Origin of the sequence: Bacillus sp. GbtcB14, from assembly GCF_019091205.1 — a bacterium.
In the GTDB taxonomy this organism is placed as follows: Bacteria; Bacillota; Bacilli; order Bacillales; family Bacillaceae_G; genus Bacillus_A; species Bacillus_A cereus_AG.
Genome location: NZ_JAGXJT010000001.1, coordinates 288358 through 479704 on the forward strand (window position 1 = coordinate 288358; position 191347 = coordinate 479704).

Sequence of the window (191347 nt, forward strand, 5' to 3'; positions counted from 1 at the left end):
TCACAAGGAGAAGTACAGATGGTAACAGTTAATGGTGAAGAAATGGACGTGGAAAACATTTCACCGTATGATTTCATGTAACAAGGTGAAATTATATAGTGAAACTTTCAAACGTATAACGTTGAAAGGCTCCAGCAATGTATAAATGAATGCGGTTTGGACATAATGGCGAATAGAATCTGGGAGACTGTAAGGAGATGAAAGCCATATGTTCATTTGTCCAAATTGCAAAGGGAAAGACATTGGAAAAATAGGTGTCAACCAATTTTATTGCTGGAATTGTTATATCGAATTATCGGTTTCGAAGGGGAAAATCCATACGCATCAAGTAGAAGAAGATGGTTCATTAAGCTCACTTGATGATTTATTTGATGAGAACGAAAGAACGATCGGATAACGAAAAGGGGGATTTACTTTGAATCTACGCAATTCATTAATCGCATTAGGTGTTGGAGCGGCAGCATATCAATATGCTCGCAAGCAAGATGTATTTTCAAAACGCAATATGAAAAAAGCACGTAAGATGATTAAATCTTATCTATAAGCGCAAAAAACTCCCTTCATCATAAGGGAGTTTTTTTATGCACTTGTATGCAAATATAAAAGTCCAATTTCAGAGAAGAGATAAGATAGGCCGTAACATCCAACGCCAAGCACGCCGTAATGAAATAATTGCTTCGCCCTTTCTTTTCGTGAGGAACGAATAAAGAAACCTTTCCAAATACCAAACCCGATACAAACCCATTCAAGAATCATAAAAAGTGCTGATAATACGAGCATAAATAAAACCATTATGAGCCCTCCTGATTATATTGTTTCATGCTGCATTCTCAGGGGTGGTTGTCCTTATTATGTTATGTATATGTATGTCTTTACAAAACAGTATGGTCTACACGAAAAGATTTTAAAACTTTTGCACATAACCTACCCTATTTATTTTCACAATAAAGGTGGAGGAGGTTTTTCGTGTGAAGAATCTTAAAATCATTTGGATATATCGTTTAGGGTTATTATTACTTGTCTTTCTTTGTTTGCTTGTCTTTTTAAAAATTAAGCCGCTTTGGGAACCGATTGTTTTTGTGTTTAAAGTGGCAATTACACCGTTTCTTATTGCATGTTTTATTGCGTATTTATTGCATCCTTTAATTGAAAAAATTCATAAGGAAGGGATGCCGCGCACGCTCGCTATTTTGCTCATTTATATCCTTTTCTTTGGCGGAATTGGTTATGGAATTTATAAAGGAACGCCAGTTGTGATTAAGCAATTACAAGAAATCAATGAACAATTTCCGCAGTTTACAAAAATGTATGATTCTTGGATGGATGGCGTTACGGAACAAACGGCGAACTTCCCGTCATTTATTCATGAAAAGGTGAAACAAATTTTTGGTGGAGTAGAAACGAAGATACAATCACTTTTAAATAAAGTGATGAGCACAGCCCGTGGCGTACTGGACTCGTTGCTTATTATTTTCTTAATACCGTTCATTGTATTTTACATATTAAAAGATTACGGTGAGTTTTATCATATCTTTTGGAAACTAGTCCCGAGTAAGTGGCGTAGTACGGGACAAATGCTGGCGAAAGAAATTGATAAGTCACTCGGAAGTTATATTCGAGGACAGTTATTTGTTTGCTTAGTATTAGGGGGCGTATCTGTTCTTTCTTTTTGGTTTATCGGTATGAAATATCCATTATTACTCGGCATTATTATTGGGGTAACGGATATAATCCCGTACTTCGGTCCGATTTTAGGAGCAATCCCGACATTAATGATTGCGGCAACGGTATCAACGAGTTTACTGATTAAGGCGGGAATTACAATTGCTATTTTGCAATTTTTGGAAAGTAACATTTTATCCCCTTACATCGTTGGTAAGTCGCTTCGTATGCATCCTGTTATTATTATGCTGGCATTACTAGTTGGAGGAGAAGTGGCAGGAATTGTAGGATTACTCATATCAGTTCCAATTTTAGCAGTCATTCGTACAGTGATCGTTCATGTAAGGCCTCTTTGGAAAAAAGAAAATGTGTAATAAGAAAGCCCTCTACTTATAAAAGTAGAGGGCTTTCATTATTTTGAGAGTTGCTCGTGTATTTGTTGAACGAGAGAGCCTACATCATTTGTTTGAATATGTTTTATTTTTTTCCATTCATTATCATACATAAAGATAATTTGATTGCTGAAAAGACGCTTTTGTTCTTTTAGGTCAGAAATTTTTTCGAAAGAGTACTCCTCAAATAATGGATTCTTACTTACATCTGGTCCATAAAAGAAGAGTCGTTTGTTCGTTAAAATTAACAGCCCTGGCCTTGCGACGGAACGATAAATAAATATATCTAATGAACATGCAGTGTAAAATAATATCGTTTCGTCAGTCGTTAATATGTTTTTAGCCTTGTTCAATATTGTCATTGTAATCGCTCCTTTATTGTTGATAATTTAATTATAACAAAAATACAATATTCAGAAAAGTTCGTGGAGGTAGTACAATTTATTAATACATGCATAATATATGAAAAGGCTGTTAAGAATGACTAGTAGAATAGCTATGATTAATAAGCAATTGATATAATATAAATGATTATCTACATTGACAAACTTAAGAGAATTCTATTATATTTAGTCATATAATACATTAAATCAATGACGGAACAAGTACGTTACAGTCCATTTATAGAGAGAAGCTTCCATATGGCTGAAAGAAGCTTTAAATGAAGGGTAACAGAAAGCTAATCCTGAGAGCAGCTAATCACTGCCGTTTTGCCACGTTACGGCACCATGAGGTGATGAGTTGATTGTTATAGTAATCAATTCATAATTAGGGTGGTATCGCGAGTTAACTCTCGTCCCTTTTATAGGGGCGGGAGTTTTTTATATTTAAGGAGGAAAATACAATGAAACAACTAACAGGCGCACAAATTCGTCAAATGTTTTTAGACTTTTTCCAAGAAAAAGGACATGCAGTAGAACCTAGTGCATCACTAGTTCCACATGAGGATCCATCTCTTTTATGGATTAACAGTGGTGTAGCAACATTAAAAAAATATTTTGATGGACGTGTAATCCCGCAAAATCCACGTATTACAAATGCTCAAAAATCAATTCGTACAAACGATATTGAAAACGTAGGGAAAACAGCTCGTCACCATACATTCTTTGAAATGTTAGGGAACTTCTCAATCGGTGATTACTTTAAAGAAGAAGCAATTACTTGGGCTTGGGAGTTCTTAACGAGCGACAAATGGATCGGATTCGATAAAGAATTACTATCCGTTACAATCCATCCAGAAGATGAAGAAGCATTCACAATTTGGAATGAAAAAATGGGTGTTCCAAAAGAGCGCATCATCCGTTTAGAAGAAAACTTCTGGGATATCGGTGAAGGACCAAGCGGACCGAATACAGAGATTTTCTATGACCGCGGAGAAGCTTACGGTAATGACTTTAGTGACCCAGAATTATATCCAGGCGGAGAAAACGAGCGTTACTTAGAAGTATGGAACCTTGTATTCTCTCAATTTAACCATAATCCAGACGGTTCATATACACCGCTTCCTAAGAAAAACATAGATACAGGGATGGGTCTAGAGCGTATGACATCTATCGTTCAAGATGTACCTACAAACTTTGACACAGACTTATTCATGCCGATGATTGGCGCAACAGAATCAATTTCTGGTGAGAAGTATCGTAATGGTGACTTAGAAAAAGATATGGCGTTTAAAGTAATTGCTGACCATATCCGTACAGTAACATTTGCTGTAGGTGACGGTGCTCTTCCATCTAACGAAGGCCGTGGTTATGTATTACGTCGTTTATTACGCCGTGCGGTTCGTTATTCGAAGAAATTAAACATCAACCGTCCATTCATGTTTGAATTAGTGCCGGTTGTTGGAGAGGTAATGAAAGACTTCTACCCAGAAGTACTTGAAAAGAAAGACTTTATAGCAAAAGTTGTGAAAAACGAAGAAGAGCGTTTCCATGAAACACTTCATGATGGGGAAGCAATTTTAGCTGAAGTTATCACAAAAGCAAAAGAAGAAAAAGTAACTGTTATTTCTGGAGTAGATGCGTTCCGTCTATATGACACATACGGTTTCCCGATTGAATTAACAGAAGAATATGCAGAAGAAGCTGGTATGACAGTTGATCAGGAAGGCTTTGAAAATGAAATGGAAAAACAACGTGAGCGCGCACGTGCTGCTCGTCAAGACGTTGATTCTATGCAAGTTCAAGGTGGTGTCCTTGGAGAAGTGAAAGTAGCGAGCGAGTTCGTTGGTTACGGTACAGTTGCAACAGAAAGTAACGTTGTTGCGCTTGTGAAAAACGGCGAATACACAGACAGCTTACAAGCTGGTGAAGAAGGACAATTAATGCTTGATGTAACACCATTCTATGCGGAGAGCGGTGGACAAATTGCAGACCGTGGTTACCTTCTTGCTGACGGCGTGAAAGTTCTTGTAAAAGACGTACAAAAAGCACCAAACGGCCAAAACTTGCACAAAGTTGTCGTTGAAGAAGGTACATTAACGAAAGATGCGGCTGTGAAAGCTGTTATTGATACAAAGAACCGTAGTAGCGTTGTGAAAAACCATACAGCAACTCACTTATTACACCAAGCATTAAAAGACGTACTTGGAACGCATGTTAACCAAGCAGGTTCTCTTGTAACTTCTGAACGTTTACGCTTTGACTTCTCTCACTTCGGTCAAGTACAAGCTGACGAATTAGAAAAAATTGAGCGTATGGTAAACGAGAAAATTTGGGAAAGTATTGATGTTGAGATTTCTCAAAAAGCAATCGAAGAAGCGAAAGAAATGGGCGCAATGGCATTATTCGGTGAAAAATACGGTGATGTAGTACGCGTTGTACAAGTTGGCGATTACAGCTTAGAGCTTTGCGGTGGTTGTCACGTTGATAACACAGCTTCTATCGGTATTTTCAAAATCGTTGCTGAGTCTGGTATCGGTGCAGGAACTCGTCGTATTGAGGCGGTAACTGGTAAGTCTGCATACGAATTAATGAACGATCAAGTAGGTTTATTAAAAGAAGCAGCAGGAAAAATGAAAACAAATCCGAAAGATATTTTAACAAGAGTGGATGGTTTATTTGCTGAAGTAAAACAACTTCAAAAAGAAAATGAATCTCTTGCTGCAAAATTAAGTAACATTGAAGCTGGAAACTTAACTGATTCAGTAATGACAGTTGATGGTGTAAACGTATTAGCAGCGAAAGTAAACGTTGCAGATATGAACAACTTACGTACGATGATGGATGACCTGAAAAATAAATTAGAGTCTGCAGTTGTCGTGTTAGCGTCTGTAAATGATGATAAAGTGAACATCTTAGCTGGCGTAACGAAAGATTTAATTAGCCAAGGTTACCATGCTGGTAAACTTGTGAAAGAAGTAGCTTCTCGTTGCGGCGGCGGCGGTGGTGGCCGTCCTGATATGGCTCAAGCAGGCGGTAAAAACCCAGCGCAAGTTGAGGAAGCTTTAGCATTTGTACAAGAGTACGTTAAATCTGTTTCAAAATAAAGAGATAGTAGTGTACAATGGTAGGGAGAGGAGAAGTTCTTCTCCCTATACTTACTATATAAGTGAGGTGCTTGAAATGGACGGTTTTGATAAAACAATGAAGTTTAGCATTCAAGATGAAAAACAGAGTGTCCATGTAAATGATGTACTTTTAACTGTGTATGATGCACTTCAAGAAAAAGGTTATAATCCGATTAACCAAATCGTCGGTTATTTATTAAGTGGAGACCCAGCATACATACCTCGCCATAAAGATGCACGAAGCATCATTCGCAAGCTTGAACGTGATGAGTTAATTGAAGAGCTTGTGAAGTCTTACTTGAAACATCATCGTGAGGAGTAGTTTATGCGGATATTAGGTTTAGATGTAGGTACAAAAACAGTCGGAGTTGCAATGAGCGACGAAATGGGCTGGACAGCGCAAGGACTGGAAACAATCAGGATTAACGAAGAACGAGGCAACTTTGGTTTTGATCGTATTTCTGAGTTAGTAAAGCAGTACAATGTGGACAAAATAGTAGTAGGTTTACCTAAAAATATGAATGGTACAATTGGCCCACGTGGTGAAGCGTGCCAACAATTTGCAGAAAACCTACGAGAGCTGTTACAATTAGACGTTGTAATGTGGGACGAGCGTTTGTCGACGATGGCAGCGGAACGTCTGCTCATTTCAGCTGATGTAAGCCGTAAGAAGCGAAAGCAAGTAATCGATAAGATGGCTGCAGTCGTAATCTTACAAGGATTTTTAGATAGTAAATAAGAGGTGACCAAAATGGAAGAAAATCAAATTACAATTGTAGACGAAAAAGGTAACGAACATTTATGTGAAATTATTTTCACTTTTGATGCTGAAAAATTTGGCAAAAAATCATACGTAGTCTTCTCTCCAATCGGTGAAGTAGATGAAGATGGAGACCCAATTTATGATGCAATGGCTTATGAGCAAAATGAAGAAGAGGGCGGAAATTTACTTCCGATCGAATCTGAAGAAGAGTGGGAAATGGTACAAGAAATGTTCAACACTCTAGCTGATGAGCAAGAAGCTGAATAATAAGTACTGAAAAGATGGACGACATATAGTCCATCTTTTTTTATATGTAAAATGAAAGATTTTTTGTCGAAACCTTGCAATCCTTTGTAGTATAATGAGACGGATTGTAGAAAAATAAAATGTCTATCTAAAAAAGATAAATAAATTTATTGTGTTTTATATCGTGTTGTATAGAAAGATATACATACGGTCTACAATTTAATTAAGGAGGAAGAGTGTTGATAGAGAATCAAGTGAAAAAAAAGCGTAGACGTCTTTTTTTATTTTCGATTATTGCACTGCTTTTAGTTTGTGGTTCAGTCTATGCGTATATTTCATCCGCATTAGGACCAGTTGATAGCGGGAATAAAAAAGAGATTGAAGTAGAAATTCCCAAGGGATCATCTACTAGTAAAATTGGTGAGATTTTAGAAGAAAAAGGTGCTGTGAAAAACGGTACAGTTTTTAGTTTTTATACAAAGGCTAAATCAAAAAATTTACAAGCGGGTACATATTTATTAAATCCTTCAATGAATGCCTCAGATGTGATTGAACAAATGTCATCTGGTAATGTTCATCGTCCAGCTCTTTATAAAGTGACGATAAAAGAAGGGGCACAAGTAACTGAAATTGCAGATGCAATTGCAAACGAATTAAAGTGGAATAAAGATGATGTTGTACGTCAATTAAACGATAAAGCATTTGTTCAAAAAATGCAGCAAAAGTATCCAAAGTTATTAACGGATAAAATCTTTGATAGCAATATTAAATACCCATTAGAAGGTTATTTATATCCTGCAACGTACTCTTTCTATAAAAAAGATACGACGTTAGAAGAAATTGTAATTCCGATGCTTGAGAAAACGAATGCAATCGTAGTTCAAAACGAGGCAAAAATGAAAGCGAAAAACTGGGATGTTCATCAGCTTTTAACATTGTCTTCACTTATTGAAGAAGAGGCGACAGGTTTTACAGATCGTCAAAAGATATCTAGTGTTTTTTATAATCGTTTAGCAAAGGGTATGCCACTGCAAACCGATCCAACGGTATTATACGCACTTGGAAAGCATAAACAACGTGTATTATACGAAGATTTAAAGGTAAACTCACCGTACAATACGTATGTTGTGAAAGGATTGCCGGTTGGTCCGATTGCAAACTCTGGTAAACATTCAGTGGAGGCGGCTTTAGAACCTGCGCAAACAGATTATTATTATTTCTTAGCTGCACCAACTGGTGAAGTGTACTATGCGAAAACATTAGAAGAGCATAATGCATTAAAGCAAAAATATATTACGAAAAAACAGTGAAATGGGGAGGGATAGCGAAAAAGGTCGCACATCCCTCTTTTTTGTGGTAAAATATATCGGGTTAAAAACTGGCAGAAGAATCGTTTTTAATATCAAAACGGGACGTACAAGCTAAGGGTGAAACTGGCTTGTATTTTTATTGCATTCTATGTGTGAAAAGACGTCATAGAGGCACTTCTCCATGTAAATAAGGAGGACCATTATGGAGGATGCAGTTAACGAGTACCTATTATCATTTATTGATCCGAAAGATAAATTAATTCTTGAAATGGAAGACTATGCGAAAGAAAATCATGTGCCGATTATGGATCGACTTGGAATGGAATTTATGTTGCAATTTTTACGTTTAATTGGACCAAAAAGTATTTTAGAGCTTGGTACAGCAATTGGCTATTCTAGTATTCGTATGATGCAAGCTATTCCAAATTCTCGCATTGTGACAGTTGAACGCAATCACGAGCGATATGAAAAAGCACTTGAATATATAGAATGTTCACCAGTTAAAGAGCGTATTTCCGTTATTTACGGTGATGCGTTAGAAACAGGCGAGCAAGTAGAAGAACATGGAACATTTGATGTTATTTTTATTGATGCAGCAAAAGGACAATATCGTCGCTTTTTTGACTTATATGAACCGTTATTAAATCCGGGTGGCGTAATTATTTCAGATAATGTTATGTACCATGGTCTTGTAACGACAAAAGAGAAAATTGAAAACAGACGTACACGTGGTTTAATCCGTCGTATTAAGACGTACAATGAGTGGCTTATGAACCATGAAGGATATGATACAACGATTTTCCCAATTGGTGATGGAGTAGCTGTTAGTAAAAAGAGAGGGTGACCAAGGTATGAAGAAGCCTGAATTGTTAGTAACGCCAAGAGCGGTAGCGGATATCGAACCTCTTGCGAAAGCAGGAGCAAATGCGGTAATGATCGGTGAGCAAAAGTTTGGTTTACGTTTAGCGGGGGAGTTTTCACGTGAAGATGTGAAACAAGCTGTGAAGATTGCACATGCAAATGGTGTAAAAGTATACGTAGCAATGAACGCTATGTTCCACAACGATAAAGTAGAAGAATTAACAGATTACGTTTCATTTTTAAACGAAGTGAATGTAGATGCAATTGTTTTTGGAGATCCAGCGGTATTAATGTCTGTTCGTGAAGTAGCGCCAAATATGCAGTTGCACTGGAATACAGAAACGACAGCAACGAACTGGTTCACTTGTAATTACTGGGGACAACGAGGAGCTAAGCGTGCTGTATTAGCTCGTGAGCTTAGCTTAGATGAAATTGTTGATTTAAAAGAAAATGCTGAAGTGGAACTAGAAGTACAAATTCACGGTATGACTTGTATGTTCCAATCGAAGCGTTCATTAGTAGGAAACTACTTTGAGTATCAAGGACGTAATCTTGACATTGAAAAGAAAAAATATGAAGAGAATATGTTCTTATATGACCCAGAGCGTAACAATAAATATCCAATCTATGAAGATGAAAATGGTACTCATATTATGAGTCCGAACGATATTTGTTTCATCGATGAATTAGAGGAACTAATCGAAGCTGAAGTTGACAGCTTAAAAATCGATGGTGTACTAAAAAGCTCAGAATACATTATTGAAGTAACGAAGAAATATCGTCAAGCGATTGATTTATGTGTGGAAGATCGTGATGCGTATTATGACGTGAAAGATGCTCTATATAAAGAAATAGAAGAAATGCAACCAGTAAATCGTCCGTTAGACACAGGATTCTTCTTTAAAGAAACGGTTTACTAAACGAGGAGGGTGTAGGAAATGACTGTACAAGAAATTTCACGAGTGATCGATGGCAAGCGCGTTATTGTGAAGAAACCTGAACTGTTAATCCCTGCGGGTAACTTAGAAAAATTAAAAGTAGCTATCCATTACGGGGCAGATGCTGTATATTTAGGTGGACAAGAATTTGGTCTTCGTTCGAATGCAGGTAACTTTACGCTGGAAGATATGGCAGAAGGCGTTGAATTTGCAAAGAAATATGGAGCAAAAATATATGTAACAACAAATATCTTTGCACATAATGAAAATATGGACGGGCTAGAGGAATATTTAAAAGGGATTGAAAAAGCTGGCGTAACGGGAATTATCGTTGCTGATCCGCTTATTATTGAGACTTGTAAACGTGTAGCGCCTTCTGTTGAAGTGCATTTAAGTACACAACAATCACTATCCAACTGGAAAGCAGCACAGTATTGGAAAGAAGAAGGTTTACATCGTCTTGTATTAGCTCGTGAAGCAAGCTATGAAGAAATGAAAGAAATTAAAGAAAAAGTGGATATTGAAATTGAAGCATTTGTCCATGGTGCAATGTGTATCGCATATTCAGGGAGATGTACGTTAAGTAACCATATGACAGCGCGTGACTCTAACCGTGGTGGGTGTTGTCAATCTTGCCGCTGGGACTATGATTTAGTTCAAACAGTATCACAACATAAAGATGCAAAAGAGCTTCCTCTATTCCAAGAAGATGATGCTCACTTTGCAATGAGTCCAAAAGACTTAAATTTAATTTTATCAATTCCGAAAATGATTGAAATTGGAATTGATAGCTTAAAAGTTGAAGGACGTATGAAATCAATCCATTACGTAGCGACTGTAGCAACGGTATACCGTAAAGTAATTGATGCGTATTGTGCGGATCCTGATAACTTTGAGTTTAAACAAGAATGGTTAGATGAGCTGGATAAATGTGCAAATCGTGATACAGCTCCTGCATTCTTTGAAGGGGTTCCAGGACATCAAGAGCAAATGTTTGGAAATCATAGTAAGAAAACAACGTATGATTTCGCTGGTTTAGTGTTAGATTATAATGAAGAAACGGGCATCGTAACGATTGAGCAACGTAATCATTTCAAACCAGGACATGAAGTGGAGTTCTTTGGGCCAGAAATAGAAAACTTTACGCAAACGGTGGAGAAAATTTGGGATGAGGATGGAAACGAATTAGATGCAGCGAGACATCCGTTGCAAATCGTGAAATTCAAAGTGGATCAACGAGTGTATGTGAATAATATGATGCGCAAAAGCATACTTCAATAAGAAAGAGTGATAGTCGAATGGGGACGAATAAGCCTGTTGTAATTGGAATTGCTGGTGGTTCGGGATCAGGTAAAACGAGTGTAACGAAAGCGATTTTTGACCATTTTAAAGGTCATTCTATTTTAATCTTAGAGCAAGATTATTATTACAAAGATCAAAGCCATTTACCAATGGAAGAGCGTTTAAAAACAAATTATGATCATCCGCTTGCGTTTGATAATGATCTGTTGATTGAACATTTGCAGCAGTTGCTTGCATATGAGCAAGTTGATAAGCCTGTATATGACTATACATTGCATACGCGTTCAGAAGAAGTTATTCCAGTTGAGCCGAAAGATGTAATCATTTTAGAAGGAATTCTTATTTTAGAAGACCCACGTCTTTGTGAGTTAATGGACATTAAGCTATTCGTTGATACAGATGCAGATCTTCGTATCCTGCGCCGCATGCAGCGTGATATTAAAGAGCGCGGTCGTACGATGGATTCAGTTGTTGATCAATACGTAAGTGTTGTACGTCCAATGCACAATCAATTTATTGAGCCTTCTAAGAAATTTGCGGATATTATTATCCCTGAAGGTGGACAAAACCACGTTGCAATTGATATTATGGTGACAAAAATTGCAACAATTCTTGAACAAAAAGTAAATTTGTAATAGCATAGTAAAAGATATACGATAGGAAGGGATTTTTTCCCTTCCTATCGAATACAATGAAACATGCAACCTCATCTATATATAGGTGAGGGCATATTTATATCAACTTTCCATACATATCTTCTTTATATAAAGAAGAATTGGGAATACGGGGTTGTATGTGACAACTCCGCTAGTACAGGCGTGCTAGAAACCTCCGCTATACATATAAGTGGGGGAGTTTTCATATGGAACTCCTCTTTTTTTTCGGGGGATTGGTATATAAAAGGAGTGGAAAATATGGCAACAGAAAAAACATACCCTATGACGCAAGAGGGTAAGCAAAAGCTAGAGAACGAACTTGAAGATTTAAAAACGGTAAAACGTAAAGAGGTTGTAGAGCGAATTAAGATTGCACGCAGCTTCGGAGATCTTTCTGAGAACTCTGAGTACGATGCAGCGAAAGATGAGCAAGCATTCGTAGAAGGACGTATTACACAATTAGAAAACATGATTCGTAACGCAGTTATCATCACAGATAACGGTGAAGAATCTACAGTTGTTACATTAGGTAAAACAGTAACATTTAAAGAGTTACCAGGTGGAGATGAAGAATCTTATACAATCGTAGGTAGCGCAGAAGCAGATCCATTTGAAGGAAGAATTTCTAACGATTCTCCAATTGCAAAAAGCTTATTAGGTAAGCAAATTGGTGAGAAGGTAGCAATCCAAACTCCAGGTGGAGAAATGCAAGTAGAGATTATCTCTGTAAAATAATAAAAAATCACTCGTGTAAAAGCGGGTGATTTTTTTATTTGTATAAAAGATGAAACACTCCGTCCAAACTATAATAGACGAGGTGTTTTTTTATGAAAATAAAACGGAGAATCACAATTGTTCTAATTTGTTTTATATGTGTCATGCTTATTTTACTTTGTCGTTTAGTTCAAATACAAATTATAGATACAGAATCATTTACAAAACGTAAGATAAATTTAATTGAAAAAAGTGTTACACAACGGACGCAATCCATTACCGTAGATGATGGACGAGGCCATTTTATAGATCGGAACGGTAAGGACATAGGTGAGAAAAAGTATCCTGTTTTAATTGTTTTTCCATTTCTACAAATAAAAAATGACATGTTAGAGAAAATTGCGCATATCATTGGTGTGTCGAGACAAGAGATTGAAAGCCAAATGAAAGACAAGAAAAGTGCATTTATCATGCAAAGGGGAAATGGTCCATTTCGATTGGCACGAGAGCAGATGGAGAAGGTAAATCAATTAAATGTATTAGGTATTGTAGCAACTGAAGTTCGTTTACGGCAAACTGGCGCGATGAATCATTTAATTGGTGATGTGGGGGAGAATGAACGAGAATTTCAAAAGCGATACGGAGAAGTAAGAAAAATTTCAAGGCAAACGCCAATTGGCATTTCAGGATTGCAGCAATCATTTGATGAATTTCTTTTGACCGATGGGGAGGCAAAAGTATTGTATCAAGTGGACCGACAAGGAGAACCGATTTTTGGAAAACAAGCAAAATATACTGCGCCTGGAAATCCGTTTTATCCAGTGACGATTCAAACGACTTTACATAACAGGTTACAGCAAAAAGCAGAAGAAGTGGTTGAAGCAAGCGAAATAAAGAAGGGGGGATTAGTATTACTTGATGTAAAGAAAAATGAAATTTTAGCGATGGTCAGTAAACCATCTGTGCAGATGAAGGATGAGCGTTTATATACAACTACACTTGAAAATCAAATGTTGACACCACATTTTCCTGGTTCTGTTTTTAAAACAATAGTTGCAGCGGCAGTGATTGATCAAAATGAAAATGTGTTGAATCGTACATTTAATTGTAATCAAGATTTATATGGTGAAGACCACCCACAAGTTATGATGGGTACACTTAGTTTTAAAGAGAGCTTTGCTAGAAGCTGTAACAGGACATTTTCAGAGTTAGGTAATGAGCTAATACAAAAGGATAAGATGGTATTAGAAACTTACGTAGCAGCTTTAGGAGCCGCTGGTAAGGTTGGATGGAAAGGTTCTGTATTTCATACAACTCATTTTGAGCAAATGTCAGAGGAGAAGAGAGTTACGATTTGGGGTAGTGAAGGAAATAAGAATAGTAAAAAGGCGGTAGCGCAAACAGCAATTGGACAGAAAGATGTACGCATGTCACCTCTAGCGATTGCAAATATGATGGCGACGATTGCTAGGGATGGAAAAAAGATGGAAGTGAAAGCTGTGGAAAAAATAATGTATAAAAATGGAACGGACTTTTATACATTTGAAGACCATACATTAGGTGGAAAACAGCTTTCGTATGAAGCGGTGAAAACATTACAAGAGTTATTAAGGGGCGTTGTAACAACGGAGAAAGGAACAGGATCAGCATTCAGGTCGTTACCACTAAGTGTCGCTGGAAAATCTGGGACAGCGCAAACAGGAAAAGGGACGAAAGTGAATCGTTGGTTTGCAGGTTATTTTCCATATGAAGATCCAAAATATGCTTTAGTTGTCGTGGATATAGAAACGAATAGCAGTGTAAATAAAGTTACACCTATTTTCAAAGCTATCGTAGAATCAATCTATCGATTAGAGAATGAAAAGTAATCTTGCAATTCATAGTGAAATGTTTTCATTTCGTGAAAATATTATTGTAAATGTTCAACCTTTCTAGATTTAATGTTACAATAGCAAGTATGAAAAACTGCATGGAGGTTTGAAGAATGGCAGGAGGATCTAGATTCCAACAGAAACAACAAAAACGTCGTCAAAACGGTGTTTTAAATATTGCAATTGCAATTGTATTAATATTAGTAGCTATTGTATCATATCAATTGTTTGTTCCTGAAAGAAAAGAACAAGCGTCTTCTAGTGATAAAAAAGTAGCTCAGCAAACAACGAAAGAGAATAAGTCTGAGAAAGCTAAAGGCAAAGAAGAGACGAAGAAGAGCGAGCAAGATAAGGCAGAAGCTAAGAAAAAGGAAGAAGAGAAGCAAAAGGCTGAAGAAGAACAGAAAAAAGCTGAAGAAGAAGCGAAAGCTAACGAGAAAGTACCAGCTGAAAAAACACAGTCACAGGCAACAGATGCTTATACGAAATCTTCTTGGAAGCCAGTAGGTACAGAGCAAGGTGCAACACCTGCGATGACGTTTAAAAAAGGTACAGCAGATTGGAATGAGATGAATCAAGCGATTTCAGCTGCAATTGACGTTCCAGTAAATCAATTAGTTATCCATAGAATTGGAAATAACGGTAAGAATAAAGCTTACGGTAACGTACAAGATAAACAATCAGGTAAAAAATATTATGTGAATATTGATTGGGTAGACAATGAGGGCTGGAAGCCAGTACTTGTTCAAACTCTAAACTAAAAAAGAGAAGCTCCTTAGGAGCTTCTCTTTTTTAGTTAGCGTAATTTTTTTAATTTAAAATGAACAACCGCGCTATAATATGGCCTTTTGCTTTCAGGATCCATAACCATTTGATGCGAGATGTGATGAACTTCAAGCATAAGTGCTTTATTATTATCGATTTGTTCACTAATTTTTCGTTCCAAAGAAGCTAAGTCTCCTGCTTCGAAAAACTCTACTTTATCTTCTAACATTTCAAAGGTAAATGACACGAAGACGACCCCTCTCCTATGTAATCAACTATAGTGTAACAAAGAAAAGAAGGAAATACCATGTACATTTCAATTGACATTTTTGGAAAGAGGGCATATCATACTGATAAAACCGATAAGAAAAAGGGGAATTTTTATGGGTACAGAATTTAATGGTTTATTTGATGAGTGGGCTCATACGTACGACTCATTTGTACAAGGCGAAGATATACAATATAAAGAAGTTTTCGCCCATTATGAGGACATTCTAGAGGATGTAGTTAACAAGTCATTTGGTAATGTATTAGAATTTGGTGTTGGTACAGGTAATTTAACAAATAAGTTATTACTTGCTGGCCGCACAGTTTACGGTATAGAACCGTCACGTGAAATGCGCATGATTGCGAAAGAGAAATTGCCGCAAGAGTTTTCCATTACAGAAGGTGATTTTCTTTCGTTTGAAGTCCCAAATTCAATTGATACCATAGTAAGCACCTATGCATTTCATCATTTAACAGATGATGAAAAAAATGTAGCGATTGCGAAGTATAGTCAATTGCTAAACAAAGGTGGTAAAATAGTGTTTGCTGATACGATATTTGCAGATCAAGATGCATATGATAAAACTGTTGAAACAGCAAAACAAAGAGGTTTTCATCAGTTAGCAAACGATTTGCAAACGGAATACTATACACGTATTCCAGTCATGCAGTCTATTTTTGAAAACAATAGCTTCCATGTAACGTTTACGAGGTTAAATCATTTCGTTTGGGTAATGGAGGCAACTAAGCAATAGAAAGAGGGATTAGATTGAGAATTGCTGTAATTGGAGCAATGGAAGAAGAAGTACGTATTTTACGTGACAAATTAGAACAAGCAGAAACAGAAACGGTTGCGGGTTGTGAATTTACGAAAGGACAATTAGCAGGACATGAAGTAATCTTGTTAAAGTCTGGTATTGGTAAAGTAAATGCAGCGATGTCAACGACAATTTTATTAGAAAGATATAAGCCTGAAAAAGTAATTAATACTGGTTCAGCTGGTGGCTTCCATCATTCTCTAAATGTTGGAGATGTAGTTATTTCAACAGAAGTTCGTCATCATGACGTAGATGTAACAGCATTTAACTATGAGTATGGTCAAGTACCAGGAATGCCGCCTGGATTCAAGGCTGATGAAGCATTAGTTGCATTAGCTGAGAAATGTATGCAGGCAGAAGAAAATATTCAAGTTGTAAAAGGTATGATTGCAACAGGTGATTCATTTATGAGTGATCCGAACCGCGTTGCAGCAATTCGTGATAAATTTGAAGATCTTTATGCAGTAGAAATGGAAGCAGCAGCTGTTGCACAAGTATGCCACCAATATGAAGTTCCGTTTGTTATTATTCGTGCACTTTCTGATATTGCTGGTAAAGAATCAAATGTTTCATTTGATCAATTTTTAGATCAAGCAGCTCTTCATTCTACAAACTTTATCGTGAAAGTACTAGAAGAGTTAAACTAATGTAACAAAAAGGCAACTGTCTCATATAAAGAAAATACATACAGTTGCCTTTTCTTTATTGGCAAATAAGGGGGAGAACACGATGAATGTATATCGTGGAGTTCATGAGTTGATTGGTCATACACCAATTGTAGAAATTACTCGTTTTTCACTTCCAGAAGGGGTCCGTTTATTTGCAAAGCTTGAATTTTATAACCCAGGCGGAAGCGTTAAGGACCGTTTAGGAAGAGAATTAATTGAAGATGCGTTAGAAAAAGGGCTTGTTACCCAGGGTGGAACAATTATTGAACCGACTGCTGGAAATACTGGTATTGGACTGGCACTTGCAGCGTTACAACATGATTTACGCGTTATTGTTTGTGTACCCGAGAAATTTAGTATTGAAAAGCAAGAATTAATGAAAGCACTGGGCGCAACGGTCGTGCATACACCAACTGAACAAGGGATGACCGGCGCAATTGCAAAAGCAAAAGAATTAGTAAATGAAATACCGAATTCATACTCTCCAAGTCAGTTTGCGAATGAAGCAAACCCGCGTGCGTATTTCAAAACAATAGGTCCTGAACTTTGGTCGGCACTTAACGGAGAGATTAACATATTTGTTGCAGGAGCAGGAACTGGTGGTACATTTATGGGGACTGCATCGTATTTAAAAGAGAAAAACCTTAATATCAAGACGGTTATTGTGGAACCAGAAGGATCCATTTTAAATGGTGGTAAAGCTGGTTCTCATGAAACAGAAGGGATTGGCCTTGAATTCATTCCGCCATTTTTGAAAACATCTTATTTTGATGCAATTCATACAATCTCTGATCGAAATGCATTTTTACGAGTGAAGGAATTAGCGCAAAAAGAAGGACTGCTTGTTGGAAGCTCTTCAGGAGCAGCATTTCATGCAAGTTTACTTGAAGCAGAGAAAGCAGCGCCAGGTACAAATATTGTAACGATTTTTCCTGATAGTAGTGAGCGCTATTTAAGTAAAGACATATACAAAGGATGGGAATAAAAAATGAGAGCAAAGACAAAGTTAATTCATGGTATTCGCATAGGAGAACCTTCAACTGGATCTGTAAATGTACCGATTTATCAAACAAGTACGTACAAACAAGAAGCGGTTGGTAAGCATCAAGGATATGAATATTCACGTACAGGTAACCCAACACGTGCAGCTTTAGAAGAAATGATTGCTGTATTAGAAAACGGGCATGCTGGATTTGCATTTGGTTCAGGAATGGCTGCTATTACAGCTACAATTATGTTATTCTCAAAAGGTGATCACGTTATTTTAACAGATGATGTGTATGGCGGAACGTACCGCGTTATTACGAAAGTATTAAACCGCTTCGGTATTGAGCATACATTTGTAGATACAACAAACCTAGAAGAAGTTGTTGAAGCGATTCGTCCAAATACGAAAGCGATTTATGTAGAAACGCCAACGAACCCATTACTAAAAATTACTGATATTAAGAAAATATCTACTCTTGCTAAAGAGAAAGATTTATTAACAATTATCGATAACACATTCATGACGCCATATTGGCAGTCGCCGATTTCTTTAGGAGCAGACATTGTACTTCATAGTGCAACGAAATATTTAGGAGGTCATAGTGACGTAGTTGCAGGCCTAGTAGTTGTAAACAGCCCGCAATTAGCAGAAGACCTTCACTTTGTACAAAACTCAACAGGAGGCATTCTTGGGCCACAAGATAGCTTCTTACTACTTCGTGGTTTAAAAACATTAGGAATTCGTATGGAAGAACATGAAACGAATTCACGCGCTATTGCTGAGTTCTTAAATAATCATCCAAAAGTAAATAAAGTATATTACCCAGGTCTTGAATCACATCAAAACCACGAATTAGCAACAGAACAAGCAAACGGATTTGGTGCTATTATCTCATTTGATGTAGATAGTGAAGAGACATTAAATAAAGTACTTGAGAAACTACAATACTTTACACTTGCTGAAAGCTTAGGAGCAGTAGAAAGTTTAATTTCTATTCCATCTCAAATGACACATGCATCAATCCCAGCTGATCGCCGCAAAGAATTAGGAATTACAGATACATTAATTCGTATTTCTGTCGGTATTGAAGATGGTGAAGATTTAATTGAAGATTTAGCACAAGCGCTAGCGTAATAAAAAATGCACTGCTTTATATTAGCAGTGCATTTTTTATTACATTATTTTGTGAAATATTTCACAAAATAGACATACACAAACGAAATGATTTCATGTATATTGAATTCAGGAAATGTTATTCATGAACAATCTTGTGAAACATTTCACAAACAATGAAATTCATGTAGGAAAGCATCTCTATTTTTTTATGTTAATTGGGACTTATTTTGACCTATAGGGACATATAAGGACCGTGATAGTAGAATAGGAGGAAGTTTACATGGTAGTCAAAGAGAAAGTTGTAAATGAAATGCAGGAAGTAAAAAAGATGATTGATACGCTAGTAAATAATGGTCAACAAGCTTTACAAGCATTAGAGAGTTTTACACAAGAGGAAATTGACAACATTGTTCATGAAATGGCATTAGCAGGTGTTGATCAACATATGCCGCTAGCAAAATTGGCGGTTGAAGAAACAGGCCGTGGTGTGTATGAAGACAAATGCATTAAAAATATTTTTGCCACTGAATATATTTGGCATAGTATAAAGCAGGATAAAACGGTAGGAATTATTCACGAAGATCCTCACGAAGAAATAATAGAAATCGCGGAACCTGTCGGTGTAGTAGCTGGGGTAACGCCAGTAACGAATCCAACGTCGACAACAATGTTTAAAGCGTTAATTACGATAAAAACGAGAAATCCAATTATTTTCGCATTTCATCCTTCCGCACAAAAATGTTCTGTGGCAGCGGCGAAAACCGTATATGATGCAGCGATGAAAGCTGGTGCACCAAAGCATTGTATTCAATGGATTGAAAGACCGTCTGTTGAAGCGACGAAACAATTAATGAACCATGACGGTGTAGCACTCGTTCTAGCAACTGGAGGCGCTGGTATGGTGAAATCAGCTTACTCTACTGGAAAACCAGCGTTAGGCGTTGGTCCTGGTAATGTACCGTGTTATATAGAAAAATCAGCACATGTAAAACGAGCTGTTAATGATTTAATTTTATCGAAAACATTTGATAACGGTATGATTTGTGCATCGGAACAAGCAATCATTGTCGATAAAGAAATCTATGATGATGTGAAAACAGAAATGACTGAAAACAATTGTTACTTTGTAACAGAAGAAGAAAGAAAAAAACTAGAAAAGCTCGTTATAAATGAAAATACATGTGCAGTAAATAGTGATATTGTAGGGAAATCAGCACAGTATATTGCCGAATTAGTTGGGATTACTGTTCCTGAACATACAAAAATGCTTGTAGCTGAAATTCAAGGTATCGGAGCAGCATATCCGTTATCTCGTGAGAAACTGAGTCCAGTATTAGCTTGTGTGAAGGCGAATTCATTAGAAGAAGGATTTACATATTGCGAAGAAATGTTGAACCTCGGTGGTTTAGGACATTCAGCAGTTATCCATTCTACAAATAAAGATGTGCAAAAGCAATTTGGGTTACGTATGAAAGCTTGCCGTCTCATTGTAAATGCACCTTCATCACAAGGTGGAATAGGGGATATATACAATGGATTTATTCCATCACTTACACTTGGTTGTGGTTCATACGGAAAGAATTCAGTTTCCCAAAATGTAACAGCGACTCACTTATTAAATATAAAAAGGCTGGCAAATAGAAAAAAGAATATGCAGTGGTTCAAATTGCCACCAAAAATTTATTTTGAAAAACATGCTACAGCGTATTTAGCAAATATGCCTAACATTTCACGTGCATTTATTGTAACGGACCCTGGAATGGTTGAACATGGCTATGTAGATACAGTCGCGCACTATTTAAACAAGCATGCAAATGATGTGAAAGTTGAAGTTTTCTTTGAGGTTGAACCAGATCCATCAGATGAAACTGTCTTTAAAGGTGCGGAAATGATGAGAAGCTTTAAGCCAGATGTAATTATCGCACTTGGTGGTGGTTCAGCTATGGATGCAGCAAAAGGAATGTGGTTATTCTATGAGCATCCAGAAACGACATTCTATGGCATTAAACAGAAGTTTTTAGATATAAGAAAACGTACATGTAAATATCCGGAATTAGGAAATAAGGCGCAGTTTGTTGCGATTCCAACGACATCAGGAACGGGATCAGAAGTGACACCATTTGCGGTTATTACAGATAAGAAAAATAATATAAAGTATCCGCTCGCGGATTATGAATTAACACCAGATGTAGCAATTGTTGATCCACAGTTTGTAATGACAGTACCACCACATGTAACAGCAGATACTGGTATGGACGTATTAACGCATGCAATCGAGGCGTATGTGTCTGTTCTAGCAAATGACTATACAGATGGATTAGCATTAAAGGCTATTGACCTCGTATTTAAATATTTACCAAGAGCATTTAAAGATGGAAATGACGAAGAAGCACGAGAAAAAATGCATAATGCTTCTGCAATCGCAGGGATGGCATTTGCAAATGCTTTCTTAGGTATTAATCACAGCTTAGCGCATAAAATTGGACCGGAATTTCATATTCCGCATGGGCGTGCGAATGCAATTCTTATGCCGCACGTAGTTCGCTATAATGCTATTAAGCCAAGAAAACACGCATTGTTCCCAAAATATGAGCACTTTGTGGCTGATGAACGTTATGCACATATTGCGAGAATGCTCGGGCTTCCAGCAGGCTCGACAGCAGAAGGTGTGGAATCACTCGTCCAAGCAATTATTGAGCTTGGAAAAAGCTTAAATATAAATATGAGTATTGCAGGACAAGGAGTTGCTAACGACCAATTTGAAGAGGTTGTTGGATTATTAGCAGAAAGAGCTTTTGAAGATCAATGTACAACAGCTAACCCAAAATTACCTCTCATTTCAGAGTTGAAAGAAATTTATATGGAAGCATATAAAGGAGAGTAATGGTTATGAAAGAGTCGCAATAAAGCGGCTCTTTTTTATTTGGAAAACATCTCCCAGAATGGCTGTATTTACTGGTCTTTAAGTTTAATAGAATATGATACAGTGAAATAGAGGAGTGAGAATATAATGAAAGAATTACAGGGAAAAATAGAAGATTATACTCGGTTCGGACAAATTCTTCTCGCTGTAAGTACATTGTTAATGGTTGGCTTATGGATTCCGAATGGAGCAAAAGAAACAATACAATCTTTTGTTATGATGGGGAGCACCGTTGTATTTTTAAGTTTATCATTCTTTTTCTTTCAGCGTGTGAAAGTGATGCGAGAACAGTTAGAGGGAAACGAATGTGAATAATATTGATAAATAGAGCGTTACAAAAAGAAGGAATCTTTTTTGTAACGCTTTTTGTTTTTCTATAAAGTGTATGCGGTTTATATTGACAATGATAATCCTTATCAATTAAAGTAGAATAGTAGTTAGTGATTATCATTATCAGTTAGAGGTGGAAGAATGAAAAAATCTATTACGCTATTCACAGCGATTTTATCTATTTTTTTCTTGTTAATAGGTTGCAATGCAAAGGGAGACGAAAAAGCATCTGCAACAAAAACAGAAAAAGGAAAAGAGAAAATCGAAGTTACCGACCTGTCAGGAAGAAAGGTAACGTTCGATAAAGTGCCAGAGAGTTTTGCAACATTAAGTATGGGGGACATGAATATTATTCATGCTTTAGGCGGAAAAATAGTAGGTCGTCCGGATGCAAAAATAACTCTTCCAGAGGATTTAAAGAAAGTACAAGTAATCGGGAATGCACATCAACCGAATTTTGAGCAAATTGCTAGTTTGAAACCGGATGTACTTATTGCTAACAATGGGTTCCAAAAGAATGTTCCAACGGTTGAAGGACAAGGAACGAAAGTAATGATTTCTTCTGCGAATTCTGTACAAGATATTCAAAAGAATATTGAACTATATGGAACAATAATGAAGAAAGAAGATAAAGCAAAAGAACTTAATCAAAAGATTAATGATCAAATGAAGACATATGAGAAAAAGAGTGATGTGAAAGCACTGTTAGTGTACGGAGCACCAGGTACTTATTTAGCAGCACTACCAACATCTCTATCAGGTGACATTTTAGTGAAAACGGGCGGGAAAAATATTGCGGCTGACTTTCCAGAAATGAAGGAATATCCGCAATATGCGCAGCTAAGTGTAGAACGCATTATTGAGGCAAATCCAGATGTGATTTATTTAATTACACATGGGGATCCAAATAGCGTTAAAAAAGCATTTGAAGGCGAAATGCTGAAAAATGAAGCGTGGAAAAATTTAGATGCAGTAAAACAAAACCGTGTAGTTATTTTGCCACCAGACTTATTTGGGTCAAATCCTGGAACAAAAGTTACAGAAGCAATGGACTTTATGTATAAAAGTATACAAGATGTAAGGAAATGATAAGTATGGAAAGTAGCGAAGTAGTAAGGGAAAAGGAACATCCTTTTGCGAAAAAAAGATGGATAATAGCAGTTACTTTAGTTGTATTAACGATTCTAGGTCTTTTTTACGGCCTTTTCGCAGGAAGCCTATCCTTTTCTTTACGAGATATTCTAACAGGCATACAAGATGAAGGTTCGACGGTTCATCGAATTGTATGGGATCTTCGTATACCGAGAGTGCTCGTTGGATTTATAGTAGGGACATGTTTAGCTGCATCTGGTGCCCTGCTGCAAGGGGTTATGAGAAATCCTCTTGCAGACCCTGGTATTATCGGGGTTTCATCTGGAGCAGGCCTTGTAGCAATTGTAATTATGATTTTATTCCCTCAGCATATGGCATTTTTACCGCTCGGGGCATTTTTAGGAGCTTTCATAACGGCGATGGTCATTTATGCTTTATCATGGCAAAAAGGGGCACCACCTTCAAGGATTGTCTTAGTAGGTGTGTCGATCAATGCGTTAATTGGTGCAGCGACGTCAGCGTTAATGTTATTACATAGTGACAAAGTACAATCCGTGTTACCGTGGTTAGCAGGTGGCATTGGTGGTGTAAGTTGGGCACATTTAAACATGATTATTTATTATGCAATATTTGCTATTATATTAGCCTTCTTTGGTATTAAGCATATTCGAGTATTAATGCTTGGAGATGAAATGGCGAAATTATTAGGTTATAACGTGGAGAGAAGCCGGTTTTATTTAATAGTAGTAAGTACATTATTAGCTGGAATTGCAGTTAGTGTTTCTGGTCTTATTGGATTTGTCGGTCTTGTCGTACCACATATGCTACGTTTATTAGTTGGAAATGACTATAAATATTTGCTGCCATTATCATGCCTTGGCGGAGGGATATTACTTGTTTTCGCGGATGCGATAGCTCGAAGTTGGTTCGACCCAATAGAATTGCCTGTTGGTATTTTATTATCCTTCTTAGGTGGTCCGTTCTTCTTATATTTAATTCATAGAGGAGGAAAACAACGTGATTTCCGTTAACAAAGTGTTTTACGCACATTCTGAAAGATTTCAAATGCAAAATATGAATGTACATATTAAAGCTGGAGAGGTCGTTAGTTTAATTGGACCGAATGGATCGGGCAAATCTACTTTGCTTCGTTTAATGGCAAGACTACTTAAACAAAGCAAAGGGGATATTATTTTAGATGGAAAAAGTATTCATACAATGAAAAGTGCCGATGTAGCGAAGCAATTAGCGATGTTACCACAAATGCATGATCATCAATTAGATTTAACAGTGAAAGAATTAATTGAATTTGGAAGAGGTCCTCATAAATCATGGAGCAATCGCTTAAATAAAGAAGATGAAGAAATTGTTGATTGGGCATTGTCTGTTACAAATCTTGAAGGGTATGAATATCGCCTTTTACAATCTTTATCAGGAGGAGAAAGACAACGTGCCTGGATTGCAATGACGCTAGCACAACGTACAAATGTCTTATTATTGGATGAGCCAACAACCTTTTTAGATATCGTTCATCAGTTGGAAGTAATGGAACTTGTGAAACGGTTAAACGAGGAGTTTGGAATGACAATTATAATGGTTTTACATGACATTAACCAAGCGGTTCAATATAGTGACCGTTTACTCGTATTAAAGCGAGGGAAGCTTCAGTATGACGGTATACCAGAAAAAGTGTTATGTCATGAAATGTTCCAACGTGTATTCGGCATAGAGGTAGATATTTTTCAAGGTAGCGACAAGCCATTTTTTACACCAAAACGAATTTCTAAAAAAGGAGGAGCAAGATGCGAACAGAAGAATGTATTACCACTGAGTTAGTAAGAGAATTTGTTATGGCAGCTCACGGGGATCTAGAAAAAGTACAGGAGCTGTTGGCTGAATCTCCAAGCTTACTTCATGCCTCTTACAATTGGGGCGGGTCAGATTGGGAAAGTGCGTTAGGAGCAGCGGCACATGTAGGTCGTAAAGATATTGCTCTCTATTTACTAGAAAAGGGTGCTCGAATAGATATTTTTGCGGCCGCTATGCTTGGAGAATTAGAAGTTGTACAAGCTATTTTAGTAGCACAACCAGAAGCATTGCATGCACCTGGTCCACATGGTATTTCCCTTCTTCAACATGCACGAATGGGTGGAGAAAAAGCACAGCGTGTATTTGAGTATTTAACGGTGCTCTCTTAATGACCGCAAAGGTTCTTATGTGCGGTAAACTTTTCACTTTCATATAATTGGAAGTGAAAAGTTTACCGCCCGTTAGAACGGGATAAGTATCTAGTATATTTGAAAATCCTACACCCCCCTCAATTGTAGTTTTCTTTATGCTAGTTATGATATGGATGCAGTAGACAATATTTGTCTACTGCCTTTTTTATATTTAGTAAGATTGAATATTCCGTGTTTTGTTGCTGATTCATTTATCCCACATTAAGGGGCAGTAAGACTCCCGCCTCAAAATTCAGCTAGAGCAAAGAAGTTAGGCTGGAGGTCCACTGTCCGTAAATGTCCGATTGGTGAGGGCTAATAATCAGTGGGGATGAACAAAACCCCCCACTGATTAAAGTTTCACTTTATAATAAATAGTAACAATTCATATACATACAAAACATGATCGTGAAATAAATAACAAATTCGTGGGGAGGGGTGCAGAAATGTTTCATACAGATCGTTTGCAAATTCGTAAATATACAATGGATGATTTACAGTTCTACGCTTCACTATGGGGAAATGAGAAGGTAATGCGCTATATTGGAAATGGAACATTAAAAACATATATGCAGTGTAAAAAAAGTTTAGAGGAGTGGGTGATTCCTAGCTATAAAAACGGTCTTGGTTTATTTGTATTGATTGAAAAGGAAACGGGAATACGAATTGGTCATGCAGGATTAGTAAAGCAGCAGGTAGATGGAAAAGAGGAAATTGAAATTGGGTATTGGTTATTACCTCAGTATTGGGGAAAAGGGTATGCGAAAGAAGCAGCGGCAGCATTTCGAGACTATGGCTTCCAAGCGTTACGAATGAATAAATTAATTTCTCTTATTAATCCAGACCACCCTGCCTCAATCTTTGTTGCTAGAAAAACAGGGCTTAGTTATGAGAAAACAACTTCATTTCATGGGATGGATGTTCTCGTTTATTCCATTAAACGCGTTGGATGAAAAAGGGTAAATTGCATCTTTTGAAGAATGGTATATAAAAATAAAGGGGGGATTACATGTACATGTATCATAATGGACTCATTATTCGCGAGGGAACGAATGGTGTACCAGCATACGCAATTAAAGCTTTGTTTGAAGATGCTGGTTGGAGCAATGATAATATCCCTTCTTGGCAAATTGAAAAATTCACGATAGCATTTGAAAATTCAACATGGGCATTTACAATTTGGGATGAAGAAGAGATGATTGCGATGGTTAGAGTTATTTCTGATGGAATCATGGTCGCGAACATAGTAAATTTAGTTGTGAAGTGTGAATATAGAGGAAAGGGATTAGGTAAGAAGCTTGTTGCTCTTTGCTTACAAAAGCTGCCACACGGTGACTGGTTTGCACATACATCTGCGAACAATTTTGATTTTTATAGAAGTTGTGGTTTTGAGGTGAGAGAGTTATCAAGAAATGGAACATGTGCGTACTATGGATATCAAGTTGCGAAAAGAGATGGTCATCGGTAAATGAGCGAAAAGCAAAGAAATAGTACAGTTATAAGTATTTCTAATTCTTTTTGTAATAGAAAATGAATTGAGACTCATTTTATGATAAAATGAAAGAAAATTCTGTTTGTTTACAGGGGGATCAAAATGAGTATAAAAGTTGGGGATGTATTTAAATACGAAAGAAGATTTACTGAGGAAGAGGTTTTTGAATTTGCAAATATTACAGGAGATAAAGGTAGGCATCATATGGAATATGATGAAAATGGGCGTTTAATGGTTCATGGTTTATTGACTGCTAGTATTGGAACGAAAGTAGGCGAAGAATTACATTACATAGCAAGAGAATTAGTAAGTGAGTTTATTAGACCAGTTTTTACAGGAGATACGATCACTTGTGAATTAACTTTAACAAATATTGAACAGATGGAAGGATACAAAAAGGTTTCAATCGAGTCAGTTTATCGCAATCAACATGAAAAGACTGTACTAGTTGGGACAAGCTATGGAGTTATAAGGGGATAAAAAAGAAGCCTGATTTAGAGGCTTCTTTTTTATTTAATAAACACGTTTTCGATTTTCTGCATGACTAGAGATGAGTAATAATGCCGTTTCTTCTCCTATATTACGAACGATATGAGGAACACATGCATTCCAAGAGAAAGAATCCCCTTCTTCTACAATTGCAATATCTTCTCCATGTTGAACTTCTAGTTTTCCACGTAATACAAGGTGACATTCTTCCCCTTCATGGGCATTTGGTGAGTTTTCCTTCGGAAACCCAGCAGGAATTTCTACGAGATTTAGGCGAAGGCCACCTTGCTCTGCAACATGTTCAATTCTTTGCTCATCTTTTCCGTATACACTGTATTTACGCTCTACTTTTTTGACAACTTTCAACCGATCTTTTTGTTCTAATAATAAATAGGGAAGAGGAACGTTTAAAAAATTGGAGATCGTTTCTAAAGTTGAGATAGATGGTGAAGTTTTATTATTTTCAACCTGACTCATAAATCCTTTAGAAAGACCTGTTCCTTCACAAATTTGTGCGATTGTTATGCCTCTACGTTGACGAATTTCACGTATTGCAGAACCAATATTCATAAAATCAAGCTCCTTTTTTGTAAACAACTATTTGTATCATAGCAAAAAAAATATATTTTTTCCCAGTGAAAATGAATTGACGAATAAAAAAAAGTAGTGTATGTTTTGTAATGTGAATAAAAGTTTTGTATAAGAAAACTGTAAAGGAGAGAAAGAAATGAATCAACATATTGGTAACTTAATTATTCGTATCGTGTTAGGGGTAACGTTCTTTATGCACGGTTTAACAAAATTCCAATCGGGAATTGACAATATTGCAGGGTGGTTTACAAGTATTGGTTTACCAGGAGGACTTGCATACGGTGTAGCAACAGTGGAATTAGTTGGGGGTCTATTGTTAATTCTAGGTTTAGGTGTAAGATATATTGGATTATTATTTGCACTTGTTATGGTTGGAGCAATTGTGAAAGTAAAATGGTCAGCTGGTTTATTAGGAGATGGAAAAAATCCTGGCTTCGAATTAGAACTTGCATTGTTAGCAATGGGTGCGTACTTATTTGTTGCGAAAGCTGATGGTTTTGTAGATAATTTCTTAAAAGAGAAAATGTCAAAGAAGAACTAATTTAAATGGGGGTATAACAAGATGAGCTTTCAACTTCATCCCGAAACAACACTTGGTGTTGTTCATTTATACGTATCAAATATAAAGAAATCACTAGAGTTTTATACAGAAGTATTAAGCATGAAAGTGCTAAAAGAAGAGGAAACAGTCGTTACATTTGGGAATGAAAATGAAGAACCACTCCTTATCATTGAAGAAAAGAAAGAAGCTTTACCAAAGCAAAGAGGGAGAACAGGGCTATATCATTATGCAATTTTATTACCAAACAGACAGGATTTAGCGAACGTTCTTCGTCATCTTGTAGAAATGGTATATCCACTGCATGGCGGAGCTGACCATTACTTTAGTGAAGCTCTTTATTTAGCTGATCCAGATGGAAACGGGATTGAAATTTATCATGATCGCCAAAAAGAAGTTTGGCGTGATGAGAATGGAGAGCTACCATTTGTTAGTAACCCGTTAGCTGGTGAAGAATTATTGCAGCAAGGAAGCACATGGAGTGGATTTCCAGCTGGTACTGTGATGGGGCATGTTCATTTCCATGTAGCTGATTTAGAAGAAGCGAAACGTTTCTATGTGGATGGTCTTGGTTTTGAAGTAACAATCCCAGCTCGTAATGGCGCGTTGTTCGTATCGGCAGGTGGCTATCATCACCATATTGGTTTAAATACGTGGCAAGGCGAAGGAATACTACCGCAAATGCCAAATTCCGTTGGGTTGAAATATTTCACAATTGTACTAGCAGATGAAAAACAAAAAGAGCAAGTATGTGAAAGCTTAAAAAATATTGGCAAAATTGCTACGTACAAAGATGGAATATTACAAGCCCAGGATCCATTTGGACATTGTATCCATTTCAAAATTAAAGGAGAAGCCTAAAAAAGGCTTCTCTTTTTTTTACTTTCTTATAATTGCTTTTTCGTTTTGTAAAAATAGTTCATCAAACTGCTTTGCCAGTTCAAAATCTAGTTTCGTTAAACCTTTTGCATTCCAAGATGACAAAGTAATAATGACTGCTTTATACTGGATAAGGATAAATGGATGGTGATTATGTTCTTCTGATAGTTTGGCGGCTTCAGAGACAAATTCGACTCCTTTTAAGTAGTCGGAAAACATATATTTTCGTTCAATCCATTTTTCATCTTTTACCATCCATTTATCTACCTTCAATAATTCTCCTTGAACTTCTTCTTCAGTTAATCGTAGCATCATTTCTCACACCCTTTACTGGAAGTAACGTAAGACCATTGTTAATAAGGCGTGTTACAGCTTCGTCAGTTGTGAAAGTATTAAGTTGTTGTAATAGTACTGCTGATGTTTCGTGTCCTTTGTTATGCTCTAAAAGTAATTCTAATATTTCAAGGCGAAGCAGCCATTCTTTCGCATAAAATGTATTTAATACTTTTTGAATTGCTACTAATTGATCGATATGCACGTCGTGTAAAATACCTTCATTTCGAATATCTCGAACTGTTTGATACATACGTTCAAGTTCATTTAATACAAGTGGATCAGGAATTTCTTGTACTTCTTCATCCATTGGGAAAAATGCTGCGGCATCTGCGGCACCTGGGAATACGGAAGTAATTGTTGAACCAACAGCCATATCAAATGTGCCCCATGAAGCATCAAATAGTAAACGATCTTTATAAGTAACTGTACAATCTATAAACGAGATAAGGGCAATTTTATTATCATTCTTTACAATATCAGTTACTGTTCCTTTTACATGAATGTCACTTGCAAAAGTAAAATCTGCACCGCTTCCAATTGTAATGCCTAATGAATGTAACTTTTCTTCTGTACAATCTTCTAGTGCGATATTACCATTTAGTAATCCGACCGGTGTCCCGAATCCATCACTGTGTACAGAGGTAGAATGATTTGCCAACTGCTTATTATGAATTGCTAATGCTGTTGGCGAACTTGTTCGCATGTAAATGACTTCGTCGGCATCATTTTTAATTGTTTCTGTAAATGTACCTGTAATTTGTAATCCGCTACTTAACTCAGTTGTGGCATGATTTTCGGAGTGAATTGCTTTTTCTAATCCTTCTGTGCCACCTGTTTTGAATGCCATCGTTTCAGAGAACGTCTCAAGCGCCTCAGTTAACTCTTCAAATGATTGACAAACAAATAGCTGTGGTTGCATTTTTGTCACATCATAAGTTGTCCCTGTGCAAGCTTCAATTGAGAAAGGAACTTTTTCTACAGCATCTGTTAAGCAATGTTTGCTTTCGCCGACAGAGGAAAGAAGGCCAGCACCGTAGATTTTTGGATCGTCAATATTTCCAATTAATCCATATTCCACTGTCCACCAGAAAAGACGTGAAATTTGTTCAGCTTCTGATAAACCAGAAACTAAGTTTTGTTTTTCAATTACATTATTTTCAGCAGCTTTAACTTCAGCAGGAGTAGAAGTAGGGCTTTCTTTGACAATCGTTAATGTACGAACAGCTTCAAATGCATCATGTTCTTCTTTTGTTGAGAAAGCTTTTGCACCAATTTGTCCAAAACGTTTTACATATTTTGCATATGTAGAATCAAGTAAAATCGGTGCGTGTCCTGCCGCTTCGTGTACAATATCTGGAGCTGGTGTGTACTCGATATTTTCTACTTTACGAATATCTGTTGCAATTGGTAGTAATCCGTGCCCCTGAAAATCGAAAAATGCGACGCCAGGAATAAGGCCATCAATTGTTACAGCTCCCCAGCCGCTTGGTGCTAAGCATTCATTCATTTCTTCTACCTTTGGAATTGCATCTATATTAATACCAGATGATTGTAGTCCATTCACATAGGCTGGATGGGCAACGTCTTTTAAGAAGCTATGATTTTGTCTCATAATGTAACGCCACACAGCGTGATTCACCGGTGTGTATTGCTCATAATGTTGTGTGGATACGAATGGTTTTAAATGCGATGGGATTTCTGTTTTCTTTGTCATTTAGACATCCTCCTTTTTTTCAATAAAATTAAGTATCGGTTTCGTATAGCTTGTACCACCCCCTTTCAATTTGTAAGCGCTTATAAAATTTTATCATAAGATTCGGAATTATTTAACATTTGTTTCTTTGAAAAATAGAAAAAGCCCCTATCGGAAAATCCGATAGGGGCGAAAGAATCGCGGTACCACCCTATTTGTAAGTGAAAATATACTTACATCTCAATTAATGATAACGGAAAAACTCCGTCTTTTCCTTCATGCGTAAAAGCACTATGAAAAAGAAGCTCCAGAATTGTAATTCGTACTTATATATGTGCCAATTTCCACCGACCATTAGCTCTCTGTAACAGGGATATAAGATACTACTGCGATTCTTTCAACGCGTATATATGAAATTATGTAAAAGGACAGACGCAAAAAAGTCCCTATCGGAAAATCCGATAGGGACGATAAAAATCGCGGTACCACCCTATTTGTAAACAAGTAATTGTTTACCACTCACTTTACGATAACGGAAAGATCCGTCTTTCTCTTCATGCATAAACAGCATTACGGGAAAGAAGCTCCAGAATTGTAATTCACGCTTGTATATGTACTGATTCGCACCAACCATCAGTTCTCTGAGACAGGGATATAAGTCGCTACTAGTATTCCTTCAAAGCCGATATATAATTCGTTCAACTAAACTATGTTTTGTATTATAAAACTATATTAAAAAAATTGTCAACTAGAATTTTTTATTTTACATCTAGATCAATGTTTAAATTAGATGTATTTCCAGCTGCATCAGTTGCTACAAGATGAATTGTATTTTTACCTTCTTGTAATTGAGCACGATCGAAATAAATGTCATAGCTTTTCTCCCAAGGATTCAGGAATGCCTGTTCCCATACACCATTTCCATTGATTTCATATTGTAGTCTCACTGGAATTCCAGGTGCTACCCAACCAGATTCTGTCATCCAATCTAGTAGAATATCGTCAACTTTCCCTCTAATTATGAGATTTTCTTGATCAATTTCGTGTGTTAACTTAGGTGCTGTTCGATCAATAAATACAGCTCCTGTTTGTTTTGTTTCTCCACCAGAGTTAGAAGCAACAGCTTCGATTTGGTATAAGCCATCAGGCAACGGAGATCCGTCCTTTCTTGTACCATTCCATTTGAAAGATTTATAACCAGGTGTTTCGTTTTTGCCTTGATATACCATGCCTTGATATGTCACACGGTCTTTCGTAATTAAATTAGCATGAAACGCTATATCTTCAGCTGGTGTAACTAAATAGTAATTGATTAGATTGTCATCTAGTATTTTGTCATTATTTGGACTGAAAGTAGAATTAACGATTTCAAGGCCATCAATACGCTTGTATTCTTTCGGATCAATGCTAAATGTAAATGGAATACGCATTTCTTCAGTTTTCCCTTGCTCTTTTACATACAGATTCCCTGTATATACGCCTTGCGGTAAGGAACTATCTACAGTAATAGTAAAAGGTTTTTCAATATTACTATTCGGTTTCATACTAATAGAAGAAGGGAAAGAAGTTTGGATTTTTGTTTTTGTATCTAGTAATTCAATACGAGTTGAAAAGTTTTTCTTTTTGTTAGAAAGATTTTGTAACGTAATATTTTGTGTTAGTTTCACTTTGCCGCTATTCGGTTTAATAAGACCAAAGCTTACGTTGTTCGGTTTCACTAACGCATCCGTTTGAGCTGCTTTCGGAATGTTAATTAAACCTGATCCTTGTGCCATAACAGGATATGTATTTTCATTGACATCCTTTAATGTTTTTGCAGTGTTGGCAAGAGCAGATTTCAATTGTTCTGTCGTCCAATCAGGATGCATTTGACGTAGTAAGGCAACGGCTCCTGCTACTTGTGGCGCAGCCATACTTGTTCCGTTGTGAGATTCATAGCCACCCCTTGGTACAGTGCTTGTAATGTTTACTCCAGGTGCAACAACATCAGGTTTTATGAGCCAACTTCCTTGTGATGGTCCTCTTGAGCTGAAGTTACCAATCAGTTCGGTTTTGTTCGGTTGTCCAATCTTTATATTTTTCTTTCTTTTTGTAATTAAATTTTTCAATTCTTCGCCATTTGTATTTGATAGTTGCATAACTGGAAGAGTTATATCTGCACGTTCGAAATATTCAGGCATAAGATCAATTTCTTTTTCATTAGAAATTAGTAGCACCCCGATAGCTCCAGCTTGTTTCGCTTGTTCTGCCTTTACTAACGTGCTTGAAGTGCCTTGTAAAACAAGGGCGAACTTCCCTTTCACATCTTGTTTAGCGTAATCGCTTGAATTACCGTAGCCAACATAGACAAGCTGAGCATCGTTTCCTACTTGGAAATCTGCTTTTGATAACGGTAATCCTTGGTAAGATTTATTAGAACCAGCTACTTGGAATGTTGGGAATGGAATAGAAACAGTAGATGCGCCAACAGAGATGACACTACTTGCGTTACCAGGAGCATCGACAGACCAAGGCTTTGGTCCATCATTTCCATTTGAAACGACTGCAGTAACACCAAGTTTTGCTGCGCGTTCTAACGTCATTGTTACAGGTTGGTCAGGGACATTCAAATCTTGACCGAGAGATAGATTTAAAACATCTGCACTATCTTGGATAGCGCGCTCAATACCTTGAATAATATCATCGGTCGTGCCAGTGCCACCATCATTCATGACACGGTAAGCGAGTATAGAAGCGTTCGGAGCAATCCCCTTTATTTTTCCGTTACCAGCAATAATTCCAGCTACATGAGTACCATGTACGTTACCATCCATTGGATCGTTATCTTCATCGACAGTGTCATATCCACCTATATAATTTGCCTTTAAGTCAGGGTGTGTATAGTCTACACCAGAGTCGATAATCGCTACTTTCATACCTTTTCCATCAAGCGGTTTGCCAGATGGGTCTTTTAAATTCCATGCTTCAGGTGCACCAATTGTCGGTCCGCCGATATTTGGTACTTCTTCGTTAGTAGTACTTTTTGATGTTTCATGCAATTTATATGTTAAGTTCGGATAGATTGCTTTTACTTCAGGTAAAGAAGCAAGAGCGGTAATTTGATCTCCAGGAACTGAAATTGAGAAACCAGAAAATAACGTATTATAAACTTCTTTAATTTTTGCACCAGGTGCTTTTTCTTTTATTTTCTTAGTCGTATCTTCTTGTGCCTTTTTTAGCTGGGCATGATAAGACTGTGCATTACTATTTTGTAAATCTGGAGCATGCTGAATGTTACTTTGCGCAGCAAGAGGAGCATGTTGTAATTCTACAATTACAGATATTTCTTTTGTTGTTTTTGTTTCAACATGTTGAGCAATTTTATTTTCTCCCCACTGTTCAATCGTTGTTTTTAGTTGTGGACTAAATTGCTTCTCCTTTTGCAGCGATTCAGCATGTGCGCTTAAAGCTCCAAAATTTGAAAAGACGAGCGCCATACTTAATAGTGTAGATGCAGTTTTTTTCATTGAAACTCCCCCTAATAAAAAGTACCAATATTCCGAAAAAATATCTTACATTTTTGTTATGAAATATAAAATCGAATGTTGGATAAACTATACTTTCGACATAATTCATACCAATCCTCTTTGAATTAAAAATTTCTTGGGAAATTTTTTGGGATTATGTCGAATAGGAATTTTTCACATATTGTAGGTGGGAAGTGAGGAATGCTATGAGGGAAATGGAGGGGTGTTATGAAAAGGTTCATAGTAAGTGGTAGCGCAATGTTATTCATGTTTTTATGTTCAATCACTATTATTAGTGCAGAAAATAATGAAGCGAGAGTTGCTTTTATTCGTCATCATGACCTTTGGATTAAAATTGATGGAAAAGAAAAGCAAATAACAAAAGGTGAGTACATAACAGGGCCGAAATGGTCTCATGATGGAGAATGGATTGCTTATGCCAAAGGAAAGAAACAAAATCACTTTGAACTGTATCGGCTGAAAGATGGAAAGAAAGTTATGCCGTTTCACTCAGAGGCATCAAATTATCAATGGTCACCAACAGATAATATAATTGCCTTTATCTTTACAGGCGCATTAAATACATTTGATGTAGAAAAAAAGAATGCAGATTATGAAAATGTATCGGCTGGTGTAGGTGATTATGCATGGTCCCCTGATGGAAAGAAGTTTCTTGTATCATCTGAAGCACACTTACTTCCAACAGGATGGACAGGGGCTCAGCTATATGAAGTGCAAAAAGATGCACATATGAATCCTCATAAAATGAAACATTTGTATGCATTACCAAATGAACATGATGATTTCCTAGCATTAGTTGCAAGTGGCTTTAAGTGGTCACCAAATCAAAAGTGGATTTCATTTTTAGCAGTACCGACAGCTTCATGGTCAGCTGATAGCAATACGCTTTGCTTAGTTCGGGCAGATGGCAGTCGATTTGAAAAAGTAGATCAAATGTTATTAGACACACAATGGTTTCAATGGGCGCCATCAAAAGATATATTAGCCTATATTGAAGGTAGCGGGAGAGTTGCGTTAGAGAATAAACATTTAAAAGTAAAAGAACTACCAGCACTTCAGCAGAACACATTTACGCCGAAAGGATATGTCGATTGGGATTTTGCATGGAAGAACGATAATGTCATTATCGTTTCACGAGCAAAAGAGGCAGGGATAGAAACGCCACCAGAAAAAAGGCCACTGCCATCTTTAAATGAGATCGATCGTACAAGCGATAAACAACATCAAATTACAAATCCACCTCATAAGCAAGGTGATTATCATCCGATCTTTATGAAGAAGAGCAATCAATTAATATGGGTACGTTCAGACCGTAAGAAAGCTAATGTATGGATTGCACATAGTGATGGGAAACAGGAGAAGAAGTGGATTGAAAATATAGATGTACCAGAGTGGTATTACGAGAGGTGGAATTGGGAAAATGTCATCTCGGTGAAAGAAGAATAAAAAACCTGCCTAAAAGATAATTTTAGGTAGGTTTTTTTATTGTTATTTATGTGTTTTATTTGGCTTTTTTTTCGCTGGGTTTCCGTTCCCTTGACGTTTTCTATTTTGTTCATCTTTTGCTTGTTTTTCATGTAGTGTATCTAAAAAGTCATTTGAGTTACTCATTTTTATATCGCTCCTTTCATTTCGTCCTAATTACTATAACCATTTAGGAGGATAATCATGAGATAAAAGTTAAGCGCCTAATTTTCTTCGATAGTATACGTAAAATATGCCATACGTAATAAATAGCATAAGTAAAACTTGTAACTCAACATTTTCTTTTAAAATAGTTGCGACGGGATCTGGTAAGTAAGGTGATGTATTGCTCGTTCCTAAACCTAACCATTTGTTTAAGAGGTTAATGATACAAAACATGAAAACACCAGACCAGCTTGCAATAATTGCTTTTTGTTTAATTTTTGTTTCACGTTCATCATCTGTAATCCAAGGATTAGCAGTTTTATCACTATTAAAAAATCCATTTATGTATCCCCATATGATCATTCCGATAAAGGCGATAATCCATTTCATATTTGTGATTCCCCTCTCTCTTGTAAAAAGTATTTTACATATATAATTGTAATGTTTTCCAAATTGTTATGTCAAATATTTTTTACATATCGATTTTTCATATAGCAGGAATAATGGATGAGATAGGGAAGAAATTATGTTGAAGGATTTCATAGCGAGAGGAGGGTGGGTATGAAACTAGTCTTTATTCGGCACGGTGAAGGAGAACATACAAAGGATTTGCCGTCAAGTTTACAAGTGTTGCATCCGCCATTAACGAATGAGGGAAGGAATCAGGCTAAATTAATTCAATTCGATGTACCATTGCAGGAAACGGATATATTAATTGCTAGCCCTACACTTAGAACTTTACAAACGGCGACTATATGGAGTACGAAAGTAGCTTGTCAAAAAATTGTCCATCCATATGTATCCCCACGTATTTTTCCTTATCGAGAAGGAGCGAAAACATTACCATGTGATCATATAGTAGGTCAGGAAATGATAACAAATGTATTTCCACATTTTTCGATAGCGAAAAGCACAAATAAGCGGCTATGGACAGAAGGTATAAATACTATTTTAGAGAATCGTTTTCAGCAAATAGTAGATGAATTCCTCCTTTGGTGTTATGAGCTGGGTGCGGAAAGAATTTGTATTGTATCTCACGACGGGACAATTACAGCGTATCGGCAATATTTACAGAAAGTCGTTTTAACTAGATCTGATTTTTTGAAAGAAACGGGTATATATGAAATGGATGTATCCCTTAAAAGTCTGATTGATAAGGGTTGATTATAGGATGGAGGGTGTATGTTGAATGTTGCATTAGTAGTTGGTTTTAATTCGGATTTAGAGGCGCAATCAATCCGAGCATCGCTTGAATATTTTGGAGCAAAAGTTATAACATACTGGATTGGTAGACCGAAAGAGTTCATCGATATTCTTTCTGGAAAGAGTTTATATAATGATATTGATTATGTGGTCTTTTGCTTTCATGGTGAGGAAGGAAAATTTGTGATGGAAGAGTTAGGTGAAGATATATATGAACAAGATGAACCGAGGGGATACTTTGGTGCAGCAGAGATTTATAAATATGCAAAATTGCATAATACACATATTGTAAATAGTGGGTGTACGTTAGGGGAGCGAAAACTAGCAGAATCTTTTTTACGTAGTGGGGCGAAATCGTATATTGGATCGATAGATTATGTAGATGGGAATGCAGCACTTATGTTTACAATACGCTTATTTTATGGGCTTATTAACCATGCAAAAACGTTAGAGGATGTTTTTCAAGAGGCGAAATTAATTGATGAGGAGACACATACATTTCAATTCTATAAATAATAAAAAATGCCTTTATTCTATATTCGAATAAAGGCGTTTCACATTTAACTCACATTTTTTTTACATTTTCTTCAATGAAAATGATTATCACCTATGGTATGATATGTTCAAGTTTTTACAGGTGAAAAAAGTTACTATATAAATGTTAGTTTTTAATGTTTCATACACATGTCACAAATTATTCGTAATTAACATTTGAAAAATAAGTAACTAATGTTATTATATTATCTGTAACTAACTTAATTACAACTTTAGGAGGAAGATATGGTTATTCAATTTTTAAGAGAAAACAAAGCAGTTTCTTTTGTGTTAGCAGTAATTCGAGTATATCTTGGTTACACATGGTTAATGGCTGGAATCGGTAAACTACAAGGAAAAGGATTCGATGCAACTGGTTATTTACAAGGTGCAATTGAAAAATCTAAAGGAGCACAACCGGCTGTTCAATCTTGGTGGGCATCATTTTTACAAGATTTCGCAATTCCAAACGTTGATCTATTTAATACACTTGTAACGTGGGGAGAAATTTTAGTTGGAATTGGTTTAATTGTAGGCTGTTTAACAAAAACAGCGGTCTTTTTTGGCCTTGTAATGAACTTTTCCTATATGTTTAGTGGGTCAATTGGTGTAAACCCTGAAATGGTTATTTTATCAATGTTCGTTCTAGTCTCTGGTATGAACGCTGGTAAATTTGGAATGGATGGTTTCGTTATTCCAAAAGTATTAGGATCAAAAACGCCAAAACGCCAAAAGCAAGCTGCTTAATATATGAAAACGGGTATCTCAAAATGAGATACCCGTTTATATTATTTTTCAACTTTTATTGGATTGTTCTTAAAGAAGTCTTTTACATAACCTACAAACTCTTGTGGCTCTTGACGAAATGGTGCATGATAACCTTTTTCGATAATATGGAAAGTACTATTTTTTAAGAATTGATGATACGTTTCTCCTTCTTTCCAAGAAACGCTACTATCATTTCTTCCCCATATAATTAAAGTTGGTTGTTTGATTTCATTTGCATTGATTTGAAGACGTCTAGGCCATAATTTCATTTTGTTGTAATGTTCTTCATCGTCACGCTTAAACTTCACTTGGCTCTCATCATAGTCTTTAACAGAAGAAACAGTATTTAAATCAGTCGATAATTGTGGTTTCGGAGAACCTGTTTTATTAACTAGTGTATGAGGACCGCCTGTGGCATCAGTTAAGATAAGGTGGGTAACTGCTTCAGGGTATAAATATGTTAAATTAAGAGAAATTTCTCCGCCCATTGAATGTCCCAGTATTGCGAATGAATCATAGCCGAGTTTTTTCATTAACTTATAATACAAGTTTGCATGAGTTGGAAAAGAATAATAAAAATCCATCGGCTTTGATGAGCGTCCGAATCCTAAAGCATCAACAGAAATAATCGTATGATTTTTTGCTAAATCTGAATAAATCTTTTGGAAGCCATCTGATGACCCTCCAAATCCATGAATCATAAGTAAAGGTGGTTTTTCATTACCAATTTTTTTAAAGTAAATGGTTTGACCATCTATTTCTACCATTTTTTCCTCGGTAGTTAGTTTCGCTGTAATTGTATTTTTAACTTGTTTTACTTGTTCTACTGGCTTTTCTGCTGCACTACATCCTACTAATAGTGTAAGAGTAAGACAACCTACTATAAAATAGCTAAATCGCTTCAATGAGGTGTCCCCTTTCTAACATAACGCTGTATCTATCATAGCAAATAGCATATTACGATTTCCAGGAAGTTGGCTACCATTTTTCATCATAAGAGGTGAAAGAAGCGTTTCTTGGAAATTTTCTGTTTGAAGAAATTTACGAAATGAAAATTGTGAATGTGGGACATCAATTCGTACTGTGCCATTCCAACATTCACAGATCTTCTTGAATAATTGGATAGCATCCTTCTCTTGTTTTGCGATAAGTGGATTGACGCATAATATATTACCTTTTTGTATACATAAAGAAAAAGCTTCTATACAGTTATTTCTCTCGATTTTAAAAGAGTACCTAGTTCTTGGTAATAGTAATGAATAAAGTAAAGAACGATTAGCACCAGTTGTAATTTGATCGAGAGAAATAAGTGATACAAGGTCTGGTTCGTTCACTTGTTGCGTGTGTACAATATGTGTTTTAGTAGTTTGTTTTTCAAAACGATGAATCGTCGTTACTGTTTGAAATCCGCACGATGTATAAAGAGGCTCGCCAGCTTTTGTTGCAATAAGTGCAATTGGTTGTTTTGGGTGAGTGTATTCTAAGCAGTGATTAAGCAAAATCCGCCCGATGCCTCGGCTTTGAAAATTAGGGTGGACGATTAACATGCCGATAGTAGAAAAACTATCTTTAAAAGGAAATACTCCTCCAGCTGCAATCAGTTTATTTTCATGCATATAACCGATAAGTGTGCCGAGCGAAAGATACATTTCGAATTGTTTTTTCATAAATGCTTTATCTTGTAACCATCCAATAGCTTTGCAAAGGTCGAGTAAATCAAAAATAAAAGTTTCATCTAGCTTTATTGTTTTCATAAATGTTCACCACTTTTCTATTAATTTTCATAAAAGTAGATTGAAAGTGTTAAATAAGAGATTTACTTTAAATGAAATCCAACTTATTTATATTTTGATTGTAAAGGGGAAGAAGGTTGCTATGAAGGGACAAAGTTATACAAATTATAACTGATATTTACATAAGTTAACAAAAAATTTACATATAACTAATTTTATCTTAATAGTCTTCTATTAAATTTGATAGTGGGAAATGAATAACCTAATTAGGGGGACAATATAGTGAAAAAGTTTGTGAAAAAAGCATGGCCATTTGCAGTTGTGGCATCGTTAGCTGTTACTTCGGTAGCAACATGGAATTTTACTCGTTCTAGTGAGGTTAATGCAGATGAGAGCGGAAGCAATGCAAAGATTAAAAATGTCATCGTATTAATTGGGGATGGTATGGGACCTTCATATATGACGGCTCACCGTTATATGAAAGATAATCCAAAAACTTTTGAGATGGAATCTACAGAATTTGATAAGCATCTTGTAGGAACGCAAAAAACATATCCGGAAGATGAACATGAAAATATTACAGACTCTGCATCTGCAGCAACAGCTATGTCGGCAGGAATTAAAACATATAATGCAGCAATTGCAGTTGATAATGATAAAGCAGAAGTAAAAACTGTTCTTGAACAAGCGAAAGAAAAAGGGAAATCAACGGGACTCGTTGCTACTTCTGAAATTACACATGCAACACCAGCGGCTTTCGGTGCGCATGACATTAGTCGTAAAAATATGGACGCAATTGCAAATGATTATTTTGATGAGAAAATTAAAGGGAAGCATAAAGTAGACGTTATGCTTGGCGGCGGTGTAAATAACTTTGTTAGAAAAGATCGCAATCTTACAGAAGAATTTAAGAAATCTGGTTATAGCTATGTAACAGATCGAAATCAATTATTAAATGATAAAAACGATCAAATTCTAGGTTTATTTGCACCAGGCGGATTAGATAAAATGATTGATCGTACTGATAAAACACCTTCATTAGAAGAGATGACAAATGCAGCGATTGATCGTTTGAATAAAAATAAAAATGGTTTCTTCTTAATGGTTGAAGGAAGCCAAATCGACTGGGCTGGACACGATAATGATATCGTTGGTGCAATGAGTGAAATGGAAGACTTTGAAAGAGCATTTAAAGCAGCGATTGAGTTTGCGAAAAAAGATAAAAATACGTTAGTCGTTGCGACAGCAGATCACGCTACAGGTGGATTATCTTTAGGTGCAAATGGTGAGTATAACTTTAAAGTAGATCCAATTAAAGCTGCAAAGCGCACACCAGACTTCATGGCAAATGAAATTGCAAAAGGTGCAAATGTAGAAGAAACATTGAAAAAATATATTGATTTACAATTAACACCTGAAGAAATTAAAGCGGTAAATGATATTGCTCCTTCAAAAGATGTAACAAAGATTGATAATGCGATTGAGGATATTTTCAATAAGCGTTCGGTTACAGGATGGACAACAGGTGGACATACAGGGGAAGATGTAAACGTATATGCATTTGGCCCTGGTAAATACTTGTTCTCTGGTGTTCAAGAGAATACAAATATTGCCAAACGCGTCTTTGATATTGTTGGCGGTGGCGATCCGAATAAAGGAAGACGCTAATTATAAATGGAAGTGAGGCAAAATGCCTCACTTTTCTTTTTAGGAGATGGGAAGATGAGGGGTTTTTTCAGAGGGATAGGATCCCTTCTAATAGGTGTATTACTACTAGTTGGATGTCAATCCAAGGAGAGTCATATAGAACAAAAATCTACTACTACAAAAGCTGAGGAAAAGGTACAAATAACGAAAGAAGAAGAGAAATCGATTCAAGATGTTATGGAGAAGTTTGTACGGACGACAAATGAAAAAAATCTTGCTGAACATATGGAGTTATTTTCAAAGAAGATGCCTAGTGCTGAAGATTTAAAAACGCAAAAAGAAGCAGCTTTTCAAAAAGGAAATAAGAAAATTGAATTGGAACATATAGACATGAAAGCTAGTAAAGCAGGGTATGTTGTTGTTGAGACGAAGGAAAAAGAAATAGAGGGAGAGATCACTCTTCAGAAGAAAGTACAGTATGCACTTGGAAAAGAAGAGGATGGATGGAAAATTGAAGAGGTTCGCACGATAGGGAAGAAATAAAGTGAAACTTTAATCAGGGAGTCTTCCTACCTGTAAATAGCGAAATAAAAAGGTTCTCATTGGCGAGAACCTTTTTTTATAGTGGTAACATAATTTGATTTGAGCATGCTTCGATATCATCAATATCTTGGCGAATTGTTGCCATTTTATTATCAAGATCTTCAGCTTTCATTGCTGCATCATGTAGTTCATCTTTTAAATACTCAGGTATTTTCCCCTCATATTTATAATAAAGTTTATGTTCTAAACTTGCCCAAAAGTCCATAGCAAGTGTACGTAACTGAATTTCTGCAAATACATCTTTTGTACCAGAATTCAGTGATAAAGGATATTTAATAATCATGTGTAAACTTTTATAGCCGTTTCCCTTTGGGTTAGCAATATAATCTTTTACCTCTATGATTTCCATATCTTCACGCTTTTGAATGACTTCTTTTAAATGATAAATATCTTCTACGAAGCAACATGTAATACGAATGCCGATGATATCTTGTAAATGTGTTTGCGCATTTTCAACTGTAGGTAATAAATTTTTACGTTCAAGCTTTTTAATAATACTTTCAGGTTGTTTTAATCTTGTTTTTATATGTTCAAACGGGTTGTAATCCTCTAAAAATTGAGCTTCCCGGTTCATAATTTCAAATTTAGTTTTTAACTCTTCTAAAGCAAATGTATATGGTAGTACAAAAGCTTTCCAGTAGTTAACTGTTGATTGATTATATTCCATTTATATACACACCTTTTCCTATTTACAAGTGAGGTTGTTATTATACTAAATACCAAAGCATATAAGCGCAAGCAGCAAATGATGAGATCATAAAACGATATTTAGTTTTCATACTTTCAACTCCTTTCGATTAAGATTCTATATAAATAAACGTGATTGTTAATAAGTTCACTATGTACAATTCCTATAGTAATAGATTCATGTGAATTTCGTATGAACTAATTGTTTCAGCTTTTTGTCTTTTTTTTTGAAGCATCATTATTATCCATAATTTAAAGTGTTTTCATTTGAATTATTCATTTGTATGAATTAATGTATATTTGAATTTACGGTTATTAAGGAGGCTGTACAGTGAACTTTGAAGAATTAGCAATTGCTAGACGTTCCGCAATGAAATTTGTACAAGGAGTAGAAATCCCAGATGAGGATTTTAAAAAAATATTTGAGCTAACAAAGCTTTCTCCATCTTGTTACAATTTGCAACATACGCATTATGTTGTAATTCGTGATCAAGAGCGAAAAGAAAGATTAAAAGAGTTAGCTTTTAGGCAATATAAAGTATCGAGTGCATCTGCGGTAATACTTGTTTGTGGTGATAAGAGAGCATACCAAAATGTCGAAAATATTTATTTCGGTATGAAGGTTTTAAAGATGATTGATGAATGTGAGTATGAAGATACAATTAAGCAAACGAAAGGGCTATATGAAGGAAAAGGAGAACGCTTCATGGAAGAGGAAGCGATTAGAAATGCTTCGTTAAGTGCGATGACTTTTATGTACGCAGCTAAATATTACGGCTATGATACGTGTCCAATGATCGGTTTCGATGAAAAAGCAGTGCAGAGTGAACTAAATATGCCGGAGCATATAGTACCTGTTTTAATGATTACGATAGGAAAAAGTGATACTACTAAAACTCGTCCACGAGGATACCGAAAGCCGATTAGTGAGTTTGTTACATACGAAACATTTTAATACAAGGCATAGATTACTTAAATAAAAGGGGTCTATTTAGATCCCTTTTGTTTTGCAATTGACAAATAGAATAAGATTATATAATATATAAATCGTAATCATTACGTTTTAGTTGCAATCTTTGAAAGAAAGGAGAATTACATATGCGTGTAAATATTACACTAGCTTGTACGGAGTGCGGTGATCGTAATTACATTTCTAAAAAAAATAAACGAAACAATCCAGAGCGCATCGAACTAAAAAAATATTGTCCACGATTAAAGCGAGTAACGTTACATCGTGAAACGAAGTAGAAGACTAGAGATATCTCTAGTCTTTTTTGTTTATAGTACTTTGGTTTTGTTTGTTATAATTACCTTAAATTGTAATGAAGGAGAGGTATGATGAATCAAAAAGATAAAGAAAGAAAAGAGAAAGTGGCACATATTATTGAAATTTCGGATGATTATAGACTCGTTGTAGATGATCAAGAAGGCGTGGATGACCCATATCATCTATTATGGTGGGAGCATAAAGAGGATGAGGAGAGAACGATACAAATTACGTTGAATAGACATACTGGTAATTTAATTGAATTTAGTATAGATGATGAAAATTCTTTTTCGAGCGGTAAGAAAGCGATAGAGGAGAATAAAGCAAGAGAGATTGCAAATGCATTCTTAAAAAAATATACAAAAGAAGGATATGAATTTTATACATATGTAACGGTTAAGGACGACAGGCGTGGTCGGAAAGAAGTAAATTATATGCAAGAAGTGAATGGCTATCCATTGCCGAATACAGGGTGTATTGTGCGAGTTCACTCTTCAGGGAATGTTGTGAATTTTCATTATAATGGACAAAAAGCTATCGAGAAAAAACCGTTATGGCCAAGCGAAATTGTTGAGGAGAACGTCGTTTTAGAAAACTTGAAAGCTAGACAAGATATGAGACTTGTATTTGTAGATTTAACATACTCTTCATGTAAATATGAAAATGGTGAGGAAATAAAAGGGCATCATCTTGTATATGAGCCAGCGCCTAGTTATGCGTTTATTAAAGCAAGTACAGGTAAAGATTTATATGGGCCAGACCATTATAAATTACCTTCTACAGTACTGGTTGATAAACCCCTAAAGAGTAGTCTGAAAAAGGATGTGCTTGATTTATTTGATTGGGACAAGGAGAAATTTGTAAAATTAGATGAAAAAGTAGATGAGGATGAAGTCCGGATAAAATTTGTATTAAAAGAAGAATTACAAAACGAAATAGAAGAGAAGGATCCATATTCAATGGATGAGTTCTATAAAAAACATGTTCCAATGCTAAAGCATGATGAATTTGTTGTAATTACTCTAGATAAAGAAACAAATCAATTGCTTTCTTTTTTTATGTGGCAGGATGAGAAAAAAAGAAGAACAATCTTATCAAGAGAGCAATGTTTAAGCAAAGCACTTCAATTTTTAGAGCATACTATACCAGATGCGACAAAGTATATTCAGCTGTGGGATGATTATGAAGAGGAAGAGGGGATAGAGAGGTTTTCCTTTTCAATGTATGTAAATGACATTCATGTAGAGCGGAAATATATTATGATCAACATCAATGCAGAAAATGGTGCAGTGATGCACTACTCTGGAGAGTCTAACAAATTTATAAAAGAATTACTTACATACGAAACAACACCAAAAGTAAAAAAGGAAAACGCGTTAGCGATATACAGAGGGGCTATGCGAGTTAATTTAGAATGGTTTTTAGAAAATGACTTAGAGGAAACGAATTACGAACTACTGTATAAACAAACGACGAATGAAAATCATAAAGAATCCTTCGATTTTAGTCGAGAAATTCGTTATATTGATGCGCATACTGGGGAGAAAATTTGGAGTGAATATTAGTAAAAGCCAATCGATACGTATCGATTGGCTTTTACTATGTTCTTACAATCATTTATTAATTGCCGTTAAGTGGTTGAAGAATACCATCTTGAGCTTTTGACCAATTATATAGGTTTCCATCAGATCCTACTGCAAAATTTAGAGCACGTGAGTTCTCAGAAGATTCGCGTCCGTATAAGACGTCGTATAGTTTAATACCATTTATTGTGCCAATTAGTTTGTCTTCGCCGGAGCCATAACGAATTTCATCTGAGCGAGCTCCCATTCTTTTTTCTAGGACTTTTATAGCATCTTCACTTGTGAATGTAATAGTATCAGTTTGTTTATTTGGTTGCTTAGCTGGTTGTTGATCTTTCTGCGTGTTTTTAGATGATGCTTCAGTTTTTTCGTTAGTTGTAGCTGTTGTATTGTTCTCAGTTTTTGTGTTGTTATTGTTTTTAGTTGTTGCGTTGTTTGTAGCTTTTGTGTTGTTTTCAGTTTTTGCGTTGTTTGTAGCTTTTGTGTTGTTTTCAGTTTTTGTGTTGTTTTCAGTTTTTGCGCTGTTTTCAGTTTTTGCGCTGTTTTCAGTTTTTGCGTTGTTTGTAGCTTTTGTGTTGTTTTCAGTTTTTGTGTTGTTTTCAGTTTTTGCGTTGTTCTCAGTTTTTGTGTTGTTTTTAGTTGTTGTGCTGTTCTCAGTTTTCGCGTTGTTCTCAGTTTTTGCATTGTCTTCAGTTTTTTGGCTATCTTCCGTTTTTGTACTGTCTTTTGATGCGGCAGTATCCTGTTTAGTAGCCTCGGTTTTTGTAGGAGACGTTTGTTGTCCACAAGCTGAAAGTAAGAAAAATGATAATGTGAGTACTGCAAGGTTTCTGATTTGTGACGTAGCGTATCGCATGAAAACACCTCTTTCAAAATTTTGGAACTTAACATATTGTAATACATTGGAAAAAATATGCAAGGTACGAAAGACTTATTTCGTTCGACAAAAAGCTAAGGATTCCATATTTATATCGTACAGACACAAACAACCTCACGCCCACATACACTTAGTAAAGACCACTATTTTGGCGGAGGTGAAAGGTTTGAGTCTATTCGCCGCAATTGGATATATGGTTCGAGAAGTGTTTGTCTTTGTTTCTTATGTGAAAAATAATGCGTTTCCGCAGCCGTTATCATCAGACGATGAGAGAAAGTACTTAGAGTTAATGGAGCAAGGTGATGCTCAAGCGAGAAATCTGTTAATTGAACATAATTTACGGCTTGTAGCTCATATCGTTAAAAAATTTGAAAATACAGGGGAAGATGCAGAAGATTTAATTTCAATTGGTACAATTGGGCTCATTAAAGCAATCGAGAGCTATTCGGCAGGAAAAGGCACAAAACTTGCGACGTATGCAGCGCGCTGTATTGAAAATGAAATTTTGATGCATTTACGTGTACTGAAAAAAACGAAAAAGGACGTTTCACTTCATGATCCGATCGGGCAAGATAAAGAGGGGAATGAAATATCGCTTATTGATATATTAAAATCAGAGTCTGAAGATGTAATTGATATGATCCAGCTTAGTATGGAGTTGGAAAAGATTAAAGAGTATATCGATATTTTAGACGAACGAGAGAAAGAAGTAATCGTGAAGCGTTTTGGACTGGGGCTTGATAAGGAGAAAACGCAACGAGAGATTGCAAAGGCACTTGGTATTTCCAGAAGCTACGTATCAAGAATTGAAAAGCGCGCGTTAATGAAAATGTTCCATGAATTTGTAAGAGCTGAGAAAGAGAAAAAAGCGAAAGAATAATGTACATTGCAAGCAGCCATGTTTTAAAATGGGCTGCTTTTCTTTTTGTAAATAAGGAAAGAAAAAGAGGTGTGTTCAGAAGAAATCCATGTTCACTGTTGAAAATGACGGATTCTATCTGTAATATTAGAGGGTGCTAAACAATTTAAGAATAATACCATACTTAGTTTTCCGCATGTATAATGAAACAGTTCTATATGATATGTGGGAATAAGAACCAATTTTACATATGATATAGAAGGAAAAGAAGGGGAAGCTAAAGTTATAGACTGATTAGGAGGTTTCGCAATTTGCGACGTACATTATATCGACTTATGATCGAACTTACAAATGGTCGTTTTACTTCTTATATATTACGTAAATTTGCACAATCTCGTTTGAGCTCTATCATTATTCCATCGTATGCGAAAGTTTTTCAAATTAACCAAGATGAGATGGAAAAGGGTTTGAAGGAATATAGAACATTGCATGAATTATTTACGCGTAAGCTAAAAGAAGGAAAGCGTAGTGTTGATACAGATGCATCGAGTATCGTTAGTCCTGTTGATGGTGTTTTTGCTGATTACGGTCCTATTGAGGACACAAAAACATTTGATATTAAAGGTAAGCGTTATTCAATCGTGGATATGCTAGGTAATGAAGAACGTGCAAAGCGATATGCAGGTGGTACATACATGGTTATTTATTTAAGCCCAAGTCATTATCATCGTATTCATAGTCCGCTTTCTGGTTCTGTGACTGAAAGGTTTGTACTTGGTAGAAAATCATATCCGGTAAATGCAGCTGGTATGGAATACGGGAAAGAGCCATTGTCAAAAAATTATCGCTCTGTTACAGAAGTAAATAGTGACGGTGAACATATGGCACTTGTAAAAGTAGGAGCTATGTTTGTTAACAGTATTGAGCTGCTACATGAAAGAAGTACTGTTCAAAAAGGTGAAGAAATGGCATACTTTACATTTGGCTCAACAGTTGTGTTATTGTTTGAAAAAGATATGATAGAAGTAGTGCAGAATTTGAAGAGTGGACAAGAACTTCGTCTTGGTGAAAAAATTGCTACTCGATTGGCTCATAAGTAAAGAAAAGATTTTATAACTGTAAGCAAGAGTTATGGACAAAGATGCTTAATGATGAAATTCCCTAGATGGGAGTACTTGTTTATTCGAGAGCCATCACAGGATGGCTCTTTTTACAAGTTAACTCATTAAAATTTCACTTTATATGTAATTAAGACGATTTGACAAGCTTGTCCTCTAATGAGCGTCTAATCATTTCTTGTTTTATAAGTAAAATGAAGTCGGGATTTAATTTTAGTTCTTTTGCTTTATAATAAGACTCAGTGAGTAACTCAGTAGATAACTGTTCCATGTGTTTTGTTTTCAAGGTGAGTCACCTCCTAATAATATAAGGATTGATTCGTTGTTGCATTTAATGTACCAAAAAAATATGACAGTCACAAACGGGTGGTTATCCACATATCTAGGTGGATAAAATGTGAATAGATTGTTAGTAAATTCCAAATTGACTGAAAAATTAATGTGGAAAATGTGTACAATTTTATCCACAGGTTATATATCGAAATATGTTGTCGAAAAATTTTTATGAAAACTCCTCAAAGAGGTGAAAGAAATTGAAGTTATTTTTACCAAATGAATATGTGAAAAATGTATATCATGTTCAACCAGAAGATTTGAAAAAACGTGGAATTAAAGGTGTTATTACTGATTTAGATAACACGTTAATTGAATGGGATCGTCCAAATGCAACGCCGCAACTTGAAGAATGGTTTTTGAAAATGAAAGAGCAAGGCATTCAAGTAACGGTCGTTTCAAATAATAATGAGCAACGTGTGAAAGACTTTGCTGATCCATTAGGTATTCCATTTATTCATAGTGCGCGTAAACCATTTGTTCGCGCATTTAAGCGTGCGATACAAGAGATGCACCTGCAACCAGATGAAGTTGTAGTAATTGGGGATCAGTTACTAACGGATGTGTTAGGTGGAAACCGAGTGGGACTTCATACGATTTTGGTTGTACCGGTAGCACAAACGGATGGATTAGTAACGCGCTTTAATCGGAAAATTGAACGAAGAATTATGAGAAATATGAAGAAAAAAGGTTTAATTAACTGGGAGGAATAAAGTTTGACTGAAACAATTAAATGTATTGGTTGCGGTGTAGAAATTCAAACAGAAGATAAAAACGAAGTGGGATATGCTCCTACCTCATCTTTAGAGAAAGAACAAGTAATTTGTCAACGCTGTTTTCGCTTGAAACATTACAACGAAATTCAAGATGTATCATTAACAGATGATGACTTCCTACGTATTCTAAATGGAATTGGAAAATCGGATGCGTTAGTAGTTAAAATTGTAGATATTTTTGATTTTAATGGTAGCTGGTTACCTGGCTTACATCGTTTCGTGGGGAATAATAAAGTATTACTTGTTGGAAATAAAGCTGATTTAATTCCTAAGTCAGTAAAACATGATAAAGTAAAGCATTGGATGCGCTACAGTGCAAAGCAACTAGGATTAAAACCAGAAGATGTCTTTTTAATTAGTGCAGCGAAAGGACAAGGGATTGCTGAGCTGGCAGATGCTATTGAGTATTACCGCGGCGGAAAAGATGTTTACGTTGTGGGATGTACGAATGTAGGAAAATCAACATTTATTAATCGTATGATTAAAGAATTTAGTGATGAGACTGAAAATGTAATTACAACATCTCATTTCCCAGGAACAACACTTGATTTAATTGATATTCCGTTAGACGAAGAATCTTCTTTATATGATACGCCAGGTATTATTAACCACCATCAAATGGCTCATTATGTTGGAAAAGAAAGCTTAAAGCTTATTACACCAACAAAAGAAATTAAGCCAATGGTGTTCCAATTAAATGAAGAACAAACATTATTCTTCAGTGGATTGGCACGTTTTGATTATGTAAGTGGTGGTCGTCGTGCATTTACTTGTCACTTCTCGAATCGTTTAACAATCCATCGTACAAAGCTTGAGAAAGCGGATGAATTGTATAAAAATCATGCTGGGGATTTACTAAGCCCGCCAACACCAGAAGAATTAGCAAATATGCCAGATCTAGTGAAATACGAATTTAATATTCGTGAACCAAAAACGGATGTTGTATTCTCTGGATTAGGATGGGTTACTGTGAACGAACCGGGAGCAAAAATTGTTGCACACGTACCAAAAGGAGTAAGTGTTTCATTGCGTAAATCTTTAATTTAATATGGAGAGGGATTTATGAAACAATTATATGGTGTAATCGGAAATCCAATTGGACATTCATTATCACCTGTTATGCATAACGATGCATTTGAACACTTGAATATGGATGCCCATTATCATGCATTTCTTGTTAAAGAGGAAGTGCTAGGGGAAGCAGTAAGAGGTTTAAAAGCATTAGGTATTTCAGGATTTAATGTAACAACGCCGCACAAAGTTGCTATTATGGATTATTTGGATGAGATTGACCCGCTAGCAAAACAAATTGGTGCAGTAAATACAGTGGTTCATAAGGATGGAAAATTGATTGGCTACAATACAGATGGAATTGGTTTTGTCCGAGCGCTGCAGTCAATTAGTAGTGAACCACTTCAGGAGAAACGTATTTTATTGCTTGGCGCAGGTGGTGCTAGTCGAGCTATTTATTTTTCTCTTGCTGATGTAGGTGTGAAAGAGATTGATGTAGCTAATCGTACAGTAGATAAGGCGAAAGAACTTATTGCTGCATGTATGGCTACTGTTAATTCTGTTGCTTTATCGCTAGAAAAAGCAACAGAAGAACAAGGGAATTATGATATTATCATTCAGACGACAACAATAGGTATGCATCCACGCATCGAATATACGCCATTACAAATTTCTTCGTTAAAAGAAGGGACGATTGTATCAGATATAATTTATAATCCATTTGAAACGAAAATTTTATGTGAGGCAAAAGAGCAAGGTGCAATGATTCAAAATGGTATTGATATGTTTGTTTATCAAGGGGCGCTTGCATTTGAAATGTGGACAGGGCGTGTACCGAATATCGATAGAATGAAACAATTAGTTATAAGAAAGCTTGGAGGCTAACATATATGTTAACAGGAAAACAAAAAAGATTTTTACGTGCACAAGCACATCATTTAACACCAATTTTTCAAGTAGGAAAAGGCGGAGTAAATGAAAATATGATTAAACAAATCGCAGATACTTTAGAAGTTCGTGAACTATTTAAAGTAAGTGTGCTACAAAACTGTGAGTTCGATCGTCGTGAAGTTGCAGAAGAACTTGCAACAGGCGCACGTGCTGAAATCGTTCAAGTAATTGGAAGTACAATCGTTTTATACAAAGAATCTAGAGAAAATAAACAAATTAAACTTCCACGATAAACAGACTAGCATATGCTATTTTTATCGCTAGTGCGTAATGATGTAGAGAGCGAAACCAATTGAACTTTTATTAACAGTGAACTCTCTTCGGATAGGAATGAAGAGAGTTACTGTAGGTAAAAGGAAGGGGCGTTTCTTTTGAGAAAAATTGGCATCATTGGCGGTACATTTGATCCGCCACATTATGGGCATTTGCTAATTGCGAATGAAGTATATCACGCTTTGAATTTAGAAGAAGTATGGTTCTTACCGAACCAAATTCCACCGCATAAACAAGGGCGGAATATTACAAGTGTAGAAAATCGCTTACAAATGTTAGAGCTTGCGACTGAGGCGGAGGAACATTTTTCTATTTGTTTAGAAGAGCTAAGCAGGAAGGGCCCGTCTTATACGTATGACACTATGTTACAATTGACGAAGAAGTATCCGGATGTGCAGTTTCACTTTATTATTGGTGGAGATATGGTTGAGTATTTACCGAAGTGGTATAACATTGAAGCGTTACTTGATCTTGTGACGTTTGTTGGGGTTGCAAGACCTGGTTATACATTGCGTACACCTTATCCTATCACCACTGTGGAAATTCCGGAGTTTGCAGTTTCTTCATCTTTATTGCGTGAGAGATATAAAGAGAAGAGAACGTGTAAATATTTACTTCCTGAAAAAGTACAGGTGTATATCGAGAGGAATGGGTTGTATGAATCGTGAGAAAGCACTTCATATTGTCAAACAACAAATGCATGAAAAACGTTATATACACACAATAGGTGTAATGGAGACAGCAATTGAACTTGCTAAGTTATACGGTGTGGATGAAAAAAAGGCTGAAGTTGCAGCTATATTCCATGATTATGCGAAGTGTAGAGCGATTTCTGAGATGGAAGAGATTATTAAAAGTGAAGGTTTTCCGAAAGATTTACTTTGTTATAACAAAGAGTTATGGCATGCACCTGTTGGGGCATACTTAGTAGAAAAAGAAGTAGGCATTACGGATCCTGAAATCCTGCAAGCTATTACATATCATACAAGTGGTCATGAGAAAATGACGATGTTAGATAAAGTAATTTATGTAGCTGATTACATTGAGCCTGGGCGAAAGTTTCCAGGGGTGGAGGAAGCTCGCAAACTAGCATATACGGATATAAATCAAGCTTTATTATTTGCATTAAAGCGAACAATTCAATTTTTAATGGAAAAAAATCAAACGATTTATCCATTGACATTCCAAACATACAACGCAGTTATCAAGGAGGAAATTAGTAAATGAAAGATAAAGATTTATTAGTATTAGCAGCAAAAGCGGCTGATGATAAAAGAGCAGAAGATATGGTTGTCCTAAATATGCAAGGTATTTCACCAATTGCAGATTATTTCATTATTTGTCACGGTAACTCAGATAAGCAAGTGCAAGCAATTGCGCGTGAAATTAAATCAAAAGCACATGAGTTTGAAATCGACGTACAACGTATGGAAGGTTTTGACGAAGCACGCTGGGTACTAGTTGACCTTGGAGATGTAGTTGCTCATGTATTCCATAAAGATGAGCGTAATCACTATAATTTAGAGCGTCTTTGGGGCGATGTGCCACGTGAGGATATTACAGACGAGCTAGACCAATGAAATACGAACAATTTGCATTGTTGTACGACGAACTAATGAATGATGTTCCTTATGATAAATGGGTGGAATTCACAGAGGAAAGTTTACAGCAAGCGGATATGAAAGAGGCGAAGATTCTTGATGTAGCATGCGGTACTGGTAATGTAACACTGCCGCTTGTACAAAAGGGTTACGATTTAATCGGTGTCGATCTTTCAGAAGAAATGTTAACGGTCGCTCAGCAAAAACTAGGCGGAGAAGGATACTTTATTCCTTTTTACCAACAAGACATGCGAGAGCTTGATGTTCCAGGTGAGTTTGACTGTGTAACGATCTTTTGTGATTCATTAAATTATGTATTGCAAGAAGATGGAGTGCAAGAAACATTTCGAAGAGTGTTTCACCATTTACGTCAAGATGGTTTGTTTTTATTTGATGTACATTCTTTATATAAAATACATCATGTATTTCAAAATGAAACATACACAGTAAATGGAGAAGAAATATCTCTTATTTGGAATTGCTTCCCTGGTGAAGAATCAAATAGTGTAGAACATGATTTAACATTCTTTGTTCAAGACCCAGAAGAAGATGTGTACCATCGTTTTGACGAATGTCACGTGCAACGTGCATATCAGGTTGAAGAGTTAACGAAATGGCTTGAAGAAGCTGGTTTTACAGTGCTTCGCGTGACTGGTGATTTTGAACGACTTGAAGTTACAGAACAAACAGAGCGTATTTTCTTCATGGCGAAGAAAAACGGATAAAACAAAAGCAACCGAGAAGGTTGCTTTTGTTTTGTAAAGAAGTTGTAATTTTAGTTCTAGAATAATAAGAAGATGATATACGTGAAGTGTGAAAATGCTAGTTTAAGTAAAAATATAATGTAAAAAAGTAAGCATTTATAAAAAGGATTTGGAATGACGATGACGTATTTATTATGTGTGTTTATTGAATTGCTGATCAACGCATTTTAAATCTTCATCAAATTTCTCGTGTGTCCGCTCAATTAATTTATGAAACATATCCCCAACATGTTCTTCTAAAACACGAATGCCTTCTCCTGTAACGCCGCCTTTAACACATACTTTTTCTTGTAAAGTAGGCAATGTGAAAATCCCTTTTTCAAGTAGTTTCCCCATTCCAACGACCATTTCACTTACTAAAGTAGTGGCTTCTTCATGTGTAATATTTGTTTTATCTACAGCAGCGTTAATGAAACATTGTAATAAATAACTAAAGAATGCAGGACCGCAGCTTGCTATATCAGATGAAACGCGCGTTATATCTTCTTCTATTACAAGGGGAGTGGAAATGTTTTTGAATAGGCGAAATAGTTTTTGTTGCCATTCTTCAGAGCATTTACTTCCAAATGTAAATAGTGATGCGCCAGACAGGGCGCGGTTTGTAATGCTCGGAATGATACGTGCAACGTGGCAAGGTACAAGTGTCTCTAATTGTGATGGAGATATTGGACTTGTGATAGAAACTAAGCACTTTTCATCAGAAAAATGTTCAACGTATTTTTGTAGGATCGGGTATATATCTATCGGTTTTACGCAAATAAAAATAAGATGTGATCGTTCGATTACCTCATCGATAGTTTTGGCTATATGAACAGAAGGGTATTTTTCCTTTATATGATATGCTTTGGCGGGCGTTCGATTAATGATTGTAAGGCACGAAGGTTTGACAGCACGGGTTTCTAAAAATGCGTCGATTAGTATATTCCCCATGTTCCCTGTCCCTATAATTCCTATGTTCAATGTTTCATCCCTCCTTCGTAACAGCTTTCTCCTAAACAATATGAATGATGTTATAAATTTATGATTAGAGGTGTAAAATGATGTGGAATTTTCCAAAGAAATGGTTAGGAGTAGTAGCTATTATTGGAACTGTACTTTTTCTTCTTTTTTGGAAAACGAACCAGCATACAGATCAATCAGTCATTAAAACGGATGTTCAAGCGAAAGAGATAGAGAAAAAAAGTAAACCGGAAATATCGGATACAAAGCAGCAGAAAAAAATAATTATAATTGATATGAAAGGAGCTGTTGTTAAAGAGGGAGTGTATGAAATGAAAGAAGGGGACCGTGTCAAGGATGCTATTGAAAAGGCAGGTGGTTTTTTGCCCGAGGCAGATAGGAAAAAGGTAAATTTAGCGCAAATGGTACAAGACCAAATGGTCCTTTATGTGCCGGATAAAAACGAACAAGTGCAAGAAGGAGCTGCTGTTTCAAAGGGAGAAGGGAAAGTTCAAATAAATGCAGCTTCTAAAGAACAACTTGAACAAATTACAGGTATTGGTTCTAGGAAAGCAGAAAGTATTTTGAAATATCGTGAAGAACATGGTCCGTTTCAGAAAATAGAAGATTTGTTAGAAATCGACGGGATTGGTGTGAAGTCATTGGAAAAAATAAAAGATCAAATTATTATTCCGTAAAAGATTGACGAAGTTTTTCTTCATTCGCTACACTACAAGTAGACAAAAAAGTAGGTGAAAAATATGGAACGAATTTCATGGGATCAATATTTTATGACGCAAAGCCATTTGCTATCTTTACGTAGTACATGTACAAGGCTTGCAGTAGGAGCGACTATCGTTCGTGATAAACGAATTATTGCTGGTGGATATAATGGTTCAATTAAAGGTGGCGTACATTGTATAGATGATGGATGCTACGTTATTGATAATCATTGTGTTCGTACGATTCATGCAGAAATGAATGCTTTATTACAATGTGCAAAATTTGGTGTGAAAACGGAGGAAGCGGAAATTTATGTTACGCATTTCCCTTGTTTACAATGCTGTAAGGCGATTATTCAAAGTGGTATTACAGCAGTTTATTATGCGCAGGATTATAAAAATCATCCATATGCCGTAGAGTTATTTGAAAAGGCGAATGTAACGGTGAAACATGTTCCGCTAGAATATGATATTGCAGCATTAGAGGATCAAAAGCGTTATATGGAGTTAAAAGAACTATTTGCATCTTTAGAAAAAGAGAACTTATCAATGGAAGAATTACAGCATGTATTCACGAAAGCAAAAATGATGCTATAAGGAGTGAGTATGAGTTGAAAGGACAATGGGGCTATGTTGCAATCTCATTTATAATAGGGATTGCAATTGCCTTTTCCTCTTCGGTTTTGTTGCTGACTTGTTGTCTCGTTCTATATGTTTTCTTTTGTTTGTATCGTACTTCGCGTAAAACCTTCCTTTATTGTATAATAGCGTGTTTTAGCGGCGTTATGTACACTACGTATGTCCAAGAGCAAAACAAGCCTCTGGGAGAGTCCTACGAAGCTACAAGAGGAGTGATACAAAATACACCTCTTATTAACGGGGATCGCCTATCATTTCAAGTTGAAGATCAGAATAAAAATATAGTGCAGTTAAGTTACAAAATTAAATCAGCCTCGGAAAAGAAACAACTGCGACAATTACATGCAGGAGTATCATGTGTATTCGAAGGTGGGAGGAAAGAACCACCAATAGCTCGGAATTTTCATGGTTTTAATTATCGTGATTATTTGTATAAGCAAAATGTTCATTTCGTATTGGAGGCTACATATATTTCTGGATGCCATAAAACATCGTTGTCACTCGTGCAATGGATTCTTCTTTTGAGACAGCAAGCAATCACGGGAGTTACAGAAATGTTTCCAGAGCAATCAGGTGCTTTTATGAATGCATTAGTATTTGGTGATAGACAACAAATGACATTTGAAATTGAAGAGCAATATCAGCAATTTGGCCTTGTACATTTGTTGGCGATTTCAGGATCGCATATCGTATTGTTAATGGTGATTGTGTATTTTGTTTTGCTAAGAAGTGGTGTGACGAGGGAGGTAGCGACAGTATGTCTTATCTTTTGCATTCCTCTATATATGATTTTAGCAGGAGCATCACCGTCTGTTATAAGAGCTTCTATAACAGGAGTTTTGATGTTGATTGCTTTCATATGTTCTATTCGTTTATCTAGCTTAGATGCTTTAAGTATCACAGCTATATGTATGCTTATATTTGATCCGTATCTTGTTTTTAATATTGGCTTTCAGTTTTCTTTCGTTGGTAGTTTCGCCTTGCTTTTGTCAGCACCGTTTTTACTAGAGAGTAGTAATGGAGTAATCCGAAATTCCATTTATATTTCTCTTATTTCACAGCTTGTTAGTACTCCGATTTTGTTATATCACTTCGGTTATTTTTCTCCATATAGCATTTTTCTTAATATCCTATACGTTCCGTTTTTATCTCTCATTGTATTGCCCTGTAGTATTATTATTTTGGTATGTATACCTATCGGCTCGTTTTTTGCAAAAGGACTTGCGGATGTACTATCAATAGGTTTGAATCTTTCTAATGATTTTCTAAGTTATTGTGAAAGTTTACCATTTATCCGCCTTGTTTTTGGGCAAACGCCTATACTTCTTGTAGCTCTATATTGCGCGAGTATTGTTAGTATATTGATGGTATGGGAGAGGCGGGCGTCGAAGAAAATTATGTTCATAGCTTCGGGTATATTTCTTTTTGTTTGTACATGTCATTATGTATATCCGTATTTTCGAGAAAGTGGGAGTGTTACATTTCTTGATGTTGGACAGGGAGACGCAATATTAATTCGCCTCCCGTACGATAAAGAGATTTATCTCATTGATACTGGTGGCACAATGCGTGTAAATAAGGAAGAATGGCAGCGGAAAAAGCATGAATTTTCTGTTGGAAATGATATTTTAATCCCTTATTTACAAAAGGAAGGTATTAAAACCATCGATAAATTAATCGTAACGCATGGAGATGCGGATCATATAGGTGCGGCGCAAGAGTTAATAGCAAATATAACCGTAAAAGAAGTTGTATTTGGCCGAAAGGAACAAGATGCGGTATTAGAAAAAGTATTAAAGAAACAGGCATTAAAAAAGAAAGTGAAAATAAGTGAAGTGGGGGAAGGAGAAAATTGGCGTGTAAATGAAGCGGAATTTTTTGTGTTAGCTCCAACAGGAAAAGCAAGAAGTGAAAATAATGCTTCAATTGTAATATGGGCAAAATTAGGAGGGTTAACGTGGCTGTTTACAGGTGATTTAGAAGAAGAAGGAGAGAAGTTTTTAATAGCTACGTATCCAGATTTACGGGCGGATGTTTTAAAGGTTGCCCATCATGGGAGTAATACGTCATCTATAGCGCCTTTTTTGAGCGTTGTACAGCCTGATGTAGCGATTATTTCTGTCGGTGAGCGTAATAGGTATGGGCATCCTCATAAGGAAGTTATAGAGCGTTTTGAGAAGGTGGGGATTGAAGTATGGCGTACGGATAAGCAAGGTGCTATTTCCTATGTTTTTAAAGCGGAACACGGAACCTTTCGTAGTAAAATCACATATGATGAAACACATAATAGATAAAAAAGAAGACTGCCAGTAAGCAGCAGTCTTTAAGAACCGATAAATTTAATAACAGTTGCAATGATGAAAAGTGTTGCGAAAAAACCAAATGAGACGATAAATCCTACCCCTGAATCAATAGCGTCATTGCGTTTACTTTGAACGTTTTGTTCAAAATCATTCATTTAGAATCCCTCCCCAACATTCCACTTTAGTATAAAATATTGTCAGAAAAAAATCTACAATTTCCATATGAAGAGAAATCGATCGTTTTTACTACTTTTAGATCATTAAGGAACGTGAGTTTTTTGTTTCCAAGCATGTTAACAGTTGGCACTTATACTCGAATTTTTATTGTGAATAATAAAGGGAAGGTGATTACCGCACACCAATAAGAAACCCGGGGCTTATTGCGTGGCGTTTAATATAAATAAAGGAACGGGTTATCAAGCCTGTTCCTTTGTACTTGTAAAACGAAAGCAAGGGCATTAGTATAAATATATATTGCCAAGTTAGGGAGTAGGAAAAAAGTATGAGTGATATACATAAAAAGATTAAAAAGAAGCAGTTTGCTCCGTTGTATTTACTGTATGGAACGGAAGCGTTTTTTATAAATGAAACGATAAAGCTTATTGCAACAGAAGCGCTTGAAGAGGAAGATCGCGAGTTTAATGTTGTGACATATGATTTAGAAGAAGTGTATTTAGAAGATGTGGTTGAGGATGCACGTACACTTCCTTTTTTTGGAGAACGTAAAGTGATATTAATAAAATCACCACTATTTTTAACTTCACAAAAAGAAAAATTAGAGCAAAATATAAAAATTTTAGAAGGATATATTGGAGAGCCTTCTCCATTTTCTATTCTTGTTTTTGTTGCGCCTTACGAAAAACTTGATGAACGAAAAAAAATTACAAAACTATTAAAGAAAACAGCGGACGTAGTAGAAGCGAATGCGATGCAAGTGCAGGATGTTCAGAAGTGGATTGTTGCTCGTGCAGATGAAGTGCATGTGCATATTGATAATGCAGCTGTTAGTTTGTTGTTAGAGCTTGTGGGAAGTAATGTAACGATGCTGGCGAAGGAAATGGACAAGTTAACGTTATACGTCGGTATGGGTGGAGAGATTACATCGAAACTTGTTGCAGAGCTTGTGCCAAAATCGGTTGAACAAAATGTGTTTGCTTTGACAGAAAAAGTGGTGAAAAAAGATATCGCGGGTGCGATGCAAATTTTGGATGGATTATTTACGCAGCAAGAGGAACCCATTAAACTGCTTGCATTATTAGTAAGTCAATTCCGCTTGCTCTATCAAGTGAAAGAGTTACAGCAGCGTGGTTATGGACAAAATCAAATTGCGTCTCATATTGGTGTGCATCCATACCGTGTAAAGTTAGCGATGAATCAAACGAAGTTTTTCTCTTTTGAAGAATTAAAAAAAGTGATTATAGAATTAGCAGAAGCTGATTATAGTATGAAGACTGGAAAAATGGATAAGAAACTTGTGCTTGAATTTTTCTTAATGCGGTTAAATCATATGTGATAAAACAAAAAGTTCACGTGCTTAGCACGTGAACTTTTTTGTATATAAAAAAACGATCCAAATGGATCGTTTTTTAAACGCCTTACGCGTTTACTTGTTTCGCTAAGCGAGATTTTTGACGAGCTGCAGCGTTTTGGTGGATAAGACCTTTACGAGCTGCTTTGTCAAGTTTTTTAGAAGCAGTTTTGAAAGCTTCTTTAGCATTTTCAAGATCGTTATTAGTAACTAAAGCTTCTACAGTTTTAACAGCAGAACGCATGTCAGACTTGATAGAAGCGTTATGTGAACGACGCTCTTCGCTAAGTTTAGCGCGTTTGATAGCAGATTTGATGTTTGCCATACTTTTCACCTCCCTGGTGCAATCGAATGACTCGATTCTTAACATAGAACAAGTGATATTCTATCAAACGGTGAAGAGAATTGCAATAGTATATCAATGAAATTTCACGTAAAGGAAAGAATGACCTTATATAACTTTGGGAAATCTAACGATATTTACTATGAATTACGGAGGAGATACGATGAAAGAACCATTAGATTTAAGTAAATATAGTGTTAGAACGGACCTTGCTGTAGAGGCACATCAAATGCTGCAAGAGAGTCAAGAAGAGCAAAAAGGGATACAAGGAGTTATTGTAAAAGAGAGGGAAGAAGAAGGTATTACCATTACAAAAGTAACGATTGATGAAATTGCCTCTGAATCGATGGGTAAAAAACCTGGGAGCTATTTAACACTTGAAGTACAAGGCATACGTCAACAAGATACGGAACTGCAACAAAAAGTAGAGCGCATTTTTGCAAAAGAATTTTCTTATTTCTTAGAAGAGGTTGGCGTTACGAGAGAAGCGAGTTGTTTAATTGTTGGTCTTGGGAATTGGAATGTAACGCCAGATGCGCTTGGACCGATCGTTGTAGAAAATGTATTGGTAACGAGACATTTGTTTCAATTGCAGCCTGAAAGTGTAGAAGAAGGGTTTAGGCCTGTTAGTGCAATTCGGCCGGGGGTAATGGGAATTACAGGAATCGAAACGAGCGATGTCATTTATGGAATCATTGAGAAGACGAAGCCAGACTTTGTCATTGCAATTGATGCGTTAGCTGCCCGTTCTATTGAACGAGTAAATAGTACGATACAAATTTCTGATACGGGAATTCATCCTGGATCGGGGGTTGGGAATAAGCGTAAGGAACTTAGTAAAGAAACATTAGGTATTCCTGTTATCGCGATTGGTGTTCCGACTGTGGTTGATGCCGTTTCAATTACAAGTGATACAATTGATTTTATTTTGAAACATTTTGGACGGGAGATGAAAGAAGGAAACAAACCTTCCCGTTCTTTGTTGCCAGCGGGATTTTCATTTGGAGAAAAGAAAAAATTAACAGAAGAAGATATGCCGGATGAAAAGAGTCGGAATATGTTTTTGGGTGCTGTAGGTACATTGGAAGATGAAGAGAAGAGAAAATTAATTTATGAAGTGTTATCTCCTCTTGGCCATAATTTAATGGTGACTCCGAAAGAAGTGGATGCTTTCATAGAGGATATGGCGAATGTAATAGCGAGTGGTTTAAATGCAGCCTTGCATCATCAAATTGACCAAGACAATACAGGAGCATATACACATTGATGGGAAGAGACGATAATCGTTTAAGTCGCTTTTCACTTTTATGTATATGTAGTGCGGCCGTATGTTTACTTATGATAATAGCAGGGGTGGCACTTGCTAATCATGGTTTGAAAAGTATGAAAGGTTATCAGCAAATGTCGTATGAACAAATCGCTCATATGACAGGAACAGAGGGTGCAGGTGCTGAATCAACAATTTTGGGAAGTTCGTTTTCCGTTACTGAGAAACAAAAACAATTAGAAAGCTTAAAAAGTTTTAATGTTGTAGAAGGAATTGGTATGGCAATAGCAAGTGCTACTTATGAAGTAACAAAGTTTGGAACGGATATAGTTGTTGGGAAAGTGAAAGAGATTTTTAGTTAAGGGTAGCAGGAAGAACGGTTGTCTTACCATTTTGTACGACAGCCGTTTTTAAATTTGAAAAAGGTTTGTCTCTTATGGTTTGTTCGCATAAGATATAGATAGAATGATTTGTATTGTAAGCAGCACGAGTTTTCATTGAATCTTTGCTGCTCTATTGATATAATCAGTGCTAGTGTATATTGGCGAGACTATTAGGAGTTGAGAACATAGATGAACAAAGAAGAAAGAGCAAAAAGACAGTCCAAAATTCGTAATTTCTCTATCATTGCTCATATTGACCACGGAAAATCAACGTTAGCAGACCGTATTTTAGAGAAAACAAACGCGTTAACACAACGTGAAATGAAAGCTCAATTGCTTGACTCTATGGATTTAGAGCGTGAGCGCGGTATTACAATTAAATTAAATGCAGTACAACTAACGTATAAAGCGAAAGACGGTGAAGAGTATATTCTTCACTTAATCGATACGCCAGGACATGTCGACTTTACGTACGAAGTATCTCGTAGTTTAGCGGCTTGTGAAGGTGCAATTCTTGTTGTGGATGCAGCACAAGGGATTGAGGCGCAAACATTAGCGAACGTATATTTAGCGCTTGATAACAATTTGGAAATTTTACCGGTTATTAATAAAATCGACTTACCAAGTGCGGACCCAGAACGTGTACGTCAAGAGGTAGAAGATGTAATTGGTTTAGATGCATCAGAAGCAGTACTTGCTTCAGCAAAAGCTGGAATTGGTATTGAAGAAATTTTAGAACAAATCGTTGAAAAAGTACCAGCTCCAACAGGTGATTCAGAAGAGCCGTTACAATGTATGATTTTCGATTCTTTATATGATCCGTATCGTGGTGTAATTGCTTATATCCGTGTTGTAAATGGAACGGTAAAAGTTGGCGATAAAGTACGTATGATGGCAACGGGTAAAGAATTTGAAGTAACAGAAGTAGGTGTATTTACACCGAAAACTACGCAACGTGACGAGTTAACAGTAGGTGATGTAGGTTTCTTAGCAGCATCTATTAAAAACGTAGGTGATACACGTGTGGGTGATACGATTACACATGCGAAACGTCCAGCTGCAGAGGCGTTACCAGGTTACCGTAAATTAAACCCGATGGTATTCTGTGGGCTGTATCCAATTGATTCTGCTCGTTATAACGATTTACGTGATGCGTTAGAAAAATTAGAGTTAAACGATTCTGCTCTTGAGTTTGAACCAGAAACATCTCAAGCATTAGGATTTGGTTTCCGTTGTGGATTCTTAGGACTTCTGCATATGGAAATCATTCAAGAACGTATTGAACGTGAATTTAAGATTGACTTAATTACAACAGCGCCAAGCGTTATTTATAAAGTTTATTTAACAAACGGTGAAGATGTTATTGTTGATAATCCATCTAATATGCCAGACCCACAGTCTATCGATCGTGTAGAAGAGCCGTTTGTGAAGGCTTCAATTATGGTTCCGAATGACTATGTTGGAGCTGTAATGGAAATTTGCCAAGGTAAACGTGGAACGTTTATTGATATGCAATATTTAGATGAAACGCGTGTTACATTAACATATGAAATCCCGTTATCAGAAATCGTATATGACTTCTTCGATCAATTGAAATCAAATACGAAAGGGTATGCATCATTTGACTACGAGTTAATTGGTTATAAACCATCTAAACTTGTGAAAATGGATATTCTTTTAAATAATGAACAAGTGGATGCTTTATCATTTATCGTACACCGTGATTCAGCGTATGACCGTGGTAAAGTAATTGTAGAGAAATTAAAAGAATTAATTCCGAGACAACAGTTTGAAGTGCCAATTCAGGCGACTATCGGAAATAAAGTTGTAGCACGTTCTACAATTAAGGCGATGCGTAAAAACGTACTTGCAAAATGTTACGGTGGTGACATTTCTCGTAAACGTAAACTTCTTGATAAGCAAAAAGAAGGTAAAAAACGTATGAAGTCTGTTGGTTCTGTAGAAGTACCGCAAGAAGCATTCATGGCTGTGCTGAAAATGGATGACAACTAATAATTAAAATAAAAAGGAGTCGTTTATGCGGCTTCTTTTTTATGTGTAATTACTTTTTAGACAACGTAGCTTCTCTCATTTACAATAGTGAGGTGGCTATATTTATGAATGATTGATATAGAGTTAGGAGACTATTAATGTCCGAAAATATTCGAAAAGATATTCACGAGAAAATACAAAATGGCAATTTCAATTGTGAAAAGGAATTGACGCTTTCTATTATTAGTGGGAAGTGGAAAGTTGTGATACTGTGGCATCTTGGTGTGGAAGGGCCTCATCGTTTTAGTGAATTACAACGGTTATTCCCAAGCATTTCTCATAAAGTTTTGTCGAACCAATTAAAAGAGTTAATGGAAGATGGGATTGTTGACCGAACAGTATACCCAGAAATTCCTCCGCGAGTAGAGTATTATATGACGGAATTAGGCATGTCGCTTTTACCAATCGTTGAAATGATGTATGATTGGGGAAAAATGCGAATGGAACAAATTCGTAATACGTTAGAGAAGTAAAGATTCCTCCGGAGCGCGGAGGTTTCCTTTTTAGAAAGGTAGGAGTTATATTTGGTGCAAGCTGCATATATTCACATTCCGTTTTGTCAGCATATTTGTCACTATTGTGATTTTAATAAAGTGTTTATTGAACGCCAACCGGTCGATCAATATTTAGAGTATTTAGAGAAAGAAATAATAAATACAGTTCAAAAAGTACCGTTTGATAGTATGAAAACGATTTTTGTTGGTGGAGGAACTCCGACAGCGTTAAATATGGAGCAGACAAAGAAATTATTAGATATTATAAATCGTCGTTTACGTCCGTTCGCCCCAAACTGTGAATTAACATTTGAAGCGAATCCAGGTGATTTACCGAAAGAGAAGTTAAATGTATTGCTAGAAGGTGGAGTGAACCGAATTAGTTTTGGTGTGCAAACATTTCGGGATGAGTTGCTTGAGAAAATTGGGCGTAGGCATACGAGGGAAGATGCATTTGTAGCAATTAGAGAAGCGCAGGAAGTGGGCTTTAAAAATATAAATGTAGATATTATTTATGCTCTGCCAGGGCAGACAATAGAAGATGTTAAAGAAACATTAGACATTGCTTTTACGCTTGGTGTACAACATTTCTCGGCATATTCATTAATTGTGGAACCGAAAACTGTGTTTTATAACTTAATGAATAAAGGGAAATTAAGACTTCCAGGTGAAGACCATGAAGCGAAAATGTATGAAATGGTAATGGATGAGATGGAGAAACACGGATATACCCAGTATGAAATTAGCAATTTCTCAAAAGGTGATAATGAAAGTAGACATAATCTCACATACTGGAATAATGAGGAGTATTATGGATTTGGAGCTGGAGCGCATAGTTATGTAAATGGAGAGCGTATCCAAAATGTAGGGCCGCTCAAGCAATATTTCAATAAAATCGATGAAACTGGATTTCCGTATTTAGATGTTCACGCGGTGACGGAGAAAGAAAGAATGGAAGAAGAGTTGTTCTTAGGACTTCGAAAAACACAAGGTGTATCTAAAATATTGTTTCAAAAGAAATTTAATATGGAGATGGATCAAGTTTTCGCGAAGCAGTTGCAAAAAAATCAAGAACAAGGATTGCTTGAAGAGAAAGATGGATATGTTCGTTTAACGCAAAAAGGAAAATTATTAGGGAATGAAGTATTCCAATCATTTTTGATTGACTAATTAAATGTTCCATAAACGTGAAAAAGTTTCATTATTTCGTGACGTTTCCGTTGACAATTGAATGTCAATTTTGGTAAGTTATTAATAGATTTAGCACTCGAAGACAAAGAGTGCTAACAGAGGTGATGATGAGATGCTTACGGAACGTCAGCTCTTAATTTTACAAACAATTATTGATGACTTTATTGGATCAGCGCAACCTGTTGGGTCGAGGACGTTGGCTAAGAAAGATGAAATTACGTTTAGTTCAGCTACTATTCGAAATGAAATGGCTGATTTAGAGGAACTAGGATTTATTGAGAAAACGCATAGTTCTTCAGGACGTGTTCCTTCTGAAAAAGGATATCGTTTTTATGTAGACCATCTTTTAGCGCCGCAAAACTTACCGAACGATGAAATTGTACAAATTAAAGATTTATTTGCTGAACGAATTTTTGAAGCGGAAAAGATTGCACAGCAATCGGCTCAAATTTTATCAGAGCTTACGAATTATACGGCTATTGTTCTTGGACCGAAGTTAAGCACAAATAAACTTAAAAACGTACAAATTGTACCGCTTGATCGTCAAACTGCAGTCGCTATTATTGTAACTGATACAGGGCATGTACAAAGCAAAACGATTACCGTTCCGGAATCTGTTGATTTATCAGATTTAGAAAAAATGGTTAATATTTTAAATGAAAAGCTGTCGGGTGTACCAATGGCAGAACTGCATAACAAAATCTTTAAAGAGATTGTTACAGTTTTACGTGGGTATGTTCATAATTACGATAGTGCAATAAAAATGTTAGATGGTACATTTCAAGTTCCTTTATCGGAAAAGATATACTTTGGAGGCAAAGCAAATATGCTTTCGCAACCAGAGTTCCATGACATTCACAAAGTAAGATCCTTGCTGACGATGATTGATAATGAAGCCGAGTTTTATGACATTTTGCGTCATAAACAAGTAGGTATTCAAGTGAACATTGGTAGGGAAAACTCTGCGACGGCCATGGAAGATTGTAGTTTAATTTCTGCAACATATTCGATTGGAGAAGAACAGCTTGGAACAATTGCTATTTTAGGTCCGACAAGAATGCAATACTCTCGGGTAATTAGTTTGTTACAGTTATTTACGAGACAATTTACTGATGGACTTAAAAAGTAAATGGGAGTAATACATTCGCTCAAGTAATGAAATTTTCATTGCTGTGTGTAATATATAATGCTTAGGTAATTGTGCTGAGCATAATACCTAATACCTTTTAAGGAGGTGAATATTGTGGAAGAGCGTAACGAACAAGTGGTAGAGGAAGTAAAAGAAGCGCAAGTTGAAGAAGCTGTCACGACAGAAAACAGTGAAAAAACTGTAGAAGAAAAAAGTGAGGCTGCTCTTTTACAAGAAAAAGTAGATGAGTTACAAGCGAAACTAACGGAAACGGAAGGTCGCACATTACGTCTACAAGCTGATTTTGAAAATTATAAGCGTCGTGTCCAAATGGATAAACAGGCTGCTGAAAAATATAGAGCACAAGGTCTAGTTTCAGATATTTTGCCAGCTCTTGATAATTTTGAAAGAGCGATGCAAGTGGAAGCAACTGATGAGCAAACGAAATCCTTGTTACAAGGTATGGAAATGGTGCATCGCCAATTGCTAGAAGCGTTGACTAAAGAAGGTGTTGAAGTGATTGAATCTGTTGGTAAACAGTTTGATCCTAATGAACACCAAGCTATTATGCAAGTGGAAGATAGTGAATTTGAATCGAACGCGGTAGTTGAAGAATTCCAAAAAGGTTATAAACTAAAAGACCGCGTGATTCGCCCATCAATGGTAAAAGTAAATCAATAATTTACATAAAAGTAGGAGGATTCGCCATGAGTAAAATTATCGGTATTGACTTAGGTACAACAAACTCTTGTGTAGCTGTTATGGAAGGTGGAGAACCAAAGGTTATCCCAAATCCAGAAGGAAACCGTACAACACCTTCTGTTGTAGCTTTCAAAAATGAAGAGCGTCAAGTTGGGGAAGTTGCAAAGCGTCAAGCAATTACAAACCCAAATACAATCATGTCTGTTAAACGTCATATGGGTACAGACTACAAAGTAGAAGTTGAAGGTAAAGATTATACACCTCAAGAAATTTCTGCAATCATTTTACAAAACTTAAAAGCTTCTGCTGAAGCATATTTAGGTGAAACAGTTACGAAAGCTGTTATTACAGTACCTGCATACTTCAACGATGCAGAACGTCAAGCAACAAAAGATGCTGGTCGTATCGCTGGTTTAGAAGTTGAGCGTATCATTAACGAACCAACAGCAGCAGCGCTTGCTTACGGTTTAGAAAAACAAGATGAAGAGCAAAAAATCTTAGTATATGACTTAGGTGGCGGTACATTTGACGTATCTATCCTTGAGTTAGCAGACGGAACTTTCGAAGTTATTTCAACTGCTGGTGACAACCGTCTTGGTGGAGATGACTTTGACCAAGTTATTATTGACCACTTAGTAGCTGAATTCAAAAAAGAAAATAACATTGATTTAAGCCAAGATAAAATGGCACTTCAACGTTTGAAAGATGCAGCTGAAAAAGCGAAAAAAGATCTTTCTGGCGTAACACAAACACAAATTTCATTACCATTCATTAGTGCTGGAGCTGCTGGTCCATTACACTTAGAGTTAACGTTAACAAGAGCGAAATTCGAAGAGATTTCAGCTGGTCTTGTTGAAAGAACGTTAGAGCCAACTCGTCGTGCATTAAAAGACGCTGGTTTTGCTCCAAGCGAATTAGATAAAGTTATCCTTGTTGGTGGATCTACTCGTATCCCAGCTGTACAAGAAGCTATTAAACGTGAAACTGGTAAAGAACCATATAAAGGTGTAAACCCTGATGAAGTTGTAGCATTAGGTGCTGCAGTTCAAGGTGGCGTACTTACTGGTGATGTAGAAGGCGTACTATTATTAGACGTAACTCCACTTTCTTTAGGTATTGAAACTATGGGTGGTGTATTCACGAAATTAATCGAGCGTAACACTACAATTCCAACAAGTAAGTCACAAGTATTCTCAACAGCTGCTGATAACCAACCGGCAGTAGACATTCACGTATTACAAGGTGAGCGTCCAATGTCAGCTGACAACAAAACATTAGGTCGTTTCCAATTAACAGACCTTCCACCAGCACCACGTGGTATTCCACAAATCGAAGTAACATTCGATATTGATGCGAACGGTATCGTTAACGTACGTGCAAAAGACTTAGGAACAAGCAAAGAGCAAACTATTACAATCCAATCTTCTTCAGGTCTTTCTGATGAAGAAGTAGATCGTATGGTACAAGAAGCAGAAGCAAATGCTGACGCTGACCAAAAACGTAAGGAAGAAGTTGAACTTCGTAACGAAGCTGACCAACTTGTATTCCAAACGGATAAAGTTGTAAAAGATTTAGAAGGTAAAGTGGATGCGGCTGAAGTTGCAAAAGCAACAGAAGCGAAAGAAGCATTACAAGCTGCGATCGAGAAGAACGAGCTTGAGGAAATCCGTGCGAAAAAAGATGCTTTACAAGAAATCGTACAACAATTAACAGTTAAATTATACGAGCAAGCTCAAGCAGCTGCAGGGCAAGCAGAAGGTGCACAAGGCGCGCAAGATGCTGGCGCGAAGAAAGACAATGTAGTAGACGCTGAGTTTGAAGAAGTAAAAGAAGATAAGTAATATAAATAAGTAAGATGACAAAAAGTCAAAGTCAAGCGTGCCTTGGCTTTGGCTTTTTTCATGAATGAGAAGAAATGTGTGAGGTTCTTAAGTTTTTTACTTTGCATACTGTAAGTGAGGAAACTTTGTTGCAAAGCACTTTCTTTCGGTGTTAAAATTACGTTTATGTGAAAGATTCGGGGGTTGTAAATTTATGAGTAAACGAGATTATTATGAGGTCCTTGGCCTTAGCAAAGGTGCTTCTAAAGATGAAATAAAAAAAGCGTATCGTCGTTTGGCTAAAAAATACCATCCAGACGTAAGTAAAGAAGAAAATGCAATTGAAAAGTTTAAAGAAGTACAAGAAGCATACGAAGTATTAAGTGATGATCAAAAGCGCGCGCAATACGATCAATTCGGTCATGCTGGTGCAAATCAAGGTTTCGGTGGCTTTGGCGGCGGAGGAGACTTCGGCGGTGGCTTCGGTTTCGAAGATATCTTTAGTTCATTCTTTGGCGGTGGTGGCGGCAGACGTCGTGATCCAAATGCTCCGCGTCAAGGTGCTGACTTACAATACCAAGTTACTTTAGAGTTTGAAGAAGCTATTTTTGGTAAAGAGTTAAATGTTGAGATTCCAGTAGAAGATCCATGTGATACTTGTAAAGGTAGCGGAGCAAAACCAGGAACTTCAAAAGAAACATGTAAACATTGTTCAGGATCAGGTCAAGTAAGTGTAGAACAAAATACACCGTTTGGTCGTATTGTAAACCGTCAAGCTTGTGGTCATTGTTCAGGAACTGGTCAAATGATTAAAGAAAAATGTACGACATGTCATGGTTCTGGTAAAGTACGTAAACGTAAAAAAATCAATGTCAAAATTCCAGCAGGTATCGATAATGGTCAACAAATTCGTGTATCTGGAAAAGGTGAAGCGGGCGTAAATGGCGGACCGGCAGGAGATTTATATGTTGTTGTTCATGTAAGAAATCATGAATTCTTTGAGCGTGAAGGAGATCACATTATTTGCGAAATGCCATTAACATTTGCGCAAATGGCACTTGGTGCTGAAGTGGAAGTTCCTACTGTTCATGGGAAAGTGAAGCTGAAAATTCCAGCAGGAACACAAACAGGAACAGAATTCCGCTTAAAAGGAAAAGGTGCGCCGAACGTACGTGGATACGGCCAAGGAGATCAATATGTAGTTGTTCGTGTTGTTGTACCGACGAAATTAACTTCACATCAAAAAGAGTTATTACGTGAATTTGCGGGACAAGAAGAGCAGGATGATAGTTTATTTGGAAAGCTTAAACGTGCTTTCAAAGGGGAATAATGGAAATAAAAAATGGAGTTGGTAAATTGTGAAATGGTCAGAAATTAGTATTCATACAACAGAAGAAGCAGTAGAAGCTGTCTCTCATATTTTACATGAAGCTGGTGCTAGTGGAGTTGCGATTGAGGATCCAGCAGAGTTGACGAAAGAGCGCGAGCAACAATACGGTGAAATTTATGCATTGAACCCAGATGAATATCCGGCGGAAGGTGTATTAATAAAAGCATATTTCCCGCAAACGGATTCTTTACATGAAACGATTGCAGGTGTAAAATCATCTATTGATATGCTTCCATCTTACGACATTGAAATTGGTACTGGAAATATTACCGTTAACGAAGTCAATGAAGAAGATTGGGCTACTGCTTGGAAAAAATATTACCATCCAGTACAAATTTCTGATACATTCACAATTGTGCCGACGTGGGAAGAGTATACACCAGCTTCTCCGGAAGAAAAAATTATTGAATTAGATCCAGGTATGGCGTTTGGGACAGGAACTCATCCGACAACAACGATGTGTATTCGTGCTTTAGAAAAAACAGTTCAGCCAGGTGACACTATTATTGATGTAGGAACAGGTTCAGGTGTACTTAGTATTGCAGCGGCAAAATTAGGTGCGTCTTCTGTTCAGGCGTATGATTTAGATCCAGTTGCAGTTGAAAGTGCAGAAATGAACGTACGTTTAAATAAAACAGATGATATCGTGTCTGTTGGGCAAAATAGTCTTTTAGAAGGTATTGAAGGTCCTGTTGATTTAATCGTAGCTAACTTATTAGCAGAAATTATTCTTTTATTCCCTGAGGATGCAGCGAGAGTTGTGAAGTCAGGTGGATTATTTATTACATCGGGCATTATTGCTGCGAAGGAAAAGGTAATTTCGGAGGCGCTAGAAAAAGCTGGATTTACAATTGAAGAAGTGTTACGAATGGAAGATTGGGTAGCAATTATTGCACGAAATGCGTAATATAGATTTTAGTCTATAATGAAAAGGGGAGTCTCTCACTATAAGGTGAGGGACTTGCCGTTTGTTATATGAAAAATGATAACGTTTCGTTCCTTTCGTAAGTATTGACTTACGAAAGGAACGAAACTCTACTAAGGTGATTATATGCAACGTTATTTTGTAGAAGAGAAATATGTAAATGAGACAAATATTCGCATTGTAGGTGATGACGTACATCATATCGCAAGAGTGATGCGTATGTCAGCTGGAGATCACATTTATTGCTGTGTAAACGGAAAAACAGCAGTATGTTCAATTGATGAAATTACCAGTGAATTTATTAATACGGCTATTGTAGAATGGGTAGAGGCGTCAAGTGAACTTCCTGTTTTCGTGACGATTGCAAGTGGACTGCCAAAAGGAGACAAGCTAGAGTTAATTTTCCAAAAAGGAACAGAGCTTGGGGCAGCTGCATTCTTACCATTTCAAGCATCTCGCTCTATCGTAAAATGGGATGCGAAAAAAGCTGATAAAAAAGTTGAGCGTTTAAGAAAAATTGTGAAAGAAGCTGCGGAACAATCACATAGAAGTGAAGTTCCAGAAGTACATGCTCCGGCATCGTTTAAACAATTGCTTTCAATGAGTGGTGAGTATGATGTTTGTCTTGTTGCTTACGAAGAGGAAGCGAAACAAGGCGAGAAATCTAATTTTGCGAAAGCTTTAACAACGATGAAACCAGGTCAAAAGCTATTGATTGTATTTGGCCCAGAAGGCGGTTTAGCTGAGGAAGAGATTACAGCGCTTCGTGAACATAAATTTGTACCATGTAGTTTAGGACCAAGAATTTTAAGAACAGAAACGGCACCGTTATACGCGTTAAGTGCTGCTTCGTATCATTTTGAATTGATGGGGTGATGATCAATGTCAACTGTTGCGTTCCATACGTTAGGTTGTAAAGTAAACCACTATGAAACAGAAGCCATTTGGCAATTGTTTAAACAAGGTGGTTATGAAAGAACTGAATATGAAAAGAAATCTGATGTATATGTTATTAATACATGTACAGTAACGAATACGGGAGATAAGAAAAGTCGTCAAGTTATTAGACGTGCTGTTCGTCAAAATCCGGATGCGGTTATTTGTGTAACTGGATGTTATGCACAAACATCTCCAGCAGAAATTATGGCGATTCCAGGTGTAGATATTGTAGTTGGTACACAGGATCGTGAAAAGATGTTAGGATACATCGAAGAATTCCGCAAAGAGCGTCAACCAATTAATGCTGTCCGCAATATTATGAAAACACGTGTATACGAAGAACTGGATGTACCTTATTTCACGGATCGTACACGTGCATCTTTAAAAATACAAGAAGGTTGTAATAACTTCTGTACATTCTGTATTATTCCTTGGGCACGTGGTTTAATGCGTTCTCGTGATGGGAAAGAAGTTATTAAACAAGCGCAGCAATTAGTAGATGCAGGCTATAAAGAAATCGTATTAACAGGTATTCATACAGGTGGGTACGGTGAAGATATTAAAGATTATAACTTAGCTGGATTACTTCGTGATATGGAAGCGGAAGTAGGTGGATTAAAACGTCTTCGTATTTCTTCTATTGAGGCGAGTCAAATTTCAGATGAAGTAATTGAAGTGTTAGATAAGTCTGAAGTAGTTGTACGTCACTTACACATTCCGTTGCAATCTGGATCTAATACTGTATTAAAGCGTATGCGTCGTAAGTATACGATGGAATTTTTCCAAGAACGTTTAGATCGTTTGAAAGAAGCGTTACCAGGCCTTGCGATTACATCGGACGTAATTGTTGGTTTCCCGGGTGAAACAGAAGAAGAATTCATGGAAACATACAATTTCATTAAAGAGAATCGCTTCTCTGAGTTACACGTATTCCCTTACTCGAAGCGTACAGGAACACCTGCAGCGCGTATGGAAGATCAAGTTCCTGAAGATGTGAAGAATGATCGTGTTCATCGTTTAATTGAACTATCTAACCAATTAGCGAAAGAGTATGCGTCACAGTTTGAAGGGGAAGTGCTTGAAATCATTCCGGAAGAGCAATTTAAAGAGGGCGACCGTGAAGGCTTATATGTAGGCTATACGGATAACTACTTGAAAATTGTATTTGAAGGATCGGAAGAATTAATTGGTAAGCTAGTGAAAGTGAAAATTACGAAAGCTGGTTATCCATATAACGAAGCGCAATTTGTTCGTGTTCTTGAAGATGATGTAAAAAAAGAATCAGCAAGCGCATAAAATGAAATTTTAATCAGTGGGGGGCTTTGTTCATCCCCGCTGATTATCAGCCTGACCCCCACCTAAGTTCTTTGCTTTTGCTGAATTTTGAGGTAGGGGTCTTACTGTCCTGGCAAATAGCGGGATACAAAAGCATGCAAACGGAAACGATTTGCATGCTTTCTTTTTTTTGTGGAGAAGTTAAGTACTGAAAAGGCAGGTACGTTGAATGAGTAGTTATTTAATGCTTTCTTGTATTAAAAAAGGTGTAACGATAAAAATATAGGTGTCTTCAGGGAAAAAGGATAATAGCTATCTACATAGCTTTTGAACAGGTAAGGGCATCTATTCTTCTTTTATTCTGCCAAATAGTTGACCTGAAGTGATAAAATGTATTATAATCGTAAAAGACATGCTGAAGAAGGGTTTCTTTTTGCATGCTGAAATTAGTATGTAAGTGTGATGTTTCGGAGGGAGGGAAAGAGAATGTCAAAAACAGTCGTTCGTAAAAACGAGTCTTTGGAGGATGCACTTCGCCGTTTTAAAAGATCGGTTTCTAAAACTGGTACACTTGCTGAAGCAAGAAAGCGCGAGTTTTATGAAAAGCCAAGTGTAAAACGTAAGAAGAAATCTGAAGCGGCAAGAAAGCGTAAATTCTAAGAGAGGGTGTAAGTTATGAGTCTTCTCGGTCGTTTAAACGATGATATGAAACAAGCGATGAAGAATAAACAAAAAGAAAAATTAACCGTTATTCGTATGGTTAAGGCTGCTTTACAAAATGAAGGTATTAAACTGCAACATACTCTTACTGAAGAAGAGGAATTAACAGTTTTAGCTCGTGAAGTAAAACAGTATAAGGACTCCCTCCTTGAATTTAAAAAAGCTGGTCGTGAAGACCTTGTTAATAAACTGCAAAGTGAAATTCAGATTTTAAGCGCATATTTGCCGGAGCAATTAACAGAAGAAGAACTAGCGAATGTAATTAAGCAAGTTATTTCTGAAGTTGGTGCGACTTCTAAAGCAGATATGGGTAAGGTGATGACTGCTGTTATGCCGAAAGTAAAAGGTAAAACAGACGGATCACTTGTGAATAAGCTGGTTATCCAGCTATTAGCATAAAAAAACGTCTCATTTCGTATGAGACGTTTTTTTATGCTTTTTTTCAGTTTGGACGTGATATTACAAGCTCTTTTTTCATACATATGGGATGAGAGGGGGTCTTTTGAGATGAAAAAATTAGAACAAATGAAGAATTGGTTAACGAAGCAAATAGACCTACCAGTGGATGTGCTAATGGATCTACCTCGGATCACGCTTGTTGGGCAAGTGCATATCTATATAGAAAATCATCGGGGTTTATTAGTGTTTTCAGATAAAGAAGTAAGATTGTTGTTAAAGCACGGTCAATTATTAATTAAGGGGCAATCCTTTATTATTAAAACAATCCTTCCAGAAGAACTTTTGCTTGAAGGAATAATTGAGCAAGTGACGTTTTTAGAAAACGAAAAAAAAGAGGAGTGAGAGAAACTTCCATATGTGAAGTTTTTCTTCGTTATTTTTGTGATTCGACCTTACTATTCAGTTTATCTCGCTATTTATGGGCAGTAAAACTCTTTATTTCATTTTCGTACGAGCTATTTTGCTAATTAAATTGAAAAAAGTAGTGTGTATACTTTTGGAAAGGTAGTGGAGGTAGTAGATGAAAAATAAATGGTTTATAAAGTGGCTTGGATATGTAAAAGTACGAATTGAAGGTAGAGGAGCGGAACGGTTCGTTAACGAATGTGTACGTAGAAAATTATTAGTTTGGGATGTTAAGAAGATTGCTGATGAAACGTTAGTTTTTTGTATGTTATTACGAGATGTGAAGAAAATAAAACCAATTTATAGAAAAAATGAATGCAAACTATATTTTATTGGACGTTACGGTTTTCCTTTTTTAAATAAGCGTTTAATTAAAAATAGTGGATTCTTAATTGGTTTTTTAATTTTCTTTTTTGGCATGATTGCATTATCAAATATGGTTTGGAAAATTGAAATTACAGGAGCGAAACCTGAAACGGAATATATATTGATGAAAGAATTGGACAAAATGGGTATTAAAAAAGGGAAATTACAATTCCAAATGCCTAATGTAGAAGATGTACAACGTCATTTGACAGACAATATTAATGCGATTACTTGGGCGGGACTAGAAATAAGAGGAACGACGTACCATTTTAAAATTGTTGAAAAAAACGAGCCGAAAAAAGAAAAGGAACAAAGGCCGCAAAATTTAGTAGCAAAAAAAGAAGCGATTGTTACAAAAACATTTGTTGAAGTAGGAAAACCAGTCGTCTTGAAAAATGACCATGTCGAAAAAGGACAGCTTCTCGTATCAGGGATATACGGTAATGAGGAGAGTCCAACGATTGTTTCGGCGAAAGGTATTGTGTATGGAGAAACGTGGTATACATCTGAGGTGAATGTACCACTGAAGACGCAATTTCAAGTATATACTGGCAATGCATATAATGAGCATTACCTTACATTTGGGAGTGCGAAAATAAAAATATGGGGATTTCAACATGATAAGTATAAACGCTCTCGTACTGAAAGTGTAAAACACGATGTGAAACTATTTGGTTTTACACTGCCGATCGCGTACGAAAAAGATATCGTGCGAGAAGAGGAAGAAGCGAATCGGGAATATACAGAAAAACAGGCAATGAAAGTAGCGAAAGAGATGGCTGAAAAAGAACTAAAGAAAAAATTGGATGAACATGCTATGATTGTAAGTGATAAGATTTTGAGTAAAGAGGTTGAGGCGGATCAACTAAAAGTCACGTTGCATTATACTGTGATCGAAAATATTGCAGAGCCACAACCGATATCCGAATCCGATATTCAAGGAGACTGAGTAATGGCAGAACAATTAGTAGAAATGAACCAACAATTGGAAAATACTAACGAAGCAATCGCTCTTTTTGGGATCAATGATGCTCATTTGAAAGTAATTGAACGGGAACTGAATGTATCGATTGTAACTAGAGGTGAAACTGTTCATGCATCTGGAGCAGTTGAAACTGTGACACTCGTAGAAAAAATCTTACAGCAATTACTTGTTGTTATTCGAAAAGGTGTATCAATTGCAGAAAGAGATGTTGCGTATGCAATTCAGCTCGCACAACAAGGGAATATTGCTCAATTTGAAGAGTTATATGAAGAAGAAATCTTTAAAACGGCAAAAGGTAAATCCATTCGTGTAAAAACAATGGGGCAAAGAAGATATATTCATGCAATGAAGAAGAATGATATTGTTTTTGGAATAGGACCTGCTGGGACTGGGAAAACATACTTAGCTGTAGTAATGGCTGTGAGAGCTTTAAAGCAAGGGTATGTAAAGAAAATTATTTTAACGAGACCGGCGGTAGAAGCTGGAGAAAGTTTAGGTTTTTTACCAGGAGATTTGAAAGAGAAGGTAGATCCGTATTTACGTCCATTGTATGATGCGTTGCACGATATTCTTGGACAAGAATATACGCAACGTATGATGGAGCGAGGTGTAATTGAAATCGCGCCTCTTGCTTATATGAGAGGGCGTACGCTCGATGATTCATTTGTTATTTTAGATGAAGCTCAAAATACAACGGGTGCACAAATAAAAATGTTTTTAACAAGATTGGGTTTTAGTTCTAAAATGGTTATTACTGGGGACCCTTCACAAGTAGACTTACCAAAAGGGGTAAAATCAGGGCTTTCGCTAGCTGCTAACATTTTATCTGGTGTATCAGGTCTTTCATTCATTACATTAGAACAGACGGACGTTGTGAGGCATCCGCTGGTGCAACGTATTATTGAGGCATATGATAAAATGGAATGATCCTATTTGTCAGGATCATTTCTTTTTGTATTAAGGTTGGCGAACGGCATATTTTTTACTATCATAAAAGATAAGAGAAATAAACTATAGGTACTGGTGTATCAAAATGTTACCTAAAAGTATCGTTGGCTAGAAGAAATGAAAGCTATAAATAGTTTCACTTTATTTCTGGAGAGGAGAAGGTATTGAAATCATGTTAAGAGCTCAAGAAATTTCTAAGTGGTTTCGTAATTTACAACATTCGAAAAAACTAAGTTGGATTTCTTATGTTTTATTAGGAGCAGTGCTGTTTTTTGCACTTATGAATAATGTAAAACCAGAGCAATTAGATGTTGATATGTATTCTATTGCGAAAAAAACAATTCATTCTCCTATTAAAATTGAAGATAAGGTTATAACGGACAGAAAAAAACAAGAGGCCGCTCAAAAAGTTGGGGATCAATATACATATAGAAGTGAATATAAACAAAATAGAATAGATATTGTAAATGATGTTTTTGCTAAGGTAAATGAAGTAATTCAAGAGATGAAAGCTGCTGGACCTGAAGAGCAAAAAAAGATGACCGATGCAAATAAATTAGAAAAGTTGAAGAAGAAGTTGCCATCTAATTTAACAAAGGAATTATCTGATGAGAATTTATTATACTTTATTAATGCAGAACCGGATCAATTAGAATTAGCAAAGAACGCGGCTCTAACGTCTATTAGTGTTATTATGGGTGGAAATATAAAAATGTCCGAAGAAATAGCGGCAAAAGAGCGATTTGTTAATGAAATGAAAAGCCTCAATGTGAATAGCGGATTGAAGGAAGCTGTGAATGCGCTAGGATCATATGCAATTACAGCAAATTACTTTTATGATCCGGCTGTAACGAAAGAGAAGAAGAAAGCGGAAGAAGATTTAGTTCCACCTGTTTATATTCTTCAAGGACAAGTTATTGTTAGAGAAGGTGAAACAATTTCAAGTGATATGTATAATCAGTTGAAATTAGTCGGTTTATTAGAGAAAGGTAATAGTTTTCAGCCTTATGTTGGATTAGCGGTGCTCATTGGTGTGTTACTGTACTTTATGCATAAGCAGTTTGAAGTATTTTTACAGCGTAAAAGAGAAGACAGACCGTATGTTTTAGCATATATTACAATTTTATCTATCACGATTGTTTTAATGAAAACTATTAGTTTGTTTCAAAAGCTTGAATACGCAGGGATTGCGTATGTTGTCCCAGTTGCGATGGGAACAATACTTGTAAAACTAATGATTGGCGATCGATTTGTATTTTTAACAAGTATGATTTTTTCTGTGTGCGGAAGTATTATGTTTAATGAAGGAGTAACAAGTACACTGAATTATAGTGTAGGTATTTATGTGCTATTAAGTTCATTATCAGTAAGTATTTTCTTAAGAGAAAAAAATCGTCGTACGATGATTTTGCAAGCTGGTATACTCGTTTCTATCTTAAATGTAGTCGTCTTAGCGGCGTTATTATTATTACGTAATGGGAATTTTTCACCTCTTGAAATTGGAACGCAATTATTGATGGCTTCCGTTTCAGGGATTATCTCATCCGTTTTAGCGATGGGGATATTACCATATTTAGAGAGTGGACTTGGAATTGTATCAAGCATGAAGCTTATGGAACTATCAAGTCCGAATCATCCGCTTTTGCGTAGAATTTTGTTAGAAGCGCCAGGAACATATCACCACAGTGTAATGGTAGCGAATCTTTCTGAGGCAGCTTGTGAAGCGGTTGGAGCAAATGGTGTATTAGCACGTGTAGGGGCGTATTATCATGATGTAGGAAAAACAGTACAACCGCAATTCTTTATTGAAAATCAGATGGGAATTGAAAATCCACATGATAAATTAGATCCTGTGACGAGTAAAGATATTATCATTGCTCATGTAACAGATGGAGTCAGAATGCTCGAAGAATACCATATTCCGCAAGAAATTATCGATATTGCGGGACAACACCATGGTACAACATTACTTAAATATTTTTATTATAAGGCGATTAAAGAAGATAAAGAAAAATATACAGAAGAGATGTTCCGCTATCCGGGGTCAAAAGCAACTTCTAAAGAGTCGGCAATTGTTGGTATTGCTGATAGTGTTGAGGCGGCGGTACGTTCTATGAATCACCCAACGCCAGATCAAATTAATAATTTAGTACAAAGTATTATTAAAGATCGCCTGCAAGATGGGCAATTTAGTGAATGTGATTTGACGTTTAAGGAACTACAAATCGTTGGAAAAACGTTATGTGAAACGTTAAATGGTATTTTCCATTCGCGTATTACATATCCGGAACCACCGGAAGAGAAGGAGAAAGAATGAGTTTATTAATTGATTTCATTGATGAAACAGAAGAAGTGAAAGAAGAATATGTGAATTTAATTCGTGAGATATTAGAAAAAGCAGCTCAAATGGAAAAAATAGAGGATGGTGCGGAGTTATCAGTAACATTTGTAGATAACGAACGCATTCGCGAGATTAATCGTGATTACCGAGATAAAGATCAGCCTACTGATGTCATTTCCTTTGCTATGGAAGAAATGGGAGAAGGAGAAATGGAAATTGTAGGTGCAGAGATGCCTCGCATGTTAGGTGACCTTATTATTTCTATTCCGAGAGCGAAAGAACAAGCTGAAGAGTATGGACATTCTTTTGATCGTGAACTTGGCTTTTTAGCGTTACATGGCTTTTTACATTTACTTGGTTATGACCACATGACAGAAGAGGATGAAAAAGAAATGTTTGGAAGACAAAAAGAAATTTTAGAGGCATTTGGATTAGGTCGATGAAAAAAGGAAAACTTATAAATAGTTTTGGATATGCTATAGCGGGTATATTCTTTTGTCTTCGTCATGAACGAAATATGAAAATTCATTATTTAGCCGCAGTCATTGTTATATGCTGCGGTTTTTATTTCCATATTACGAAAGTAGAGTGGATGGTATTACTTATTGTAATAGGAATTGTAATGAGTTTAGAGATGGTAAATACGGCTGTGGAAAAAACAGTAGATTTAGCGACTACCGGTATACATCCGTTTGCGAAAATTGCAAAGGATGTCGCAGCTGGAGCGGTTTTATTGTTTGCGATAATAGCCGTTATAATTGGTGCTATTATCTTTTTGCCGTATGTGGTATAGTTGCATTCCAAAGCTTTTATTAAGCTTTGAAAGTGCCGTAAAGGTCTTTAATCAGAGAGTGTATCTATTCACAGCTGTGGACAGGAAGGATGCGGGAATATGAATAGTAAACAATTAATTCAAGAAGCAATCGAAGCGCGTAAACAAGCGTACGTACCATATTCTAAATTTCAAGTAGGTGCAGCATTATTAACACAGGATGGAAAAGTATATCGTGGATGTAATGTTGAGAATGCATCATATGGCTTATGTAACTGTGCAGAAAGAACAGCTTTATTTAAGGCGGTTTCTGAAGGAGATAAAGAGTTTGTAGCTATCGCAATTGTGGCAGATACAAAGCGTCCGGTACCTCCTTGTGGAGCATGTCGACAAGTTATGGTAGAATTATGTAAACAGGATACGAAAGTATACCTATCAAATTTACATGGTGACGTTCAAGAGACGACAGTCGGAGAATTGTTGCCAGGAGCATTTTTAGCGGAGGATTTACATGAATAGAAAAGGTTATAAATCAGGTTTTGTCTCTATTATTGGCAGACCGAATGTTGGGAAATCTACATTTTTAAATCGTATTATCGGCCAGAAAATTGCCATTATGAGTGACAAGCCACAAACAACTCGTAATAAAATTCAAGGCGTATATACAGAAAATGATTCACAAGTAATTTTCATTGATACACCAGGAATACATAAACCTAAACATAAATTAGGCGACTTCATGGTGAAGATGGCTCAAACGACATTAAAAGAAGTTGATATTGTTCTGTTTATGGTCAATGCAGTTGAAGGATTTGGTCGTGGTGAGGAATTCATTATTGAGAAATTAAAAGAAACGAAACAACCAGTATTTTTAGTAATTAATAAAATTGATCAACTTCACCCAGAGCAATTATTAGAGTTAATTGATCAATACCGTAAACTATATGAGTTTGCAGAGATTGTACCAATTTCTGCATTAGACGGCAATAATGTGGATGCTTTAATTGGAACAATTAAAAAGTATTTGCCAGAAGGACCGCAATACTACCCAGATAATCAAGTAACGGATCATCCAGAGCGATTTATTATTTCAGAGCTTATTCGTGAGAAAGTACTACATTTAACACGTGAAGAAGTGCCTCATTCTGTGGCTGTTGTTATCGATGCAATCCAAAAACGCGAAGGCGGGGCAGTTTATATCAATGCAACGATTGTTGTTGAACGTCCGTCGCAAAAAGGGATTATTATCGGAAAACAAGGGAAGATGTTAAAAGAAGTTGGTAAGCGAGCTCGTTTTGATATTGAAGCATTACTTGGTTCTAAAGTATTTTTAGAAGTATGGGTAAAAGTGCAAAAAGATTGGCGTAATAAAATGTCTCAGCTTCGTGACCTTGGTTTCCGCGAAGACGAGTACTAAAATAGAGTACAGCTGTAATCAGCGGATGCTTTGTTCATCCGCTGATTATTGGTTTTTATGAGTTTTGATAAATTAGGAAAAATTTTTCTCACATGAAAATGGACAAAATGGGTCAATTTAATAACAACAAAGGAAATTGGTTTATAGGCTACGCTTATTGAGAAAGGTGGATTCTTATGCTAGATTTTACCTGGAAGTTTTTCTCCAAAACAGGAAGCATTGAAACGTACTTGCTTTTGAAAGAGATGGAAAAAGACGTAAACGATGAGATGGATCAACATGAAGAGGAGCTAGCGCATCTAGACTCTCCAATTTCTTGACCCGTTTTGTTCAAACCTTGGATGGTGACGAACATGTTTCAAAAAGTTGAGGGCATCGTTATCCGTACGACAGATTACGGAGAAACGAACAAGATTGTTACAATATTCTCAAGAGAATTGGGTAAGGTAAGTGCAATGGCCAGAGGGGCGAAAAAGCCGAAAAGCCGGTTAGCATCTGTTTCGCAACTTATGACCCATGGTAATTTTCTTATTCAAATGGGATCTGGGCTTGGAACTTTGCAACAAGGCGAGATTATTTCAACTATGAAAGAAATTCGCGAGGATATATTTTTAACTGCTTATGCATCATTTATTGTTGAGTTAACTGATAAAGCAACAGAAGATAAAAAACATAATCCATATTTATTTGAAATGTTATATCAAACGTTGCATTATATGTGTGAGGGTGTTGATTCAGAAGTATTATCATTAATTTATCAAACGAAAATGCTTCCGGTATTAGGGATGCGCCCGTATTTTGATACATGTGCGATTTGTCATCAAGAAACAGATTTTGTCGCCTTCTCTGTCCGGGAAGGCGGTTTTCTGTGCTCGCGTCATGCTGAGCAAGACCAGTATCGTATACCAGTGGGGGAAGCTGTTCATAAATTATTACGTCTTTTCTACCACTTCGATTTACATAGACTTGGCAATGTATCAGTGAAGGATAGCACAAAAAAACAAATGCGTTTAGTGTTGAATACATATTATGATGAATATTGCGGGATTTATTTGAAATCAAGACGTTTCTTGGAACAACTTGATAAGTTTCAAATATAATTTGGGGCCGTATACGGTCCTTTTTACATCCTATCTTTTTCAAATAGCATATTTAGTATATAATATTTAAGAGATAGTATAACTTTTTTCGTTGTGCATTGAAGGTGGTGATTATCATAGAGCTGAATAAACGGCAAGAACATATCATTCAGATTGTAAAAGATCACGGTCCTATTACAGGGGAGTCAATTGCTGCGCAATTAGGATTAACACGTGCAACGCTAAGACCAGACTTAGCAATTTTAACGATGGCTGGTTATTTAGAAGCGCGTCCACGCGTAGGTTATTTTTATACGGGTAAAACTGGGGGGCAGCTATTATCTGAAGCTGTTAAGAAAATTAAAGTACAAGATTATCAATCTAGACCAGCTGTAATTGATAAAAATGTATCAGTATACGATGCGATTTGTACTATGTTTTTAGAGGACGTAGGTACATTATTCGTTGTAGATCAATCGACTTTATTAGTTGGCGTTGTATCTCGTAAAGATTTATTACGAGCTAGCCTAGGAAAGCAGGATTTAACCTCTCTTCCGGTTAATATTATCATGACAAGGATGCCAAACATTGCGATGTGTCGTAGAGAAGATTCTTTGTATGATATTGCGATGGAATTAATAGAAAGACAGATTGATGCGATGCCAGTTGTAAAAGATACGAAGCAAGGTTTAGAAGTGATTGGACGAATTACAAAAACAAATATTACACGTGCGTTTGTAAACTTAGTAAATAACGAATAAGTGTAATTTGTTTAAAGTGAGGTAATGTAATGGATAATAAAATCGTATATGTCGTATCTGACTCTGTTGGAGAAACGGCTGATTTGGTTGTTCGAGCAGCGATGGGGCAATTCCCATTCGCTCCTGATATTAGACGTGTACCGTATGTAGAAGATACAGGGACATTAAAAGAAGTGATTTCAATTGCTAAGAGCAATCAAGCGCTTATTTGTTTCACGTTAGTAAAGCCTGACATGCGCCAGTATTTAGTGACAGAGGCTGCGAAAGAAGGCGTAGAGGCATATGATATTATTGGGCCTCTTATCGATCAAATTGAAGAAATTACAGGGCAAGTACCAAGATATGAGCCGGGTGTTGTTCGTAGATTAGATGAAGAATACTTTAAAAAGATTGAAGCGATTGAGTTTGCTGTAAAGTATGATGATGGTAGAGACGCACGTGGCATTTTAAAAGCAGATATCGTGTTGATTGGTATTTCGCGCACATCAAAAACACCACTTTCTCAATATTTAGCTCATAACAAACGTTTGAAAGTTGCCAATGTACCGCTCGTACCAGAAGTAGATCCGCCTGAAGAATTATATCAAGTGGCTAAAGAAAAATGCTTCGGTTTGAAAATTACGCCAGATAAGTTGAATCATATTCGAAAAGAGCGATTGAAATCACTTGGACTAAGTGACGGTGCAACATATGCCAATATTAATCGTATTAAAGAAGAAATTGATCACTTTGAGAATGTAGTTGGTAAAATAAATTGTCAAGTAATTGATGTATCGAATAAAGCGATTGAAGAAACAGCCAACATTATTGTGAATGCAGTGCAAAACCAAAAATTGTTTTAGCACATTTACCAAAGGTGAATGTGCTTTTTTCGCTCGTGAGAAACACAATGCCTGTTGATTTCGTAATAGATTATAGCGGAGTGGTTATACTTATATTCTTCTGTCTTTTTATTATGCTAAAGGTAGTGTTTCGTTATCCTGAAATAGAAGATGAAAAAAATAAAGGGATATGTAGCGCAGTTGAAGAAAATATATTATAATAAAAAATTGTGATAAAAACCTATATTTTACGTTTAGACTTTAATTTTTCAGAATAAACTAGGGATAGGATTTACGAAAAGACATGTAATTACGTTAAATCGACAAAATCTATACAAGAAAACGCACATTATGGAAGGATTCGCAGAAGGGATGTAGAATACAGAAATATGCCAAACATCAATATCGTATTAGTTGATGCAGATGCATATCCTGTGAATGCTGAAAATTGTGCAAGTTGGAACGAAAGTTCATGTCGAAATTTTGTTTGTCACACCGTATGCTCATCGTTTAAGGAAGTAGCAAGGAAGTTTGGGTCTATGTAGATGCTGAATAAGCTAAAGTTGATTTTTTATATGTATCAACATGCAAAAGAAACAGATCTCGTGATCACATAGGATATGGTGCTTGCTAGTCTTCTTGTAAAAAGTGTATATGTATTGTCTCCAGGAGATACATTTGTAACAGATGAGCAAATGGATACAATTTTATATAGTAGGTACGTATCTGCGAAATTACGTAGAAAAAGGCCTGAAAAATCGTTTGATAACGTGATCGACAACAATTTCTAATAAGTTTAGAAAAAATATTGTCGAATTATAAAGGAATTTTTTAATTTATATCGAATACAAAATACGACACGGAGATGGATTTATGGGGAACAGAATTCCCGAAGAAGTTGTTGAACAGATTCGGACGTCATCGGATATTGTAGAAGTGATTGGTGAATACGTTCAACTTAGAAAACAGGGGCGTAACTATTTTGGCCTTTGTCCATTTCATGGTGAGAATTCTCCTTCATTCTCTGTTTCATCTGATAAGCAAATTTTTCATTGCTTCGGATGTGGAGAAGGTGGAAATGTATTTTCCTTTCTAATGAAAATGGAAGGATTGGCTTTTACCGAGGCTGTTCAAAAGCTAGGTGAAAGAAACGGAACTGCAGTTGCAGAGTATACATCAGGGCAAGGACAACAAGAAGACATATCTGATGACACTGTCATCATGCAACAGGCTCATGAACTTTTGAAAAAGTATTATCATCATTTATTAGTAAATACAGAAGAAGGAAATGAAGCACTTTCGTATTTGTTAAAACGTGGTATTACGAAAGAGATGATTGAGAAGTTTGAAATTGGTTATGCGTCACCTGCTTGGGATGCAGCAACGAAAATTTTACAAAAAAGAGGTTTATCGCTGTCTAGTATGGAACAAGCTGGTCTTCTCATAAGAAGCGAGAAGGATGGTAGTCATTATGATCGCTTCCGTGGAAGAGTTATGTTTCCAATTTATACGTTACAAGGTAAAGTGATAGCGTTTAGTGGAAGGGCATTAGGAGATGACACTCCGAAATATTTAAATAGCCCTGAAACACCGATTTTTCATAAAAGTAAATTGTTGTATAACTTCCACCAAGCGAGGCCGTTTATTAGAAAACGTGGGCAAGTGGTCCTTTTTGAAGGGTATGCCGACGTAATGGCTGCGGTAAAAAGTGGTGTGGAAGAAGCTGTTGCGACAATGGGAACAGCTTTAACTGAAGAACAAGCAAAACTTCTGCGACGTAACGTTGAAACTGTTGTTCTTTGCTATGATGGTGATAAAGCAGGGCGAGAAGCAACGATGAAAGCAGGGCAATTATTGCTAAAAGTTGGTTGCCAAGTGAAAGTTACATCCTTGCCAGATAAGCTTGATCCTGATGAATATGTGCAACAATATGGGACAACTGCTTTTGAAAATCTTGTGAAATCAAGTATAAGTTTTGTTGGTTTTAAAATAAATTATTTGCGTTTAGGGAAAAATTTGCAAGATGAGTCTGGCAAAGAAGAATATGTGAAAAATGTTTTAAAAGAGTTATCGTTGCTACAGGATGCGATGCAGGCAGAATCATATTTGAAGTCATTATCGCAAGAATTTTCGTATTCAATGGAAACACTTTTGAATCAATTGCACCAATATCGCAAAGAACAAAAGGTACAGCAAAAACAAGTAAAGCAGGTTTCTAAGCCGTCTCAAATTGTTCAAACAAAACCGAAGTTAACAGGTTTTGAAAGGGCAGAAAGAGAAATTATTTACCATATGTTGCAAAGTCCAGAAGTGGCTGTTCGTATGGAATCCCACATAGAAGATTTTCATACAGAAGAACATAAAGGGATTTTATATGAACTATACGCATATTATGAAAAGGGAAATGAACCTTCAGTCGGAACATTTTTAAGTTGGCTCTCTGATGAGAAGTTAAAAAATATTATCACTGATATTTCGACGGATGAATTTATTAATCCAGAATACACAGAAGAAGTGTTACAAGGCCATTTGGAGACGCTCAGACGTCATCAAGAAAAACTTGAAAAGACGGAAATCATCTTTAAGGTAAAACAAATGGAAAAAACAGATCCTGTAGAAGCTGCTAAATATTATGTAGCATATTTACAAAATCAAAAAGCGAGAAAATAGCTTTTTTGATAAATTTTTAGTATAATGAATGTTTGTATCTCGCGTAAGGAGGGGAACAGATGGCTGACAAACCAGCTCGTTCTAAACAAATTGAAACTGAAATGACCCTTGAGCAAGTGAAAGAACAACTCACTGAGCTCGGAAAAAAACGTGGCGTTCTTACATATGAAGAGATTGCAGAACGCATGAATGGATTTGAAATTGAATCTGATCAAATGGATGAATATTATGAATATTTAGGTGAACAAGGGATTGACTTAGTTGGCGACAATGACAACGACGAAGGTCCTAATAATCGCCAAATTACAAAAGCGGAAGAAGAATTTGACCTTAATGATTTAAGTGTACCACCTGGGGTTAAAATCAATGATCCTGTTCGTATGTATTTAAAAGAGATTGGTCGTGTAGATTTACTATCTGCAGAAGAAGAAATTCGACTTGCAACGCGTATTGAAGACGGCGATGAAGAAGCGAAACGTCGTCTTGCAGAAGCAAACTTACGTCTTGTAGTAAGTATTGCAAAGCGTTACGTGGGCCGTGGTATGCTTTTCTTAGACTTAATCCAAGAAGGGAATATGGGTCTAATTAAAGCGGTTGAAAAGTTCGATTATCGTAAAGGTTTCAAATTTAGTACGTATGCAACTTGGTGGATTCGTCAAGCAATTACACGTGCGATTGCAGACCAAGCAAGAACAATTCGTATCCCAGTTCATATGGTTGAAACGATTAATAAGTTAATTCGTGTACAGCGTCAATTACTACAAGATTTAGGACGTGAACCATCTCCTGAAGAGATTGGTGAAGAAATGGATCTTGCTCCAGAAAAAGTACGTGAAATCTTAAAAATTGCACAGGAGCCAGTTTCTCTTGAAACACCGATTGGTGAAGAAGATGACTCCCATTTAGGTGATTTCATTGAAGACCAAGAAGCAACATCGCCTGCGGACCATGCAGCGTATGAATTGCTAAAAGAACAATTAGAAGATGTGTTAGATACACTAACAGATCGTGAAGAAAATGTTCTACGTCTTCGTTTTGGTTTAGATGATGGACGAACTCGTACGCTTGAAGAAGTTGGGAAAGTATTCGGCGTAACAAGAGAACGTATCCGTCAAATTGAAGCAAAAGCACTTCGTAAATTAAGACATCCAAGCCGTAGTAAGCGTCTTAAGGATTTCTTAGAGTAGGGCTACCTTTAAGTTTACTTCACTTTTGTGAAGTAAACTTTTTTATTTTGTTAATTTTTGTTAAACTTTAGCTATCAGCAACGATTACAATTTCTTGTAATTTATTTTACAGAATTGTCTTTTGATTTGCAAATGCTCATTTTTCGATTTTTCGATTAATTTTGTTTATTCTATACAAAAATATATGTAGAAAAGTGAAAAATATGATGAGAAACGTTAATAATTATCGAAATAATAAGCGATATTACAATGAAAAACAATAAACTGAATTTATGGAATATTTTTAACGATTGGTAGTTTACTCTTTTCTGATAGAGCGTTTTCAAGTACAATGGAAATGACTGAATCATCTAACTATTTAGGGGTATAGAGGGGGGAGAAGAGATATGAAACGTAATCCGCTGATTCCGTTCGCTCTTATTGCAGCATTAGGTATTATCGTTATGTTTGTATTTTCATTTCAGGGGCTAAATAAATCTAAAGAGTTAGCTGATGCAAAAAATGGTGGGAAGCCAGCACAAACAGCATCAAAGCCAGAGGATATTGTGAAGCAAAGCTGTACGAGCTGCCACGGTGATCAGTTACAAGGGGCAGTAGGACCTAATTTGCAAAAAATTGGTGGGAAACTTTCAAAAGATGAAATTAAAGAAATTCTTTCGAAAGGAAAAGGGAACATGCCACCAAATATAGTTCCAGCTGATCAAGCCGCTAAAGTAGCTGATTGGTTATCAAAGAAAAAATAAAGTATAGAAAAACAAGCCTTTTGCGTTTGCAAAAGGCTTGTTTTTCTATACTTTCTAAAATACGATTAGTAATAGAGAATTGAAGTGTTGTTACGGACTTGCAACAACCACTATAAATTCATTATCATGGAGACAGACTGACAAGAGAAGGAGTAATGGAAATACATGAATGAAGTAAAGCTTTCGAAACGATTAGAAGAAGTTGTGAGGGAGATTCCGGTAGGCTCTACAGTAGCTGATATTGGATCGGATCATGCGTATTTACCGTGTTATACAATTATAAATAATATTGCTACAAAAGCAGTTGCAGGAGAGGTTGTAGATGGACCGTTTCGCTCTGCACAAGCAACTGTAGCTGAAAGTGGCTTACAAGATAAAGTAGACGTTCGTAAAGGGAATGGATTAGCTGTTATAGCGCCAGGAGAAGTAGATGTTATTACGATTGCTGGTATGGGTGGAGCGTTAATTCGTGACATTTTAGAAAGTGGTAAAGAAAAATTAGAAGGTGTAACACGTTTAATCTTACAGCCGAATATTGCAGCGCACCATATTCGTGAATGGTTTATTGAGAATGGCTGGGAGCTTATCCATGAAAAAATCGTAAAAGAAGATGGGAAAATTTACGAAATTTTAGTAGGGGAGCGCGGAAACATCGAGCTTCCTTATTCCGAAAATAAACAAGCTGAATTATTTATGGGACCATTTTTAATAAAAGAAAAAAGTGAAGCTTTCGTTGAAAAATGGGAAGGAGAATTGAAAAACTTCCAAAATATTTTAAAACAGTTAGAACGTGCGGTTAATTCTGAAGAAACAAAAGCGAAGCATGCGGAAGTAGAAGCGAAAATGAAAATGATAGAGGAGGTTTTATCATGAGTAAAATTCCAAATGGCCATGAAATTATTTCTTTATTTGAAAGTATGTATCCAAAGCATTTGGCGATGGAAGGAGATAAGATTGGACTGCAGATTGGAGCGCTTAATAAGCCTGTACAACACGTATTAATTGCGTTAGATGTAACGGAAGAAGTTGTGGATGAAGCAATTCAATTAGGAGCGAATGTCATTATTGCTCATCACCCTTTAATTTTTAACCCGTTAAAAGCGATTCATACAGATAAGGCGTATGGGAAAATTATTGAAAAGTGTATTAAAAATGATATTGCAATCTATGCAGCGCATACAAATGTGGATGTTGCTAAGGGCGGAGTAAATGATTTACTTGCTGAGGCGTTAGGATTGCAAGATACAGAAGTTTTGGCACCGACATATGCAGAAGAAATGAAAAAAATTGTTGTGTTTGTACCTGAAACTCATGCAGAAGAAGTACGAAAAGCATTAGGGGGCGCAGGGGCTGGTCATATCGGCAATTATAGCCACTGTACGTTTAGCAGTGAGGGTACAGGCACGTTTGTACCTCAAGAGGGGACAAATCCTTATATCGGGGAAACTGGGCAGTTAGAACGCGTAGAAGAAGCACGAATCGAAACGATTATTCCAGCTTCACTACAGCGAAAAGTGATTAAGGCAATGGTAACCGCGCATCCATATGAAGAAGTAGCATATGATGTGTACCCACTTGATAACAAAGGCGAAACATTAGGGCTTGGGAAAATAGGATACTTAAAAGAAGAAATGACACTTGGGCAGTTTGCAGAACATGTAAAGCAATCATTAGATGTAAAGGGTGCACGAGTTGTTGGGAAGTTAGATGATAAAGTGCGCAAAGTAGCTGTACTTGGTGGTGATGGTAACAAATACATCAATCAAGCTAAATTTAAAGGAGCGGATGTATATGTAACAGGTGACATGTATTATCATGTTGCTCATGATGCGATGATGCTCGGTTTAAATATAGTTGACCCAGGACATAACGTTGAAAAAGTAATGAAGCAAGGTGTGCAAAAGCAATTACAAGAAAAAGTGGATGCAAAGAAACTCAATGTACACATTCATGCTTCGCAATTACATACAGATCCATTTACATTTGTATAAGAAAAATAAAAACCGTTGCTCATATAGGCAACGGTTTTTATTATTGTTCTTTTTTCACTTTTACACGAGGTAATATTTTTTGTAAAGGTACTTTTCGAACTCTCTCCCATGTAGCGGGATTCATTGGATCATATTGATCTAAGAAAGCGATAACTTCTTTTGTAATTGGAGTTGGAGTAGAAGCACCTGCTGTAACAGCTACGTTTTCTACACCTTGTAGCCACTCTAATTTAATCTCACTTACGTCTGCAACGCGGTATGCTTTCGTACCAGCGATTTCTTGTGATACTTGTGCTAAACGGTTTGAGTTGTTACTTTTTGGATCACCAACAACAATTGTTAAGTCTGCAACATCAGCTTGTTTAGCAACAGCTTCTTGGCGAACTTGAGTTGCTAAACAAATTTCTTTATGAAATTCTGCTGTTGGGAATTTCTTCTGAATATCCTCCATTAAATGCTGGACATCCCATTGGCTCATCGTTGTTTGATTCGTAACTAAAATTTTATCCGTTGGGATTTCTAATGTTTCTAAATCAGCGGCTCTTTCGATAAGATGAACGATGTCAGGTGCAATACCAACCGCACCTTCTGGTTCAGGATGATTTTTTTTACCGATATAAATGATATGGTAACCTTCAGCTTTCTTTGCTTCAATAAGGTCATGCGTTTTTGTAACATCTGGACAAGTGGCATCGATTGTCGTTAAACCTTTTTCTTTTGCACGCTGTTTAACTTCAGGAGAAACACCGTGAGCAGTAAAGATAACAGTACCAGAATCAATTTGATCTAAAATATCTAAGCGACTTGGGCCGTCTAATGTAATGATGCCATCTTCTTCGAATGCATCTGTTACATGTTTGTTGTGAACAATCATACCTAAAATGTAAATAGGTCTTGGTAATGATGTATCTAATGCGGCGTTACGTGCAATAACCATCGCGTCCACAACACCGTAGCAATAACCACGAGGGGAAATTTTAACAATTTTCATATGAGTAATCCTCTCCTTCTAAACAAGGGATACTTTTGTGCATAGTCTTTTATATTATAAAGGAGGAGTGGATAGAAAACAAAGGATTGTTATACATATAGTTTTGGTTTTGTTGCTATTTTTTGAACAGGCTCCTCTCGTAATTCTTTTTCTATGACTGGCTCAATCACTATTTTTTTTCTTTTTCTTTTTTTTTGTGGAGGAGGCGGAGTTGCTACCTCAACCTTTTCTGTTATGTCTTTAGCTTGATCTTCAGTCGGATCTTCTTCCGTACTTTTTCCAGAGGTGAGGATTTTAACAATGCTTGGTAGGTTACGCATAATAGGACCGTACTGTTCGACGACAGGGCTTACAGATTGAACGACTTGGGATACTTTTTCGATATTGTTTATCATATTAGTTGGATTCGAAATTAAATTCGCAAAAAAACTGCCGATGCCGCTACTTGATGCTGCTGTAGTTGCTGCACCGCCGCGCATTTCATTTGATTCATACATTTGAGGGGGGATCCTTTGCTCTGGATGCTGCTGCATGTATGGTTGATATTGTTGGGAGTATTGTTGGGAGTATTGCTGCGGGTATTGTTGAGGGTATTGTTGTTGATATTGGGGCGGCGGTTGCTGGTGCATCATTGGCGGCGGTCCTTCCATTTGTCGATAAGGCGGAACCATTTGCATGAAAGGCTCGGTTGGATCGTGTTTTTTAAAGAGTTTAGCAAGGAACCCTTTCTTTTTTTGTGCCATCGGTGGTAGCTGTGGAATTGGATATGGTGTATAAGGTTGCTGTCCTTGATTCGGATACATTTGCCTTGTGGGTGATTTTGGAAACATGTGAGAAATCCTCCTTTCTTCAGTTAGGTATATACACATACAATATGCAATAAGAGGGAAGAAGGTTAGTTTTTGAAGGGAAAACCTAAACTAAAGATGGATTTTACTTGTAGATTTCGATATAATGTAGACTTGACTGATTTGTGCGCGCAGTAGAAATTTAGAAAGAAGGTGTAACTTATGACACAACAAACTTTTACACAGTATGATTTTAAACCATTTTTAATAGATGCAGTTCGTGAACTACGCTTTACAGAGCCGACAGGAATTCAAAAGAAAATTTTCCCGGTCGTGAAAAAAGGTGTAAGTGTAATTGGACAATCCCAAACAGGTTCTGGGAAAACACATGCATACTTACTTCCTACATTGAACCGAATTAATGCAAGTCGTGAAGAAGTACAACTTGTTATTACAGCGCCTACTCGTGAGTTAGCACAACAAATTTACGAAGAAATCGTGAAATTAACAAAGTTTTGTGCGGAAGATCAAATGATTACAGCACGTTGTTTAATTGGTGGAACTGATAAGCAACGATCAATTGAAAAGTTGAAAAAACAACCTCATATTGTAGTTGGAACACCAGGACGTATTAAAGATTTAGTAGAAGCGCAAGCATTATTTGTTCATAAAGCAAATACTATTATTGTCGATGAAGCAGACTTAATGCTTGATATGGGATTCATTCATGATGTAGACAAAATTGCATCACGCATGCCTAGAAACTTGCAAATGCTAGTTTTCTCTGCAACAATTCCTCAAAAACTAAAACCGTTTCTGAAGAAATATATGGAGAATCCAGAGCATATTCATATCAATCCAAAACAAGTTGCGGCTGGGAATATTGAGCATTATTTAGTACCTTCTAAACATCGTAACAAAATCGATTTAGTGAACAAAATGTTGCTACAATTTAAACCGTATTTAGCAGTTGTTTTCACGAATACGAAGAAGATGGCGGATCAGGTTGCTGACGGATTAATGGAACGTGGCTTAAAAGTTGGACGAATTCACGGAGATTTATCACCGCGTGATCGTAAAAAAATGATGAAACAAATTCGTGACCTTGAATTCCAATATATTGTTGCAACTGATTTAGCAGCACGTGGTATTGATATTGAAGGAATTAGTCATGTTATTAACTATGAACTTCCATCAGACTTAGATTTCTTCGTTCACCGCGTTGGAAGAACAGCACGTGCAGGGCATTCAGGTATTGCAGTGACGATTTATGATCCAGCAAACGAAGAAGCGTTAGATAGTTTAGAAAAACAACGTCATATTGAGTTCAAGCATGTAGAGTTACGTGGAGATGAGTGGGCGGATTTAGGTGAACGTCGTCGTCGTAAGAGCCGTAAAAAACCAAATGATGAACTTGACGTTATGGCAACAAAAGTTATTAAAAAGCCGAAAAAAGTAAAACCAAACTATAAACGTAAACTTGCAACAGAACGTGACAAAGTGAAGAAAAAATATAGCAATAAAAAAAGATAAGGGGAGCCCCCTTATCTTTTTTTATCCGGCTATTTGCGGGATAAAAATCAGTGGAGGATGGAAAAAACACTGATTAAAGTTTTGGTGTAGCTAGTTACAATTTGCGTAGTGTTTTAGGAACAAACAATTCACTACATATTTCTACAAATTATGCTATCATTATATCTATTGTATATTGAAGAGGTGATTGTATGTTAAAGATTGGTTCTCATGTTTCTATGAGTGGTAAGAAAATGTTATTAGCAGCAAGTGAAGAGGCTGTTTCATACGGTGCAACGACGTTTATGATTTATACAGGTGCACCGCAAAATACACGAAGAAAACCAATTGAAGAATTGAACATAGAAGCAGGAAGAAAACATATGGAACTAAACGGTATTGAGGAAATTATCGTACATGCGCCATATATTATTAATCTTGGGAATACGACGAAGCCAGAAACATTCCAATTAGGTGTAGACTTCCTTCGCATGGAAATTGAAAGAACATCGGCATTAGGTGTAGCGAAACAAATCGTTCTTCACCCAGGTGCGCACGTTGGTGCAGGAGCGGATGCTGGTATTCAACAAATTATTAAAGGGCTTAATGAAGTATTAACGCCAGAGCAGACGGTTAACATTGCGTTAGAAACGATGGCAGGAAAAGGAACAGAATGCGGTCGTAGCTTTGAAGAAATTGCAAAGATTATTGATGGTGTCAAATATAATGAAAAATTATCAGTATGCTTTGATACGTGTCATACGCATGATGCAGGATATGATATTGTAAATGATTTTGACGGCGTATTAAACGAATTTGATAAGATTGTTGGTATTGATCGTTTGCAAGTACTTCATATTAATGATAGTAAAAATGTATGCGGCGCAGGAAAGGACCGTCATGAAAATATCGGCTTCGGTCATATCGGTTATAAAGCGTTACATCATATTGTGCATCACCCGCAGTTAATGCACGTACCAAAAATTCTTGAAACGCCATATGTAGGTGAAGATAAAAAAGATAAGAAGCCACCATATAAATTAGAAATCGAAATGCTGAAAAATGGTACTTTTGATGAAGGAATTCTTGATAAAATTAAAGCGCAATAAGCAATAAGGAGGGGATTTTCCCCTCCTTATTTTAATAGTTGTTGAAATAAAGTATTTACTTGTTGGGCAGTAGCAGGGGAGGTTACTTTTGCTATTTGTTTTAAGAGCTCTAGCCTTTCATCATTATCGTAAATGTTAATATTCTTTCCTTTCATAAGTAAAACAATTTGATCCGCTTGTGCAGTCGTAATAGAAACTTCATACTCTTTGCTATATTTCAATAATTCTTTTGTAGAAATATGATTTAATTTTTTATTTACAAGTTGTTTAATGAGGTTCATCAAGTTATCCTCCTTCACATGTTCTTCTATCGAAATATATGAGTACGTAGCTTGTACATATTCGTATAGAGCTTCTTTTTCATGAGAAAAAGAAGCGTATGTTATAATATAAGGACAAAACTATAGAAAAAGAGTATAGGGAGGACTTATGGAGCAGAAGCAACATCGAAAAGAAAGTGTTATCCATCTTATTTATCGTTTAGTTATGATTATTTTTGGAGCAGCATGCGCAGCGGTAGCGATTGAACTATTTTTAATGCCAAATAAAATTATTGATGGTGGAATTATTGGTATTTCTCTTATGTTAGATTATCTTACTCCTAATATTTGGTGGTTAAGTTTCTCTACTTTAGTCGTTATTCTCAATATCCCATTTATGTATTCGGGTTATAAGCAAATCGGAAAAACGTTCATGCTATCTTCAGCGTTCGGTATTGTAGCTTTAGCGTTTATTGAATCAACGTTACATGCTGTGCCGCCATTTACAACAGAGCCGATTTTAGCGACAGTGTTTGGTGGTCTTATTTTAGGTCTTGGTGTAGGGCTCGTTATTCGCCATGGTGGATCAATGGACGGAACAGAAATTATGGGTATTTTATTAACGAAGAAATTACCTTTCTCTGTTGGCGAATTTGTAATGTTTGTGAACTTATTTATTTTTGCATGGGCAGCATTTGTATTTGGTGTTGAGCAAGCTATGTATTCTGTTATGACGTACTATATCGCATTCAAAACAATTGATACAGTCATTCAAGGCTTAGATGAAACGAAAGCAGTTTTAATTGTATCAGATCAATATGAGGAAGTATCAAATGCGATTTTGCATCGTCTTGGTCGTGGAACTACAAAGCTTGTAGCGAAAGGCGGTTACACGGATAAAGAAAAAGAAGTTATTTATGCAGTTGTAACGCGTCTGGAAGTGACAAAGTTAAAATCAATTGTGTATGAAATTGATGCGAATGCGTTTGTTACGATTATGAATACACAAGAGACAAATGGTGGCAAGTTTAAATCGGCTATCCACTAGGGAATTTATCCAGTAAAAGCCCTCGCTAATCGTTAGGGGATAGCCTCATCTGATTAAGGTTTCATTTTATAGGAATATTTTTCGAAAGCAGAGGATTTTTCTCTGCTTTTTGTTATAATAATAAGGTTTCTTGAAAAAATTGATATATTTTAGGCAGATTGGTTTACAACTATAATAAGCTGTACTATAATTCAAATAGATATAAATCGGAATCATTCTGAATTAAAATAGGTGAGATGCTATGAATAATATATTAGAAATAGAAGGATTGTCATTTCGATATGAAGATCGAAATGTGTTAGAAGATATTAATTTGCAAGTTCCGAAGGGAGCTTTTTTAGGTTTAGTTGGGCCAAATGGCTCTGGAAAATCAACTTTGCTAAAATGTTTATTAGGCGTTTTAAAGCCAAAACAGGGAAGTATTCGTTTGTTTGGTGTTGATAGTAAGAAGTTTAAAGAATGGAACAAAGTTGGTTATGTGTCGCAAAAGGCAAATAGCTTTAATTCTGGTTTTCCGGCCACTGTTTTTGAAGTTGTATCAATGGGACTCGTTTCGAAAAAAGGGCTGTTTCGCTTTTTTACGAAAAACGATAAGGAAAAAGTAGAAAAAGCGATTGCTGATGTAGGGATGAGTGCGTTTCAAGGGCGCAATATCGGAGAACTTTCTGGTGGACAACAACAGCGTGTATTTATTGCTCGTGCGCTCGTTAGTGATCCTGAATTACTTATTTTGGACGAGCCCACTGTTGGAATCGATGTGAAGAATGTTGAAAGTTTTTATGAGATATTAGAGGATTTAAACAAAAGGTTAGGAATCACATTAATTCTCGTTACTCATGATATGGGAGCTGTTACAGAGAAGGTAACACATGTTGCATGCTTAAACCAACATCTACATTTCCATGGAAATGTAGAGAAGTTCCGAGAGTTAGAAGATGCAGAAATGTCCGTCTTATATGGACATCATGTTCATCGTTTAGAACACGAGCATCACGGGAGGATATAATGATACAAGATTTTTTACAATATGACTTTTTACGTAACTCTTTATATGCAGGAATTTTAATAGGACTTGTTGCACCGCTTATCGGTGTATTTGTTGTCATTCGCCGTATGTCGCTTATTGCGGATGCATTAAGTCATGTGACATTATCGGGTATTGCTGCAAGTTTACTACTAGAAAAAACAATTTTCACAGGAGGATTTTTAAATCCGTTATATATGGGAATGATTTTTTCTATTGGTGGGGCGTTACTAATTGAAAAATTACGTACTGTATATAAACATTATCAAGAATTAGCAATTCCGATTATTCTTTCAGCAGGAATGGGGATTGGGGTTATTTTTATATCACTTGCAAATGGATTTAACACTGATTTATTTAGTTATTTATTTGGGAGTGTAAGTGCTGTAACAAGTACAGATTTAATAATCATCGGCATTGTAGCAATTGTTGTTATTGTAACGATTACTTTATTATACAAAGAGTTATTTTTACTATCGTTTGATGAGGAATATGCTGTATCAACCGGTTTGAGTGCAAAGTGGATTCATTTTATTTTCATTATATTGGTTGCTCTTGTCATTGCAGTATCAATGCGTGTAGTAGGGGTTCTTCTCGTATCATCATTAATGACGTTACCAGTTGCAGCAAGTATTCGTATTGCGAATGGATTTAAACAAACAATTTTCTTTTCCATTATATTTGGTGAAATTGCAGTAATTGGTGGAATGTTTGCTTCATATCAACTTGATCTAGCGCCAGGTGGTACAATTGTTATGATAGCAGTTCTTATTTTAATTGGTGCGATTTTATGGAAAAAGAAAAAAACTGCATAAAGTAGGGATAGATATGAATCTAACAGAAGCTTTACGCCTAATGAAAGATAAAGGATACAAACATACTGGGAAAAGGGAAGAAATGCTCAGGTTATTTGCAGCTCACAATCGTTATTTAACGGCGAAAGACGTTTTAGAGCATATGAAGGATGATTATCCAGGTCTTAGCTTTGATACGATTTATCGTAACTTAACGGTGTTTGCTGAAATCGGTGTTTTGGAACAAACGGAATTAAATGGTGAAAAACATTTTCGTTTTACATGTTCTATTATGGAACATCATCATCATTTTATTTGTTTAGATTGCGGGGGGACGAAAGAGATTACTTCCTGCCCGATGGATTTTATGAATAAAGATTTTAACGGTTATGAAGTAACTGGTCATAAGTTTGAAATATACGGCCGTTGTCCAAAATGTGCAAAATAAGAACTCGTCGGTTACACAACTGACGAGCTTTTTTTACGTAAAAAAGAAGGTTGCCACAATATTTGTCGGCAACCTTCTTTTTATTTTTCTTGTGTTTCTTTTTCTTTTTCTCGTTCAGCAGCCATTTCAGCAGCAATTACGTCGATTTCTTTTTTCAGTTCTTCTACCATGATTTCTTCTGGTACTTTACGAACAACTTGCCCTTTACGGAATAATAATCCTTCTCCGCGTGCACCGGCGATACCGATATCAGCTTCACGAGCTTCACCAGGACCGTTTACAGCGCAGCCAAGTACTGCAACTTTAATTGGTACTTTTAGTGTAGAGATGTATTCTTCTACCTCGTTAGCGATGCTAATTAAATCAATTTCAATACGACCGCAAGTTGGACAAGAAATAAGTGTTGCTGCATTAGATGCAAGGCCGAATGACTTTAATAGCTCACGCGCAACTTTTACTTCTTCAACTGGGTCAGCACTTAATGAAATACGTAGTGTATTTCCGATGCCTTTATTTAAGATTGCTCCAAGACCAGCGGCACTTTTTACAGTTCCGGCAAATAATGTTCCAGATTCTGTAATACCTAAATGTAATGGGTAATCAAAAGCACGAGCAGCTTTTTCATATGCTTCGATTGCTAAGTTAACATCAGAGGCTTTCATAGATACGATAATATCGTGGAAATCTAAGTCCTCTAAAATTTTAATGTGATGTAGGGCACTCTCGACCATACCATCTGCAGTTGGGTATCCGTACTTTTCTAAAATGTGACGCTCTAATGAACCTGCGTTTACACCGATACGGATTGGAATGCCGCGTTCTTTCGCTGCATTTACAACAGCTTCTACTTTATGGCGACGACCAATGTTACCTGGATTGATACGTACTTTATCAATGCCACCTTCAATTGCTTTTAAAGCAAGGCGATAATCAAAATGAATATCAGCAACAAGTGGAATGTTGATTTGTTTTTTAATATCAGCAATAGCATTTGCTGCGCGTTCGTCTGGAACAGCAACACGAACGACTTGACAGCCAGCTTCTTCTAAACGTTTAATTTCAGCAACTGTTGCTTCAACATCATGTGTTTTTGTTGTTGTCATACTTTGTATAATTAATTCATTATTACCGCCAATTGTTAAATTACCGACTTTAACTGGACGTGTTTTTGTACGATGAGTCATTTCATTCACGAATAGATCGCTCTCCTTATAAAAGAAGTTTCTTATTTAGTCCCACATATCAATGATAGTATACGTGATACAGGGCTATAGAAACCGAAGTGCTCGGTTTCACTTTTACTATTGTATCAGCGCCTTTATGTAATTGACAAGGATTAAGTGATTGCTTATTGATATAACGGGAATTTATAAGACTTTCCAATTTGTATTTTTGTAGCAGATGTACTTTTGTTTAGTTGTTTAAAGTCATCAATTACCTTCTCAATGGAAGGGATTTTTTTCTTGTTAATTTGTTCGGTAATAGAAAGAACTGTCTCACCTGTTTTGACTTCAATTGTTTTATAAGTGACATCTGTTTCTTTTTCTGCTTTGTTCTCTTTATTTTGTTTTGTATCTGTGCTTTCTTGTTTTATTGTTTGGGCAGCGGTTGTTTTTTTATATGAACTTAACATCGGTAAAGTGCCGATTTTTATATCGTAATAAAATATATAACCAAGAACAAGCACGAATAAGAATATACCTAATCTCTTCATATTCTTCACTCCTTTGCTAGGAATATATGCTTGTCCAAAAAAAAAATGCCTATTTAGGCATTTTTTTCGTTCTTATTTTTCTTTCGGTTTTGGAACTTCTTTAATCGTTAAGTAAAGAACAATTAAAACAACTGCGATATAAATGAATGTTGAACCAGGTACAACAATTTTGAATAGATCCATAATCATAAAGAAGATTGTTGGAATTGTGTAGCTGTATGCAGTTAATGTCCATACTTGCTTATAAGATAATTTACGTTGACCGCTCATAGCAGAACCTATAAATGCAAGTAAAGTAATTCCTAAGAAAGTAATAAACAATTGGAATAGGTATACTAACACGCCGATAACAGCTAGTAAAATTGGATAAATACTATCGAATACAGAAATGAAATCTTGCAAATCTTTCTTCTCAAGAGATGTCCCTAATAAATCATTATAGGAGTATGTTTGTGTTTGACCATTTCCTATAGAAACTACTTTATCTTTTAAAATAAATAAACCAGTTTTGTTTTGATATGTTTCTATATCTGTTGTATTTGGATCAAATACGAAAAGAGCATCTCCCTCTTCCTTTAGAATAGGTTGTTCAATATCTGCTTTTAGTTCACCGTTTTCGATTTTAAAATCAGGTAAATCTTTTTCAATTGCTTGATTTACCATGGTAACACTATCTTGAATAAAGCTACCGTAAAAGAATGTTCTTGGAATAGTAGTGATTAGACAAAGTAGCATAATATACAAAATGGTTTTTCCGATTTTTTGAAAACGGAATAGCGCCATATCTTTAGGCGAATATACGCTTTTTGCTAATTGGGTAAATATGGACATAGATTCACTTCCTTTATGTATGTATAAAATCATTGTAACGTAGGAATCTAGAGAATCTCAAGATATATTATATTTACATATAGTGGAGATAACTAAATTTCTTTTTATTAATTTTCTTCTTTTATATGAGAAAAATACAATTGACACTTTTCTTTTCCATATGGTAAATTTATCTTACATTTCTTAAAGGATATATCTGATAGGAATTCCTTTATTTGATATGTTGTTACATACATAATTGTGGACCCTTAGCTCAGCTGGTTAGAGCAGACGGCTCATAACCGTCCGGTCGTAGGTTCGAGTCCTACAGGGTCCATATCCATTTCACATGTTTATTATGTCAGCGGGAAGCTTCCTTGTAGAAGGGAGCTTTTTTTACGGAATATATGAGCATTTTAATTGAAAAGAAGTGGGATTTTTGCTACGTTAATGATAGCAAGACAATGTGATTTATTTGTTTGCACCCTATGGCAATTAGGGTAGAATGAAGTTGTATGTCACTTAAGTGGCAATACATAAACTGGGAGGAATATAACAATGGCAAAACACGAATTACCAAACTTACCTTATGCGTATGATGCTTTAGAGCCTCACTTTGACAAAGAAACGATGAACATCCATCATACAAAACACCATAACACGTACATTACAAACTTAAACGCTGCTTTAGAAGGTCATGCAGAATTAGCTGACAAAAGCGTAGAAGAATTAGTTGCAAACTTAAACGAAGTACCAGAAGCAATCCGTACAGCAGTACGTAACAATGGTGGCGGACATGCTAACCATACATTCTTCTGGACAATCTTATCTCCAAATGGCGGCGGACAACCAGTAGGCGAACTTGCAACTGCAATTGAAGCAAAATTCGGTAGCTTCGATGCATTCAAAGAAGAATTCGCAAAAGCTGGCGCAACTCGTTTCGGTTCTGGTTGGGCTTGGTTAGTAGTAAACAATGGTGAGTTAGAAGTAACAAGCACGCCAAACCAAGATTCTCCTCTAACTGAAGGTAAAACTCCAGTTGTAGGTTTAGATGTTTGGGAACATGCTTACTACTTAAATTACCAAAACCGTCGTCCTGACTACATCGGTGCATTTTGGAACGTTGTAGATTGGAACGCTGCTGAAAAACGTTACCAAGAAGCAAAATAATTATAGAAAAAAAGCTAGGAGAATGCTCCTAGCTTTTTTCTATGCTTTCCTTTTACATAATTGGGCTTGTCTTTGGAAGACTAGAACATGAAGTAAAGGAGAGTTGTGTATGAAGTGGAAACATATAATTGGTGACGTTGAAGTGAATCGGGATTTAGTGTTATTGCTCCTTATTGGAGGTTTATACACGCTCGCAATTTCTTTATCGAATACGTTTGTTAACATTTATTTATGGAAACAAACACAAAATTATGTGAATCTTGGCTTGTATAATTTGGCCAGCGTTGTATTACAGCCTCTCACATTTCTTATAGGTGGGAAATTAGCGAAGCGTATTGATCGCTCAATCTTGTTACGAATAGGTGTAGGCACGTTAGCTATTTTTTTTATCGTTGTTTTAGTAGCGGGAAAAAGCGCTTCTCACTATATTTTATTAATGGGGGCTCTTTTAGGAGTCGGATATGGTTTTTACTGGCTCGCGTTTAACTTATTAACATTTGAGATTACAGAACCAGAAACAAGAGATTTCTTTAATGGGTTTCTTGGACTTCTTACATCCTTCTCTGGCATGATTGGACCGATAGCAGCTGGATACACAATTTCACGTATGGAAAAATGGAGTGGCTATACGGTCATATTCTTTCTTTCGTTACTGTTATTTGCAATTGCTGTCATTTTAAGCTTTTTTGTATCTAAGAGAGAATGTGAAGGACGGTATGAAATTGTACAAGTATTGAAAGAGCGGCAGATTGATAAAAATTGGGGAAGAATTACACGTGCTCATTTTTTCCAAGGGCTGAGAGAGGGAACTTTTATTTTTGTGATTTCCGTGTACGTGTATTTAGCAACTGATAGCGAGCTCGCATTAGGGAAGTATAGCTTAGTAAATTCGGCTGTGTCATTTGTGTGTTACTATTTAGTTACTCGTATGTTAAAGAAAGAATGGCGAAAAAAAGCAATTTTGCTTGGAGGCATTATTTTGTATGCTGTCGTATTTTTAGTTATATTCAATGTTACATACGCAAAATTACTTATTTATGCAGCGTGTATTGCGATTGCATACCCTATTTTGCTCGTTCCGTACGGATCCATGACATATGATGTAATTGGCAGAGCGAAAAATGCGAGAGAGTGGCGGGTAGAGTATGTAGTTGTCCGGGAATTATGGTTAAATGCAGGAAGAATTTGTTCGATTTTAAGTTTTTTATGTGCTGTATTATTCTTTCCGCCTGAAAAAAGTTTGCCTTACTTATTATGTATTTTAGGTGCAGGACATTTCCTTATTTATTTTGCAGTTAAAAATGTCAAATATGATGAGGGAAATGTGAATAAAACAAGTGTTGTAACGCAAGCGACTGCGCAGAATCAAACAGAACCAGAAGGTTAACTTCTCGGTTGTTTTATGCTAGAATAGAAAAAGATGTAAGACAGCAGTGAGGACACCTGTATGAAGGTGTCCCTTTCACATTACATAGCTGTTGGTAGAGGGGGTTTGTATGAGCAAGAAGCAGAAACAACAAAAGAAAAAGACTCACGTTCCTTTTCGGTTAAACGTGCTGTTTTTCTGCGTGTTTTTAATGTTCTCCGCGGTTATTGTAAGGCTTGGATATGTACAAATTGTTCGCGGTGAGGAATATAAGAATGAAGTGGAGAGGAAAGAGAACTCGACGATAAGTAATCCTGTACCACGTGGGAAAATATTTGACCGTTATGGGCGAGCTGTAGTAGATAATGCAGCTGTACGTACGATTACATTTACAAAAATGAAAGGATCAACTGCGGAGGCTCGCTTAGAAACAGCGAAAAAGCTGGCAGATTTGATTGAAGTACCGACTGATAAATTAACAGATCGTGATAAAAAAGATTATTGGCTTGCTATGAATAAAGAGGAAGCGAAAGAAAAAATTACGAATAAAGATCGTCAAGAGTTAAAAGATAAAAAAATTGACGATAAAGAATTAGATGAGCGTCAACGAAGTCGCGTGACAGAAGAAGAAGTGAATCAATTATCCGCAAAAGATTTAGAAATACTAGCGATTAAAAGCAAAATGGACGGCGGATATGCGATGACACCACAAGTTATAAAAAAAGATGCTACACCAGAAGAATATGCGATTATTAGTGAAAATTTAGCAGAATTGTCAGGAGTAGATACGAGTGTCGATTGGGAACGAAAATATGCATATGATGGTGATTTGTTCCGAAGTGTACTTGGTGGTGTAACAACTTCTGACGAAGGTTTACCGAAAGAGCGTTTAGATTACTATCTTGTTCGTGATTATAATCGTAATGATCGTGTAGGGAAAAGTTATCTTGAACAGCAATATGAAGATAGCCTGCACGGTACGAAAGCAGAAGTGAAAAATATTACAGATAAAAACGGTAATATTTTAGAAACGATTAATGTCTCACAAGGGCAACGAGGTAATGACCTGAACTTAACAATCGATATGGAATTACAAAAGCGTGTAGAGGAAATTATCACTAAAAGTTTATTAAAATATAAAGGTGGGCAACCTCTTTTAGATCGTGCATTCGTTGTAATGATGAATCCGAAAAATGGTGAAGTTTTATCTATGGCAGGGAAACAGTTAGTGAATGAAAATGGCGAAACGAAAGTACAAGATTTCGCATTAGGATCGATGACAAGTTCTTATCCGATGGGATCGACTGTAAAAGGTGCGACAATACTTACAGGGTATCAAACAGGTGCCATTCAACCAGGTTCAGGTCAATATGATGAACCAATCGTATTAAAAGGAACGCCGAAAAAATCATCTTGGAAAAATATGGGATATATTAATGATTTGACAGCGTTAAAAATGTCTTCTAACGTTTATATGTTTAAAACGGCGATGAATATCGCAGGTGTTCAATATGTGAAAGGTGGTACGTTAGATATACCACAAAAAGCATTTGATACGATGCGTTATTATTTCGGACAGTTTGGACTTGGTGTGAAAACAGGTATTGATTTACCGAATGAATCAGCGGGCCAAACAGGTAAAGGAATTCAGCCAGGTTTCCTATTAGATTTATCAATAGGACAGTACGATACGTATACACCACTTCAATTAGCACAATATGTTTCAACAATTGCAAATGGTGGTTACCGTATGCAACCGCAAGTTGTAAAGGAAATTCGTCAACCGGCAGCGAAACCAGAAGAAACTGGAAAAGTTGTTCATTCAATGGAACCGAAAGTACTAAACCGAATTGATATGCCTGAATCACAAATTAAACGTGTTCAGGAAGGATTTAGACAAGTATTTAACGATTCTGGTGGTACAGCTACGAAATACTTTGCAGGCGCACCATATAAAGCTGCTGGTAAAACAGGTACAGCTCAAACTGTGTATGGCGGAGATAAAGAGATTGGTAGAAAGGCAAACGGTGAGCGTAAAGAAACATATAACTTAACGTTAGTAGGTTATGCGCCACTTGAAGATCCTGAAGTAGCATTTTCTGTTGTTGTACCTTGGGTAGATGATAAATCCGGTATTAACGGATATATTAGTCGTGACATTATGGACGCGTACTTTGATTTGAAAAAAGTAGAAAATGGCGAAGTTTCAAAAGATGAAATAGATAATAAAAAGAAAAATAGAGATCAAGATGATGAATAAAAAAGTTGTAAAAAAAGCACACTATCTGAAAAGATAGTGTGCTTTTTTTTATGGTTCATGCATACGTTTTAATAAAGTGGACAAGCATATCATATAGAAAAATTAAGAGGCCTCACAAATGATACTTATGCATCCCTCTGAAGGATAGCGTTTTTATGGACCAATCATCAGTGAAAATGAACAATGGCTACGGATTAAAGTTTTACTTAATATTGGTTCTTGTGGAACTTTACAAAACTTTTACAAACAATTAAAACCGAATTAATAGTTTAGCAGTATTCTTATATCTGTAATCCTGTTATTTCCGGTTACTTCTAGGAGGAAGAACACGTGAAATGGATAAGTGCATCAATTAAAGTTTTCATACTGTCGACATGTTTTCTTTATGTTGGCACGTCTACTGCATTTGCTGTGAATGAAATGGGAGAAGTGAGAGTTGATGGATCCTCAACAGTTTTCCCTATTATAGAAGCAGTAGCGGAGGAATATACAAAGGTGCATCCAAACGTGAAGATTTCCATCAGTGTTTCTGGAACAGGAGGAGGATTTAATCGTTTCAGTAAAGGAGAAGTAGATATAAATAATGCTTCGAGAGCAATGAAACAAGTGGAAGAAAATGAAATGAAGAAAAACTCCATTCAGTTTACACCGTTTGAAGTCGCTTACGATGGTCTTACAATCGTTGTGAATCGCCAAAATACTTGGATAGACAATATGACGGTAGACGAGTTACGTCTATTATGGAGTGAAGATGAAAGCGAAAAGCGATGGTCACAAATTCATTCATCATGGCCACGTGAACAGGTGAAGTTTTATGCGCCAGGTGTAGACTCTGGTACGTATGATTATTTTCAAAATGTCATCTTACAAAATAGTCGCATTGTAAAAAAAGTCTCTTTGTCTGAAGATGATCAAGTTATTATGCAAGGGGTAATGAATGATAAAAATGCCATTGCTTTTGTAGGATATGCTTATTATATGGCCAATCGAGATAAGGTGAGAGCAATAAAAGTGAATGGTGTACTTCCGACGAAAGATACCATTCAATCAGGTAAGTATAAGCCATTATCTAGGCCACTATTTGCTTATGTGAATGATGCATCTATCCGAAATAAAATGAATGTAGCAAATTATATTGAGTTTATGATTCAGCATGTTGGTAATCTCGCTGAAGAGGTTGGATATGTAAAATTACCAAAAGAAAAATATAATGAACAGCTGCGGATGTTAACAGAAATAAAAAGGTAATGTCAGGGTGGAAAGGGGTTTTCATCTTTGGCTCATAATGACAAAAGTCAAATTACATTTTCTGTACAACATTTGATTGAAAGAAATACAAAACAAAGAAAAAAAACGCAGCGAATCAATCGAATAGTTCCGTTATTACTGAAAATAATTGCTAGCGTGTCTATTGTAACGACACTTGGAATTATTTTTACATTGGCAAATGAAACATTGATGTTTTTTCAAAAAATACCATTACACTCCTTTTTGACGGGAAAAGAATGGTTACCTTTTTTTGAAGATCCTAAATTCGGTATATTACCACTTATATGTGGAACATTCCTTGTAACAGCAATTGCCATGTTCGTAGCAATTCCTATCGGTTTAGCCTGTGCTGTATTTTTAAGCGAATATGCTTCAAACGGTGCAAGGAAAGTATTAAAACCGATGTTAGAACTATTAGCAGGTATCCCGACAATTGTATATGGTTTTTTTGCATTAACAGTTGTCACACCACTTTTACAACGGATTATACCAGATTTACAGTTTTTTAATGCGATTAGTCCAGGTATTGTTATTGGCTTTATGATGATACCCATAATTGCATCTCTATCTGAAGACGCGATGAGAGCTGTAGCGAAAGGAACGAAAGAAGCTTCGTTAGCACTTGGAGCAACTCGGTTTGAGATGGTAAAACAAGTCGTGTTTCCTTCGGCTTTTACAGGGATTATAGCAGCAATCATATTAGCTGCTTCCAGGGCAATTGGTGAAACGATGATCGTTGTAATTGCAGCGGGATCCACACCGAATGTATCGCTTGACCCGACACAATCTATCCAAACGCTAACAGCCTATATTGTGCAAGTGAGTTTAGGTGATGCTCCGCATGGAACAATTACGTATTACAGCATGTATGCTGTAGGCGCAACGTTGTTCTTGTTTACTCTTATAATGAACATTATTTCACAGTCTATTATGCGCCGCTTTAGGAGGGTGACATAATATGCGAATGTTGAATCATAAAAAAATACAAGAAAATATGGCATCACGTTTTTTAAAAGACCGAGTTTACCAATTGTTATTTTATATAGCAATTTTGTTTTCAATAGTAATATTGCTTATTTTGCTTTTTCAAATTTTTGAAAAAGGTATAAGTTACCTTTCGTTAGATTTCTTTACAAACTTCGCTTCGCGTAATCCGAAAGAAGCTGGGATTGCTGCAGCTTTGTCAGGAACAATATTATTTATGAGTATTGTTATACCAGTCTCCTTTATATTTGGAGTTGGAACTGCTCTTTATTTAGAGCAATATGCGAAGGAATCTATATTTAAAAAGGTAATAGAAATTAATAATCAAACGTTAGCAGGAGTACCTTCCGTTGTATTTGGATTACTCGGCTTAACCATTTTTGTATATGCTCTTCATTTAGGTGAGAGTATCATTGCGGCGGCACTGACGATGAGTTTACTCGTTTTACCGACAGTTGTTGTAGCGAGTCAAGAAGCGATACGATCTGTGCCAAGTTCATTATTAGAAGCTTCTTACGGATTAGGTGCTACGAAGTGGCAAACGATGTATCAAATTGTATTGCCATATGCTTTCCCAGGAATTATAACGGGTTGTACGTTAGCGATATCAAGAGCGATTGGAGAAGCGGCACCGTTATTAGTTATCGGGGCACTTGCATTTGCAAATTATGTTCCATTTAGTATGTTTGATAGATTTACAGTTTTACCAATTCAAATTTTTAATTGGATGAGTAGGCCACAAGAAGAATTTCAGTACGTAGCTGCTGCTGGGATGATTGTTTTGTTAGGTTTGTTGCTCTTTATCAATATATTTGTCTTATGGTTACGAAATCGAAAATAAGTTGGAAATGGATGAAAGGGGAATTCAAATGGTAGCAACAGTAGTAAATGTACAGGTGAAAAACGAGGAGAAAATCGAGACTGCACCAAAGAAAGTAGTATTTGATACGAAAAACTTAAATTTATGGTACGGAGAAGACCATGCTTTAAAAGATATTAACTTAAGCATTCATGAGAATGAAGTTACAGCAATTATCGGGCCAAGTGGTTGTGGTAAATCAACGTACTTAAAAACATTAAATCGTATGGTAGAGTTAGTACCAATCGTGAGAACTACAGGTGTAATTGAATATAGAGAACGCAATATATTTGATAAATCATACCCAGTTGAAGAATTAAGAACTCATGTAGGAATGGTGTTCCAAAAGCCAAATCCATTTCCGAAATCTATTTATGAAAATGTAGCATATGGACCGAAAATTCATGGTATTCGTGATAAGAAAACATTGGATGAAATTGTTGAAAAAAGTTTACGTGGAGCAGCAATTTGGGATGAGTTAAAAGATCGTTTGCATGATAATGCATACGGTTTATCTGGTGGACAGCAACAGCGTCTATGTATCGCACGTTGTTTAGCGATTGAACCAGATGTTATTTTAATGGATGAGCCAACATCGGCACTAGATCCAATTTCAACATTAAAAGTAGAAGAATTAATTCAAGAGTTAAAGAAAGACTTTAGTATTGTTATCGTAACGCATAATATGCAACAAGCAGCACGTATTTCAGACAAAACTGCTTTCTTCTTAAGTGGGGAAGTTGTGGAGTATACAGATACAAATAAATTATTTACGACACCTTCAGATAAGCGTACAGAGGATTATATTACAGGACGATTTGGTTGATATCGTTGCAAGGCTAAGAGCAAATACCCTCTTAACAGAGGGTATTTCTTATTTTGCTGAGAAGGAATACTTCTCCTATTTTAAGGCTGATTACAGAGATAAGAGGCCTTACAATAGGAGATTTATATATATAATGGCACATAATATTGAGGGGGAAGAAACGATGGTAAGAGAACAGTTTCAATGTGATTTAAAAACGTTACAGCAAAAGGTGATTGAGCTTGGAGAGCTAGCGAGGGAAGCTTTATTGCTTGCTATGGAAGGTCTTCATACAAGAGATGTAGAGAAAGCGTTAGAGGTAATAGATGGTGATTATCGTATGGATAATTTAGAAGAGGAAATAAATGATCTTGCGCTTATGCTTATTACGAAGCAGCAACCTGTAGCAAGTGATTTAAGAAGGATTTTCATTTCAATTAAAACAGCGACAGATTTAGAGCGTATTGCAGATCATGCTGTTAATATTGCGAAATCAACAATTCGTCTTGGGGAAAAAGAAGTGGTTGTTAGTTTGCACAATCTTGATGAAATGTTTGCAATTGCAAATAAGATGTTACAGTTAGCGTTGGAAGCATATGAGCAAGAAAATTTAACTTTTGCGAAACAAATTGCCGAAATGGATGATTCAGTGGATGAAATATATGGGAAAGCGATTCGTGAATTTATATCTTCAGTTCCAGAACAGCCAGAAGCGATTACACAAATTACACAATTATCCTTTGTGGCGAGATATATCGAGCGTGTAGCAGATCATATTACAAATATTGCTGAAAATGTTTTTTATTTAGTAAAAGGAAAGCATTACTTATTAAATGAATAAAGAAAAAAGGCAGGTGAAACATCACCTGCTTTTTTTAGTCAAAACATGACAAAAAAAGCTCGTTGTTTCCTTTAGTTTATGATGATAAGATGTATCATAATATAATGGAAAAAATAGGACATATATGTTATTCATTTCATAAGTAATATTTCACCCAACATACAGTAAGCGCTTTCTTATTGGGTGTTTAAAAGGTACATGTATATAGGGAGTTTTACTGCCTGTAAAAGCCTGAGTGGTCAGGGCTAATAATCAGTGAGAGATGCAGCAAAATCCCTACTAATTAAAGTTTCATTTTATACTGCTAGTTAATACGGGGGAGATAATATACATATCGTATATGAAGTTACTGAACATTATATAAGTGGAGGCTGAAGTATATGAAGGGGGTTATTTTAGCTGGAGGAAAAGGACGACGCCTTAGACCATTAACATGTAATACTCCAAAGCCGATGTTGCCATTATTAGAAAAGCCAGTTTTGGAATACAATATTGAATTATTACGTCAGCATGGTATTCGTGAAATTGCAATTACTGTTCAGTATATGAGTACAGCCATTAAGCAATATTTTGGTGACGGTAGCAAGTGGGGCGTTAACTTGTACTACTTTGAAGACTCTCCACCGCTTGGAACCGCAGGGAGTATTAAACAAGCGGAAACATTTTTAGATGAAACGTTTGTTGTGATAAGCGGGGATGCGTTAACTGATTTTCAATTATCAGAAGGAATTACGTTTCATGAACAAAAGAAAAGAATGGTAACTATGTTTGTAAAGGAAGTAGAAAATCCACTTTCATTCGGTTTAGTTGTAATGAACAAAGAGCAAGAGGTTACACGATATATAGAAAAACCGAGCTGGAATGAAGTAGTCTCTAATATTGTGAATACAGGTATATATATTATGGAGCCAGAAATTTTTTCTTACATACCGCCCCGAGAATTTTTTGATTTCAGTCAAGATGTGTTTCCATTATTGGCAAATAAGAATGCGTTATTTGCATATTTGTCAGAAGGCTATTGGTTAGATATCGGTACATTTGATCAATATCGACAAGCACAATTTGATTTGTTAACGAAAAAATTGCAAGTACCTATTCCTTATACGGAAGTATTGCCGATGGTATGGATGGGGGAAGGTGTGGCGATTGGAAAAGGAACGAAAATTCACGGCCCTTCTTTTATTGGAGAAGGAGCAAAGATTGGTGCTGGAGCTGTAATTGAGCCGTACTCTATTATAGGGAAAAATAGTATTGTTTCAAGTTATTCTCATCTTCAAAAAAGTATTGTTTTTGCAAATGCGCACATTGGGCAGTATTGCGAGCTATTAGAAACGACAATAGGAGAGCATACAACGGTGGAAGATGACGTTACACTGTTTCAAAAAAGCATTGTGGCGGATCATTGTCATATAGGGAAAAGTACGGTAATTAAGCAAAAGGGAAAACTATGGCCATATAAGGCGATTGACAGCTATTCGGTAGTAGGATCGTCTGGTATTCAAGAAAGTGAAAAGAGTGCGGGGTGGTTGCAAAAAAGCCGCATTGTAGGAAGAGGTAATGTTGAGATCACTCCTCAATTTATTGTGAAGGTTGCGATGGCGTATGGATCTCTTTTTGCCAAAGGAGAAAGTATCTTAATCGGGAGTCAAGAACATATAGAAACGACTTCTTATAAAAATCTCTTTCTTCATGCGATTCATGGTATCGGGGTTCATACAATGGAATGCAAAGAAATGAACGAGTCGCTTTTTCAGTATAGCATTCAGGATTTGCAATGTGCAGGTGGGGTTTTCATTCAAGTGGAAAATGAAAAAGAGGTTGTAATAAAGTTGTATGGTAAGGATGGGGTACAATTAACGTATAAGCAGCAAAAAGCGATAGAACAAGTATATATGTCTGAGTCGTTTTATTACGTATGTGAGAAGGAAATGGGACAGAATAAGCTAGTCCACGTTTCTTTACATGATTATATAGAGGCTGTATTAGAACGTATCGATATTGAAAAAATACAAAAACAGAAGTTTCATCTTCTTATTAATAAAAGGAATGATATGTTACAACATTTACTTATGCTCTTTTTGCAAAGGCTCGGATGCACAATTACATGGATTTATGCAGGTGAACAAAAGGATCATGTGAAAGCCTTGATGAAATCAAGTAAAGCAAATATGGCACTTATGTTTTCGGAGCAAGGAAATTATTTCGAGTTATATGATAATCATAGTAATATTTACCAAGGTACAGATTTTGAAGAGGTAGATATTCCAGATTTATTACTTGAATCGACAGGAAATATTTACCCAATGTCTTTGAAATTAGGAGAATGTTACCTTCTATTTTATACGCAGGATGAAAAGAAGTCGTTTCAAGCGAGATGGAAGAGAGATATTTTATATCGAATAGGAAAATTATTTGAGCTAATAGCATTGCAGGGGAAAACATTTCTCAGCATAGTAGAGCAATCGCCGCCGCTCTATCTACTTTGTGATGAAGTTGTATGTTCATGGAATGAAAAAGGAAAAATAATGAGGAAATTATTGGCTGATATGGAAAGAAAGGAAGAAGGTATATTTGAAGGAGTACAGTTCAAATATACCGAAAAAGAGTGGTCTTATATCGTTTCTGACACAAAACAACCGAAATTTTTAGTGTATTCGCATGCCAGAAACCCAGTAATAGCAAGGGAAAACATGAAAAATCTTATAGAAAAAATTAGACAATATCAAAAGGTGTAGAATTTTTATTTTAAAAGTGGTATTATAGTATAGTCTGATTTAAGTTATTAGTACTGGAGGGAATAAGAATGCGTGTGAATATTACTCTAGCATGTACAGAATGCGGAGATCGTAACTATATCTCAAAGAAAAACAAACGTAACAACGCTGAGCGTATCGAGCTTAAAAAGTATTGCAAGCGTGACAAGAAGTCTACGTTACACCGTGAAACAAAGTAAGCAGTAGGAATATTTTCCTACTGTTTCTTTTTTTATTCGATTCCTCTGTTAAAAGTGATACACTATCATCGTAGAGCAAAGTATCACTGTGAGGGGGAAAATGTGTGAGAGAAGAGAAACTACGTTTACGTAAACAAATAATAGAGCACATGAATTCTTTATCAGAAGAACGGTATACAACTTTATCAGAGCAAATTGCATTTTCGTTGTATGCGCAAAAAGAGTGGGCTGAAGCTAAAACAATCGGGATCACTCTCTCAATGGAAAATGAAGTGAATACATATCCTATTATCGAAAAAGCTTGGGAAGAGGGAAAGAAAGTTGTTGTTCCGAAGTGTAATAAAGGAACAAGAACAATGTCCTTCCGACAAATTAGTAATTTTGATCAATTAGAAACAGTGTATATGAATTTACGTGAACCAATTCCAGCGCTTACGGAAGAAGTGGGTGCAGATGACATTGATCTTCAAATCGTGCCGGGCGTAGCTTATACAGGGCGAGGAGAACGGATTGGATATGGCGGTGGCTATTATGATCGTTATCTCGTGCATTATAAAGGGAAAACGCTATCATTAGCTTATGGTTTTCAAATGGTGGAACATATTCCAGTAGAGCCGTTTGATAAAAATGTAGAAAAAATTATTACAGAAAAAGGAACAATGGTTAAAAATGGGCTTGTATAGACAAATAAAAATTGACGAGACTTTTTCTTCTTGATTATAATAAAATATGTGAACGTTTTCTTATTATAATTTTTTATAGTAAGTGAGCATAGAGGGTGATGAAATGGTATCTATTTATGATATTCAGCAATTGCTAAAGAAATTTGGTACGATTATTTATACGGGTGATCGAATTGCAGATTTACAATTAATGCAAGATGAATTGCGTGAATTAAATCAATCACAGCTAATCGATCCACAAGACTATCAAACAGCTTTATTTTTATTGAAGCAAGAAATTCAAAAAGAGCTAAATAAGAATTAGATAAAGGTAGGTAAGCAACATGGAAGAGAAATGGTTAGTTGGTGTTGACCTTGGTGGTACAACGATTAAATTAGCATTTATTAATGTGTACGGTGAAATTTTACATAAGTGGGAAATCCCTACGAATACAAATGAGCAAGGAAAACATATTACGCTTGATGTAGCGAAAGCTATTGATAAAAAGTTAGAAGAGTTAGGCGAATTGAAAAGCAAGTTAATCGGTATTGGTATGGGAGCTCCTGGTCCTGTACACGTGGCATCTGGAATGATTTACGAAGCGGTTAACTTAGGATGGAAAAACTATCCGTTAAAAGATTTATTAGAAGTAGAAACAGGATTACCTGTTGTTATTGATAATGATGCAAACTTAGCAGCGCTTGGTGAAATGTGGAAAGGTGCTGGTGAAGGAGCAAAAGATTTAATTTGTATGACACTTGGCACTGGTGTTGGCGGCGGTGTAATTGCCAATGGTGAGATTGTACACGGCGTAAGCGGTGCTGCTGGTGAGATTGGACACATTACAGTCGTTACAGAAAATGCTTTCCCATGTAATTGCGGGAAGTCTGGTTGCCTAGAAACAGTAGCATCTGCAACAGGTATTGTGCGTGTTGCTATGCAAAAAATACAAGAGACTGATAAAGAGAGTATGCTACGTTCTATGTTAGCAGAAGAAGGGCGTATTACATCAAAAGATGTATTTGAAGCACTTGGACAAGGTGACGAGCTAGCAGGCGAAGTAGTAGAAAAAGTAGCTTCTTATTTAGGATTAGCTGTAGCGAACCTTGCTAGTACGTTGAACCCAGAGAAAATTGTTATTGGCGGCGGTGTGTCTAAAGCTGGAGATGCACTATTAGAGCCAATTCAACGTTATTTCGAGCAATATGCTTTCTCACGTGCTGTAAAGAGCACGAAGTTAGCGATTGCAATACTTGGTAATGATGCAGGTGTTATCGGAGGAGCTTGGCTTGTAAAAAAGCACAAATACGAAGCGAAGATGGTATAAGTTGTAAAATATGAAAAGAGGAAGGGGAAACCCTTCCTCTTTTTGTGTGAAATCTTGATGAAAAATAACATGTTAACGAATTAAGCTGCTGGTGGGTACCCGTTATATAGAACAGTCATGATTGTAAACCATCCGAAAACGAGTACAGTTGCAATTGCAAAACCACCTGCGAAAAAGTTCTTTTCACGAAGTGTTCTAAGCGTAGCAAATACAGCTAACAGAGTGACTAGCGCAAAAATAATAACAAGGCCCATACAATATCCTCCTCTGTCTACCCATTCCTCAATATGAGTTTTTGGAATATTTACTCTTTTATATTGTACATGTTTTAAAAATGATTGTCGAGATAGCATCCTTTCTTTTCCTAAGAGAAAAAAATGTTGTATCATTGAAAGTAAGTTTAATAATTGGAGGAGATTTTCATATGAAATGGATACAAATGCCGTTAGGCCCATTACAAACGAATGCTTATATTTTAAAGAATGATCAAAATGAGTGTATTATCTTTGATCCTGGTCACGAAGGAGAGAAACTTGTTACATATTTACAAGAAGAACAATTAAAGCCACTGGCTGTTTTATTAACACATGCTCACTTCGATCATATTGGTGCTGTTGATGCGGTAAGAGACGCTTTTCATATTCCTGTGTACGTACATAAAGAAGAAGCAGATTGGTTAGGCGATGCAACTGTAAATGGCTCTCAAATTTTTATGATGAATCGTAGCATTACAGCAAAACCAGCAGATCGTATTATTGATACAGAAGGTGCATTAGCAATTGGTTCATTTAATTTTGAAATATTTGAGACGCCAGGACATTCTCCGGGCAGTATTTCTTATTATTGTAAAGAGGCGAATGCTGTATTTTCTGGAGATGTATTGTTCCAAATGAGCATCGGAAGAACAGATTTACCTGGTGGGAGTTTTGCTGAATTGATTGGAAGTATTGAAGAAAAATTATTTGTGTTACCAGATGAAACAGCGGTGTTATGTGGACATGGTCCAGAAACAAGCATTGGTTTTGAAAAAGAAAATAATCCATTTTTACAGTAAGGAGTCATTATGGGGATGGAGCTCATTTTTAGAAAATGGATGGAAAAAGAAAAGGATTATTCGATTTCATATAGTACATATATGAACCTTGCATTATACGCAGCGGAACATGGATACTATATGAAAGAGCGTGAAAAAATTGGAAGACAAGGGGACTTTTTTACAAGTAGCAACGTATCCTCTGTTTTTGCAAAAACATTTGCAAAGTTTTTTATTCGTCTTGTTGAAAATGGTGAAGTTGCTCCGAATATTTGTGAGATTGGCGGGGGAACAGGAAGGTTTGCCTATGATGTTTTACAAGAGTGGAAGCAAGTATCTCCAGAAACCTTTATTGATTTAAACTATTCAGTGATTGAAATGAGCCCTTTTCATAGAAACTTACAGCAGAAAAATCTTTGTTCGTTTTCTAATGTGTCCTATTATACGTCGCATAGTGAAATGGGAGAATCGTTCGATGGGATTCTTTTTTCGAATGAGTTATTTGATGCATTTCCTGTTGAAGTAATTGAGAAGAGAAATGGAATATTGTATGAAGTACGTGTTACGTACACAGAGGAAGGGAAACTTGCAGAAGTATATAGACCGTTACATAAAAGCATTGGTCGATACTTATTGAAATATAATATTCATCTTGCTGAAGGGCAGCGTTTTGAAGTACCACTTTCAATGGAAGAATATATAAAAGAAATTGCGAAATGGTTTCAAAAAGGTATATGTATTACAGTTGATTATGGATACACAAAAGAAGAATGGATGCATCCTGCACGTCAAGAAGGAAGTTTACGAGGGTATTACGAGCATAAGTTAATCCGTAATCCTTTAGCGCATCCAGGTGAAATGGATCTTACTACTCATATTCATTGGGACGAACTGAAAGAGATGTTTAGCCTGCAAGGCATGGATATAGTATGGCATAAGAAGCAATCGGAGTTTTTGTTAGCAGCAGGAATATTAGACCAGCTTACAAATCATCAAGATCGGAATCCTTTTTCTGAAACTCAAAAACAAAATCGAGCAGTTCGTTCTATGATTTTGAGCGGAGGATTAGGGAGTGCATTTGATGTTGTTATACATACGAAACATATGCAACAGTTACACTTGGAACGGTATTTAAAAGTATAAAAAACAAGACACAGCATATTTCTGTGTCTTGTTTTTTAATACGACTTATGTAGTATCATATATTTCCTCTCATGATATATATTTATATTAAAGATATGAGATGAAAAATATAAAATACGTCCTTTTTTTCTGTTTATTAGTCCCTAACCTAATAATACGCGAACGAGTTGAATAATTGTTTCGTTTTCTACTTTGTAATAAATTTCCAATCCTTTTCTTTCACTAGAAACGATTTTAGCACTTTTTAACTTTGCTAAATGCTGTGAAATTGTAGATTGTGGCATGTTTAAGCCAGTGTACATTGTAGAAACGTTGCTTGGACCACGTTCAATTAATCCTTTTACAATACATAAGCGAACAGGATGAGCAAGTACTTTCAATAATTCTGCATTGCTTTCATATAGTTCTATTTCTTTTTGAAAGGTTTCTAACATGTTCTTTTCCACCTCCGTGTGAGCTGTTATACCATACTATACATACCAAAAAATTAAAGAAAAGAAAACAGTTGTTGCAGAAAAAAAGTCCTAAAGTAAAGAAATTGTAAGAAAAGAGACTCTGATGTAAATAAAGTAGATGATTTAGCACGGTTTTGTAAAATGACATTTTTGAGTGAAAATTTCGATGCGTTTTAAAAATTGAAAGATATAGATATATTTGTAACACAATCTTACCATGATTTTCTTATTCTTTCAAATGAATATACAAAATTTTTAAAATAATAAGATAAAGGGATTATAATGTAATATCTAGAATATAAAACAGGTTAAAAAGAAAAGAAGCTAAATGTAGTCAGCTTCTTTATGGTGAAAATGAAATGTTTGAATATAGCTGATAAATCTTAGAATTACCAAGACATTAGTTATGTATTCTAGATTTCATCTTTCATCAATTTTAAAAATCTGTGGGTCCATATATTCTCATAAAAATCAATTGTCTCTTTTGCGGACATAAATGGATTGTTTAACGTAGAGGTTGCTTTCTGTACCATGAAGTTTTCATATCCTAGTCCATGGGCAAATTTTATCGTAGCATCCATGCAGTACTCTGTTTGGGCACCACAAAATTCAATACGCTGTACAGATAATTGGTCTAAAATTTCTTTTAAGTTTGTTTTATAAAATGAATTTGCATGTGTTTTTCTTACAAAAAAATCTTGTTCTTGAACATCTAGATCAATATGAAGAGCCCAAAGTTCTTTTTCAGGTACTAAATCCTCATCACAATGTTGAACAAAAATGATTGATTTATTTGATTTTCTGTATGAAGAAATTCTATTATTTACTTTTGGAAGTAAATTTTGTAGATCAAATAAATGCTCTTCGTTATAACATACTCCATTTTGTAAATCGATAACGATTAAAACATCTGCACAAGTATCCATTATTTCCCCCCTTTTTTTACTTCTTAATATATCAATTAATTTATAATTTGGAAATAGATGGTGCTCTCTCGTTTTTTTATGAACTATACGAAAAGTGAAAAATATACTTAACAGCATAAAAAAGAAGATATGAAAACTTAATTTCATATCTTCTTTTTTCTCTACGCATTTACAGGTTCTTCTACATAAGAAAGGGCATTTTCAAAATCAGATATTAAATCGTCAACATTTTCAAGGCCGACGGATAACCGAAGTAATGAATTAGAAATCCCTCTTTCATCACGAGCTTCTTGTGACAGGGCTGCATGTGACATTTTAGCTGGGTAGGAAAGAATCGATTCGACAGCTCCTAAACTAACTGCAAAGACAGGTAATTTTACTTTTGATAAAAATTGGCGGAGTGCGTCTTCTGATTGTAAAGTGAAAGATAGGACAGCTCCGGCTGATGTAGCTTGTGAATGTTGAATATCAAATCCAAGATGTGTTTGTAAGCCAGGATAATAGACATTTTGAACTTTAGCGTGCTCTTGTAAATAGTGTGCAATTTTATTGGCGTTTGCAGCTGAATGCTCAAGACGTACATGCAATGTTTTTAGGCCGCGAAGTACGAGAGAACAGTCTTGAGGACCTAAAATAGCACCGAATGCATTTTGTAAAAATCCAAGTTTTTGAGCGAGTTCGGTATCTTTTACAACCGCTAATCCGGCAGTAACATCACTATGACCAGCAATGAATTTTGTGGCACTATGAAGAACGACATCGGCCCCAAGATCAAGTGGTTTCTGGAATAGTGGTGTCAAAAATGTATTATCAACAAAAGTAAGGGCGTCGATAGATTTTGCAAGTTTAGAAACTGCACGAATATCTGTCACTTTTAAAAGTGGATTAGAGGGCGTTTCCACATAAAAGAGTTTTGTATTTGGCTTAATGTTTTGCTTTATTTCTTCTAAATTGGTCATATCAACAAATGTATGTGAAACACCGTAACGGGAGAGAACTTCAGTTATAATTCGATAAGTGCCTCCATATACGTCTTCTGAAATGAGTACGTGATCGCCTTGTGAAAGAAGGAGGAATGCAGTAGAAATCGCTGCAATTCCTGATGCGAAGGCAAATCCTTTTGTTCCGCCTTCTAATAAAGCAATGATATCTTCAAGAGCTTCACGAGTTGGATTACCAGAGCGGCTATAATCATATTTTCCGAATGTATCTACATCAAATTGGTGGAATGTTGATGTGTTATAGATGGGAACGTTAACAGCTCCTGTTTGCGAGTCGTGTTTATATTGGTTGTGCAGTAAGAGTGTATCTATAGAATAACTCATATTCTTACACCTTCTTTTACAAGTTTAATGGCTTGCTTTAAGTCTTGAATCAAATCGTTACTATTTTCAATACCAACGGAAAATCGTAGAAGACGATTACATACACCGTTTGCTGTTCTGATTTCTTCTGGGATATCAGCATGTGTTTGCGTTGCTGGATACGTCATTAGACTTTCAACACCACCAAGACTTTCAGCAAATGTAATTAAGGATAAAGATTGTAAGAAGGGATTAATCCATGTTTCATCTTTCAGACGAAATGAGATCATGCCGCCTCTTCCAGGATAAAATACATCTGTCACCCCGTCTTCATTATTTAAATAAGCAACAACTGCTTTTGCATTTTCTTCATGTTGTCTCATGCGAAGCGCTAACGTTTTCATACCGCGAATTAATAGCCATGAGTCAAATGGGCTTAAAACCGCACCAGAGGCATTATGATAATGAGCGATTTCCTCACAAAGTTCCGTTCCTTTTGCAACGACAAGACCGCTTAGTACATCGTTATGTCCTCCTAAATATTTTGTGGCGCTATGAAGCACAATGTCGGCACCTTCTGTTAATGGCTGCTGTATATAAGGCGTATAAAATGTGTTGTCTACAATAAGAAGTAGTCCGTGTCTTTTCGCTACGGTTGCGACAGCGGCAATATCGGTAACTTGCATTAATGGGTTAGTCGGAGTTTCTATGAAAATAGCCTTCGTTTCAGTTGTGATAGCTTTCTCAATTTGTTTAATAGATTGTGTATTTACGTATCTACATCGAACGTTCCACTTTTTTTCATGCTCAGAAAATAATCGATAAGTGCCCCCGTATAAATCTTCGGATACAATAAGTTCGTCTCCAGAACGGAATAGGGAAAGGACGAGGAGAACAGCTGCCATCCCTGAACTACAGGCATAACCTTGTTCACCGTATTCTAAGTCTGCGATTGCCTGCTCTAACAGGCCGCGAGTTGGATTTCCAGTTCGTGAATAGTCAAAACCAGTAGATTTACCAATTCCTTCGTGACGATAAGCAGTTGAGAAATAAACAGGTGGATTAACAGTTCCTGTTGTAGTTTCGCTCCGGTTTCCGATTTGTGCTAGTTTTGTTTCAATAGTTGACATTTAAAAATTCCTCCTTTTTAAATTAACAATTAAGTGAATGTAAAATAAAAAAAGCCTTCTAAGAAGAAGGCTTTCGGTTTGAATAGAGTCTTCTTCTCATCTGTCAAATCTTTCACAATTTGCTGGAATTAGCACCTTATTAACAAATGTTAATGGTTGCTGAGGCGTCATAGGGCCAGTCCCTCTACCTCTCTAGATAAGAATGTTCGTATGAAATTTTATTATGTTTTTAACTTTACAACAAAAGATAATTGAATTGCAACTTTATTTTAAATAATTTTTATTTTTCCGCAAGTGTCATTGACTTTTGTATTTGTGCATGCTAAATTTATTAAAAAATTAACAAACATTGTTAAAAGGGGAACGTATTTCCTTTTAGCTACATAAATAAAATAATAAAGACAAACTCTTATTGAGAGCGGTGGAGGGAAAGGCCCTGTGAAACCCGGCAACCTTCAAACGAAATGTTTGAAACGGTGCTAATACCTGCAAAACGAATGTTTTGCATGATAAGAGGAGGATCGATTATGTCCCCCTCTTCAAAGTGAAGAGGGGGTTTTTATATTGATAGAAATGAGGGAGATTTGTGAAATTACTAGATTTATTATCAAAAGGAATTGTAATAGGTGATGGCGCGGTTGGAACTTTATTACATTCACATGGCTTGCAAAGTAGTTTTGAAGAATTGAATATATCTGATCCAGATTTAATTATATCGATTCATAAGCAATATGTAGCTGCTGGGGCAGATGTGATTCAAACAAATACGTACGGAGCAAATGAAGCAAAATTACGTATGTATGGCTTAGAGAATCAAGTTGTTCAAATTAATAAAGCGGCAGTGAAGATTGCGAAAGCATCTGTTACAGATAGAAATGCAATTTTAGGAACAATTGGTGGTATGAAACATATCGGAGCTGTTACGACAACTGATATGGAGCGAGAATTTATGTTACTGGAACAGGCGAGTGCATTACTAGAAGAACAGGTTGATGGACTGTTATTAGAGACTTTTTATGATGAGTTTGAATTACTTCATGCTGTTCAGGTGTTACGAAAACAAACGAATATTCCAATTGTAGCTCAGTTAGCGTTACATGAGGCAGGTACGACTCAAAATGGAAATGATGTAAATGAAATATTAAAACAGCTTTTAGATTACGGTGCAAATGTTGTTGGATTGAACTGCCAACTAGGGCCACTTCACATGACGGAAGCTTTTAAAATGATATCGATTCCTCAAAATGGCTACTTGTCAGCATATCCAAATGCAGGTCTCCCGAATTATGTGGAGGGACGTTACGTATATGAGGGAAGTCCGGCTTATTTCGAAGCGATGACACCGAAATTTATTGAGCAAGGTATTCGGTTATTGGGTGGTTGTTGTGGCACGACTCCAGAACATATTGAAAGTATGAAACGTGCTACTCTAAACGTTACACCTGTAATAGAAAAGGATACGATTCAAAGACCGAAAGTAGTTCATACACATGAGAAACGTTCGAAAGCTCATGTCACTTTAGCAGAGAAAGCAAAAAAACAAACGACAGTAGTAGTGGAATTAGATCCACCGAAAACGTTAGATACGCAGCGGTTTTTTGAAGGAGCAAGAGTATTGAAAAGAGCTGGGGCAGATGCTATTACTCTAGCAGATAATTCATTAGCATCGCCACGCGTCTCGAATATGGCGATGGGGGCATTATTAACGAAGCACGATATTCCAGTATTGACTCATTTAACGTGTAGAGACCATAACGTTATCGGACTACAATCTCATTTACTAGGCCTATCAGCGTTAGGCATGGAAGAAGTGTTAGCTTTAACTGGGGATCCAGCGCGCGTTGGTGATTTTCCAGGTGCCACTTCTGTATATGATTTGTCCTCTATTGAGCTCATTAAAATGATTAAAGAGATGAACGATGGGCGCTCTATTTTAGGAAAATCAATAGGTCCAGCAACAAGGTTTTCAGTGGGAGGTGCGTTTAATCCGCATGTAAGACATTTAAAAGCAGCGGTTAAGCGAATGGAACGGAAAATAGATGCTGGAGCAGAATATTTCTTAACGCAGCCGATTTACGATATCGCATTAATTGAAGAAGTGTATGAAGCGACAAAGCATTTGGAACAACCTATTTTTATTGGGATTATGCCATTAATAAGTAAAAGGAATGCAGATTTCCTTCATTTTGAGGTGCCGGGTATTACTCTACCTGAAGAAATAAGGGAGAGAATGGATGGACATGAAACGAAAGAGGCAGCAATTGAGGAAGGGATTCGCATTTCACAAGAATTGATTGATGCGGCGATGAAATATTTTAACGGCATTTATCTTATTACACCATTTCTAAAATATGAAATTACAGAACATCTTGTTAAATATGTGAGAGAAAAGCAAGAAGTGAAAGAAGGTATTAACTGATGAAATGTATAGAAGAAAAATTACAAAATAACATCTTAATATTAGATGGTGCAATGGGAACAATGATTCAGCAAGAGGACTTAACTGCGGAAGATTTCGGAGGAGAAGAGTACGAAGGGTGTAATGAATATTTAGTAGAAACAAGGCCTGATGTCATTTTGAAAATCCATAAATCTTACATTGAAGCTGGAGCGGATATTATTGAAACAAATACATTTGGGGCGACAAACATTGTATTAAGTGATTATGAGCTGTCTCATTTAGACGAGGAACTAAATGAGAAGGCAGCGCGTTTAGCAAAGCAAGCGGTCAACGAAAGCGGGAAGGAAGTATATGTTGCGGGAGCAATGGGGCCGACAACGAAGGCGATTAGTGTTACTGGTGGTGTGACGTTTGAAGAATTAATTGAAGCCTATACACGGCAGGCAAGAGGCTTATTAAATGGCGACGTAGATGTATTACTCGTCGAGACGAGTCAAGATATGCGTAACGTGAAGGCTGCTTATATTGGAATCCAAGCAGCTTTTGACGAACTAAATAAAATTGTGCCTATCATGATTTCGGGAACGATTGAACCGATGGGAACGACTCTGGCTGGGCAAACAATTGAGGCTTTTTACTTATCGGTAGAACATATGAAGCCATTGTCTGTTGGATTAAACTGTGCGACTGGTCCAGAGTTTATGAGAGACCATATTCGTTCCCTATCCGATTTATCGGAGTGTTACATTTCTTGTTATCCCAATGCAGGTCTTCCTGATGAAGATGGACATTATCATGAATCTCCATCTTCTCTCGCTGAAAAAGTGAAGCGATTTGCTGAAGAAGGATGGGTTAATATTATAGGTGGTTGTTGTGGTACAACACCAGAACATATAAAAGCAATGAAATCCGCGTTAGCTTCTCTTCAGCCGCGTGAACATCATGAAAGAGCTGGACACGGGGTTAGTGGATTAGAGGCACTTCAATATGATGACTCTATGAGGCCGTTATTTGTTGGTGAAAGAACAAACGTTATTGGGTCACGTAAATTTAAAAGATTAGTAGCAGAAGGGAAATTTGAAGAGGCTGCTGAAGTCGCAAGAGCGCAAGTGAAGAAAAATGCTCATATTATTGATATTTGTATGGCAGATCCTGATCGCGATGAAATAGAAGATATGGAAAACTTCTTGGCAGAAGTTACAAAAGTATTAAAAGTACCAATTATGATTGATTCAACAGATGAAAATGTGATGGAGCGAGCTCTTACTTATATTCAAGGAAAAGCTGTTATTAATTCAATTAATTTAGAAGATGGAGAAGAACGATTTAAAAAAGTGACGCCGCTTCTTCAGAAATATGGTGCTGCTATTGTTGTAGGAACAATTGATGAAGATGGTATGGCGGTTAGTGCAGAACGCAAACTCGAAATCGCGAAAAGAAGTTATGAGTTATTGACAACGAAATATGGTATACGCCCGTCAGATATTATTTTTGATGCACTTGTATTTCCTGTAGGTACAGGTGATGAAGAATATATTGGTTCAGCGGCAGCGACGATAGAAGGAATTCGCCTTATTAAAGAAGCATTACCAGAGTGTTTAACGATTTTAGGTGTAAGTAACATATCATTTGGTTTACCGCCAGCTGGCCGCGAAGTATTAAATTCGGTCTTTTTATATCATGCAACGAAAACAGGATTAGATTACGCGATTGTGAATACGGAAAAATTAGAACGATATGCGTCAATTCCAGAGGAAGAAAAACGTCTTGCAGATGCATTACTTTTTGAAACGACGCAAGAGACGTTAGAAGAATTTACAAATTTCTATCGCGCGGCAAAAAAGAAAGCTGTCGTTATCCAAGAAACATTAACTCTTGATGAAAGGCTGGCAAATTACATTGTAGAAGGTACGAAACAAGGGCTACAAGAAGATTTAAGCCTCGCACTTACAGAAGGAAGAAAACCTTTGGATATTATTAATGGGCCACTTATGACAGGAATGGATGAGGTGGGACGGCTATTTAATAATAATGAGCTTATCGTTGCCGAAGTATTGCAAAGTGCTGAAAGTATGAAAGCTGCCGTAAGCTATTTAGAACCACATATGGAATCTAGCGAGAGTGCGAAAAAAGGGAAAGTATTATTAGCAACTGTTAAAGGTGACGTACATGATATTGGGAAAAATCTCGTTGAAATTATTTTATCGAATAACGGATATGAGATTATTAATTTAGGAATCAATGTTCGCTCGGATCGAATTGTACAAGAAGTACAAGAAAAGAAGCCTGACATTATTGGCCTTTCTGGTTTATTAGTAAAATCAGCGCAACAAATGGTAACGACTGCTGAAGATTTAAAAGCGGCAAATATTGATATTCCAATCGTTGTAGGCGGGGCAGCGTTAACGAGAAAGTTTACAGATAACCGTATTTCACCATCATATACAGGGCTTGTATGCTATGCGAGTGATGCGATGACGGGGCTTGATATTATTAATAAGCTTCAAAAAGAAGAAGAGCGCGAGAAGATGAAACAAGATAAAAAAGAGCGTCATCTTCATATCGTAAAAAAAGAGGATAAGAAAGTAGAAATTCCAGCAGTAATTGAACCATTACCGAAGGCTGAGGTTATGATACCTGATTCAACAAAGCGAATTGTATTACGTGATATTCCTGCCCTTCATCTCGCTCCATTTCTAAATAGACAAATGCTACTTGGACATCACCTTGGATTAAAAGGAAATGTGAAGAAGCTTCTGCGAGAGGGAGATAAGAGAGCACACGCATTAAATGATTTAATAGACGAATTATTGCAGGAAGGACAATCTTGGTTAAAACCGAAAGCGGTGTATCAATTTTTCCCAGCGCAAAGCGACGGACAACATATTGTAATATATGATCCAGAAGATCATACAAGTGTTATAGAGCGTTTCACATTCCCAAGACAAGGAAAAGCACCATATCGTACTTTAGGTGATTATTTACGACCAGTTGGAGATGAAATGGACTATGTTGCTTTCCTATCTGTTACGGTTGGGGAAGGCGTTCGGGATATTGCTGAAGAGTGGAAGGCGAAGGGGGATTATTTACGCAGTCATGCCATTCAATCGTTAGCGCTTGAACTAGCAGAAGGACTTGCTGAAAAAACACATATGCTCATTCGTGATCGCTGGGGTATTCCAGATTCATCAGAACTGACGATGGAAGAACGTTTCCGTACGAAATATAGAGGGATACGCGTGTCTTTTGGTTATCCAGCATGTCCAGAACTTGCGGATCAAGAAAAGTTATTTCGCCTTATTCATCCAGAAGAAATAGGTATTTCATTAACGGAAGGATTTATGATGGAGCCAGAAGCATCTGTGACGGCTATGGTATTTTCTCACCCTGAAGCAAGATATTTTAGTGTATTATAGTGTAGAAGGGGGAGACGTATGAAGAAAATAGTCTTTACAGGTGGCGGTTCGGCAGGACATGTAACACCTAATTTAGCCATCATTCCACATTTACAAGAACAGAATTGGGATATCTCTTATATCGGTTCTCATCAAGGAATTGAGAAAACGATTATAGAAAAGGAAGGCATTCCGTACTATAGTATTGCAAGCGGAAAGCTACGCCGTTATTTTGATTTGAAAAATATAAAAGATCCTTTTCTTGTAATGAAGGGTGTTATGGATGCGTATGTAAGGATCCGAAAACTAAAACCGGATGTGATTTTTTCAAAAGGTGGTTTCGTATCTGTACCAGTCGTAATTGGAGGGTGGCTAAATAGAGTCCCTGTTTTATTACATGAATCTGATATGACGCCAGGACTAGCAAACAAAATTGCGCTCCGTTTTGCTTCGAAAATATTTGTTACATTTGAAGAAGCTGCGAAACATTTACCGAAAGAAAAAGTAATCTATACAGGATCTCCTGTACGTGAAGAAGTGCTAAAGGGAAATCGTGAAAAAGGTTTAGCGTTTTTAGGTTTTTCACGTAAAAAGCCAGTTATTACAATCATGGGAGGAAGTTTGGGCGCAAAGAAAATTAATGAAACGGTTCGAGAGGCGTTACCAGAACTTCTGAAAAAATATCAAATTGTTCATCTTTGCGGAAAAGGTAATCTTGATGAAAGTTTACAAAATAAAGAAGGATATAAACAATTTGAATATATACATGGAGAGCTGCCAGACATATTAGCGATAACAGACTTTGTTATTTCACGTGCGGGCTCTAATGCCATTTTTGAGTTTTTAACATTGCAAAAGCCAATGGTTTTAATTCCGCTATCGAAATTTGCAAGTCGTGGAGATCAAATACTAAATGCAGAGTCTTTTGAAAGACAAGGATATGCTTCTGTATTGTATGAAGAAGATGTGACTGTGAAATCTCTTATAAAACATGTCGAAGAATTAAATCAAAATAATGAGATGTATAAAACAGCTCTAAAAAAATATAATGGAAAAGAAGCAATTCAAACAATCATTCAACATATTTCAGAGGCATGATGAAACAATCATGTCTTTTTTAGTAGGATGAAAGATTCCAAGGATTGATATTTTTATGTTACAATAACAAATGGATTAGTAGGGAAATTCCAATTAATGAAGCGTGAAAATACGAATGGATTAGGAGTGACTGTGTTGGAGCTAAGTCTCTATGAAAATACTGCACTTATTATATGCTTTGTGTTGTACGTTGGTAGTGTTATTGTTTATATTTCAAGGAAATTTTCGCAAGAAAGAGAGCTTGAAAAATCAGAAATAACAGCTGAGCTAGAAATGTTAGCTGATGAAAGTTATAAAAAGAAGAAAATAAAAGAAGAGCATGAAGAATCCCATCATTTAAACGCAAATAAGTTTTAAAGATGGGGATTTTTTTTTGAAGTCGTTCTTTATTATGTTTATAGCAAGTAACGCTAAAAGGAGTTTCCCGTACATAATGAAGGAGTGTATATAAATGAATTTTTATGTCGCCTCAGGATTCCAAAATAAACATCTTGTACGTTCTATAGCAAATGAACTGAAACATGCAGGATGGCACCATACATATGATTGGACAAGAAACGAAAGAGCAGTGAATCAAGATCAATTAAGAGAAATTGGTCAGGCAGAAAAGAATGCTATTAAAGAAGCGAATGTCTTTTTACTTATATTAGATGGCGGAAATGGGAGTCATACAGAGTTTGGAATGGCGATTGCGCTAAAGAAAAAGATATATGTATACCATGAAAGAAACCCGCTTGAAACAACGTTCTATCATTTGCCAGAAATAAATATTTTTGAAGGAGATGCAACTGAATTTGCATCTTATGTTATGGATCACGTGAAATAATAGTAACTGTCTAAAAGGTTATAAAAGTGATCTTTTGGGTACAGTGATGATAAGAAACGTATATAAAGGAGTATATAATATGAAATTAGAAAATGGATGGGAAACGAGCTTTTTAGAAGTCGTACAAAATAGTGAATTTAAGAAAGATGCACTTCTTAGTCAATTGCTTTGTGAGGATAGTGAAGAGGTAGAAGAGCTTGTTGATGATTACGGATATGAAGAGATTATTGAACGCGAACATGATGATGAATTAGCAGAAGTTTTAGGTGAAGAACTTTTCGATGAGATGGAACGAAACGTATTCTTATCTTCACAGCCAGAAAAAAAACTTATTTCATTCGTAAATGGATTAGGTTTTCATGTGTTAGATTGGATCGTTCTTCTTGAAACAGAATTTGGCATTGATAGTGCACGCTTTACGTCGGACGCCGTGAAAATGTTAGAAAAGCGCTTTAGACAATTCCCGTATATAGAAGATAAGACAATCTTTGATATGACATTTGGAGAAGCAATGGATGTATTACAATCCATTACAGGATTACAACTGAAGGAAAAGATGAACGTATAATGTAAAAAAAAGAACGTGAGGATATCACGTTCTTTTTTTTACATTATAATAATTTTGTCATCTAGTTTTGTTTGCCCGCTAAGAAGTGCGTTTAAATATTCTACTTTTCTTATACAAGCCTGTATATGTCTTTCAACCTCTTGTAACTCTGCTTGGTGATGTGTTTCAATTGGATGAATTTGTACGTTAAATTTTTCAAATTGACTACTATATGTTATTTCTGCATAGCCGCTCATAATATCCATTTCGTTATGAAATAAAAATTGTTTCGTTTTGTCACAGAATGATACATTCTGAAAGCCATATACTTTTAATGCGTCAATTACTTTTTTAATCATTTTTGTATTCATTTTTTTTTACCCTCTTTACGAAGTTCTACTTATACATTATAACATAAAAAACTACATAGAAAGCGCTTCCAAGTGTGTTTTATTATAAACTTTACGTTTCCATCACAAAAATGATACAAAGAAAAAATAATTGTAAAGAAGGGAGGACTCTTTTATTGTTTCGTCATATATATAGAGAAATAGTGCAAGGAAAGGAAATTTTCCGAATTTGAGTTCGTATTTCAAATTTAAGCGCAATAAAAGAGGTGAGAGTCTTGAACTTTGATATTGTAGGACAAAAAGCATATATAAAAGATGGACCGCATCGGAACCGAATTGGAATTGTAAAGAACAGCGAGACAAAATTAGAATCGCAGTTTGCTATTGAAATTGGAGAACAAAGCATTGATGTAGAGCTAAAGGATATCGTGTTAGTTGGAGTAGACGTAGGACAATTTCATAAATGGTGCGAACAAAATGGTTATTTGTGAGAAGGACGGGCTGTGAGATAATGAAATATATTTGAGAAAAGAGAATATGTTATTGTATTCTCTTTTTTATGTGTAAGGAGACGGGAATGAAGTATAAAGAACGAGATTTTACATTGGAGTTAAAAGAGAAAATTCAATGCACGGAGAAAGAAATAGAGAGAATATCATTTAAACTTTTTAAAGATTATTCACATTTGTACATAGAAAAAAACATGGAATTATTTATAGAACTCATCAGAGATAAAGAAGATCCTTTTGAAACAGGATATTCTTCATCCATTTCGATAGCTGTATTAGATGAAGAAGGAAAGATGATTGAATTTTATACAGTTCCTATCTGGGAATGTTGTAATTATTTTTTAGGAGTACCGCTTCAAATAAGGTTTTGGGGAAGTAAGCTAAGTGGTGAACTTGTTGATGAATCTTATTGTGAGATAGAGGAGGAGTTAAAGGAGCCGTTGGAAGAGTTTTTACAGTTTGCAGATGAGGAATAATAGTTAGTCTTTAATTTAAAATTAATAGTTATTAAAAAATGAAAAACGGTATATTTCGTTATATATATACGTGATGCCTTATGTATAAAAGATAAAGAGGAAGATGAAAAGAACTAAAAAAGGACGCTAACAGTTTTGCTAGCGTCCTTTTTATTATGAAGCGATTTCGCCAGTTTTTGTATCATCTTGATTGTACGTATCTTGATCTAATTCACCAAGCCATTTACTAGAAATAAGACCTGCTGTCATAGAACCACTTACGTTAAGAGCTGTACGACCCATATCGATTAATGGCTCAACTGAGATAACAAGAGCGACAATACCGATTGGTAAGTTCATTGTAGATAGTACGATTAATGCTGCGAATGTTGCACCGCCACCAACACCGGCAACACCGAATGAGCTAATAGCAACGACAGCGATTAAAGTTAAAATAAATTGTGGTTGTAATGGATCGATTCCTACAGTTGGAGCGACCATCATTGCAAGCATTGCTGGATAAATACCTGCGCAACCGTTTTGTCCGATAGATACTCCAAATGATGCTGCGAAGTTGGCAATTCCTTCGGAAATACCAAGCTTTTCTTTTTGCGCTTCAATATTTAATGGCATTGCACCAGCGCTAGAGCGAGATGTGAATGCAAATGTTAATACAGGGAACACCTTTTTTAAATATTGAATTGGGTTTAAACCAGATAGAGCAATTAATAATAAGTGGATAACGAACATTACGATAAGTGCTACGTAAGATGCTAACACGAAGTTACCAAGTTTTAAAATAGCATTTATGTCGCTACCAGCAACTGTTTTTGCCATAAGAGCTAATACGCCGTATGGAGTAAGACGTAAAATTAATGTTACCATACGCATTACGATTGCATATACAGCATCAAGCATTTTCTTAAATAGTTCTGCTTGTTCTGGATATTTTCGTTTTACACCTATAAAGGCGATACCGATAAAGGCTGCAAATATTACAACAGAAATTGTTGATGTTGGACGAGCACCTGTTAAATCAAGAAACGGATTTGTAGGCAATAGTTCTAATAATTTATCTGGAATTGTTGTTTTTTCAATAGAAGTAAATCTTTCTTCAACTAGCTTCAGACGAGCAGATTCTGCATCACCTTGTTGTAGGCCTGTTGCTGATACATCAAATCCTGCACTTGCAGCGATACCGACAGCTGCAGCAATTCCTGTAGTGAGAATTAAAATTCCGATAATAAGACCACTAATTTTACCAAGATTTTTCGTTAATTGTAATTTTGTAAATGCTGAAATAATAGATACTAAAATAAGTGGCATAACGATCATTTGAAGTAATTTCACATAACCGTTACCGATTAAGCCAAACCAAGTATTTGATTCAATAATTACTTTAGAAGTTGGTTCATAAATAAATTGTAATATAAGACCGAATAGAATTCCGACTCCTAAAGCAGTAAATACGCGTTTATTAAAAGATACATGCTTACGTTGCATATAATATAATACGCCAACTAAGATGAGCATGACTGCAACGTTAATTCCGACAAGCAGTGTATTCATGTTGATTCCCCCTAATTCCAATCTGTTATATAGAATATAAGGTAATAAAACCTATAAGTCAACTAGGAAATTGCGGAATTAAAAAAAGATGGCAAAATGCCATCTTTTAATGTCCAGCCCCAGGGACAAGTAAAAACGTCGTGTAGTATGTAAATCCTATGAAGAAAACAGTTAAATATGCCCCGAATACGTATATATACATACGCTCTGTTAAATTTAAATAGCTTAAAAGTACGAAGAAACCTGTTTGTCCTAAAAATAGTAGTGCGGTCGAATGCATATCCCCTACGTAAAACATAACCGAGAAAATTCCAGTCCAAAAGCCGAGAACGCGAAACATGCGCTCCATGCCATCTCCCTCCTTTTCTAAAAAAAGTAAACCTCACCTTATTATAGTTTATTTTTCTTACTATTGTAAATATTCGTTCATATAAAAAGAAGCCATTTATAAATGGCTTCTTTTTATATGAGAAATTAAATTGTTAGTTTATAATTACAAGATTTACATCCATCTAGTAGACTATCGTTTCGTGTTAATTCCGTGTTAGGGAATAGGATTTCAAAAATCCCTTTCATCATATCTCCGTGCATATTACAAATTTCAGTTGGGTGATGAACAGCAACTTCTTTAAATGGACAATTGTGTACATCATAGAAAATTTTCGTTCCATCTGCACTTAATTCAAATGCAGGTGATAAGCCAGCTGTTGAGAAAGCTTCTTTTGCAATTTGAACTTTTTGCTCTACTGTTAAAGCATCTTCACTCACATTTAAACGATGCATATGTTGTTGCATTAATTCGGCCCCAAATTGTTTTCCTGTTTCGTATAGCGCTTTTTCACCAGCAGCGCCAAGGCTAAGTAAAGAATTAAATGCTATTCTTGCTAACAATTGATAGTCACGGAATGGAAATTGCAATTGGATAACATCTTCAGATAATACATATAATCTGCTTGGTCTTCCGCCTTTTCCTGTTTTCTTCGTTTCTGATTTCAGCATATGAACATCTTCTAATTTAGATAAATGTAAACGTGCTACGTTTGGATGAATATCAAACTCATCTGCAATTTCTTGTACAGTTACGTAACTATGTTTTTGAGAAATATATTTATAAATGTAATAACGAGTTGGATCAGATAATACACCTGTAATTTTTAAAGCTTGTTCCATGAGGATCTCCACCTTTATCACTTTATCCAAGATAATAACATTATAATACAGATAAACTTCCATATAGGTAATTTCAGACAATAATTCGGAAATTGTTCATAATTTCACAAACATATTTTCCCTTTTTATTCTAGTGAAAATACAAAAATTCCGATTTTTCTTATCTGTTTTTTCATGCTATATACATAGTGGGGAGGGAAAAATGATGAATGGAATTGAAATTTTTGCGAATACGATTTTAAAAGAAGCGTGCAGGGTACAAGCGTCGGACTTACATATTGTGCCCCGGCAGAAGGACGTAGTAGTACAACTACGTATAGGAAAAGATTTAATGACGAAACATTGTATTGAAAAAGAATTTGGAGAAAAACTTGTTTCACACTTTAAATTTTTAGCATCCATGGATATAGGAGAGAAGCGGAAGCCACAAAATGGTTCACTGTATTTACAAATGGATGGACAAGAAGTATATTTACGCCTTTCCACGCTTCCAACCGTATACCAAGAAAGTCTCGTTATTCGACTTCATTTACAAGCATCTATTCAGCCGTTATCTCATCTTTCGTTATTTCCAAGTACAGCGAAAAAACTACTCTCTTTTTTAAGTTATTCACATGGGTTACTCGTATTTACTGGACCGACTGGTTCTGGGAAGACAACAACAATGTATGCATTATTAGAGGTAATTAGAAAAAAGAAAACGCGACGCATCGTTACACTGGAAGATCCAGTTGAAAAAAGAAATGACGATGTATTACAAATTCAAATAAATGAAAAAGCAGGTATCACATATGAGGCGGGACTAAAGGCTATTTTACGTCATGATCCAGATATTATTTTAGTCGGTGAAATTCGTGATGAAGAAACAGCGAAAATTGCTATAAGAGCAAGTTTGACTGGACATTTAGTAATGACGACACTGCATACGAATGATGCGAAAGGAGCGATACTCAGGTTCATGGATTTTGGCATAACGAGGCAAGAGATTGAACAATCTTTATTAGCTATAGCTGCACAGCGACTTGTCGAATTGAAGTGTCCGTTTTGCCAAAGAAAGTGCTCAACTTTATGTAAATCAATGAGGCAGGTGAGACAAGCGAGTATTTATGAGTTGTTATATGGATATGAGTTAAAACAAGCGATCAAAGAAGCAAACGGGGAATGTGTCACATACAAGCATGAAACATTAGAATCTTTGATACGAAAAGGATACGCTTTAGGATTTTTAGAAGAGGATGTTTATGTTTAAGGAGATATGGAGTTTAAGTGATCAAGTCGTATTGCTGAAACGATTGGGAGAACTATTAGAAAAAGGATACTCCCTTTTGCAGGCATTAGAATTTTTACGGTTTCAATTACCTTTAGAAAAGAAAGTACAATTGCAGCGCATGATTGATGGATTAAAAGATGGAAAAAGTCTACACGATTCTTTTCATCAATTAAAGTTTCATCAGGAGATGTTAAGTTATTTATTTTATGCCGAGAAACATGGTGATATTTCTTTTGCATTGCAACAAGGGAGCGCACTTCTTTATAAAAAGGATAAGTATAGGAAAGATATGATGAAAATAATGCAGTATCCTATGTTCTTGGCGTTTTTTTTAATAATCATGATTTTGATTTTTAATCGCATTTTATTACCACAGGTTGACATGGTATATAGTTCGTTTGGTTCTACAGCAACGTTATTTACAGAACAAATATTAAGTGCAATCAAGCTACTACCCTATCTTATTTTTGGCACTATTTTAATCGTTATGATTGGCTGTAGCGTATATATATTTTACTTTCAGAAACTTCCGCATATGAAGCAGGTAAAAATTATGCTTCGTATCCCCCTCGTAAAAACATTTCTTATTTTAAAGCATTCACATTATTTCGCCACTCAATTGAGCGGTTTATTACACGGCGGACTATCAGTACTTGAGGCTCTAACAATAATGATGGAGCAAAAATATCATCCGTTCTTTCAGTATGAAGCGGGCCGAATTGAACGCCAATTAATTGCGGGAGAACCGTTACAATCTATTATTGCTAAAAGTGGATATTATGAGGAAGAACTTTCTTATATTATTACGCACGGACAAGCAAACGGTAATTTGGCGATTGAATTAGGTGACTATAGCGATCTTATTATGGAAAAGGTGGAGCAAAAAGTTAAACGTATGTTAGTGATCATTCAACCAATTTTATTTACGTGTATTGGAGGAATAGTTGTTCTTATGTATTTAGCGATGATTATGCCAATGTTTCAAATGATGAATTCTATTTAGGAGGTGTTTACATGCAGAATGAGGAAGGATTTACCCTTTTAGAAATGTTATTAGTTATGGTCGTCATAACTGTATTATTACTATTAATTATTCCGAATGTAGTTACACAGCGTTCATCCGTCGAAGGAACAGGATGTAAAGCCTATGTGAAATCTATAGAAGCTCAAATACAGGTATACCAATTACAACATAATAAAATCCCCTCGCTAAAAGAGCTAAGGGATGAAAAATATATTACGGCTGACAAGTGTCCGAATGGTGAGTCCATTCATATTTCAAATGATGGCACAGTAACAAGTGGGAAACTGTGAAACAAAAAGGTTTTACTCTTTTAGAAATGCTACTCGTTCTATTTGCAATTTCTGTACTAAGTATGGTCACGTATTATAACGTACATTCATTATATGAAAAACAAAAAATCGAACAATTTTTGAGACAGTTTTCAAATGATATTTTGTATATGCAACAATTAGCGATAAACCGTCAAAAACACTATACATTACGATGGTATAAAGAGCGAAATATGTATTATATAGGGGAGTCAGGTACGAATCGTTTTATCATTAAAAGAGAATATGATGGCGATATACAAATTGATTTGAATACTTTTCCAAATCCGATGACATATAATCCGAGTGGAAATATTAATAGAGGTGGCACTATTTTACTTTCGTATCGAAGTTATAAATATGAGATTGTATTTCAGCTTGGAAGAGGGAGATTTACGTATCGTGAAATGTCAAAAAGGATCAGTGATGGCTGAGATGCTTATAGCATTAAGTATAGTAATGATGGCAGTATCTTTACTACTTCCGCAAACAGTATTGATTATGCAAGAACGAAAAAACATACAAATTCGTTATAAAGCATTTGTATTATTAAAAAGGGAAGCAGCTTTATATATGTATGAGAATGGGGCGAAACAACAGCAAGAAAAAGACGTGAACGGAAATGTATATTACACATATTGGGGAGGAAATGAAGTTTGTGCGATGTGGAAAGATGTGAAAGGAAGAATGATGGAACAATGCTTTTATGCAGGAGAAAAAATAAATTAGAAGTTGGGTTTACATTAATAGAAATGATCGTATGTTTTTTTCTGTTATCGCTGTTCTTTTTACTTTTACCACGTTTGAATTTTATTGGAATAGAAAACAACCAATCTAAAGGATTAAATAATTGGGAATGGGATGTGTTTATAGGACAAGTACAGTTAGAGTTTCGTGAAGTATCTTTTGTAGAAAAAATAGTCCCTGAAAATAAAGATAATCTTTTGCGCTTCCGTCTTCGCACTGGAGATGAAGTGACGTATGAAAAATTGAATAATCATCTTATAAGAAAAGTGAATATGCGCGGAAGAGAAGTTATATTACAAAATGTTGCAATGGTTTCGTATGAAGTAACACCTCATTTGCTCTTTATAAATGTGAAAGATATGAGTGGGAAAATATATGAAGGTGTAGCTGTCAGGTATAGCGCAATGGAAATAAATAAATGAGAAAACAAGATGGATTTACGATGCCAGGAACAATCATTTTTCTTGTATTATTAACTTCGTTCTTTGTATACGAAACGAATATGTTGCTTATAGATAAAAAATTTTATATTGAAATAGAGCAAAAGTTTGTACTAGAGGAACTACTAAATCGATCTATTACAAATATAAAAAAAGACTTACAGCAAAAAGAAAAGGAAGATACTTTTTTCTTTCAATATGAAAAGGGCGAAGCAAGTGGAAATTATGTCTTTGAAAACGATGCTATACTCGTTTCGTTGCAGTGCAAAATAAAACAAGAAGTTTTCTATAAAGTAAGCTTTCGGTATAGAAAAAAGGATGAAAAAATATTCGATTGGATAGAAGGATAGCATGTAAAATATACGGATGCAAACCATAATTTCTTATTTTAAAATAGGTTATTTTTTTATAGGAAAAGGATAAATAAAACAATCGAAAGTTTAAATTTTCTCAAAAAAGAGAAAGGTAGAAAGAATATGATATATTCAAGCTATCCAAACATATTTTTTTAGGGAGAATAGGGAAATGACAAATAACAATCAAATAGGTGAAAATAAGGAACAAACTATTTTTGATCATAAAGGAAATGCAATTATGATAGAAGATAGAGAAATACAAATTATTTCAAAATTCGAAGAACCTCTTATTGTCGTGTTAGGAAATGTATTAAGTGATGAAGAATGCGATGAATTGATTGAATTGTCTAAAAGTAAGTTAGCGCGTTCAAAAGTTGGTTCATCACGTGATGTAAATGATATTCGAACGAGTAAGGGTGCATTTTTAGACGATAATGAACTTACTACAAAGATTGAAAAACGAATTTCATCTATCATGAATGTTCCTGCGTCGCATGGTGAAGGATTACACATTTTAAATTATGAAGTGGATCAACAATATAAAGCGCATTATGATTATTTTGCGGAACATAGTAGATCAGCTGCTAATAATCGTATTAGTACGCTTGTCATGTACTTAAATGATGTAGAAGAAGGTGGAGAAACGTTCTTTCCGAAATTAAATCTTTCTGTGAACCCTAGAAAGGGAATGGCAGTATACTTTGAGTATTTTTATCAAGACCAATCATTAAATGAGCTTACGTTACACGGAGGGGCACCTGTAACGAAAGGCGAGAAATGGATTGCAACGCAGTGGGTGAGAAGAGGTACTTATAAGTAAAAGCGTGTATGTGACGTTTTGTTCTTCATTGCATAAGGAGAACAAGACGTTTTTTTATTCAATAATGTAATCTTTCGTTATAATAACAAATAATAACGGATGATTGAGAGGAACGAACATGAAATCTATATACATAACCGGTTATATGGGAGCAGGGAAAACAACAATTGGAAAAGCGTTAAGTAAAGAACTTCATATGGATGTTGTAGATACCGATCAAAAAATTGAAGAGAAGCAGGAGAAGGCAATTCGTGATATGTTTGCCGAAGAAGGCGAAATTGTTTTTCGGGAATATGAAAGTGAAATGTTACGCTCACTGCCTGTTCATAATGTAATTATTACAACTGGTGGTGGCATCATTGAACGAGAGGAAAACCGAAAATGGATGAAGGAAAATGGAACTGTCGTATATTTATATTGTGATCCACATGTAATTGCAGAAAGGCTTCGTGAAGATACGACACGTCCACTATTTCAGAAAAAAGATATAGAGGCATTTGTGGCAAAATTTGAATCGCGCCGAGCTCATTATGAAGAGGCTCATATTCATATTGATACGACGAATAAATCGGTAAAGCAAATCATGAATGAATTAAAAGAAAAGATTAATGAATAAAAAAGTGGACATACTAATCAAGTAGAGGTGATGATAATATGTCTACTAATGATTATGTTCGCTTTGTGACACAGCAGTTTGTGTCGTATATGGATGCTCCAAAAGAAGATCGTAAACAAAAGAAAGAACAACGCCGTGCTGAAAAAGAGCCATTTATGAATAAGTGGTTTGGTGTGATGCCGCTAAGTGCTGCTTTGTTTTATCGAAACGTAAAAGATAAAAGAAAAAAATCAAGTTAACGATTTCGTAATATGTCTAGTAAATGAAAATCCCCTAGTAGTATCATACTACTAGGGGATTTTCATTTACTGTACGGATTCTTTTTCTTCTGTAACAGCATGTATTTTATTGTTCACCCAGACAAATCCAATTCCGATACAAATAGAAATGCCCCATCCAACAGCGGTCATAATTGCTCTCATTTCACCATAGCCATCTACACCGAAAACAGAGATGAAATAAATTTTTAAGAAGCTTTTTAATATGAATTGTAGCCCGAAAAATAGCGTTAAATATTGTAGTGCTGGATAGATACGACTATCACGATACAGTTCACGACTTTTATCACGGTCATGACCTTGTAGTGCTGCGATATCTGCTGCGAAATATAACATAAGTGGTTTTTTTATAAAAATTGTACATATGACGATAATGCCGAGTACGATGTGATAGTATGCATCGTTCCACAACATTCGTTCAGCTGATCCAGATAATAAATCTACCGTCGTATTAGCGATGAGTGTAATTAAAATAAAGAACCCTGTCACGTTAAACTGTTTTTCCCTTTTAAACATATACAGTGTATAAATAATCCCTGGAACAGAGGAAAGTAACATCGCGTAATAAGGATCGATATAAGGTTTTGCAAATTTCCAAATGAGGAATGGGATTACAAGATAAAAGACAAGATCTAATATAGCTTTTTTATTTTGATTCATATAAATCCTCCTTAAGTCATACATATATTTTATAATATAATTTCTGAAAATTGTATAAGGTTTGATGGGAAAAGAAAAAATATATCATTTTTTGAGGGATTAGTAGATTGAAAAAATTGCCCCTAGCGTAGTAAGTTTTTTTAGTATATAATAAAGGAAACGCTTTCATTTTTTGTTTGTTCACAAAATGGACGGAAAATCACATATTTACTATCGATATGTTGCTTTATAATGAAACTAATTAAATATACATGCATACAATATTGTGAAATAAATAACATAAATAATCTATATAAATGTAAACGTTATCAAAAGAGAGAGGTGGAGACAATGAGTAAATTTTTCTTCAATCATAATCCAGCAACAGTAGAGGATGGAAGGCTTGTTAAGTATGCTGAAATTATTTATGGAGAAGGTGGCCGTTCTGTATTAGAAAATTTAATGGTGAAGGCATCTATCAGATTGCGTGATCGTTATCCGAATAAATCTGACGAGCAGATCTCGAACCTCGTAAATAAAGGCATCCATGATATGTTTCAAAAATATGTGAGTGAGTAAGAGTAGCCAATGGCTGCTCTTATTTTTTTTGCATAAGGATGGTGCCTCTAGCTGAAAATAAGGATGTATTTTGAAAGATATAAAAGGAGTGAAATAGATGAGCAATGGAATTGGCCGTTCAAAAGAAAATCTTCCAACTGATGCAAATCATGTGAGTGCAAAGGATCGTGCGTATCAAAAACGTATGGCAAAGCAAAAACAACAAGAGCGTAATGGCGATAGAGGATAACTCAAAAAAGCTCCTTCTAAAAAAGAAGGGGCTTTTTAAGATAGAAAATGATTCGCCGTAACATAAAAGAGTCCGCCGTTAATAATTTGCACTGTAATGCGTGGTTCATATTGTTCTTGCAGTGCTTGTTTTTCAATTTCATAGCTTTCAGGAAGTTCATCACTTTCTTCATAAAAACGATTTAAAAGGTCTAAATCGTGATTCCAGCGCACTCTTGCTTCTTTCGCCCACGTATGGTCATCTTCTGCAATTATATTCTTTAAAGCATCCTCTATACGTTGTAAACCGCTTTGCGGTTTAATGATAGGCGAGAGCGTAAAACAAAAGTCAGGTATTTTCGGTGTAAGCTTAATCTTAGCTAATGTTTCATGAAAGTTTGCGATCATTGTGCCTGAAATGAGATGAATACCAATGGAGTGAAGAATGTCTTTTTTTCGATCGCATTGATAGGAAACTTTAATATTTACACCGAGCCACGGATGGAGCGGTGTATGTGTGGCCCCGCTATGCCGTACTTCCTCATATAAACGTATGTAAGATCCTAATTCTTTTGTCGTTTGGAAAATTTGATGAAGACGTGGTGAACCGTAGTGAATAAGCTCACCATCGTTTTCTTCACTTTCTGGATTTGTATGAAGAGTAAGGCGCATCGGATTCGGTACGCCTCCTGTTTTCTCAAGATAGTGCCAATAAAAAGGGCGATTCATTAATAATTTATCCATCTCAATTGTTAACTGCACATCTAATAGATGAGGGGAACGGTTTAAAATTTCACAGTTATTCGCCTCGAAAAAATTGTATAAGTAATTATGAATTTCATGTTGCTGCATAGCCTTGCACCTCAGCTTCATTTCGTTTCGCGAAGTCGATAATAGATGTTAAGTTTTCCATCTTAATTCGAATTTCTCCTTCGCTTTTTGATTGCGCAAATATTTCTTGAATGTGCGCGTCGATGTTTTTTATATTAATTCTCGTTAAAATTTCATCAAGTTCCCCGATAACACGCTCAAATAAATTGATTTTTTCATATAACAGTTTCAAAATATGTTCTTCAACAGTGTGTTTTGTAGCTAAGTTATAAATATGAACATCATTCTTTTGACCAAGACGGTGAATACGTCCGATTCTTTGTTCAAGGCGCATTGGATTCCATGGCAAATCATAATTGATCATATGGCTACAAAACTGTAAGTTAATCCCTTCACCACCAGCTTCCGTTGCGATTAACACTTGAGCACGGTTTTGGAAAAGTTCTTTCATCCAATCTTTTTTCCCGCGTTTAAACCCACCGCGGAATGGTACGGAAGAGATACCATGTTGTTGTAAAAACCATTGTAAGTACATTTGCGAAGCTCTGTATTCCGTGAAGATGATGACCTTATCGTCAATTTCTTTTATAAGCTCTAGAGCTTTATTCGCCTTTGAGTTAAAAGGAATATGATTAATTTTGTCCATTAGCACATCAATATGCGGGTCTTTTATGTAATGCTCATTTTCTTTCTGTCGTTTTTCTACATGTTTTTTTAATGAATAGTAAACGGCCTCACGACTACTGCAAGCTTCTCGTTTTAAAGTTAACGATGAGAAAGCAGATGTGAAGGCATCTTGTCCTCGCCAATTTTCAATCCCGTTATACAAAGCTTGTTCTTCTTCATTAAACTCAACGAAAATTGTACGTACATGTCTCTTTGGCCAATCAATTCCGGTATTATGCCGTCGATTTCGGACCATTACTTTATTAATAAGAGCTTTTAAATCTTCATCAGATTCGGCTGAACGATTTTTTGAAGCGTAATATTCTTCAAAGTTGGATTGATTGCCTAAATGTCCTGGCTTTAATAAAGAAACAAGGTTGAAAATTTCATCAATCTTATTTTGAACGGGAGTAGCAGTTAATAATAAACAAAATTTCTTTTTTAATCGCTGTGCAAATTCATAGTTTTTTGTTTTATTATTTTTAAGTTTATGTGCTTCATCGATAATAATAAGGTCATATTCTAAGTTCAAAACGATATCACGATGCGGTGAACGTTTTGCAGTATCAATTGATGATACAATCACATCGGCTTGTTCCCATGAATAGCTTTTCTTTTGGGCTACAGCTGGAATGAAAAACTTTGTATTTAGTTCGTATGCCCATTGTGATACGAGAGAGGCCGGGACGAGTATAAGTACTTTTTTCACAAGGCCGCGGACCATGTATTCTTTTAAAATAAGCCCAGCTTCAATTGTTTTCCCAAGTCCCACTTCATCTGCTAGTATCGCTTTACCATTCATTTGTTCAATGACATTTTGAGCGACTTCTAATTGATGCGGAAGTGGTGTGAAATGAGATAAATGCTTCGGTGCTTGTAATCCATCGAAAGTAGGAACAAGTAACGATTTTTCTGTTTTATAAGCTAAATGATATAAATCCCAGTTTGTCCAAGGGCCATCTTCGTCAATTCTATTTAAAAAATTGTTTTGCCACGTTCGATCTACGGAAATATCGACATTCATTACGACTCTCCCACCTTTTATAAACTAAAGTAATTATTAAAAAAATCTTTATTATATAAACCTTGTAATAAGGCACTATTACACATACTAAAAGTTAAAGAATAGGCAAAGATAAAGGGTTAAATTTTGAAAGTTGTATTTAATTAGATTAAGCATAAAAAATTCTAAATTATTTTTTATGCTAGAATATTGATGAAATATAGCGAATGATGTTAGGATAATGGTGTGAAATGTGTGGAATCTTTCGTATTTTATCCAAGAAAGTGATTTTTTATTTACGCTTTCATAAAAAAATATAATGAGATTCCGTATATCCTATCTTTTCAGAGTGAAAATGTTTAGATATGGCGAGCAACTTTTATTGATTTGTCAAAGCATAAGGGGGAGAGAGCATGATTACATTACAACGTACACCGTTATTTGATGTATACGCGAAGTATGGTGGGAAAACAATCGACTTCGGTGGTTGGGAATTACCAGTTCAATTTTCAAGCATTAAAGAAGAACATGAAGCTGTACGTACAGCGGCAGGTTTGTTCGATGTGTCTCATATGGGAGAAGTTGAGGTAAAAGGTGTAGATAGTTTAGCATTTTTACAACGTGTTGTTACAAATGACGTTTCTACCTTAAAGGTAGGAGGCGCACAATATACAGCTATGTGCTACGAAAATGGTGGTACAGTAGATGATTTATTAATCTACAAACGTGGTGAAGAAGACTATTTATTAGTGATCAATGCATCAAATATCGAGAAAGATTACGAATGGTTAGCTAGCCATGTAATTGGCGATGCGAAAGTAGTCAATGTTTCTAGTGAAGTTGCACAGCTTGCAATTCAAGGACCAAAAGCAGAAGGCATTTTACAAAAAGTTGTGTCAGAAGATTTGAAAGAAATTAAGTTCTTTAAATTTAAAAACGATATTCTTGTAGATGGAATTCCAGCACTTGTATCTCGTACGGGTTACACAGGTGAAGATGGATTTGAAATTTACTGTAAGAGTGAAGATGCTGCAAAACTTTGGGAGAAACTTCTTGAAGTTGGAGCAGAAGAAGGCTTAAAAGCATGTGGTTTAGGTGCTCGTGATACACTTCGCTTCGAAGCTACATTACCACTTTATGGCCAAGAATTATCAAAAGATATTACACCGATTGAAGCAGGAATTGGCTTTGCGGTAAAACCAAATAAAGAAGCAGATTTCTTTGGAAAAGAAACGTTAAAAGAGCAAAAAGAAAACGGTGCGTCTCGTAAGTTAGTCGGCATCGAAGTAATCGAACGTGGAATTCCTCGTACGCATTACCCTGTATTTATTGGAGAAGAAAAAATCGGGGAAGTAACGAGTGGTACACAATCTCCAACGTTAAAGAAAAGCATTGGTTTAGCACTAATTGATGTAAAATACGCAGCAGTTGATACAGAAGTAGAAATTGAAATTCGTAATAAACGCGTCAAAGCAGTAGTTGTTCCAACACCATTTTATAAACGTTCAAAGTAACGGGGAGAGGGGTAGATTTCATGTTGCATCGTTATCTTCCAATGACAGAAGAAGACAAAAAAGAAATGTTACAAACGATCGGCGTTCAAACGATCGATGAGTTATTCTCTGATATTCCAGAGAGTGTTCGTTTTAAAGGGGATTTAAAAATTAAAGAAGCAAAATCAGAGCCTGAGCTGTTAAAAGAGTTAACTCAAATGGCTAGTAAAAATGCTAACTTAAAAGAGTACGCTTCTTTCTTAGGAGCAGGCGTATACGATCATTACGCTCCAGTAATTGTAGATCACGTTATCTCTCGCTCAGAATTTTATACAGCTTACACGCCATACCAACCAGAAATTTCACAAGGGGAATTACAAGCAATCTTTGAATTCCAAACAATGATTTGTGAATTAACAGGAATGGATGTAGCAAACTCTTCTATGTACGATGGAGGTACAGCTTTAGCTGAAGCGGCAATGCTAGCAGCTGGCCATACTCGTAAAAAGAAAATTCTTGTATCTAGCGCAGTTCATCCAGAATCAAGAGCAGTACTTGAAACGTATGCAAAAGGTCAACATCTTGAAGTTGTTGAAATTAATCATAAAGATGGTGTAACTGATTTAGACGTATTACAAAGTGAAGTAGATGATACAGTTGCTTGTGTAATCGTTCAATATCCAAACTTCTTCGGACAAGTTGAAAAATTAGCTGATATTGAAAAAATCGTTCATCAACAAAAATCATTATTTATCGTTTCTTCAAATCCATTATCATTAGGCGCATTAACACCACCAGGAAAATTCGGTGCTGATATTGTAATCGGTGATGCACAACCATTTGGTATTCCAACGCAGTTTGGTGGACCACACTGTGGTTACTTTGCAACAACGAAAGCATTTATGCGTAAAATTCCAGGGCGTCTTGTTGGACAAACTGTAGATTCAGATGGTAAACGTGGGTTTGTATTAACATTACAAGCACGTGAACAGCATATTCGCCGTGACAAAGCGACGTCTAACATTTGTTCAAACCAAGCGTTAAATGCATTGGCAGCATCAGTTGCAATGACGGCACTTGGAAAACAAGGTGTGAAAGAAATGGCACGTCAAAATATTTCTAAAGCACAATATGCAAAACGTCAATTTGAAGCACAAGGCTTTACAGTAACATTTGCTGGTCCATTCTTCAATGAGTTTGTTGTAGATTGCAAGCGTCCAGTGAAAGAAGTAAACGATGCATTATTACAAAAGAATATTATCGGCGGTTACGATCTAGGCCGTGATTATAAAGAGCATGAAAACCATATGCTTCTAGCAGTAACTGAGCTTCGTACAAAAGAGGAAATTGACACACTTGTAAATGAAATGGGGGCTATCCAATGAAGAACCAAGACCAAGCACTTATTTTTGAAGTGACTAAAGAAGGACGCGTAGGATATAGCTTACCCAAATTAGATGTAGAAGAAGTGAAACTAGAAGATGTGTTCGAGAGCGATTATATTCGAGTAGAAGATGCAGAGCTACCAGAAGTATCTGAACTTGACATTATGCGCCACTATACAGCACTTTCAAACCGTAACCACGGCGTTGATTCTGGATTCTATCCACTTGGATCTTGTACGATGAAATATAATCCGAAAATTAATGAGAGTGTAGCTCGTTTCGCAGGATTTGCAAATATTCATCCACTTCAAGATGAAAAGACAGTACAAGGTGCAATGGAATTAATGTACGACTTACAAGAGCATTTAATCGAAATTACAGGTATGGATACTGTTACATTACAACCAGCAGCTGGTGCACACGGAGAATGGACAGGCTTAATGTTAATTCGTGCATACCATGAAGCAAATGGTGACTTTAACCGTACGAAAGTAATTGTTCCTGACTCTGCTCACGGAACGAATCCAGCATCTGCAACTGTAGCTGGTTTTGAAACAATTACAGTAAAATCAAATGAAAATGGTCTTGTTGATTTAGAAGATTTAAAACGTGTTGTAAATGAAGAAACAGCAGCACTTATGTTAACAAATCCAAATACATTAGGCCTATTCGAAGAAAATATTTTAGAAATGGCAGAAATCGTCCATAACGCAGGCGGTAAATTATACTATGATGGTGCAAACTTAAATGCAGTATTAAGCCAAGCGCGCCCAGGAGATATGGGATTTGACGTGGTGCATTTAAACCTTCATAAAACATTTACAGGTCCTCATGGCGGCGGTGGCCCAGGTTCTGGTCCAGTAGGTGTGAAAGCTGATTTAATTCCGTACTTACCAAAACCAATTTTAGAGAAAACAGAAGATGGTTATCGCTTTAACTATGATCGTCCAGAAGCAATTGGGCGCGTAAAACCATTCTATGGTAACTTCGGAATTAACGTTCGTGCGTACACATATATTCGTTCTATGGGTCCAGATGGACTACGTGCAGTAACGGAGTATGCAGTATTAAATGCGAACTATATGATGAGAAGATTGGCTCCATTCTATGATCTTCCGTTCGATAGACATTGTAAGCATGAATTTGTATTATCAGGTCGTCGTCAAAAGAAACTGGGTGTACGTACACTAGATATTGCAAAACGTCTGCTTGATTTCGGTTACCATCCACCAACAATTTACTTCCCATTAAATGTGGAAGAATGTATTATGATTGAGCCGACAGAAACAGAATCAAAAGAAACATTAGACGGTTTCATTGATAAGATGATTCAAATTGCTAAAGAAGTAGAAGAAAATCCAGAAGTTGTACAAGAAGCACCACACACAACGGTAATTAAACGTTTGGATGAAACATTGGCTGCTCGTAAACCAGTTTTACGTTATGAAAAGCTAGCTCCTGTACAAGTTTGATTAGAATAACAAAGGAAGAACTCGCTATGTGCGGGTTCTTTTTTTATGGAGAATGTACCCCTTTATTTTCCAGGTAGTAAAACTTCCGTTGATTAAAGTTTCACTTTATGCAGAAGTAGTGAAGAAAATGTTAAAATTTTATATTTTTTGTTTCATAATGGTGTAAAGAAGCGGTTTTATAGGTGATTTTGTTGAAAAAGTCGGTTTGATAAAAGTATTTATTTTTGTTAGAATTTTATTGAAATTAAGAAGATGTAATGAGATAGGCATAACTCATTTTTATGTATATGTGAAAAAACGAGCAAGATGGGGGTGGAAATGTGGGATATCGGTGTTATAGAATGATATACCATTTAGAAAACGGAAAAACGATTAAAGATGTAAAAGAATTTTGTTATCGAGACCAAGGAAAAGTACTAGAAAGAGTAGCGCATCGTGTAATGGATAATAGAGAAGTGACGGCAATTGATAAGCAAGGAACGATCATTTCAATAGCATGTGAGGACATTGTAAAGGTGGAACTTGATTACATAACAGAAAGTTAACCTTGAGTCATATCGAATTATTCGATAAAATATACTGTTGAATGGTGAAGTGAGAAGAGAGGAGTTTATTATGGGTAGTACAAGACACTTTTATATGTTTATCTTAGCGTTTGTTCTTGTTGTCGCATTAACGATTTATTTAATTGTTGATAGCACTTGGTACAACACAGTTCATCCGGCGTTCCTTCTGTTTATGTATGTAGGAATTGCGGTAGTGAGTTTCGGAATGAGAGATGAGATGTTAGATCGCTTTGAAAAGTGATACATATACGAAAGACCAACAGGAAAATGTTGGTCTTTTTTTCTTGCCAAAAATAGGTTGTTGTGTATATACTGTATATATAAGGTATACACAGTATATACACACACTGGAGGAAAACATGAATATTATTATTTCGAATTCTTCCCAAGACCCTATTTATGTGCAAATAAGAAAACAATTAAGCCAGCTTATTTTAAATGGTGGTTTAAAGGGTGGAGATCAATTACCGTCTATTCGTAGCTTAGCGAAGGAATTACAAATTAGTGTAATTACAACGAAGCGTGCGTACGAGGAGCTTGAAAAAGAAGGATATATAGAAACTGTTGCTGGGAAGGGGACTTATGTTTCACGTAAAAATAATGAAATATTAAAAGAACAGCGGTTACGTCTATTGGAAAGTAAAGCTGAAGAAATCGTAAAAGAAAGTAAAGTGTTGCACCTTTCACTTGAAGAATTACAACAGATGATTGCGTGTTTATACGAGGGGGAATGAGAAAGATGTTAGAGCTAAAAAACGTTTGTAAAAGTTATCAAGATTTCGCAGTAAAAAATATAAGTTTTACGCTGCCACGAGGATATATTATGGGATTTGTCGGACCGAATGGGGCCGGGAAAAGTACGACAATCAAAATGATTATGAATTTAATTAGAAAAGAGAGTGGTGATATAAAAATTTTTGGAAAGGACAATAAGAAAGCCGAGAAGGAAATAAAACAAAATATCGGCTTTGTATATGATGAAAATCATTATTACGAAGATTTAACGTGTGAGCAAATGAAGCGTATTATCGCACCGTTATATAAAAAATGGGACGAAGAGCAGTATCAATCGTATATGCACAGATTACAAGTTCCGAAGTATAAAAAAATTAAAGAACTATCAAAAGGAATGAAAATGAAATTTGCGATTGCCATCGCACTTTCACATCACGCAGAGTTTATCATTATGGATGAACCGACAGCAGGACTAGATCCGGTTGTTCGAAGTGAATTGCTTGATATGTTGCAAGAAATTGTAATGGAAGATGAAGTATCTGTATTATTCTCAACGCACATTACAACAGACTTAGAGCGCATCGCGGATTATATTACGTTCATCAACGATGGAGAAATTATATTTACTGGTGAGAAAGATGAATTAATGGAGAACTACGTAATCGTAAAAGGGAGTAACGATTTATTAGATCGAGAAGGAAAAGAATTATTTGTTGGATTACGAAAAAATAAATTTGGTTTCGAAGGTTTAGCAAAGGATAAACAAGCAATTATTGATTGGTTTGGAAATGAAGTTGTAATAGAACAGCCTACATTAGACGATATCATCGTTTACACCGCGAAAGGGAGAGGTGCCTATGCGTCAGCTCATATATAAAGATTTGTTCTTTTTTCGGGTAACGTGGTTAGTGAATCTAATTATGCCTCTTGTATTATTTATGTTAGATCCAAGTGGTGAAGGGTTATTTCCGATGAGTTGTCTATTTATAACCCTTTCCTCGGTTATGACGTTAATCTTTATGGATGAAAGGAATAACAGTGACATTATTATAAATAGTTTACCGGTAAGCCGAAAGGATATCATAATTGCTAGATATATTTCCTGTGCAATATTCATTGTAGGTGGCATGCTCTCTACGATGTTAGTTGTTTTTCTTATAAGAGGCATTGTGGTTATTGGTGATATCGGTGCCTATCATCCGAATCTATACATTGAAATTCCATGGTATGAAGTAATAAATGGAGCTATTTACGCCTTATTTTTTGTTGTGATACTTTTCCCTAGTTATTACGGTACAAAATCGAAGGTAGTAAGAAGTATAGTATCAGCAGCAGCAATGGGAGTGGGTATAATTCTTTGGATGTTTATTAGTGATGGGATGAATGAAACAGCACCTTCATTCATTGAGTGGATTATGAATCCTATGCATATTGGTGTATTTATAGTTGGATTCATTACATTAGTTAGTATTTATATCGCTTCTATGTTTCTTACGATTAAAATTTATGAAGCGCGTGATTTGTAGAGAGGAGAATTCATATGCAACAGTTGATTTTGAAGGAGTTTTTCTTACAGAAGAAGATGTTTCCTTTCTATTTTTTAATACCCATTTTATCTATTTTTAAGAATTCCGTTGAACCAATGGGGATTGCAATAGCATTATTTATAACATGTAGTACGATTATATATATTTCTTTTTATTATGACGAGAAAAGTAAAGCAGAAAAAGTATTAGTGAGTTTGCCTATAACGAGAAAAGAGGTAATTATAGCTAAATATATTTCAAGCACATTATTTATTATGGCTGGTTTGAGTGTAACTTTTATAGTCGTAATATTAGGAAATATTTTATTAGGCAGGGATATAGTTATGCCTGGATATGCAGTGTTTTCAGCGATAGTAGCAACTTCGATTTATTGTGTAGTAACGATACCGACTAATTACATTGGGGGATATAAAGCTATTACTGTCTTGAATTTGATTATACTTTTTCCTTTAATGGGTATGATTGGTCTTATGTGCAATATTTTTGGTGATAAAACAATTATGTTAAAAGTACTCCACTCTCAAGAGGCTACACTAGCAATGGGTGTTCTTGGAACTGGAGTGTTAGTAAGTATATTCATATCAATGATTCTCTCAATGAAAATGTTTCAGGAAGCAGAGTTATAGAAGGGACATTTTCATATTAGGAGGTGTAATACATGATCAAGCAATTAGTTTTAAAAGATATGATGATGCAAAGAAAGTTAGGGTTTGTTTATCTTATATGTTTCTTGTTCCTGCTCATTGTTGATTTTCGTAGTGATAGTTTTTTGATGACGTTTAGCATGTTTGTACCTGCTCTTGGCATGATACTGTCAATGAGTTATGAGGGGAAAAATAAAAGTGAAATGATAGTAAATAGTTTACCGTTTGACCGTAAAGATATTGTCATAGGAAAATACATATTTGTAAGTATTTTAGTTGCTCTAGGTGGATGTTTCTCACTAGTGGTCGGTTTAATACAGCTACAAGATGGGCATATGACTGGATTTATGCTGTGGGGAGAAATTCTCGGAGGTATAACAGGTGGGTTTGTTTGTAGCATAATTGTACTTCCGATTGAATTCTCAGTAGGATATAGCAGTGCAAAACAAATTGCTCCGTTCGCCGGACTTGCGTTGGGGTATTTAAGTGGACTGATTGTAAGTAACGTCTGGTTAGATGTAGAAAATGTTTGGAGTACGAGTCTAGTCGTAAATGTTTGTTTTATAGCAGGGCTGCTGCTTTTATATGTTATGTCTATATTTTTCTCAATCCATTTGTACAATGAGCGTGATTTATAAGGAGGGAGCGATTGTGAAGCAGCTTATAATAAAAGACTTTATCATGCAATGGAAGTATTTAATATGGTGCTTAATATACCCTCTTTTCTTGTATATGACATTAACAGATATTAAAAGCTTTTACGTAATTATGTCAGCTATAATTCCAGTTATAGCAATTTTAAAAACATTTAATGATGATAAAAAATATGATAGTGAAGTAATGTTAAATAGTTTACCGCTAGCGAAAAAAGAAATTGTAGTAGCTAAATATATAACGGCACTTATTGTTTTTATTATAAGTATGATAGTGTCTAGTCCTGTAGGGATTACTCGGTTTGCAGGCGGGGTATTTGAATTTATTACGACAACATTAGTTACGAGTATTGGCTTTGTTTTTATATATTTAAGTTTTGTTTTACCGATATTGTTTTGGTTTGGCTATAAAAAAGCTTCTTTTATTACGCTGTTCATACTAATAGCACCGACAGCAATTGATGCCATGTTCTTTGAAATCAGCATGGAACAAATTCAACTATATAACAGCGTGTTATTCGTTAGTTCAATATGCATGTTCATAGTATCTATCTTCGTTTCAGTGAAATTGTATGAGAAGAGAGAATTTTAAAAGGTGCCTTATAAAAGGCACCTTCTTCAATAACGACAATATGAAAGTAAGAGTTTATAAACAGAGAGGCTATTCGGTACAACATCTTTTGGAGTATGTAATATAAAGCTGAAAACGATAACGAGAGTGAGAAAGAGGAAAAATAAAAATAGGATCTGCTTATGTATAGAATTTTGCATAGGATTCACTCCTTTTTTAGGTAGTATGTCCAAAAGAAAGAAGTGTATGAAAAATTTTAGGGGGAGAATGATGAATAAAAGAAAAGGGTTCTATAGAATAGGGGTATTTTTATTTTCAATCGGTCTCATATTAGCAAACTTTTATTCAGATATACCATCGCCATTTCCTAATTTACATAAAGGGGTTGGTATAAGTATTGTCATAGTTGGTCTTCTTTGTCTTATCGCATCAAACTTCTATAGAAAGTCTGAATGAATATAAAAAAGGACAGTTACTCTTTTTCAGAAGTACTGTCCTTTTTAAATAACTTATTCCATAGCTTGGCGATACTCCATATAATGACGATTGCAATGGAGGCAATAATGGACCAAACAATTGATATAATTTCAAGTGTCATGTTAGGAAGGAATGTGAAAATGGATAATACTTTATGAAACAACCATTCTATTATATGAAAACTTATTTGTAATAGAATGACGATACTAAGTGTACTCCATGCTAACATTTGTTTTCCTTTTTCTTTCCACATGACATTCACCTCACGTTAGCTTAATAATTTTAAGCCAACAGCGCCGCATAGAATGCAACTTAAGAAGGCAAGGCGACGCCAATCCGCTGATTCGCGGAAAATTAGAATGCCTAGAAGTGCACTACCGGCAGTTCCGATTCCAGTCCAAATCGCGTAAGCAGTTCCCATCGGTAACGTGTCCATCGCAAGAGATAAGAAGAAGAAACTTACTGCGAAGTTAGCGATTAAAATAACTTTTGGTGCCCAGCCTTTCTTTTCAGTGGCTACTTTCATAAAGAGTACACCAATAATTTCACAAATACCAGCTAGAATTAAAAATACCCAAGCCATTTTATGCGGCCTCCTTCGCTTCTTTTTCTTCTGTTACTCGTTTTAAACCAATTACTCCGAAGAAGATTAAACCAATTAATAATACTTTTACAATAGAGAAAGGTTCTCCGAAGACGAAAATCTCTGTCAGAACGATTCCGCCAGCCCCAATTCCTGTGAAGACTGCGTATACAGTGCCGACAGGTAAATCTTTATAAGCTCTAAATAATAAGACGAAACTAATTGTAATTAATAGCGTAACACCAGCCCATTCAAGTGGTGCCTCCGCTTTTTTTAGTCCAATCACCCAAAAGATTTCAATAATACCAGCTATGATTACATAAATCCAAGCCATATGTCATTTCTCCTTCCTACCAGTCGTTAGGTAAAGGGCTTAAAAACGACGCATTGCAAAGGAGCAATCCGTCAGTTTGAAAGTCCGCGCCAAAATACTTTCCAAGAAGCGTCTAAACGTGTCTCAAAACGATTTAAACCTGCGTATAGTAGTTCAACCATAAGACCGTCAAGTAAGCATAGAAAAGCCTCTAAGGCATCTTTTACTTCAATGTTATGCAGCTCATCTTGTTCGCTTGCTCTTTTAAATACAGGGAATAAAAGTTTTCCGACGTTTTCAATGTGCACATTTGCTTTATTAATAATTTGTTCGCGAAATGCATCAGGCGGAAAATAAGAAGTTCGTAACCAAAACATTGATTCTTCACTTTCACCAAATCGTTTCGCATAGCCCTTTAGTAACTGTAAGAGCAGTTTTTCAGTAGACGAATTTGAAAATTTTTCGATATCGCCTGTGAAGCTCTGCAAATCTTTTTGAAGAGCGGATTCTAAGCATATAAAATATAGCTCTTCTTTTCCTTTAAAGTGTGCGTAAATTGATGGTTTTTTAATCCCAACTTCTTGAGCAATATTTGCTAATGAAGTTCCTTCATAGCCGTAGCGTGCGAAATGAGAAAGTGCTACAGCTTTAATGCGGTTTGCTGTCATTTTCATCCCCTACCTACCGTTCGTTAGGTTCATTATATGCGAGGGGAAATACAAAGTCAATAGTTGATGAGCTGAAAAAGAGCGCTATAGGTAACGCTCTTTTTAGATTGTTTTTCGTTCAATTAAATGGAAGGACAGTTCTTCTGCGCTACCATTAATTTTCTCACTTTGTATTTGATTATGGAATAAAGAAAAAGTGCGAGATCCCATCGTAAGACCAGGATGTTCAATAGTAGTAATTTCTAGTGCTTTTGAAATTTCATGGTTATCGAATCCTAAAATAGCAAGATCTTCAGGGACGCGAATGCCGTGTTTTCTTGCCTCAGTTAATAAACCAGCTGCAACTTGATCATTCGCCGTGAAAATAGCGGTTGGACGATTTTCCATGTTTAAAATACGATGGAGTATTTGGGCACCATCCTGCATTGTATAGCATTGATGAAAAATCCATTCGGGATGTAACGTTTTGCCTTCGTTACGAAGTGTATCAGCAAATGCCTTTTCGCGCTCCATAGAATTTGCGCTCGTTTTTCTTGCTAAACAGATTCCGATTTTTTCATGGCCCTTATCTAGTAAATATGCAGTGCCGAGACGGAAGCCTTCATAGTGATCTACGTAGACGGATGAAATGAGAGGATGTTTCATTTTTTCACATGAAATAATAGGGGCAAATTTTGCGAAAGGTTCAATTTGTTCCCATGAACTTGTTCGAGAGCAAATAATCATCCCGTCAAATTGTTTCATTTTCATCATTTCAAGAACACGAATTTCTTCAATGCTATCGTAATTTGTTTGACATAAATTTATGTGATATCCAGCTGCTAACGCTTCGTTTCCGATTCCTTCAATAATGGTACTGAAGTATGGAAGGTTAATAAAAGGGAGCATAACCCCAATTGTATATGTTTTTCCCTTTATTAAATGAATAGCATTTATATTTTTTGCATAGTTCAATTCTTCAACAGCATCTAGAACACGCTTACGTTTTTCTTCTTTTACGTAAGGGTGATTATTAAGGACGCGGGAAACAGTTGATATGGATACACCAGCGGTTTTGGCAATTTGTTTTATATTGGCCATATGTATCACCTCTTTCCCTTATTATAAAGGGAAAATAATAAGAATGAAAAAATCTTGACCTGAAAAGCTTTTCACAAACTATGTTATAAATAAGGCTTCCTTTTATTCGCGTAACCTTTTTATGTGGGCGTAAGAATGATAGGGGTCTTTTTTGCGTCTATAAAAGAAGTTTTGTCAAAATGTGCGAGAATAACGTGGAAAGTTTTCAAAGGGGGAGTTTGTTAATGAAGCGAATATGAATAGCATATAAACGCTTCATTCGTAAAGATAGCGGTATGAAGAAAGGGCGGAAACAAATTGAAAAAAAGAATCATTTGTTTCGTGTTTTCTAGTCTAGTGCTAAGTTCATGTTCGTTTCAGCAAACGATGCAAGAAGAAAAAAGCTTTGTGGGAACAACAGGGGGAGCTATGGATCGTGTTACGGATCCTATTCTGCTGAAGGAGCTTCCGAAATATTTTCCAGTGAAATTTAAAGTTCCAGCGTTTTTACCGTATGACATTACGAGTGATGTGAAGGGGGAAGTCAGAACGATTGGAAAAAAGAAGGCTGTCTTAATGATTAAATATAAACAACAGGAGCCAGGTAGAAATGAGTACATTGAGTTAAATGTTGCGAACTTTCCTTATAGTTTTCCGGATCTCGTGGAAGAGAAGCGATTTCAGGAACAAATGAAATTGAATAATGGGGCGTTCGCTTATTTTAAAAATAAGGATGACTCTGGGCGAGGGGATGAATTTGCTACGCTTATATGGAAAGAGAAAGGACTTGAATATCAGCTCTTGTATCGGAATGTACAAGAGCATGATAAAGATGTGATTAAGCAAAATTTATTATACATTGCGAATAATATGGAATGAAAAAACTAGCTGGATAATTCAGCTAGTTTTTGTATGTTATTATTTCTTTTTAATTTTTCCAGTCCAAGTTTTGAATCCACCTTGTAATTGGTAGAAATCTTTGTAGCCTTGTTTCTTTAAGTATTGAGCCGCACGACCAGTACGGAATCCACTTTGGCAGTATAAGTAAACTGGTTGATCTTTACGAAGTTCTTTATGACGAAGGCGAATTTGTGATAACGGAATGTTACGTGCGCCTAAAATATGCCCTGCAGTATATTCGTCTGCTTCGCGAATATCGATAAGCTGTGCTTTACGGTAGCCAGCGCGAAACTCTTCTTCTGAAAGTGTTTTAATTAATTTTCTCTGATAGAAATACATCCATACAGTGTAGCCGATGAATGCTACGATTACGGCTAATAAAATAATCCAAGTTGTTGACACGATTCTATCGCTCCCTTTTTTCTTATCCTACTTTCAATATTATAATGCCCGTATGTATTTATGCAACAGATTCATTTGCATATAAGAAGAAATTTCGTATTCTTTCACAAATTTTGTCGAATTTGGTAGACTAGAGAATGTGAAAAATAATTGGTTATATGAGGTGCAGGATGGGAAAAGAAAAATGGTGTTATATTAACTCTGGTCAATGTTCACCGGCATTTAATATGGCGTTAGATGAATGTTTATTAAATTGGCAAAGTGAAAAGAAAATGCCACCAACCATTCGTTTTTATGAATGGGAAGTACCAACATTAACAGTGGGATATTTCCAGCGTGTTGAAAAAGATATTAATATGGATGTAGTTAACGAAAAGAAATATGGATTCGTTCGTCGTCAAACAGGCGGCAGGGGTGTACTACATGATAAAGAATTAACGTACAGTGTTATTGTGTCTGAAGATCATCCAAATATGCCAAAAACAGTTACAGAAGCGTATCGTATTATTTCGCAAGGTTTACTAGACGGTTTCAAGGCATTAGGATTAGAAGCGTATTATGCAGTTCCAAAAACAGAAGCAGACCGTGAAAATTTAAAAAATCCACGTTCAGGCGTATGCTTTGATGCACCGTCTTGGTATGAAATTGTAGTAGAAGGAAGAAAAATCGCAGGTAGTGCGCAAACACGTCAAAAAGGTGTGATATTACAGCATGGATCGATTCCATTAGAAATAGATTTAGATGAATTATACGATCTGTTTTTATTCCCGAATGAACGTGTAAAAGAACGTATGAAGAGTATGTTCTCTTCTAAAGCGGTAGCAATTAATGAATTAACAGACCGTACGTTTACAATCCAGCAGTTAATTAAAGCGTTTGAGGTTGGGTTTGAAAAAGGATTAGATGTAGAGCTTGTTCCGTATGAATTAACAGAAGAGCAGTTACATGAAGTGCAAACATTAGCAAAAGAGAAGTATGAAAGTAAGGAATGGAATTATAAAAAATAAGAGGTGGCAATTGCCATCTCTTATTTTTTTTATAGTAAATTAAGTACTTTTTCTACTTTGATTCCTTTATCTTGTAAAGAACGAAGGCGATTTACAACGTCCATAATTTCTTTGTCGAATGTAACGCTAATACCTTGGCTTTGTAGTTCTCCTTTTAAGCTTTCAATAGAATCATCTATGTCGATGCCAAGCTCGTAATCTTGACAAACTTCAATTGTCTTTTTCACAAGTTTAACATAATTTTCTTGTAGTTTTGTATTTGTTTCAGTCAAAGCAGGTTGCTTCGGTTTTGCAGGAGCGACCGGTGCTGTCTCTTGCTTTGTAACTGGAGTTGGTACTGCTTTTTTCACAGGTGCTGGAGTAGATAGTTCCACAGCTGCTTCTACACTTACTGGCTTCGGCGTTGGTACCGGAGTAGGTTTAGGTGCTACTGGTGTTTCTACTCGCGTAACAGGTTTTGGAGCGGCTGCAACTGCTTTTGGAGCTTCTACAACTACTTCTTTTTTCGGAGTAGGTTCTACAACTGTTTCTTCTTGCTCAGCAGCTTCTTTATTTTCTTTGCTCCACATAACGCGTTCAACTTCTAGAGAAACATTGTTTTTGTTCATCGCTGTTAATGTAACTTTACCAACTTCAGCGTTCCCAGTGAAATCAACAATTTTATAAATAACACTCTTGTTCCAATCCACGTTTCCGCTCAAAAATAATTCTTCGTTACATTTCGGCGTTAAGCCCTCGATTTTAATTTCTGCGTTTATACCGTTTTCACTATATACCATAATTAGCGAAGCATTTACATCTTCGTCTGCTAACATTAGTTCACGTACCATTTTGCCGGTGCGTACTTGCGTTTTCTTCTTAACTGACATCTAATTTCTCCTCTCAAAAATTCAGTAATAATAAAAAAATCGTATAACGAAAAATAATTGCTCACGAAGATTTATGATACCGATAATAAAAGCATCACGTCAACAATTAACTTTAATTATTTTGCATTTTTCTTATTTTCTTTATGAAATTTTTCAATTTGTAAAATTAGACAGAAGAAAAACAGCCTTTTGAAAGGCTGCTAAAATTTAGATGTTTTATATAAAAATTTGTACAAAATATAAAAAGAAAGTGTAACAAGGGCACCTTGCCAAATAGACAGATTATAAAATAAGTATGGTTGTGTTTTGAAAAATACGTTTGTAAAAACTGATAAGACAAAAGGTATAAATATTGATAATAGGAGGATTGCTTTTTGTTTCCAGGAAACCAATATTGTAAAAGAAAAACGTCTAAATAACGAAAAAGTTATGAAGGCACCAATTGTTAAAACGATAGCAGATAATATTGTTCCAGGAATACTAAATGGAATCCCTGAAGTGTTTGTATCTGAAAATAGTTTTTGCATAAGGGTAGTGAATGTATCGTATCCAATTTGTATAGCTAATAATAAACTAACTGCAAATCCAATAACGGCAGTTTGTTGGATAGAATTTTGATGTTCTGAAGAGCTAATCAATTCATCGCAGTAAGTTTTTAAATCTTCTCCAAAAATATCATGTGCATTTTTACCGTTTTCTTGCGCTTCTAAAAGATGATCCAATATTTCTAAAAGTAATTCTTCCATTTGCTTTTGTGGAACGCTAGTAAGGCGTAAATAAATAAGCATATCACCATAAGCAGTTTCGTTTTCAGGTGTTAATAACTTTCTTTTTTCATTGTTTAACTTAACCATTTCTTTTTCGGTCATCGTATCGTTACTCCTTTTTAAAGTCTAAATATTCTTTTTTGAAGAAGATTTTGTATAGTGCATAGCAAGAGATGGCTAGTAAAGCACCGATCCAAGGTGAGATTTGTAATGTAGTATAGGGCTGTTTAATAAATAAAAAGGAAATACCGATTAATAGTATCCATAGGCTATAGCGTATTAAAAATCCTCCAATATGCCTCCAAATAGTTGTTTTATTTTTAAATAAATCAGTGTTAATAAAATCGAAAACAAAACGTATCATAAGATGTACGGACAAGATAAATACAAGCAGATAAATGAAATCAATGTGTACAAATTTAAAACGTGCTTCATTTGAAAATAAGGGAAATACCAATGCAATTACGGAAGAAATAGCAAAATATATTGCTAACAGATAACTAGTTATAAATAAAGGAATCGATAATTGTTCCCATAAACTTTGTTTCGGTAGGGCAGCAATTAGTTCGTCACAGTATGCCTGTAAGTCGTCGCCAAAAATATCATAAGCACTTTTTTCTTCTTGCTGGGCTTCAATAAGGTGATCGAGAATTTCGATTAGCAGTTCTTCCGCGTGGTATTCTGGTACTTTAGCTAAGCGAATGTATATTAACATGTCACTATAGGCGGTTTCATTTTCTGTAGTTAATAATTTACGCTTTTCGTTATTTAGTTCGATTAAATCTTTCGCCTTCATCCCTATCACTCCCCTTGTAATAAGTTGTTTACTGTCGTTGAAACCATTCCCCAGCTTTGTTTAAATTCTTCAAGTTGTTCTAATCCTTTAGCGGTTACGTGATAATATTTTCGCTTTGGACCGAGTGAGGAGGCTTTTAATGTTCCTTCAATCAATTTTTCTTTTTGCATACGTAACAATAACGGGTATATGCTTCCTTCGCTTACGAATGTAAATCCGTATGTATTTAATTTTGTACTTAGTTCATATCCGTACACTTCTTCTTGTGAAATGATGTATAGGATGCAACCTTCGAGTACACCTTTTAACATTTGGCTGTGCATGGTTTCACCACCTTTTATTCAGGTAACTTGCGTTGCAAGGTAGCTGATATCCAAATTATAACATTCGTTAACTTGCAACGCAAGTTACTAAAGTGGAAAACTTTAATGAGTGTTAATTTCTCGGCGTTTCCCATACTAACGAGAGGAGGGAAGCATATGAAACCATTTATGCCAAAACTCGTTTACTTTGAACCGAGGGCGCTCGAATATCCGCTTGGAAAAGAGCTGTATGAGAAGTTTACGAAGATGGGATTAGAAATTCGTGAAACGACATCACACAATCAAATTAGAAATTTGCCAGGTGAAAATGATTTGCAAAAGTATCGTAATGCAAAGGCGACACTTGTTGTTGGGGTGAGGAAGACGTTAAAGTTTGATACGTCAAAACCGTCAGCTGAATATGCAATTCCGCTTGCAACAGGGTGTATGGGACATTGTCATTATTGCTATTTGCAAACAACACTTGGGAGTAAGCCTTACGTTCGTGTGTATGTGAATCTTGATGAAATATTTGAGAAGGCAAAGCAGTATATGGATGAAAGAGCACCAGAAATAACAAGGTTTGAAGCTGCTTGTACATCGGATATCGTTGGAATTGATCATTTAACATATGCATTAAAGCGGACAATTGAATTCATTGGAGAAAGTGAGCATGGGCGTTTACGTTTCGTTACGAAATATTCGCACGTTGATCATTTATTAGATGCAAAACATAATGGGAAAACTCGTTTCAGGTTTAGTATTAATTCACGGTATGTAATCAAAAATTTTGAGCCGGGGACATCACCTTTTAAAGAACGAATTGAAGCGGCTCGAAAAGTAGCAGGTGCGGGTTATCCACTTGGCTTTATAGTTGCACCACTTTATATGCATGAAGGATGGGAAGAAGGATACCGTGAACTATTTGAGCGACTGTACAATGCGCTAAAAGATTTGTCGATACCGAATTTAACATTTGAATTAATTCAACATCGCTTTACAAAACCAGCAAAAAAGGTCATTCAAGAGCGTTATCCGAATACGAAGCTTGAAATGGATGAAGAGAAGCGCAAATATAAATGGGGGCGATATGGCATCGGGAAATACGTATATAAAAAAGATGATGCAGAAGTATTGGAAGAAACGATTAGAGGATATATTCATCACTTTTTTCCTAATGCAGAAATTCAATACTTTACATGAAAAGAACTTGTATTGGAATGCAAGTTCTTTTTTCTTTTAAATATTTAGGCTTGTTTTCAACTTGTCACGTTATTCTTTCTGGTGTATCATTTTATTGATTGCTTCGTACGGAATGAGCAAAATGAAATTGGATGGAGGAAACCGATGCCTACCCCTAGTATGGAAGATTATATTGAACAAATTTATTTGTTGATTGATGAAAAGGGTTATGCCCGCGTATCTGATATTGCTGAAGCGCTGAGTGTACATCCATCCTCTGTAACAAAAATGGTGCAAAAATTAGACAAAGATGAATATCTAATTTATGAAAAATATAGAGGGCTTGTATTAACATCAAAAGGTAAAAAAATCGGAGAACGTCTCGTATACCGTCATGACTTGCTAGAGCAATTTATGCGTATTATCGGTTTGGATGAAAGTAAAATTTACAATGATGTAGAAGGAATCGAACATCATTTAAGTTGGGAAGCAATTGACCGCATTGGTGATCTAGTGCAATATTTTGAACAAGATGAGGTTCGAGTGGAAACACTTCGTGGCGTTCAAAAAGCAAATGAAGAGAAAAGTAATTAAGGGGAACGTATGTCGTTTCCTTTTTTATTTCAACCGAAAAGGATGGGGAAATTATGAAAGCAATTATTTTTGATTTTGATGGATTAATTGTAGACACAGAAACAATATGGTTTCACTCTTTCAGAGACGCCGTTCGTGAGTATGGTGGAGATTTACCTTTAGAGGAATTTGCAAAATGTATTGGAACGACAGATGATGTACTATATGCATATTTAAATGAGCAATTAAAAGAGAAGTTTAACAAGCATGCATTAAAAGAAAAAGTGAAAATTTTACATAAAGAGAAAATGAAAATACCAGAAGCTCGTGACGGGGTAAAAGAATATTTAGAGGAAGCGAAAGAAATGGGATTGAAAATCGCATTAGCTTCCAGTTCATCTAGAGAATGGGTTATTCCTTTTTTGGAAGAGCTACAAATTCGAGATTATTTTGAAGTCATTAAAACGAGAGAAGATGTTGAAAAGGTAAAACCAGACCCAGCACTTTATCAAATTGCAATAGAAGATTTAGGGATTGATTCGTCTGAAGTTGTTGTATTTGAAGACTCGTTAAACGGATTGAAGGCAGCGATTGCAGCAGGATTAAAGTGTGTCGTAGTACCTAATGATGTGACACGGAACTTACCTTTTGAAAATCATCACCTTCGAATTGAAAGTATGAAAGATAAAAGTTTGAAAGAAGTGCTTCGAAGTGTAAAAAAAGACCGTATTTCCTAAAAGGAAGCACGGTCTTTCTTTTTTGTTTTTTTACCTTCAATGACAGTTAAATGAGATTGTTTTCTTTTTCGCTTCAAAGTGGAAGGAGTACCTTTTTTCCCTTTGTCATTAGAAGCGTTGGATTTAAAGAAAGAATTGCTTAGGGGTGCTACATTTTGTTTCCCATGTTTGCGGTTCGATTGTTTTGCAGCACGCTTATAAGAGCTTTGCGAATTTGCAGAACCACTAGAGTTTGTAAACATTTTGTAGAGTAAATAAAAGATACCAACGACAGCCAACATGATACCAATATTTTTTAACACTCCCATTGGATCTGTAATGACAGATGAAACAAGGCCGAATATTGCTAATCCGATAATAAGCACAAATATAGCGAAAGTAAACGAACGACCGTTCATAAGGAACACCTCCTAAAAACATATATTAAAAATAGTATATTAACGATGAGGAAAGGAGTTGAACACCATTTTTAAATAATTATTGTTTGCTTTCTAAACGTAATAATTCTTCAAACGATGCAATGGCTACTTCTACTTGATCATCTGTTGGTTCTTTCGTTGTTAATAGTTGCAGCCATAATCCGGGATATCCAAGTATGCGTAATACTGGAATATCGCGTAATCGATTTGTAAATTGCAACACTTCAAAAGAAATGCCGAGAACGACTGGAATTAATAAAATTCGGTTTACGACTCTGGCCCAAAGTGGATCTGTAGGGACAAGGAAATAAACAAACATTCCAATAATGACTGTAAATATAATAAAGCTACTGCCACAGCGATAATGAAGGCGCGTTTGTTTTTGCACATTTTCTACAGTCATTGGAAGATTATTCTCATAGGCATTAATTACTTTATGCTCCGCACCATGGTACTGAAATACCCGCTTAATAAGTGGGGTTAAAGAAATAAAGTATATATAGCTCAATAATAGCATGAGCTTAATGACACTTTCGACAATGATTTGCCCTGTATGAGAGGGGAAAATCGGTCTCGTTAATTCAGCTAGTAGTGCAGGAACTGCTGTGAAAATGACTTTACCGAATATGAAAGATAAAACACCAACTGCTGCAACTCCTAATACCATCGTTAATTTCGATTGTTCTTCTTTGTTATTTGCGATTTGTTCGTCTTCTTCTGGGTGGACATCAAATCGTTCTGAAGCAAAATTTAAATGTTTTGCCCCGTTCGCACTTGCATCCACAATAGCGGCAATCCCTCGTAAAAATGGAATTTTTTTTAGGACAGATAATACTTTATTACGAACGCGTGGTAATCGATAAAATTCAATCGATTTATCTTTACGACGAACCGCTGTAACAGTATATTCTCTACCGCCAAACATAACTCCTTCTATGACTGCTTGCCCGCCATATATTTGTTTTGACTCTTCTGCCATGTTAACACCAACCTGTATTTGTTTCTCTCTTATGTAGAAAAAGAGGCAATTGTCATACTGGGTTCTGTCATTTTGAAATAAGACAATCACCGAGTTTCCTTTATTTTATCGACAAATACAAGTATATGACAAGGAAAAATGTTACGAGAGTCGGACATTTCTTATTCTTTTTATAGACAAATTTCGCAGTATTTAAACATGGTTCAAAATAGTTTCGGGCATACTATTGAGCGGAGGTGTCGATGTGAGTCAAGAACAATTAGGAACAAGGAATTTTGTACAAATTGGTTTATTTGGTGGAATCTTTTGGGGGGGGATATGGTATTTCCTTCATATATTTTCATTTACGGAAGCGGGACCGAACTATTTACTTTTACCATTTGCCTTTGGAAGCTGGAAAGAAGGGGTATGGGGCAATGTGTCAGGAATTGTTTGTATGGGGCTACTTTCGATTTTAATTGCCTTTTTGTATAAAGCGTTTTTGGTAAAGTTTGAAGGAATTATTCCAGGGGTGATTTATGGGCTATTTTGGTGGGCGTTACTATTTTTCGGAATGGGATTAATAGCGCCTGCCATTAAAAGTGCACTTCATTTACCGAAAGAAACAATTGTGACGACGATATGCATTTTTATATTGTATGGTGTGTTTATAGCATACTCTGTTTCCTACGCAGTAAATACCAATAAAGCTGAGAGAGAAGGAGAAGAGAAGACGAACTATTCAAATAAGTAACTCCTATGTTAAAATGTTGTATAGATATTTAATACTAAGGAGTTTTAAGCATATGAAAAAGGTACTCCTCGTAAACGGTCCTAACCTAAATCGCCTCGGTGTCAGGGAGGTAAATGTATATGGAAAGGGCACGCTAGCGACACTTGAAACAGATATGAAGCAAGAAGCAGAAACATTGGGAGTGGAGTTAGAATGTTTCCAATCGAATCATGAAGGTGCGATTATCGATCGTATTCATGAGGCGGAAGATACATATGAAGGGATCATTTTAAATCCTGGGGCATTTACGCATTATAGCTATGCGATTCGAGATGCAATTGCGAGCATTTCGATTCCTGTTATTGAAGTACATATTTCTAACATTCACCAGCGTGAGTCGTTCCGTCACGAATCTGTGACGGCAGCTGTTTGTGCGGGACAAATTGTTGGATTTGGTTTTTATGGCTATAAGTTAGCGTTATTTGCATTAATGGAGAAATTGAGGGAGGCATAAAGTAATGGAGAAAATCGAAAGATTAAGAAGTGCATTTGATGAGGCTGGTATTGACGGTATTTTGTTAACGAATGAACATAGTCGTAGATATATGGCTAACTTCACAGGAACAGCTGGTGTTATACTGATTTCGAAAAACCATGCTCAATTTATTACAGATTTCCGTTACGTAGAGCAGGCTAGTAAACAAGCTGTTGGATATGAGATTGTACAGCATGCAGGATTAATCATTGATGAAATTGCAAAGCAAGTGAAGGAACTAGGAATTCAAAAGCTTGGCTTTGAGCAAGATACTCTTACATATAGTTCTTATTCAGCGCATAAAGAAGCGATCGATGCTGAATTTATCCCAACTTCTGGGCTTGTAGAAAAGTTACGCTTGATAAAGACTGATTCAGAGATTAAGATATTAAAGGAAGCTGCACAGATTGCAGATGCTGCCTTTGAACATATTCTATCATTCATTCGCCCGGGAGTATCTGAAATTGAAGTGTCAAATGAACTTGAATTTTTCATGAGAAAACAAGGAGCAACATCTTCTTCGTTTGATATTATCGTTGCTTCAGGTCTTCGTTCGGCATTACCGCACGGCGTGGCATCTGAAAAAGTGATAGAAACAGGAGATTTCGTTACATTAGACTTCGGCGCTTATTACAAAGGATATTGTTCTGATATTACTCGTACGATTGCAGTTGGTGAACCATCTGATAAATTGAAAGAAATTTATAATATCGTTTTAGAAGCACAATTACGTGGTGTGAACGGTATTAAAGCTGGTTTAACAGGCCGTGAAGCGGATGCGCTAACGCGCGATTACATAACGGAAAAAGGATATGGTGAATACTTTGGACATTCTACTGGTCATGGAATCGGTCTTGAAATCCATGAAGCACCAGGTTTAGCGTTCCGTTCTGATACAGTACTTGAACCAGGTATGGCTGTAACAGTAGAACCAGGTATTTATATTCCAGGTATTGGCGGCGTACGTATTGAAGATGATATCATTGTAACAAGTGAAGGTAATGAAGTAATTACGAAATCACCAAAAGAACTTATTATTTTGTAATATACAGGAGGATTTTTTTACATGATTTCAGTAAACGATTTTCGTACAGGTTTAACAATTTCAGTGGACAATGCCCTTTGGCAAGTAATGGATTTCCAACACGTAAAGCCAGGTAAAGGTGCTGCATTCGTTCGCTCTAAACTACGTAACCTTCGCACAGGATCTGTTCAAGAGAAAACATTCCGTGCAGGTGAAAAAGTAGAAAAAGCACACATCGAAAACCGTCGTATGCAATACTTATACGCGAGCGGTGAGTCTCACGTATTTATGGATAATGGAACTTACGAGCAAATCGAACTTGGTGAAAACCAAATCGAGCGCGAACTTAAATTCCTAAAAGAAAACATGGAAGTATCTATTATGACATACCAAGATGAAGTACTTGGTGTTGAACTTCCGAACACAGTTGAATTAAAAGTGTCAGAAACAGAGCCTGGTATTAAAGGCGATACAGCTTCTAACGTAACAAAACCAGCTACATTAGAAACTGGTCTTGTTGTACAAGTACCAATCTTCATTAACGAAGGCGAAATGCTTATCATCAACACTGGTGAAGGTAAATACGTTTCTCGTGCATAGTAGAAAAGCCCTCGTGATTATCACGAGGGCTTTTTTTTATAGGAAGTAAGGAAGATAGTAAATTGCAGTTATAACAAAACTAATTAAGACAAGTGAAAGAGTGCCTGCCATATATGAAGTGAAAACGATTTGAAATGGTTTTATTTCACCAGTCTCAACGCCAGTCAGTGTTTTACTGATTGCGTGATCCGTAATGTTGTTTCTATGGGTATTCATAATAATTAACCACATAATTGCAAATATCGCTAAACTTCCAAGGGAAAAGGTCTCCATAAATGACCAACCGACCAATTTTGAAAAAAGATAAATAAGAGCTAATTCTATTACAATTGTTAAACTAATTTTCAATACCTTCATATTTCCCCCCCTCATTTTGCACATATAGTCAATTTTTTTTTAAAATGACGCGATACGATATGTAGTACACGAGATGACTTTAATTCTATCTCTCGTGCTGCATCGTCAAAACCCCTTTCTTATTAAATGTACCATAAAATACCATGCGATAATAAGAATATTCAGATTAAATGAGGGTGACAGAGAAAAATTATGTTTTTACTTCTGAAATAGACAACCCCTGCATATGGTTGTACAAATATATTCTTTTTCAGCATATAGCATTAGTAACCGTTATGGGAGAAGGTGGGAGAATGAAACAGTGGCTAGCGGCAATGGAAACATCCGTGCTTGTAATGGGGTTACTTCGGTTGTTTTCAGGTAGCGCGGAAATATTCGCCGCTTTGCTTATGCTTTATGTGAATGATGCGAAAAAAGCATTGTTTATAAATGGTATGTTGGCGTTTGTTGGACCGACCGTATTAATTTTAACAATGACAATAGGCATAGCGAGTGTGGCAAGTGAGATTTCTTTCTTGAAACTCTTTTTTCTAGCGCTTGGAATTGGCTGCATTTTTATCGCGTTGTTGAAATAAGTAAGCCAGGTATAGTGGGGAGAAGCTGATGAAAGAAGTATTAGAAGTTTTACCGAAAACGATGAAGCAGCTAGTGGAAAGTTGTAAGCAATACGATGCTCTAGAGGAAATTCGTGTTCGAATTGGAAGACCGCTAGAGTGTATTGCTCATGGCGAAGTGTTTTTTTATGACTATATCGTTACAGCAGAGGATGCAATTTACTTATTGAATAAGTTAAGTCAATTCTCAATTTATACGATGGAAGAGGAATTAAAACGTGGGTATGTGACACTTCGAGGAGGACATAGAATCGGCTTAGCTGGAAAAGTCATTACAGAAAAAAGCGCAGTGAAAATGATTCGAGATGTCTCTTCCTTTAATATTCGTATTGCTCGTCAAAAAATAGGGATTGCTGAACCACTTTTACCGTACTTGTATGAATCACGATGGTTAAACACGATGGTAATTGGCCCGCCGCAAACGGGGAAAACAACACTTTTAAGAGATGTAGCACGTTGTATGAGTCAAGGTGTAAGTGTTTCGAAAATTCCTTCTTGTAAAGTGGGGATTGTAGATGAGCGGTCAGAAATTGCAGGCTGCGTGAAAGGTATTCCACAATATGACTTTGGCACGCGAGTAGATGTGTTAGACGCATGTCCAAAAGCTGAAGGAATGATGATGATGATTCGTTCTATGAGTCCAGATATTTTGATTGTAGATGAAATTGGGCGTAAAGAAGATAGTGAAGCAATTATGGAGGCGGTGCATGCAGGGGTTCAGCTTTTTATAAGCGCACATGGATTTTCTTATGATGATGTTGTGAAACGCCCATCACTAAAGGCGGTGCTGGAGCTTGGCATATTTGATAGGTTTGTGGAGCTATCAAAAGCAAGAGGGCCAGGAACAGTTATGCAAGTAAAAGATAAATATGGAAAATCGGTATTACCTCATAGAAAGGCGCAAAGCGTATGGTGAAAATATTTGGTGCAGTGTTAATCGTTGCGGTCAGCACCTTTTTCGGATTTTCATACGCTAAAAGATACAGTGAGAGACCAAGGCAACTTAGATTATTAAAAGCGGCACTTCAATCATTAGAGGCAGAAATTATGTATGGGCACACACCTTTGTCTGAAGCTGCCGAGCGATTAGTGAAACAAATGCCGAAGCCGTTAAATTGGATATTTCAAAGTTTCGCTAGAAGGCTAGAAAGCGGAGAACAAACAGTAAGAGAAGCTTGGATAGATAGTTTGAAAGAAAATTGGAAGCTAACAGCATTTCAACAAACTGAGTACGAGATTTTGCAGCAATTTGGTGAAACACTCGGACAACATGATCGTGAATCACAACAAAAACATATTCGCTTATGCATTACACATTTAGAGAGAGAAGAAGAAGAAGCGAAAGCGTTACAACTGCAATATGAAAAAATGATCAAGAGCTTAGGAGTACTAGCGGGGCTACTTATCGTAATTTTACTGCTATAGGGGGGAGAAAGGCGATGTCCATTGATGTTGGATTAATATTTCAAATCGCCGGAATCGGCATTGTTTTAGCTTTTATTCATACCGTACTAAAAGAATTAAAGCGAGAGGATATTGCAAATTGGGTTATCCTTGTCGGTTTTGTCGTTATTTTATTTCATGTGGCATTTTTAATTAATACGCTATTCGACAAGATTAAGAGTGTCTTTCTCTTCCAGTAAAGGAGGCGGTTCGAATCGAAATTATACAAATTGTCGGATTAGGCCTCGTTGCTACGTTTTTAGCAGCTGTATTGAATCAGCATAAATCTAGCATTACGTCGTTATTTATTGTGTTCGTAGGTAGCGTGATGTTTCTTCTTTTAATTGATCAAATTCACTCTATTTTACAAATGATTGAGAGGGTAGCGAGTGAAGCAAAAGTTAGCAATGTATATGTAGAAACGTTGCTGAAAATTATTGGAATTGCTTATATTGCTGAGTTTGGAGCACAAATTACAAAAGATGCAGGGCAGGGTGCAATCGCTTCGAAAATTGAATTAGCTGGAAAAATCTTAATTCTAGTAATGGCGATTCCTATTTTGACAGTTGTAATTGAAACTATTCTCGGATTTTTACCGACGGGATAAGGGGGAGTGAATGTTGAGGGGGTTTGGAGCTAAGCTGCTATTTGCTTGCTTCCTTTTCTTTTCTTTACCGGTTGTTGTACAAGCTTCTCCTGTAGAAACAAACGTCGTTGATCAACAATTGGATAAGCTCGGAATTGAAGATGTGAAGCAATTTTGGGACGGGCTTGTTACAAAATATGGAGGTTATTTACCAGAGAGTCAAAAAGGTAGTTTTATGGAGTTTGTAAAGGGAGAAAAAGAAATTTCTATAAAAGAGTGGATGCTAGGTTTATTAAAGTATTTATTTCACGAGCTTGTTGCAAATGGGAAGCTGCTGGGAACGCTCATTATGCTTACAATTTTTAGTGCATTGTTGCAATCACTGCAATCTGCATTTTCAAAGAGTAGTGTAAGTAAAATTGCGGATGCAGTTGTATATATGGTACTTATTATTTTCGCTTTAAATAGTTTTTATGTCGTCATGACATATGCAAGAGAAACGATACAAACAATGGTAGATTTCATATTAGCGCTATTGCCAATCTTGCTTGCACTCATAGCAACTGGAGGTGGTGTTGTATCTGTATCGTTTTTTCATCCGATTATCATCTTTTTAATGAACACGAGCGGGCTTTTGATGAATTATATCGTTCTACCACTTTTATTACTTGCAACGATATTAAGTATTGTAAGTACGATGAGTGATCAATATAAAGTTACGAAATTGTCCAAGCTTCTGCAAAACGTTAGCGTTGGAATTATCGGTATTTTTTTAACGATTTTTTTAGGGGTATTATCTGTACAAGGAACAGCGACAGCTGTTGCTGATGGAATCGCTGTCAAAACTGCTAAATTTGTAACAGGGAACTTTATTCCGGTAGTAGGAAGAATGTTTACAGAGGCGGCGGATACTGTTATTAGTGCATCGGGATTATTAAAAAACACAGTCGGAATTATCGGGCTCGTCATTCTATGCTTAATTGTTGCTTTTCCAGCGATTCAAATTTTTTGTATCGCGTTTATTTATAAATTCGCAGCAGCAGTATTACAGCCAGTTGGCAGCGGAGCAATTATTCAATGTTTAGATATTATCGGGCGAAGCATCATTTATGTATTTGCTTGCTTAGCTATCGTATCATTTATGTTCTTTTTAAGTATCACAATTATTATTGCTGCGGGGAACATTACACTTATGATGCGGTAGGAGGTGAAGGGTATGCAATTTGTTACAGAGTGGATTAGAAATATTATCGTTTTTTTACTCTTAGCGACAATGCTTCATCTTATTCTTCCAAATTCAAATTTGCAAAAGTACGTTAAATTCGTTGTAAGTCTATTATTAGTTGTTTTAATCTTAACGCCCCTTTTTAAACTACTGCAAACAGATGTGAATGAAGTAATCGCAAATTTTAATGAAGAGAAGTACGTAGCAGAAGGATCTGTAAAAAATTCAATAGATTCGAAGAAAAAAGAAATACAAGCTCTAACACGTGCATATAGTTTAGAAGAGATGGCTACCAAAATGAAAAAAGAAGTAGGAAAAGAATTCGAAAAAAAGTATGGTATGACAGTCTCTGAAATACAAATATTCGCAGTGGAAAGTACAGCGGAAGTAAAGTCAGCAAAAGATATTCAATCTGTTGTTGTGACGTTGAAAGAAAAAGAACGTAGTAAAAATGATGCAATCGAAACAGTAAAACCAGTTGAAATTAACACGAAAGAACCGCCGAAAAAAGTAGAGGAAACGAATGTAGAAATGAAAGACTTCTTTTCAAGCAGGTGGCAACTAGAGAATAAACAAATCCAAGTTCAAATGGAGGGGGGGACAGGTAGAGTAAATGGACAATAAAGATAAAAATTCGAAGTTCTCATTTTTTCGAAACTTATTGAATGGGGATGAAAAGGAAAGCAATGAGAAGGGAAAAAAGGTGACACCTAAGTTTTTACTTGTCCTACTCATACTTGGAATTTTGCTTATGTTTTTTAGTAGTCTCTTTTCAAGTAAAAAGGAAGAAGTACCTGTATTTAAAGAACAAAAAACGCAAAACCAAGAAAAAGACGTACCAACTTTTGGACAAAAAAATAATGATAGTATGTCAATTGTAGAAAAGTATGAAAAAGCGTATGAACAAGAATTGAAAGCAGCCTTAGAAGAAATAGCGGGAGTAAAAGATGTAACGATTAAAGTGAATTTAGATTCATCTGAAGAAAAAATATTAGAAAAAAATACAGTGAAACGTTCACAAACAACAGGTGAAACAGATAAAACAGGTGGTAAGAGGGAAGTAGAAGATGAGTCCCTTGATGAAAAGACCGTCATTATACGTGAAGGGGATAAAGAAACTCCCGTTGTTTTACGAACAGAGAAACCGAAAGTGCGAGGTGTTCTTGTTGTAGCAAAGGGAGTGGATAATATACAAGTTAAAGCGATGGTAAAAGAAGCTGTAATACGGCTGCTAGATGTACCAGCCCATCGTGTTTCAGTATCACCGAAAAATTGATAGGGAGGAAATAAAGTGTTAAAAAAACAAACGGTTTGGCTATTAACGATGTTAAGTTTAGTTGTTGTACTATCTGTTTATTACGTAACAACTCCTGACAAAATGAATACAGCATCGCCGGCAACAGGTGAAAAGATTGGACAAGAAAAACAAGGTACTGACAAAGCAGTAACAAATGAAGCACCTAAAGAAACGCCAAAAAAAGAAAATACAAGCAAGGAAACATCAAATAAAGAAACAAATAAGGAAACAGACAAAAAAGAGAGTGCTCAAAAAGAAACAAGTAAAAAAGATGCTAATGTAACAGTTCAATCAAGTGATGAAAATTTCACAGCATTACGTATGCAAATGGAAGATCAGCGAAGTGAAGAAAAATCAAGATTACAAGAAGTGATGAATTCAGCAAAATCTTCAGCAACAGAAAAGAGTAAAGCGAAAGATAATTTTGATGCAATTACTACAATGGAAACGAAGCAAGAATTACTTGAGACAGTGATTAAGTCTCAAGGAGGATATAAAGATGCCCTTGTAAGAGCTGATGGAACTGACATTAGAGTAACTGTGAAAGCAGCAAAGCATTCACAAAAAGAAGCGAACAAAATTATACAGCTTGTAAGAAGTGAAGGCGGATCAAAAGATGTAGGTGTGAAATTTGATCCACCAACAAAATAAAAACTAACAATCCGCGGGGAAATTCCCCGCGGATTATTAATTTTTACGAATCGGATTGTTTGAAAATAATTATAGAAAAAAGCTATCATTTTCGATAGCTTTTTTCTGTTTCGTCTTTGTAGTTGTTTTTATTATGTTCAACTCGGAATGGAGAAATGCGTTGTGAGTAAAAGATTAGTGGTTCATGGTAACGATGATTACTTTTTCCAGATTTGACGTGGATGAAGAGAACGAATGCCCAGACCATTACGGCAGGTAAGAAGAGAATGAGCCATATCATATGTCCACACCTCGATACGATATATTTTCTACACTTTGAACATACTATTCTTATATGAAGGAATGATGAACGACGTGTAAACAAAAAAATAATATTTGGTAAAAATATGTTATTGACTATAGATGAGGTGAAGGGTGGAGCGGTAATTCTAAGTTTACTGTGTAGCATTTTGAAAAAGTAAGGAATGTTTTTTAGGAAGTGGTCTTGCCAATTTTGTGTGAAACTTGGTATTATTACTAGGTAATAAATTTTTATTGGAATAATATTTTTACAGGAGTTTCGATTTATTATAAAGAAATATAAATTGGAATGTTTAAAAAATTTATCGTAAGATGGAAATAGTAACTATTTTTATTAGTAAATGAAATACATTTTCTAATAGAGTACATCGTATTTTTACAGTCAATCTAGTTTTTAGTGCTGAGAATCTGTAAAAACGGGACAAACAAGAGTATGGGAGTGGATTTTACATGTTTAAAATTCAAGAAGTTCGTGAATTAATTAAATTAATTGATAGCTCTAATATTGATGAATTTGAATACAAAAAAGATGGTACGACAATTAAAATGAAAAAGCGTGGTAATGAAGTTGTTGCGGTGCAAGCACCTGTAGCAAAACAAGCCGTGCAACCAGTAGCACCTGTTGAAGTTGAAACAACAGTAGCGGCAGCACAAGTGGAAGTACCAAAACAAGAAGAGAAAAAATCTGTTCAACATGAGAACCTACATAAAATTACATCACCGATGGTAGGTACATTCTATTCTTCTTCTTCGCCTGACACACCTGCATATGTAAGTGTAGGGGATAGAGTATCGAAAGATTCTATCGTATGCATTGTCGAGGCTATGAAATTATTTAATGAAATCGATGCTGATGTAGATGGCGAAATTGTTGAGATTCTTGTTAATAATGGACAGCTTGTTGAGTATGGACAACCGCTATTTCTTGTAAAAGCGTAATAAGGGAGTCTTTGTGATGATAAAAAAAGTATTAATAGCCAATCGTGGGGAAATTGCTGTACGAATTATTCGTGCTTGTAAAGAAATGGATATTGAAACAGTCGCAATTTATTCAGAAGCAGATAAAGAGTCACTTCACGTACAAATTGCTGATGAGGCGTATTGTGTAGGACCAACGATTTCGAAAGAAAGCTATTTAAATTTGACGAACATTATTAGTGTTGCGAAGTTAACAGGCTGCGATGCAATTCATCCGGGATACGGATTTTTAGCAGAGAATGCAGATTTTGCAGAGCTGTGCCGTGAATGTAACTTGATTTTTATCGGTCCAAGTCCAGAAGCTATTTCAAAGATGGGCACAAAAGACGTTGCTCGTGATACAATGAAAGAAGCAGGGGTTCCGATTGTACCAGGTTCACAAGGGATTATTAAAAATACCGAAGAAGCGATCGAGCTTGCTAATCAAATTGGATATCCAGTTATTATTAAAGCGACTGCAGGTGGCGGTGGAAAAGGTATTCGTGTTGCACGCCATGAAGAAGAGCTTGTAAAAGGAATTCAAATTACACAGCAAGAAGCTAGTACCGCTTTTGGGAACCCTGGTGTATACTTAGAAAAGTACGTTGAAGATTTCCGCCATGTTGAGATTCAAATAATGGCAGATACACACGGAAATGCCATTCATTTAGGAGAGCGTGATTGTACAATTCAGCGCCGCTTGCAAAAACTACTAGAAGAAAGTCCATCACCTGCACTTGATGAAAATGTTCGCAAGCAGATGGGTGATGCGGCAGTTAAAGCGGCGGTAGCGGTTGATTATACAGGTGCTGGTACGGTTGAGTTTATTTATGAATATAGAACGAAAAGCTTTTATTTCATGGAGATGAATACGAGAATTCAAGTTGAGCATCCAGTTACTGAAATGGTAACAGGGATGGATTTAATTAAAGAACAAATTCGTGTTGCTTCTGGAGAAAAGTTATCGTTACAGCAAGAAGAAGTACAATTTAATGGTTGGGCAATTGAATGCCGAATTAATGCGGAAAACCCTGCCAAAAAATTTATGCCATCTCCAGGTAAAGTAGAAATGTACTTGCCACCAGGCGGATTTGGTATTCGCGTCGATTCTGCTGTATATCCGGGATATTCAATCCCACCTTTCTATGATTCGATGGTTGCTAAATTAATTGTTCACGGAAAAACACGTGAAGAGGCAATTGCAAAAATGAAGCGTGCACTCAGTGAGTTTGTCATTGAAGGCGTACATACAACAATCCCGTTCCATTTGCAATTGCTAGATCATCCTGATTTTGTAAAAGGTGAGTTTAATACGAAATTTTTGGAAGAGCATGAACTTGTGACGCAGTGATACATTAAAGGAGGTTTTTTTTCATGGCTGAACATATGTTAGATATGGGTCAAGATACAACTCTTGGTAAAGTAGAAATTGCACCAGAAGTAATTGAAGTAATCGCAGGCATTGCAGCTGCTGAGGTAGAAGGTGTAGCGGCAATGCGTGGTAATTTTGCTACAGATGTTGTTGAGAAGTTAGGTAAGAAAAATCATGGTAAAGGTGTAAAGGTTGAATTAGCAAACGAAGATATTATCGTTGACCTTTATGTTGTGATGTATTTTGGCGTAGCAATTCCGGTTGTTGCACAAAAGATTCAAGACAACATTCGCCAGGCACTCTTTACAATGACAGGGCTTGAGCCAAAAGAAGTGAATGTTCACATCGTTGGCGTAACATTCGAAACACAAAAAACAGAAATCGAACCAGTGTAAGAATGAAAAAGGTGCCTAGTAACATAGGCATCTTTTTTATCGTTTCATTTCTTCACAAATTAAAACCCTCTAATTATTATACTATTTCAAAAAATAAGAAATCAAAAAGAAGATGTTTCGTTTTTCCAAAAAACGTACATTGTGATAAGATATGGAACTTGAAGTTAATCTTTTTATTATTTTTCAGCCTTGTAACCCGTGTGTGAAACGATAAATTGTGTTATTATCATTGTATTATAAGGTTGGAAAATCAATGAAAACTGTAAGAGTAAGTGAATTGACGGCTTATAAATTATAATAATATAACAAAGCATAAGGAAAGACTTGAAGCATAAAGGAGAGTTACAATGAAACGTAGGACGGCTAGAGAAAGAGCTATGCAAGCATTATACCAAATGGATATTACAGGTGAATTAGAACCGAAAGTAGCGGTGGAAAACACGCTAGATGAAGGTGAAGAAACAAATGAGTTTCTAGAATCACTTGTAGTAGGTTTTGTAGAAAATAAAGAAGTAATTGATGAAGCGATTCGTCAAAACTTAAAAAAATGGAAGCTGGAGCGTATTAGTATTGTTGACCGCAGTATTTTACGTGTAGCTGTTTATGAAATGAAATACATGGAAGAAATTCCACACAACGTAACAATTAACGAGGCAATTGAAATTGCTAAAACATTTGGGGATGAGGAATCTCGTCGTTTTATTAACGGCGTTTTATCTAATATAAAAGATACACTGTAATTTCTTTAAGGGGGAATCTTAAAATGGTAGCAGTAATCATCAAAGGAAATGAAGTTGCGGAGAAAAAACGAGCACAATTAACAGAAGAAGTTGTGAAGTTGAAAGAGCAAGGGATTGTACCAGGATTAGCAGTTATTCTAGTTGGAGAAGATCCAGCATCTCGTTCTTATGTAAAAGGAAAAGAAAAGGGCTGTGAACAAGTAGGAATCTATTCAGAGCTAATTGAACTTCCTGAAACAATTACTGAGGAGCGTTTGCTTGCTGAAATCGATCGCTTAAATGTCGATGACCGTATTAATGGCATTTTAGTGCAATTACCTTTACCAAAACATATTGAAGAAAAAGCTATCATTGAAAGAATTTCACCAGAAAAAGATGTAGATGGATTTCACCCAATCAGCGTGGGACGTATGATGACGGGACAAGATACATTCCTTCCATGTACACCGCACGGTATTGTAGAATTAGTAAAAGAAACAAATCTTGATATCTCGGGAAAACATGTTGTAGTAATTGGAAGAAGTAATATTGTCGGCAAGCCAGTGGGGCAATTGTTCTTAAATGAAAATGCAACTGTCACATATTGTCATTCTAAAACACAAAATATGAAAGAGTTAACGAAGTTAGCTGATATTTTAATCGTAGCTGTTGGACGACCTAAAATGGTAACAGCTGATTATATTAAAGAAGGAGCGGTTGTAATCGACGTTGGTGTGAACCGTTTAGAAACAGGTAAACTTTGTGGTGATGTTGACTTTGACAACGTGTTAGATGTTGCAGGTTACATTACACCTGTGCCAAAGGGTGTTGGTCCAATGACGATCACAATGCTTCTTCATAATACTGTTGAATCTGCTAAGCGTGCAGGTGTCGTTTGTAAATAATTTGAGTCGGCTATGAGGAGAGAGAAATGGAAAAACAATATTTAACCGTTACAGCGTTAACACGCTATATAAAAACAAAAATAGAATATGATCCGCATTTGCAGTCTGTTTGGTTAAAAGGTGAAATTTCCAACTTTAAAAATCATAGTCGTGGTCACATGTACTTTACATTGAAAGATGAAAATGCAAGAATCGCAGCGGTTATGTTTGCGGGTCATAATCGTAATATTAAATTCAGACCTGAAAATGGGATGAAGGTACTTGTGAAAGGGAAAATTTCCGTTTACGAGGCGAGTGGTTCTTATCAAATTTATATTCAAGACATGCAGCCTGACGGAGTCGGAAACCTGCATTTAGCTTACGAACAATTAAAGGTTCGTTTAGAGGAAGAAGGTTTGTTTTCTCAAGTTTATAAAAAAACAATTCCTCCTTATGTTAAAACAATAGGTGTGATTACGTCGCCAACAGGGGCAGCGATTCGTGATGTTATAACAACGATTAAACGTCGTTATCCAATTGGAAATGTTATTGTGTTTCCGGTACTTGTACAGGGGGAGTCAGCAGCTCCCTCAATTGTACAAGCGATTCGTACAGCGAATGAAATGGGAGAGATAGATGTCCTAATCGTTGGGCGCGGGGGAGGCTCTATTGAAGAGTTATGGGCTTTCAATGAAGAAATGGTAGCAAGGGCAATCTTTAAGAGTGAGATTCCTATTATTTCGGCAGTGGGTCATGAAACGGACTTTACAATTGCGGATTTTGTTGCCGATTTACGTGCGCCAACACCGACTGCAGCAGCTGAGCTGGCAGCGCCTAACATTATAGAGTTACAAGAAAAGGTATTACAAAGAACTCTAAGATTGCGAAGAGCGATGAGAGAGTTAGTACATAAAAAAGAAGAAAAACTACAAGTATTGCAAAAATCGTATGCGTTCCGTTATCCAAGACAAGTATATGAGCAAAAAGAAGAGCAATTAGATAGAGCGTTAGAACAGCTTGTTTTAGCGAAAGAGCGTTATATTGATAAAAAGGTAAATCAGTTAAAACAGCTTTCATTTTATTTAGAGAAGCACCACCCAGCTCAAAAAATTATGCAAACGAAGGTAGCGGTTGAAACATTGCAAAAGCAATTGCAACGTGAAATGCAAACATTACTTCAAACGAAAGAATTTGCCTTTGTAAGAGTTGCTCAAAAACTTGAAGCGTTAAGTCCGCTTAAAGTAATGATGAGAGGGTACGGGCTTGTATATGATGAAGAGAAGCAAGTGTTAAAAAGTGTGAAAGATGTCAGCCTTGGAGATGCTGTTTCAGTTCAATTACAAGATGGAATACTAGATTGTAGCGTATCAGGCATAGAGGAGCGTGAATTGAATAATGGAAAATAAATTAAGCTTTGAAGAGGCAATTTCGCAACTTGAGCATCTCGTTTCTAAGCTAGAACAAGGTGACGTACCTTTAGAAGAAGCAATTTCTTATTTTAAAGAGGGTATGGAATTATCTAAGCTTTGTGATGAGAAGTTGAAGAACGTACAAGAACAAATGGCAGTTATTCTTGGGGAAGATGGAGAGCTTGAACCGTTTACTGCTTTAGGAGATGAAGCATAGTGACTATTGCTTTTGATACTTTTTTGAAAGAAAGTAAAACTTTCGTAGAAGAGAAGCTTGTAAGTTATGCAAATGAATTACAATGTCCAAATGTACTTCGTGAAGCGATGACATATTCTTTGGAAGCGGGTGGAAAGCGTCTCCGCCCGTTACTTTTATTTGCGACATTACAAGCGTTTGGTAAAGAAAGAAATCTTGGAGTAGGTGCAGCTTGTGCTCTTGAAATGATACATACATACTCGTTAGTTCATGATGATTTACCGTGTATGGATGATGATGATTTAAGAAGAGGGAAGCCCACAAATCATAAAGTATTTGGTGAAGCGATGGCAGTTTTAGCAGGCGATGGTTTGTTGACGTATGCTTTTCAAGTTATTATGGCATATGAACAAAAGGAAATCTCTGCTGAAAAAAAAGTAAGACTTGTACTTGAGCTTGCAAAAGCGGCAGGACCAGAAGGAATGGTTGGCGGACAGGTGGCAGATATGGAAGCTGAAGGGAAACAGCTTACGATTGATGAGTTGGAGTATATTCATAAGCATAAGACTGGGAAACTACTTGAATTCGCTGTACTTGCAGGATCGATACTTTCTGATGCCACAGAAGAACAAGAAGAAAAGTTACTTGCGTTTGCAAAATATATTGGCCTAGCGTTCCAAATTCGAGATGATATTTTAGATGTGGAAGGAACCGAAGAAGAGATTGGAAAACCGATTGGTAGTGATGTTTCCAACGAAAAGAGCACATATACGACGTTATTTACTGTAGATAGAGCAAAGGATATTTTAGAAGAAACAATTGCAAAAGCAAAAGGTGCTATTGGTTCCTTGCAATTACAAGATGAATATTTACTATCTATTTGCGATTTGATTGCAAAACGTAATAACTAATATAACAGCGTTTCCATTTGTTGAGTCATTCATCATTTTATGATATAAATGTAGGAAAAGGTTTTTCTTTTCTTGTTATTGGCAAAAATATATGTAGATTACATTGCCGTTATCACTTCGTGTTAGCGGCTATTTTTTTCATCGCCTAAAGAAATATGGTTTATAATAGGATTAAGGCGCAATAGACTGGTTAATTGCAGGACAAGGTGAAAAATAAAAAAAGATAATTTCTTGTTTTGTGTAAATGTTTTTTATAATATTTGACATGTTGACAGATTATGAAATGAAAGTGAGTGATCCATGTGGATCTAACGCAAATTCAAAACCCTAGTTTTTTGAAAGATATGTCTATCGGTGAACTAGAGGGATTGGGTGAGGATATTCGTAAGTTTTTAATTGAAGAGCTCTCTCAAACAGGTGGACATATTGCACCTAATTTAGGTGTAGTAGAACTCACAATTGCTCTGCATAAATTATTTGATAGTCCGAAAGATAAATTTTTATGGGACGTAGGACATCAATCCTATGTACATAAAATTTTAACAGGACGTGCAAAGGAATTCGGTACATTAAGGCAATATCAAGGTCTATGTGGTTTCCCAAAACGTTGCGAGAGTGAGCACGATGTATGGGAAACTGGGCATAGCTCGACATCATTATCTGCTGCAATGGGAATGGCTCTAGCACGTGATTTAAAGAAAACGAAAGAATATGTTATACCAATCATTGGGGATGGTGCTCTAACAGGCGGAATGGCTTTAGAGGCATTGAACCATATTGGACATGAAAAAACAGACATGATTGTTATTTTGAATGATAATGAAATGTCAATTGCACCAAACGTTGGTGCGCTTCATAATGTGCTTGGACGTCTACGTACCGCAGGGAAATACCATTGGGTAAAAGATGAACTAGAGTATATATTGAAGAAAATCCCAGCAGTCGGTGGGAAAGTTGCTGCGACAGCAGAGAAAATAAAAGATAGTCTTAAATATTTACTAGTATCCGGTGTCTTTTTCGAAGAATTAGGCTTTACATATTTAGGTCCAGTTGATGGGCACGATTATGAAAAGTTATTCGAAACGTTGCAATATGCAAAGAAAACAAAAGGACCAGTACTTGTTCATGTTATTACGAAAAAAGGAAAAGGTTATAAACCAGCTGAGAGTGATGTTATTGGAACTTGGCATGGAACAGGACCTTATAAAATTGAATCAGGTGACTTCGTTAAGCCGAAAGAAGTTGCACCAGCATGGAGTGCTGTTGTTAGTGATACAGTACTTAAGCTAGCGAGAACGGATGAGCGTATCGTTGCAATTACACCTGCAATGCCTGTTGGATCGAAACTTGAGAAATTCCAAAAAGAATTCCCGGATCGTATGATTGATGTAGGTATTGCAGAACAGCATGCTACAACAATGGCGGCGGGTATGGCAACACAAGGGATGAAGCCATTCTTAGCGATTTATTCAACATTTTTACAAAGAGCATATGATCAAGTTGTTCATGATATATGCCGCCAAAATTTAAATGTCTTCATCGGAATCGATCGCTCTGGTTTAGTAGGAGCAGATGGTGAAACGCATCAAGGTGTATTTGACATCTCATTCTTACGTCATTTGCCGAATATGGTACTTATGATGCCGAAAGATGAAAATGAAGGGCAACATTTAGTATATACGGCGATGCAATATGAAGATGGACCAATCGCATTACGTTATGCGCGCGGTAATGGACTTGGTGTTCATATGGATGAAGAATTAAAGGCGATTCCAATCGGTACTTGGGAAACGTTAAAAGAAGGTACACAAGCGGCTATTTTAACATTTGGTACGACAATACCAATGGCAATGGAAGCAGCTGAGCGTCTTGAAAAGGCTGGAGTTTCAGTGAAAGTAGTGAACGCTCGCTTTATTAAACCGATGGATGAAGCATATTTACATGATCTCTTAGGAAAAAATATACCGATTTTAACGATTGAAGAAGCTTGTTTAATTGGTGGTTTTGGAACGGGAGTAGTTGAATTTGCGTCTGAGAACGGGTACCATAGTGCGTTAATTGAACGAATGGGTATTCCAGACCGTTTCATAGAGCACGGTAGTGTAACAAAATTATTAGAAGAAATTGGTTTAACGACAGATGCTGTTGTAGACCGTATTCATACAATGATTCCATCAAAACAAAAAAGGGCGTAACAAATGAGTGCAAAAAAAGAAAGAGTAGATGTACTATTAGTAGAGCGAGGACTTATAGAAACACGTGAGAAAGCAAAACGCGCCGTTATGGCCGGACTTGTATATGCGAATGAGATGAGACTTGATAAGCCAGGAGAGAAGATCCCACAAGATACAGAGATTACGGTGAAGGGACAAGTTATGCCGTATGTAAGCCGTGGTGGTTATAAACTTGAAAAGGCATTAGAGACATTTCACCTGGATTTACAAGATAAAGTTATGATAGATATTGGTTCATCAACTGGTGGCTTTACAGATTGTGCGCTTCAAAATGGAGCGAAATTATCTTATGCATTAGATGTAGGATACAATCAACTTGCGTGGAAATTGCGTCAAGATGAGCGTGTTGTCGTAATGGAACGGACAAACTTCCGTTACGTGACACCAGCAGATTTAGAACGTGGTTTACCGCAATTTGCTAGTATCGATGTTTCATTTATATCATTAAAGCTTATACTGCCGGTTTTAAAAACAATGCTTATGCCTAATGGGGATGTAGCAGCGTTAATTAAACCACAGTTTGAAGCTGGAAGAGAGCAAGTTGGGAAAAAAGGTATCGTTCGTGATCGAAAAGTACATGAGGCTGTCGTGGAAATGATTGTCGACTTTGCTATAAAAGAAGGATACGACGTAGAAGGTTTAACATTCTCACCAATTACGGGCGGGGATGGTAATATTGAATTTTTAATTCATCTGAAATGGCATGGTGAACGTGAGAATGGCGAAAATCATGCTCCAGTTTCTGTTGAGCAAGTAGTTACAGAGGCGCACGATGTCCTAAAACAAAAAGGAAAAGGGGAATAACATATGTTGTTCCTCTTTTTGTTGTAATTGTATAATGATTGTAAAAACAATTGTGTACAAGTAACGAATTATAAGTTAACATAAATAAGTGAAGTATACCAATGTTTAAACTATGGTAAGAGATAGTGTGAGGTGCAAATGTATGAATAAAGGTCAGCGCCATATTAAAATCAGGGAAATTATTGCGAACAAAGAAATTGAAACACAAGATGAATTAGTTGATATTTTACGTAATGAGGGATTTAATGTAACGCAAGCAACAGTATCGCGCGATATTAAAGAACTGCACTTAGTGAAAGTGCCATTACATGATGGGCGCTATAAATATAGCTTGCCAGCAGATCAACGATTTAACCCGTTACAAAAATTAAAACGCAATCTAGTGGATTCATTTGTAAAATTAGACACGGCAGGACATATGCTTGTGCTAAAAACATTGCCTGGTAACGCTCATTCACTTGGAGCACTTATTGATCATTTAGAGTGGGATGAGATCATCGGAACCATCTGTGGTGATGATACTTGCTTAATTATTTGCCGTACACCTGAAGATACAGGTGTTGTCTCTGATCGTTTCTTAAATATGCTGTAATAAAAAAATCTTGTTTGCTTTCCTCTGTAAAGTGGAAGGTGAACAGGATATTTTTATTGGTTAAAAACGTGAATTTTTAATTGTAATATAATATTTTCTTTGAATAAAATTAGAAAATAGGTGGATTGACCCGTAAAACAAATGTTTGGTACAATGGAGCGGTTAGAAAAGTAATTTATACATACAAACATATAGTATGACTATTTGAATAAAGAACTGAAAAAAGCCCTTAATAGGGGATTAGTTTATAACGAGGTGAATGGGGCATTGTTATCGGAATTATCGATTAGAAACTTTGCTATTATCGAGGCATTAAATATTTCTTTTCAAAAAGGGTTAACGGTTTTAAGTGGTGAAACAGGGGCCGGAAAGTCGATTATTATCGATGCGATTAGTTTACTTGTAGGTGGCCGTGGTTCAGCGGAATTTGTTCGATACGGAACAGAAAAGGCTGAGATAGAGGGGCTATTTTATGTAGAAGATGATAAGCATCCGTGTATTGAAAAGGCAGAAGAGTTGGATATAGAAATAGAAGATGGCATGATTATTTTGAAGCGTGATATCGCTGCAAACGGAAAAAGTGTATGTCGTGTAAATGGGAAACTGGTTACCCTTAGTATATTAAAGGAAATTGGAAAAACACTTGTTGATATTCATGGGCAGCACGAAACACAAGATTTAATGAATGAAGAGCGTCATATGTTTATGCTTGATCATTTTGATGGAGATCGCATTGTTAAACAATTGGGTATATATCAAAATGTATACGCTGACTATGAAAAGTTAAAGAAACAGTTAAAATCGTTAAGTGAAAATGAACAACAAATGGCGCATCGCTTAGATTTAATTCAATTCCAGCATGAAGAAATCAGTAAAGCGGATTTAAAGATGGATGAAGAAATTGAATTAACTGAAGAACGATTACAAATTTCTAATTTCGAAAAAATTTACAAAGCATTAGGCGATGCATATCGCTCGTTAAGCGCTGACGGACAAGGGTTAGATAATGTACGAAGCGCAATGGGACAAATGGAGAGTATTACACATTTAGATGAAGTGTATCAAGAAAATCATGATTCAATTGCAAATAGCTACTACTTATTAGAAGAAGTTGCATATCAACTTAGAGAAAAGCTCGATATGATGGAATATGATCCGAATCGTTTAGACGAAATTGAAACGCGTTTAAATGAAATTCGTATGCTAAAGAGAAAATATGGAAATACTGTAGAAGAGATTTTAGCGTATGCTGATAAAATTGAACAAGAAATTTTTACAATTGAAAATAAAGACGTTCATATTGAAACGACGAAGAAGCAGTTGAAGGAATTAGAAAGTGTTATTCTGAAAGAAGCAACTTTGTTAAGTAATATGCGTCATGACCTTGCGGAGCATCTTACAAATGCCATTCATCAGGAATTAAAAGAACTATATATGGAGAAAACAAAATTTGAAGTGAGAATCATGAAGCGAGAAGGAAATGCTGAAGAGCCTCTTGTGGAGGGAGCCCCGGTAAGACTTACGGCGGATGGCTACGATCATGTGGAATTCTATATTTCAACAAATCCAGGTGAGCCACTAAAACCACTTTCAAAGGTCGCTTCTGGCGGAGAGTTATCTCGTATTATTTTAGCTTTAAAAAGCATTTTTTCTAAGCATCAAGGTGTTGCATCTGTTATTTTTGATGAAGTGGATACGGGTGTAAGTGGTCGAGTTGCACAGGCTATTGCGGAAAAAATTTATCGAGTGTCAGTAAACTCGCAAGTACTTTGTATTACGCACTTACCTCAAGTAGCTTCAATGGCGGATTCACATTTATTTATTCGAAAACAAGTAGCGAATGATCGGACAATTACATCAGTTACCGTTTTAACTATGGAGGATAAAGTAACGGAAATAGCTCGAATGATTTCTGGTGTGGAAATTACAGATTTAACGACAGAACACGCGAAAGAATTACTTACGCAAGCGCATCATTTTAAACAGACAGCAGAGGCTATCCAGTAATGGATAGCTTTTTTTCTCAAATGATGATTTCTTAATTCTTCCGGTTATAAATAAAGCACTGCAAGGAGAGATTAAAAAGTGAAGCCAAGAGGCTGAATGTGGGGTAGGAGCGAGGAGAGTGAACAAATTGAGATTAGAAAGATTTCGCAAAATAATAGGTCTTTGTCTCCTTGTTTCTTTAGTTTTTATTGGGTGTTTTAAACCGCTTCGGACGTTTATTTCATCTCCGAAGCAACTTGTTGTTTTTGAAGGGCAACAATCAGAAATAGCGTCATTACCAGTTTTTAAAGCTTCATCTACAGATAGTCATGTGTTTACAGTAAGTTCAAATGAACAAAAACAAGGACTTATGGTAAATTCTCATCAAAATGGTGAAGCAGATATGGTGTTTCAGCTTGCTGGTTTTCCAGTGAAAAAAGTAAATGTGAAAGTATTGAAAGATTTCAAAGTTATTCCAGGTGGACAATCAATTGGTGTGAAGTTAAACACAAAAGGGGTACTTGTTGTAGGCCATCATTTAATTCAAACTGAAAAAGGGAAAGTATCTCCTGGTGAAACAGCTGGTGTGCAAATTGGAGATATGATTACTGAAATTAATGGTAAAACAATTGAAAGAATGAGTGATGTAGCACCATTTATTCATAATAGTGGTGAAACAGGCGAACCGCTTAATCTTGTTTTGTTAAGAGATGGGAAACATATCCGCACGAAGTTAACACCACAAAAAGACAGTGGAGAATCGTCTTATCGCATTGGTTTATATATTCGTGATTCGGCAGCTGGAATTGGGACAATGACATTTGTTCATCCTGATTCCATGAAATATGGGGCACTTGGTCATGTCATTTCTGATAACGATACGAAAAAGCCGATTCAAGTCGAAGATGGACAAATTATGCGTTCAACAGTTACATCAATTGAAAGAGGTAGTCATGGGAATCCAGGAGAGAAATTAGCGAGGTTCTCACCAGATCGTGAAGTGATTGGTAATATTACCATAAACAGCCCATTTGGTATATTTGGGAAATTAAATACAAATATACCAAATGGCGTAATGGATAAAGCAATGCCGATTGCACTATCTCATCAAGTAAAAGAGGGACCGGCAAAAATATTAACAGTTATTGATAAAGATAAAGTAGAAGCGTTTGATATTGAAGTTGTTAGTACAGTACCGCAAAAGTTTCCAGCTACAAAAGGCATGGTAATAAAAGTAACAGACAAACGTTTATTAGCGAAAACGGGTGGTATCGTACAAGGCATGAGCGGAAGTCCAATTGTACAAAACGGGAAAGTAATTGGTGCTGTTACACATGTATTTGTAAATGATCCAACATCAGGATATGGTGTTCATATTGAATGGATGTTACATGAGGCTGGAATTAACATTTATGAACAAGAAAGAAAAGCGAGCTAATTGCTAATTAGCTCGCTTTTCTTTTGAAAAATTCGTTGAAATTTTGTAAAAGCTCCGCAAGAGGTGTTTTTTGTTGTAAAATAAAAGAAAAGGGTTGAACGTTTCGTTGTATTTCTATGATGGAATGTGTTGCGAAAGGGAATAAATGAACGATAAACATATTTTTTTGTGATTTTATCGGAAAGTAACAAACTTTAAAAGGGAATTTTCACACAATTGTCGAACAATTCATGTAGCCTAGAAGGATACACATGTCGGAGAATCGATTCGGTAAGGGAGGAAAAGCTGTGGAGAAAATTAAAGTATGTCTTGTGGATGATAATAAAGAATTAGTATCAATGTTAGAGAGTTATGTAGCTGCTCAAGATGATATGGAAGTAATTGGTACTGCTTATAATGGTCAAGAGTGTTTAAATTTATTAACTGATACGCAGCCGGATGTACTTGTTTTAGACATTATTATGCCACATTTAGATGGTTTAGCGGTACTAGAGAAAATGCGACATATTGAAAGACTAAGACAGCCTAGCGTAATTATGTTGACAGCATTTGGACAAGAAGATGTGACGAAAAAAGCAGTTGACTTAGGTGCTTCATATTTCATATTAAAACCATTTGATATGGAGAATTTAACGAGTCATATTCGTCAAGTGAGCGGTAAGGCGAATGCTACCATTAAACGTCCACTTCCATCTTTCCGTTCAGCAACGACAATAGATGGAAAGCCGAAAAACTTAGATGCAAGCATTACGAGTATCATTCATGAAATTGGTGTGCCTGCTCATATTAAAGGGTATATGTATTTAAGAGAAGCAATTTCTATGGTGTACAATGATATCGAATTACTTGGATCGATTACGAAAGTATTGTATCCAGATATCGCGAAGAAATATAATACAACAGCAAGCCGCGTCGAGCGTGCAATCCGTCACGCAATTGAAGTAGCATGGAGTCGTGGGAATATTGATTCTATTTCGTCCTTATTCGGTTATACAGTATCCATGTCAAAAGCAAAACCT

Annotated in this window: 219 protein-coding genes, 1 tRNA gene, 1 pseudogene, 2 riboswitches and 3 other annotated features (1 of these 226 cut by a window edge); of the genes and pseudogenes, 171 read left to right on the plus strand and 50 right to left on the minus strand. The window is 36.1% G+C overall.

Annotated elements, in window-relative coordinates; translation table 11 throughout:
• The 3 genes from recD2 to KVT31_RS01510 all read left to right on the plus strand — a co-directional run.
• Window positions 1–81, plus strand: the 3' end of a protein-coding gene (recD2, locus tag KVT31_RS01500) for an SF1B family DNA helicase RecD2 (protein WP_088097841.1). It extends 2256 nt beyond the left edge of the window; 81 of the gene's 2337 nt are visible here — the last part of the coding sequence; the start codon falls outside the window, past its left edge; the stop codon is at window positions 79–81.
• A gap of 127 nt (window positions 82–208) precedes the next feature.
• Window positions 209–397 (plus strand): hypothetical protein, encoded by a 189-nt coding sequence (locus KVT31_RS01505; RefSeq protein ID WP_000469281.1) that lies wholly within the window; start codon window positions 209–211, stop codon window positions 395–397.
• 18 nt (window positions 398–415) lie between these two features.
• Window positions 416–544, plus strand: a complete 129-nt coding sequence (locus KVT31_RS01510; RefSeq protein WP_001053553.1) for a YrzQ family protein — start codon at window positions 416–418, stop codon at window positions 542–544.
• Window positions 545–579: 35 nt separating this feature from the next.
• Here the strand turns inward: KVT31_RS01510 and KVT31_RS01515 are convergent, their stop codons facing one another.
• Window positions 580–792, minus strand: a complete 213-nt coding sequence (locus tag KVT31_RS01515) for a hypothetical protein (RefSeq protein ID WP_088097840.1) — start codon at window positions 790–792, stop codon at window positions 580–582.
• A 176-nt stretch (window positions 793–968) separates the two neighbouring features.
• Between KVT31_RS01515 and KVT31_RS01520 the strand changes: the two genes are divergently transcribed.
• Window positions 969–2036, plus strand: a complete 1068-nt coding sequence (locus KVT31_RS01520; protein WP_088097839.1) for an AI-2E family transporter — start codon at window positions 969–971, stop codon at window positions 2034–2036.
• A gap of 38 nt (window positions 2037–2074) precedes the next feature.
• On the opposite strand, the gene KVT31_RS01525 is transcribed toward KVT31_RS01520, so the two are convergent.
• On the minus strand, window positions 2075–2416 hold the full coding sequence (locus KVT31_RS01525) for a PH domain-containing protein (RefSeq protein ID WP_088097838.1): 342 nt from the start codon (window positions 2414–2416) through the stop codon (window positions 2075–2077).
• 222 nt (window positions 2417–2638) lie between these two features.
• Window positions 2639–2858, plus strand: a binding site (T-box leader).
• Window positions 2859–2898: 40 nt separating this feature from the next.
• Here KVT31_RS01525 and alaS point away from each other — a divergent pair.
• From alaS to KVT31_RS01585, 12 genes are all read left to right on the plus strand, one after another.
• Window positions 2899–5541, plus strand: coding sequence for an alanine--tRNA ligase (gene alaS / locus KVT31_RS01530; RefSeq protein WP_088097837.1), 2643 nt, complete (start codon window positions 2899–2901; stop codon window positions 5539–5541).
• A gap of 76 nt (window positions 5542–5617) precedes the next feature.
• Window positions 5618–5884 (plus strand): IreB family regulatory phosphoprotein, encoded by a 267-nt coding sequence (locus tag KVT31_RS01535; RefSeq protein WP_000348590.1) that lies wholly within the window; start codon window positions 5618–5620, stop codon window positions 5882–5884.
• 3 nt (window positions 5885–5887) lie between these two features.
• Entirely contained in the window at window positions 5888–6301 is a 414-nt protein-coding gene (ruvX, locus tag KVT31_RS01540; protein WP_061677211.1) for a Holliday junction resolvase RuvX, read from the plus strand.
• 12 nt (window positions 6302–6313) lie between these two features.
• Window positions 6314–6592, plus strand: a complete 279-nt coding sequence (locus KVT31_RS01545; RefSeq protein WP_088097836.1) for a DUF1292 domain-containing protein — start codon at window positions 6314–6316, stop codon at window positions 6590–6592.
• Window positions 6593–6810: 218 nt separating this feature from the next.
• Entirely contained in the window at window positions 6811–7881 is a 1071-nt protein-coding gene (gene mltG / locus KVT31_RS01550; protein ID WP_088097835.1) for an endolytic transglycosylase MltG, read from the plus strand.
• A gap of 202 nt (window positions 7882–8083) precedes the next feature.
• Entirely contained in the window at window positions 8084–8725 is a 642-nt protein-coding gene (locus KVT31_RS01555) for an O-methyltransferase (protein ID WP_088097834.1), read from the plus strand.
• Between the two features lie 7 nt (window positions 8726–8732).
• Complete coding sequence (locus KVT31_RS01560; protein WP_088097833.1) at window positions 8733–9662, plus strand: peptidase U32 family protein; 930 nt, start codon at window positions 8733–8735, stop codon at window positions 9660–9662.
• Between the two features lie 18 nt (window positions 9663–9680).
• The gene (locus tag KVT31_RS01565) at window positions 9681–10961 is read left to right on the plus strand and encodes a peptidase U32 family protein (protein ID WP_088097832.1); all 1281 of its coding nucleotides are present in this window, start codon (window positions 9681–9683) and stop codon (window positions 10959–10961) included.
• A 17-nt stretch (window positions 10962–10978) separates the two neighbouring features.
• Window positions 10979–11617 carry a uridine kinase gene (udk, locus tag KVT31_RS01570; protein WP_048562247.1) on the plus strand — a complete coding sequence of 213 codons (639 nt, stop codon included), beginning with the start codon at window positions 10979–10981 and terminating at the stop codon, window positions 11615–11617.
• Between the two features lie 279 nt (window positions 11618–11896).
• On the plus strand, window positions 11897–12373 hold the full coding sequence (gene greA, locus KVT31_RS01575; RefSeq protein ID WP_000179964.1) for a transcription elongation factor GreA: 477 nt from the start codon (window positions 11897–11899) through the stop codon (window positions 12371–12373).
• A gap of 92 nt (window positions 12374–12465) precedes the next feature.
• Entirely contained in the window at window positions 12466–14220 is a 1755-nt protein-coding gene (locus KVT31_RS01580) for a peptidoglycan D,D-transpeptidase FtsI family protein (RefSeq protein WP_088097831.1), read from the plus strand.
• A gap of 116 nt (window positions 14221–14336) precedes the next feature.
• Window positions 14337–14984, plus strand: a complete 648-nt coding sequence (locus KVT31_RS01585) for a YrrS family protein (RefSeq protein WP_088097830.1) — start codon at window positions 14337–14339, stop codon at window positions 14982–14984.
• A 35-nt stretch (window positions 14985–15019) separates the two neighbouring features.
• Here KVT31_RS01585 and KVT31_RS01590 read toward each other — a convergent pair whose 3' ends face one another.
• The gene (locus tag KVT31_RS01590; protein WP_000010984.1) at window positions 15020–15235 is read right to left on the minus strand and encodes a YrzA family protein; all 216 of its coding nucleotides are present in this window, start codon (window positions 15233–15235) and stop codon (window positions 15020–15022) included.
• 136 nt (window positions 15236–15371) lie between these two features.
• Here KVT31_RS01590 and KVT31_RS01595 point away from each other — a divergent pair, with 136 nt between their 5' ends.
• From KVT31_RS01595 to KVT31_RS01655, 13 genes are all read left to right on the plus strand, one after another.
• Complete coding sequence (locus KVT31_RS01595; protein ID WP_088097829.1) at window positions 15372–16010, plus strand: class I SAM-dependent DNA methyltransferase; 639 nt, start codon at window positions 15372–15374, stop codon at window positions 16008–16010.
• Window positions 16011–16024: 14 nt separating this feature from the next.
• On the plus strand, window positions 16025–16720 hold the full coding sequence (gene mtnN / locus KVT31_RS01600; protein WP_088097828.1) for a 5'-methylthioadenosine/S-adenosylhomocysteine nucleosidase: 696 nt from the start codon (window positions 16025–16027) through the stop codon (window positions 16718–16720).
• Window positions 16721–16802: 82 nt separating this feature from the next.
• The gene (locus KVT31_RS01605) at window positions 16803–17726 is read left to right on the plus strand and encodes an O-acetylserine dependent cystathionine beta-synthase (protein WP_088097827.1); all 924 of its coding nucleotides are present in this window, start codon (window positions 16803–16805) and stop codon (window positions 17724–17726) included.
• 3 nt (window positions 17727–17729) lie between these two features.
• Window positions 17730–18863 (plus strand): bifunctional cystathionine gamma-lyase/homocysteine desulfhydrase, encoded by a 1134-nt coding sequence (locus tag KVT31_RS01610; protein ID WP_001201921.1) that lies wholly within the window; start codon window positions 17730–17732, stop codon window positions 18861–18863.
• A gap of 262 nt (window positions 18864–19125) precedes the next feature.
• Complete coding sequence (gene adhE, locus KVT31_RS01615; RefSeq protein WP_088097826.1) at window positions 19126–21729, plus strand: bifunctional acetaldehyde-CoA/alcohol dehydrogenase; 2604 nt, start codon at window positions 19126–19128, stop codon at window positions 21727–21729.
• A 126-nt stretch (window positions 21730–21855) separates the two neighbouring features.
• Window positions 21856–22083 carry a YrhC family protein gene (locus tag KVT31_RS01620; RefSeq protein WP_088097825.1) on the plus strand — a complete coding sequence of 76 codons (228 nt, stop codon included), beginning with the start codon at window positions 21856–21858 and terminating at the stop codon, window positions 22081–22083.
• A 156-nt stretch (window positions 22084–22239) separates the two neighbouring features.
• Window positions 22240–23187 (plus strand): ABC transporter substrate-binding protein, encoded by a 948-nt coding sequence (locus KVT31_RS01625; protein ID WP_088097824.1) that lies wholly within the window; start codon window positions 22240–22242, stop codon window positions 23185–23187.
• A gap of 5 nt (window positions 23188–23192) precedes the next feature.
• Entirely contained in the window at window positions 23193–24221 is a 1029-nt protein-coding gene (locus KVT31_RS01630) for a FecCD family ABC transporter permease (protein ID WP_140392554.1), read from the plus strand.
• The gene (locus tag KVT31_RS01635; protein WP_088097822.1) at window positions 24208–25026 is read left to right on the plus strand and encodes an ABC transporter ATP-binding protein; all 819 of its coding nucleotides are present in this window, start codon (window positions 24208–24210) and stop codon (window positions 25024–25026) included. The genes KVT31_RS01630 and KVT31_RS01635 overlap by 14 nt, the downstream gene beginning before the upstream one ends.
• Window positions 24993–25388, plus strand: a complete 396-nt coding sequence (locus KVT31_RS01640) for an ankyrin repeat domain-containing protein (protein ID WP_088097821.1) — start codon at window positions 24993–24995, stop codon at window positions 25386–25388. Before KVT31_RS01635 ends, KVT31_RS01640 begins: the two co-directional genes overlap by 34 nt.
• 395 nt (window positions 25389–25783) lie before the next feature.
• On the plus strand, window positions 25784–26362 hold the full coding sequence (locus KVT31_RS01645; RefSeq protein ID WP_226545067.1) for a GNAT family N-acetyltransferase: 579 nt from the start codon (window positions 25784–25786) through the stop codon (window positions 26360–26362).
• A gap of 56 nt (window positions 26363–26418) precedes the next feature.
• On the plus strand, window positions 26419–26877 hold the full coding sequence (locus tag KVT31_RS01650; protein WP_088097819.1) for a GNAT family N-acetyltransferase: 459 nt from the start codon (window positions 26419–26421) through the stop codon (window positions 26875–26877).
• A 126-nt stretch (window positions 26878–27003) separates the two neighbouring features.
• Entirely contained in the window at window positions 27004–27381 is a 378-nt protein-coding gene (locus tag KVT31_RS01655; RefSeq protein ID WP_000025009.1) for a hotdog family protein, read from the plus strand.
• Between the two features lie 33 nt (window positions 27382–27414).
• Here KVT31_RS01655 and KVT31_RS01660 read toward each other — a convergent pair whose 3' ends face one another.
• Window positions 27415–27960 carry a helix-turn-helix domain-containing protein gene (locus KVT31_RS01660; protein WP_001020698.1) on the minus strand — a complete coding sequence of 182 codons (546 nt, stop codon included), beginning with the start codon at window positions 27958–27960 and terminating at the stop codon, window positions 27415–27417.
• A gap of 157 nt (window positions 27961–28117) precedes the next feature.
• Here KVT31_RS01660 and KVT31_RS01665 point away from each other — a divergent pair, with 157 nt between their 5' ends.
• Window positions 28118–28522 carry a DoxX family protein gene (locus KVT31_RS01665; RefSeq protein ID WP_001071557.1) on the plus strand — a complete coding sequence of 135 codons (405 nt, stop codon included), beginning with the start codon at window positions 28118–28120 and terminating at the stop codon, window positions 28520–28522.
• A 21-nt stretch (window positions 28523–28543) separates the two neighbouring features.
• Window positions 28544–29401: a VOC family protein gene (locus KVT31_RS01670; protein ID WP_088097818.1), complete on the plus strand. Its 858-nt coding sequence runs from the start codon at window positions 28544–28546 to the stop codon at window positions 29399–29401.
• A gap of 18 nt (window positions 29402–29419) precedes the next feature.
• On the opposite strand, the gene KVT31_RS01675 is transcribed toward KVT31_RS01670, so the two are convergent.
• From KVT31_RS01675 to KVT31_RS01685, 3 genes are all read right to left on the minus strand, one after another.
• Entirely contained in the window at window positions 29420–29734 is a 315-nt protein-coding gene (locus tag KVT31_RS01675) for a 4a-hydroxytetrahydrobiopterin dehydratase (protein WP_088097817.1), read from the minus strand.
• Window positions 29715–31469, minus strand: a complete 1755-nt coding sequence (locus tag KVT31_RS01680) for an aromatic amino acid hydroxylase (RefSeq protein ID WP_088097816.1) — start codon at window positions 31467–31469, stop codon at window positions 29715–29717. The genes KVT31_RS01675 and KVT31_RS01680 overlap by 20 nt, the downstream gene beginning before the upstream one ends.
• Before the next feature lie 161 nt (window positions 31470–31630).
• Window positions 31631–31858, minus strand: a binding site (T-box leader).
• A 50-nt stretch (window positions 31859–31908) separates the two neighbouring features.
• Window positions 31909–32137, minus strand: a binding site (T-box leader).
• A gap of 69 nt (window positions 32138–32206) precedes the next feature.
• Window positions 32207–34954 (minus strand): S8 family serine peptidase, encoded by a 2748-nt coding sequence (locus KVT31_RS01685; RefSeq protein WP_088097815.1) that lies wholly within the window; start codon window positions 34952–34954, stop codon window positions 32207–32209.
• Between the two features lie 228 nt (window positions 34955–35182).
• On the opposite strand from KVT31_RS01685, the gene KVT31_RS01690 reads away from it, so the two are divergent.
• Window positions 35183–36421, plus strand: coding sequence for a TolB family protein (locus KVT31_RS01690; RefSeq protein ID WP_088097814.1), 1239 nt, complete (start codon window positions 35183–35185; stop codon window positions 36419–36421).
• 42 nt (window positions 36422–36463) lie between these two features.
• On the opposite strand, the gene KVT31_RS01695 is transcribed toward KVT31_RS01690, so the two are convergent.
• Both KVT31_RS01695 and KVT31_RS01700 read right to left on the minus strand, forming a co-directional pair.
• Window positions 36464–36586 carry a DUF4023 domain-containing protein gene (locus KVT31_RS01695; protein ID WP_000071861.1) on the minus strand — a complete coding sequence of 41 codons (123 nt, stop codon included), beginning with the start codon at window positions 36584–36586 and terminating at the stop codon, window positions 36464–36466.
• A gap of 69 nt (window positions 36587–36655) precedes the next feature.
• A complete protein-coding gene (locus KVT31_RS01700; RefSeq protein WP_088097813.1) occupies window positions 36656–36994 on the minus strand; it encodes a phosphoglycerate mutase in 339 nt (112 codons plus the stop codon).
• A 68-nt stretch (window positions 36995–37062) separates the two neighbouring features.
• Here KVT31_RS01700 and KVT31_RS01705 point away from each other — a divergent pair.
• The 3 genes and pseudogenes from KVT31_RS01705 to KVT31_RS01715 all read left to right on the plus strand — a co-directional run bounded on the left by KVT31_RS01705 (window position 37063) and on the right by KVT31_RS01715 (window position 39088).
• Window positions 37063–37768, plus strand: a pseudogene (locus tag KVT31_RS01705) (histidine phosphatase family protein).
• A gap of 18 nt (window positions 37769–37786) precedes the next feature.
• Window positions 37787–38323 carry a delta-aminolevulinic acid dehydratase gene (locus tag KVT31_RS01710; RefSeq protein ID WP_088097811.1) on the plus strand — a complete coding sequence of 179 codons (537 nt, stop codon included), beginning with the start codon at window positions 37787–37789 and terminating at the stop codon, window positions 38321–38323.
• Between the two features lie 264 nt (window positions 38324–38587).
• A complete protein-coding gene (locus tag KVT31_RS01715; RefSeq protein WP_088097810.1) occupies window positions 38588–39088 on the plus strand; it encodes a DoxX family protein in 501 nt (166 codons plus the stop codon).
• Between the two features lie 41 nt (window positions 39089–39129).
• On the opposite strand, the gene KVT31_RS01720 is transcribed toward KVT31_RS01715, so the two are convergent.
• Together KVT31_RS01720 and KVT31_RS01725 are read right to left on the minus strand one after the other, a co-directional pair.
• Window positions 39130–40014, minus strand: a complete 885-nt coding sequence (locus KVT31_RS01720) for an alpha/beta fold hydrolase (RefSeq protein WP_088097809.1) — start codon at window positions 40012–40014, stop codon at window positions 39130–39132.
• A gap of 15 nt (window positions 40015–40029) precedes the next feature.
• Window positions 40030–40863 carry a GNAT family N-acetyltransferase gene (locus KVT31_RS01725; protein WP_088097808.1) on the minus strand — a complete coding sequence of 278 codons (834 nt, stop codon included), beginning with the start codon at window positions 40861–40863 and terminating at the stop codon, window positions 40030–40032.
• 261 nt (window positions 40864–41124) lie between these two features.
• Between KVT31_RS01725 and KVT31_RS01730 the strand changes: the two genes are divergently transcribed.
• Both KVT31_RS01730 and KVT31_RS01735 read left to right on the plus strand, forming a co-directional pair.
• On the plus strand, window positions 41125–42510 hold the full coding sequence (locus tag KVT31_RS01730; RefSeq protein ID WP_088097807.1) for an alkaline phosphatase: 1386 nt from the start codon (window positions 41125–41127) through the stop codon (window positions 42508–42510).
• A 54-nt stretch (window positions 42511–42564) separates the two neighbouring features.
• Window positions 42565–43032, plus strand: coding sequence for a hypothetical protein (locus tag KVT31_RS01735; protein WP_088097806.1), 468 nt, complete (start codon window positions 42565–42567; stop codon window positions 43030–43032).
• A 76-nt stretch (window positions 43033–43108) separates the two neighbouring features.
• Here KVT31_RS01735 and KVT31_RS01740 read toward each other — a convergent pair whose 3' ends face one another.
• Window positions 43109–43759, minus strand: a complete 651-nt coding sequence (locus KVT31_RS01740) for a GTP pyrophosphokinase (RefSeq protein WP_000456213.1) — start codon at window positions 43757–43759, stop codon at window positions 43109–43111.
• A gap of 351 nt (window positions 43760–44110) precedes the next feature.
• On the opposite strand from KVT31_RS01740, the gene KVT31_RS01745 reads away from it, so the two are divergent.
• The 3 genes from KVT31_RS01745 (at window position 44111) to KVT31_RS01755 (ending at window position 46611) form a co-directional block, all read left to right on the plus strand.
• The gene (locus tag KVT31_RS01745) at window positions 44111–44734 is read left to right on the plus strand and encodes a nitroreductase family protein (protein WP_088097805.1); all 624 of its coding nucleotides are present in this window, start codon (window positions 44111–44113) and stop codon (window positions 44732–44734) included.
• A gap of 143 nt (window positions 44735–44877) precedes the next feature.
• Window positions 44878–45027: a 50S ribosomal protein L33 gene (gene rpmG, locus KVT31_RS01750; protein WP_001265617.1), complete on the plus strand. Its 150-nt coding sequence runs from the start codon at window positions 44878–44880 to the stop codon at window positions 45025–45027.
• Window positions 45028–45114: 87 nt separating this feature from the next.
• Window positions 45115–46611, plus strand: coding sequence for a YcdB/YcdC domain-containing protein (locus KVT31_RS01755; RefSeq protein ID WP_088097804.1), 1497 nt, complete (start codon window positions 45115–45117; stop codon window positions 46609–46611).
• 55 nt (window positions 46612–46666) lie between these two features.
• On the opposite strand, the gene KVT31_RS01760 is transcribed toward KVT31_RS01755, so the two are convergent.
• Complete coding sequence (locus KVT31_RS01760; protein ID WP_088097803.1) at window positions 46667–47485, minus strand: hypothetical protein; 819 nt, start codon at window positions 47483–47485, stop codon at window positions 46667–46669.
• A 187-nt stretch (window positions 47486–47672) separates the two neighbouring features.
• On the opposite strand from KVT31_RS01760, the gene sigK reads away from it, so the two are divergent.
• Window positions 47673–48386: an RNA polymerase sporulation sigma factor SigK gene (gene sigK, locus KVT31_RS01765; RefSeq protein ID WP_000051382.1), complete on the plus strand. Its 714-nt coding sequence runs from the start codon at window positions 47673–47675 to the stop codon at window positions 48384–48386.
• Between the two features lie 290 nt (window positions 48387–48676).
• A complete protein-coding gene (locus tag KVT31_RS01770) occupies window positions 48677–49465 on the plus strand; it encodes a phosphatidylserine decarboxylase (protein ID WP_088097802.1) in 789 nt (262 codons plus the stop codon).
• 148 nt (window positions 49466–49613) lie between these two features.
• Here KVT31_RS01770 and sda read toward each other — a convergent pair whose 3' ends face one another.
• The gene (sda, locus tag KVT31_RS01775) at window positions 49614–49769 is read right to left on the minus strand and encodes a sporulation histidine kinase inhibitor Sda (protein WP_000850097.1); all 156 of its coding nucleotides are present in this window, start codon (window positions 49767–49769) and stop codon (window positions 49614–49616) included.
• A gap of 247 nt (window positions 49770–50016) precedes the next feature.
• Here sda and KVT31_RS01780 point away from each other — a divergent pair, with 247 nt between their 5' ends.
• The 8 genes from KVT31_RS01780 (at window position 50017) to KVT31_RS01815 (ending at window position 55153) form a co-directional block, all read left to right on the plus strand.
• A complete protein-coding gene (locus KVT31_RS01780) occupies window positions 50017–50529 on the plus strand; it encodes a YqeG family HAD IIIA-type phosphatase (protein ID WP_000765308.1) in 513 nt (170 codons plus the stop codon).
• Window positions 50530–50532: 3 nt separating this feature from the next.
• Window positions 50533–51639: a ribosome biogenesis GTPase YqeH gene (yqeH, locus tag KVT31_RS01785; RefSeq protein WP_088097801.1), complete on the plus strand. Its 1107-nt coding sequence runs from the start codon at window positions 50533–50535 to the stop codon at window positions 51637–51639.
• Window positions 51640–51654: 15 nt separating this feature from the next.
• Entirely contained in the window at window positions 51655–52488 is an 834-nt protein-coding gene (aroE, locus tag KVT31_RS01790; RefSeq protein WP_088097800.1) for a shikimate dehydrogenase, read from the plus strand.
• A gap of 5 nt (window positions 52489–52493) precedes the next feature.
• Complete coding sequence (gene yhbY, locus KVT31_RS01795; RefSeq protein ID WP_088097799.1) at window positions 52494–52787, plus strand: ribosome assembly RNA-binding protein YhbY; 294 nt, start codon at window positions 52494–52496, stop codon at window positions 52785–52787.
• 138 nt (window positions 52788–52925) lie between these two features.
• A complete protein-coding gene (nadD, locus tag KVT31_RS01800) occupies window positions 52926–53495 on the plus strand; it encodes a nicotinate-nucleotide adenylyltransferase (RefSeq protein WP_001226041.1) in 570 nt (189 codons plus the stop codon).
• Window positions 53485–54054: a bis(5'-nucleosyl)-tetraphosphatase (symmetrical) YqeK gene (gene yqeK, locus KVT31_RS01805; protein WP_088097798.1), complete on the plus strand. Its 570-nt coding sequence runs from the start codon at window positions 53485–53487 to the stop codon at window positions 54052–54054. Before nadD ends, yqeK begins: the two co-directional genes overlap by 11 nt.
• Window positions 54051–54407, plus strand: a complete 357-nt coding sequence (gene rsfS / locus KVT31_RS01810; protein WP_000653202.1) for a ribosome silencing factor — start codon at window positions 54051–54053, stop codon at window positions 54405–54407. Before yqeK ends, rsfS begins: the two co-directional genes overlap by 4 nt.
• Window positions 54404–55153, plus strand: a complete 750-nt coding sequence (locus KVT31_RS01815; protein WP_000873069.1) for a class I SAM-dependent methyltransferase — start codon at window positions 54404–54406, stop codon at window positions 55151–55153. Before rsfS ends, KVT31_RS01815 begins: the two co-directional genes overlap by 4 nt.
• Before the next feature lie 171 nt (window positions 55154–55324).
• Here the strand turns inward: KVT31_RS01815 and comER are convergent, their stop codons facing one another.
• Window positions 55325–56152: a late competence protein ComER gene (gene comER, locus KVT31_RS01820; protein ID WP_088097797.1), complete on the minus strand. Its 828-nt coding sequence runs from the start codon at window positions 56150–56152 to the stop codon at window positions 55325–55327.
• A 77-nt stretch (window positions 56153–56229) separates the two neighbouring features.
• On the opposite strand from comER, the gene KVT31_RS01825 reads away from it, so the two are divergent.
• The 3 genes from KVT31_RS01825 to KVT31_RS01835 all read left to right on the plus strand — a co-directional run bounded on the left by KVT31_RS01825 (window position 56230) and on the right by KVT31_RS01835 (window position 59786).
• A complete protein-coding gene (locus KVT31_RS01825; RefSeq protein WP_088097796.1) occupies window positions 56230–56829 on the plus strand; it encodes a helix-hairpin-helix domain-containing protein in 600 nt (199 codons plus the stop codon).
• Window positions 56830–56892: 63 nt separating this feature from the next.
• Window positions 56893–57450, plus strand: a complete 558-nt coding sequence (locus tag KVT31_RS01830) for a ComE operon protein 2 (RefSeq protein ID WP_088097795.1) — start codon at window positions 56893–56895, stop codon at window positions 57448–57450.
• A 14-nt stretch (window positions 57451–57464) separates the two neighbouring features.
• On the plus strand, window positions 57465–59786 hold the full coding sequence (locus KVT31_RS01835) for a DNA internalization-related competence protein ComEC/Rec2 (protein WP_088097794.1): 2322 nt from the start codon (window positions 57465–57467) through the stop codon (window positions 59784–59786).
• Window positions 59787–59815: 29 nt separating this feature from the next.
• Here the strand turns inward: KVT31_RS01835 and KVT31_RS01840 are convergent, their stop codons facing one another.
• On the minus strand, window positions 59816–59950 hold the full coding sequence (locus KVT31_RS01840; RefSeq protein WP_000997609.1) for a YqzM family protein: 135 nt from the start codon (window positions 59948–59950) through the stop codon (window positions 59816–59818).
• Between the two features lie 347 nt (window positions 59951–60297).
• On the opposite strand from KVT31_RS01840, the gene holA reads away from it, so the two are divergent.
• Entirely contained in the window at window positions 60298–61308 is a 1011-nt protein-coding gene (gene holA / locus KVT31_RS01845) for a DNA polymerase III subunit delta (protein ID WP_088097793.1), read from the plus strand.
• An 82-nt stretch (window positions 61309–61390) separates the two neighbouring features.
• Here holA and rpsT read toward each other — a convergent pair whose 3' ends face one another.
• Complete coding sequence (gene rpsT, locus KVT31_RS01850) at window positions 61391–61648, minus strand: 30S ribosomal protein S20 (protein WP_001274014.1); 258 nt, start codon at window positions 61646–61648, stop codon at window positions 61391–61393.
• Between the two features lie 181 nt (window positions 61649–61829).
• Between rpsT and gpr the strand changes: the two genes are divergently transcribed.
• The 31 genes from gpr (at window position 61830) to KVT31_RS02005 (ending at window position 92898) form a co-directional block, all read left to right on the plus strand.
• Window positions 61830–62933: a GPR endopeptidase gene (gene gpr / locus KVT31_RS01855; protein WP_088097792.1), complete on the plus strand. Its 1104-nt coding sequence runs from the start codon at window positions 61830–61832 to the stop codon at window positions 62931–62933.
• The gene (locus tag KVT31_RS01860) at window positions 62930–63295 is read left to right on the plus strand and encodes a YqxA family protein (protein WP_088097791.1); all 366 of its coding nucleotides are present in this window, start codon (window positions 62930–62932) and stop codon (window positions 63293–63295) included. Before gpr ends, KVT31_RS01860 begins: the two co-directional genes overlap by 4 nt.
• Before the next feature lie 210 nt (window positions 63296–63505).
• A complete protein-coding gene (gene lepA, locus KVT31_RS01865; protein WP_088097790.1) occupies window positions 63506–65329 on the plus strand; it encodes an elongation factor 4 in 1824 nt (607 codons plus the stop codon).
• Window positions 65330–65466: 137 nt separating this feature from the next.
• Window positions 65467–65841, plus strand: coding sequence for a winged helix-turn-helix transcriptional regulator (locus KVT31_RS01870; protein WP_001293536.1), 375 nt, complete (start codon window positions 65467–65469; stop codon window positions 65839–65841).
• A gap of 51 nt (window positions 65842–65892) precedes the next feature.
• Window positions 65893–67032: a radical SAM family heme chaperone HemW gene (gene hemW / locus KVT31_RS01875; protein WP_088097789.1), complete on the plus strand. Its 1140-nt coding sequence runs from the start codon at window positions 65893–65895 to the stop codon at window positions 67030–67032.
• Window positions 67033–67165: 133 nt separating this feature from the next.
• The gene (gene hrcA, locus KVT31_RS01880) at window positions 67166–68182 is read left to right on the plus strand and encodes a heat-inducible transcriptional repressor HrcA (RefSeq protein WP_000954947.1); all 1017 of its coding nucleotides are present in this window, start codon (window positions 67166–67168) and stop codon (window positions 68180–68182) included.
• A 114-nt stretch (window positions 68183–68296) separates the two neighbouring features.
• Window positions 68297–68863, plus strand: coding sequence for a nucleotide exchange factor GrpE (grpE, locus tag KVT31_RS01885; RefSeq protein WP_088097788.1), 567 nt, complete (start codon window positions 68297–68299; stop codon window positions 68861–68863).
• A gap of 26 nt (window positions 68864–68889) precedes the next feature.
• Window positions 68890–70725 (plus strand): chaperone protein DnaK, encoded by a 1836-nt coding sequence (gene dnaK / locus KVT31_RS01890; RefSeq protein WP_000034697.1) that lies wholly within the window; start codon window positions 68890–68892, stop codon window positions 70723–70725.
• A 193-nt stretch (window positions 70726–70918) separates the two neighbouring features.
• The gene (gene dnaJ, locus KVT31_RS01895; RefSeq protein WP_088097787.1) at window positions 70919–72034 is read left to right on the plus strand and encodes a chaperone protein DnaJ; all 1116 of its coding nucleotides are present in this window, start codon (window positions 70919–70921) and stop codon (window positions 72032–72034) included.
• A 28-nt stretch (window positions 72035–72062) separates the two neighbouring features.
• Window positions 72063–73001, plus strand: coding sequence for a 50S ribosomal protein L11 methyltransferase (prmA, locus tag KVT31_RS01900; RefSeq protein WP_088097786.1), 939 nt, complete (start codon window positions 72063–72065; stop codon window positions 72999–73001).
• Between the two features lie 144 nt (window positions 73002–73145).
• Window positions 73146–73895 (plus strand): 16S rRNA (uracil(1498)-N(3))-methyltransferase, encoded by a 750-nt coding sequence (locus tag KVT31_RS01905; protein ID WP_048531237.1) that lies wholly within the window; start codon window positions 73146–73148, stop codon window positions 73893–73895.
• 6 nt (window positions 73896–73901) lie between these two features.
• Entirely contained in the window at window positions 73902–75254 is a 1353-nt protein-coding gene (mtaB, locus tag KVT31_RS01910) for a tRNA (N(6)-L-threonylcarbamoyladenosine(37)-C(2))-methylthiotransferase MtaB (protein WP_061677306.1), read from the plus strand.
• A gap of 465 nt (window positions 75255–75719) precedes the next feature.
• Window positions 75720–75893 (plus strand): 30S ribosomal protein S21, encoded by a 174-nt coding sequence (rpsU, locus tag KVT31_RS01915; protein WP_000048061.1) that lies wholly within the window; start codon window positions 75720–75722, stop codon window positions 75891–75893.
• Between the two features lie 15 nt (window positions 75894–75908).
• Window positions 75909–76352, plus strand: a complete 444-nt coding sequence (locus KVT31_RS01920) for a GatB/YqeY domain-containing protein (RefSeq protein ID WP_000054579.1) — start codon at window positions 75909–75911, stop codon at window positions 76350–76352.
• A gap of 108 nt (window positions 76353–76460) precedes the next feature.
• A complete protein-coding gene (gene yqfC / locus KVT31_RS01925) occupies window positions 76461–76754 on the plus strand; it encodes a sporulation protein YqfC (protein ID WP_000732264.1) in 294 nt (97 codons plus the stop codon).
• A gap of 178 nt (window positions 76755–76932) precedes the next feature.
• On the plus strand, window positions 76933–78132 hold the full coding sequence (yqfD, locus tag KVT31_RS01930) for a sporulation protein YqfD (protein WP_088097785.1): 1200 nt from the start codon (window positions 76933–76935) through the stop codon (window positions 78130–78132).
• Window positions 78133–78135: 3 nt separating this feature from the next.
• Window positions 78136–79095 (plus strand): PhoH family protein, encoded by a 960-nt coding sequence (locus KVT31_RS01935; RefSeq protein WP_088097784.1) that lies wholly within the window; start codon window positions 78136–78138, stop codon window positions 79093–79095.
• Between the two features lie 193 nt (window positions 79096–79288).
• Complete coding sequence (locus KVT31_RS01940; RefSeq protein WP_088097783.1) at window positions 79289–81433, plus strand: HD family phosphohydrolase; 2145 nt, start codon at window positions 79289–79291, stop codon at window positions 81431–81433.
• Window positions 81430–81900 (plus strand): rRNA maturation RNase YbeY, encoded by a 471-nt coding sequence (gene ybeY / locus KVT31_RS01945; protein WP_000054689.1) that lies wholly within the window; start codon window positions 81430–81432, stop codon window positions 81898–81900. Before KVT31_RS01940 ends, ybeY begins: the two co-directional genes overlap by 4 nt.
• Window positions 81897–82250: a diacylglycerol kinase family protein gene (locus KVT31_RS01950; protein ID WP_088097782.1), complete on the plus strand. Its 354-nt coding sequence runs from the start codon at window positions 81897–81899 to the stop codon at window positions 82248–82250. Before ybeY ends, KVT31_RS01950 begins: the two co-directional genes overlap by 4 nt.
• 99 nt (window positions 82251–82349) lie before the next feature.
• A complete protein-coding gene (locus KVT31_RS01955) occupies window positions 82350–82748 on the plus strand; it encodes a cytidine deaminase (RefSeq protein WP_001086294.1) in 399 nt (132 codons plus the stop codon).
• Window positions 82741–83646, plus strand: a complete 906-nt coding sequence (gene era / locus KVT31_RS01960; RefSeq protein ID WP_061677310.1) for a GTPase Era — start codon at window positions 82741–82743, stop codon at window positions 83644–83646. Before KVT31_RS01955 ends, era begins: the two co-directional genes overlap by 8 nt.
• Before the next feature lie 176 nt (window positions 83647–83822).
• Window positions 83823–83966, plus strand: a complete 144-nt coding sequence (locus KVT31_RS01965) for a YqzL family protein (RefSeq protein WP_000883924.1) — start codon at window positions 83823–83825, stop codon at window positions 83964–83966.
• A gap of 33 nt (window positions 83967–83999) precedes the next feature.
• Complete coding sequence (gene recO, locus KVT31_RS01970) at window positions 84000–84746, plus strand: DNA repair protein RecO (protein ID WP_000487012.1); 747 nt, start codon at window positions 84000–84002, stop codon at window positions 84744–84746.
• Window positions 84747–84853: 107 nt separating this feature from the next.
• Window positions 84854–85486, plus strand: coding sequence for a transcriptional regulator CcpN (gene ccpN / locus KVT31_RS01975; protein WP_000583755.1), 633 nt, complete (start codon window positions 84854–84856; stop codon window positions 85484–85486).
• A gap of 29 nt (window positions 85487–85515) precedes the next feature.
• Window positions 85516–86328 carry a pyruvate, water dikinase regulatory protein gene (locus KVT31_RS01980; RefSeq protein ID WP_000368940.1) on the plus strand — a complete coding sequence of 271 codons (813 nt, stop codon included), beginning with the start codon at window positions 85516–85518 and terminating at the stop codon, window positions 86326–86328.
• An 852-nt stretch (window positions 86329–87180) separates the two neighbouring features.
• Entirely contained in the window at window positions 87181–88977 is a 1797-nt protein-coding gene (gene dnaG, locus KVT31_RS01985) for a DNA primase (protein WP_088097780.1), read from the plus strand.
• A gap of 59 nt (window positions 88978–89036) precedes the next feature.
• Window positions 89037–90164: an RNA polymerase sigma factor RpoD gene (gene rpoD / locus KVT31_RS01990; RefSeq protein WP_088097779.1), complete on the plus strand. Its 1128-nt coding sequence runs from the start codon at window positions 89037–89039 to the stop codon at window positions 90162–90164.
• A gap of 386 nt (window positions 90165–90550) precedes the next feature.
• The gene (gene cccA, locus KVT31_RS01995) at window positions 90551–90907 is read left to right on the plus strand and encodes a cytochrome c550 (protein ID WP_000828145.1); all 357 of its coding nucleotides are present in this window, start codon (window positions 90551–90553) and stop codon (window positions 90905–90907) included.
• A 165-nt stretch (window positions 90908–91072) separates the two neighbouring features.
• Complete coding sequence (locus KVT31_RS02000) at window positions 91073–91780, plus strand: tRNA (adenine(22)-N(1))-methyltransferase (RefSeq protein WP_088097778.1); 708 nt, start codon at window positions 91073–91075, stop codon at window positions 91778–91780.
• On the plus strand, window positions 91777–92898 hold the full coding sequence (locus KVT31_RS02005; protein WP_088097777.1) for a Nif3-like dinuclear metal center hexameric protein: 1122 nt from the start codon (window positions 91777–91779) through the stop codon (window positions 92896–92898). The genes KVT31_RS02000 and KVT31_RS02005 overlap by 4 nt, the downstream gene beginning before the upstream one ends.
• Before the next feature lie 40 nt (window positions 92899–92938).
• On the opposite strand, the gene KVT31_RS02010 is transcribed toward KVT31_RS02005, so the two are convergent.
• Together KVT31_RS02010 and vrrA are read right to left on the minus strand one after the other, a co-directional pair.
• Window positions 92939–93889, minus strand: coding sequence for a 4-hydroxy-3-methylbut-2-enyl diphosphate reductase (locus tag KVT31_RS02010; protein ID WP_098341783.1), 951 nt, complete (start codon window positions 93887–93889; stop codon window positions 92939–92941).
• Window positions 93890–93978: 89 nt separating this feature from the next.
• The gene (gene vrrA, locus KVT31_RS02015; RefSeq protein WP_088097775.1) at window positions 93979–94719 is read right to left on the minus strand and encodes a VrrA/YqfQ family protein; all 741 of its coding nucleotides are present in this window, start codon (window positions 94717–94719) and stop codon (window positions 93979–93981) included.
• Window positions 94720–94899: 180 nt separating this feature from the next.
• On the opposite strand from vrrA, the gene KVT31_RS02020 reads away from it, so the two are divergent.
• Window positions 94900–96210, plus strand: a complete 1311-nt coding sequence (locus KVT31_RS02020; RefSeq protein ID WP_000194012.1) for a DEAD/DEAH box helicase — start codon at window positions 94900–94902, stop codon at window positions 96208–96210.
• A gap of 191 nt (window positions 96211–96401) precedes the next feature.
• Window positions 96402–97298, plus strand: a complete 897-nt coding sequence (locus tag KVT31_RS02025; RefSeq protein ID WP_088097774.1) for a deoxyribonuclease IV — start codon at window positions 96402–96404, stop codon at window positions 97296–97298.
• A 26-nt stretch (window positions 97299–97324) separates the two neighbouring features.
• On the opposite strand, the gene KVT31_RS02030 is transcribed toward KVT31_RS02025, so the two are convergent.
• A complete protein-coding gene (locus tag KVT31_RS02030; RefSeq protein ID WP_001048965.1) occupies window positions 97325–97579 on the minus strand; it encodes a DUF2624 domain-containing protein in 255 nt (84 codons plus the stop codon).
• A 148-nt stretch (window positions 97580–97727) separates the two neighbouring features.
• On the opposite strand from KVT31_RS02030, the gene KVT31_RS02035 reads away from it, so the two are divergent.
• The 4 genes from KVT31_RS02035 to KVT31_RS02050 all read left to right on the plus strand — a co-directional run bounded on the left by KVT31_RS02035 (window position 97728) and on the right by KVT31_RS02050 (window position 100872).
• A complete protein-coding gene (locus tag KVT31_RS02035) occupies window positions 97728–98606 on the plus strand; it encodes a YitT family protein (RefSeq protein WP_088097773.1) in 879 nt (292 codons plus the stop codon).
• Window positions 98607–98847: 241 nt separating this feature from the next.
• The gene (locus KVT31_RS02040) at window positions 98848–99612 is read left to right on the plus strand and encodes a metal ABC transporter ATP-binding protein (protein ID WP_088097772.1); all 765 of its coding nucleotides are present in this window, start codon (window positions 98848–98850) and stop codon (window positions 99610–99612) included.
• Window positions 99612–100445, plus strand: a complete 834-nt coding sequence (locus KVT31_RS02045) for a metal ABC transporter permease (RefSeq protein ID WP_088097771.1) — start codon at window positions 99612–99614, stop codon at window positions 100443–100445. Before KVT31_RS02040 ends, KVT31_RS02045 begins: the two co-directional genes overlap by 1 nt.
• Before the next feature lie 13 nt (window positions 100446–100458).
• Window positions 100459–100872 (plus strand): Fur family transcriptional regulator, encoded by a 414-nt coding sequence (locus KVT31_RS02050; protein WP_001054512.1) that lies wholly within the window; start codon window positions 100459–100461, stop codon window positions 100870–100872.
• An 80-nt stretch (window positions 100873–100952) separates the two neighbouring features.
• Here the strand turns inward: KVT31_RS02050 and ispG are convergent, their stop codons facing one another.
• The 3 genes from ispG to KVT31_RS02065 form a co-directional block, all read right to left on the minus strand.
• A complete protein-coding gene (gene ispG, locus KVT31_RS02055; protein ID WP_140392579.1) occupies window positions 100953–102056 on the minus strand; it encodes a flavodoxin-dependent (E)-4-hydroxy-3-methylbut-2-enyl-diphosphate synthase in 1104 nt (367 codons plus the stop codon).
• 164 nt (window positions 102057–102220) lie between these two features.
• Window positions 102221–102586, minus strand: coding sequence for a protein YqfZ (yqfZ, locus tag KVT31_RS02060; protein ID WP_088097769.1), 366 nt, complete (start codon window positions 102584–102586; stop codon window positions 102221–102223).
• Window positions 102587–102658: 72 nt separating this feature from the next.
• Window positions 102659–103417 carry a DUF1189 domain-containing protein gene (locus KVT31_RS02065; RefSeq protein ID WP_000021902.1) on the minus strand — a complete coding sequence of 253 codons (759 nt, stop codon included), beginning with the start codon at window positions 103415–103417 and terminating at the stop codon, window positions 102659–102661.
• Between the two features lie 242 nt (window positions 103418–103659).
• Between KVT31_RS02065 and KVT31_RS02070 the strand changes: the two genes are divergently transcribed.
• From KVT31_RS02070 to glcK, 14 genes are all read left to right on the plus strand, one after another.
• A tRNA-Ile gene (locus KVT31_RS02070) sits at window positions 103660–103733 on the plus strand.
• A 221-nt stretch (window positions 103734–103954) separates the two neighbouring features.
• Window positions 103955–104566, plus strand: coding sequence for a superoxide dismutase [Mn] (sodA, locus tag KVT31_RS02075; RefSeq protein ID WP_001052034.1), 612 nt, complete (start codon window positions 103955–103957; stop codon window positions 104564–104566).
• A 109-nt stretch (window positions 104567–104675) separates the two neighbouring features.
• Window positions 104676–105953, plus strand: coding sequence for an MFS transporter (locus KVT31_RS02080; RefSeq protein WP_088097768.1), 1278 nt, complete (start codon window positions 104676–104678; stop codon window positions 105951–105953).
• A 109-nt stretch (window positions 105954–106062) separates the two neighbouring features.
• Complete coding sequence (locus KVT31_RS02085) at window positions 106063–108192, plus strand: peptidoglycan D,D-transpeptidase FtsI family protein (protein ID WP_088097767.1); 2130 nt, start codon at window positions 106063–106065, stop codon at window positions 108190–108192.
• 330 nt (window positions 108193–108522) lie between these two features.
• On the plus strand, window positions 108523–109440 hold the full coding sequence (gene phoX, locus KVT31_RS02090; protein ID WP_088097766.1) for a phosphate ABC transporter substrate-binding protein PhoX: 918 nt from the start codon (window positions 108523–108525) through the stop codon (window positions 109438–109440).
• A 27-nt stretch (window positions 109441–109467) separates the two neighbouring features.
• Window positions 109468–110418, plus strand: a complete 951-nt coding sequence (gene pstC, locus KVT31_RS02095) for a phosphate ABC transporter permease subunit PstC (RefSeq protein WP_088097765.1) — start codon at window positions 109468–109470, stop codon at window positions 110416–110418.
• A gap of 1 nt (window position 110419) precedes the next feature.
• Window positions 110420–111286: a phosphate ABC transporter permease PstA gene (gene pstA / locus KVT31_RS02100; protein WP_088097764.1), complete on the plus strand. Its 867-nt coding sequence runs from the start codon at window positions 110420–110422 to the stop codon at window positions 111284–111286.
• A 28-nt stretch (window positions 111287–111314) separates the two neighbouring features.
• Window positions 111315–112130 carry a phosphate ABC transporter ATP-binding protein gene (gene pstB / locus KVT31_RS02105; RefSeq protein ID WP_000226681.1) on the plus strand — a complete coding sequence of 272 codons (816 nt, stop codon included), beginning with the start codon at window positions 111315–111317 and terminating at the stop codon, window positions 112128–112130.
• A 163-nt stretch (window positions 112131–112293) separates the two neighbouring features.
• Window positions 112294–112950 (plus strand): phosphate signaling complex protein PhoU, encoded by a 657-nt coding sequence (gene phoU / locus KVT31_RS02110; protein ID WP_088098192.1) that lies wholly within the window; start codon window positions 112294–112296, stop codon window positions 112948–112950.
• Window positions 112951–113330: 380 nt separating this feature from the next.
• The gene (locus KVT31_RS02115) at window positions 113331–115685 is read left to right on the plus strand and encodes a sugar phosphate nucleotidyltransferase (RefSeq protein WP_088097763.1); all 2355 of its coding nucleotides are present in this window, start codon (window positions 113331–113333) and stop codon (window positions 115683–115685) included.
• 68 nt (window positions 115686–115753) lie between these two features.
• The gene (rpmG, locus tag KVT31_RS02120) at window positions 115754–115903 is read left to right on the plus strand and encodes a 50S ribosomal protein L33 (protein ID WP_001265616.1); all 150 of its coding nucleotides are present in this window, start codon (window positions 115754–115756) and stop codon (window positions 115901–115903) included.
• A 104-nt stretch (window positions 115904–116007) separates the two neighbouring features.
• A complete protein-coding gene (locus tag KVT31_RS02125) occupies window positions 116008–116586 on the plus strand; it encodes a 5-formyltetrahydrofolate cyclo-ligase (RefSeq protein ID WP_088097762.1) in 579 nt (192 codons plus the stop codon).
• Window positions 116587–116689: 103 nt separating this feature from the next.
• The gene (locus KVT31_RS02130; protein ID WP_000253699.1) at window positions 116690–116890 is read left to right on the plus strand and encodes a YqgQ family protein; all 201 of its coding nucleotides are present in this window, start codon (window positions 116690–116692) and stop codon (window positions 116888–116890) included.
• Between the two features lie 19 nt (window positions 116891–116909).
• On the plus strand, window positions 116910–117893 hold the full coding sequence (glcK, locus tag KVT31_RS02135; RefSeq protein WP_088097761.1) for a glucokinase: 984 nt from the start codon (window positions 116910–116912) through the stop codon (window positions 117891–117893).
• Between the two features lie 80 nt (window positions 117894–117973).
• On the opposite strand, the gene KVT31_RS02140 is transcribed toward glcK, so the two are convergent.
• Window positions 117974–118147 (minus strand): DUF2759 domain-containing protein, encoded by a 174-nt coding sequence (locus KVT31_RS02140; RefSeq protein WP_000524846.1) that lies wholly within the window; start codon window positions 118145–118147, stop codon window positions 117974–117976.
• A 170-nt stretch (window positions 118148–118317) separates the two neighbouring features.
• Between KVT31_RS02140 and KVT31_RS02145 the strand changes: the two genes are divergently transcribed.
• Together KVT31_RS02145 and KVT31_RS02150 are read left to right on the plus strand one after the other, a co-directional pair.
• Window positions 118318–118947, plus strand: a complete 630-nt coding sequence (locus KVT31_RS02145) for an MBL fold metallo-hydrolase (RefSeq protein ID WP_088097760.1) — start codon at window positions 118318–118320, stop codon at window positions 118945–118947.
• Between the two features lie 9 nt (window positions 118948–118956).
• Window positions 118957–120069, plus strand: a complete 1113-nt coding sequence (locus tag KVT31_RS02150; RefSeq protein ID WP_088097759.1) for a class I SAM-dependent methyltransferase — start codon at window positions 118957–118959, stop codon at window positions 120067–120069.
• Window positions 120070–120212: 143 nt separating this feature from the next.
• Here the strand turns inward: KVT31_RS02150 and KVT31_RS02155 are convergent, their stop codons facing one another.
• From KVT31_RS02155 to metI, 4 genes are all read right to left on the minus strand, one after another.
• A complete protein-coding gene (locus KVT31_RS02155) occupies window positions 120213–120503 on the minus strand; it encodes an ArsR/SmtB family transcription factor (protein WP_000894375.1) in 291 nt (96 codons plus the stop codon).
• 434 nt (window positions 120504–120937) lie between these two features.
• Window positions 120938–121450: a cysteine hydrolase family protein gene (locus KVT31_RS02160; RefSeq protein WP_088097758.1), complete on the minus strand. Its 513-nt coding sequence runs from the start codon at window positions 121448–121450 to the stop codon at window positions 120938–120940.
• Between the two features lie 161 nt (window positions 121451–121611).
• On the minus strand, window positions 121612–122775 hold the full coding sequence (gene metC / locus KVT31_RS02165) for a cystathionine beta-lyase (protein WP_088097757.1): 1164 nt from the start codon (window positions 122773–122775) through the stop codon (window positions 121612–121614).
• Entirely contained in the window at window positions 122772–123884 is a 1113-nt protein-coding gene (gene metI, locus KVT31_RS02170) for a cystathionine gamma-synthase/O-acetylhomoserine thiolyase (RefSeq protein ID WP_088097756.1), read from the minus strand. Before metI ends, metC begins: the two co-directional genes overlap by 4 nt.
• A gap of 93 nt (window positions 123885–123977) precedes the next feature.
• Window positions 123978–124087, minus strand: a riboswitch (SAM riboswitch).
• Window positions 124088–124290: 203 nt separating this feature from the next.
• Window positions 124291–124400: riboswitch (SAM riboswitch) on the plus strand.
• Between the two features lie 70 nt (window positions 124401–124470).
• Here metI and KVT31_RS02175 point away from each other — a divergent pair.
• The 6 genes from KVT31_RS02175 (at window position 124471) to KVT31_RS02200 (ending at window position 132172) form a co-directional block, all read left to right on the plus strand.
• Entirely contained in the window at window positions 124471–126303 is a 1833-nt protein-coding gene (locus KVT31_RS02175; RefSeq protein ID WP_088097755.1) for a bifunctional homocysteine S-methyltransferase/methylenetetrahydrofolate reductase, read from the plus strand.
• A complete protein-coding gene (gene metH, locus KVT31_RS02180) occupies window positions 126303–129701 on the plus strand; it encodes a methionine synthase (protein WP_088097754.1) in 3399 nt (1132 codons plus the stop codon). Before KVT31_RS02175 ends, metH begins: the two co-directional genes overlap by 1 nt.
• 18 nt (window positions 129702–129719) lie before the next feature.
• Entirely contained in the window at window positions 129720–130778 is a 1059-nt protein-coding gene (gene murG / locus KVT31_RS02185) for an undecaprenyldiphospho-muramoylpentapeptide beta-N-acetylglucosaminyltransferase (protein ID WP_088097753.1), read from the plus strand.
• A 96-nt stretch (window positions 130779–130874) separates the two neighbouring features.
• A complete protein-coding gene (locus tag KVT31_RS02190; protein WP_000817963.1) occupies window positions 130875–131135 on the plus strand; it encodes a DUF3966 domain-containing protein in 261 nt (86 codons plus the stop codon).
• A 94-nt stretch (window positions 131136–131229) separates the two neighbouring features.
• On the plus strand, window positions 131230–131604 hold the full coding sequence (locus KVT31_RS02195) for a nucleoside 2-deoxyribosyltransferase (RefSeq protein ID WP_088097752.1): 375 nt from the start codon (window positions 131230–131232) through the stop codon (window positions 131602–131604).
• Between the two features lie 79 nt (window positions 131605–131683).
• Window positions 131684–132172 (plus strand): hypothetical protein, encoded by a 489-nt coding sequence (locus tag KVT31_RS02200; protein ID WP_140392553.1) that lies wholly within the window; start codon window positions 131684–131686, stop codon window positions 132170–132172.
• A gap of 38 nt (window positions 132173–132210) precedes the next feature.
• Here the strand turns inward: KVT31_RS02200 and KVT31_RS02205 are convergent, their stop codons facing one another.
• Window positions 132211–132522: a hypothetical protein gene (locus tag KVT31_RS02205; RefSeq protein ID WP_001093232.1), complete on the minus strand. Its 312-nt coding sequence runs from the start codon at window positions 132520–132522 to the stop codon at window positions 132211–132213.
• A 254-nt stretch (window positions 132523–132776) separates the two neighbouring features.
• Between KVT31_RS02205 and KVT31_RS02210 the strand changes: the two genes are divergently transcribed.
• Together KVT31_RS02210 and KVT31_RS02215 are read left to right on the plus strand one after the other, a co-directional pair.
• Window positions 132777–132992, plus strand: coding sequence for a DUF3912 family protein (locus KVT31_RS02210; RefSeq protein ID WP_140392552.1), 216 nt, complete (start codon window positions 132777–132779; stop codon window positions 132990–132992).
• An 86-nt stretch (window positions 132993–133078) separates the two neighbouring features.
• On the plus strand, window positions 133079–133486 hold the full coding sequence (locus tag KVT31_RS02215; RefSeq protein WP_088097749.1) for a hypothetical protein: 408 nt from the start codon (window positions 133079–133081) through the stop codon (window positions 133484–133486).
• A gap of 153 nt (window positions 133487–133639) precedes the next feature.
• On the opposite strand, the gene KVT31_RS02220 is transcribed toward KVT31_RS02215, so the two are convergent.
• The 3 genes from KVT31_RS02220 to KVT31_RS02230 all read right to left on the minus strand — a co-directional run bounded on the left by KVT31_RS02220 (window position 133640) and on the right by KVT31_RS02230 (window position 136204).
• A complete protein-coding gene (locus tag KVT31_RS02220) occupies window positions 133640–135034 on the minus strand; it encodes an L-cystine transporter (RefSeq protein WP_001094345.1) in 1395 nt (464 codons plus the stop codon).
• Window positions 135035–135140: 106 nt separating this feature from the next.
• Window positions 135141–135383, minus strand: a complete 243-nt coding sequence (locus KVT31_RS02225; protein ID WP_000440714.1) for a DUF2626 domain-containing protein — start codon at window positions 135381–135383, stop codon at window positions 135141–135143.
• Between the two features lie 125 nt (window positions 135384–135508).
• The gene (locus KVT31_RS02230; protein WP_088097748.1) at window positions 135509–136204 is read right to left on the minus strand and encodes a helix-turn-helix transcriptional regulator; all 696 of its coding nucleotides are present in this window, start codon (window positions 136202–136204) and stop codon (window positions 135509–135511) included.
• Between the two features lie 205 nt (window positions 136205–136409).
• Between KVT31_RS02230 and comGA the strand changes: the two genes are divergently transcribed.
• The 10 genes from comGA to KVT31_RS02280 all read left to right on the plus strand — a co-directional run bounded on the left by comGA (window position 136410) and on the right by KVT31_RS02280 (window position 142024).
• Entirely contained in the window at window positions 136410–137453 is a 1044-nt protein-coding gene (gene comGA, locus KVT31_RS02235; protein ID WP_088097747.1) for a competence protein ComGA, read from the plus strand.
• Window positions 137446–138477, plus strand: coding sequence for a competence type IV pilus assembly protein ComGB (comGB, locus tag KVT31_RS02240; protein ID WP_088097746.1), 1032 nt, complete (start codon window positions 137446–137448; stop codon window positions 138475–138477). The genes comGA and comGB overlap by 8 nt, the downstream gene beginning before the upstream one ends.
• Before the next feature lie 11 nt (window positions 138478–138488).
• Window positions 138489–138788 (plus strand): comG operon protein ComGC, encoded by a 300-nt coding sequence (gene comGC, locus KVT31_RS02245; protein ID WP_088097745.1) that lies wholly within the window; start codon window positions 138489–138491, stop codon window positions 138786–138788.
• Window positions 138785–139240 carry a competence type IV pilus minor pilin ComGD gene (gene comGD / locus KVT31_RS02250; RefSeq protein WP_088097744.1) on the plus strand — a complete coding sequence of 152 codons (456 nt, stop codon included), beginning with the start codon at window positions 138785–138787 and terminating at the stop codon, window positions 139238–139240. Before comGC ends, comGD begins: the two co-directional genes overlap by 4 nt.
• Entirely contained in the window at window positions 139233–139535 is a 303-nt protein-coding gene (comGE, locus tag KVT31_RS02255; protein ID WP_098341794.1) for a competence type IV pilus minor pilin ComGE, read from the plus strand. The genes comGD and comGE overlap by 8 nt, the downstream gene beginning before the upstream one ends.
• On the plus strand, window positions 139505–139975 hold the full coding sequence (gene comGF, locus KVT31_RS02260; RefSeq protein ID WP_140392551.1) for a competence type IV pilus minor pilin ComGF: 471 nt from the start codon (window positions 139505–139507) through the stop codon (window positions 139973–139975). The genes comGE and comGF overlap by 31 nt, the downstream gene beginning before the upstream one ends.
• A complete protein-coding gene (gene comGG / locus KVT31_RS02265) occupies window positions 139972–140343 on the plus strand; it encodes a competence type IV pilus minor pilin ComGG (RefSeq protein WP_088097743.1) in 372 nt (123 codons plus the stop codon). Before comGF ends, comGG begins: the two co-directional genes overlap by 4 nt.
• A gap of 175 nt (window positions 140344–140518) precedes the next feature.
• Complete coding sequence (locus tag KVT31_RS02270; protein WP_088097742.1) at window positions 140519–141169, plus strand: 2OG-Fe(II) oxygenase; 651 nt, start codon at window positions 140519–140521, stop codon at window positions 141167–141169.
• A gap of 118 nt (window positions 141170–141287) precedes the next feature.
• Window positions 141288–141785, plus strand: a complete 498-nt coding sequence (locus KVT31_RS02275; RefSeq protein ID WP_088097741.1) for a shikimate kinase — start codon at window positions 141288–141290, stop codon at window positions 141783–141785.
• 38 nt (window positions 141786–141823) lie between these two features.
• Window positions 141824–142024, plus strand: coding sequence for a YqzE family protein (locus tag KVT31_RS02280; RefSeq protein WP_000106080.1), 201 nt, complete (start codon window positions 141824–141826; stop codon window positions 142022–142024).
• A gap of 66 nt (window positions 142025–142090) precedes the next feature.
• Here KVT31_RS02280 and KVT31_RS02285 read toward each other — a convergent pair whose 3' ends face one another.
• Both KVT31_RS02285 and KVT31_RS02290 read right to left on the minus strand, forming a co-directional pair.
• Window positions 142091–142723, minus strand: a complete 633-nt coding sequence (locus tag KVT31_RS02285; RefSeq protein WP_088097740.1) for a VC0807 family protein — start codon at window positions 142721–142723, stop codon at window positions 142091–142093.
• A gap of 140 nt (window positions 142724–142863) precedes the next feature.
• Window positions 142864–142980 carry a hypothetical protein gene (locus tag KVT31_RS02290; protein ID WP_003279814.1) on the minus strand — a complete coding sequence of 39 codons (117 nt, stop codon included), beginning with the start codon at window positions 142978–142980 and terminating at the stop codon, window positions 142864–142866.
• 73 nt (window positions 142981–143053) lie between these two features.
• On the opposite strand from KVT31_RS02290, the gene KVT31_RS02295 reads away from it, so the two are divergent.
• Both KVT31_RS02295 and KVT31_RS30560 read left to right on the plus strand, forming a co-directional pair.
• Complete coding sequence (locus KVT31_RS02295; protein WP_000032702.1) at window positions 143054–143281, plus strand: hypothetical protein; 228 nt, start codon at window positions 143054–143056, stop codon at window positions 143279–143281.
• Window positions 143282–143378: 97 nt separating this feature from the next.
• Window positions 143379–143510 (plus strand): hypothetical protein, encoded by a 132-nt coding sequence (locus KVT31_RS30560; RefSeq protein ID WP_000064669.1) that lies wholly within the window; start codon window positions 143379–143381, stop codon window positions 143508–143510.
• 35 nt (window positions 143511–143545) lie between these two features.
• Here KVT31_RS30560 and KVT31_RS02300 read toward each other — a convergent pair whose 3' ends face one another.
• Both KVT31_RS02300 and KVT31_RS02305 read right to left on the minus strand, forming a co-directional pair.
• Window positions 143546–144340, minus strand: a complete 795-nt coding sequence (locus tag KVT31_RS02300; protein WP_088097739.1) for a YqhG family protein — start codon at window positions 144338–144340, stop codon at window positions 143546–143548.
• A complete protein-coding gene (locus KVT31_RS02305; RefSeq protein WP_088097738.1) occupies window positions 144327–146009 on the minus strand; it encodes a DEAD/DEAH box helicase in 1683 nt (560 codons plus the stop codon). The genes KVT31_RS02300 and KVT31_RS02305 overlap by 14 nt, the downstream gene beginning before the upstream one ends.
• A 392-nt stretch (window positions 146010–146401) precedes the next feature.
• On the opposite strand from KVT31_RS02305, the gene gcvT reads away from it, so the two are divergent.
• The 12 genes from gcvT (at window position 146402) to KVT31_RS02365 (ending at window position 155510) form a co-directional block, all read left to right on the plus strand.
• On the plus strand, window positions 146402–147502 hold the full coding sequence (gcvT, locus tag KVT31_RS02310) for a glycine cleavage system aminomethyltransferase GcvT (protein WP_002122489.1): 1101 nt from the start codon (window positions 146402–146404) through the stop codon (window positions 147500–147502).
• A 20-nt stretch (window positions 147503–147522) separates the two neighbouring features.
• Window positions 147523–148866 (plus strand): aminomethyl-transferring glycine dehydrogenase subunit 1, encoded by a 1344-nt coding sequence (gene gcvPA, locus KVT31_RS02315; protein ID WP_088097737.1) that lies wholly within the window; start codon window positions 147523–147525, stop codon window positions 148864–148866.
• Window positions 148863–150338 (plus strand): aminomethyl-transferring glycine dehydrogenase subunit 2, encoded by a 1476-nt coding sequence (gcvPB, locus tag KVT31_RS02320; RefSeq protein WP_088097736.1) that lies wholly within the window; start codon window positions 148863–148865, stop codon window positions 150336–150338. The genes gcvPA and gcvPB overlap by 4 nt, the downstream gene beginning before the upstream one ends.
• 341 nt (window positions 150339–150679) lie before the next feature.
• Window positions 150680–150883 carry a DUF3929 family protein gene (locus tag KVT31_RS02325; RefSeq protein WP_000639160.1) on the plus strand — a complete coding sequence of 68 codons (204 nt, stop codon included), beginning with the start codon at window positions 150680–150682 and terminating at the stop codon, window positions 150881–150883.
• A 70-nt stretch (window positions 150884–150953) separates the two neighbouring features.
• The gene (locus KVT31_RS02330) at window positions 150954–151145 is read left to right on the plus strand and encodes a hypothetical protein (protein ID WP_000535935.1); all 192 of its coding nucleotides are present in this window, start codon (window positions 150954–150956) and stop codon (window positions 151143–151145) included.
• Between the two features lie 118 nt (window positions 151146–151263).
• On the plus strand, window positions 151264–151638 hold the full coding sequence (locus tag KVT31_RS02335) for a GntR family transcriptional regulator (protein WP_070144842.1): 375 nt from the start codon (window positions 151264–151266) through the stop codon (window positions 151636–151638).
• Between the two features lie 5 nt (window positions 151639–151643).
• Window positions 151644–152516 (plus strand): ABC transporter ATP-binding protein, encoded by an 873-nt coding sequence (locus KVT31_RS02340; RefSeq protein WP_088097735.1) that lies wholly within the window; start codon window positions 151644–151646, stop codon window positions 152514–152516.
• Window positions 152497–153165, plus strand: a complete 669-nt coding sequence (locus tag KVT31_RS02345; RefSeq protein ID WP_088097734.1) for an ABC-2 transporter permease — start codon at window positions 152497–152499, stop codon at window positions 153163–153165. The genes KVT31_RS02340 and KVT31_RS02345 overlap by 20 nt, the downstream gene beginning before the upstream one ends.
• A 14-nt stretch (window positions 153166–153179) precedes the next feature.
• Entirely contained in the window at window positions 153180–153812 is a 633-nt protein-coding gene (locus KVT31_RS02350) for an ABC-2 transporter permease (RefSeq protein ID WP_088097733.1), read from the plus strand.
• A gap of 32 nt (window positions 153813–153844) precedes the next feature.
• The gene (locus KVT31_RS02355) at window positions 153845–154468 is read left to right on the plus strand and encodes an ABC-2 transporter permease (RefSeq protein WP_088097732.1); all 624 of its coding nucleotides are present in this window, start codon (window positions 153845–153847) and stop codon (window positions 154466–154468) included.
• Window positions 154469–154481: 13 nt separating this feature from the next.
• Window positions 154482–155075, plus strand: coding sequence for an ABC-2 transporter permease (locus tag KVT31_RS02360; RefSeq protein WP_088097731.1), 594 nt, complete (start codon window positions 154482–154484; stop codon window positions 155073–155075).
• A 249-nt stretch (window positions 155076–155324) separates the two neighbouring features.
• Window positions 155325–155510: a hypothetical protein gene (locus KVT31_RS02365; RefSeq protein WP_140392550.1), complete on the plus strand. Its 186-nt coding sequence runs from the start codon at window positions 155325–155327 to the stop codon at window positions 155508–155510.
• Between the two features lie 16 nt (window positions 155511–155526).
• Here the strand turns inward: KVT31_RS02365 and KVT31_RS02370 are convergent, their stop codons facing one another.
• From KVT31_RS02370 to KVT31_RS02390, 5 genes are all read right to left on the minus strand, one after another.
• Complete coding sequence (locus KVT31_RS02370) at window positions 155527–155784, minus strand: DUF3975 family protein (RefSeq protein WP_088097728.1); 258 nt, start codon at window positions 155782–155784, stop codon at window positions 155527–155529.
• 15 nt (window positions 155785–155799) lie between these two features.
• A complete protein-coding gene (locus tag KVT31_RS02375; protein ID WP_016080306.1) occupies window positions 155800–156114 on the minus strand; it encodes a DMT family transporter in 315 nt (104 codons plus the stop codon).
• 1 nt (window position 156115) lies between these two features.
• A complete protein-coding gene (locus KVT31_RS02380; protein ID WP_088097727.1) occupies window positions 156116–156448 on the minus strand; it encodes a DMT family transporter in 333 nt (110 codons plus the stop codon).
• A 71-nt stretch (window positions 156449–156519) separates the two neighbouring features.
• Complete coding sequence (locus KVT31_RS02385) at window positions 156520–157101, minus strand: TetR/AcrR family transcriptional regulator (RefSeq protein WP_140392549.1); 582 nt, start codon at window positions 157099–157101, stop codon at window positions 156520–156522.
• 96 nt (window positions 157102–157197) lie between these two features.
• Entirely contained in the window at window positions 157198–158175 is a 978-nt protein-coding gene (locus KVT31_RS02390) for a LacI family DNA-binding transcriptional regulator (protein ID WP_088097725.1), read from the minus strand.
• A gap of 321 nt (window positions 158176–158496) precedes the next feature.
• On the opposite strand from KVT31_RS02390, the gene KVT31_RS02395 reads away from it, so the two are divergent.
• The gene (locus KVT31_RS02395) at window positions 158497–159033 is read left to right on the plus strand and encodes a DNA polymerase III subunit delta (RefSeq protein ID WP_140392578.1); all 537 of its coding nucleotides are present in this window, start codon (window positions 158497–158499) and stop codon (window positions 159031–159033) included.
• A 39-nt stretch (window positions 159034–159072) separates the two neighbouring features.
• Here KVT31_RS02395 and KVT31_RS02400 read toward each other — a convergent pair whose 3' ends face one another.
• Entirely contained in the window at window positions 159073–159456 is a 384-nt protein-coding gene (locus KVT31_RS02400) for a rhodanese-like domain-containing protein (protein ID WP_000108656.1), read from the minus strand.
• A 170-nt stretch (window positions 159457–159626) separates the two neighbouring features.
• Between KVT31_RS02400 and KVT31_RS02405 the strand changes: the two genes are divergently transcribed.
• On the plus strand, window positions 159627–160463 hold the full coding sequence (locus KVT31_RS02405) for a lipoate--protein ligase family protein (RefSeq protein ID WP_016086306.1): 837 nt from the start codon (window positions 159627–159629) through the stop codon (window positions 160461–160463).
• 29 nt (window positions 160464–160492) lie between these two features.
• On the opposite strand, the gene KVT31_RS02410 is transcribed toward KVT31_RS02405, so the two are convergent.
• From KVT31_RS02410 to KVT31_RS02425, 4 genes are all read right to left on the minus strand, one after another.
• Window positions 160493–161332, minus strand: coding sequence for a hypothetical protein (locus KVT31_RS02410; RefSeq protein WP_217613511.1), 840 nt, complete (start codon window positions 161330–161332; stop codon window positions 160493–160495).
• A 200-nt stretch (window positions 161333–161532) separates the two neighbouring features.
• Window positions 161533–162201: a DUF1048 domain-containing protein gene (locus tag KVT31_RS02415; RefSeq protein WP_088097722.1), complete on the minus strand. Its 669-nt coding sequence runs from the start codon at window positions 162199–162201 to the stop codon at window positions 161533–161535.
• A gap of 7 nt (window positions 162202–162208) precedes the next feature.
• Window positions 162209–162895 (minus strand): DUF1129 family protein, encoded by a 687-nt coding sequence (locus tag KVT31_RS02420; protein WP_088097721.1) that lies wholly within the window; start codon window positions 162893–162895, stop codon window positions 162209–162211.
• Window positions 162896–162900: 5 nt separating this feature from the next.
• Window positions 162901–163218, minus strand: a complete 318-nt coding sequence (locus KVT31_RS02425) for a PadR family transcriptional regulator (RefSeq protein ID WP_088097720.1) — start codon at window positions 163216–163218, stop codon at window positions 162901–162903.
• A gap of 156 nt (window positions 163219–163374) precedes the next feature.
• On the opposite strand from KVT31_RS02425, the gene splB reads away from it, so the two are divergent.
• The 3 genes from splB to KVT31_RS02440 all read left to right on the plus strand — a co-directional run bounded on the left by splB (window position 163375) and on the right by KVT31_RS02440 (window position 165689).
• Window positions 163375–164400, plus strand: coding sequence for a spore photoproduct lyase (gene splB, locus KVT31_RS02430; protein ID WP_088097719.1), 1026 nt, complete (start codon window positions 163375–163377; stop codon window positions 164398–164400).
• A 144-nt stretch (window positions 164401–164544) separates the two neighbouring features.
• Window positions 164545–164973: a transcriptional regulator MntR gene (mntR, locus tag KVT31_RS02435; protein WP_001143071.1), complete on the plus strand. Its 429-nt coding sequence runs from the start codon at window positions 164545–164547 to the stop codon at window positions 164971–164973.
• Between the two features lie 53 nt (window positions 164974–165026).
• Entirely contained in the window at window positions 165027–165689 is a 663-nt protein-coding gene (locus KVT31_RS02440; protein WP_140392548.1) for an HAD family hydrolase, read from the plus strand.
• On the opposite strand, the gene KVT31_RS02445 is transcribed toward KVT31_RS02440, so the two are convergent.
• Together KVT31_RS02445 and KVT31_RS02450 are read right to left on the minus strand one after the other, a co-directional pair.
• Window positions 165686–166087: an SA1362 family protein gene (locus tag KVT31_RS02445; RefSeq protein WP_048531090.1), complete on the minus strand. Its 402-nt coding sequence runs from the start codon at window positions 166085–166087 to the stop codon at window positions 165686–165688. The two genes, KVT31_RS02440 and KVT31_RS02445, sit on opposite strands and share 4 nt — an antisense overlap.
• A gap of 79 nt (window positions 166088–166166) precedes the next feature.
• Complete coding sequence (locus tag KVT31_RS02450; protein ID WP_088097717.1) at window positions 166167–167087, minus strand: DUF1385 domain-containing protein; 921 nt, start codon at window positions 167085–167087, stop codon at window positions 166167–166169.
• Between the two features lie 244 nt (window positions 167088–167331).
• On the opposite strand from KVT31_RS02450, the gene KVT31_RS02455 reads away from it, so the two are divergent.
• Genes KVT31_RS02455 through efp form a run of 4 tightly spaced genes read left to right on the plus strand, consistent with a single transcriptional unit; the run spans window position 167332 to window position 169958 of the window.
• On the plus strand, window positions 167332–167820 hold the full coding sequence (locus KVT31_RS02455) for a YqhR family membrane protein (RefSeq protein WP_140392547.1): 489 nt from the start codon (window positions 167332–167334) through the stop codon (window positions 167818–167820).
• Window positions 167821–167872: 52 nt separating this feature from the next.
• On the plus strand, window positions 167873–168313 hold the full coding sequence (gene aroQ, locus KVT31_RS02460) for a type II 3-dehydroquinate dehydratase (protein WP_088097715.1): 441 nt from the start codon (window positions 167873–167875) through the stop codon (window positions 168311–168313).
• Window positions 168314–168317: 4 nt separating this feature from the next.
• Entirely contained in the window at window positions 168318–169379 is a 1062-nt protein-coding gene (gene pepQ, locus KVT31_RS02465; RefSeq protein ID WP_088097714.1) for a Xaa-Pro dipeptidase, read from the plus strand.
• 21 nt (window positions 169380–169400) lie between these two features.
• Window positions 169401–169958, plus strand: coding sequence for an elongation factor P (gene efp / locus KVT31_RS02470; RefSeq protein ID WP_000626521.1), 558 nt, complete (start codon window positions 169401–169403; stop codon window positions 169956–169958).
• A gap of 36 nt (window positions 169959–169994) precedes the next feature.
• On the opposite strand, the gene KVT31_RS02475 is transcribed toward efp, so the two are convergent.
• A complete protein-coding gene (locus KVT31_RS02475) occupies window positions 169995–170315 on the minus strand; it encodes a hypothetical protein (RefSeq protein WP_088097713.1) in 321 nt (106 codons plus the stop codon).
• A gap of 293 nt (window positions 170316–170608) precedes the next feature.
• Here KVT31_RS02475 and KVT31_RS02480 point away from each other — a divergent pair, with 293 nt between their 5' ends.
• The 9 genes from KVT31_RS02480 to KVT31_RS02520 are packed head-to-tail and all read left to right on the plus strand — an operon-like array spanning window position 170609 to window position 176131.
• On the plus strand, window positions 170609–170890 hold the full coding sequence (locus tag KVT31_RS02480; RefSeq protein ID WP_000816054.1) for a YqhV family protein: 282 nt from the start codon (window positions 170609–170611) through the stop codon (window positions 170888–170890).
• A 28-nt stretch (window positions 170891–170918) separates the two neighbouring features.
• Entirely contained in the window at window positions 170919–171845 is a 927-nt protein-coding gene (gene spoIIIAA / locus KVT31_RS02485; RefSeq protein WP_088097712.1) for a stage III sporulation protein AA, read from the plus strand.
• Window positions 171839–172354, plus strand: a complete 516-nt coding sequence (gene spoIIIAB / locus KVT31_RS02490; protein ID WP_016086319.1) for a stage III sporulation protein SpoIIIAB — start codon at window positions 171839–171841, stop codon at window positions 172352–172354. The genes spoIIIAA and spoIIIAB overlap by 7 nt, the downstream gene beginning before the upstream one ends.
• A 14-nt stretch (window positions 172355–172368) precedes the next feature.
• Window positions 172369–172572 carry a stage III sporulation protein AC gene (gene spoIIIAC, locus KVT31_RS02495; RefSeq protein ID WP_000020914.1) on the plus strand — a complete coding sequence of 68 codons (204 nt, stop codon included), beginning with the start codon at window positions 172369–172371 and terminating at the stop codon, window positions 172570–172572.
• Window positions 172573–172595: 23 nt separating this feature from the next.
• The gene (gene spoIIIAD, locus KVT31_RS02500; RefSeq protein WP_079998460.1) at window positions 172596–172979 is read left to right on the plus strand and encodes a stage III sporulation protein AD; all 384 of its coding nucleotides are present in this window, start codon (window positions 172596–172598) and stop codon (window positions 172977–172979) included.
• Window positions 172980–172989: 10 nt separating this feature from the next.
• On the plus strand, window positions 172990–174162 hold the full coding sequence (gene spoIIIAE / locus KVT31_RS02505; RefSeq protein WP_000943696.1) for a stage III sporulation protein AE: 1173 nt from the start codon (window positions 172990–172992) through the stop codon (window positions 174160–174162).
• Between the two features lie 12 nt (window positions 174163–174174).
• On the plus strand, window positions 174175–174807 hold the full coding sequence (gene spoIIIAF / locus KVT31_RS02510; RefSeq protein WP_088097711.1) for a stage III sporulation protein AF: 633 nt from the start codon (window positions 174175–174177) through the stop codon (window positions 174805–174807).
• Window positions 174797–175459 (plus strand): stage III sporulation protein AG, encoded by a 663-nt coding sequence (spoIIIAG, locus tag KVT31_RS02515; RefSeq protein ID WP_088097710.1) that lies wholly within the window; start codon window positions 174797–174799, stop codon window positions 175457–175459. The genes spoIIIAF and spoIIIAG overlap by 11 nt, the downstream gene beginning before the upstream one ends.
• 15 nt (window positions 175460–175474) lie before the next feature.
• Window positions 175475–176131: a SpoIIIAH-like family protein gene (locus KVT31_RS02520; RefSeq protein ID WP_088097709.1), complete on the plus strand. Its 657-nt coding sequence runs from the start codon at window positions 175475–175477 to the stop codon at window positions 176129–176131.
• Between the two features lie 85 nt (window positions 176132–176216).
• Here KVT31_RS02520 and KVT31_RS02525 read toward each other — a convergent pair whose 3' ends face one another.
• A complete protein-coding gene (locus KVT31_RS02525) occupies window positions 176217–176411 on the minus strand; it encodes a hypothetical protein (protein ID WP_046957516.1) in 195 nt (64 codons plus the stop codon).
• Between the two features lie 470 nt (window positions 176412–176881).
• Between KVT31_RS02525 and accB the strand changes: the two genes are divergently transcribed.
• The 14 genes from accB to spo0A form a co-directional block, all read left to right on the plus strand.
• The gene (accB, locus tag KVT31_RS02530) at window positions 176882–177370 is read left to right on the plus strand and encodes an acetyl-CoA carboxylase biotin carboxyl carrier protein (protein ID WP_088097708.1); all 489 of its coding nucleotides are present in this window, start codon (window positions 176882–176884) and stop codon (window positions 177368–177370) included.
• A gap of 16 nt (window positions 177371–177386) precedes the next feature.
• The gene (gene accC, locus KVT31_RS02535) at window positions 177387–178739 is read left to right on the plus strand and encodes an acetyl-CoA carboxylase biotin carboxylase subunit (RefSeq protein WP_000592872.1); all 1353 of its coding nucleotides are present in this window, start codon (window positions 177387–177389) and stop codon (window positions 178737–178739) included.
• A gap of 23 nt (window positions 178740–178762) precedes the next feature.
• Window positions 178763–179155: an Asp23/Gls24 family envelope stress response protein gene (locus tag KVT31_RS02540; protein ID WP_000807630.1), complete on the plus strand. Its 393-nt coding sequence runs from the start codon at window positions 178763–178765 to the stop codon at window positions 179153–179155.
• 347 nt (window positions 179156–179502) lie between these two features.
• On the plus strand, window positions 179503–179895 hold the full coding sequence (gene nusB / locus KVT31_RS02545; RefSeq protein WP_000830249.1) for a N utilization substance protein NusB: 393 nt from the start codon (window positions 179503–179505) through the stop codon (window positions 179893–179895).
• Between the two features lie 23 nt (window positions 179896–179918).
• The gene (gene folD, locus KVT31_RS02550; RefSeq protein WP_088097707.1) at window positions 179919–180779 is read left to right on the plus strand and encodes a bifunctional methylenetetrahydrofolate dehydrogenase/methenyltetrahydrofolate cyclohydrolase FolD; all 861 of its coding nucleotides are present in this window, start codon (window positions 179919–179921) and stop codon (window positions 180777–180779) included.
• 26 nt (window positions 180780–180805) lie between these two features.
• Window positions 180806–182164: an exodeoxyribonuclease VII large subunit gene (gene xseA / locus KVT31_RS02555; RefSeq protein ID WP_088097706.1), complete on the plus strand. Its 1359-nt coding sequence runs from the start codon at window positions 180806–180808 to the stop codon at window positions 182162–182164.
• Window positions 182154–182384 carry an exodeoxyribonuclease VII small subunit gene (gene xseB, locus KVT31_RS02560; RefSeq protein ID WP_000428423.1) on the plus strand — a complete coding sequence of 77 codons (231 nt, stop codon included), beginning with the start codon at window positions 182154–182156 and terminating at the stop codon, window positions 182382–182384. The genes xseA and xseB overlap by 11 nt, the downstream gene beginning before the upstream one ends.
• A complete protein-coding gene (gene ispA, locus KVT31_RS02565) occupies window positions 182384–183274 on the plus strand; it encodes a (2E,6E)-farnesyl diphosphate synthase (RefSeq protein WP_088097705.1) in 891 nt (296 codons plus the stop codon). The genes xseB and ispA overlap by 1 nt, the downstream gene beginning before the upstream one ends.
• Window positions 183275–183576: 302 nt before the next feature.
• Window positions 183577–185469, plus strand: a complete 1893-nt coding sequence (gene dxs / locus KVT31_RS02570; protein WP_088097704.1) for a 1-deoxy-D-xylulose-5-phosphate synthase — start codon at window positions 183577–183579, stop codon at window positions 185467–185469.
• A 3-nt stretch (window positions 185470–185472) separates the two neighbouring features.
• On the plus strand, window positions 185473–186312 hold the full coding sequence (locus KVT31_RS02575) for a TlyA family RNA methyltransferase (protein WP_088097703.1): 840 nt from the start codon (window positions 185473–185475) through the stop codon (window positions 186310–186312).
• A 142-nt stretch (window positions 186313–186454) separates the two neighbouring features.
• On the plus strand, window positions 186455–186904 hold the full coding sequence (gene argR, locus KVT31_RS02580) for an arginine repressor ArgR (RefSeq protein ID WP_001032581.1): 450 nt from the start codon (window positions 186455–186457) through the stop codon (window positions 186902–186904).
• A 267-nt stretch (window positions 186905–187171) separates the two neighbouring features.
• The gene (gene recN, locus KVT31_RS02585) at window positions 187172–188911 is read left to right on the plus strand and encodes a DNA repair protein RecN (RefSeq protein ID WP_088097702.1); all 1740 of its coding nucleotides are present in this window, start codon (window positions 187172–187174) and stop codon (window positions 188909–188911) included.
• Between the two features lie 118 nt (window positions 188912–189029).
• Window positions 189030–190328, plus strand: coding sequence for a SpoIVB peptidase (spoIVB, locus tag KVT31_RS02590; RefSeq protein WP_088097701.1), 1299 nt, complete (start codon window positions 189030–189032; stop codon window positions 190326–190328).
• Between the two features lie 287 nt (window positions 190329–190615).
• A partial coding sequence (gene spo0A / locus KVT31_RS02595) for a sporulation transcription factor Spo0A (protein ID WP_217613512.1) occupies window positions 190616–191347 on the plus strand: 732 nt, incomplete at its 3' end.

Excerpts from the sequence above, each read along its gene's own strand:
- KVT31_RS01505 (WP_000469281.1), top strand. The coding sequence starts at position 209 with ATGTTCATTTGTCCAAATTGCAAAGGGAAAGACATTGGAAAAATAGGT.
- KVT31_RS01515 (WP_088097840.1), bottom strand. The coding sequence starts at position 792 with ATGGTTTTATTTATGCTCGTATTATCAGCACTTTTTATGATTCTTGAA.
- KVT31_RS01525 (WP_088097838.1), bottom strand. The coding sequence starts at position 2,416 with ATGACAATATTGAACAAGGCTAAAAACATATTAACGACTGACGAAACG.
- alaS (WP_088097837.1), top strand. The coding sequence starts at position 2,899 with ATGAAACAACTAACAGGCGCACAAATTCGTCAAATGTTTTTAGACTTT.
- KVT31_RS01535 (WP_000348590.1), top strand. The coding sequence starts at position 5,618 with ATGGACGGTTTTGATAAAACAATGAAGTTTAGCATTCAAGATGAAAAA.
- ruvX (WP_061677211.1), top strand. The coding sequence starts at position 5,888 with ATGCGGATATTAGGTTTAGATGTAGGTACAAAAACAGTCGGAGTTGCA.
- KVT31_RS01545 (WP_088097836.1), top strand. The coding sequence starts at position 6,314 with ATGGAAGAAAATCAAATTACAATTGTAGACGAAAAAGGTAACGAACAT.
- KVT31_RS01555 (WP_088097834.1), top strand. The coding sequence starts at position 8,084 with ATGGAGGATGCAGTTAACGAGTACCTATTATCATTTATTGATCCGAAA.
- KVT31_RS01560 (WP_088097833.1), top strand. The coding sequence starts at position 8,733 with ATGAAGAAGCCTGAATTGTTAGTAACGCCAAGAGCGGTAGCGGATATC.
- KVT31_RS01565 (WP_088097832.1), top strand. The coding sequence starts at position 9,681 with ATGACTGTACAAGAAATTTCACGAGTGATCGATGGCAAGCGCGTTATT.
- udk (WP_048562247.1), top strand. The coding sequence starts at position 10,979 with ATGGGGACGAATAAGCCTGTTGTAATTGGAATTGCTGGTGGTTCGGGA.
- greA (WP_000179964.1), top strand. The coding sequence starts at position 11,897 with ATGGCAACAGAAAAAACATACCCTATGACGCAAGAGGGTAAGCAAAAG.
- KVT31_RS01580 (WP_088097831.1), top strand. The coding sequence starts at position 12,466 with ATGAAAATAAAACGGAGAATCACAATTGTTCTAATTTGTTTTATATGT.
- KVT31_RS01585 (WP_088097830.1), top strand. The coding sequence starts at position 14,337 with ATGGCAGGAGGATCTAGATTCCAACAGAAACAACAAAAACGTCGTCAA.
- KVT31_RS01595 (WP_088097829.1), top strand. The coding sequence starts at position 15,372 with ATGGGTACAGAATTTAATGGTTTATTTGATGAGTGGGCTCATACGTAC.
- KVT31_RS01605 (WP_088097827.1), top strand. The coding sequence starts at position 16,803 with ATGAATGTATATCGTGGAGTTCATGAGTTGATTGGTCATACACCAATT.
- KVT31_RS01610 (WP_001201921.1), top strand. The coding sequence starts at position 17,730 with ATGAGAGCAAAGACAAAGTTAATTCATGGTATTCGCATAGGAGAACCT.
- adhE (WP_088097826.1), top strand. The coding sequence starts at position 19,126 with ATGGTAGTCAAAGAGAAAGTTGTAAATGAAATGCAGGAAGTAAAAAAG.
- KVT31_RS01620 (WP_088097825.1), top strand. The coding sequence starts at position 21,856 with ATGAAAGAATTACAGGGAAAAATAGAAGATTATACTCGGTTCGGACAA.
- KVT31_RS01625 (WP_088097824.1), top strand. The coding sequence starts at position 22,240 with ATGAAAAAATCTATTACGCTATTCACAGCGATTTTATCTATTTTTTTC.
- KVT31_RS01630 (WP_140392554.1), top strand. The coding sequence starts at position 23,193 with ATGGAAAGTAGCGAAGTAGTAAGGGAAAAGGAACATCCTTTTGCGAAA.
- KVT31_RS01640 (WP_088097821.1), top strand. The coding sequence starts at position 24,993 with ATGCGAACAGAAGAATGTATTACCACTGAGTTAGTAAGAGAATTTGTT.
- KVT31_RS01650 (WP_088097819.1), top strand. The coding sequence starts at position 26,419 with ATGTACATGTATCATAATGGACTCATTATTCGCGAGGGAACGAATGGT.
- KVT31_RS01655 (WP_000025009.1), top strand. The coding sequence starts at position 27,004 with ATGAGTATAAAAGTTGGGGATGTATTTAAATACGAAAGAAGATTTACT.
- KVT31_RS01660 (WP_001020698.1), bottom strand. The coding sequence starts at position 27,960 with ATGAATATTGGTTCTGCAATACGTGAAATTCGTCAACGTAGAGGCATA.
- KVT31_RS01665 (WP_001071557.1), top strand. The coding sequence starts at position 28,118 with ATGAATCAACATATTGGTAACTTAATTATTCGTATCGTGTTAGGGGTA.
- KVT31_RS01670 (WP_088097818.1), top strand. The coding sequence starts at position 28,544 with ATGAGCTTTCAACTTCATCCCGAAACAACACTTGGTGTTGTTCATTTA.
- KVT31_RS01675 (WP_088097817.1), bottom strand. The coding sequence starts at position 29,734 with ATGATGCTACGATTAACTGAAGAAGAAGTTCAAGGAGAATTATTGAAG.
- KVT31_RS01680 (WP_088097816.1), bottom strand. The coding sequence starts at position 31,469 with ATGACAAAGAAAACAGAAATCCCATCGCATTTAAAACCATTCGTATCC.
- KVT31_RS01685 (WP_088097815.1), bottom strand. The coding sequence starts at position 34,954 with ATGAAAAAAACTGCATCTACACTATTAAGTATGGCGCTCGTCTTTTCA.
- KVT31_RS01690 (WP_088097814.1), top strand. The coding sequence starts at position 35,183 with ATGAAAAGGTTCATAGTAAGTGGTAGCGCAATGTTATTCATGTTTTTA.
- KVT31_RS01695 (WP_000071861.1), bottom strand. The coding sequence starts at position 36,586 with ATGAGTAACTCAAATGACTTTTTAGATACACTACATGAAAAACAAGCA.
- KVT31_RS01700 (WP_088097813.1), bottom strand. The coding sequence starts at position 36,994 with ATGAAATGGATTATCGCCTTTATCGGAATGATCATATGGGGATACATA.
- KVT31_RS01710 (WP_088097811.1), top strand. The coding sequence starts at position 37,787 with ATGTTGAATGTTGCATTAGTAGTTGGTTTTAATTCGGATTTAGAGGCG.
- KVT31_RS01715 (WP_088097810.1), top strand. The coding sequence starts at position 38,588 with ATGGTTATTCAATTTTTAAGAGAAAACAAAGCAGTTTCTTTTGTGTTA.
- KVT31_RS01725 (WP_088097808.1), bottom strand. The coding sequence starts at position 40,863 with ATGAAAACAATAAAGCTAGATGAAACTTTTATTTTTGATTTACTCGAC.
- KVT31_RS01735 (WP_088097806.1), top strand. The coding sequence starts at position 42,565 with ATGAGGGGTTTTTTCAGAGGGATAGGATCCCTTCTAATAGGTGTATTA.
- KVT31_RS01740 (WP_000456213.1), bottom strand. The coding sequence starts at position 43,759 with ATGGAATATAATCAATCAACAGTTAACTACTGGAAAGCTTTTGTACTA.
- rpmG (WP_001265617.1), top strand. The coding sequence starts at position 44,878 with ATGCGTGTAAATATTACACTAGCTTGTACGGAGTGCGGTGATCGTAAT.
- KVT31_RS01755 (WP_088097804.1), top strand. The coding sequence starts at position 45,115 with ATGATGAATCAAAAAGATAAAGAAAGAAAAGAGAAAGTGGCACATATT.
- KVT31_RS01760 (WP_088097803.1), bottom strand. The coding sequence starts at position 47,485 with ATGCGATACGCTACGTCACAAATCAGAAACCTTGCAGTACTCACATTA.
- aroE (WP_088097800.1), top strand. The coding sequence starts at position 51,655 with ATGAAACAATTATATGGTGTAATCGGAAATCCAATTGGACATTCATTA.
- yhbY (WP_088097799.1), top strand. The coding sequence starts at position 52,494 with ATGTTAACAGGAAAACAAAAAAGATTTTTACGTGCACAAGCACATCAT.
- yqeK (WP_088097798.1), top strand. The coding sequence starts at position 53,485 with ATGAATCGTGAGAAAGCACTTCATATTGTCAAACAACAAATGCATGAA.
- rsfS (WP_000653202.1), top strand. The coding sequence starts at position 54,051 with ATGAAAGATAAAGATTTATTAGTATTAGCAGCAAAAGCGGCTGATGAT.
- KVT31_RS01815 (WP_000873069.1), top strand. The coding sequence starts at position 54,404 with ATGAAATACGAACAATTTGCATTGTTGTACGACGAACTAATGAATGAT.
- KVT31_RS01825 (WP_088097796.1), top strand. The coding sequence starts at position 56,230 with ATGATGTGGAATTTTCCAAAGAAATGGTTAGGAGTAGTAGCTATTATT.
- KVT31_RS01830 (WP_088097795.1), top strand. The coding sequence starts at position 56,893 with ATGGAACGAATTTCATGGGATCAATATTTTATGACGCAAAGCCATTTG.
- KVT31_RS01840 (WP_000997609.1), bottom strand. The coding sequence starts at position 59,950 with ATGAATGATTTTGAACAAAACGTTCAAAGTAAACGCAATGACGCTATT.
- holA (WP_088097793.1), top strand. The coding sequence starts at position 60,298 with ATGAGTGATATACATAAAAAGATTAAAAAGAAGCAGTTTGCTCCGTTG.
- rpsT (WP_001274014.1), bottom strand. The coding sequence starts at position 61,648 with ATGGCAAACATCAAATCTGCTATCAAACGCGCTAAACTTAGCGAAGAG.
- gpr (WP_088097792.1), top strand. The coding sequence starts at position 61,830 with ATGAAAGAACCATTAGATTTAAGTAAATATAGTGTTAGAACGGACCTT.
- lepA (WP_088097790.1), top strand. The coding sequence starts at position 63,506 with ATGAACAAAGAAGAAAGAGCAAAAAGACAGTCCAAAATTCGTAATTTC.
- KVT31_RS01870 (WP_001293536.1), top strand. The coding sequence starts at position 65,467 with ATGTCCGAAAATATTCGAAAAGATATTCACGAGAAAATACAAAATGGC.
- hrcA (WP_000954947.1), top strand. The coding sequence starts at position 67,166 with ATGCTTACGGAACGTCAGCTCTTAATTTTACAAACAATTATTGATGAC.
- dnaK (WP_000034697.1), top strand. The coding sequence starts at position 68,890 with ATGAGTAAAATTATCGGTATTGACTTAGGTACAACAAACTCTTGTGTA.
- dnaJ (WP_088097787.1), top strand. The coding sequence starts at position 70,919 with ATGAGTAAACGAGATTATTATGAGGTCCTTGGCCTTAGCAAAGGTGCT.
- KVT31_RS01905 (WP_048531237.1), top strand. The coding sequence starts at position 73,146 with ATGCAACGTTATTTTGTAGAAGAGAAATATGTAAATGAGACAAATATT.
- mtaB (WP_061677306.1), top strand. The coding sequence starts at position 73,902 with ATGTCAACTGTTGCGTTCCATACGTTAGGTTGTAAAGTAAACCACTAT.
- rpsU (WP_000048061.1), top strand. The coding sequence starts at position 75,720 with ATGTCAAAAACAGTCGTTCGTAAAAACGAGTCTTTGGAGGATGCACTT.
- KVT31_RS01920 (WP_000054579.1), top strand. The coding sequence starts at position 75,909 with ATGAGTCTTCTCGGTCGTTTAAACGATGATATGAAACAAGCGATGAAG.
- yqfC (WP_000732264.1), top strand. The coding sequence starts at position 76,461 with ATGAAAAAATTAGAACAAATGAAGAATTGGTTAACGAAGCAAATAGAC.
- yqfD (WP_088097785.1), top strand. The coding sequence starts at position 76,933 with ATGAAAAATAAATGGTTTATAAAGTGGCTTGGATATGTAAAAGTACGA.
- KVT31_RS01935 (WP_088097784.1), top strand. The coding sequence starts at position 78,136 with ATGGCAGAACAATTAGTAGAAATGAACCAACAATTGGAAAATACTAAC.
- KVT31_RS01940 (WP_088097783.1), top strand. The coding sequence starts at position 79,289 with ATGTTAAGAGCTCAAGAAATTTCTAAGTGGTTTCGTAATTTACAACAT.
- ybeY (WP_000054689.1), top strand. The coding sequence starts at position 81,430 with ATGAGTTTATTAATTGATTTCATTGATGAAACAGAAGAAGTGAAAGAA.
- KVT31_RS01950 (WP_088097782.1), top strand. The coding sequence starts at position 81,897 with ATGAAAAAAGGAAAACTTATAAATAGTTTTGGATATGCTATAGCGGGT.
- KVT31_RS01955 (WP_001086294.1), top strand. The coding sequence starts at position 82,350 with ATGAATAGTAAACAATTAATTCAAGAAGCAATCGAAGCGCGTAAACAA.
- era (WP_061677310.1), top strand. The coding sequence starts at position 82,741 with ATGAATAGAAAAGGTTATAAATCAGGTTTTGTCTCTATTATTGGCAGA.
- KVT31_RS01965 (WP_000883924.1), top strand. The coding sequence starts at position 83,823 with ATGCTAGATTTTACCTGGAAGTTTTTCTCCAAAACAGGAAGCATTGAA.
- recO (WP_000487012.1), top strand. The coding sequence starts at position 84,000 with ATGTTTCAAAAAGTTGAGGGCATCGTTATCCGTACGACAGATTACGGA.
- KVT31_RS01980 (WP_000368940.1), top strand. The coding sequence starts at position 85,516 with ATGGATAATAAAATCGTATATGTCGTATCTGACTCTGTTGGAGAAACG.
- dnaG (WP_088097780.1), top strand. The coding sequence starts at position 87,181 with ATGGGGAACAGAATTCCCGAAGAAGTTGTTGAACAGATTCGGACGTCA.
- rpoD (WP_088097779.1), top strand. The coding sequence starts at position 89,037 with ATGGCTGACAAACCAGCTCGTTCTAAACAAATTGAAACTGAAATGACC.
- cccA (WP_000828145.1), top strand. The coding sequence starts at position 90,551 with ATGAAACGTAATCCGCTGATTCCGTTCGCTCTTATTGCAGCATTAGGT.
- KVT31_RS02000 (WP_088097778.1), top strand. The coding sequence starts at position 91,073 with ATGAATGAAGTAAAGCTTTCGAAACGATTAGAAGAAGTTGTGAGGGAG.
- KVT31_RS02005 (WP_088097777.1), top strand. The coding sequence starts at position 91,777 with ATGAGTAAAATTCCAAATGGCCATGAAATTATTTCTTTATTTGAAAGT.
- KVT31_RS02010 (WP_098341783.1), bottom strand. The coding sequence starts at position 93,889 with ATGAAAATTGTTAAAATTTCCCCTCGTGGTTATTGCTACGGTGTTGTG.
- vrrA (WP_088097775.1), bottom strand. The coding sequence starts at position 94,719 with ATGTTTCCAAAATCACCCACAAGGCAAATGTATCCGAATCAAGGACAG.
- KVT31_RS02020 (WP_000194012.1), top strand. The coding sequence starts at position 94,900 with ATGACACAACAAACTTTTACACAGTATGATTTTAAACCATTTTTAATA.
- KVT31_RS02025 (WP_088097774.1), top strand. The coding sequence starts at position 96,402 with ATGTTAAAGATTGGTTCTCATGTTTCTATGAGTGGTAAGAAAATGTTA.
- KVT31_RS02030 (WP_001048965.1), bottom strand. The coding sequence starts at position 97,579 with ATGAACCTCATTAAACAACTTGTAAATAAAAAATTAAATCATATTTCT.
- KVT31_RS02035 (WP_088097773.1), top strand. The coding sequence starts at position 97,728 with ATGGAGCAGAAGCAACATCGAAAAGAAAGTGTTATCCATCTTATTTAT.
- KVT31_RS02040 (WP_088097772.1), top strand. The coding sequence starts at position 98,848 with ATGAATAATATATTAGAAATAGAAGGATTGTCATTTCGATATGAAGAT.
- KVT31_RS02045 (WP_088097771.1), top strand. The coding sequence starts at position 99,612 with ATGATACAAGATTTTTTACAATATGACTTTTTACGTAACTCTTTATAT.
- KVT31_RS02050 (WP_001054512.1), top strand. The coding sequence starts at position 100,459 with ATGAATCTAACAGAAGCTTTACGCCTAATGAAAGATAAAGGATACAAA.
- ispG (WP_140392579.1), bottom strand. The coding sequence starts at position 102,056 with ATGACTCATCGTACAAAAACACGTCCAGTTAAAGTCGGTAATTTAACA.
- yqfZ (WP_088097769.1), bottom strand. The coding sequence starts at position 102,586 with ATGAAGAGATTAGGTATATTCTTATTCGTGCTTGTTCTTGGTTATATA.
- KVT31_RS02065 (WP_000021902.1), bottom strand. The coding sequence starts at position 103,417 with ATGTCCATATTTACCCAATTAGCAAAAAGCGTATATTCGCCTAAAGAT.
- sodA (WP_001052034.1), top strand. The coding sequence starts at position 103,955 with ATGGCAAAACACGAATTACCAAACTTACCTTATGCGTATGATGCTTTA.
- KVT31_RS02080 (WP_088097768.1), top strand. The coding sequence starts at position 104,676 with ATGAAGTGGAAACATATAATTGGTGACGTTGAAGTGAATCGGGATTTA.
- KVT31_RS02085 (WP_088097767.1), top strand. The coding sequence starts at position 106,063 with ATGAGCAAGAAGCAGAAACAACAAAAGAAAAAGACTCACGTTCCTTTT.
- pstA (WP_088097764.1), top strand. The coding sequence starts at position 110,420 with ATGCGAATGTTGAATCATAAAAAAATACAAGAAAATATGGCATCACGT.
- pstB (WP_000226681.1), top strand. The coding sequence starts at position 111,315 with ATGGTAGCAACAGTAGTAAATGTACAGGTGAAAAACGAGGAGAAAATC.
- phoU (WP_088098192.1), top strand. The coding sequence starts at position 112,294 with ATGGTAAGAGAACAGTTTCAATGTGATTTAAAAACGTTACAGCAAAAG.
- KVT31_RS02115 (WP_088097763.1), top strand. The coding sequence starts at position 113,331 with ATGAAGGGGGTTATTTTAGCTGGAGGAAAAGGACGACGCCTTAGACCA.
- rpmG (WP_001265616.1), top strand. The coding sequence starts at position 115,754 with ATGCGTGTGAATATTACTCTAGCATGTACAGAATGCGGAGATCGTAAC.
- KVT31_RS02130 (WP_000253699.1), top strand. The coding sequence starts at position 116,690 with ATGGTATCTATTTATGATATTCAGCAATTGCTAAAGAAATTTGGTACG.
- glcK (WP_088097761.1), top strand. The coding sequence starts at position 116,910 with ATGGAAGAGAAATGGTTAGTTGGTGTTGACCTTGGTGGTACAACGATT.
- KVT31_RS02140 (WP_000524846.1), bottom strand. The coding sequence starts at position 118,147 with ATGGGCCTTGTTATTATTTTTGCGCTAGTCACTCTGTTAGCTGTATTT.
- KVT31_RS02145 (WP_088097760.1), top strand. The coding sequence starts at position 118,318 with ATGAAATGGATACAAATGCCGTTAGGCCCATTACAAACGAATGCTTAT.
- KVT31_RS02150 (WP_088097759.1), top strand. The coding sequence starts at position 118,957 with ATGGGGATGGAGCTCATTTTTAGAAAATGGATGGAAAAAGAAAAGGAT.
- KVT31_RS02155 (WP_000894375.1), bottom strand. The coding sequence starts at position 120,503 with ATGTTAGAAACCTTTCAAAAAGAAATAGAACTATATGAAAGCAATGCA.
- KVT31_RS02160 (WP_088097758.1), bottom strand. The coding sequence starts at position 121,450 with ATGGATACTTGTGCAGATGTTTTAATCGTTATCGATTTACAAAATGGA.
- metC (WP_088097757.1), bottom strand. The coding sequence starts at position 122,775 with ATGAGTTATTCTATAGATACACTCTTACTGCACAACCAATATAAACAC.
- metI (WP_088097756.1), bottom strand. The coding sequence starts at position 123,884 with ATGTCAACTATTGAAACAAAACTAGCACAAATCGGAAACCGGAGCGAA.
- metH (WP_088097754.1), top strand. The coding sequence starts at position 126,303 with ATGAAATGTATAGAAGAAAAATTACAAAATAACATCTTAATATTAGAT.
- murG (WP_088097753.1), top strand. The coding sequence starts at position 129,720 with ATGAAGAAAATAGTCTTTACAGGTGGCGGTTCGGCAGGACATGTAACA.
- KVT31_RS02190 (WP_000817963.1), top strand. The coding sequence starts at position 130,875 with ATGAAGCGTGAAAATACGAATGGATTAGGAGTGACTGTGTTGGAGCTA.
- KVT31_RS02195 (WP_088097752.1), top strand. The coding sequence starts at position 131,230 with ATGAATTTTTATGTCGCCTCAGGATTCCAAAATAAACATCTTGTACGT.
- KVT31_RS02200 (WP_140392553.1), top strand. The coding sequence starts at position 131,684 with ATGAAATTAGAAAATGGATGGGAAACGAGCTTTTTAGAAGTCGTACAA.
- KVT31_RS02205 (WP_001093232.1), bottom strand. The coding sequence starts at position 132,522 with ATGAATACAAAAATGATTAAAAAAGTAATTGACGCATTAAAAGTATAT.
- KVT31_RS02215 (WP_088097749.1), top strand. The coding sequence starts at position 133,079 with ATGAAGTATAAAGAACGAGATTTTACATTGGAGTTAAAAGAGAAAATT.
- KVT31_RS02220 (WP_001094345.1), bottom strand. The coding sequence starts at position 135,034 with ATGAATACACTGCTTGTCGGAATTAACGTTGCAGTCATGCTCATCTTA.
- KVT31_RS02225 (WP_000440714.1), bottom strand. The coding sequence starts at position 135,383 with ATGGAGCGCATGTTTCGCGTTCTCGGCTTTTGGACTGGAATTTTCTCG.
- KVT31_RS02230 (WP_088097748.1), bottom strand. The coding sequence starts at position 136,204 with ATGGAACAAGCTTTAAAAATTACAGGTGTATTATCTGATCCAACTCGT.
- comGA (WP_088097747.1), top strand. The coding sequence starts at position 136,410 with ATGAATGGAATTGAAATTTTTGCGAATACGATTTTAAAAGAAGCGTGC.
- comGB (WP_088097746.1), top strand. The coding sequence starts at position 137,446 with ATGTTTAAGGAGATATGGAGTTTAAGTGATCAAGTCGTATTGCTGAAA.
- comGC (WP_088097745.1), top strand. The coding sequence starts at position 138,489 with ATGCAGAATGAGGAAGGATTTACCCTTTTAGAAATGTTATTAGTTATG.
- comGE (WP_098341794.1), top strand. The coding sequence starts at position 139,233 with ATGGCTGAGATGCTTATAGCATTAAGTATAGTAATGATGGCAGTATCT.
- comGF (WP_140392551.1), top strand. The coding sequence starts at position 139,505 with ATGCTTTTATGCAGGAGAAAAAATAAATTAGAAGTTGGGTTTACATTA.
- comGG (WP_088097743.1), top strand. The coding sequence starts at position 139,972 with ATGAGAAAACAAGATGGATTTACGATGCCAGGAACAATCATTTTTCTT.
- KVT31_RS02270 (WP_088097742.1), top strand. The coding sequence starts at position 140,519 with ATGACAAATAACAATCAAATAGGTGAAAATAAGGAACAAACTATTTTT.
- KVT31_RS02275 (WP_088097741.1), top strand. The coding sequence starts at position 141,288 with ATGAAATCTATATACATAACCGGTTATATGGGAGCAGGGAAAACAACA.
- KVT31_RS02280 (WP_000106080.1), top strand. The coding sequence starts at position 141,824 with ATGTCTACTAATGATTATGTTCGCTTTGTGACACAGCAGTTTGTGTCG.
- KVT31_RS02285 (WP_088097740.1), bottom strand. The coding sequence starts at position 142,723 with ATGAATCAAAATAAAAAAGCTATATTAGATCTTGTCTTTTATCTTGTA.
- KVT31_RS02290 (WP_003279814.1), bottom strand. The coding sequence starts at position 142,980 with ATGCATGTATATTTAATTAGTTTCATTATAAAGCAACATATCGATAGT.
- KVT31_RS02295 (WP_000032702.1), top strand. The coding sequence starts at position 143,054 with ATGAGTAAATTTTTCTTCAATCATAATCCAGCAACAGTAGAGGATGGA.
- KVT31_RS30560 (WP_000064669.1), top strand. The coding sequence starts at position 143,379 with ATGAGCAATGGAATTGGCCGTTCAAAAGAAAATCTTCCAACTGATGCA.
- KVT31_RS02300 (WP_088097739.1), bottom strand. The coding sequence starts at position 144,340 with ATGCAGCAACATGAAATTCATAATTACTTATACAATTTTTTCGAGGCG.
- KVT31_RS02305 (WP_088097738.1), bottom strand. The coding sequence starts at position 146,009 with ATGAATGTCGATATTTCCGTAGATCGAACGTGGCAAAACAATTTTTTA.
- gcvT (WP_002122489.1), top strand. The coding sequence starts at position 146,402 with ATGATTACATTACAACGTACACCGTTATTTGATGTATACGCGAAGTAT.
- gcvPA (WP_088097737.1), top strand. The coding sequence starts at position 147,523 with ATGTTGCATCGTTATCTTCCAATGACAGAAGAAGACAAAAAAGAAATG.
- gcvPB (WP_088097736.1), top strand. The coding sequence starts at position 148,863 with ATGAAGAACCAAGACCAAGCACTTATTTTTGAAGTGACTAAAGAAGGA.
- KVT31_RS02325 (WP_000639160.1), top strand. The coding sequence starts at position 150,680 with ATGATATACCATTTAGAAAACGGAAAAACGATTAAAGATGTAAAAGAA.
- KVT31_RS02330 (WP_000535935.1), top strand. The coding sequence starts at position 150,954 with ATGGGTAGTACAAGACACTTTTATATGTTTATCTTAGCGTTTGTTCTT.
- KVT31_RS02335 (WP_070144842.1), top strand. The coding sequence starts at position 151,264 with ATGAATATTATTATTTCGAATTCTTCCCAAGACCCTATTTATGTGCAA.
- KVT31_RS02340 (WP_088097735.1), top strand. The coding sequence starts at position 151,644 with ATGTTAGAGCTAAAAAACGTTTGTAAAAGTTATCAAGATTTCGCAGTA.
- KVT31_RS02345 (WP_088097734.1), top strand. The coding sequence starts at position 152,497 with ATGCGTCAGCTCATATATAAAGATTTGTTCTTTTTTCGGGTAACGTGG.
- KVT31_RS02350 (WP_088097733.1), top strand. The coding sequence starts at position 153,180 with ATGCAACAGTTGATTTTGAAGGAGTTTTTCTTACAGAAGAAGATGTTT.
- KVT31_RS02355 (WP_088097732.1), top strand. The coding sequence starts at position 153,845 with ATGATCAAGCAATTAGTTTTAAAAGATATGATGATGCAAAGAAAGTTA.
- KVT31_RS02365 (WP_140392550.1), top strand. The coding sequence starts at position 155,325 with ATGAATAAAAGAAAAGGGTTCTATAGAATAGGGGTATTTTTATTTTCA.
- KVT31_RS02370 (WP_088097728.1), bottom strand. The coding sequence starts at position 155,784 with ATGTGGAAAGAAAAAGGAAAACAAATGTTAGCATGGAGTACACTTAGT.
- KVT31_RS02375 (WP_016080306.1), bottom strand. The coding sequence starts at position 156,114 with ATGGCTTGGGTATTTTTAATTCTAGCTGGTATTTGTGAAATTATTGGT.
- KVT31_RS02380 (WP_088097727.1), bottom strand. The coding sequence starts at position 156,448 with ATGGCTTGGATTTATGTAATCATAGCTGGTATTATTGAAATCTTTTGG.
- KVT31_RS02385 (WP_140392549.1), bottom strand. The coding sequence starts at position 157,101 with ATGAAAATGACAGCAAACCGCATTAAAGCTGTAGCACTTTCTCATTTC.
- KVT31_RS02390 (WP_088097725.1), bottom strand. The coding sequence starts at position 158,175 with ATGGCCAATATAAAACAAATTGCCAAAACCGCTGGTGTATCCATATCA.
- KVT31_RS02405 (WP_016086306.1), top strand. The coding sequence starts at position 159,627 with ATGGGAAAAGAAAAATGGTGTTATATTAACTCTGGTCAATGTTCACCG.
- KVT31_RS02410 (WP_217613511.1), bottom strand. The coding sequence starts at position 161,332 with ATGTCAGTTAAGAAGAAAACGCAAGTACGCACCGGCAAAATGGTACGT.
- KVT31_RS02415 (WP_088097722.1), bottom strand. The coding sequence starts at position 162,201 with ATGACCGAAAAAGAAATGGTTAAGTTAAACAATGAAAAAAGAAAGTTA.
- KVT31_RS02420 (WP_088097721.1), bottom strand. The coding sequence starts at position 162,895 with ATGAAGGCGAAAGATTTAATCGAACTAAATAACGAAAAGCGTAAATTA.
- KVT31_RS02425 (WP_088097720.1), bottom strand. The coding sequence starts at position 163,218 with ATGCACAGCCAAATGTTAAAAGGTGTACTCGAAGGTTGCATCCTATAC.
- splB (WP_088097719.1), top strand. The coding sequence starts at position 163,375 with ATGAAACCATTTATGCCAAAACTCGTTTACTTTGAACCGAGGGCGCTC.
- mntR (WP_001143071.1), top strand. The coding sequence starts at position 164,545 with ATGCCTACCCCTAGTATGGAAGATTATATTGAACAAATTTATTTGTTG.
- KVT31_RS02440 (WP_140392548.1), top strand. The coding sequence starts at position 165,027 with ATGAAAGCAATTATTTTTGATTTTGATGGATTAATTGTAGACACAGAA.
- KVT31_RS02445 (WP_048531090.1), bottom strand. The coding sequence starts at position 166,087 with ATGAACGGTCGTTCGTTTACTTTCGCTATATTTGTGCTTATTATCGGA.
- KVT31_RS02450 (WP_088097717.1), bottom strand. The coding sequence starts at position 167,087 with ATGGCAGAAGAGTCAAAACAAATATATGGCGGGCAAGCAGTCATAGAA.
- aroQ (WP_088097715.1), top strand. The coding sequence starts at position 167,873 with ATGAAAAAGGTACTCCTCGTAAACGGTCCTAACCTAAATCGCCTCGGT.
- pepQ (WP_088097714.1), top strand. The coding sequence starts at position 168,318 with ATGGAGAAAATCGAAAGATTAAGAAGTGCATTTGATGAGGCTGGTATT.
- efp (WP_000626521.1), top strand. The coding sequence starts at position 169,401 with ATGATTTCAGTAAACGATTTTCGTACAGGTTTAACAATTTCAGTGGAC.
- KVT31_RS02475 (WP_088097713.1), bottom strand. The coding sequence starts at position 170,315 with ATGAAGGTATTGAAAATTAGTTTAACAATTGTAATAGAATTAGCTCTT.
- KVT31_RS02480 (WP_000816054.1), top strand. The coding sequence starts at position 170,609 with ATGAAACAGTGGCTAGCGGCAATGGAAACATCCGTGCTTGTAATGGGG.
- spoIIIAA (WP_088097712.1), top strand. The coding sequence starts at position 170,919 with ATGAAAGAAGTATTAGAAGTTTTACCGAAAACGATGAAGCAGCTAGTG.
- spoIIIAB (WP_016086319.1), top strand. The coding sequence starts at position 171,839 with ATGGTGAAAATATTTGGTGCAGTGTTAATCGTTGCGGTCAGCACCTTT.
- spoIIIAC (WP_000020914.1), top strand. The coding sequence starts at position 172,369 with ATGTCCATTGATGTTGGATTAATATTTCAAATCGCCGGAATCGGCATT.
- spoIIIAE (WP_000943696.1), top strand. The coding sequence starts at position 172,990 with ATGTTGAGGGGGTTTGGAGCTAAGCTGCTATTTGCTTGCTTCCTTTTC.
- spoIIIAF (WP_088097711.1), top strand. The coding sequence starts at position 174,175 with ATGCAATTTGTTACAGAGTGGATTAGAAATATTATCGTTTTTTTACTC.
- spoIIIAG (WP_088097710.1), top strand. The coding sequence starts at position 174,797 with ATGGACAATAAAGATAAAAATTCGAAGTTCTCATTTTTTCGAAACTTA.
- KVT31_RS02525 (WP_046957516.1), bottom strand. The coding sequence starts at position 176,411 with ATGATATGGCTCATTCTCTTCTTACCTGCCGTAATGGTCTGGGCATTC.
- accB (WP_088097708.1), top strand. The coding sequence starts at position 176,882 with ATGTTTAAAATTCAAGAAGTTCGTGAATTAATTAAATTAATTGATAGC.
- accC (WP_000592872.1), top strand. The coding sequence starts at position 177,387 with ATGATAAAAAAAGTATTAATAGCCAATCGTGGGGAAATTGCTGTACGA.
- KVT31_RS02540 (WP_000807630.1), top strand. The coding sequence starts at position 178,763 with ATGGCTGAACATATGTTAGATATGGGTCAAGATACAACTCTTGGTAAA.
- nusB (WP_000830249.1), top strand. The coding sequence starts at position 179,503 with ATGAAACGTAGGACGGCTAGAGAAAGAGCTATGCAAGCATTATACCAA.
- folD (WP_088097707.1), top strand. The coding sequence starts at position 179,919 with ATGGTAGCAGTAATCATCAAAGGAAATGAAGTTGCGGAGAAAAAACGA.
- xseA (WP_088097706.1), top strand. The coding sequence starts at position 180,806 with ATGGAAAAACAATATTTAACCGTTACAGCGTTAACACGCTATATAAAA.
- xseB (WP_000428423.1), top strand. The coding sequence starts at position 182,154 with ATGGAAAATAAATTAAGCTTTGAAGAGGCAATTTCGCAACTTGAGCAT.
- KVT31_RS02575 (WP_088097703.1), top strand. The coding sequence starts at position 185,473 with ATGAGTGCAAAAAAAGAAAGAGTAGATGTACTATTAGTAGAGCGAGGA.
- argR (WP_001032581.1), top strand. The coding sequence starts at position 186,455 with ATGAATAAAGGTCAGCGCCATATTAAAATCAGGGAAATTATTGCGAAC.